The sequence below is a fragment of the Nonomuraea jiangxiensis genome, assembly GCF_900099965.1.
Lineage (GTDB): Bacteria > Actinomycetota > Actinomycetes > Streptosporangiales > Streptosporangiaceae > Nonomuraea > Nonomuraea jiangxiensis.
In genome coordinates, this window is sequence record NZ_FNDJ01000006.1 from 1 (window position 1) to 204,164 (window position 204,164).

207 protein-coding genes, 4 tRNA genes and 2 pseudogenes are annotated in these 204,164 nt (G+C 70.1%); 103 read left to right on the top strand and 110 right to left on the bottom strand.

Annotated elements, in window-relative coordinates; all coding sequences use genetic code 11:
- Positions 1-16: 16 nt before the first annotated feature.
- Entirely contained in the window at positions 17-1,216 is a 1,200-nt protein-coding gene (locus BLS95_RS14300; RefSeq protein WP_218135763.1) for an ISAs1 family transposase, read from the bottom strand.
- Positions 1,217-1,907: 691 nt separating this feature from the next.
- Positions 1,908-2,066 carry a hypothetical protein gene (locus BLS95_RS55640; RefSeq protein ID WP_176993181.1) on the bottom strand — a complete coding sequence of 53 codons (159 nt, stop codon included), beginning with the start codon at positions 2,064-2,066 and terminating at the stop codon, positions 1,908-1,910.
- Positions 2,067-2,401: 335 nt separating this feature from the next.
- On the opposite strand from BLS95_RS55640, the gene BLS95_RS58990 reads away from it, so the two are divergent.
- Together BLS95_RS58990 and BLS95_RS14310 are read left to right on the top strand one after the other, a co-directional pair.
- Complete coding sequence (locus tag BLS95_RS58990) at positions 2,402-2,530, top strand: hypothetical protein (RefSeq protein WP_281249993.1); 129 nt, start codon at positions 2,402-2,404, stop codon at positions 2,528-2,530.
- A gap of 88 nt (positions 2,531-2,618) precedes the next feature.
- Complete coding sequence (locus BLS95_RS14310) at positions 2,619-4,199, top strand: YncE family protein (RefSeq protein ID WP_090931474.1); 1,581 nt, start codon at positions 2,619-2,621, stop codon at positions 4,197-4,199.
- 270 nt (positions 4,200-4,469) lie between these two features.
- Here the strand turns inward: BLS95_RS14310 and BLS95_RS14315 are convergent.
- From BLS95_RS14315 to BLS95_RS14330, 4 genes are all read right to left on the bottom strand, one after another.
- Positions 4,470-4,542, bottom strand: a tRNA-Thr gene (locus BLS95_RS14315).
- A gap of 20 nt (positions 4,543-4,562) precedes the next feature.
- Positions 4,563-5,525 carry a 23S rRNA (guanosine(2251)-2'-O)-methyltransferase RlmB gene (rlmB, locus tag BLS95_RS14320; protein ID WP_090931475.1) on the bottom strand — a complete coding sequence of 321 codons (963 nt, stop codon included), beginning with the start codon at positions 5,523-5,525 and terminating at the stop codon, positions 4,563-4,565.
- A 79-nt stretch (positions 5,526-5,604) separates the two neighbouring features.
- Complete coding sequence (cysS, locus tag BLS95_RS14325) at positions 5,605-6,996, bottom strand: cysteine--tRNA ligase (protein ID WP_090931476.1); 1,392 nt, start codon at positions 6,994-6,996, stop codon at positions 5,605-5,607.
- Positions 6,997-7,060: 64 nt separating this feature from the next.
- Entirely contained in the window at positions 7,061-7,447 is a 387-nt protein-coding gene (locus BLS95_RS14330) for a PPOX class F420-dependent oxidoreductase (protein WP_090931477.1), read from the bottom strand.
- A gap of 52 nt (positions 7,448-7,499) precedes the next feature.
- On the opposite strand from BLS95_RS14330, the gene BLS95_RS14335 reads away from it, so the two are divergent.
- Positions 7,500-8,669, top strand: a complete 1,170-nt coding sequence (locus BLS95_RS14335) for a DUF2637 domain-containing protein (RefSeq protein WP_090931478.1) — start codon at positions 7,500-7,502, stop codon at positions 8,667-8,669.
- A gap of 195 nt (positions 8,670-8,864) precedes the next feature.
- On the opposite strand, the gene BLS95_RS14340 is transcribed toward BLS95_RS14335, so the two are convergent.
- The 4 genes from BLS95_RS14340 to BLS95_RS14355 form a co-directional block, all read right to left on the bottom strand.
- Complete coding sequence (locus BLS95_RS14340; RefSeq protein ID WP_090931479.1) at positions 8,865-9,134, bottom strand: GlsB/YeaQ/YmgE family stress response membrane protein; 270 nt, start codon at positions 9,132-9,134, stop codon at positions 8,865-8,867.
- A 97-nt stretch (positions 9,135-9,231) separates the two neighbouring features.
- A complete protein-coding gene (locus BLS95_RS14345) occupies positions 9,232-9,522 on the bottom strand; it encodes a GlsB/YeaQ/YmgE family stress response membrane protein (protein ID WP_090931480.1) in 291 nt (96 codons plus the stop codon).
- Between the two features lie 174 nt (positions 9,523-9,696).
- On the bottom strand, positions 9,697-10,179 hold the full coding sequence (gene ispF, locus BLS95_RS14350; protein ID WP_090931481.1) for a 2-C-methyl-D-erythritol 2,4-cyclodiphosphate synthase: 483 nt from the start codon (positions 10,177-10,179) through the stop codon (positions 9,697-9,699).
- Positions 10,180-10,196: 17 nt separating this feature from the next.
- The gene (locus BLS95_RS14355) at positions 10,197-10,679 is read right to left on the bottom strand and encodes a CarD family transcriptional regulator (protein WP_020544658.1); all 483 of its coding nucleotides are present in this window, start codon (positions 10,677-10,679) and stop codon (positions 10,197-10,199) included.
- Between the two features lie 286 nt (positions 10,680-10,965).
- Here BLS95_RS14355 and BLS95_RS14360 point away from each other — a divergent pair, with 286 nt between their 5' ends.
- The gene (locus tag BLS95_RS14360; RefSeq protein WP_245765052.1) at positions 10,966-11,550 is read left to right on the top strand and encodes a copper chaperone PCu(A)C; all 585 of its coding nucleotides are present in this window, start codon (positions 10,966-10,968) and stop codon (positions 11,548-11,550) included.
- A 53-nt stretch (positions 11,551-11,603) separates the two neighbouring features.
- On the opposite strand, the gene BLS95_RS14365 is transcribed toward BLS95_RS14360, so the two are convergent.
- Together BLS95_RS14365 and BLS95_RS14370 are read right to left on the bottom strand one after the other, a co-directional pair.
- Positions 11,604-12,296, bottom strand: a complete 693-nt coding sequence (locus BLS95_RS14365; protein ID WP_080043325.1) for a response regulator transcription factor — start codon at positions 12,294-12,296, stop codon at positions 11,604-11,606.
- A gap of 70 nt (positions 12,297-12,366) precedes the next feature.
- Complete coding sequence (locus tag BLS95_RS14370) at positions 12,367-13,548, bottom strand: sensor histidine kinase (RefSeq protein ID WP_245765053.1); 1,182 nt, start codon at positions 13,546-13,548, stop codon at positions 12,367-12,369.
- Between the two features lie 124 nt (positions 13,549-13,672).
- Between BLS95_RS14370 and phoU the strand changes: the two genes are divergently transcribed.
- Positions 13,673-14,317, top strand: a complete 645-nt coding sequence (gene phoU / locus BLS95_RS14375) for a phosphate signaling complex protein PhoU (RefSeq protein WP_090931484.1) — start codon at positions 13,673-13,675, stop codon at positions 14,315-14,317.
- A 224-nt stretch (positions 14,318-14,541) separates the two neighbouring features.
- Here phoU and BLS95_RS14380 read toward each other — a convergent pair whose 3' ends face one another.
- Genes BLS95_RS14380 through mshA form a run of 3 tightly spaced genes read right to left on the bottom strand, consistent with a single transcriptional unit; the run spans position 14,542 to position 17,081 of the window.
- Positions 14,542-15,285 (bottom strand): phosphoglyceromutase, encoded by a 744-nt coding sequence (locus BLS95_RS14380; protein WP_090931485.1) that lies wholly within the window; start codon positions 15,283-15,285, stop codon positions 14,542-14,544.
- Between the two features lie 55 nt (positions 15,286-15,340).
- Positions 15,341-15,820: a type III secretion system chaperone family protein gene (locus BLS95_RS14385; protein WP_090931486.1), complete on the bottom strand. Its 480-nt coding sequence runs from the start codon at positions 15,818-15,820 to the stop codon at positions 15,341-15,343.
- Between the two features lie 22 nt (positions 15,821-15,842).
- A complete protein-coding gene (gene mshA / locus BLS95_RS14390) occupies positions 15,843-17,081 on the bottom strand; it encodes a D-inositol-3-phosphate glycosyltransferase (protein ID WP_090931995.1) in 1,239 nt (412 codons plus the stop codon).
- Positions 17,082-17,271: 190 nt separating this feature from the next.
- On the opposite strand from mshA, the gene BLS95_RS14395 reads away from it, so the two are divergent.
- Positions 17,272-18,015, top strand: a complete 744-nt coding sequence (locus tag BLS95_RS14395) for an SDR family NAD(P)-dependent oxidoreductase (RefSeq protein WP_090931487.1) — start codon at positions 17,272-17,274, stop codon at positions 18,013-18,015.
- A complete protein-coding gene (locus tag BLS95_RS14400) occupies positions 18,008-18,871 on the top strand; it encodes a class I SAM-dependent methyltransferase (protein ID WP_245765054.1) in 864 nt (287 codons plus the stop codon). Before BLS95_RS14395 ends, BLS95_RS14400 begins: the two co-directional genes overlap by 8 nt.
- On the opposite strand, the gene BLS95_RS14405 is transcribed toward BLS95_RS14400, so the two are convergent.
- Positions 18,838-19,347 carry an O-acetyl-ADP-ribose deacetylase gene (locus BLS95_RS14405; protein ID WP_090931488.1) on the bottom strand — a complete coding sequence of 170 codons (510 nt, stop codon included), beginning with the start codon at positions 19,345-19,347 and terminating at the stop codon, positions 18,838-18,840. The genes BLS95_RS14400 and BLS95_RS14405 overlap by 34 nt on opposite strands.
- A 228-nt stretch (positions 19,348-19,575) precedes the next feature.
- On the opposite strand from BLS95_RS14405, the gene BLS95_RS14410 reads away from it, so the two are divergent.
- The 5 genes from BLS95_RS14410 to BLS95_RS14430 all read left to right on the top strand — a co-directional run bounded on the left by BLS95_RS14410 (position 19,576) and on the right by BLS95_RS14430 (position 22,296).
- Positions 19,576-19,932 (top strand): BlaI/MecI/CopY family transcriptional regulator, encoded by a 357-nt coding sequence (locus BLS95_RS14410; protein WP_090931489.1) that lies wholly within the window; start codon positions 19,576-19,578, stop codon positions 19,930-19,932.
- Positions 19,929-20,834 carry a M56 family metallopeptidase gene (locus BLS95_RS14415; RefSeq protein WP_090931490.1) on the top strand — a complete coding sequence of 302 codons (906 nt, stop codon included), beginning with the start codon at positions 19,929-19,931 and terminating at the stop codon, positions 20,832-20,834. The genes BLS95_RS14410 and BLS95_RS14415 overlap by 4 nt, the downstream gene beginning before the upstream one ends.
- A gap of 60 nt (positions 20,835-20,894) precedes the next feature.
- Positions 20,895-21,386 carry a helix-turn-helix domain-containing protein gene (locus BLS95_RS14420; protein WP_090932000.1) on the top strand — a complete coding sequence of 164 codons (492 nt, stop codon included), beginning with the start codon at positions 20,895-20,897 and terminating at the stop codon, positions 21,384-21,386.
- Positions 21,387-21,389: 3 nt separating this feature from the next.
- A complete protein-coding gene (locus BLS95_RS14425) occupies positions 21,390-21,809 on the top strand; it encodes a hypothetical protein (protein WP_090931491.1) in 420 nt (139 codons plus the stop codon).
- Between the two features lie 121 nt (positions 21,810-21,930).
- Entirely contained in the window at positions 21,931-22,296 is a 366-nt protein-coding gene (locus BLS95_RS14430) for a DUF2516 family protein (RefSeq protein WP_090931492.1), read from the top strand.
- Here the strand turns inward: BLS95_RS14430 and BLS95_RS14435 are convergent, their stop codons facing one another.
- Positions 22,297-22,923 (bottom strand): SGNH/GDSL hydrolase family protein, encoded by a 627-nt coding sequence (locus BLS95_RS14435; RefSeq protein ID WP_176993182.1) that lies wholly within the window; start codon positions 22,921-22,923, stop codon positions 22,297-22,299. It lies immediately after the preceding gene.
- 76 nt (positions 22,924-22,999) lie between these two features.
- Here BLS95_RS14435 and BLS95_RS14440 point away from each other — a divergent pair, with 76 nt between their 5' ends.
- Both BLS95_RS14440 and BLS95_RS14445 read left to right on the top strand, forming a co-directional pair.
- A complete protein-coding gene (locus BLS95_RS14440; RefSeq protein WP_090931494.1) occupies positions 23,000-23,734 on the top strand; it encodes an alanyl-tRNA editing protein in 735 nt (244 codons plus the stop codon).
- A 91-nt stretch (positions 23,735-23,825) separates the two neighbouring features.
- Positions 23,826-25,433, top strand: a complete 1,608-nt coding sequence (locus BLS95_RS14445; RefSeq protein ID WP_090931495.1) for a DUF2207 domain-containing protein — start codon at positions 23,826-23,828, stop codon at positions 25,431-25,433.
- Positions 25,434-25,444: 11 nt separating this feature from the next.
- Here the strand turns inward: BLS95_RS14445 and BLS95_RS14450 are convergent, their stop codons facing one another.
- Positions 25,445-26,812, bottom strand: a complete 1,368-nt coding sequence (locus BLS95_RS14450) for a serine hydrolase domain-containing protein (protein WP_176993183.1) — start codon at positions 26,810-26,812, stop codon at positions 25,445-25,447.
- Positions 26,813-26,921: 109 nt separating this feature from the next.
- On the opposite strand from BLS95_RS14450, the gene BLS95_RS14455 reads away from it, so the two are divergent.
- A complete protein-coding gene (locus BLS95_RS14455; protein ID WP_176993184.1) occupies positions 26,922-27,455 on the top strand; it encodes a helix-turn-helix domain-containing protein in 534 nt (177 codons plus the stop codon).
- A gap of 7 nt (positions 27,456-27,462) precedes the next feature.
- Here the strand turns inward: BLS95_RS14455 and BLS95_RS14460 are convergent, their stop codons facing one another.
- The gene (locus tag BLS95_RS14460; protein ID WP_218135764.1) at positions 27,463-28,353 is read right to left on the bottom strand and encodes an NAD-dependent epimerase/dehydratase family protein; all 891 of its coding nucleotides are present in this window, start codon (positions 28,351-28,353) and stop codon (positions 27,463-27,465) included.
- A 71-nt stretch (positions 28,354-28,424) separates the two neighbouring features.
- On the opposite strand from BLS95_RS14460, the gene BLS95_RS14465 reads away from it, so the two are divergent.
- Positions 28,425-29,357, top strand: coding sequence for a GlxA family transcriptional regulator (locus BLS95_RS14465; RefSeq protein WP_090931499.1), 933 nt, complete (start codon positions 28,425-28,427; stop codon positions 29,355-29,357).
- A 2-nt stretch (positions 29,358-29,359) separates the two neighbouring features.
- On the opposite strand, the gene BLS95_RS14470 is transcribed toward BLS95_RS14465, so the two are convergent.
- Complete coding sequence (locus BLS95_RS14470) at positions 29,360-30,268, bottom strand: asparaginase (protein ID WP_176993185.1); 909 nt, start codon at positions 30,266-30,268, stop codon at positions 29,360-29,362.
- A 62-nt stretch (positions 30,269-30,330) separates the two neighbouring features.
- On the opposite strand from BLS95_RS14470, the gene dtd reads away from it, so the two are divergent.
- Positions 30,331-30,756: a D-aminoacyl-tRNA deacylase gene (gene dtd, locus BLS95_RS14475; RefSeq protein WP_090931500.1), complete on the top strand. Its 426-nt coding sequence runs from the start codon at positions 30,331-30,333 to the stop codon at positions 30,754-30,756.
- Between the two features lie 85 nt (positions 30,757-30,841).
- On the opposite strand, the gene ygfZ is transcribed toward dtd, so the two are convergent.
- From ygfZ to BLS95_RS14495, 4 genes are all read right to left on the bottom strand, one after another.
- A complete protein-coding gene (gene ygfZ, locus BLS95_RS14480) occupies positions 30,842-31,780 on the bottom strand; it encodes a CAF17-like 4Fe-4S cluster assembly/insertion protein YgfZ (protein WP_090931501.1) in 939 nt (312 codons plus the stop codon).
- 9 nt (positions 31,781-31,789) lie between these two features.
- The gene (locus tag BLS95_RS14485; protein ID WP_090931502.1) at positions 31,790-32,203 is read right to left on the bottom strand and encodes a Fur family transcriptional regulator; all 414 of its coding nucleotides are present in this window, start codon (positions 32,201-32,203) and stop codon (positions 31,790-31,792) included.
- A gap of 341 nt (positions 32,204-32,544) precedes the next feature.
- Positions 32,545-32,841 (bottom strand): DUF2470 domain-containing protein, encoded by a 297-nt coding sequence (locus BLS95_RS14490; RefSeq protein WP_090931503.1) that lies wholly within the window; start codon positions 32,839-32,841, stop codon positions 32,545-32,547.
- On the bottom strand, positions 32,842-33,330 hold the full coding sequence (locus tag BLS95_RS14495; protein WP_090931504.1) for a heme-binding beta-barrel domain-containing protein: 489 nt from the start codon (positions 33,328-33,330) through the stop codon (positions 32,842-32,844). It abuts the gene before it with no gap.
- A 162-nt stretch (positions 33,331-33,492) separates the two neighbouring features.
- Here BLS95_RS14495 and BLS95_RS14500 point away from each other — a divergent pair, with 162 nt between their 5' ends.
- Positions 33,493-33,855: a DsrE family protein gene (locus BLS95_RS14500; protein WP_090932004.1), complete on the top strand. Its 363-nt coding sequence runs from the start codon at positions 33,493-33,495 to the stop codon at positions 33,853-33,855.
- Between the two features lie 24 nt (positions 33,856-33,879).
- On the opposite strand, the gene BLS95_RS14505 is transcribed toward BLS95_RS14500, so the two are convergent.
- The 4 genes from BLS95_RS14505 to BLS95_RS14520 form a co-directional block, all read right to left on the bottom strand.
- The gene (locus BLS95_RS14505) at positions 33,880-34,593 is read right to left on the bottom strand and encodes a type 1 glutamine amidotransferase (protein WP_090931505.1); all 714 of its coding nucleotides are present in this window, start codon (positions 34,591-34,593) and stop codon (positions 33,880-33,882) included.
- Entirely contained in the window at positions 34,583-35,812 is a 1,230-nt protein-coding gene (locus tag BLS95_RS14510) for a Mur ligase family protein (RefSeq protein ID WP_090931506.1), read from the bottom strand. Before BLS95_RS14510 ends, BLS95_RS14505 begins: the two co-directional genes overlap by 11 nt.
- 172 nt (positions 35,813-35,984) lie before the next feature.
- Positions 35,985-38,942, bottom strand: a complete 2,958-nt coding sequence (locus BLS95_RS14515) for an ATP-binding protein (protein WP_090931507.1) — start codon at positions 38,940-38,942, stop codon at positions 35,985-35,987.
- A gap of 71 nt (positions 38,943-39,013) precedes the next feature.
- Positions 39,014-40,960: a hypothetical protein gene (locus BLS95_RS14520; RefSeq protein ID WP_090931508.1), complete on the bottom strand. Its 1,947-nt coding sequence runs from the start codon at positions 40,958-40,960 to the stop codon at positions 39,014-39,016.
- Between the two features lie 171 nt (positions 40,961-41,131).
- On the opposite strand from BLS95_RS14520, the gene BLS95_RS14525 reads away from it, so the two are divergent.
- From BLS95_RS14525 to BLS95_RS54100, 3 genes are read left to right on the top strand one after another with little or no spacing between them, the layout of a single operon-like run.
- Complete coding sequence (locus BLS95_RS14525) at positions 41,132-41,794, top strand: hypothetical protein (RefSeq protein WP_090931509.1); 663 nt, start codon at positions 41,132-41,134, stop codon at positions 41,792-41,794.
- A complete protein-coding gene (locus BLS95_RS14530; RefSeq protein ID WP_090931510.1) occupies positions 41,791-42,438 on the top strand; it encodes a hypothetical protein in 648 nt (215 codons plus the stop codon). Before BLS95_RS14525 ends, BLS95_RS14530 begins: the two co-directional genes overlap by 4 nt.
- Before the next feature lie 7 nt (positions 42,439-42,445).
- Entirely contained in the window at positions 42,446-43,555 is a 1,110-nt protein-coding gene (locus BLS95_RS54100; RefSeq protein WP_143043699.1) for a hypothetical protein, read from the top strand.
- A gap of 16 nt (positions 43,556-43,571) precedes the next feature.
- On the opposite strand, the gene BLS95_RS14540 is transcribed toward BLS95_RS54100, so the two are convergent.
- Positions 43,572-44,813: a hypothetical protein gene (locus BLS95_RS14540; protein WP_090931512.1), complete on the bottom strand. Its 1,242-nt coding sequence runs from the start codon at positions 44,811-44,813 to the stop codon at positions 43,572-43,574.
- Positions 44,814-45,054: 241 nt separating this feature from the next.
- On the opposite strand from BLS95_RS14540, the gene BLS95_RS14545 reads away from it, so the two are divergent.
- Positions 45,055-45,603, top strand: a complete 549-nt coding sequence (locus tag BLS95_RS14545; protein ID WP_090931513.1) for a helix-turn-helix domain-containing protein — start codon at positions 45,055-45,057, stop codon at positions 45,601-45,603.
- Here the strand turns inward: BLS95_RS14545 and BLS95_RS14550 are convergent.
- The 10 genes from BLS95_RS14550 to BLS95_RS14595 form a co-directional block, all read right to left on the bottom strand.
- Positions 45,585-46,331 carry a methylated-DNA--[protein]-cysteine S-methyltransferase gene (locus BLS95_RS14550; protein ID WP_090931514.1) on the bottom strand — a complete coding sequence of 249 codons (747 nt, stop codon included), beginning with the start codon at positions 46,329-46,331 and terminating at the stop codon, positions 45,585-45,587. The two genes, BLS95_RS14545 and BLS95_RS14550, sit on opposite strands and share 19 nt — an antisense overlap.
- Positions 46,328-46,888 carry an RNA polymerase sigma factor gene (locus BLS95_RS14555; protein WP_245765055.1) on the bottom strand — a complete coding sequence of 187 codons (561 nt, stop codon included), beginning with the start codon at positions 46,886-46,888 and terminating at the stop codon, positions 46,328-46,330. Before BLS95_RS14555 ends, BLS95_RS14550 begins: the two co-directional genes overlap by 4 nt.
- Positions 46,889-46,987: 99 nt before the next feature.
- Entirely contained in the window at positions 46,988-47,287 is a 300-nt protein-coding gene (locus tag BLS95_RS14560; RefSeq protein ID WP_090931515.1) for a DUF1416 domain-containing protein, read from the bottom strand.
- A complete protein-coding gene (locus BLS95_RS14565; RefSeq protein ID WP_090931516.1) occupies positions 47,287-48,126 on the bottom strand; it encodes a sulfurtransferase in 840 nt (279 codons plus the stop codon). Before BLS95_RS14565 ends, BLS95_RS14560 begins: the two co-directional genes overlap by 1 nt.
- Entirely contained in the window at positions 48,126-48,416 is a 291-nt protein-coding gene (locus tag BLS95_RS14570) for a hypothetical protein (RefSeq protein ID WP_090931517.1), read from the bottom strand. Before BLS95_RS14570 ends, BLS95_RS14565 begins: the two co-directional genes overlap by 1 nt.
- A 174-nt stretch (positions 48,417-48,590) precedes the next feature.
- Positions 48,591-48,980: a thioredoxin family protein gene (locus BLS95_RS14575; RefSeq protein WP_143043700.1), complete on the bottom strand. Its 390-nt coding sequence runs from the start codon at positions 48,978-48,980 to the stop codon at positions 48,591-48,593.
- Complete coding sequence (locus BLS95_RS14580; RefSeq protein WP_090931518.1) at positions 48,977-49,822, bottom strand: anti-sigma factor family protein; 846 nt, start codon at positions 49,820-49,822, stop codon at positions 48,977-48,979. The genes BLS95_RS14575 and BLS95_RS14580 overlap by 4 nt, the downstream gene beginning before the upstream one ends.
- Positions 49,819-50,331: a sigma-70 family RNA polymerase sigma factor gene (locus BLS95_RS14585; protein ID WP_090931519.1), complete on the bottom strand. Its 513-nt coding sequence runs from the start codon at positions 50,329-50,331 to the stop codon at positions 49,819-49,821. Before BLS95_RS14585 ends, BLS95_RS14580 begins: the two co-directional genes overlap by 4 nt.
- A 37-nt stretch (positions 50,332-50,368) precedes the next feature.
- Positions 50,369-51,034, bottom strand: a complete 666-nt coding sequence (locus BLS95_RS14590; RefSeq protein ID WP_090931520.1) for an LmeA family phospholipid-binding protein — start codon at positions 51,032-51,034, stop codon at positions 50,369-50,371.
- Between the two features lie 71 nt (positions 51,035-51,105).
- Positions 51,106-51,357, bottom strand: coding sequence for a MoaD/ThiS family protein (locus BLS95_RS14595; RefSeq protein WP_090931521.1), 252 nt, complete (start codon positions 51,355-51,357; stop codon positions 51,106-51,108).
- A gap of 176 nt (positions 51,358-51,533) precedes the next feature.
- On the opposite strand from BLS95_RS14595, the gene BLS95_RS14600 reads away from it, so the two are divergent.
- From BLS95_RS14600 to BLS95_RS14630, 8 genes are all read left to right on the top strand, one after another.
- A complete protein-coding gene (locus BLS95_RS14600; protein ID WP_090931522.1) occupies positions 51,534-52,226 on the top strand; it encodes a response regulator transcription factor in 693 nt (230 codons plus the stop codon).
- Positions 52,227-52,367: 141 nt separating this feature from the next.
- A complete protein-coding gene (locus tag BLS95_RS14605) occupies positions 52,368-55,817 on the top strand; it encodes a tetratricopeptide repeat protein (RefSeq protein ID WP_090931523.1) in 3,450 nt (1,149 codons plus the stop codon).
- Positions 55,818-55,919: 102 nt separating this feature from the next.
- A complete protein-coding gene (locus tag BLS95_RS56820) occupies positions 55,920-56,288 on the top strand; it encodes a hypothetical protein (RefSeq protein WP_143043701.1) in 369 nt (122 codons plus the stop codon).
- A gap of 95 nt (positions 56,289-56,383) precedes the next feature.
- A complete protein-coding gene (locus tag BLS95_RS56825; protein ID WP_090932010.1) occupies positions 56,384-56,986 on the top strand; it encodes a dienelactone hydrolase family protein in 603 nt (200 codons plus the stop codon).
- 107 nt (positions 56,987-57,093) lie between these two features.
- Positions 57,094-57,729: an ATP-binding cassette domain-containing protein gene (locus tag BLS95_RS14620; RefSeq protein WP_090931525.1), complete on the top strand. Its 636-nt coding sequence runs from the start codon at positions 57,094-57,096 to the stop codon at positions 57,727-57,729.
- Positions 57,713-58,939, top strand: a complete 1,227-nt coding sequence (locus tag BLS95_RS55650; protein WP_176993186.1) for a type 2 periplasmic-binding domain-containing protein — start codon at positions 57,713-57,715, stop codon at positions 58,937-58,939. Before BLS95_RS14620 ends, BLS95_RS55650 begins: the two co-directional genes overlap by 17 nt.
- Positions 58,936-60,642: an ABC transporter permease subunit gene (locus BLS95_RS14625; protein WP_176993187.1), complete on the top strand. Its 1,707-nt coding sequence runs from the start codon at positions 58,936-58,938 to the stop codon at positions 60,640-60,642. Before BLS95_RS55650 ends, BLS95_RS14625 begins: the two co-directional genes overlap by 4 nt.
- Positions 60,639-62,912 (top strand): hypothetical protein, encoded by a 2,274-nt coding sequence (locus BLS95_RS14630; protein ID WP_090931527.1) that lies wholly within the window; start codon positions 60,639-60,641, stop codon positions 62,910-62,912. Before BLS95_RS14625 ends, BLS95_RS14630 begins: the two co-directional genes overlap by 4 nt.
- A 131-nt stretch (positions 62,913-63,043) precedes the next feature.
- Here BLS95_RS14630 and BLS95_RS14635 read toward each other — a convergent pair whose 3' ends face one another.
- The 5 genes from BLS95_RS14635 to BLS95_RS14650 all read right to left on the bottom strand — a co-directional run bounded on the left by BLS95_RS14635 (position 63,044) and on the right by BLS95_RS14650 (position 66,775).
- Positions 63,044-63,901 carry a PHP domain-containing protein gene (locus tag BLS95_RS14635; RefSeq protein ID WP_090931528.1) on the bottom strand — a complete coding sequence of 286 codons (858 nt, stop codon included), beginning with the start codon at positions 63,899-63,901 and terminating at the stop codon, positions 63,044-63,046.
- An 18-nt stretch (positions 63,902-63,919) separates the two neighbouring features.
- Positions 63,920-64,615: an anti-sigma factor gene (locus BLS95_RS14640; protein ID WP_090931529.1), complete on the bottom strand. Its 696-nt coding sequence runs from the start codon at positions 64,613-64,615 to the stop codon at positions 63,920-63,922.
- Positions 64,612-65,136, bottom strand: coding sequence for a sigma-70 family RNA polymerase sigma factor (locus tag BLS95_RS14645; protein WP_245765056.1), 525 nt, complete (start codon positions 65,134-65,136; stop codon positions 64,612-64,614). The genes BLS95_RS14640 and BLS95_RS14645 overlap by 4 nt, the downstream gene beginning before the upstream one ends.
- 113 nt (positions 65,137-65,249) lie before the next feature.
- Positions 65,250-65,405: a hypothetical protein gene (locus BLS95_RS55655; RefSeq protein WP_176993188.1), complete on the bottom strand. Its 156-nt coding sequence runs from the start codon at positions 65,403-65,405 to the stop codon at positions 65,250-65,252.
- Entirely contained in the window at positions 65,402-66,775 is a 1,374-nt protein-coding gene (locus BLS95_RS14650) for a serine/threonine-protein kinase (protein ID WP_090931530.1), read from the bottom strand. The genes BLS95_RS55655 and BLS95_RS14650 overlap by 4 nt, the downstream gene beginning before the upstream one ends.
- A 214-nt stretch (positions 66,776-66,989) precedes the next feature.
- Here BLS95_RS14650 and BLS95_RS14655 point away from each other — a divergent pair, with 214 nt between their 5' ends.
- Positions 66,990-67,391 (top strand): hypothetical protein, encoded by a 402-nt coding sequence (locus tag BLS95_RS14655; protein WP_090931531.1) that lies wholly within the window; start codon positions 66,990-66,992, stop codon positions 67,389-67,391.
- Between the two features lie 16 nt (positions 67,392-67,407).
- Positions 67,408-68,361 carry a WXG100-like domain-containing protein gene (locus BLS95_RS14660; RefSeq protein ID WP_090931532.1) on the top strand — a complete coding sequence of 318 codons (954 nt, stop codon included), beginning with the start codon at positions 67,408-67,410 and terminating at the stop codon, positions 68,359-68,361.
- Between the two features lie 15 nt (positions 68,362-68,376).
- On the opposite strand, the gene BLS95_RS14665 is transcribed toward BLS95_RS14660, so the two are convergent.
- Entirely contained in the window at positions 68,377-68,718 is a 342-nt protein-coding gene (locus tag BLS95_RS14665; protein WP_090931533.1) for a YbaB/EbfC family nucleoid-associated protein, read from the bottom strand.
- Between the two features lie 121 nt (positions 68,719-68,839).
- Between BLS95_RS14665 and BLS95_RS14670 the strand changes: the two genes are divergently transcribed.
- A complete protein-coding gene (locus tag BLS95_RS14670) occupies positions 68,840-69,448 on the top strand; it encodes a hypothetical protein (protein WP_090931534.1) in 609 nt (202 codons plus the stop codon).
- Between the two features lie 146 nt (positions 69,449-69,594).
- Positions 69,595-71,094 (top strand): M28 family peptidase, encoded by a 1,500-nt coding sequence (locus BLS95_RS14675; protein WP_090931535.1) that lies wholly within the window; start codon positions 69,595-69,597, stop codon positions 71,092-71,094.
- A gap of 126 nt (positions 71,095-71,220) precedes the next feature.
- Here the strand turns inward: BLS95_RS14675 and BLS95_RS58995 are convergent, their stop codons facing one another.
- Both BLS95_RS58995 and BLS95_RS14685 read right to left on the bottom strand, forming a co-directional pair.
- Positions 71,221-72,735, bottom strand: a complete 1,515-nt coding sequence (locus tag BLS95_RS58995; protein ID WP_090931536.1) for a M28 family metallopeptidase — start codon at positions 72,733-72,735, stop codon at positions 71,221-71,223.
- A 124-nt stretch (positions 72,736-72,859) separates the two neighbouring features.
- A complete protein-coding gene (locus BLS95_RS14685; RefSeq protein ID WP_090931537.1) occupies positions 72,860-73,825 on the bottom strand; it encodes a DNA polymerase domain-containing protein in 966 nt (321 codons plus the stop codon).
- 37 nt (positions 73,826-73,862) lie between these two features.
- Here BLS95_RS14685 and BLS95_RS14690 point away from each other — a divergent pair, with 37 nt between their 5' ends.
- On the top strand, positions 73,863-74,465 hold the full coding sequence (locus BLS95_RS14690) for a histidine phosphatase family protein (RefSeq protein WP_090931538.1): 603 nt from the start codon (positions 73,863-73,865) through the stop codon (positions 74,463-74,465).
- Here BLS95_RS14690 and BLS95_RS14695 read toward each other — a convergent pair.
- The 3 genes from BLS95_RS14695 to BLS95_RS59000 all read right to left on the bottom strand — a co-directional run bounded on the left by BLS95_RS14695 (position 74,462) and on the right by BLS95_RS59000 (position 80,916).
- Positions 74,462-76,576, bottom strand: coding sequence for a carbon starvation CstA family protein (locus BLS95_RS14695; RefSeq protein WP_090931539.1), 2,115 nt, complete (start codon positions 76,574-76,576; stop codon positions 74,462-74,464). The two genes, BLS95_RS14690 and BLS95_RS14695, sit on opposite strands and share 4 nt — an antisense overlap.
- A gap of 17 nt (positions 76,577-76,593) precedes the next feature.
- Entirely contained in the window at positions 76,594-76,917 is a 324-nt protein-coding gene (locus BLS95_RS14700) for a hypothetical protein (protein ID WP_090931540.1), read from the bottom strand.
- A gap of 222 nt (positions 76,918-77,139) precedes the next feature.
- Complete coding sequence (locus tag BLS95_RS59000) at positions 77,140-80,916, bottom strand: S8 family serine peptidase (protein ID WP_090931541.1); 3,777 nt, start codon at positions 80,914-80,916, stop codon at positions 77,140-77,142.
- Between the two features lie 166 nt (positions 80,917-81,082).
- On the opposite strand from BLS95_RS59000, the gene BLS95_RS59005 reads away from it, so the two are divergent.
- Complete coding sequence (locus tag BLS95_RS59005; RefSeq protein WP_090931542.1) at positions 81,083-84,025, top strand: helix-turn-helix transcriptional regulator; 2,943 nt, start codon at positions 81,083-81,085, stop codon at positions 84,023-84,025.
- A 21-nt stretch (positions 84,026-84,046) separates the two neighbouring features.
- Here the strand turns inward: BLS95_RS59005 and BLS95_RS14715 are convergent, their stop codons facing one another.
- Both BLS95_RS14715 and BLS95_RS14720 read right to left on the bottom strand, forming a co-directional pair.
- Positions 84,047-84,640 carry a TetR/AcrR family transcriptional regulator gene (locus BLS95_RS14715; RefSeq protein ID WP_245765057.1) on the bottom strand — a complete coding sequence of 198 codons (594 nt, stop codon included), beginning with the start codon at positions 84,638-84,640 and terminating at the stop codon, positions 84,047-84,049.
- Between the two features lie 64 nt (positions 84,641-84,704).
- A complete protein-coding gene (locus tag BLS95_RS14720; RefSeq protein WP_090931543.1) occupies positions 84,705-85,460 on the bottom strand; it encodes an IclR family transcriptional regulator in 756 nt (251 codons plus the stop codon).
- Between the two features lie 99 nt (positions 85,461-85,559).
- Between BLS95_RS14720 and BLS95_RS14725 the strand changes: the two genes are divergently transcribed.
- The 3 genes from BLS95_RS14725 to BLS95_RS14735 are packed head-to-tail and all read left to right on the top strand — an operon-like array spanning position 85,560 to position 88,161.
- A complete protein-coding gene (locus BLS95_RS14725) occupies positions 85,560-86,642 on the top strand; it encodes a cupin domain-containing protein (protein WP_090931544.1) in 1,083 nt (360 codons plus the stop codon).
- Entirely contained in the window at positions 86,639-87,466 is an 828-nt protein-coding gene (locus BLS95_RS14730) for a fumarylacetoacetate hydrolase family protein (protein ID WP_090931545.1), read from the top strand. Before BLS95_RS14725 ends, BLS95_RS14730 begins: the two co-directional genes overlap by 4 nt.
- Positions 87,463-88,161: a maleylpyruvate isomerase family mycothiol-dependent enzyme gene (locus BLS95_RS14735; RefSeq protein WP_090931546.1), complete on the top strand. Its 699-nt coding sequence runs from the start codon at positions 87,463-87,465 to the stop codon at positions 88,159-88,161. The genes BLS95_RS14730 and BLS95_RS14735 overlap by 4 nt, the downstream gene beginning before the upstream one ends.
- A 27-nt stretch (positions 88,162-88,188) precedes the next feature.
- Here the strand turns inward: BLS95_RS14735 and BLS95_RS14740 are convergent, their stop codons facing one another.
- The 6 genes from BLS95_RS14740 to BLS95_RS14765 form a co-directional block, all read right to left on the bottom strand.
- Positions 88,189-88,803, bottom strand: a complete 615-nt coding sequence (locus BLS95_RS14740) for a UbiX family flavin prenyltransferase (RefSeq protein ID WP_245765058.1) — start codon at positions 88,801-88,803, stop codon at positions 88,189-88,191.
- Positions 88,800-89,642, bottom strand: a complete 843-nt coding sequence (locus BLS95_RS14745) for an ABC transporter permease (protein WP_090931547.1) — start codon at positions 89,640-89,642, stop codon at positions 88,800-88,802. Before BLS95_RS14745 ends, BLS95_RS14740 begins: the two co-directional genes overlap by 4 nt.
- Positions 89,639-90,439 carry an ABC transporter ATP-binding protein gene (locus BLS95_RS14750; RefSeq protein WP_090931548.1) on the bottom strand — a complete coding sequence of 267 codons (801 nt, stop codon included), beginning with the start codon at positions 90,437-90,439 and terminating at the stop codon, positions 89,639-89,641. Before BLS95_RS14750 ends, BLS95_RS14745 begins: the two co-directional genes overlap by 4 nt.
- Entirely contained in the window at positions 90,436-91,479 is a 1,044-nt protein-coding gene (locus BLS95_RS14755; protein ID WP_176993189.1) for an ABC transporter substrate-binding protein, read from the bottom strand. The genes BLS95_RS14750 and BLS95_RS14755 overlap by 4 nt, the downstream gene beginning before the upstream one ends.
- Positions 91,476-92,963, bottom strand: coding sequence for a UbiD family decarboxylase (locus BLS95_RS14760; protein ID WP_176993190.1), 1,488 nt, complete (start codon positions 92,961-92,963; stop codon positions 91,476-91,478). The genes BLS95_RS14755 and BLS95_RS14760 overlap by 4 nt, the downstream gene beginning before the upstream one ends.
- Before the next feature lie 206 nt (positions 92,964-93,169).
- On the bottom strand, positions 93,170-93,940 hold the full coding sequence (locus tag BLS95_RS14765; RefSeq protein WP_090931551.1) for an IclR family transcriptional regulator: 771 nt from the start codon (positions 93,938-93,940) through the stop codon (positions 93,170-93,172).
- Between the two features lie 138 nt (positions 93,941-94,078).
- Between BLS95_RS14765 and BLS95_RS14770 the strand changes: the two genes are divergently transcribed.
- The 4 genes from BLS95_RS14770 to BLS95_RS14785 all read left to right on the top strand — a co-directional run bounded on the left by BLS95_RS14770 (position 94,079) and on the right by BLS95_RS14785 (position 98,061).
- Entirely contained in the window at positions 94,079-95,347 is a 1,269-nt protein-coding gene (locus tag BLS95_RS14770; RefSeq protein WP_090931552.1) for a flavin-dependent oxidoreductase, read from the top strand.
- Between the two features lie 98 nt (positions 95,348-95,445).
- Positions 95,446-96,423 carry a hypothetical protein gene (locus tag BLS95_RS14775; RefSeq protein WP_143043702.1) on the top strand — a complete coding sequence of 326 codons (978 nt, stop codon included), beginning with the start codon at positions 95,446-95,448 and terminating at the stop codon, positions 96,421-96,423.
- Positions 96,424-96,511: 88 nt separating this feature from the next.
- Positions 96,512-97,438, top strand: coding sequence for an RNA polymerase subunit sigma-70 (locus BLS95_RS14780; protein ID WP_245765059.1), 927 nt, complete (start codon positions 96,512-96,514; stop codon positions 97,436-97,438).
- 56 nt (positions 97,439-97,494) lie between these two features.
- Entirely contained in the window at positions 97,495-98,061 is a 567-nt protein-coding gene (locus BLS95_RS14785) for a dihydrofolate reductase family protein (protein WP_090931555.1), read from the top strand.
- A 16-nt stretch (positions 98,062-98,077) separates the two neighbouring features.
- Here the strand turns inward: BLS95_RS14785 and BLS95_RS14790 are convergent, their stop codons facing one another.
- Positions 98,078-98,386 carry a hypothetical protein gene (locus BLS95_RS14790; protein WP_143043703.1) on the bottom strand — a complete coding sequence of 103 codons (309 nt, stop codon included), beginning with the start codon at positions 98,384-98,386 and terminating at the stop codon, positions 98,078-98,080.
- A gap of 66 nt (positions 98,387-98,452) precedes the next feature.
- Between BLS95_RS14790 and BLS95_RS14795 the strand changes: the two genes are divergently transcribed.
- A complete protein-coding gene (locus BLS95_RS14795; RefSeq protein ID WP_090931557.1) occupies positions 98,453-98,905 on the top strand; it encodes a GNAT family N-acetyltransferase in 453 nt (150 codons plus the stop codon).
- 46 nt (positions 98,906-98,951) lie between these two features.
- On the opposite strand, the gene BLS95_RS14800 is transcribed toward BLS95_RS14795, so the two are convergent.
- Positions 98,952-99,638, bottom strand: coding sequence for a DUF4097 family beta strand repeat-containing protein (locus tag BLS95_RS14800; protein ID WP_176993191.1), 687 nt, complete (start codon positions 99,636-99,638; stop codon positions 98,952-98,954).
- 131 nt (positions 99,639-99,769) lie between these two features.
- Positions 99,770-100,246, bottom strand: coding sequence for a hypothetical protein (locus BLS95_RS14805; protein ID WP_143043704.1), 477 nt, complete (start codon positions 100,244-100,246; stop codon positions 99,770-99,772).
- Between the two features lie 145 nt (positions 100,247-100,391).
- Between BLS95_RS14805 and BLS95_RS14810 the strand changes: the two genes are divergently transcribed.
- Positions 100,392-100,949: a SigE family RNA polymerase sigma factor gene (locus BLS95_RS14810; RefSeq protein ID WP_245765060.1), complete on the top strand. Its 558-nt coding sequence runs from the start codon at positions 100,392-100,394 to the stop codon at positions 100,947-100,949.
- The gene (locus tag BLS95_RS14815; protein WP_090931560.1) at positions 100,946-102,100 is read left to right on the top strand and encodes a WD40 repeat domain-containing protein; all 1,155 of its coding nucleotides are present in this window, start codon (positions 100,946-100,948) and stop codon (positions 102,098-102,100) included. The genes BLS95_RS14810 and BLS95_RS14815 overlap by 4 nt, the downstream gene beginning before the upstream one ends.
- A 29-nt stretch (positions 102,101-102,129) precedes the next feature.
- Here the strand turns inward: BLS95_RS14815 and BLS95_RS14820 are convergent, their stop codons facing one another.
- Entirely contained in the window at positions 102,130-102,558 is a 429-nt protein-coding gene (locus BLS95_RS14820) for a MarR family winged helix-turn-helix transcriptional regulator (protein ID WP_090931561.1), read from the bottom strand.
- Positions 102,559-102,649: 91 nt separating this feature from the next.
- On the opposite strand from BLS95_RS14820, the gene BLS95_RS14825 reads away from it, so the two are divergent.
- Positions 102,650-103,381, top strand: a complete 732-nt coding sequence (locus tag BLS95_RS14825; protein WP_090931562.1) for an SDR family NAD(P)-dependent oxidoreductase — start codon at positions 102,650-102,652, stop codon at positions 103,379-103,381.
- A gap of 232 nt (positions 103,382-103,613) precedes the next feature.
- Positions 103,614-104,801 carry an FAD-dependent monooxygenase gene (locus tag BLS95_RS14835; RefSeq protein WP_090931564.1) on the top strand — a complete coding sequence of 396 codons (1,188 nt, stop codon included), beginning with the start codon at positions 103,614-103,616 and terminating at the stop codon, positions 104,799-104,801.
- 299 nt (positions 104,802-105,100) lie between these two features.
- Here the strand turns inward: BLS95_RS14835 and BLS95_RS14840 are convergent, their stop codons facing one another.
- From BLS95_RS14840 to BLS95_RS14850, 3 genes are all read right to left on the bottom strand, one after another.
- A complete protein-coding gene (locus BLS95_RS14840; RefSeq protein WP_143043705.1) occupies positions 105,101-105,811 on the bottom strand; it encodes a hypothetical protein in 711 nt (236 codons plus the stop codon).
- A gap of 276 nt (positions 105,812-106,087) precedes the next feature.
- Positions 106,088-106,444, bottom strand: a complete 357-nt coding sequence (locus BLS95_RS14845; RefSeq protein ID WP_090931566.1) for an SRPBCC family protein — start codon at positions 106,442-106,444, stop codon at positions 106,088-106,090.
- A 199-nt stretch (positions 106,445-106,643) separates the two neighbouring features.
- Positions 106,644-107,045, bottom strand: a complete 402-nt coding sequence (locus BLS95_RS14850) for a YybH family protein (RefSeq protein ID WP_090931567.1) — start codon at positions 107,043-107,045, stop codon at positions 106,644-106,646.
- A gap of 153 nt (positions 107,046-107,198) precedes the next feature.
- Between BLS95_RS14850 and BLS95_RS14855 the strand changes: the two genes are divergently transcribed.
- From BLS95_RS14855 to BLS95_RS14870, 5 genes and pseudogenes are all read left to right on the top strand, one after another.
- Complete coding sequence (locus BLS95_RS14855; RefSeq protein WP_281249994.1) at positions 107,199-107,504, top strand: winged helix-turn-helix transcriptional regulator; 306 nt, start codon at positions 107,199-107,201, stop codon at positions 107,502-107,504.
- A 1,242-nt stretch (positions 107,505-108,746) separates the two neighbouring features.
- Complete coding sequence (locus tag BLS95_RS55665) at positions 108,747-108,908, top strand: hypothetical protein (protein WP_176993192.1); 162 nt, start codon at positions 108,747-108,749, stop codon at positions 108,906-108,908.
- A 465-nt stretch (positions 108,909-109,373) separates the two neighbouring features.
- Positions 109,374-109,916: pseudogene (locus tag BLS95_RS14860) on the top strand (transposase); the annotation flags it as partial.
- A 16-nt stretch (positions 109,917-109,932) separates the two neighbouring features.
- Positions 109,933-110,355: a VOC family protein gene (locus BLS95_RS14865; RefSeq protein ID WP_218135767.1), complete on the top strand. Its 423-nt coding sequence runs from the start codon at positions 109,933-109,935 to the stop codon at positions 110,353-110,355.
- A gap of 321 nt (positions 110,356-110,676) precedes the next feature.
- Entirely contained in the window at positions 110,677-110,892 is a 216-nt protein-coding gene (locus BLS95_RS14870) for a hypothetical protein (protein WP_090931569.1), read from the top strand.
- Between the two features lie 8 nt (positions 110,893-110,900).
- On the opposite strand, the gene BLS95_RS14875 is transcribed toward BLS95_RS14870, so the two are convergent.
- On the bottom strand, positions 110,901-111,410 hold the full coding sequence (locus BLS95_RS14875) for a hypothetical protein (protein ID WP_143043706.1): 510 nt from the start codon (positions 111,408-111,410) through the stop codon (positions 110,901-110,903).
- 532 nt (positions 111,411-111,942) lie between these two features.
- Between BLS95_RS14875 and BLS95_RS14880 the strand changes: the two genes are divergently transcribed.
- The 5 genes from BLS95_RS14880 to BLS95_RS14900 all read left to right on the top strand — a co-directional run bounded on the left by BLS95_RS14880 (position 111,943) and on the right by BLS95_RS14900 (position 116,584).
- The gene (locus BLS95_RS14880) at positions 111,943-112,524 is read left to right on the top strand and encodes a DUF4240 domain-containing protein (RefSeq protein WP_176993193.1); all 582 of its coding nucleotides are present in this window, start codon (positions 111,943-111,945) and stop codon (positions 112,522-112,524) included.
- 239 nt (positions 112,525-112,763) lie between these two features.
- Positions 112,764-113,636, top strand: coding sequence for a DUF1963 domain-containing protein (locus BLS95_RS14885; protein ID WP_090932024.1), 873 nt, complete (start codon positions 112,764-112,766; stop codon positions 113,634-113,636).
- Between the two features lie 284 nt (positions 113,637-113,920).
- Entirely contained in the window at positions 113,921-114,382 is a 462-nt protein-coding gene (locus tag BLS95_RS14890) for an NUDIX hydrolase (RefSeq protein ID WP_090931572.1), read from the top strand.
- 273 nt (positions 114,383-114,655) lie between these two features.
- Positions 114,656-115,246 (top strand): EF-hand domain-containing protein, encoded by a 591-nt coding sequence (locus tag BLS95_RS14895; RefSeq protein WP_245765061.1) that lies wholly within the window; start codon positions 114,656-114,658, stop codon positions 115,244-115,246.
- A gap of 711 nt (positions 115,247-115,957) precedes the next feature.
- Positions 115,958-116,584, top strand: coding sequence for a hypothetical protein (locus BLS95_RS14900; protein ID WP_090931574.1), 627 nt, complete (start codon positions 115,958-115,960; stop codon positions 116,582-116,584).
- A 260-nt stretch (positions 116,585-116,844) separates the two neighbouring features.
- Here BLS95_RS14900 and BLS95_RS14905 read toward each other — a convergent pair whose 3' ends face one another.
- Both BLS95_RS14905 and BLS95_RS14910 read right to left on the bottom strand, forming a co-directional pair.
- Positions 116,845-117,378: a DUF6985 domain-containing protein gene (locus BLS95_RS14905; protein WP_090931575.1), complete on the bottom strand. Its 534-nt coding sequence runs from the start codon at positions 117,376-117,378 to the stop codon at positions 116,845-116,847.
- A gap of 352 nt (positions 117,379-117,730) precedes the next feature.
- Entirely contained in the window at positions 117,731-118,027 is a 297-nt protein-coding gene (locus BLS95_RS14910; protein ID WP_090931576.1) for a hypothetical protein, read from the bottom strand.
- Between the two features lie 926 nt (positions 118,028-118,953).
- Between BLS95_RS14910 and BLS95_RS14915 the strand changes: the two genes are divergently transcribed.
- Positions 118,954-119,268, top strand: coding sequence for a hypothetical protein (locus BLS95_RS14915; protein ID WP_090931577.1), 315 nt, complete (start codon positions 118,954-118,956; stop codon positions 119,266-119,268).
- 566 nt (positions 119,269-119,834) lie between these two features.
- Here the strand turns inward: BLS95_RS14915 and BLS95_RS14920 are convergent.
- Positions 119,835-120,416 carry a hypothetical protein gene (locus BLS95_RS14920; RefSeq protein WP_090931578.1) on the bottom strand — a complete coding sequence of 194 codons (582 nt, stop codon included), beginning with the start codon at positions 120,414-120,416 and terminating at the stop codon, positions 119,835-119,837.
- A 215-nt stretch (positions 120,417-120,631) separates the two neighbouring features.
- Positions 120,632-121,456, bottom strand: a complete 825-nt coding sequence (locus BLS95_RS14925; protein ID WP_090931579.1) for an inositol monophosphatase family protein — start codon at positions 121,454-121,456, stop codon at positions 120,632-120,634.
- A 221-nt stretch (positions 121,457-121,677) separates the two neighbouring features.
- On the opposite strand from BLS95_RS14925, the gene BLS95_RS54125 reads away from it, so the two are divergent.
- The 4 genes and pseudogenes from BLS95_RS54125 to BLS95_RS14945 all read left to right on the top strand — a co-directional run bounded on the left by BLS95_RS54125 (position 121,678) and on the right by BLS95_RS14945 (position 123,285).
- The gene (locus tag BLS95_RS54125) at positions 121,678-122,031 is read left to right on the top strand and encodes a site-specific integrase (RefSeq protein WP_143043707.1); all 354 of its coding nucleotides are present in this window, start codon (positions 121,678-121,680) and stop codon (positions 122,029-122,031) included.
- A pseudogene (locus BLS95_RS59810) lies at positions 122,003-122,266 on the top strand (tyrosine-type recombinase/integrase); the annotation flags it as partial. The gene BLS95_RS54125 and the pseudogene BLS95_RS59810, both read left to right, overlap by 29 nt.
- Before the next feature lie 309 nt (positions 122,267-122,575).
- Entirely contained in the window at positions 122,576-122,956 is a 381-nt protein-coding gene (locus tag BLS95_RS14940) for a type II toxin-antitoxin system RelE/ParE family toxin (protein ID WP_090931581.1), read from the top strand.
- Complete coding sequence (locus BLS95_RS14945; RefSeq protein WP_090931582.1) at positions 122,953-123,285, top strand: helix-turn-helix domain-containing protein; 333 nt, start codon at positions 122,953-122,955, stop codon at positions 123,283-123,285. Before BLS95_RS14940 ends, BLS95_RS14945 begins: the two co-directional genes overlap by 4 nt.
- Before the next feature lie 72 nt (positions 123,286-123,357).
- Here the strand turns inward: BLS95_RS14945 and BLS95_RS14950 are convergent.
- Positions 123,358-123,431, bottom strand: a tRNA-Gly gene (locus BLS95_RS14950).
- Positions 123,432-123,532: 101 nt separating this feature from the next.
- Here BLS95_RS14950 and dcd point away from each other — a divergent pair.
- From dcd to BLS95_RS14965, 3 genes are all read left to right on the top strand, one after another.
- Entirely contained in the window at positions 123,533-124,108 is a 576-nt protein-coding gene (gene dcd, locus BLS95_RS14955) for a dCTP deaminase (RefSeq protein WP_090932026.1), read from the top strand.
- A gap of 656 nt (positions 124,109-124,764) precedes the next feature.
- On the top strand, positions 124,765-125,382 hold the full coding sequence (locus BLS95_RS14960) for a DUF47 domain-containing protein (protein ID WP_090931583.1): 618 nt from the start codon (positions 124,765-124,767) through the stop codon (positions 125,380-125,382).
- Positions 125,383-125,388: 6 nt separating this feature from the next.
- A complete protein-coding gene (locus BLS95_RS14965; RefSeq protein WP_090931584.1) occupies positions 125,389-126,393 on the top strand; it encodes an inorganic phosphate transporter in 1,005 nt (334 codons plus the stop codon).
- 41 nt (positions 126,394-126,434) lie between these two features.
- Here the strand turns inward: BLS95_RS14965 and mshD are convergent, their stop codons facing one another.
- Positions 126,435-127,406, bottom strand: coding sequence for a mycothiol synthase (gene mshD / locus BLS95_RS14970; RefSeq protein WP_245765062.1), 972 nt, complete (start codon positions 127,404-127,406; stop codon positions 126,435-126,437).
- 107 nt (positions 127,407-127,513) lie between these two features.
- Here mshD and BLS95_RS14975 point away from each other — a divergent pair, with 107 nt between their 5' ends.
- Positions 127,514-129,310, top strand: a complete 1,797-nt coding sequence (locus tag BLS95_RS14975; RefSeq protein ID WP_090931586.1) for a bifunctional metallophosphatase/5'-nucleotidase — start codon at positions 127,514-127,516, stop codon at positions 129,308-129,310.
- A 141-nt stretch (positions 129,311-129,451) separates the two neighbouring features.
- Here the strand turns inward: BLS95_RS14975 and BLS95_RS14980 are convergent, their stop codons facing one another.
- Together BLS95_RS14980 and BLS95_RS14985 are read right to left on the bottom strand one after the other, a co-directional pair.
- Entirely contained in the window at positions 129,452-129,757 is a 306-nt protein-coding gene (locus BLS95_RS14980; protein ID WP_090931587.1) for a nucleoside triphosphate pyrophosphohydrolase family protein, read from the bottom strand.
- 99 nt (positions 129,758-129,856) lie between these two features.
- Positions 129,857-131,269 carry an MFS transporter gene (locus BLS95_RS14985; protein ID WP_090931588.1) on the bottom strand — a complete coding sequence of 471 codons (1,413 nt, stop codon included), beginning with the start codon at positions 131,267-131,269 and terminating at the stop codon, positions 129,857-129,859.
- A gap of 233 nt (positions 131,270-131,502) precedes the next feature.
- Here BLS95_RS14985 and BLS95_RS14990 point away from each other — a divergent pair, with 233 nt between their 5' ends.
- Together BLS95_RS14990 and BLS95_RS14995 are read left to right on the top strand one after the other, a co-directional pair.
- Positions 131,503-132,915, top strand: a complete 1,413-nt coding sequence (locus tag BLS95_RS14990) for a purine-cytosine permease family protein (RefSeq protein WP_090931589.1) — start codon at positions 131,503-131,505, stop codon at positions 132,913-132,915.
- 69 nt (positions 132,916-132,984) lie between these two features.
- Positions 132,985-133,500 carry a hypothetical protein gene (locus BLS95_RS14995; protein ID WP_143043708.1) on the top strand — a complete coding sequence of 172 codons (516 nt, stop codon included), beginning with the start codon at positions 132,985-132,987 and terminating at the stop codon, positions 133,498-133,500.
- A 34-nt stretch (positions 133,501-133,534) separates the two neighbouring features.
- Here the strand turns inward: BLS95_RS14995 and BLS95_RS15000 are convergent, their stop codons facing one another.
- The gene (locus BLS95_RS15000) at positions 133,535-135,319 is read right to left on the bottom strand and encodes an alkyl/aryl-sulfatase (protein WP_090932028.1); all 1,785 of its coding nucleotides are present in this window, start codon (positions 135,317-135,319) and stop codon (positions 133,535-133,537) included.
- A 223-nt stretch (positions 135,320-135,542) separates the two neighbouring features.
- Between BLS95_RS15000 and BLS95_RS15005 the strand changes: the two genes are divergently transcribed.
- The gene (locus BLS95_RS15005) at positions 135,543-136,181 is read left to right on the top strand and encodes an HAD family hydrolase (protein ID WP_090931591.1); all 639 of its coding nucleotides are present in this window, start codon (positions 135,543-135,545) and stop codon (positions 136,179-136,181) included.
- Positions 136,182-136,214: 33 nt separating this feature from the next.
- Positions 136,215-137,156, top strand: a complete 942-nt coding sequence (locus tag BLS95_RS15010; RefSeq protein WP_090931592.1) for a ribose-phosphate diphosphokinase — start codon at positions 136,215-136,217, stop codon at positions 137,154-137,156.
- Here the strand turns inward: BLS95_RS15010 and BLS95_RS15015 are convergent.
- Positions 137,143-137,958, bottom strand: coding sequence for an SDR family NAD(P)-dependent oxidoreductase (locus BLS95_RS15015; protein ID WP_090931593.1), 816 nt, complete (start codon positions 137,956-137,958; stop codon positions 137,143-137,145). The two genes, BLS95_RS15010 and BLS95_RS15015, sit on opposite strands and share 14 nt — an antisense overlap.
- A gap of 10 nt (positions 137,959-137,968) precedes the next feature.
- On the opposite strand from BLS95_RS15015, the gene BLS95_RS15020 reads away from it, so the two are divergent.
- Together BLS95_RS15020 and BLS95_RS15025 are read left to right on the top strand one after the other, a co-directional pair.
- The gene (locus BLS95_RS15020) at positions 137,969-138,697 is read left to right on the top strand and encodes a nucleotidyltransferase domain-containing protein (protein ID WP_090932030.1); all 729 of its coding nucleotides are present in this window, start codon (positions 137,969-137,971) and stop codon (positions 138,695-138,697) included.
- A 107-nt stretch (positions 138,698-138,804) separates the two neighbouring features.
- The gene (locus BLS95_RS15025; protein ID WP_090931594.1) at positions 138,805-139,443 is read left to right on the top strand and encodes a maleylpyruvate isomerase N-terminal domain-containing protein; all 639 of its coding nucleotides are present in this window, start codon (positions 138,805-138,807) and stop codon (positions 139,441-139,443) included.
- A 2-nt stretch (positions 139,444-139,445) separates the two neighbouring features.
- On the opposite strand, the gene BLS95_RS15030 is transcribed toward BLS95_RS15025, so the two are convergent.
- Complete coding sequence (locus BLS95_RS15030) at positions 139,446-140,012, bottom strand: TetR/AcrR family transcriptional regulator (protein WP_090931595.1); 567 nt, start codon at positions 140,010-140,012, stop codon at positions 139,446-139,448.
- Positions 140,013-140,085: 73 nt separating this feature from the next.
- On the opposite strand from BLS95_RS15030, the gene BLS95_RS15035 reads away from it, so the two are divergent.
- Positions 140,086-141,267: an FAD-dependent monooxygenase gene (locus BLS95_RS15035; RefSeq protein ID WP_090931596.1), complete on the top strand. Its 1,182-nt coding sequence runs from the start codon at positions 140,086-140,088 to the stop codon at positions 141,265-141,267.
- 85 nt (positions 141,268-141,352) lie between these two features.
- The gene (locus BLS95_RS15040; protein ID WP_090932032.1) at positions 141,353-142,000 is read left to right on the top strand and encodes a response regulator; all 648 of its coding nucleotides are present in this window, start codon (positions 141,353-141,355) and stop codon (positions 141,998-142,000) included.
- A gap of 2 nt (positions 142,001-142,002) precedes the next feature.
- Here the strand turns inward: BLS95_RS15040 and BLS95_RS15045 are convergent, their stop codons facing one another.
- The 5 genes from BLS95_RS15045 to BLS95_RS15065 are packed head-to-tail and all read right to left on the bottom strand — an operon-like array spanning position 142,003 to position 147,745.
- Positions 142,003-143,001 (bottom strand): ABC transporter ATP-binding protein, encoded by a 999-nt coding sequence (locus tag BLS95_RS15045; RefSeq protein WP_090931597.1) that lies wholly within the window; start codon positions 142,999-143,001, stop codon positions 142,003-142,005.
- Positions 142,998-143,972, bottom strand: coding sequence for an ABC transporter ATP-binding protein (locus BLS95_RS15050; protein ID WP_090931598.1), 975 nt, complete (start codon positions 143,970-143,972; stop codon positions 142,998-143,000). Before BLS95_RS15050 ends, BLS95_RS15045 begins: the two co-directional genes overlap by 4 nt.
- A 34-nt stretch (positions 143,973-144,006) precedes the next feature.
- Complete coding sequence (locus BLS95_RS15055; RefSeq protein WP_090931599.1) at positions 144,007-144,888, bottom strand: ABC transporter permease; 882 nt, start codon at positions 144,886-144,888, stop codon at positions 144,007-144,009.
- Positions 144,885-145,937 (bottom strand): ABC transporter permease, encoded by a 1,053-nt coding sequence (locus BLS95_RS15060; RefSeq protein ID WP_176993195.1) that lies wholly within the window; start codon positions 145,935-145,937, stop codon positions 144,885-144,887. Before BLS95_RS15060 ends, BLS95_RS15055 begins: the two co-directional genes overlap by 4 nt.
- Positions 145,934-147,745, bottom strand: coding sequence for an ABC transporter substrate-binding protein (locus BLS95_RS15065; RefSeq protein WP_090931600.1), 1,812 nt, complete (start codon positions 147,743-147,745; stop codon positions 145,934-145,936). The genes BLS95_RS15060 and BLS95_RS15065 overlap by 4 nt, the downstream gene beginning before the upstream one ends.
- Before the next feature lie 240 nt (positions 147,746-147,985).
- On the opposite strand from BLS95_RS15065, the gene BLS95_RS15070 reads away from it, so the two are divergent.
- Both BLS95_RS15070 and BLS95_RS15075 read left to right on the top strand, forming a co-directional pair.
- Positions 147,986-148,531, top strand: a complete 546-nt coding sequence (locus BLS95_RS15070; protein ID WP_090931601.1) for a type 1 glutamine amidotransferase domain-containing protein — start codon at positions 147,986-147,988, stop codon at positions 148,529-148,531.
- A 247-nt stretch (positions 148,532-148,778) separates the two neighbouring features.
- On the top strand, positions 148,779-150,308 hold the full coding sequence (locus tag BLS95_RS15075) for an amino acid permease (protein WP_090931602.1): 1,530 nt from the start codon (positions 148,779-148,781) through the stop codon (positions 150,306-150,308).
- A 54-nt stretch (positions 150,309-150,362) separates the two neighbouring features.
- On the opposite strand, the gene lipB is transcribed toward BLS95_RS15075, so the two are convergent.
- Entirely contained in the window at positions 150,363-150,998 is a 636-nt protein-coding gene (gene lipB / locus BLS95_RS15080; RefSeq protein WP_090931603.1) for a lipoyl(octanoyl) transferase LipB, read from the bottom strand.
- A 390-nt stretch (positions 150,999-151,388) separates the two neighbouring features.
- Between lipB and BLS95_RS15085 the strand changes: the two genes are divergently transcribed.
- The 3 genes from BLS95_RS15085 (at position 151,389) to BLS95_RS15095 (ending at position 157,525) form a co-directional block, all read left to right on the top strand.
- Positions 151,389-154,283, top strand: a complete 2,895-nt coding sequence (locus tag BLS95_RS15085; RefSeq protein WP_090931604.1) for a peroxidase family protein — start codon at positions 151,389-151,391, stop codon at positions 154,281-154,283.
- A gap of 31 nt (positions 154,284-154,314) precedes the next feature.
- Positions 154,315-155,688, top strand: a complete 1,374-nt coding sequence (locus tag BLS95_RS15090) for a hypothetical protein (protein ID WP_090931605.1) — start codon at positions 154,315-154,317, stop codon at positions 155,686-155,688.
- A gap of 127 nt (positions 155,689-155,815) precedes the next feature.
- A complete protein-coding gene (locus tag BLS95_RS15095) occupies positions 155,816-157,525 on the top strand; it encodes a thiamine pyrophosphate-binding protein (protein ID WP_090931606.1) in 1,710 nt (569 codons plus the stop codon).
- A 60-nt stretch (positions 157,526-157,585) separates the two neighbouring features.
- Here BLS95_RS15095 and BLS95_RS15100 read toward each other — a convergent pair whose 3' ends face one another.
- The 3 genes from BLS95_RS15100 to BLS95_RS15110 all read right to left on the bottom strand — a co-directional run bounded on the left by BLS95_RS15100 (position 157,586) and on the right by BLS95_RS15110 (position 159,251).
- Positions 157,586-157,774, bottom strand: a complete 189-nt coding sequence (locus tag BLS95_RS15100) for a PspC domain-containing protein (protein WP_090931607.1) — start codon at positions 157,772-157,774, stop codon at positions 157,586-157,588.
- 62 nt (positions 157,775-157,836) lie between these two features.
- Complete coding sequence (locus BLS95_RS15105; RefSeq protein WP_176993196.1) at positions 157,837-158,343, bottom strand: HAD domain-containing protein; 507 nt, start codon at positions 158,341-158,343, stop codon at positions 157,837-157,839.
- Entirely contained in the window at positions 158,340-159,251 is a 912-nt protein-coding gene (locus tag BLS95_RS15110) for an AraC family transcriptional regulator (RefSeq protein WP_090931608.1), read from the bottom strand. Before BLS95_RS15110 ends, BLS95_RS15105 begins: the two co-directional genes overlap by 4 nt.
- Positions 159,252-159,325: 74 nt before the next feature.
- Between BLS95_RS15110 and BLS95_RS15115 the strand changes: the two genes are divergently transcribed.
- Positions 159,326-160,135, top strand: a complete 810-nt coding sequence (locus tag BLS95_RS15115; protein ID WP_090931609.1) for an NmrA family NAD(P)-binding protein — start codon at positions 159,326-159,328, stop codon at positions 160,133-160,135.
- A gap of 213 nt (positions 160,136-160,348) precedes the next feature.
- On the top strand, positions 160,349-161,179 hold the full coding sequence (locus BLS95_RS15120; RefSeq protein WP_090931610.1) for an undecaprenyl-diphosphate phosphatase: 831 nt from the start codon (positions 160,349-160,351) through the stop codon (positions 161,177-161,179).
- Here BLS95_RS15120 and BLS95_RS15125 read toward each other — a convergent pair.
- A complete protein-coding gene (locus BLS95_RS15125; RefSeq protein WP_090931611.1) occupies positions 161,110-162,318 on the bottom strand; it encodes an MFS transporter in 1,209 nt (402 codons plus the stop codon). The genes BLS95_RS15120 and BLS95_RS15125 overlap by 70 nt on opposite strands.
- A gap of 86 nt (positions 162,319-162,404) precedes the next feature.
- On the opposite strand from BLS95_RS15125, the gene BLS95_RS15130 reads away from it, so the two are divergent.
- The 5 genes from BLS95_RS15130 (at position 162,405) to BLS95_RS15150 (ending at position 168,974) form a co-directional block, all read left to right on the top strand.
- On the top strand, positions 162,405-162,740 hold the full coding sequence (locus tag BLS95_RS15130) for an ArsR/SmtB family transcription factor (protein ID WP_090931612.1): 336 nt from the start codon (positions 162,405-162,407) through the stop codon (positions 162,738-162,740).
- A 6-nt stretch (positions 162,741-162,746) separates the two neighbouring features.
- Positions 162,747-165,338 (top strand): ATP-dependent helicase HrpB, encoded by a 2,592-nt coding sequence (gene hrpB / locus BLS95_RS15135; RefSeq protein ID WP_090931613.1) that lies wholly within the window; start codon positions 162,747-162,749, stop codon positions 165,336-165,338.
- A gap of 13 nt (positions 165,339-165,351) precedes the next feature.
- On the top strand, positions 165,352-166,029 hold the full coding sequence (locus BLS95_RS15140; RefSeq protein ID WP_090931614.1) for a hypothetical protein: 678 nt from the start codon (positions 165,352-165,354) through the stop codon (positions 166,027-166,029).
- Between the two features lie 72 nt (positions 166,030-166,101).
- Positions 166,102-167,544: an amidase gene (locus BLS95_RS15145; RefSeq protein WP_090931615.1), complete on the top strand. Its 1,443-nt coding sequence runs from the start codon at positions 166,102-166,104 to the stop codon at positions 167,542-167,544.
- 71 nt (positions 167,545-167,615) lie between these two features.
- Positions 167,616-168,974: an MFS transporter gene (locus tag BLS95_RS15150; RefSeq protein WP_090931616.1), complete on the top strand. Its 1,359-nt coding sequence runs from the start codon at positions 167,616-167,618 to the stop codon at positions 168,972-168,974.
- On the opposite strand, the gene BLS95_RS15155 is transcribed toward BLS95_RS15150, so the two are convergent.
- Positions 168,918-169,754, bottom strand: coding sequence for a helix-turn-helix transcriptional regulator (locus BLS95_RS15155; RefSeq protein WP_176993197.1), 837 nt, complete (start codon positions 169,752-169,754; stop codon positions 168,918-168,920). The genes BLS95_RS15150 and BLS95_RS15155 overlap by 57 nt on opposite strands.
- Positions 169,755-169,825: 71 nt before the next feature.
- On the opposite strand from BLS95_RS15155, the gene BLS95_RS15160 reads away from it, so the two are divergent.
- Positions 169,826-171,136, top strand: a complete 1,311-nt coding sequence (locus BLS95_RS15160) for an FAD-binding oxidoreductase (RefSeq protein WP_218135770.1) — start codon at positions 169,826-169,828, stop codon at positions 171,134-171,136.
- A 170-nt stretch (positions 171,137-171,306) separates the two neighbouring features.
- On the opposite strand, the gene BLS95_RS15165 is transcribed toward BLS95_RS15160, so the two are convergent.
- Genes BLS95_RS15165 through deoC form a run of 4 tightly spaced genes read right to left on the bottom strand, consistent with a single transcriptional unit; the run spans position 171,307 to position 174,688 of the window.
- On the bottom strand, positions 171,307-172,152 hold the full coding sequence (locus BLS95_RS15165; protein WP_090931619.1) for an aldehyde dehydrogenase family protein: 846 nt from the start codon (positions 172,150-172,152) through the stop codon (positions 171,307-171,309).
- Positions 172,145-172,339, bottom strand: coding sequence for a hypothetical protein (locus tag BLS95_RS15170; protein WP_090931620.1), 195 nt, complete (start codon positions 172,337-172,339; stop codon positions 172,145-172,147). The genes BLS95_RS15165 and BLS95_RS15170 overlap by 8 nt, the downstream gene beginning before the upstream one ends.
- A complete protein-coding gene (locus BLS95_RS15175) occupies positions 172,332-173,759 on the bottom strand; it encodes an aldehyde dehydrogenase family protein (RefSeq protein WP_090931621.1) in 1,428 nt (475 codons plus the stop codon). Before BLS95_RS15175 ends, BLS95_RS15170 begins: the two co-directional genes overlap by 8 nt.
- Complete coding sequence (deoC, locus tag BLS95_RS15180) at positions 173,759-174,688, bottom strand: deoxyribose-phosphate aldolase (RefSeq protein WP_245765063.1); 930 nt, start codon at positions 174,686-174,688, stop codon at positions 173,759-173,761. Before deoC ends, BLS95_RS15175 begins: the two co-directional genes overlap by 1 nt.
- Positions 174,689-174,926: 238 nt before the next feature.
- On the opposite strand from deoC, the gene BLS95_RS55670 reads away from it, so the two are divergent.
- On the top strand, positions 174,927-175,073 hold the full coding sequence (locus BLS95_RS55670) for a hypothetical protein (RefSeq protein ID WP_176993198.1): 147 nt from the start codon (positions 174,927-174,929) through the stop codon (positions 175,071-175,073).
- Positions 175,074-175,193: 120 nt separating this feature from the next.
- Positions 175,194-178,040 carry an ATP-binding protein gene (locus tag BLS95_RS59010; RefSeq protein ID WP_281249996.1) on the top strand — a complete coding sequence of 949 codons (2,847 nt, stop codon included), beginning with the start codon at positions 175,194-175,196 and terminating at the stop codon, positions 178,038-178,040.
- Positions 178,041-178,050: 10 nt separating this feature from the next.
- Here BLS95_RS59010 and BLS95_RS15190 read toward each other — a convergent pair whose 3' ends face one another.
- The 8 genes from BLS95_RS15190 to BLS95_RS59520 all read right to left on the bottom strand — a co-directional run bounded on the left by BLS95_RS15190 (position 178,051) and on the right by BLS95_RS59520 (position 183,555).
- On the bottom strand, positions 178,051-178,617 hold the full coding sequence (locus BLS95_RS15190) for a TMEM165/GDT1 family protein (protein ID WP_090931624.1): 567 nt from the start codon (positions 178,615-178,617) through the stop codon (positions 178,051-178,053).
- Between the two features lie 225 nt (positions 178,618-178,842).
- Positions 178,843-179,880 carry a UDP-N-acetylmuramate dehydrogenase gene (locus tag BLS95_RS15195; RefSeq protein WP_090931625.1) on the bottom strand — a complete coding sequence of 346 codons (1,038 nt, stop codon included), beginning with the start codon at positions 179,878-179,880 and terminating at the stop codon, positions 178,843-178,845.
- A gap of 20 nt (positions 179,881-179,900) precedes the next feature.
- Entirely contained in the window at positions 179,901-180,956 is a 1,056-nt protein-coding gene (locus BLS95_RS15200) for a hypothetical protein (protein WP_143043709.1), read from the bottom strand.
- Positions 180,957-181,138: 182 nt separating this feature from the next.
- Positions 181,139-181,567 carry a MaoC family dehydratase gene (locus BLS95_RS15205; protein ID WP_090931627.1) on the bottom strand — a complete coding sequence of 143 codons (429 nt, stop codon included), beginning with the start codon at positions 181,565-181,567 and terminating at the stop codon, positions 181,139-181,141.
- A gap of 1 nt (position 181,568) precedes the next feature.
- Positions 181,569-182,018, bottom strand: coding sequence for a MaoC family dehydratase N-terminal domain-containing protein (locus BLS95_RS15210; RefSeq protein WP_090931628.1), 450 nt, complete (start codon positions 182,016-182,018; stop codon positions 181,569-181,571).
- A 471-nt stretch (positions 182,019-182,489) separates the two neighbouring features.
- On the bottom strand, positions 182,490-182,654 hold the full coding sequence (rpmG, locus tag BLS95_RS15215; protein ID WP_019632658.1) for a 50S ribosomal protein L33: 165 nt from the start codon (positions 182,652-182,654) through the stop codon (positions 182,490-182,492).
- A gap of 71 nt (positions 182,655-182,725) precedes the next feature.
- Positions 182,726-182,799, bottom strand: a tRNA-Met gene (locus BLS95_RS15220).
- A gap of 483 nt (positions 182,800-183,282) precedes the next feature.
- The gene (locus BLS95_RS59520) at positions 183,283-183,555 is read right to left on the bottom strand and encodes a GrpB family protein (RefSeq protein ID WP_143043710.1); all 273 of its coding nucleotides are present in this window, start codon (positions 183,553-183,555) and stop codon (positions 183,283-183,285) included.
- A 382-nt stretch (positions 183,556-183,937) separates the two neighbouring features.
- On the opposite strand from BLS95_RS59520, the gene BLS95_RS15225 reads away from it, so the two are divergent.
- Together BLS95_RS15225 and BLS95_RS15230 are read left to right on the top strand one after the other, a co-directional pair.
- Positions 183,938-184,312 carry a hypothetical protein gene (locus tag BLS95_RS15225; RefSeq protein WP_218135771.1) on the top strand — a complete coding sequence of 125 codons (375 nt, stop codon included), beginning with the start codon at positions 183,938-183,940 and terminating at the stop codon, positions 184,310-184,312.
- Positions 184,313-184,318: 6 nt separating this feature from the next.
- The gene (locus tag BLS95_RS15230) at positions 184,319-184,633 is read left to right on the top strand and encodes a hypothetical protein (protein WP_090931629.1); all 315 of its coding nucleotides are present in this window, start codon (positions 184,319-184,321) and stop codon (positions 184,631-184,633) included.
- Between the two features lie 332 nt (positions 184,634-184,965).
- Here BLS95_RS15230 and BLS95_RS15235 read toward each other — a convergent pair.
- From BLS95_RS15235 to BLS95_RS15255, 4 genes are all read right to left on the bottom strand, one after another.
- A tRNA-Thr gene (locus tag BLS95_RS15235) sits at positions 184,966-185,038 on the bottom strand.
- Between the two features lie 396 nt (positions 185,039-185,434).
- Positions 185,435-185,956, bottom strand: coding sequence for a C40 family peptidase (locus BLS95_RS15245; RefSeq protein WP_090931631.1), 522 nt, complete (start codon positions 185,954-185,956; stop codon positions 185,435-185,437).
- A gap of 29 nt (positions 185,957-185,985) precedes the next feature.
- Positions 185,986-186,960: a GH25 family lysozyme gene (locus BLS95_RS15250; protein WP_090931632.1), complete on the bottom strand. Its 975-nt coding sequence runs from the start codon at positions 186,958-186,960 to the stop codon at positions 185,986-185,988.
- A gap of 41 nt (positions 186,961-187,001) precedes the next feature.
- Positions 187,002-187,535, bottom strand: coding sequence for a P-loop nucleotide/nucleoside kinase family protein (locus BLS95_RS15255; protein WP_090931633.1), 534 nt, complete (start codon positions 187,533-187,535; stop codon positions 187,002-187,004).
- A 256-nt stretch (positions 187,536-187,791) separates the two neighbouring features.
- Between BLS95_RS15255 and BLS95_RS15260 the strand changes: the two genes are divergently transcribed.
- The 3 genes from BLS95_RS15260 to BLS95_RS15270 are packed head-to-tail and all read left to right on the top strand — an operon-like array spanning position 187,792 to position 190,001.
- The gene (locus BLS95_RS15260) at positions 187,792-188,733 is read left to right on the top strand and encodes an ATP-binding cassette domain-containing protein (RefSeq protein ID WP_090931634.1); all 942 of its coding nucleotides are present in this window, start codon (positions 187,792-187,794) and stop codon (positions 188,731-188,733) included.
- Positions 188,714-189,457, top strand: coding sequence for an ABC transporter permease (locus BLS95_RS15265; RefSeq protein ID WP_090931635.1), 744 nt, complete (start codon positions 188,714-188,716; stop codon positions 189,455-189,457). Before BLS95_RS15260 ends, BLS95_RS15265 begins: the two co-directional genes overlap by 20 nt.
- Before the next feature lie 28 nt (positions 189,458-189,485).
- Complete coding sequence (locus BLS95_RS15270) at positions 189,486-190,001, top strand: NUDIX hydrolase (protein WP_176993200.1); 516 nt, start codon at positions 189,486-189,488, stop codon at positions 189,999-190,001.
- Here the strand turns inward: BLS95_RS15270 and BLS95_RS15275 are convergent.
- Positions 189,978-190,643 carry a flavin reductase family protein gene (locus tag BLS95_RS15275; protein WP_090931637.1) on the bottom strand — a complete coding sequence of 222 codons (666 nt, stop codon included), beginning with the start codon at positions 190,641-190,643 and terminating at the stop codon, positions 189,978-189,980. The genes BLS95_RS15270 and BLS95_RS15275 overlap by 24 nt on opposite strands.
- A gap of 167 nt (positions 190,644-190,810) precedes the next feature.
- Between BLS95_RS15275 and BLS95_RS15280 the strand changes: the two genes are divergently transcribed.
- The 5 genes from BLS95_RS15280 to BLS95_RS15300 all read left to right on the top strand — a co-directional run bounded on the left by BLS95_RS15280 (position 190,811) and on the right by BLS95_RS15300 (position 195,098).
- Positions 190,811-192,019, top strand: a complete 1,209-nt coding sequence (locus BLS95_RS15280) for an NAD(P)/FAD-dependent oxidoreductase (RefSeq protein ID WP_090931638.1) — start codon at positions 190,811-190,813, stop codon at positions 192,017-192,019.
- Positions 192,016-192,936 (top strand): RNA polymerase sigma-70 factor, encoded by a 921-nt coding sequence (locus BLS95_RS15285; RefSeq protein WP_090931639.1) that lies wholly within the window; start codon positions 192,016-192,018, stop codon positions 192,934-192,936. The genes BLS95_RS15280 and BLS95_RS15285 overlap by 4 nt, the downstream gene beginning before the upstream one ends.
- 188 nt (positions 192,937-193,124) lie before the next feature.
- On the top strand, positions 193,125-193,523 hold the full coding sequence (locus BLS95_RS15290) for a VOC family protein (RefSeq protein WP_090931640.1): 399 nt from the start codon (positions 193,125-193,127) through the stop codon (positions 193,521-193,523).
- Between the two features lie 31 nt (positions 193,524-193,554).
- A complete protein-coding gene (locus BLS95_RS15295) occupies positions 193,555-193,893 on the top strand; it encodes a YciI family protein (protein WP_176993201.1) in 339 nt (112 codons plus the stop codon).
- Entirely contained in the window at positions 193,890-195,098 is a 1,209-nt protein-coding gene (locus BLS95_RS15300) for an RNA polymerase sigma factor (protein ID WP_090931641.1), read from the top strand. Before BLS95_RS15295 ends, BLS95_RS15300 begins: the two co-directional genes overlap by 4 nt.
- 46 nt (positions 195,099-195,144) lie before the next feature.
- Here BLS95_RS15300 and BLS95_RS15305 read toward each other — a convergent pair whose 3' ends face one another.
- The 3 genes from BLS95_RS15305 to BLS95_RS15315 all read right to left on the bottom strand — a co-directional run bounded on the left by BLS95_RS15305 (position 195,145) and on the right by BLS95_RS15315 (position 199,255).
- Positions 195,145-195,627, bottom strand: a complete 483-nt coding sequence (locus BLS95_RS15305; protein WP_090931642.1) for a MarR family winged helix-turn-helix transcriptional regulator — start codon at positions 195,625-195,627, stop codon at positions 195,145-195,147.
- A 79-nt stretch (positions 195,628-195,706) separates the two neighbouring features.
- Positions 195,707-196,504 carry a YceI family protein gene (locus BLS95_RS15310; protein WP_218135772.1) on the bottom strand — a complete coding sequence of 266 codons (798 nt, stop codon included), beginning with the start codon at positions 196,502-196,504 and terminating at the stop codon, positions 195,707-195,709.
- A gap of 237 nt (positions 196,505-196,741) precedes the next feature.
- On the bottom strand, positions 196,742-199,255 hold the full coding sequence (locus BLS95_RS15315; protein WP_218135773.1) for an MFS transporter: 2,514 nt from the start codon (positions 199,253-199,255) through the stop codon (positions 196,742-196,744).
- Between the two features lie 96 nt (positions 199,256-199,351).
- Between BLS95_RS15315 and BLS95_RS55675 the strand changes: the two genes are divergently transcribed.
- Entirely contained in the window at positions 199,352-199,495 is a 144-nt protein-coding gene (locus BLS95_RS55675) for a hypothetical protein (RefSeq protein ID WP_176993202.1), read from the top strand.
- A gap of 599 nt (positions 199,496-200,094) precedes the next feature.
- Here the strand turns inward: BLS95_RS55675 and BLS95_RS15320 are convergent.
- Positions 200,095-201,033 (bottom strand): AraC family transcriptional regulator, encoded by a 939-nt coding sequence (locus tag BLS95_RS15320; RefSeq protein ID WP_090931645.1) that lies wholly within the window; start codon positions 201,031-201,033, stop codon positions 200,095-200,097.
- A 61-nt stretch (positions 201,034-201,094) separates the two neighbouring features.
- Here BLS95_RS15320 and BLS95_RS15325 point away from each other — a divergent pair, with 61 nt between their 5' ends.
- Positions 201,095-202,006 (top strand): SDR family NAD(P)-dependent oxidoreductase, encoded by a 912-nt coding sequence (locus BLS95_RS15325; protein ID WP_090931646.1) that lies wholly within the window; start codon positions 201,095-201,097, stop codon positions 202,004-202,006.
- A 1,045-nt stretch (positions 202,007-203,051) separates the two neighbouring features.
- Here BLS95_RS15325 and BLS95_RS15330 read toward each other — a convergent pair.
- A complete protein-coding gene (locus tag BLS95_RS15330; RefSeq protein ID WP_143043736.1) occupies positions 203,052-203,888 on the bottom strand; it encodes an ABC transporter permease in 837 nt (278 codons plus the stop codon).
- Positions 203,889-203,950: 62 nt separating this feature from the next.
- On the opposite strand from BLS95_RS15330, the gene BLS95_RS55680 reads away from it, so the two are divergent.
- Positions 203,951-204,164 (top strand): hypothetical protein (locus BLS95_RS55680; protein ID WP_218135775.1); only part of this gene is annotated, 214 nt, incomplete at its 3' end.

Below are 204,164 nucleotides of genomic sequence, written 5' to 3' on the forward strand. Positions count from 1 at the left end.
CAGGGCCGAAGCGTTCTCATGTCGTAAGACCGAGTAGTTGAAGGCCGTCGGCGGGGTGGCTGCGGTAGTGGTCGGTGGCGGCGGCGATGTTGGTCCAGCCGATCAGGCGGGCCAGGCCGATGGCCAGGTTGCGGAGGCTGGCCATGATCCGGGGTGCAGTGCCGGTGCGGACGCGGGAGGCGTCTTCGCGGTAGGTGACGTCACGGGTGTGGTGCAGGACCTCGACGCTCCAGTGCCCGCGGATCAGCGCGGCGAGCTGGGGGTGGGTGACTCGTCCGGGTGGGAGGCTGGTGATGGCGTAGATCGTCACGATGGTGGTCTTGCCGGTTCGGTGGTCGGTGCGGCGGCGTTTGACCTGGATGGCCTGGGCGGCGTGGGGGAAGGGCAGGTTGGGGCGGACGGTGCAGATCTTCATGCGACGGATCTCGCGGCGGCCATGGCCTTGCTCGTCGGTACGGTCGTTCAACACGGCTTCCCGCCAGGGCAGGGCCTTGAGCCGGCGGTGCAGGGTGGGCTGGTTGCCCTTGACGATGAACAGGTAGTGGCCGCCGGCGGCGATGATGTGGCGGGCGTGTTCGTGCTGGGTGTGCAGGGCGTCGGCGGTGATCACCATGTGGGTGAGGTCCAGCCCGGACAGCAGGGGCGTGAAGGCGGGAATCTCGTTGCTCTTGGCGTCGATCTGGCGTTGGGCCACGACGGTCTGGGTGTCATGGCGAGTGGCCGCCAGCAGATGGACCGTGGTGCCGCCGGCAGTGCGGCTGCCGCGCAGGGTCTTGCCGTCCACGGCCAGGCCGGTGAGCGGAGTCCGGGCTGAGGGCGGGCTGGTGGTGGGTGATGCGTCGGCGGCGAGCATGGCCAGGTAGGCGCAGGTGGCGGTGTCGAAGTCGTCGCCGTCCAGGCGGGCGAGCAGGCGACCCAGGGTGCTGGCGGCCAGCCGTACGGTGCCGGGCAGACCGGCTCGTTGGCGTAGCGCGGGGTCATACCCGGCGATGAACCGGGTGATCTTGACGAGGGAGGTCGCTCCGCTGAGGACGGCCAGCAGGGATAACGCCAGCAGTGGGCCGAGCCGGTAGCGGCGTCCGCGACGGCTGCGCGGGTCGGGGATGGCGTCCAGGACCTGGGCCAGGGTCGGCAGATCGGGCAGGTCGCCCGGTGGGTCGGCGATGGTGACGTGCTCCAGGTGGCGGGCGAGCACGTCGATCGGGGATGATGGCACGCGAACGCGGCCCCTGTTCTTGATCGACTGGCGTAGACACCCAACGATCATCAGGGGTCGCGTTTGCCATCTATACCCCGGGGTGCCCCCTCAACCGCCCGGCCTCAACGCGCCGCGAGCGTCCCATCAGCCGAGAACGCATCGGCCCTGCCCCGTACGGGAAGCAGCCCTCGCCGCAGCCGTCCCGCTCTTGGACGCCCCCGAACTCGCCCACTATCAAGCCAGCCTCGCACCAATCGTGCGCAGCGTCCTGGCTACCAGCTCAGACCAGTCCTACCGGGCCATCGCGGTAGATGGCCTCCGCGCATGGGGTGAAGAAACCGCCTCGCTAGTCGAGCAGGAAGATTTGGAGTGCACGTCCTGGACAGCAGAGGGTGCAGCGATGACCCGCCCTTTTGAGCTGCGGTAGTGCCCACATCGACCAGTGATGCTGGCCTGCCACACCATCCGGTGAGCCAGGGTGAGGAACGAACCCCGGATCGTCGATCGCCCCCGACCACGTACGACGACCGACCATGCACTGGCGATCGTGGGGCCGCATCTGTGCGGCGGTGTGCTGTGCCGAGGCCCGCCACCACCCTCGCCCCGCACTGGTCGACAACGGTGAATTCTCGCCTGTGGAGCCTAGAAGATTCGAACTCCTGACTACCTGCTTGCAAACATAGGCCGGTCACGACGTAGAACCCTTAGATCAGGTGCGGAGCCAGATGATCAGGGCGGCCAAGGTGACGGTGCCAAGGAAGATGTAAGCGCGTTTGTCGTAGCGTGTGGCGACGGCCTGCCGCTCGACGCGCTCACGCGCCGGATTGACCGCGGAGGGCAAAGGACAGTAGGGGGGCGGCAGCTCCAAGCCTGTCGACTCCGTAACGCGCCCGGCATCTCGGAATGGTTGTCCGCGCAGGGGGAATCGATCTCGGTTCTATGATGATCAAGTAACGATAGGGTCACGCATCATCATCTGCGACCTGCCGTTTTCACGGAATGTGATCACCGCCGGGCGTGGCTCAATGATCAGCACCAAGCGGATCTCCGCAGCGGAGAGCGCTTGCCTAGAGTTTTAGAGCATGCGTTCGGATCCGAAGGAAGGTCACCTTCTGTTCCTTGACTGATATGTCGGGCCATGGCGTCATTGCGGGGTGGCTCAGCTTGGAGATCTTGAGCAGATCTGGAGACGGCGAAGGAGGCGTGGATCAGTCGTGTCAGCCGCAGGCCCGCTGTGCTCCGGACGACACGAGTGCCTTCCCGTACTTCGACGGTGACGTACGGGAGGTCTACGACGCCGCGAGCAAGCTGTGGACCGGCTCGGTCCTGTAGGCCGTAATTTCGTTCCTCTCAAAGTGGAGTTCATGTGCGCCCATTACCCTCAGGGCCGGCTCGTGCCGGCGCCTCGTTGATCAGCCGGTTGATCGCTCTCAGCAGTGCCCTGGCCATCGCCGCCGGCCTGACCGTCGCCGTCGCCCCCGCGGCGTCGGCCGCCGACTCCATGGTCTACCTCGACGGGATGAAAGACGCCCGCGATGTGGCCGCGGCCGGTGGCAAGGTTTTCGTCGCCGGGGATGACGAGATCATCGTCACCGACTCCCGCGGCACCATCACCGACACGATCAGCGACCTGCCCGGTGCGGCCGGCCTGGCGGTGACGCCGGACAACAAGCGCGCGTTCGTAGCGCTGAGCGGCGCACAACAGGTGCTCGAGCTCGACACGGACTCCCTCGCCGTCATCCGGCGGATCGACGTGGCTCCTTACCCGTGTCCGTGGAACCTGACGTTATCCGATAACCGGTTGTGGGTGGGCTACGGCTGTGGCAACACGTTCAACGGCGGCGTTTTCGGCCTCGATCTGTCGGCTGCCGCACCGGTGCCGGTGCCGGTTGTGGCCAACATCTACAACGCCCCGCTCGTCGCCGCCGCCGGGGGCACCCTCGCCGTCGGCGAGACCGGCCTCAGCGCGTGCGACCTCATGGTGTACGACGTGAACGGCACGACTCCCGTCCGGCGAGGCGTCATCAACGGCTTCGATAATTCCTTGGTCATATACGACCTGGTGATCACGTCGGACGGCTCGACAGTCATCCTAAACAATCTTGACGGATGGGACACCACCAGCCTGACCAAGGCCTTTTCCTTCCCAGGCGGGGCTGGATCCGTCGCGATCAGCCCGGACGGCGCTCACCTGGCGGCCACCGGGACGACCGGCTACGACATCACCATGTTCGACATGGGGACGAGGGCACAGACCTACCGGATCTTCGCCTCCTACGCCAGCCCGGTCATCGGTACGCTCGCCTTCTCGGGTGTCGACGTCTTCACCGTGCTGGAGGAGGTAACGTCCCAACGGCGACTGCGCCTGTGGCGAGCGGAAGGCGCCACACTTCCGGGATCCACGCTGAAGCTGTCGGCTCCGCCCACGGGCACCGCCCTCGTTCCGCTCACCGCGACCGGCACGCTCACGTTGGCGGACGGCTCGGCCCCCGGGCCGCAACCACTCGTGGTGACCCGGAAACTTCCCGACGGCACCAGTACGACGATCCCAGGCGTGACAACCGCCGCAGACGGCACCTACACCTTCACCGACACCCCTCCGGTCTCCGGGACGATCACGTACGACGTGTTCTGGAACGGCAACGCGGACTTCCGATGGAGCCGGACCTCTGCCGCCGTCACCGCGGCCAGACACCCATCCTCGATCACCTTGTCCGGACCCAAGACAGGGACGGTCGGCAAACAACTCTCGTTCAGCGGCGTGCTGGACGCAGGTGATCAGACTCCTCCGTCGGGCGCCCTGCTCGTGGTATATCTGACTGTCTCTGACGGAAACCTCGAGTTCGTGGGGACCGTGAACACGAACAGCGACGGATCGTTCGCCTTCGTCGACACCCCCGCTGTGGGCGGTGAGCACGTGTACGAGGTCCGGTGGGACGGCACGAACGTGTTCGAGTACACGCGCGGCACGCACAACGTCACCGTCCGAGGGCGCCCGTAACCCCATCGCCGGCATTCCGCGACGCCTTCATCATCGCCGTACTGCCTGCCGTGCGCGGCACCCTAACGCTTAACCGGCTGACGGGACACCGCGCCAGGTCGCTGCCACCATCCGACACGCCGCGTGGTGGCAGCCCGCCCGGTGACGGACACCATCTCCACCGCACTCCTGGCGAAACAGCCACCGCTGGCTCCCAAGACGCTGGTTGAAGATCGGAAACCACAAGGCCCCTGACGGCGTAATGCCTGTTCAGGGGCCTTTCGCGTGGAGAGCCGACGAGGGGAATCGAACCCCTGACCTTCTGTTTACAAGACAGATGCTCTGCCGATTGAGCTACGTCGGCACGGCCTACCAGTGTAGACGCTAGGGGCGCCTGTGACGAGCGACTTCGTACAGGGCCACTCCGGCGGCCACGCCCGCGTTGAGTGACTCCGCCGCTGCTCGCATCGGGATGCGGGTCACCACGTCGCAGTGCTCGCGGACCAGCCGGGAGAGCCCCTTGCCCTCCGAGCCTATGACGATCACCAGGGGCTCGGCCAGCAGGTCGACCTGGTCGAGGTCGGTTTGGCCGGCGCCGTCGAGGCCCACCACGAACAGGCCCGCCTCTCGGTAGTCGCGCAGTGCCGCCGTGAGGTTGGCCGCGCGGGCCACGCGGAGGTTGGCCAGGGTGCCCGCGGAGGTCTTCCAGGCCCCTCCTGTGACGCCGGCCGAGCGGCGGGAGGGGATGAGCAGGCCGTGGGCGCCGAAGGCGGTGGCGGAGCGGGCGATGGCGCCGAGGTTGCGGGGGTCGGTGACCGAGTCCAGGGCCACGATCAGGGGGGTCTCCGCCGCGTCATGGGCGAGCTCGACCAGCTCGGAGGGGTGCGCGTAGTCGTAGGCCGGGATCTGGAGCGCTATGCCCTGGTGGACGGCGCCCTCCGTCAGGCGGTCGAGCTTGTCGCGGGTGACCTCGAGGAGGGCGATCCCGCGCTCCGCGGCGATCTTGATGGAGTCGCGTACGCGGTCGTCGTTGTCGAGGCGTTGCGCGATGTAGAGCGCGTTGGAGGGCACGCCCGCCTGGAGGGCCTCCAGCACGGGGTTGCGGCCGCCGATGTATTCAGGAGCGTCTTCGGAACGGCGCTGCCGCACCGGTGCCGTACGCCGTGCGCCTCCGCCGTCCTCACGCGCGATGCGCTGGGCACGAGCCTTGTCCTTGTACCAATGGCGCATTTCGGCGGGTGGCGTCGCGCCCCTGCCCTCGAGCGCCCGGCGGCCCTGTCCCCCGGCGCCCTTGCTCGGGCCCTTCTTCTTCGCGGGCCTGCCCGAAGCCCTACCGCCTGCTGCCATGCCACAAGGGTACTCGGGCCGCCGGCCACCTCAGGCCCGGATGGGAGGGACAAGGACCCCACGGGCGAAGGCGGGAGGTCTAGCGGCTCAGCTCCCACCGCGCCCCGTGAGGTGTGTCCTCCACCGTGATCCCCGCGGCCGACAGCTGGTCCCTGATCGCGTCCGCGGCCGCGTAGTCCTTGCGCTCACGCGCCGCCTTGCGCTGCTCCAGCGCCACGGCCACCAGCGCGTCCACCACCGGCGCGAGGTCCGACCCGGCCCCGCGCCACTGCGGCGAACGCGGATCGAGGCCCAGCACGTCGAGCATGTTCTGGGTCTCGGCCAGCAGCCGCGCCACGGCCTCCTTGTCGCCCTTGGACAGCGCCACGTTGCCTTCGCGCACCACCTCGTGCACCACGGCCAGCGCCTGGGGCGTGCCGAGGTCGTCGTCGAGCGCGTCCACGAACGCCTGGGGCAGCGGCGCGTCGGCGTCGACGTCGTGGATGACCTCGGCGGCGCGCGTCACGAAGCCCTCGATCCGCTGGTAGGCCGCCGCCGCCTCCAGCAGCGCCTCCTCCGAGTAGTCGATCGAGGACCGGTAATGCGGGGCCGCCAGGTAGTAGCGCAGCTCCACCGGGCGCACCTTCTGCACCATCTCCGGGATCAGCAGCGAGTTTCCGAGCGACTTGCTCATCTTCTCAGCGCCGATCTTGAGCATGCCGTTGTGCATCCAGTAGCGCGCGAACCCGTCACCGGCCGCCTGCGACTGGGCGATCTCGTTCTCGTGGTGCGGGAAGATCAGGTCGATCCCGCCGCCGTGGATGTCGAACGTCGATCCCAGGTATTTCGTCGCCATCGCCGAGCACTCCAGGTGCCAGCCGGGACGCCCGGGCCCCCAGGGGGTCGGCCAGGTCGGCTCGCCCGGCTTCTCGCCCTTCCACAGGGCGAAGTCGCGCCCGTCGCGCTTGCAGGACTCGTCGTCGGTGTCGGCCGCCGCCCGCATGTTCTCCAGCTTCTGGTTGGAGAGCTTGCCGTAGTGCTCGGCATAGGACCGTACGTCGAAGTAGACGTCCCCGCCGGAGGCGTAGGCGTGGCCGAGCGAGATCAGCCGCTCCATGAGCGTGATCATCTCGGGTACGTGCCCCGTAGCCCGCGGCTCGACGGTCGGCGGCAGGCAGCCCAGCGTGTCGTAAGCCCACGTGAAGGCCCGCTGGTTGCGCTCGGCCACGACGAACCAGGGCACGCTCTCCTCGGCCGAGACCCTGATGATCTTGTCGTCGATGTCCGTGACATTGCGGCAGAACGTCACGTCATATCCGGAACGAGCGAGCCACCGCCGGAGCACGTCGAAGTTCACACCGGAACGGATATGTCCGATATGCGGGGGAGCCTGCACGGTCGCCCCACACAGGTAAATCGACGCCCGGCCGGCTTCGACCGGAACGAATTCACGGATGGCGCGCGTACTGGTGTCGTAGATGTGCAGGCTCACGAACGCAAGGCTAACGCCTCGGGGCGCCGGTCACGCCGATAAATGTCACCGTCCGGCCAATAAATCAGCCTCGCAACGTGACCTTGTCCGGTGTGAGCCTGACAATGAGCCGTTCTGCGCCCGGCTTCTCCACCCACGACTGCCCCCGATACTGCTGCGAGAGCTCCTCGATGAGCGCCCCCGTCGGGTCGTCGGCCATCGTCACACGCCCCCGCACCTCCACATAGCGGTACGGATCGTCCGGGTCGATCACCAGCAGGCTGGCCCGCGCGTCACGCTCGAAGTTCCGCGGCTTCACGCGCCCCTTCACGGTCGAGAACAGCACGTCGTCGCCGTCCGTACGCACCCACACGACCGTCGAGTGCGGTCCCCCGTCGGGGTTGATGCTGGTCACCGTGGCGAAGTTCGGTGCGCTCAGCAGTCGGCGGGCTTCTCCCGGCAACACGGCCATGTCTCTCCCTTGATCGGTCCTGGCCCCCATTCTTCTGTAGGCTCGAACCGCCATGGACGTGACTCCCCCCTCTACGCTTCGCCGCCTGGGCATCGCGCTGGCCGGGCTCGCTGTAGCAGCCCTGACCGGCGCGGCCTGCGCGCTCTCCTTCGACGACCTGCGCGCGCTGGCCCTCACCGGCGAGGCCGGACAGGACCTCGCCTTCCTCTATCCGGCGGCCTTCGACGCGCTCCTGCTGGTCGCGCTGATCGCCGTCCTACTGCTGCGCCCGGCCAGGCTCCTGGTACGCGTGCAGGCGGCGTTCGTGCTGGTCCTGCTGATCGTCGCGGCAGCGGCGGTCAATGTGGCGACGGCGGTGCGGTTCGCCTTCGACGTACGCCAGACGGCCGTGGGCGTGGCCCTGGCGCCCTGGGTCATGCTGGCACTGGCGTTGTGGCTCTGGCTGCTGTTGATCAAGCACGTCCAGGCTCGAAGGGATGCGGGCACCCGGGCGGACGAGAGCCCTGCCGAGCAGGACCTCGTGCCCTTCCATCGCCCCCGCCCGGTGCCGGAGACGCCCAGGACTGAGCCCATCGGCCCCGAGACCCCGCCGATCTCGGCACGGGTGAACGAGCGGGTGACCGAATGGCCCGCGGCCCCGGCGTCCACGCAGCCCGAGCCACAGCAGGAACCACAGCAGGAGCCACAGCCGGACCCCCGACAAGAACCACGGCAGGAACCACGCCACGAGCCAAGGCATGAGCCGGAGCCGGAGCTCTACCGCGAGCCGGAGCTAAAGCACGAGCCTGAGCCCGAGCCGTACTACGAGTCCGTGCCACGACCGCGACCGGAGCCCGAGCCATGGTCACGATCCCAGCCGGAGCCGGAGCCGGAGCGGGACCCGGAGCCCGACCCGGAAGCCGAGCGCAAGCCGGAACCGGAACCGGTACGAGAGCCGGAGCCGGAGACGCGGCCCGTTCGGTGGGGTGACCGGGTCAAGCCCACCGACGTCCTCGTCCACCCGCGCTCCAACGACGCCGACCGGGACGCCGACACCCAGCCCCACCCCGTCATAGACGACGGCCCCGCCCACCCGGACCCGGAACACGGCCCGGAGTCCGCAGACCCCGCCGAGCGCCGTCAGAGCGAGTTAGAGGACACGGCCCCGCACCCCGTCATAGAGGACGACACCCCGGCCCCCTCAGGCCGTCTCCGCAGCACTCCGCGCCCTCCAGAGGACTGATGCGGGCCTGCCCCCGGGGAACTCCAGAGGACTGACGCGGGTCCGCCCCTAGGAACTCCAGAAGACTGACGCGGGCCTGCCCCGAGAAACTCCAGAAGACTGACGCGGGCCGCCCCGAGGGACTCCAGAGGGCTGATACGCGCGGGCCCGCCCCCGGAGCTTCAGAGGATCCGGGGGCGGGCCCGCATATTCCGCCTAGACGCGGGAGCCGCGGCGCAGCCCCGCGACCAGTCCGACGCCCACAATGGCCAGCACCACCTGCATCACCAGCTCGATCCAGTCGATGCCGGGCGTGGTCTCCACGCCGAGCACCTGGGCGATCGCCGTGCCGATGAGAGCGGCCACGATGCCGACGACGACGGTGAGGATCCACCCGATGGCCTGCCTGCCGGGAAGGAGCAGGCGGCCGATCGCGCCGATTACGGCGCCGATCACAATGGCGCCGAGGATGGACTCGATTGTCATGTCACGAAACCTCCCCGTGAGAGTGAGCGGTTCACTCTCACGGGGAGGTCGCTACCCGATCCCCGGCGATTATTCGCCGATGTAAAGAACGAGCAGGTCAGGTCGATTTTCTGCCGAAGCGGCCGGAACGCCCCGCGCCGCCCAGGCGTGTCACCAGGAGCACGCCGGCGATCGCCAGCACGAGCTGCAGCAGGTGCTCGATCCAGTCGATCCCCCTCGTGTCGGCCAAGCCGGCCGCCTGGGCGATGAGCGTGCCGATCAGAGCGGCCACGATGCCGACGACGAGAGTAAGGCCGATGGACATGTGCTGCCTGCCTGGCACCAGCAGGCGGGCCAGCGCACCGATGATGGCACCGATGATTATTGCGGAAATGATCGCGCCGATCATGTGCGACTCCCCCCGAGACGTTCATATCTCGCGGAAAGAACTACCCGCTGAGCAGGCAAAATATCCGAGGGAAGGCGGCGGCCCGTACCGCGCCAGTGACGAGCCGCCGCCTCCGTACTCGGCGGGTTACCCGCCAGGACACCCTCACGTATCCCTACGTTGGACGCCCGGCCCTCAGGAAAGGTTGCCCGCGGTCTCGACCACCAGTGCGGTGGCGAGCGCCGCGATGCCCTCTCCACGGCCGGTGAGGCCGAGCCCGTCCGTAGTGGTGGCGCTGACGCTCACAGGAGCGCCCACGGCCGCGCTGAGCGCCTTCTCGGCCTCCGTACGGCGCGGCGCCAGCTTGGGCCGGTTGCCGACCACCTGGATGGCCACGTTGCCGATCTCGTAGCCGGCGGCCCGCACCTGGCGTGCGGTCTCCTCCAGCAGGGCGGCACCCGAGGCGCCCGCCCAGCGCGGGTCGGCGGTGCCGAACAGCCGGCCCAGATCGCCGAGGCCGGCGGCCGACAGCAGGGCGTCGCAGGCCGCGTGCGCGGCGGCATCGCCGTCGGAGTGGCCTTCGAGCCCGAGCTCACCCGGCCAGTGCAGGCCCGCCAGGTTGAGCTCGCGACCCGAGTCTCCCGAAGCGAACGGGTGGACGTCGACTCCGACGCCCACCCGTGGAAGGTTCGTGTTCAGGAGTTGAGGACCTCGTCGAGAAGGGCCTCGGCCTTGTCCTCATTGGTCTTCTCGGCCAGGGCAAGCTCACTTACGAGGATCTGGCGCGCCTTGGCGAGCATGCGCTTCTCACCCGCGGACAGACCACGCTCGCGGTCCCTCCGCCACAGGTCCCGGACGACCTCGGCAACCTTGTTCACATCGCCGGAGGCGAGCTTCTCCAGATTGGCCTTGTAGCGACGAGACCAGTTGGTGGGCTCTTCCGTGTGCGGCATCCGCAGGACATCGAAAACCCGCTCAAGGCCTTCCTGGCCGACAACATCGCGCACACCGACGAGTTCTGCGTTTTCAGCTGGCACCTGGACGGTAAGGTCGCCCTTGTCGACCTTGAGCACCAGGTAGGTCTTTTCCTCACCCTTGATGGATCGCGTCGTGATTGCTTCGATCCGAGCAGCCCCATGGTGGGGGTAGACGACAGTGTCGCCGACCTGGAAAGTCATGTGACAAGTACCCCTTCCGCTGTACTCCAGGGTACCACGCATCCACAGCCTCCCGGAACAGTGAAATCCTCATAACTGCAGGTCAAAGCCGCATATTGGGGCTTGACAAGCGCTCAACTGTATGAATCGCATATGCGGACATGGCTAATGACCTGCGGGGGCGCGGATATGACCATGCATTCAGGTGGATATGGTGGGCGCTGCCCATCACGCATGCGAGAGACCCCCACAAGATCCGCTCATCGCGCATGCGCGAGTCCCGCGTAAGACCAAGGAGAACCCGTCCGTGACCAGCCGTCGCTGGATTGTCGTAGCCGCCGCGTTCTTGGCAGCCCCCGTGCTCGCGGGCTGCGGGGCCGGATTCGACGCCACCACCAACAGGCCGTACAAGCCCAATGAGGCACAGGTGCTCATCGAGCAGGGCAAATACGGCCATGAGAGCGGCATCAACATCCCGCAGGCGTTCATCCTCGGCCCCGACTCCGGAGCGCAGATCGCCTGGCGCGGGTCCGTACCGATCTACCTGAACATCCTCAACACCGCGCCAACCGCCGACACGCTGCAGGCGATCTCCGCGGGCGGCATGGGCACGGTGAAGCTCACGGCCCCGATCCAGCTCCCGAGCAACCAGCTGGTGAACACCGGCAAGCCCACCCCGCAGATCCTCCTGGAGGGGCTCCCCAAGAGCCTCAGGGGCGGCGAGACCATCCGGCTGGACCTCCAGTTCGCCAACGCCGGGAGCCTGTCCATGGACGTCCCTGTGGTCACGCGCAGCCGCGAGTACAAGGACTACCCCCCGGCCCCGAACGCCACCCCGGCGCCCACGCCGACGCCGACGCCGTCCGCCTCCCCGGCGGAAGAGACCCACTGAGGGCGCGCGAAACCCTCGTTCCGGTACGTCACCGCGTACCGGAACGAGGGTTCTCACTCCTCCACTGCGTCGAACTTGTAGCCCAGGCCGCGCACGGTCAGGATGCAGCGCGGGTTGGACGGATCTGACTCGATCTTGGCGCGCAGGCGCTTGACGTGCACGTCCAGGGTCTTGGTGTCGCCCACGTAGTCGGCGCCCCAGACGCGGTCGATGAGCTGGCCCCGGGTCAGCACCCGCCCGGCGTTGCGCAGCAGCACCTCCAGCAGCTCGAACTCCTTGAGCGGGAGCTGCACCTGCTCGCCCCGCACCGCGACGACGTGCCGGTCCACGTCCATCCGCACCGGGCCGACGGCCAGCACCGCCGTCTCCAGCTCCTCCACGACGTCGCCCTGGCGGCGCAGCACCGCGCGGATGCGGGCCACGAGCTCCCGCGAGGAGAACGGCTTGGTCACGTAGTCGTCGGCGCCCAGCTCCAGGCCCACGACCTTGTCGATCTCGCTGTCCTTGGCGGTCAGCATGATGACCGGGACCTTGGAGCGCTGGCGCAGCGAGCGGCACACCTCCGTACCGGGCAATCCCGGCAGCATCAGGTCGAGCAGCACCAGATCCGCGCCGTTACGGTCGAAAGTGTCGAGCGCCTCGGGCCCGGTCGCCGCGACCGACACCTCGAAGCCCTCCTTGCGCAGCATGTAGGACAGGGCGTCGGAGAACGACTCCTCGTCCTCCACGACGAGTACGCGAGTCACGAGCGGCTCTCCTTCGCCGGCCTCACGTCCCGCAGGGGGCCGCGTCCGATGGTTGGTTGGCTTGCCTCAGTCACAGGGCTGTCTCCAGGGGAATCGAGGGTGGTACGGGTACCGCCGTGCCGCCGAAGGCGGGCAGACGGAGTGTGAAGGTGGAGCCGGACCCTTCCTTGCTCCAGACGGACACCTCGCCCGCGTGCGCGGCGGCGACGTGCTTGACGATGGCGAGACCGAGCCCGGTCCCGCCGGTCGCGCGCGACCTGGCCGCGTCGACGCGGAAGAAGCGCTCGAAGATCCGCTCCAGGGATTCCTCGGGAATGCCGATGCCCTGGTCGCTGACACTGATCTCCACCGAGTCGCCCGCCGGCCGCACGCTGACGACGACGCGGGTGTGCTCGGGGCTGTAGGCGACGGCGTTGTCGATCAGGTTGCGCAGCGCGGTGAGGAGCAGTTCGTCGTCACCCCAGATGCGCAGGCCCTCGGTGCCGCCGGAGACGAGCGTGATGTCCTTGGCGACGGCCTTGGTGTTGCAGTGGTCGATGGCGTCGTGGATCGCCTCGTCGATCGAGACCTGACCCGGCGTCGGAATGGGCTCGGCGCCCTGGATCCTGCTGAGCGTGATCAGGTCCTGTACGAGGTAGGTGAGCCGGGCGGCCTCGTGCTGCATGCGCCCGGCGAAGCGAGTGACCGCCTCGGGGTCGTCTGCGGCGTCCTGGATGGTCTCGGCCAGCAGGCTCAGCGCGCCCACCGGGGTCTTCAGCTCGTGGCTGACGTTGGCGACGAAGTCACGGCGTACCGCCTCGACCCTGACCCGCTCGGTCTGGTCCTCGGCGAGCACCAGCACCTGGCCGTGGGAGCCGAGCGGGGCCACGCGGACGGCGAAGTTCGTCGTCTCCTGGCCGAACTTGTGCCCGGCGACGTCGATCTCGCTCTCCCGGATCTCGCCGTCCCTGCGCACCTGCCTGGCCAGCGCGAGCAGCTCGGCCGCCATCAGCCGATCCCCCTTGACCAGCCCGAACGCCCGCGCCGCCGAACTGGCGCGGAGCACCTTGTCGTGCGCGTCGAGCACCACCGCCGACGAGGGGAGCACGGCCAGCACGGACGCCACCCCCTGCGGCAGCGCGGCCCCCGTCTCCACGGCGTCGGTGGTGTCGACCCGGCTGCGGGTCTCTATCTGATTGCGATAGAACAGGATCGCCAGGGCGCCCACGACGAACCCGGCCAGGGCCGCCAAGCTCATGGCCATCTCACTCATGCCTCCGATGGTAGGTGGCCTTTTCCCAGCGGCAGACCCTCCCATCAGCGGATGAACGCCTCTTTCCTGGAAAGTTCATCTGACTGTAGAAGTTCGTTCATTGATCGGCACGTACGGTAATAGCATGCGCGACGCGTACCATGAAGAACTTGATCTGCTGACTGACAAGCTGGTCCAGATGACCAGCCTCGTCCGATCGGCCATCTCGCGTGCCACCACGGCCCTTCTCGACGCCGACCTCCAGCTCGCCGAGAGCGTCATTTCCCGTGACGAGGAAGTGAACGCGGTGTTCGCCGACATCGAGTCGTCGATCTTCGACTTGATGGCCAGGCAGCAGCCGGTCGCGGTGGACCTGCGGATGGTCATCACGGCGCTGCGCATGGGCACTGACCTTGAGCGTATGGGCGACCTCGCGGTCCATGTCGCCAAGGTAGCCCGTCTCCGCCACCCGGAGTCGGCGATCCCGCCGGAGATCCGCTCGACCATCCTGGAGATGGGACAGATCGCGGAGAACATCGTCACCAAGGCGGGCAGTTGCGTGGCCTCCAGGGACGTGGACTCGGCGCTGGAGCTGGAGCAGGACGACGACGCGATGGACCGGCTGCACCGTCGGCTGTTCAGGAACATTTTGAGCAAGGAATGGCCGCACGGGGTCGAGCCGGCGATCGACATCACGTTGATCGGCCGCTATTACGAGCGGTACGCCGACCACGCGGTACGGGTGGCGGCGGACGTGGTCTACCTGGTCACGGGTTCCCGCCCGAGCTGACCCCCCTCGCGGGTCACCGGCCGGCAATCAAGGGCCCATCTCCGGCCCCGCACTCGGCCAAGTGTCCGCGGAACCCCCGAACACGCCGTGGTCATGGGCCTAGCATCGACCGCGGACAGACCGGCGACGAAACCGGGTGGAGGAACGGCCTCCATCCGGTTTCGGCATTTCCGGGCGGCGTCGCGCGGGGTCAGCGGCCGGGCGGCCGCTGACGGTGCGCGGGATCAGCGGCCCTGGTTGGCCACGGCCTCGATGGCCGCCTTGGCGGCCTCCGGGTCCAGGTATTCGCCCCCCGGGCGGGTGGGCCGGAAGTCCGCGTCGAGCTCGTAGACCAGGGGGATGCCCGTCGGGATGTTGAGGCCGGCGATCTTCTCGTCGCTGATGCCGTCCAGGTGCTTGACCAGGGCCCGCAGCGAGTTGCCGTGCGCCGCCACCAGGACCGTGCGGCCCGCCGCCAGGTCGGGGACGATCTCGTCGTACCAGTAGGGGAGCATGCGCTCCACCACGTCCTTCAGGCACTCCGTGCGGGGCATGAGCTCCGGGGGCAGCAGGGCGTAGCGGGGGTCGCCGGCCTGGGAGTATTCGTCGTCGTCGGCGATCGGGGGCGGCGGCACGTCGTAGGAGCGGCGCCACAGCATGAACTGCTCGTCACCGAACTCCTCCCTGGTCTGCGCCTTGTTCTTGCCCTGCAGCGCGCCGTAGTGGCGCTCGTTGAGCCGCCAGCTCCGCTTCACCGGGAGCCAGATCCGGTCCGCCTCCGCCAGGGCGAGCTGGGCGGTCTGGATGGCCCTGGTCAGCAGGCTGGTGTGGACGACGTCCGGGCGCAGCCCGTTGTCCGTGAGGAGCCGGCCGCCGCGACGGGCCTCGTCCTCGCCTTTGGCCGACAGGCTCACGTCCACCCAGCCGGTGAACAGGCCCTTCGCGTTCCAGTCGCTCTCGCCGTGCCTTAGCAGCACCAAAGTCGCCATGGCGCCAATCCTACGGTTTTCCGGCTTCGGGGAGGTTGCGAGGTCCGCCGCCGCGTCACCGGTCCGGATCGGCGAAGCGGGCGAAGGCCCGCAGATTGGCCAGGGACTCTCCGCGCTTCGCACGCCACTCCCACTCGCGCCTGATCGAGGAGGCGAACCCCAGCTCCAGCGCCCGGTCGAACCATTCGTCCGCGTACGTCAGCACGCAGCCCAGGAGCCGGTCGACCTCCTCCTCCGTGACGGCCGCCGGCGGGACCCGGCCCACGAGATAGACGTCGCCGACGGGGTCGAGGGAGAAGTGCACGCCGTACATGGAGCCGTTCTTGCCGAGCAGCCAGCGGTAGAACTCCTCGTGGTTCTCGTCCGGCTGGCGGCAGAAGAAGGCCTCGACGTGCAGCTCCCGCTCCCCCGCGATCAGCCAGGTCATGGTGGCGAGCTTGTGTTGCCCGGGAAGTTTCACCAGGAACGCCCCGGGCCGCGGCTCGTCGTAGGAGACGTCCGCGGTCTTGAGCGCGGCTTCGACGACATCACGCATGCCGACAGGATAGGAGCCGGAGCTAGAGGTTCACCGCCACCGGGGACTTGTGCAGGTTCGCGATGGCGGCCACGTACACCTCCAGCAGCCGCGACGCCGTCGCCTGCCAGCCGAACGCCGCCGCGTGGGCGCACGCGCCCTGCGACAGCTCCTCCCGCCGGCGCGGCGCGGTCAGCAGGCCGTGCAGCGCGCGGGCCCAATCCGCCGGATCGTGGCCGTCCACGAGCACGCCCGACACCCCGTCCCGTACGGCGGTGCGAAGCCCTCCCACGGCGGCGGCCGCCACCGGGGTCCCACAAGCCTGGGACTCCAGGGCCACCAGCCCGAAGGACTCGCTGTACGAGGGCACGACGGTCAGCGAGGCCGCCCGGTACCAGTCGGCCAGTTCCTCCTGGGGAGCGGGCGGCACGAGGCGGACGACGTCGGAGAGGCCCAGCTCGGCGGCCAGTTCGGTGAGGAACGAGGGCCGGGCCAGGCCGTTGCCCGAGGGCCCGCCGACGCAGGCCACCACCAGGCGCTCGCGCATCGACGGGTCGTCGATGAGCATCCTGGAGGCCGCGCGCAGCAGCACGTCCGGCGCCTTGAGCGGCTGGATCCGGCCCACGAACAGCAGCACGTGGGCGCCCTGCGGCAGTCCCAGCCGGTCCCTGGCGACCGCCTGGGAGCCGGGCCGGAAGACGGCGAGGTTGACGCCGGGGTTCACGACGGCGACCCGCTGCTCGGGGGCTCCGTACAGGTCGACGAGCTCACGGGCCTCGTCCACGGTGTTGGCCACGAGGCGGTCGGCGATCTCCACGACCTGTTCCTCGCCCACCACGCGGGCCCGCGGCTCGGGCTTGTCGCCCCGGGCCAGCAGCAGGTTCTTGACCTTGGCCATGGTGTGCATGGTGTGCACGAGCGGCACGCCCCAGCGCTCCTTGGCCAGCCAGCCGACCTGGCCGGACAGCCAGTAGTGGGAGTGGATGAGGTCGTAGCGGCCCGGGTCGTACATGGCCTCGGTGCGCAGCACCTCCGACAGGAAGGCGCAGAGCTGGGCCGGCAGGTCGGCCCGGTCCATCTCCTCGTAGGGGCCCGCCGTGAGGTGGCGCACGAGGACGCCCGGGGCGAGTTCGGCCACGGGTGGCAGGTGGCGCGCGGTGGCCCGGGTGAAGATCTCGACCTCCACGCCGAGCTGAGCCAGCCGTTTGGCGGACTCGACGATGTACACGTTCATGCCGCCGGCGTCGCCCGTTCCGGGCTGGTCCAAGGGCGACGTGTGCATGCTGATGGTCGCGACCCGGTTGACCCGCCGTCGCCTCACTCGACACCACCTCCAACTTTGTTACAACTGTCTAGATTTTTCCGACATTCCCGACTCCTAGCCACCACCGGGGGTGACGGATGCCCGATTTAGGGGTATTTGTCGGCACCGCAGGCCGACGGTGCCGGGCCCGGCTGGCAGGATGTTCCGCATGCGGAAAACGGCTGTGGTGACCGGTGCGAGCAGCGGCATAGGAGAGGCGACCGCGCGGCGGCTGGCCTCCGAGGGATACGACGTGGTGGCGGGCGCCCGGCGCCGCGACCGGCTGGACAAGCTGGCCTCGGAAGCGCCCTCGATCAGGCCGGTGACGCTCGACGTGACCTCGCAGGAGTCGGTCGACGCGCTGGCGGACACCCTTGAGCGCTGCGACGTGCTGGTCAACAACGCGGGCGGCGCCCTCGGCCTGGAGTCCGTGGCGGAGGCCCGGCCGGAGGACTGGCAGCAGATGTACGACACCAACGTGCTCGGCTCCCTGCGCGTGACCCAGGCGCTGCTCCCCCGGCTGGTCGAGTCGGGCGACGGCGTGCTGGTGATGCTGACCTCGACGGCTGCGCTGGTGTCCTACGAGGGCGGCGGCGGTTACGTCGCGGCCAAGCACGCCCAGCGCACGATGGCCGAGACGCTGCGCCTGGAGCTGGTCGGGCAGCCGGTGCGGATCGTGGAGATCGCGCCGGGCCTGGTGCGGACCGAGGGGTTCGCGGTCACCCGGTTCCGCGGTGACCAGGCGGCGGCCGACCGCGTCTACGAGGGTGTGCCGGACCCGCTGACCGCCGACGACGTGGCCGACGCCATCGCCTGGTGCGTGACGCGCCCCTCCCACGTGAACATCGACCGCGTCGTCATGCGCCCCCGCGCCCAGGCCGCCCAGCACAAGCTGCATCGCGTCAGTGACTGAGCCCGCCCGGCCGGGCAGGCGTTCGGCCCCCTCGACCGGCAGGCCGGTCGGCTCGATCACCCGGGGGACGACCGCGCACAACCGGCTGCGGCGCTGCGACCGGTGGATCGCCGCCGTGCACGGCCGCTCGCTGCGCGCCGCCGACCGCCCGCTCGTGGTGGACCTCGGGTACGGGGCCTCGCACGCCACGCCGCTGGAGCTGTTCACGCGCATGCGGCGGGTGGCGCCCGGCGTCGAGGTCGTGGGCATCGAGATCGATCCGGCCCGGGTGGCGCTGGCGAAGCCGTACGAACGGCAGGGGCTGACCTTCCTGCTGGGCGGCTTCGAGCTGCCCGTGCCGCGCCCGCCCACCCTGGTCCGGGCCTTCAACGTGCTCAGGCAGTACAGCGAGGCCGAGGCGTGGCACTACTGGGACGTGCTCAGGGCCAGGCTGGCCCCGGGCGGCGTCCTGGTCGAGGGGACCTGCTCCGAGAACGGGCGGCGCGCGGTCTGGGTGGGACTGTCGCGGGAAGGGCCGCAGACGATCACGTTCTCCGCCCGTTTCAGCGCTTTCGAGCGGCCTTCCGACCTGGCCGACCGGCTGCCGAAGACGCTCATCCACCGGAACGTGCCGGGTGAGCGCATCCACGGCTTCCTGAGCGACTTCGACCACGCCTGGGCGGTCAGCGCCCCTTACGGGGCTCATGGGGCACGGCAGCGCTGGCTGGCCGCGGTGCGGCTGTTGTCCGGTTCCTGGCCCGTACCCCTGCGGCCGCCGCTGGGCGGGCCCGCCCGGTGGCGCCTCGGCGAGCTGACCCTGCCGTGGTCGGCCGTCGATCCGCGTCAGCCCGCCAGGCGCGCCTCGAACACGGCGTAGGCCGCGCTGTCGAACAGCACGAACCGCACGTCCTCCACCGAGGTCCCGGCCTGCCGCACCGCCTCCAGGGCGATCCGGGCGGCGTCGTCCATCGGCCACCGGTAGATCCCGGTCGAGATGGCGGGGAAGGCCACCGACTTCGCCCCCAGCTCGTCGGCCACCCGCAGCGACTCGCGGTAGCAGGAGGCCAGCAGCTCCGAACGGTCCTCCGAGGCGGAATGGACCGGCCCGACCGTGTGGATCACCCAGCGGGCGGGCAGCCGCCCGGCGGTCGTGGCCACCGCCTGGCCGGTCGGCAGGCCCCGGGCGTACCGGGAGGCGCGCAGCTTCCTGCACTCCTCCAGGATCTCCGGCCCGCCACGGCGGTGGATGGCGCCGTCCACGCCCCCGCCGCCCAGGAGGGAGGAGTTGGCGGCGTTGACGACGGCGTCCACCCGCTGCGCGGTGATGTCGCCCTGGACCAGCGTGATCTCCATCCGGCCGACACTGTCAGCGACGAGCGGCCACCGCAATCTCGCGCGCCGGTCCTCCAGGCCCGATCGGAACGACGGTGGCGACCGATGATCCGTATTTATCAAGATTTGCCGTGTATCTAGGTAGAGGCAAGTACCCGTATACGCATATGCAGATATGGTCGCGTGGACAGCGAATCCATCGATGACCCGGATGCCAGCTCGACAGGTTGTAGAGCTAGTCTGAGGGATGTGAAAGGTCTTGGCGAGCTTGAGCGCAGCATCATGGACATCCTCTGGGCGGAGAGCACGGCGCTGACCGCCCGCGAGGTCGGCAGGCTCATAGCCGACCGTGACCTGGCCCCCACCACGGTGATGACCGTCCTCGACCGCCTCACCCGCAAGGGCTTCCTCCACCGCACCCGGGACGGCCGGGCGTGGAGATATCAGCCCGCGGAAACCCGAGACGCCTACATCGCCGAGCTTATGCTGGAAGCCTTGGACCTGACGGGCGACCGATCGGCCGCCCTGACCCGCTTCGCCCAGGCCGTGTCGGGCCCGGAGGCGGAGATCCTGCGCAAAGCGCTGACGGAGCTGGAGGACGAGTGATCACGGCAGCGGCGCTGGCAGCGCTCGCCACGGCGTGCGCGGTCGGCTCCTGGCGTTTCACCACAGCCCGGTGGACCTCACGCGCTCCCCGGCTGGCCATCATCGTCTGGCAGTCCCTGGGCGTGGCCTGGGGCCTGGCCACCACGGGCGCCATGCTCGCTTACGCCGTCCAGCCCTACGGCACGGGTGTGCTGCCGGGCCTGATCGCGTTCGCGCACGGGGAGCCGCCGCTGCACGCGTGGGACGCGCTGCACGTGCTGGCCCTGATCGCGGGGCTCACCTCGCTCGCCGTGCTGGTCGTGGTGCTGCTCGCCGCGGGCGTGCAGGCGCTGCGGGCCCGCCGGCGGCACCGCATGCTGCTCGCGCTGATCTCCCACGACGACCCGGGTGTGCCGGGCGTGCGGGTGCTGGCCCACCCCAGCGCCGCCGCCTACTGCGTGCCGGGGCTGCGCTCGCAGGTCGTGGTCAGCGAGGGCGCGCTCAAGCTGCTCTCGGAGGACGAGCTGGCGGCCGTGCTCGCGCACGAGGCCGCCCACGTGCGCGAGCGCCACGACCTGGTGCTGCTGCCGTTCGCCGCGCTGCGCCGGGCGCTGCCCTGGTCCAAGGTCGTGTCCGACGCGCAGGGGCAGGTGGAGCTGCTCATCGAGATGGCCGCCGACGACCGGGCCCGCCGCTACTGCTCGCCGCGCCGGCTGGCGACGGCACTGCTCAGGTTCGGCACGGCCGGCGCCATGCCGACCCCGCACGGCATGCTGGGCCTGCACGCCCACAACGTCATGGCCAGGGTGGACCGCCTGATCAAGCCGGCTCCGGAGCTGGCCGTGTCGGTGCGTTATGGATACATCGCACTTTCTGTGATTTTGCTCACCACTGCTCCCTATCTCTGGGTTATCCAGCTCTGATGCTTGCTGCCGTTAATCGCCGCGTTTGCAATTGCAAGCACCGCGGGGCAGACTGGCCGCATGGCACTACCCAAGGTCGGCTCGATAGGTGAGTACATCCGCGAGCAGCGGCAGCAGGCGAAGATCTCACTTCGCCAGCTCGCCGCCGCCGCCGGAGTCTCCAACCCCTACCTGAGTCAGGTCGAGCGCGGGCTGCGCAAGCCCAGCGCGGAGATTCTCAACCAGATCGCCAAGGGGCTGCGCATCTCGTCGCAGGCGCTCTACGTGCAGGCGGGCCTCATCGAGGACCGGGAGCCGCCGAGTGATGTGATCACCGCGATCAGGGCCGACACGAATCTCAGCGAACGGCAGAGCCAGGTGCTGATTGATATTTATGAGTCGTTCCGAAAGGAGAAGCGCGCCGAAGACGAGCAGACCTCCCAGAACGCTCGTCCCCGGCACGACTCCGCATCGGATGACGAGCCGCTGTCCGAGGAGTTTCTCGCCGCACTTGAGCCCTACGCGGCGACCTCGCGCAACGGCAACGTCACCCAGGAAACCAAGGAAGGTTAACCCATGACGCTCGCCACCGAGGTAAAGAAGCTCGCGGAGTCCAAGCCGTTCTATGCCGTCGCCGGCATGGGCGACTTCGCGGTCGAGAAGCTGCGTGAGCTGCCCGAGCGGCTCCACAAGCTCCAGACCCGCCGCTCCGAGCTGGCCAAGGACCTGCCGGAGAGGGCCCGCGCCTACGCCGACAAGGCCGAGGGCCTCGCCAGGGACTTCCCGGTGAAGGCCCGCGACTACGCCGACCAGCTCACCCACCGGGCCACCGAGGTCTACGAGGACTTTGCCACACGTGGCCGCAAGGTGGTCAGCAAGGCGAGCGGCGAGGCCGCGCTTGAGCTCGAAGAGGTGTCGGAGGCCGCCGAGCCGCCCGTGGCCCAGCCGATCAAGAAGACGCGCACCACCAACCGCACCACCAAGGCCAAGGCCTGACCTGACGGAAGGCCCGCCTCCTCTTCTGGAGGCGGGCCTTCCTCTTTGGGGGTGCCCGCCTGTCGGCGGCGCCTATTAGGCTGAAGCCGCATCCATCGCGGCGTTGGGCGGAGCCAAGCACATGAATTTGATCAACGGCGTTTTCAACCTTCTCTTCCTGTTGCTCGCCGCCGGCATCTTCGGCATGTCGGTCTACGCGCTCGTGCACGCGCTGCGGGTGCCGACGGCCGCGTTCGTCTCGGCGGGCAAGCTGCAGAAAAACCTGTGGCTGCTCATCCTGGCGCTGGCGACGCTGTTCTCGGGCGCCGGGGCATGGCAATATCTCAACGCGTTCCTGGCGTTCGGCGCCAGCGACTTCATCGGCATCGGCCTGGGCATCTTCTCGATCCTGGCCGTCATCGCCGCCACCGTCTACATCGTGGACGTCAAGCCAGCGGTCAAGGGCATGGGCGGCCGGGGCAACAGCGGCCCCTACGGCCCCTGGTGATCAGGCCAGCTTCGGGGCCAGCCAGGCGGCGAGGTGCTCGTGCCCGGCGCGCGTGGGATGCACGCCGTCGGGCAGCACCACCGCCGACCGCTTGCCGGTGACCCAGCGCCGGTCCATCGGGTCGAGGAAGGCCACGCCCGCGCGCACGGCCGCCCGCGCCACCGCGTCGCGCACCTCATAGGCCTTCCGGGGCGCGTCGTCCAGCCAGATGGGGCCGACCACGACGATCCTGGTGTCCGGCCAGTGGCCGCGCACCCGGTCCAGCAGGCCCTCGGCGGCGTGCCGCACGCGTTCGGCGCTCCAGCGGCGGTCGTTGTGCCCGCCGGAGATGACCAGCAGGTCGGGAGGAGGCCGCCAGGCCAGCTCCACCTCGAAGGACTCGCGGAACGTACGCCCCACGCGCCCCTCGTTGACGAACCCCGTGCCGCCGGCGCCCGCGATCACGGGCTGCCAGCCCAGCCGGCGGGCGGCCTGCGACGCGTACGTCTCCCACTCCGGCACCGGCCCCGACCCGACGGTGAAGCTGTCGCCCACGAACATCATCACCGGCGCCCTGGCCGCGAGGGTGCCGGCCGGGCGCGAAGGGACGTTGGCCGCGATCGTGCCGCCACAGCCAGAAATCGCCATCAACGCGATGACCGGCGCGATCCCGGACCGATGCGTCAGGCCACGCATTACCACCTCGGGGCACTAGGCTGCCGATATGACCTACGACCTCCACGGACGCACGCAGCGATTGGAACTCGCCGACCAGAACCTACGTGACTTCGAGGCCGTGGTCCTGGACGCCACGCCAGAGGGGATCGTGCTGAGCCGGTCGGCATTCTATCCGGGTGGCGGTGGCCAGCCGGCGGATCACGGAGTTCTGATCTGGCAGGGCGTGGAGACGCGCGTCGTGGGGGTGCGCAAGGGCGACGACCTGGAGCTGATCCCGGCCGAGGGCGACCCGATCCCGCCCGCCGGCACCACGGTCCGGGCGGCGGTGGCCGACGAGCGGCGCTCGGCCCTCATGCGTACGCACTCGGGCCTGCACGTGCTGTGCGGCGTGGTGTTCCGCGACTACGGCTGCCTCGTCACCGGCGGCAACATGGACGAGCTCAGCGCGCGGATGGACTTCAACCTGCCCGAGGTGCCGCCCGGGTTCAAGGAGGCCGTGGAGGACGCCTGCAACGCCGAGATCGTCGCCGACCGGCGCATCGACGTACGGGTCCTGCCGCGCGGGGAGGCGTTCGAGATCCCCGACATCATCCGCACGGCCACCAACCTGGTGCCGGAGACCGTGCAGGACGTGCGCATCGTGGACATCGTCGGCCTGGACACGCAGGCCGACGGCGGCACCCACGTGGCCTCCACCAAGCAGATCGGGCACATCAAGGTCGCCAAGATCGAGAGCAAGGGGCGCGGCTTCCGCCGCCTGCGCATCCAGATCTCCGACTAGTCCGCCGGAGGTCGCGGGCCCGGGAGTGTTCAGCGAGCGGCAAATCACATCTAGCCGGATTGAAGAGTACGAACCGCTACGATGTGCCGCCATGACGGGTATCAGACTCACCTTGGCCGCCCTGGGCGCCGCCGCGCTGGCGCTGACCGCCGCCCCCGCGGCGACAGCGGAGGCAGGGATCACGGACGAAGTGACGCTGACCCTCGGCAAGGACGGCACCCTGCACGTCGTGGAGAAGATCACCGGGGCGGCCGCGGGTCTCAGGCGCACGTTCATCACCAGGACGCGGTACGACGACGACAACGACCGTCTCTACCAGGTCTCGAACGTCAAGGGCGGCACGCTCGCGGGCGACGTGCTCACCGTCACGGGGCAGACCGTCGAATACGACGTCAAGGGCGCGGTCACCCCCTCGGGAAGCGTCGAGGAGCTGCGCTGGTTCGCGGTGAACGGCTGGAACCAGCCGGTCGCCCAGGCCACCGTCACGGTGAGCGGCCCCGGGCAGGTGCGCAACCTGTCCTGCTTCGCCGGCGAGCTCACCTCGGCCATCGGCTGCACCTCGGCGTCCATGGACCACACGGCCACCCAGGCCACGTTCGAGCAGCAGAACCTCGCGCCCGGCCAGGCCCTGACCGTGGTCGTCGGCTACGCCAAGGGGTCCAGCCAGGGCGCGCCCATCCTGGAGCGGCGCTTCTCGCTGGCCTCCGCCTTCACCCTGGACACCGTCACCGGCGGCGCCCTGGCCGCCCTGCTGGTGCTGATGCTCGGCGGGATCGGCCTGCTCTACTGGACGCGGGGCCGCGACGCCAGGGTCGCGGGGCACGAGCAGGGTCCCGCCAGCCCGGTGCAGAACGGTCACTTCTCCCCGCCCGACGGGGTACGGCCGGGCCAGATCGGCACCCTCGTGGACGAGCAGGCCGACGTGGTCGACGTGACCGCCACCATCGTGGACCTCGCCGTACGGGGCTACCTGCGGATCGACGAGCAGCCCAGGCAGACGTACGACGCGCCCGACTGGATGCTGGTCCGGCTGCCGAACGCGCCCGTCAACGCCCTCCTGCCGTACGAACGCGCGCTCTACGACGCCATCTTCGAGGGCCGGGACGCGGTGCTGCTGTCGCAGCTGTCCGGTTCGTTCGCCAGCCATCTGGGCAAGGTGCGCGACGCCCTCTACGCGGACGTGGTCAAGCAGGGCTGGTTCGCCCGCCGGCCCGACACCGAGCGCACCCGGTGGACGACGATCGGCGTGGTGCTCATCGGCGTGGGGCTGCTGGCCACCGTCGCGCTGGCCTGGTTCACCACGTACGGGCTGCTCGGTCTGGCCGTGGTCATCGCGGGCGGCGCGCTGGCCATCGGCGGCCAGTACATGCCGGCCAAGACGGCCAAGGGTTCGGCGGCGCTGGCGCACACGATGGGCTTTCGCCAGTACCTGTTCTCCGGGGAGCTGGGGGAGGTGCCCGAGCAGCACCGGGTGGAGCTGTTCTCCCGCTATCTGCCCTATGCCGTGATCTTCGACGGGGTGGAGCACTGGTCGCGGGTGGTGGCCTCGGTCACCGGGAACGGGCACCAGTCGGACAACCTGTACTGGTATCACGGGCCGGCGGAGTGGGACCTGTCCAAGTTCGCCGGGTCCATGCGGACCTTCACCACGACGACCTCGGGGGCCATCTCCGCCACCCGCCAGTTCCGCAGCCTCTGAATCCGCCGCTCTCAGGCCATGCGGGGCATGGCCCGGCTGTTGTGCAGGATGCGGAAGCGCCCGTCGGCCCCGGGGTCGAGGAAGATGACGTCCCGGTGCTCGCCGCGGTCCGACCCGACCTCGACGAAGCGGACATCGTCGAGCGCGGCCAGCTCCGTGACGGGATTGGTGACCAGCGCCTCGACGGCCGCGACCCGCGGGATGACGGTCATGGTCAGCGGTCCCTGCCCGTCGTGGCCGATCCTGATGGTGGCCACTCCCATGTCGAAGTCGCCGACGTACCGGCCGGGGTCGCTGAGCGGGGCGGCGGCGGGAGGCGTCACCGGGGCGGGCGCGCGCACGCCGGCGAGCTCGGCCAGCAGCGGGTGGACCAGGTCCGCGTGGAGGGCCTCGGCGCCTCCGCCGTTGGTCAGCAGCACCACGGCCACGTCCGCCTCCGGGACCATGCGCAGGTAGGCGTACTGCCCGATCGTCGACCCTGCGTGGCCGAGCACCGTGCCGCCGTCCCAGCCGTGCCGCTCCATGCCCAGGCCGTACGAGCCGGGGAAGGCGGACAGCGGCGGCGGGGCCGACTGGTGGGTGCGCATGGCCTCGGCCGAGTCGCGTGAGAGCAGGCGCGCGTCGTCGCGGGCGAGCCCGTGGCGCAGGTGCAGGCGGGCGAACTCCAGCAGGTCGGCGGCGCTCATGGCGAGCCCGCCCGCGGGGTCGAGCGCCCGCGGGAGCGCCCAGGCCGGAGCCGGGCCTGGCGTCCCCGCGACCTCGACGTGGCCGACCGCGGTGCGGTGCAGGAGGGCCTGCTCCGGCAGGGTGACAACGGTCCCCAGTCCGAGCGGCCCGGCCAGCCACCGCCGCACCATCGGGCCCCAGGACTCGCCCCTCAGCACCTCGGCCAGGCGGCCGAGAACGACGAACCCGGCGTTGTTGTAGGAGAACAGCGTGCCGGGCTCGGTGACCTGGGCCGCGCCGGACAGGTTGGCCACGAGGGCGGCCACGGCGCCCTCGTCCCTGCCGTAGTCGGTGAGATCCTCCCCGGCGAACCCCGCGGTGTGCGCCAGCAGGTGACGGACGGTGACGTGCGCCGCGGCCGTCTCGTCGGCGAGCGCGAAGGCCGGGAGGTACGCGCGGACCGGCCGGTCGAGATCCAGTAACCCCTCGTCCACGAGCTGCATGACCAACGTGGCCGTCCACGTCTTGGTGACCGATCCGATCTGGAAGACCGAGTCCGGGGTGACCGCGACGCCGGTGCGGGTGTTGAGCACGCCGGTGGCCGCCTCGACGACGGCCCCGTCGTGCAGGACGGCGAGCACGGCGCCCGGGACCCCGTGCCGCTCGGCCTGCGTGGTCAGGCGCTCCCGCAGGTCTGACGTGGTGATGCTCACAGCGGTCCTCCCCTTGTCAATTGATTCCATATTTAAGACCATAGCCAATAATGGAGTCAATGGCGCGCTACGATTCCGCAAGGGCGGCGATCGTCGGGGAAGGACGCATGTGAGCGATGTCGGTGTGCTGCACCCGGTCCGGATCCGGGTGGCACAGATCCTGGCACTCGGCCCGCACACCGGGACCCAGCTGCGCCAGGCGCTGCCGGACGTTCCGTACAGCAGCCTCTACCGGCACGTTCGCTGGCTGCTTGAGGCGGGCGTCGTCCGCGTCGCCGGTGAGCGCAAGGTGCGCGGAGCCGTCGAGCACACCTACGAGCTGGACGAGAACGCGGTCCAGGGGGCGGTGCCCGACCCCGCGGCGCTGTCCGCCGACGATCACGAGCGGGCGGTGACCGCGTTCGTGACGGGCCTGATGGCGCAGGCGCACGCCTACCTGGAGAGCGAGCCGGAGGATCCGGTCACCCAGGGGCTCACCTACGTGTCGGCGCACGTGTGGGTGGACGACGAGGAGCTCGCCCGCCTCCGGGCGCGCCTGCGGGAGCTGATCGACCCCCTCGTGCACACCACCCCCGGCCCGGGGCGGCGGCAGATCACCCTGGGCGTCGTCGCGATCCCCCAGCCGGGCGAGCCCCAGCCCTAGAGCGTCGTCAGATCATCTCCCTGAGCACGTCGTCGGCCGGGGTGGCCCCCACGCCGAGAATCTTCTCCGTCTCGGACCAGTCCACGACGAACGGCCGGCCGGGCTTGGTCAGCACCTCGTGCATCTCGGCCCAGAACGGCGCGGTGAGCGCGAGCAGGGCCAGGTCGCGTTCGGTCATCTGCTCCATCCGCGGCCTCGGCGCCCCCGCGAGCTCGGCCAGCCGCCCGGCCAGCTCCCGCACCGACAGGGTCGCGGTCGGCACGTGCCAGGCCCGGCCGTAGGCCTGCTCGTCGCGGCTCGCGGCGACCAGCGTGCGCGCGGTGTCGCCGATCGCCGAGTAGCTGTGCGGCACGTCGAGCTCCTGCGGAACCAGGACGAGAGTGCCGTCGAGGACCTGCCGCCGCACCATGAGGCTGAACACCGAGTAGGCGCCGGCGCCGTAGAACTGGCCGGCCCGCACCTCGGTGACCCGCACTCCGGAGGCGGCGGCCTCCTCCCACACCCGGGCCCTGCTGCGCCCCTTGGGCCCGGTGGCGGCCAGCGGGAAGTCCGGCCGGATCGGCCCGTCCACCGGCCCGTAGGCGTAGAGGTTGCCGAGCATGACGTAGCGGACGCCGGTCCGCCGCACCGCGGTGAGCAGCGCCGCCGACAGGGCCGGGAACTGCTCCGGCCAGGTGTGGTACGCCGGCGCGGCCGTGGTGAACAGCGTGTCCGCCCCTTCCGCCAGCTCGGTGAGCCGGTCGGCGTCGGTCGCGTCGGCGGCGACCCTCTCGACGAGCGGGTGCTCGGGCCCGCCACCCGTACGGCTGATCATTCGTACCCGCTCGCCGTCCTCGGCCAGCAGCAGAGCGGTCTTCGACGCGGCGGCCCCGCGACCCACGATCACCTGAAATCTCATGATGACAACGGTGCCGACCCGCGGCCTCGTACGATAGTGGCCGGAATGCCTACTATCCGGAGGATCTGGCCATGCATCGCGTCGCCGTGGTCGTCGTGCTCCCCGTGCTGAGCTTCGACGTCTCGATCCCGCTCATGGTGTTCAACAGCGTCGCCGACTATGAGGTGCGCGTCTGCACGGCCCGGCCCGGCTCGCTGGCGACCGTCGGCGGCCCCGCCATCGTGGTGCCGGACGGCCTGGACACGGTGGCGGGCGCCGACACGGTGATCGCCGTGGGCAGCGGCGGCGAGCAGGCTCCCCCGGCCGTCCTCGACGCCCTGCGCGAGGCCGCGTCCGGCGGGGCGCGCATCGCTTCCCTGTGCACGGGCGCGTTCGTGCTGGCCCAGGCCGGCCTGCTGGACGGGCGGCGGGCCACCACCCACTGGGGACTGGCCGGCGACCTCGCCACCGGCTTCCCGGCGGTCGACGTCCAGCCCGACCTGCTCTTCGTCGAGGACGGCGGCATCTACACCTCGGCGGGCGCCGCCGCCGCCATCGACCTGTGCCTGCACCTGGTCAGGCTCGACTACGGCGCCGCGGTCGCCAACGCCGCCGCGCGGCTCGCGGTCGTCCCGCCCCTACGGCCGGGCGGCCAGGCGCAGTTCATCGAGACCCCGCTGCCTCCCGAGCGCGGCACCTCGCTAGCCGCCACCCGGGCCTGGGCGCTCGCCCACCTCGACCGCCCGCTCACCCTGGCCGACCTGGCCGCGCACGCCGGCACCAGCGTACGGACCCTGACCAGGCGCTTCCACGCGGAGACCGGGACGAGCCCGCTGCAGTGGCTGCTGTTGCGGCGCATCGACCGGGCCAGGGAACTGCTGGAGACGACCGGGCTGTCCATGGACCACGTGGCCGGGCGGAGCGGGCTGGGCAGCGCCGACTCCCTGCGCAAGCACATGATCGCCCGGGTCGGGCTCACGCCCACGGCCTACCGAGCGGGCTTCACCCGGGTGCCCACCGCCTGACGTCAGCGGATCCGCAGCTCACCGACCGGGCGGCCGCCGCCGAGCACCTGCGGGGTGCCCAGCTCGGCCAGCTCGGGCGCGTCCAGGCCGAGGGAGCGCAGGGCCGCCACCGTGACCGCGACGCGGGCCCGCGCGCCACCGTCCTCGATCTTGACGGTGCCCGCGCGCCCGTCCTCGAACACGAACGCGTCGAACGCCTCCGCCCCCGACTTCAGCATGAGCCCGGGGATCGCGCGCATCAGCCTGGCCTCGGGCCGGTCGGTGCCCGAGGTCCACTCGGGGTGGGCGGTCATGGCGTCGAAGATCTTGCGCTCGTACGAGTCGGGCGAGGACTTCGGGAACGCCCGGAACGCCTTGGTCACCCCCAGCATCGACACGAAGAACAGCGGCGCCCCGCATCCGTCCACGCCCGAGGCGGCGACCCGCTCGCCCGTCAGCTCCTCGACCGTCTCCCTGATCGCCCGCTGCAGCGGGTGCATGGGGGCGGTGTAGGTGTCCAGCGGCCAGTCGTTCAGCGCGCAGGTGGCCAGCATGGCGGCGTGCTTTCCGGAGCAGTTCATGTAGATCCGGCCGCGCTCGGTCACCGCCCGGTCGAACGGGTAGTCCTCGGGACACAGCAGTGCCTCCTCCGACAATCCCGCCCCCGCCAGGATCTTCCTGGCGCCGTCCACGTGGAACGGCTCGCCCGAGTGCGAGCCACAGGCCAGCGCGAGCAACTCCCCTTCCAGCCGCAACCCGGCACGCAACATGCCGAGTGCCTGCAGCGGCTTCATCGACGACCGTGGCGAGGCGGGAACGTGGACCGCGCCCCGGGTCTCGACCGGGCGCCCTGCCTCGTCCACGGTGAACATGCGCGCCTGATGCGTGGACTCCACGAACCCGGACCGGACAACTTCCACAACCATCGACATTGAGCTCTCCCCTTTCCGGCACGAGTCTACGAACGGCGATTTCTACGCCAGAATGGGATCCCATGCGAGCGGTTGTGCAGCGGGTGAGTTCGGCGTCGGTCGAGGTCGAGGGGCGGGTCGTCGGGGCGGTCGACGAGCCGGGGCTGCTCGTCCTGGTGGGTGTCACGCACACGGACACGCCCGCCGAGGCCGCCAGACTCGCCGCCAAGCTGTGGGGGCTGCGCATCCTGCACGGCGAGAAGTCCTGCTCGGACGTGTCGGCGCCGCTCCTGGTGATCAGCCAGTTCACGCTCTACGGCGACGCGCGCAAGGGCCGCCGCCCCACGTGGCAGGCGGCCGCCCCGGGCCCCGTCGCCGAACCGCTGGTCGACGCCGTGGTGGCGGAGCTGCGGGCGCTGGGCGCGCACGTGGAGACGGGCGTCTTCGGCGCCGACATGAAGGTGTCCCTGGTCAACGACGGCCCGATCACGCTGATCCTGGACGTGTGACCGCCCCCCGCGAGCGCGACCTCGGGCGGATGACCGCGCCCGGCGACCAACGTCGGACGAGTGACCGCGCCCGGCGGCCGGGGTCTCAGCGGAGGCGGCGGCGCAGGCTCGGGTCGATGGAGACGTTGCGCCCGGCGTCCGGCGGCACGACGATCTCCTGAGCGGCGGCCACCCCACCGGCCAGCAGCGGCGCGTCCACCGGCACCGTCCGCTTGATCACGGCCAGCGCGATCGGCCCGAGCTCGTAGTGCCGGGCGGCCGAGCCCACCACCCCGACCTCCTGGCTCTCGAAGACCACCGGAGCCCCGTGCGGAGGCAGCGTGTCGACGCTCCCGTCGAGGTGCAGGAACACCAGCCGCCGCGGCGGATGCCCCAGGTTGTGCACCCGGGCGACGGTCTCCTGACCGCGGTAGCAGCCCTTGGACAGGTGCACGGCCGACCCGATCCACCCCACTTCGTGCGGGATCGTCTTGTGGTCGGTGTCGAGCCCCAGCCGCGGCCGGTGCGCCTCGATCCGCAGCGCCTCGTAAGCCCACAGCCCCGCCGGCCGCTTGCCCAGATGCTCCGGCAGCTCGGCCCGCGGCACCAGGAAGTCCTCATCGGCCGTGGACAGCACGGCCAGGTCGTCAGCCCGCGACACCTCGACCCGCAGCATGAACCGCATGCGGTCGAGATAGTCGATCAGGCTCTGCGCGGTGCCCGGCTCGACGTGGGCCAGCACGCTCTCACCATCGTCGACCAGCGTCAGGTGGTGCAGCACGTGGCCCTGCAGGTCGAGGTCGAGCGTCTGGGTCCACTGCCCGGGGGCCAGTTGGTCGAGCTTTTGCGAGGTCAGGTCGTTGAGCCATTTCAGCCGGTCGGCGCCGGAGACGCGGACCACCTCGCGATTGCTGCGGTCGACGACCGCCTCGCCCTTGGCCAGCGCACGCTGCTCGGCGAACAGGTCGCCGTAATGCCCGGCTATGTCGGAATCCGGTTCGTCGGCGGGAACCGCACCGGGAAGGTCGAGCAGAGGGCTACGCATGCCTCCAGGCTAGCGGCAGTTGCGGCAACGCCCGAAAACGGTCAGGTGATGCACGTCGGCGACGAACCCCAGCTCCTTGTCCAGCGCGTTGACCAGCCCCTCCGCCATCTCGGGGCGCACCTCGAACACCTCGTCGCACCCCCGGCACACCAGGTGGACGTGGTCGGCCTCGGCGGCCAGATGGTAGGTCGGCGCGCCGTGCCCGAGGTGGGTGTGGGTGACCAGGCCGAGCTCCTCAAGCAGCTCCAGCGTGCGGTAGACCGTCGAGATGTTGACGCCGCGGGCGGTCTCGCGGACCTTGACGCAGATCTCCTCGGGAGTGGCGTGCTCCAGCTCCTTGACCGCCTCCAGGACGAGCTGACGCTGGGGAGTGACCCGGTAGCCCTTCGCACGAAGTTCTTCGTGCCATTGCGTCTCGGTCATGTTCCCGAGTCTAGGGGCACATTCCGCCCCTTGCGGGGGCCCTCCGGACGGTCTGGTGAATATTCACTTGCCCCCTTCGCGGCCGAGCGCATAACTTCTTGGGTACGCGGAAAGGAGGTGGTCCGAATAATGGTGAGTCATAGTCGGGCTAGCGAGGTGGTTGTCCGCTAACGGCGCGGACTGTTGTCTCGTGTCGTTCGCGAATTCGAGGCAACCACCGGGGCCCCTGGCAGCCGGAGGCGGGATCCCATCCCGACCATGGTCCATCCGGCCCGCTTGCGTCGCAGGCGGAGTGATGCCCGGGGCCCTTTTTCATGCACGGCACCGTCGAGGCCGACCGCTCAGTGCTCTCCCCTGGCGGTGAGGCCGAGCCGGTCGCAGGCTTCCCGGTAGAGGCGCACCACGGCCCCGCGCACCTGGGCCCGCTCGGTCAGCCTCTCGCCCCAGGGCACCCGCACCCGCTCCCCGCCGTCCACCGTGAACTCGATCGCCTCGGCGTCGACGTCGCTCGTCACGGCCGAGGTGGCCGCGGGCCGCCCGCCGAGCGCGCGTACGATGATCAGCGAGTCGTCGGCGTGGTCGTCGTTCATGTGGCGCTTGATCGCCGCGACGGCGTCAGGGGTGAAGGGGTCGCTCATTCAGGCCACCCTCTTCAGCACCGCCGACATGTGGTCGGTGAGCGGGTGGCCCACGGCCGCCATCTCGTAGGCCCACGCGAGATTGCCCTCGGCCAGGCCATAGAGGCGGTGGCCCGCGGTGTATTCCTTGGCCGAGGCGGTGCGGGCGACCACGTCCGTACGGAGCTCGATCTTGTGGAAGACCACCTCGCCGATGTAGATCTCGACGATCCCGGTCGGGTGCGACAGCACCACCTCGATCTGCCGGTCCGGCTGCGGCCGCCAGTAGCCCGACTCGGTGGCGAGCGGCCTGACCCGGTTTCCCGACTCGTCGAGCAGCCAGGTGCGGCTCACGTAGGTCAGGAACGGCTTGCCGTTGTGCCCGAACTCGATCTCCTGCCCGAAGTTGAAGCTCTCGATCGTCGGGTAGCCGCCCACGCCGGCGCCTTCCCACCGGCCGAGCAGGAACGCGATCGGCTCCAGGTCGGGGTGCACTTCAGGTTCTTCCATGGCTCTCAAGGGTAGCGGCGGCGCGCGCGGCCCAGGCCCCCCGCGGACGGCGTGGGTAGCCGGTATTGTCGGCCTGGACCAGACGGGGCTTTCGCCCGGCGATGGGGCGAGTCGCCGGGGGGATGGCCGAGGAACATGAGCATCCAGCGGACGGTGACGGGCATGGCACGATCATTGGTGATCAAGGTGACCGCGGGGGCGGACGCCCCGGAGCGGTGCAACCAGGCGTTCACGGTGGCGGCCACGGCGCTGGCGAGCGGCGTGCCGGTCTCCTTGTGGCTGACCGGCGAGTCGTCGTGGTTCGCGCTGCCCGGCCGGGCCAAGGAGTTCGCCCTGCCGCAGGCCGCGCCGCTGACCGACCTGCTCGAGGCCGTGCTGGCGGGGGGCCGGGTGACGCTCTGCACCCAGTGCGCGGCGCGCAGGAACATCACCATGGACGACGTCATCGACGGCGTCCGCATCGCGGGCGCCCCCGCGTTCGTCGAGGAGATCCTGGGCGAGGGAGTCCAGGCCCTGGTCTACTGACCGGACCTGCCCCCTCGGCAGCGGTCAGCCGGGCCGGACCGCCGCCAGGCGCTCCTGGCGCAGGGCCTCGTAGGCGGAGTCGTCGAGCGGGGCCAGCGGGCCCACCCGCCACGACAGCAGCAGGTCGGCCAGTGCGGGGTTGCGGGCCAGGGCCGGGCCGTGCAGGTAGGTGCCCACCACGTGTCCCGCGTAGCAGCCCTCGAAGCCGTCGCCGTTGCCCACGCCCACCAGCGTCCTCGACAGGGGCTTGACGCCGGGGCCCAGCCGGGTGACGCCCATGTGGTTCTCGAAGCCGGTCAGGGTGGGCAGGTTGAGCCCGGCGTCCACCTCGGCCACCAGCTCGCCCACCGCGCGGGCGGGGCCGCGGGTGCTGGCGATGTCCAGCAGGCCGATGCCGTCCACCGGCTGGCCCTCCTCGCCGCCGAACGTGCTGCCCATGATCTGGTATCCGGCGCACACCGCCAGCATGGCGGCGCCCCTGGCGATGGCGCGGTGCAGGCCGCCGTCCTTGCGCAGCCGCGCGGCGGCCAGGATCTGCGGGCGGTCCTCGCCGCCGCCGATGAGGTAGATGTCGCCGCCCTCCGGCACGGGGTCCGCCGAGCGTACGTGGATCGTCTCCGTCTCGATGCCCCGCAGGCGGGCCCGCTGCTCCAGGACGAGCACGTTGCCCTGGTCTCCGTAGGTGCTCAGCAGGTCGGGGTAGATCCAGACGATGCTGAGGGCGCTGTCAGACGGCACGACCGAACTCCGATCGGATCAGCTGGAAGGCGGTGTAGTTGGCGATCACGTCCACCCGGCCGGGCGGCTGCATGGCCAGTGCCTCGGTGAACGTACGGCACAGCGTGAACGGCACCTCCGCCACCTCCAGCCGCAGCGCGAGGTCGAGGCGGCGCTCGCCAGTGACGAAGACGGGACGGCCGCGCAGGATGCGGTAGTCGACGTCCCACAGCCACGAGGTGTCGCGGCCGTCGGGGCCCTGCGCGTTGACCGACAGGATGATCGGCAACTGCGGATCGGCGACGTCGAACGCCTCCAGCCAGCCCGCCGGGTTCTTCGACAGCAGCAGCCGCGCCTGCCGGCCGTCACGCTCGACGGTGGTGTAACGGCCCGCCACCGAGGTGACCTCGCGGAGCCGGGGCAGCGCCCGCTCCACCGGCATCCCGAACGCCTCCGCCACCGCCAGCGCCATCACCGCGTTGGAGCGGTTGGCCTGCCCGGGCAGCTGGATGTCGAGCCGCCACCGCTGCCCCCGCGGGTCGATCGCCGAGTCGTCGTCGAGCGACCACTGCGGCTCCGGCCGGTGGAACGTGCACTCCCGGCACGCCCAGTCGGCGTCCTTGCGGTCGAGCGGCCCCCCGCACTCGGGGCAGCACCAGGAGTCCTCCTTCCACCGCTGGCCCCCGGCCACCCAGGTGACCTTGGCGGCCGTCGACGCGCCCCAGGTCACGAGCGGGTCGTCGCAGTTGGCGATGACGTGGGTGGGCTTGCCGGACAGCGCCCTGCGCCACTTCTGCGCGAGCAGCCAGATCTCGGCGGCGCGGTCCATCTGGTCGCGGCTGAGGTTCATCAGGCACATGACGCCGGCGCCCGTCGTGTTGAGCACCTCGGGCAGGTATTTCTCGTCCACTTCGAGCACGCCGTAAGGAGCGCCCTTGTGCTGGGAGAGCGCGGAGACGTGCCCGGCGGGCATGTTGGCGCCGAAGGCGTTGGTGGCCACCTCGCCCAGTTCGAGCAGGGCCGATGTGATCAGTCTGGTGGTCGTGGTCTTGCCGTTGGTGGCGCTGACCAGGGCCAGCTTGCGGTCGCGGGCCAGCTGGCGCAGGAGGTCGGGCTCTAGGAGCAGGCCGACCCGCCCGCCGATGACGGAGCCGTCACCGCGCCCGGTCATCCTGGACAGCGTGGCGGCGCTGCGGCCCAGAGCGCTGGCGAGTTGAGCCCGCAGAGGAAGCTGGGTCATGCCCAAGGATCCTAGTCGGCCTTGGCCCTTGGTCTGGAGACGCACACGAAAACGCGACACGGGGCGGCGCCGCCGGCCACATGGCCGCCGCGTTCCGAAGAGGCCCCTGAGGCCCTCAGAGGCCCGCTCAGGGCCGCGCGGGGGCCGGGCCGCCCGGCCCCCGTGGACGGGTTCAGGTGGGCGACGGGGCGTCGGCGAAGGCTATTTCCGGGGCGCCGCCGTGGTCGAAGGGCAGGACGAAGCGGCGCGGCCACGACAGCACCGTCTCCAGCCACCCGGCCCCCATCGTCTGCCCCACGTGCCTGACCCGGGCCGACGCCTCGATCCCGATCGCCACCGTCGTGATGTCGCGCTGCACCCCTTCGCTCTCGTCGTCCCCCAGGATCACCCGCCACGCCAGCGCCCGGTTGTGGTCGACCTCCATCGACAGCGGATGGTGGCGCAGCGCCTTGGCCCGGTGGCCGAGCAGCTCGGTGTGGACGAGGTCGTAGGAGGTGGCGCCGTTCGGCTGGCGGAACAGGGCGTACTCCATGGGCGGCGCCGGGCTGCGCAGGTCGGGGGCCGGCCGGCCGTAGGGGAAGAGCCGGTCGACCTCGTGCAGCCAGCGCACCTGCGGGATGACCCAGCCCGCCCCGGGGCGCTCCCCGCCGCCGGAGGTCCCCGACAGCAACCGCGTGGCCGTCTCCGCCGCCTGCTCCGTGAGCAGCGCCGGGTCGAACCAGCTCCGCAGCGACCAGGCGCGCCGCTGCACCGACCGCTCGATCAGCGTGGCCAGCAGGCACTCCCGGCGCCGGGCCGGCAGGTCGGACCAGGCGGCCGTCAGGACGCGCGGCACCCCGGGCAGCGGCCGGTTGCTGACGAAGGCGAGCACCACCGTGTCGCACCAGATGCGCAGCCACGCCCAGTCCGGCGAGTCGGCCAGCACGTCGGCCTCGCGCAGCTCGACGAGGGTGCACGCCTGGCCGGTACGGCACTGCGCGCCGCACGCCGCCGACCTGCGTCCGCGGATGGGCGGGGGCGGGCCGGGGAGCGTCTTCTCCCTGGACTCCCCGAGCGGTACGCGGACCCGCAGCGGGCGGTCCATGCCGTCGGCGAAGACCGCGGCCGAGCCCGGCTGCAGGGACACCACGTGGCGGGACTGCTCGTCGCTGAGGTTCATGGCGGCGCCGACGAGGTTCCTGTCGTCCTCGGCGGGGAGCCGGTGCACGACCTTCAGCGCGGTGTTCTTGACCACGTCGGAGACGAGCTTGGTGGGGATCTGCTCGGCCACCACGATGCCCTCGCCGTACGCCCTGATCTCGGCGAGCAGGCCCGCCAGCAGCTCGACGGCGTGGGTGGAGGCCCGCCCGTGGCCGCGGTCGCGCAGCAGCCGGTGCGCCTCCTCGATCACGATGACGTGGCGCAACTCGGCGGACTTCTCCTTCCTGGCCCGCATGCGCAGGTGCTCGACGATCCTGATGATCAGCGTGCCCATGAGGAACGCCTTGTCCTCGTCGTTGGCCACGTCCTCGATCGCCAGCACCACGTTCCGCTTCAGCAGGCCGCCGATGTCGGCGGGGTGGCCGCCCTCGAAGAAGCGCCCGGCCGAGCCGACGCGCAGCGACCGCAGCCGGAGCGAGATGAAGCCCTCGACGTCGGCCTGCACCTCGCGGCCGTAGCCGATCTCCTTGATCACGTCCATGGCGTGGTGCTGGAGCTGTTCGAGGGTGGGCACGCTGGGCGGGACGTTGGCGCCGGGGACGGCGCCGCCGGTGACGACGTCCCAGCCGGTGGCCTCGTAGACGCGCTGCAGGGCCAGCGACATGATCTGCGGGAACGGCTCCTCGGCGTCGAACGCGGCCATGAACAGCGCCCGCACCATGTCGATGTGGGCCTGGACGGGATAGCCGGGCTCGGGTTCGAGCGGGTTGATGCTGAACGGCACGCCGTCGGGGGCCGAGGGGTTGATGACCGTGAGGGGGTCGTCGATGCGGCCGGCCATGGCGGCGTACTCGGACTTGGCGGGCTCGATGGCCAGCCAGGGGATGGCGGCCCGGCTGAGCTGCTCCAGCAGGTGCCTGACGGTCTGCGACTTGCCGGAGCCGGTGGCCCCGGTGACGAACGCGTGCCTGTTGAGCGTGGCCAGCGGCACCCGGAACGAGCCGACGCCCCGGTCCTGGCCGTCGAGGATCTCGCCCAGCTCCAGCTCGCCGCCGTCGGTCTCGGAGGTCACGTCGAAGAAGCCGGAGTCGAGCACGCGTACCCCGGGGACCTCCCGCCGGGGCAGCCCGGCCAGCGCGGCCAGGGCGCCGGCGGTCGCCGCGAACGGGGCCGCGGCGCCGTCGGCCGGGTCCTGCATGGTGATCGCCAGCGCCTCCGACAGCGCGTAGACGGCGCCGTGCGCGCTGCGCAGCCGGTAGGGGTGGTGGCTCATCTCCACCGACCCGACCAGTACGGGCGCGATCTGCCGCAGTTCCTCGGCCGTGGCGCCGCCGGCCAGCACCCGGACGTTCCAGAGCCCCGCCTCGCGGAACGCGTCGAGCTCCTGCATGCGGCGCTCGGCCCGCTCGGCGTCGAAGCGGGAGCGCTCGGAGGCGTCCCCGTACTGCCGCAGCACGTTGAGCTGGGTACGCAGGTGCGCCACCTCGGCGTCGAGCAGGTCGGTCGGCTCGGCCACCACCAGCCAGGCGAACGGCCGGGACATGAGCGTGACCAGCGTCGACTCGAACAGGGTCGGCCGCCGCAGCTCGTCCGGCTCGCGTCCCCTGTTGCCCAGCGGCGGCGCCTGGCGGCCGGGACACGGGGTCCACACCAGGTCGGCCAGGTCGGCCAGGTACTCCTCGTCGAGCGTGACCCCGCGCGCGCCTCCCGGGAACAGCAGCGGCTGCGGCCCGCTCGGATGGTCGGGCGCGTCGGTCGACCTGCGCGGCTGGCGCGGCGGCGACAACGGCCCCGCGTTGGTGATGAGCTCGAGCGGCGCTCCGGAACCTCGCGACAGCCACCCGATGACGAACGGCCGGTCACGCTGGGCCGCCGACAGCACCGCGGGCAGCACGGTGACGAAATCCCACTCCGCCGACGAGCTTCGCGAAGGCGCCGCGATCGACTGGATTCGATACCAGGGCCCACTCAGCGAGACACTCGGCTGCATTTCATTCCCCCACAGACGGTTCTTTGTTAAAGTCCGCCAACCGTCAGCCCTTCACCTCGGCCTTGACCAGGTCATTGCCTGCCCTTGCGCCAGTCCAGGCGTGGCGGTGGTGGCCCGAGGTTCGGCGGCGGCTCTGCGTCGCCGTCCCGCGCCTCGGGATCGATCGCGAGCACCGCCTCGCGTACGTCCTCCAGCTCGCCGAGGGTGGTCTTGGGGAAGGTCAGGATGGCCGGGTTCGCGTCGGCGAGGCGGACGCGCCTGCCCTCGGCCGTGGCGTCCGTGACGATCACCGAGGTGGTGGGGAGCTGCTGGAGCTCGTGCGGCTCGACGAGGAACTCCCGCGAGCGCTGCAGCACCCGCTCCCGCTCGCCGATCTTCTCGGCGGTCCTGCCCCACTCGGTGGACTCGGTGATGTCCTCGGCCAGGTCGGCGCTGGTGTCCTCGTGATCCCCCGGGGCGTCCTCCACCTGCGAGATCGTGGAGGTGTAGCCGCCGTTGAGCCCGGGCAGCGAGTCGCTGATCGTCTCGGTGAGCTGGGCCAGCTCCAGCCGGTGCTCGGTGCCGACGTGCTCGCTGGCGACCCGGGCGTCCTCGGCGTTGCCCAGCCGCATGAACGCCACCGCCGCGTGTCCCCGGCCGAGCCGCTCCCGCACCGTCGGCGTCAAAGACCGATAAGTCAAGACAAGTCCGGTACGCGAGGTCTCGCAGGCGTCCATCAGCCGGTCGAGCACGTCACCGCGGAGCTTGTCCGCGCCCGCCACGATCATCGTGTGGTACCAGGGCCGGTCGGAGGCGGGGGACTGGCGCAGGATGTGGGTCAGGGCGGTGGCCACGTACGTGCCGAGCACCCGGTTGCCGAACACCCCGGCCTGCCGGTCCATGCTCACCACCCGCAGCCGGGCCGGCGGCAGCCGTACAGCCTGCGTGCCCAGCGTCTCCAGCTTGCGCAGCTGTGACTCCAGCGCCCAGGCCCGCTCGATCACCACCCGATCCCTCACCCCGCGCCCGAACAGGGTGCCGATGCGCTCCAGCTGGGTCGCCGTGATCAGCCCGAACCGCAGGTCGTCGCGCGGATCCCCGACCTGCGCCAGCGCCCGCAGCGCGGCGGTGACCTGGCTGATCGTGGCGTTCTCGCCGAGCACCTCCAGCACCCGCTCCAGGATCGCGTTGTCGAAGCTGAGATCGCCTGTGCTGCGGTGCTCCTCGCTCACGCTCACCACGTGCGCCAGCACGTCGGCGAACGCCTCGGGCCGGAGCGTGGCGCCGAGGTCGAGCCGCGGCAGGTCCACCGGCAGCACCCAGACCAGCGGGTCGTCGCCGCCCTTGCGGGCCAGCTCGATCAGGTCCTTGGCGATCGCGCCCTCGGACAGGTCGAGCACGGTCAAATGGCCGCCGCTGTAGAGGCGCGTCGCCCCGAGCAACGTCACCAGCGCCGACCACCCGGGCAACGTGCCGCCCGCCACGTCGATGCGGTCGATCTCGTCGGGTACGGAGACCGCGTACCAGGTGAGCTGCCTGTCGTGCCGCTCCTTGGAGTCCTGCCACTCGCGGTAGCGCTGGGCGTGCTCCTCCTGCGCGCGGAACAGCTCCTTGTCACGTTCCCGGCGCCTGCGCTCATCCCTGGCCTGCTGCTCCAGCACCCGGTATTTGACCGCCCGGTCGCCCTGGACCAGCGCGAAGCTGCAGATGCCCGCCACGCCGCCGGCGGCGACCAGCCCGAGCAGCGCGAAGGACCAGTCGAGGTATCCGGCGATCGCCGCGGCCAGGATGAGCACGCTCACCACCAGCATGAACAGCCGGAAGAGCCGCACCGGGCGGTTGAGCATGTCCTCCTGGAGCCGCTCGCGGCGCAGCAGCTCCGGGTCGGGGTGGTCGGGCCCGGCGGCGGGCGACGACTCCTGGACGGGCGAGGGACGCTTGGGCGGCGGCCCCGGGTCAGGGTGCAGCAGGATGTACTGCCAGCCCAGGTAGATACGGTCCGCCTGGAGCTGTGCATGCTCGGGATGCACGTCCGTCACGTGACCCTCCGGCCGCCATATGTCTTAAGAGAGTAAGGGTCCGGCCCTTTCCGCTCCGTGACAGCGTATGAGCTTCCGGCCCCGCAGCGGCAGGGTTTCTCGGCAATTCGACCCGCCCGATGGGACCATTGCGGCAGATGGGATAAGCGAGACCTATTACCATCCTTACCCATGACGGAACCCTCCGGCGGCAGCAGCGACAAGCCGAGACGCCCGGTGGTGGTGCCCGTGATCGCCCTGACGGCGCTCACCGCCGTCGGCGTCACCGCCTTGCTGGGCGGCCTCGGCGAGGCCCCCGACGAGCTGGACACGCTGGGCGCGGGCGCGGTGCTCGACCAGGGCCAGTACGACACCAAGTTCGTCGAGACGCGCGTCACGGTCGTGCCCCCCGAGTCGGAGTTCCAGGACGAGAAGCGGTTCCTGGAGATGGTCTTCGACGTCACCAACAAGGGCGACGAGACCGCCGACGTGGGATTGCCCGCCCCGAAGCCCGAGCAGGCCTATCTGTCCGCCGGCTTCGGTGCCTCGCTGCTCAAGATCACCCCGGCTTTCGGCAAGGACGCGGGGCCGTTCGTCTTCGCCCAGGCCAAGGGGGGCGAGACCCGCCAGCTCCAGCCGGGGGTGCCCGCCCGGGTCATCGTCCGTTACCAGCTCCAGGAGAACCAGCCGCCGCCGGAGAAGGTCTCCTTCGAGGTGGCCGGCTTCGAGTTCTCCCCCGACTTCAACAGCGACATCCCGCGCTGGCAGATGATCACCAGCGAGGTGGGCGACAAGTTCCTGCCCGAGGTGAAGGCGCGCGTGACGATGACCGTCAAGAAGGGCGCGGCCACGTGACCGCCACCGAGCCGCGATCCGCCACCGCGCCGCCGCGGCGCACCAGACGGGCCGCCAGGCGGCCCGGCGCCGGGGCCCGGCTGCTCGGCGTCGTGGCCGGCCTGGTGCTGCTGGGCGCGGCCGTCGGGGTGCAGTCCATGGACATGGCCGAAGGCGAGCTCAGCGACCCGATCACCTACACCGGCGCCAAGGGCGAGAACGTGGACGCGCAGCGGTTCACCGTGCGACTGGACTCGTTCAGCGCCGCGAGGTCGGTCCAGACGAGCACCGCGACCCTCGGCACCGACAACCTCTTCCTCATCGTCAACGCCTCGGCCAAGTCCAGCCGCAAGCCGTACCACCTGGGCCAGCCGGTGCTGGTGACCGCCGACGGCAAGCGGTTCGACGCCACCGACCGGATCGACAGATCGCTGACGCTGGCGAACACGTGGGTGCAGCCGGACATCTGGGTCAGCGGCCGGTTCTTCTTCGAGGTGCCGGCGTCGGTGCTGGCGGGGGCCGGCGTGGTGTTCGGGTTGCCGCCGGCGGCCGGGCCGGTGGAGCCGTACCAGCCCGAGGTCGAGGTGGATCTCGGCCTGGACGAAGAGGGCGCGCGCAAGCTCGCCGCCTCGCCGCAGGACGTCTTCTCGACCGTCAGGAAGTGAACGCAGGATGAGCACCAGCGACGGGAACGACTGGTTCACCCCCAGGAAGGACCGGCGGCGCGACGACCAGGACGCGCCGCCCCCCGCCGCCCCCCACCAGCCACCTCCGGGCGGGCACCGCGGCCCCGCCACACCGCCGCCCGGCCCCGCCATGCCGCAGGGCACGCCGCCCGGGAGTGACATCACGCAGGCGATGGGCCTGCCGCCCCGGCCCGGCCTGCGACCTCGGCCCCGCGCGCCGCGGGGACCCGGGATGCCGCAGGCGCGCGGTCCCCGGACCCCCTACCCCGACCAGCAGGTCTGGCCCCCCGCCGACCGCGATCCCACGGGCGGCGTCACCCAGCCCATGCCGATCGTGCGGAACCCCCTGCCCATGCCGCGGGCGGGCGGCCCGCGACCGCATGCCGCACCACCGCCGCCGCCACAGGCCACGGCGCCCCAGACGGCTCCACAACCGCCGCAGGCCGCACAGCCCGGGGTGGAAGGCCAGGGGACGCCCCCGTCGCCGCAGGAGCGGCCGCAGCCCGCCGCGGAAGGGCGGCAGCGGCCCCGGCGGCGGCGCACGGTGCTGGTCGCCGTGGGAGTCGTCGTGGTGTCGCTGCTCACCATCGGCGCCCAGTCCTACGACGGCTACCTCTTCTACGAGAAGGTCACCACGCCGCGTCCGACCAGGATCGTCCCGGTCGCCGCCGGGCAGGCGGGGAAGGTCTACAACGTCGAGTACCGGGCCTCCATCACGCCCATAGAAGCCCCCGAGGGCAGCAAGCACGGCCCCGAGGTGACCTGGCTGAAGGTGGAGATCACGAAGAAGGTGCTGGATCCGGCCAGCGCCACGATGGTCGCCGAGCCGGGCGACAACAAGCTGACGGACCGCGCGGGCCGTACCTGGACGGTGGAGCTCCAGCCGGGCGACCGGCCGACGGACCGGCTGGAGGTGGGCAAGGAGTACAAGATCGAGGGGATGGCCATCGTGCCGACCCCGGTGGCGAACGAGGTCGAGCTCTCCATCCGGCCGAGCACCTACCGCTCGGACACCCCCACGGAGGACTTCTTCGATCGGGAGAAGATGTCCAAGCTGGAGCAGGACATCGACATCCTGGCCTTCAAGCGCCGCTGACGGGCGGGCGACCGGCTCAGACGTCGTCGAGGGGCTCGCCGCTGAGGCGGGCCCTGGTGGCCGCGATGTCGTACGTGGCCGCCAGCAGGGCCATGCTGAGCGCGGTCGCGATCATCTGGCGGACGAACGTCAGCGGCGGCCCCTGGAAGACCCAGACCCACTCGCTCCCCGCGCCGATGAGCTTCACCACCGCCCGCTCGGCGTACTCCGAGCCCACCGTGATGCTCACGTAGCACAGGCACATCATGCCGAAGAGCGGCAGACCGCCCTTGAAGATCATCCGCAGCGAGTTGGCCAGCGGCAGCCAGCGGTCCCTGAACCCCCCGGTGACCTGGTCGAACGACCGCTGCGTGAGGTCGTGGCTGCCTTCGAGCCGGTCCACGCCGCGTTCCAGCCGGGTGCCCTTGACCAGAGTGCGGGTCTGGTCGGAGTAGGCGCCGAAGACCAGCATCGCCACGGTGAGCCAGGCCAGCGGGACCGCGACCGCGTCGGTGATCAGCGGCCAGACGTCCCCGATCGCGCCGGTGACGGTGTCCCACAGCGGCACGCTCTTCTCCGCCTGGGCCCAGACGTGTTCCGTGTTCGCGACCACGTTGCGGTGCTCCACCCAGTCGGAGCGCAGCTGGGCGGCCGCCAAGGTGGCGTTCAGCCCGTAGAAGACGAAGGCGAACTCGGAGAAGGCCGCGAGGAAGCCGTAGAACTTGCCCTTCTGCTTCTCCACGAGCTTGGCGAACAGCAGCTTCAGCAGGAACGTGACGGCCATCGCGCCGAGCGATACCCGCCAGTCGAGGTCGACCAGCCCCCGGCCGACCTGCGAGTCCTCGCCGAACCATGCCGCGTCGGTCATGTCGTAGAAGTGGTGGAACAGGTCCATCTGGTAGATGTCGCGGGCGTCCTCCACCTGGAACCCCCACGCCAGATAGAGCACCGCGAAGGCCGGGGCCACCCGGTCCAGCGTGCGGAAGAAGTGCTCCTCCGCCACGCCGTCACCGGACCTGGCCCGCATCTCCCACAACGCGCCGCGCAGGCTGTGCAGCATGCCGGTGGTGACCGTCATCGCCGCCAGGACGATGAACGTGAGCAGCGTCATGGTGCCCACCAGGCGGACCTGGCGGAGGTCCCCGTACGCGATCTCGGTGGCGCCGTACAGCAGCACGAAACGGACCAGCTCGCCCGCGGCGAACCAGAGAGCCAAGGGCAGGGCACACTTGCCCGCCAGCCGCAGCGCGTGCGCCGGCAGCGAGTACGGCGACGGCATCCGCTGAGCCGGCGTAGGCGAAGGTTCCGGGGGCGCCATCACTCCTGTCGAACCGGACACCTGGAGAATCGTAGCGTTATGTCCCATCTGACGCAGCAGCAACACCGGAAAAGCATTACGCTCCGCAGATCGATCATGAACGGGGGGCGACGTGCCGGTGAGCCGAGTCGAACGGTTCCAGTAGAAACATCCAGCCTGCGAGAACGTCCCCGGCATGCGATGCGTGCGGCAACATGACGGTATGGAGCCGCCACCCGCGATCGACACCGATCCCCGCGTGGTAGGAGATCGGCTGCGGCAACTGAGACAGGCACGTGGTGTCTCGCTCACCGAGCTCGCCAACCGTGCCGGCATCGACCGGGTCACCCTGTCGGACGTGGAGACCGGCGCCACCAACCCGACGCTGAAGATGCTCTGGGCGATCACCGCGCAGCTGGGGGTGCCGATCGGGGCGATACTCGACGCGCCGCCCGAGCCCCAGATCATGCGGGGCACGGCGATGGAGGCGGAGCTGCTCGAAGCGTTCGAGGACGCCTACGTCACCTACGAGCTCTACCGGGTGCGCGTCCCGCCCGGCCTCACCCAGACCTCCCCCGCCCACCACGAGGGCGTGACCGAGCACGTCACGGTCTTCACCGGCACGCTCAGCGCGGGCCCCATCCGCGAGCCGCTCACGGCCGGCCCCGGCGACCACATCTCGTGGCGCTCCGACGTGCCGCACGGCTACCGCGCCCACGGCCCCGACGTCGTCCGCGCCACGCTCCTCATGCGCTATCCCGTCAAACTCTGACCCGGCCGGCACGTCCGGCACGGGCGGTAACCGGCGGCCCTGGCCTGGGCGAGGGTGCGGAACCCGTGCCGGTGCCGGGGCGTGATGCGCCGGGCGTTGTGGCACGTCGGAAAGCACACGACGCCCGTGGTGTCGCTGCCCAGGTAGAACACCCGCGCCGCCGCCAGTTCCCGCACCCGCGCCAGGTCAGCGCCCTCGGCCAGCAGCAGCCGTTCCTTGGCAGCCGGGCCGAACACGTGGTCGCCCACCACGCCGTCCGAGCGGGTCACCCGGTGACACGGCACCAGCAGCGGCACCGGGTTGCGGCCGAGGGCCGCGCCCACCGCGCGTACGGCCCCCGGCCTGCCGATCCGGGCCGCCACCCACGCGTACGGGCGGACCTCGCCGCGCGGGATCGTCCGTACCGCCTCCAGCACGTCCCGCTGGAACGGGCTCAGCCCGCGCAGGTCCAGCGGCACCCCCGAGGAGCGGCCCGTGCGCAGCGCCGGCAGCAGCCCGGCGAGCGGCCGGGCGGCGGGCACCAGCGGGCGGCCGAACCGCTCCCTGAACGCCTCGGCGAACCCCGCCCCGGCGTGCACGTAGGCCACGCCCTGGTCGGTACAGGCCACGTGCAGCTCCCCGATCGGGCTCGGCACGCTCACCCAGCGCGCCGCGATCCGGTCGAGCAGCCCGTCCGGGGCGTCCACGGCCAGCGCCGCGAGTCCGGTGAGCAACGGATCAGGGGTCATCGGGCACCTCCTAGTTCGCGCAGCCGCCGCAGCCCGCGCGACACGTGCGACTTGACCGTGCCCTGCGGGATCCGCAGCACGGCGGCGACCTCGCTGACCGGCAGGTCCACGACGTGCCGGAGCACCACCGCGGCCCGCTGCTCGGCGGGCAGCCGGCCGAGCAGCACGGCCAGCTCGTCGCCGGTCTCGCGGCGGGCCGCCGCCTCCTCGACGTCCTCGCCGGGATCGATCTTGTCGACCGGCTGGTCCCGCAGCTCCGGCGGGGGTTTGCGGGCGCTGGTCCTGACCTGGTTCCGCCAGAGGTTCATGAGGATCGTCATCAGCCAGGCCCGGGGTTGGAGCTCGGCGAGGCGGTCGCGCTCATATCCGGCCAGCGCCCGGTAGGCCCGCAGGAACGCCTCGGCGGTGAGATCCTCGGCGTCGGCCCAGCGCCCGCTCAGCCGCAGCGCGGCCGAGAAGACCATGCCGCGGTAGGCGCCGTAGAGCTCGGCGAACCCCTCGTCGAGGTCGTCGAGCAGCGCCTTGCGCACCGGGTCGAGACAGTCGGTTTCTCTCACGTATCCTGCAACACCGCGGCGCCGGATCCGGTTGCACCGCCCCGGACAAGGCGAAGCCCGCGCCCCGGTAGGGACGCGGGCAACGGCCGTGAAATCAGGTCAGACGGCGACCGCGAGCTGGGACACCTCGCCCAGCTTGGCCTCCACCTGGACGTCCCTGGTGACGCCGCCGCCCGCGATGATGCGGACGGTCCAGTCGCCGGGAGCGGCGAAGAAGCGGAAGACGCCCTCATCGGACACCACCACCTCGCCGGTGAACTCGCCCGAGTGGTCGAGCAGGCGCGCGTAGGCGGTGCTCGCGCCCGTCACCACGCCCTGGATAACCGCCTGGGTGGACAGGTCGATCCCGGCCGGCAGCGCCACGGTCTGCTCCGGCGCTCCGCATCCGTCGGCAGTCATCAGCGGGCCTCCCCCAGCTCGATCGGCACGCCCACGAGCGAGCCGTATTCGGTCCACGAACCGTCGTAGTTCTTCACGTTGGACTGCCCCAGCAGCTCGTGCAGCACGAACCAGGTGTGCGCCGAGCGCTCACCGATGCGGCAGTAGGCGATGGTGTCCTTGTCGAAGTCGACCCCCGCCTCGCCGTAGAGGGTGCGCAGGTCGTCGTCGGACTTGAAGGTGCCGTCGTCGTTGGCCGCCTTGGACCACGGGATGTTGCGCGCGGTGGGCACGTGGCCGGCGCGCTGGGCCTGCTCCTGCGGGAGGTGCGCGGGAGCCAGCAGCTTGCCGGTGAACTCGTCGGGCGAGCGCACGTCGACCAGGTTGAGCTTGCCGATGGCGGACACCACGTCGTCGCGGAAGGCGCGGATCGCCTGGTCCTGCTCCTGCGCGGTGTACTGCGTCTTGGCGCGCTGCGGCACGTCGCGTACGAGCTCGCGCGAGTCGAGCTCCCACTTCTTGCGCCCGCCGTCGAGCAGCTTGACGTTCTCGTGGCCGTAGAGCTTGAAGTACCAGTAGGCGTAGGCGGCGAACCAGTTGTTGTTGCCGCCGTAGAGCACGACGGTGTCGTCGTTGGAGATGCCGCGGTCGGACAGCAGGGCCTCGAAACCGGTCTTGTCCACGAAGTCGCGGCGCACCGGGTCCTGCAGGTCCTGCCGCCAGTCGACCTTCACGGCGCCACGGATGTGGCCCTTGTCGTAGGCGCTGACGTCCTCGTCGACCTCGACGAGCACGACTCCAGGGGTGTCGAGGTTGGCCTCGACCCAGTCGGCGTCCACCAGGGCGGCGGAGCGGCTCATTAGGAAACCTCCATGTTGGCGGCGGGCAGTAGACGGCGATCGAGCAGGTACGTTTCGCAGCCATGGCGGAATCCGCAGGCTGCTTCGAGGAAGGCGGCAGGAGTGCCGCGGGCGTCCTCGGTCTCCTTCGGGGCGCCCTTGACGGGCGTCGCAGGGAGCATCGAGTGCGTGGAGCGAAGAGAGCGGCGCGCGACGGCGGGCAGCCGGACGCCCTCCGTCACCAGGACGGAGGCGAGGACCGGTGTGGTGACAGCCGCGGCGACACGCAGCACTCTAGGATCGGCACGCATCGTTGGATGCTCCTGAAGGGGTCGACTGGAGCGGATCTGAGGATCCGCGAGATCGTCCTCAGGCAGCCCGACAGAGCGCGGTGGACACGCGGCAGAAGTCAACCGCGCGCCGCTTCGTCAGCAGCTCTGTCGAAGGGTTCATGAACTCGACACTACTCGGCGTCTCGTCATCTGTCACATCTCGTCCGGTTGATGAGACAAATCGTGAGACGATTTCCGGTCCGGCTCCGGTACGGCCGCGGCCAGCGCCGCCAGGACCTCGGCCTTGCGCGGCAGGCCGGCGGCGCGCCGCACGACGTTCCCCGCCGGGCCGAGCACCAGGACCGTCGGCGTGCGCAGCACGTCCAGCCGCCGTACGAGGTCCAGGCGGGACTCGGCGTCGATCTCCACGTGGCTCACCCCCGGGACCAGCGCGCTCACGTCGGCCAGGACCCGCCTGGTCGCCCGGCACGGCTGGCAGAACGCGGTCGAGAAGTGCACCAGCGTCGCCCGCTCCCCCAGCTCCCGCCCGAGGTCGGCGGCGGTCAGCCGGTCCTCGCCCCGATCATCCGCGCCCGCGTTCACTTCGCCTTCCGTACCGGGACGGTGACGAGCAGTTCGCCCGACGGCGCGACGATCTCGAACCGGGCGATGTCGCCCATGAGCACCGGCGTCGTCTGCTTGAACACCGCCTTGGCCTGATAGCCCTTGCCGCTGATGAACCAGCTCCCCGTGGGGTCGCGATGGCCGTCCACGTCCACGACCACCAGGGTGCAGGTGGTGCCGGCGGGCATGTTCGTGACGCTGATGGCGAGCTCCGTACCGCTGTCGCCGGGCCAGGCCGCCACGGTGGCGCGGTAGCCCTTGGCCTTGTTCACGCCGGGGAACTCGCGGCCCTCGACCGCCTGGGCCCGGTCGGGCGCCTCGCGCGACGGCTCCGCGAGCCGGGGCTGCGCGTCGCTGAAGGGCGAGGCGCCGGTCGGGCTTTCCGAGGCGTGGGCCTGGCTTTCCGAGGCGTGGGCCTGGCTGTCCGCCGCCGAGCTACGGGCCTGCGACGTGTCCGCCTCCGGGGCCGCGGCCGCGGTCCCTCCCGGCCGGCTGCTCTGGACGGCCGTCCACACCGTGCCCCCCACGGCCAGCACCGCGACGGACGCGGCGGCGACCAGCAGCATCCTGCCCCGCCTGAACCGCTTGGCGCGGTCGTTCAGCAACCGGTCGAGCACCTGGCGCGGCGGGCTCCCCACCAGCTCGACGTCGCGTTCCGACACCTTGCCCAGGAACGAGGCCACCCCTTCGAGCTCGGTCAGCTCGGAGCCGCAGGTCTCGCAGGTCGCCAGGTGGTTGTCGATCTCCAGCGCCTCTTCGGGGTCGAGCGCTCCCAGGGCGTGCGCGCCCAGGGAGAGCCGGACCTCCTCGCATGTCATCATGGCGCCAGCCCCCGTTCTTCGAGGGCGAGCTTGAGCGCCCGCAACGCGTAGTAGGTGCGCGATTTGACCGTACCCGGCGGAATGCCCAGCGTCGCCGACGCCTCCTTCACTGATCGCCCCCGGTAGTAGACCTCCATCAGCACCTCGCGGTGCTCCGGACGGAGCGCGGCCAGCGCGCCCGCCACCGCCCACGACTCGACCGCGCGCTCCAGCTCGTCGTCGGCCGGCAGCACCGCCAGCGCCTCGTCCCCGGTCTCCTGTGGCCTGGCCTTCTTGGCCCGGTGCTGGTCGACGACGAGGTTGCGGGCCACCGTGAACAGCCAGGCGCGGACGGGCCGGCCGGACAGCGCGTCGGGATGCCGCCAGGCCCTCAGCAGGGTCTCCTGGACGACGTCCTCGGCGCGTCCCGAGTCACCGGTCAGTCGCAGCACGTAGCCGTACAGCGGGCCGGCGTGCTCGTCGAAGAGGGTTTTCACGAGTTCCTCGTCGGCGGTCCCGGCTGCGCTCACACCCTCATCACGTACGGCGCGCGGGACCGGTTCAATCTCATCCACGAATCGGCACGTCAGAAGCTTCGGCCGAGAACTCCAGGCCGTCGGCGACATTCTTGACCCCGGTCACCCGCACGTCGAAGGGGAGCTTCCCCCTGAACGGGATCGTGTAGGTGACGAACTGCGCGAGCTGGTCGGGCACGCCCTCGATCTTCTCGGCCTGGAGCTTGATGCCCCCGTCGGCCACGTCGACCCGCATCTCGGCGTCGAACTTCACCTTCTGCACCCCCACCATCACCTCACCCGAGGCCACCAGCCGCCGCCCGTTGCCGCTGATCTTGACACCCTCCGGGGCGAACTTGTCGATCGTCGCCCTGGTCAGGGTGCCGCTGACGACCACCCGACGGGCTCGGACGCTGGCCCGGTTCTGCAGGACGTCGGCCAGGGGGGCCGTCACGTCGTAGGCGGCGCCCCGCAGGTCCTTGATCGGCACGGACGCCATGGTGAGCGTGCCGAGATCGAACCGTACCTCTGGATAGTGTCCGGAGACGGCCTGGGTGAGAAAGGGGATGCCCTCAATGGTCACCGTCGGCGTGCTGTTGAGGTCCACCGAGGCGGCGATCCGGTTCGCGAGGTCGCGCTCCACCCCGGCCACGGCCACCCGATCGACGGCCACCAGGAGAACGGCCAGCACGATCAGGAAAAGGATCAGCTTGCGCATGGGGCTCCCTGTCTCAGGCGGGGGTCACGAGCCTACCGACTGGCTCACTCATTCCCCGGCGAAGTGCCCGATCACCCACCGGCGAACGGCGGCAGCACCTCCACTGTCGCGCCGTCACCGAGTATCACCTGGTCATGGTGGCGTTTGCCGACCGGGGAGCCGTCCACGAGGAACGAACAACGCTGCATGACCCGCGCGAGTTCGGCACGATTTTCTGTGATTTTGGTCATGAGTTCGCCAAGTGTGGCCGCGTCGTAAGCCTCCTCGGCGACCCCCGCCGCTTCCTTGGCCGCTGCCCAATAACGTACTTTTCCTGTGGCCATGCACACCTCACAAATGGTTCACCCACTATTGTGCGGCGTCCGAAACCAGGATGTTTCCGGAGACGCGCTGTTCACCTGGTGGACGCGCAATGGACTCGGCTTGCTCGTGAGCTATCCTCGCCTAGAGGACCTGGGCAACGTAGCCCCCGGGTCCTTGCGCGTTTGAGGAGGCCGTAATGAGCAACCTACTGCTGCTGACCAACGCCCTCGAGCCCTCCGCCGAGGTGCTTCCGGCGCTGGGGTTGCTGCTCCACTCGGTCCGGGTCTCGCCCGCGGAGGCCTCGGCGCTCATCGACACGCCTCCGGCCGACGCCGTGCTCGTCGACGCGCGCAAGGAGCTCGTGCAGGCCAAGAGCCTGTGCCGCCTGATCCGCACGACGGGGATCGACTGCCCGCTGCTGGTGATCGTGACCGAGGGCGGCCTGGCCGCGATGACCGCCGAGTGGGGCGTCGACGACGTCCTGCTCGACAGCGCCGGCCCGGCCGAGGTCGAGGCTCGCCTGCGGATGGCCACGGGCCGCATCTCGCAGTCCGCCGCGGAGGACGTGCCCGACGAGATCCGCAGCGGCGACCTGTCCATCGACGAGGCCACCTACACCGCGCGGCTGCGCGGGCGGGTGCTCGACCTCACCTTCAAGGAATTCGAGCTGCTCAAATACCTGGCGCAGCACCCCGGCAGGGTGTTCACCCGCGCCCAGCTGCTGCAGGAGGTCTGGGGCTACGACTACTTCGGCGGCACCAGGACGGTCGACGTGCACGTGCGGCGGCTGCGCGCCAAGCTCGGCACCGAATACGAGTCGCTGATCGGCACCGTCCGCAACGTCGGCTACCGCTTCGTCCCCGACCGCACCGACCCCGCCCACGTCTGACCGGCCCCACGGTCTCCCCTACTCACGCCCGATTGACAGCGGGATGTCCGCTGGCGTCCACTGATGTGACACGTTGTCGTCAGGGCTGTTTCACGCCTGTTTTGTCGCGGACACCGCCGTCCCGGGATTGGTGGTGCCGGGGTGGGTCTGTTCAGGTCGCTGGTGGACGAGAGCGCCAGGCCCCGGGTCTACCGGCGTAACGAGACCATCTGCTCGTCGCTGCGGCCCTCCGACCGCGTCCACGTGATCGAGTACGGCTACGCCCGCGAGCACACCCCGCCCGGCGAGCGCGAGGCCCTGCACGACCTGCGCGGCGCCGGCGACCTCGTGGGCGAGCTGGCCTTCTGGAACCCGGCCGAGCAGGTCAAGGTGGACGCGCTGACGGAGGTGCGCGCCTGGCCGATCGACATCCGGCGGCTGCGCGAGCACGCCGCCGCCAGCCCGGCCGTGGCGACCGCGCTGGTGCAGGAGCTGTTCGCGAGAAACGTGGCCGCCCGCAGGCACGAGGCCCTGGCCCGGGCCCCGGTGGCCGCCCGGCTGGCCGTCTGGCTGCTGCACCTGGACGAGCGCTACCGGCTGGCCTCCGATTCCGCGCCGCCGCTGTCCATGGAGACGCTGGCCGACCTGGTGGGCAGCTCCCCCGACGTGGTGCAGCGCCAGCTCAACCAGTGGGTCCGGCGAGGCTGGCTGGTACGCCCCGGCTACCGGCGGCTGCGGATCGCCGACCCGTCCGCGCTGCGCGACGCCGCGGGAAGCTGGGAGCACCTGTCGGCACCCTGGACGGGCCGGGTGACGCCGTTCCTGACCCGGCCGGGCGCCGTGCCGGGGCCGCTGCCGGTCGGCGAGGTGCCCAGGCCGCGCCAGCTCCCGGCCGCCGTGCCCGACTTCACCGGCCGCCAGCAGAGCCTGGACCTGCTCACCGCCTGGCTGAAGCGGCCCCGGCGGACGAACACCATGGTCGTGCAGGGGTTACCCGGCGTGGGCAAGACGGCGCTGGCCACGCACTGGGGATATCTGCACGCCGACCGGTTCCCCGACGGGCAGATCGTGATCGACCTGCGCGGCCAGTCGCCGAGCCAGCCGCCGATGACCCCCGCCGAGGCGCTCGGGCAGATCCTGCGCTCCCTCGGCGTCGGCGAGCACATGCCCGCCTCCGACGAGGCCGAGCTGATGTTGCTCTACCGCAGCAGGATCGCCGGGCGCAGGCTGCTGCTCATCCTCGACAACGCCGCCGACCCGGCCCAGGTCAGGGCGCTGCTACCGGGCAGCAAGGACTGCGTGGTGCTGGTGACCAGCCGGACCCGGATGGCGCCGCTGCGCGCCACCGGGCACGCCGACCTCATGGACCTGCCGGTGCTCGACCCGGGCAACGCGGTGGCGCTGCTGGTGTCGGTGCTCGGGGAGGACTCGGCGCGGGCCGCCGACCGGGACGCGCTGGCCGAGCTGGCCAGGGTGTGCTCGTATCACCCGTTCGCGCTGCGGATCTCGGCGGCCAAGCTCGCCGAGCACCCGGAGCTGAGCGTGCAGGAGCGGGTGCGGGAGCTGCGCAGGCCCGAGCGGCTGCTCATGAGCGATCCGGAGGAGGCGTTCCGGTCGGCGCTCGATCTGGCGTACGAGTCGCTGGGCCCGGCGCAGCGGCGGGCGTTCCGGCACGTCGGGCTGCTGCCGGGGCGGGACTTCACGCCGCAGGTGCTGGCCGCCGCGCTCGGCGTGCCGGTGCCGGAGGCCGTGGCGGCCGTGGAGGGGCTGCACCGGGCCTACCTGGTGGAGCCGATGCCGGGGCCGCGTTACCGGGTGCACGACCTGGTCAAGCGGCTGGCCAGGGAGCTGGGCAGGCATGCGGAGGCAGGCGTGCGCGAGGCCAGGGCCCGGCTGCTCGACCACTACCTGACCGTGGCGACCGAGCCTGGCACGCCGCGCGAGTGGTTCGAGGCGGAGCGGCGTTCGCTGGTCTCAGCCGTACGGCTGGCGGAGGAGAGCGGCGCGCACGGGACGGCGTGGCGGCTGGCGGAGGCGGTGTTCGCGCCGTTCAGGAAGCTGCGGTTCTACGCGAACAACCTGGAGGTCCAGCAGGCAGGGCTGGCCTCGGCGATGCAGGTGGGCAACCGGCGGGCCATCGCGCTCATGCGCGGCCACCTGGGCTCGATCCACCGCGACATCGGACCCTCGACGCTGGCGGCCAGGTTCATCGGGGAGGCGCTGGCCGACTTCGACGCGCTCGGCGACGGCGTGGGGCGGGCGCGGGCGCTCAACGACCTGGCCGAGGTGCACGGCATCGCCGGCAACAACGAGGACGCGCTGAAGTGCGCCGAGGAGGCGCTCGAACTCTACAAGGGCATCGGCGACCAGGCCGGGGTGGTGAGCTGCCTGCACACGCTGTCGCGCCTGCACCTGTCCCAGGAGCGGTACGAGCCCGCGCTGCAGCACGCCGGGCAGGCCCTGGACGTACGCGAGGAGCTCGGCGACCGGCGGGGCACCGCGCAGAGCCTGATCATCCTGGCCAGGGTCCGGCAGCATCTGGGCGAGCCGAACGCGGCGCTGTCGGAGGGCCTGGAGGCGCTGTCGATCTGTCACGAGCTGGGCGACGAGCACGCCGAGGCCGAGACGCTGCTCTGCCTGGCCGAGATCTACGACCTGCTGCGGCTGCACCACGACGCGCGCCGCGACGCGGAGCGGGCGCTGGCCGGATACACCGCGACCGGCGACCAGTACGGCTCTGGCCGGGCGTTGTGCGCGCTCGGCCGCATCGCGCGCAACGGCTCCCGCTACGACGAGGCGCTGGCCTACTACGAGCGGGCGCTGGCCGTGCAGGTCGAGCTCCACCACGAACAGGGCAAGGCCGAGACCCTCGGGGACATCGGGCTGGTGCACTGGCGGCTGTCGGACTACCTGCGGGCCGACGACTACCTGAACCAGGCGCTGACGATCAGCCGGGTGATCCGCGATGAGCCGGTGGAGGCCCGCATGCTCAACCGGCTGGCCAGGGTACGGCGGCGGCAGGGGCTGCCCCAGGTCGGCTTCGTGTACGCGCTCGAAGCCCTGGACATCGTGCAGGGCATGGGCAACCGGCGGGCGGAGGCGGACGTGCAGGAGACGCTGGCGTACACGTACCTGTCGCTGGGGCAGCACAAGCCGGCGCTGAAGGCGGCCGAGGCGTCGCTGGCGATCAGGGAGGAGCTGCGGGACAACCGGGCCAGCGCGCTGCTGTCGATCGCGCAGGCGCTGTACACGGCGGGCCGGTCGGCGGAGGCGCTGGCGCCGGCCAGGGAGACGGTCGAGCTGCAGAACGAGACCGGCACCAGGGACCGGTGGGCGGCGGCGCTCACGACGCTGGCCATGGTGCTCCTCGACCTGGACCGCCCCGAGGAGGCGCTGGTCCACGCCCGGCAGGCCAGGGAGGTGCACCTCGAATGCGGGACCAGGCGGGATCTGGGATGCGCGCTGCGGGCGCTGGGACTGGTCGCGGCGCGGCTGGGGAACCGGGCGGAGGCGGCGGACTGCCTGAGCGAGGCCCGGCGGGTGCTGGAGGAGGTGGGCGACGCGTTCGAAGCGCGGCGGGTCACCGAAGATCTTCGCGTAATTAGCGGATAATTCCGATAAAAGTCGTGAAATCCGGAGCCTGAGGTCGCAGATCTTCCGGCGCGCTTCTCGTTAGCTGGTCCTGCCGGCTAACGACAAGCGGAGGTGATCCGGATGCTCAAGAACCATCTGCGTCGAGACCTTCACTGGCTCAAGCGACAGGCCCGCAGGGATCGGCGGGTCGCCGTCTGCCTGCTCGCCGCGACGGTCGCCGCCTGGGGCCGCCAGTTCCCGTCCTGGACCGGGCCCGCCGGGTCCGAGGTCCTGACGGGGATCTCCTACGGGCTGGTCGCCGGGTCGGCGGCCACCTGGTTGGTGGCGGCCTACCTCGTCGTCAGGACCCTCAAGGGGCACCGCGAGGAGGGCAAGGGGCTGCGCTGGGCGATCAGGGCGGGCGAGGGCAAGCAGTGGGCCCTGCGCTCGGTCGGCGCCTACGCGGCGTGGCACCTGCTGCAGTTCGTCACGGCCCTGCTGCAGGGCTGACGGGGCGGGTCCGGCCCAGGGGCCGGGCGGCGGATAGAGGCGGCGTCTGCGGGAAGTGGCAGGTGGACGGGGGCCCGTGGCAGGGAGGTGAGTACGTGTCCGGCGATCTGATCATTCCTGACGCCGCTCAGGGTGTGGTGCTGTTCGCGCACGGCAGCGGCAGCGGCCGGCTCAGCCCGCGCAACCGGTACGTGGCCGAGGTGCTCAACAGGGCCGGGCTGGGCACGCTGCTGTTCGACCTGCTCACCTCCGAGGAGGAGGCCGACCGGGCGAACGTCTTCGACATCGGGCTGCTGGCCGATCGGCTGCTGCGGCGTACCGGCTGGGTGCGGGAGCAGACGGACCTGCCGATCGGCTACTTCGGGGCCAGCACCGGCGCGGCGGCGGCGCTGTGGGCGGCCGCCGAGCCGGACAACGCCGTCGCCGCGATCGTCTCCCGCGGCGGGCGGCCCGACCTGGCCGGCAAGCGGCTGGCCGCGGTACGCGCGCCGACCCTGCTCATCGTGGGCGGCCGTGACCCGATAGTGATCAAGCTGAACGAGGACGCCCAGCGGCGCCTGCGCGCCGAGACCAAGATCACGGTCGTGCCCGGCGCCACCCACCTGTTCGAGGAGCCGGGGGCGCTGGAAGCCGTGGCCGAACACGCCGGGGACTGGTTCGCGACCCACTTCGCCGGCCCGGGAGCCCCGCTGAGGTGACCGGCCGGCCGAACACGTAGTGAAATCGATCATTCGCATTGCCGTGATCCACCGTTTGTGCAAGCGTCGAACACGGACGACATCCGGATTTGACGGCGGTTGCGCACGTGCCACTTCTCGAGCTCATCGGACTCACCTGGGAGATTCGTGGGATTCGGCGTGGCCTCGACCGCGACCCGCTGACCGTGGGGCCGGGCGACACCGCCGTGGTGGTGGCCGCCGGCCCGGCGGAGGCAGACGCGTTCACCGATCTGCTGCTCGGCCTGGAGATGCCGGTCGGCGGGCGGATCAAGGTCGGCGGCCAGGAGATCACCATGCGGTTGCCGGCCGAGCGCGAGGTCGGGCTCGTTCCGGCGGGGGCGGGGCTGCTGCCGCACCTGACGGTCGAGCAGAACCTGGCGCTGGCCGCCCGTGACGGCCTGGCCCCGCTCGTGCACGGCAGGATCGCCTTCATGGCCAGGCGGATGGACATCCAGGGCTTCCTGCGGTCCAGGCCGCACGAGCTGGCCCACGACGAGCGCCTGAACGTCGCGCTGGCCCGCGCCCTGTGCCGGCTGCTGCCGGTCAAGGTGCTGGTGATCGAGGACCGTACGGGCTGCGGGCCCTGCCACGCGGCGGTGAGCGCGGCGCTGCGCACCGACCCCAGCCTGGCCGTGCTGGTCGTCACCGACGACCGGACCAGGGTGGCCAGTCTCGCCTCCCCCGCGCACTTCTGGGAGACCGCCGATGCCGTTGAGCCGTAGGGGACTGCTGGCCGCGATCCCGGCGGTGGCCCTGGCCGGGTGCGGCGCGAAGCCGCCACTGCGGGTGGCGGTGGTCTGGAGCGGTGACGAGCTGGGGCGCTTCCTCGACGTGGTCAAGGAGTACGACCAGCCGGTCAGGGTCTATTCGGCGGGCGACAACATCGGTGCCCTGCTGCGCGGACCCGCGACGGAGGTCGTCCCCGACGTGGCCGTCATCCCCCGGCTGGGCCTGCTGTTCGACCCGGTGATCCGGCGCCGCGTCAGGCCGCTGAACCCGTTGGAGGACGGCGAGGAGCGGCAGCCGAAGTTCTGGCGGGAGCTCGTGACGTCCGAACGCGGGCAGGAGCTGGGCGTCTGGTTCAAGGTCGCGCACAAGTCGCTCGTGTGGCACCGCGTCGGCGAGGCCGTGCGGCCCGCCGACCTGGACACCTGGCGACCCGTCCCTGGCGACCTGTCCATCGGGGCTGCCGACGGGTGGGTGCTCAGCGACTGGTTCGAGAACGTGCTGCTCGCCTCCGCCCCCGAGGTCTACGCCGGGCTGTTCCCACCGGGCCAGGACGCGGGCAATCCCACCTGGTGGGACACCCCCCAGATCGAGCAGGCGCTCAAACTGCTGGCGGAGATCTGGAAGGGCGCGTTCCCCCGCGAGGCGGCCAGGCGCGCGCTCACCAAGCAGTTCCACGACTCCATCCTCGACGTCTTCGCCTACGGCACCGCCAGGATGGTGGCCGCGCCCGACTTCGCCCTGCCGGTCATCGAGCGGTTCAAGGCCGGCGGCGTCGCCCCGCAGCACTTCCCCTTCCCCGGCCAGGCGGGCAGGCAGCCCCCGCTCGTGGTCGGCGGCGACGTGGCGGTGGCCCTGCACGACGACGCCAGGCCCTTCGTCGACTGGCTGACCAGGCAGCGGGCGGCGGGCGAGCACGACGCGGTGACGAGATGGGTCGCCGAGGGCGGCTTCCTGACGCCGTTCACGCTGCCCACCCACCCGCTGCTCGTCGGCCCGGCGCAGGAGCTCCACTCCGCGGTGAACGCCCGCTACGACCTGTCCGACCGGCTCATCGGCACGCTGGAGGGCGGGGACGGGCGCGGGTTGTGGCGCGTGCTCACCGAGCTCTTCTCGGAGGTGACCGTGGCCGGCGCCGATCCCGGCGCGGCGGCCGAAGCGGCCAGGGAGAAGCTCGCCCAGGGCAGCAGGGAGGGGGCCCTGTGAGCGAGCGGAACGCGTTCCTGTTCGAGGTGGCGCCGCACCACGACGCCGGGGTACCGGTGGTCAGGCACGGCCTGGGCCGCTGGCGCGCCTCCGCCTACCTGCTGCTCGCGGTCCTGCTGTCGGCCGGCATCATCCTGGTCCCGCTCTTCGTGACGGTGATCATCAGCTTCTCCAACGGGCTGACCGGCTACGCGGTGCTGGGGGACGAAAAGGTGCTGCAGTCGCTGGGCAACTCGTTCGTGTGGCTGGTGCTGGCCGTGCTCGTGTGCGTGGTCGGGCTCGGCTTGGCCTGGCTGACCAGGAACGCGGGGCCGGTGCTGAGCCGCGTTCTGAGCGTGCTGCTGGTGCTGCCGGCCGTGGTCTCGCCGCTCACCACGGGCGCGATCTTCCGCTCGCTGTTCGACACCGACCCGGGGCGCGGCCCGGTCAACGCCCTGCTCGGCCTGCTCGACGTGAACGTGGCCTTTCTCGGGCCGGTCTGGCTCTGGCTGGTGCTCGGGCTGGCGTTCGTCTGGCAGTGGGCCGGGGTGGCGTTCCTGGTCTTCCGCGCGGCCCTGGCCCGGATGCCGACCAACCTGCTCCGCGTGACCAGGGCGTTCGGCGTGGACCGGCGGCGCCGGATCTGGTCCGTCGTGGTGCCCGCGCTGGCCGGGCCGGCTGCGCTGGCGTACCTGCTCGCGCTGGTGGCGGCGGCGCGCGTGTTCGACCTCGTGCTGATGGGCGCGCCCGGGTCGATGCAGGCCGAGGTCGAGGGCGCCGGGCTGTTCTGGTGGCGGCACCACGGCGACCTGCGCGAGGCGCGGGCCGGCGCGCTCTCCGTGGGGCTGTCCGTCATGGTGGCCGTGATGGCGCTGCCCGCGCTGTTCGGCCTGCGGGGGCGGGTGACCTGGGGTGAGCCGGTCGCCCCGGCACGGCCCCTGGGCGGCCGGCGGCTGCGGGTCGCGTGCTGGGCGGTGTCGGTGCTGTGGGCGCTGCCGTTCGTGGTGCTCGTGCTCACCTCGCTGCGCGAGCCGAACGCCGCCGCGCTGTCCGGATGGTGGAACGGCGGCCCCTGGACGCTCGGCTCGTACGCGGACGCGCTGGCCGACAGCGGTTTCATGGGCGCGCTCGGCACCACGTTCCTGCGGGCCGCCCTGGTCGTCGCGCTGGTGCTGCTGGCCGCCGTGCCCGCCGCGTACGTGCTGGCCCACCAGCACCTCCTGCCGCGCCGCGGCTGGCGGCCCGCGCTCCTGGTCGCGGTGGCGCTGGCGGCGCTGCCGCCGCAGGCGTTCGCCGTGCCGCTGCAGCTCTGGCTCAGCCCCGTCGTCGGCACCGGGTCCGCGCTGGCCATCGTGCACGCGGCACTGGTGATCCCGCTGGCGGTGCTGGTGCTGCACAACGCGTTCGTCCGCGTCTCGACCCCCATGCTGGCGCGGCACCGTTGGGAGCTGGTCCACGTCGGACGCGAGGCCAGGCCCGCGCTGGTGCTGGCCGGGGTGCTGGCGTTCGTGCTGGTGTGGAACGACACGGTCGTCGGGCTGCTGCTCAACTGGCCCGCGGGCGATCACCTGTCGCTGATCCTGCTGGAGCAGGCCCGCCACTTCGTCAGCGCCGCGGCGCCGCTGGCCGCGGAGTCGGTGCTGGCGACCGCGGTGCCGCTGCTGGTGGTGGCCGTCACCGGGCGCTGGCTGTATCGGGGGCTGACGCAGGGGGTACGGCGATGACGGACATCTCGCGAAAGGACCGGCTGCGCTTCCGGGCGTCGCGGCTGGCCCGGCGCGCCGGGGCCCACCTGCCCGAGCTGGGGCTCGGCGGGCTGGTGACGGCCGGCGGCACGGTCCTGCTGCTGCAGGAGGAGCTGATCAAGCAGCTCGCCGGCGGCCTCCCGGTCTGGCTGCTCGCCCTGCTGGCCCTGCCCCTGCCGATCGCGGCGGGCTGGCTCACGCACCTCGTACGCCGCCGCAGCCCGGCCCCGCCCCCACCGCTCTTCGGCCGCCTGCCCTTCCCCGACGTGATCGACGCTCTCGTGGGCCGCGACGCCGAGCTGCGGCAGATCCAGGACCGGGCCCGCGAACGCGGCGTCGTCGTGGTCCAGGGCCCGATGGGCACGGGCACGTCCGCCGTCGCCATCAAGGCCACCTGGGACCTGGCCGGGGACGCCCGCAAGCAGCGCTACGCCGACCTGCGCGGCCCCGACCGGGACCGCCCGGAGACGCCGCTGAGCGTGGCACAGCGCGTGTTACGCACGCTCGACCGGCCGCCCGGCGCCATCCAGGAGGCCGACGACGCGACCCCGCAGGTGATCGACGCGCTCACCGGCTCGGGCCGGGTGCTGCTGCTGGACAACGTCAGCGCCTGGAGCCAGGTCGCCTGGCTGCCGCCTCGGGTGCCGGGGGCGCACATCATCGTGGCGGGAACGTTCACGGACGACCTGCCGCCGCACACGGAGCCGGTCCAGCTCGGCCCGCTCGGCCCCGGCGCCGGGCGCGAGCTGCTGGCCCGCCACATCGGCGACGAGCGGGCCGAGCGCGACCCCGCCGCGCTCGGGCTGCTGGTCGACGCCTGCCTGGGCAGCCCCGCCGAGATCGTCAGGGTCGGCCGCTGGCTGGCCGGCAACCCGAACATCCCCCTGCGCTCCCTGGTCGACGACCTGGAGCGGCTGCCCATCGCCGAGAAGCTCGACTTCGTGCTCAACCTCAGCGTCAAGCAGCTCAGACCGACCGCCAAGCAACTGCTCAGCCTCCTGTCGGACCTGCCGGTCGCCGAGCTCGACCACGGCGCGGTCGCCGCCCTGCTGGGTGTGCCCGCCGCGGACGACGCCATCAAGGAGCTGGGCGACCTCGGCCTCGTGGAGAACGTACGGATGACGCGCGTACGGGTGACCGGCGCCTTCCGCTCCACGGGCACGCCCGACACGCCGCGCAAGGTCGCGGCCTGGCGGCGGCTGGTCGAGCACTACGCGCAGCAGGCCGACACGTTCGGCGCGCGGTTGCCCGACGAGGGCGCCCGCACCTGGTTCGCCATGGAGGACCGGGTGCTGTTGCGGGTGCTGGCCCGTACCCCGCCGGTGCCCAAGACCGGGGACGCGCTCGCCAGGATCGCCGACGGGCTGGAGACGTGGTTCCGGCTGGAACAGCGGCACGAGGACCGGCTGCGCGCGGCGGCGGAGCTGGCCAGGGCCGCCGAGGCGCTGCGCGACGAGCAGGCCCAGGCCACGGCCGAGCTGCGCCAGTGCGCCGTCCTGCTCACCACGGGCGACCCGCGCCGGGCCCGCCGGCACTTCAACAGGGCCGCCGAGCTGCGGGTCAAGGTGGAGTCGTGGCCCGCGGAGCTGCACCTGGAGCACGCGGCGATCCTGCTGGCCAGCGGCGACGAGTTCACCGCCGTGGAGTCGGCGCTCGTCCGCTACGGGCAGGCACTGTCCGGCGGCGACGTCGCGGGCCACACGCTGCGGCTGACGAACGTGGCCGCGCTGCTGCTGCGCAAGGGCCAGACGCTCGACCACGAGGGGCGTGGCCCGGAGGCCCACCGCCTGTACGCCGACGCGCGGGCCGTGCTGTTCGAGTCGCTGGACATGGCCAGGGGAACCGGCGACGGGAACGCCCGCGCGCACGCCCACGAGCTGCTCGCGCTCGCGCACCTCTACCTCGGCCTGGCCTTCGACGCCAGGTCCCACCTCGACCAGGCCGAACGCCTCTACGCCGGCACCGCCGACGAGCTCGGGCGGGCGCGCTGCCTGGTGCAGCGGGCCGGGGTCCTGCTGGAGGATGCCCAGTACGCGCCTGAAGAGGTGATCAGGCTGCTGGAGGAGGCCGGGCCACGGCTGCCGCCGGCGGGGGTGAGCACCGCGCTCGCCCACCTCCACCTGGCGCGGCTGCGGCCCGAACGCATCCAGGAGCACCAGGAGGCCGGGCTGACGGCCCTGTCCCCCTGGGACGGGATCGCGGAGCCACGCCAGGTCAGCGAGCTACGAGCACGCCTGCTGGCCCTGTGACCCGCTGACCTTCTACCGAGCGTGACCTACGCGCGTTACCCGCGCGGACGTGACCCGCGGACGTGACCTGCGGGCGTGACCTGCGGATGCGACCCGCGGGCGTGACCTGCGGGCGTGACCTGCGGGCGTCCTTATCGGCCGGCCGGTGAGGTGATGGGGGTGGCGCCCGTCGCGGCGGCGGTCAGGCGTTCGTAGACCTCGGGCGCCGTCGTCTCGCAGCCCAGCCGGTGTCCGGTCAGCTCGCCGTGGTCGTCGCTGGCGCCCGTCACCGCCAGCCCGAGGTCGCCCGCCAGGGCGCGCAGGTGTTCGCGGGCGGTGGCGTCGTGCTCCGGGTGGTCGGTCTCCAGACCGAAGAGCCCGGCCCTGGCCAGATCGGCGATCCACTCGTCGGGCAGGGACCTGCCGCCCTGGTCCGCCTTCGGGTGGGCCAGCACCGCCACCCCGCCCGCCGCGCGTACCAGCTGCACGGCGCGTTCGGGGTCGAGGGCGTAGCGGGGGACGTGGGCGCGGCCGCCCGTGCCGATCCACTCCGGGGTGAACGCGAGCGCCGGATCGCTGATCGCGCCCGCGGCGACCATGGCGCGGGCGATGTGCGGCCGGCCGACCGGGGCGCCGGCGGCCAACTCGGTCACCTGCTCCCAGGTGACCGGTACGCCCAGCTCGACCAGCCGCTCGACGGTCCGGCGGCCGCGCACCTCGCGGGCCTCACGCAGGCGCACGCACTCGGCCGGCAGCTCGGGATCGGCGGGGTCGAAGAGGTAGGCGAGCAGGTGGATGCTGCGGCCGGAGCGGTGGCAGGACAGCTCCATGCCCGGCACCAACGTCAGCCCGGCGGGCAGCGCGTCGGTCGCGGCCTGGTGGCCCGCCACGGTGTCGTGATCGGTCAGGGCCAGCACGTCGAGTCCGCGCTCGCGGGCCCGCCGCATCACGTCGGCGGGCGGTTGCGTGCCGTCGGAGGCGGTGCTGTGGCTGTGCAGGTCAATGCGCATCGCCTCGATCGTAGGCCGTCACACCGCCACGCTGGCCAGGCTTCTGCCGTCGATGGTCTCGATCGTGAAGTGGTTGAGGTCGGACTGGGGCAGGCTGGTGCCGCCGTGCAGGAGGAGGGGGTCGGGGGAGCCGGGCACGCCGTACCCCTTGGCGGGCACGCCCCAGCTGGCCACGACCTCGGAGCGGCCGTCGTCGCCGACCGCCAGGAGACGGCACTTCAGCGGGCCCTTGACGCCCTTGAGCTCCAGCGCCACGTGGGTGCCCCAGCCCTTGTCCTCCACGCCGACGACGCCCGACACGCCGGTCTCCGCGTCGCTCAGAGAGTAGGTACGGCCGGTGAGCAGGAGAGCGCGGGCCGGGCTGTGGATGCTGTCGGGGTTGGGCTCGCCCGTCAGCGAGGTGATGCCGAGGAAGACACCGGCCGCGACCACAAGGCAGGCGGCGGCGGACATGAACGTACGGTGCAGCCGCCGGCGGCGGCGCTCGATGGTGGCCCGGCGTACCAAGAGCGATTCGACCTGGGGGTCGGGCGGGTTGGGCAGGAGGTCGTCCGGATGCACGGTCTTGATCAGCTCGCCCATGGCCGCGAACGTCCCGACCTCGGCGGCGCAGCTCGCGCAGCCGCGCAGGTGATGCTCGAACGCCGTCCGCTCCTCCTCGCTGAGAAGGCCGAGCGCGTATGCGGCGACGTCCTCGTGATGCACCTCCGTCATGGCGGAGTCACCCCCCTCTCCTCCAACGCTATGCGCAAAGCGCGCATCGCGTAGTACACCCGCGACTTCACGGTGCCGACCGGCACGCCGATCGTCTCCGCGGCCTCCTGGAGCGTCCGGTCGAGCAGGAACGTCTCCGTGAGCACCTGACGGTGGGCGGGCGACAGCGAGAGCATCGCCTCCGTCACGACGATCTCGCGCAGCAGGCGCTCGTCCTCGGCGGCCACGGGCTGCGCGCGGTCCGCGACATCCTCCACGACGTCGAGCGGGCGGGTGCCCGCCCGGCGGCGGTCGTCGATGACGACGCGGCGGGCCACGGTCGCCAGCCACGGCATCAAGGAGCCGGAGTCGGTACGCAGGTCGTGCAGGTTGCGCCAGGCGCGTACCAGGGTCTCCTGGACGACGTCCTCGGCCCAGCGCCGATCGCCGCCCGTGAGCCTGACGGCGAAGGCCATCAAGGGGGCGCCGTATTCGCGGTAGAGGGCTCGAACCATGGCCTCGTCGGTTACGCGGTGATTCACCCGCGGCTCCTCGCGCTGCGGATATCCAGAAATATCGCGCTGATTGGGGGGTTGTTACTCTAACCACCGCTGGGCTCATGGTGAGGTTGTTTGCCATTCTCGGCATGGACCGGTCAGCCATTGTGGTAATTCTCGACGTCAACGAGGGTCGCGGGCGCCGACCTCGACGTGGTCGCCGCGGAATCCTGGTCCGTGAGCGCGAACACCAGGGACGCCGCGATCGTGCCCACGAGAATGCCGGTGAGAATGCCGAGACCGAACGGTTTCATCGCGTACTCCCCGTGAATTCACCGGCCGCCGGGTTCGGCTCCCCGCCGTTCGTCGGGAATAGGTGCCCGCCCTGAGGGAGGGTGTCGGCCCGGGCGGAGACCGCGGTCACCGCGCCCGCCGACACCGCGACGATCAACACGCCGACCGCCACACCCACGAAGTAGGAGGGCCTGCGCCACACGGGTGCGGGCTCGACCAACGTCTCCTCGTACTCCACCGGCACGGCGGCGACCGGCAGCGGCGCGGAAAAGACCCGCACGTCGTCAGGAGGCGGTACCGCGCGGTGGACCGGCACGTCCTCGGCCGGCGGCACCCCCGGGTGGACCGGCACGTCGTCAGGAGGCGGCGTGCGGACGCGTGATTCCTCGGGCGGGGGCGGGGCGGGGACGACCAGCACGTACTCGGGCGGCGGGGGTCTGTGCCCGGCAGCCGCCGCGTCCTTGCCCGGCAGCGGGTCGAGCGCGTCGAGAGGGTGCTCATGAGGGAACCGCGCGGGTGTGGCGGTGGCCTCCGCCCGCGCACGTGACCCGCGGGTCACCGGAGCGCTCGGATGCGAACGCGGCTTGCGCGCGCCGGGCACGCTCGGGCGCGACCGAGCCTTGCGCGTGACCGGGGTGCTCGGATGCGAGAGGGGTGCGAGCGTGACGGGCTCCTCCTGGTTCGGCCAGGGCGCGAGCGCGACGGGCTCCTCCCAGTCCGGCCGCGACGCCAGCGCGACGGGCTCCTCCCGGTTCCGCGACGGCGCCAGCGTGGCGGGATCGTCCCGGTTCCGCGACGGCGCCGGCGTGGCGGGATCGTCCCGGTTCCGCGACGGCGCCGGCGTGGCGTCCCCGGGCGGTACGCGGTCGTCCGGCCCCGCTCTGTCCTCGGCCTCGCGCAGGAGCTCCGGCACCGTGTCGCGGTGGGCGACCCCGGGGCGGCCGAGCAGCCTGTGCACCAGGTCCACGGCGGTCGGGCGGGCCGAAGGGTACTGGCGGCGGCACCCGGCGATCATCGTACGCAGCCCCGGCGGCAACGCGTCGAGGCCGGGCTGCGCGTCGGCGGCGGGCCGCCGCCCGGTCGCCGCGAACACGATCACGTCCGCCCAGTCCCTGACGTCCTGCGACGGGAAGTCGCTCGTACGCGGCCCCGGCGCGAAGAACGCCCGCCCGTTGTGCGCGATCATGACGTTCCCCGGATGGAGCCGCAGCCCCGCGATGCCCGCCATGTGCAGCCGCGCCAGGGTGGCCGCGACGTCCAGCGCGAGGCGGTGCAGCGCCTCGCCGCGGAACGGTCCGCCCGCCCTGACGACGTCGGCGAGCGACTCGCCGCTTCCGAGGTAATCGCGCGGCCTCAGAGCCAGGCCGGCGTCCCATCCCTGAAATTCCATGGCATCCCCCACCAGGTCGGCGCGTGCCGTCAGGGGGTACGCCGTTGGCCGCCGGAGGGTTCAACGCCATAGGCGATGGGTTTTCCGGCGACCGGCCAACGCGGACACTTCCGCCTCTGCAATCACAAAGTGCACAATGGCAACTGCAAAGTCATCATCTGGTAATAACCGGTACAGAGAATGATCACCGCGATGACCCCGCGGAGGAGGCCTCTTGGACATCGATCACACCAGCATGGAGAACAGCGGCAGGGCGATCCACGCCGAGGGCGGCGAATTCGACGCAAGCGTCAAGCCGCGCCGCGAGCGGTTGGAAGCCCTCATCCCCCACTTCGGCAACCCGGCCACCGACGAGGCCGCTCGGCTCTTCCGCAAGGGAGCCGACGGCCACCCCGGATTCGACAGCGCCTACGAGGACCTGACCACGGCCCACCACAACCTCCGCAAGGCCTACGAGGACATCGGCAACGCCGTCGTCGGGATGAGCAGGAACGTGCAGGCGGCCAACTGGGCCAGCATGGTCGACAAGAACGCGTTCATCAAGGATCTGGTCGACTTCGCCCGGCGGAAGGACGACGAGGTCAGCGTGCCCACGACTCCGGTGGAGCGGGCCTGACGAAGGAGGTGGACGCATGCCCATCGGGCTCGCGACCAAGGTCGCTCTGGGCGGGATGGCCGGTGCCGGCGTGGCCGGGCTGCTGGCGCCCGAGTTCCTGTTCGGCATCTCCTATCTCGAAGGAGATCCGGACAAGCTCCGCGAGGCGGCCGACGTCCTGGACGGCATCGCCGACGAGATCGACCGGCACTTCCGGCAGGCGAACGCCGCCGCCGAGACCGTCTGGGAGAAGAGCCAGGACGAGGCGGTCGACGAATTCAAGCGCTTCTGGACCGAGCAGTACGGCCCGGCGGTTCTCGCGGTCTCCCTCAAGCACCGGAACGCGGCCAATGCCTGCCGGGCCTACGCCGACGTCATCGAGAAGGTCAACCACGCGCTGAGGGTGCTGTGCGCGATCTTGACGGTGGACATGATGTTCACCATCGGATACCAGGTGGTGACCTGGAAGATCCTGCAAGCGATCATGAAACGGCAGGCGATCCTCCTCCGTTACACCGCGAACCGCTTCGTCATCCTGCTGTTACCCACCTTCGCCTACTACGTCGCCGACAGCGCGGCGTACGCCACGGGCGAGGTGGTGCTGCCCCTGGGGCTCAACACCTTGGGCGGGATCAAGACGGACCTGTCCGGCAACGACGTCAGGTCGGCCGACTACAACCTCACCCAGTTCCGCGAGCACTTCGTGGCGAACATGGCCTTCGACGGCGTCGCGGACGGCACGGCGGCGCTGATGGCGAAGGTGCCGGGGCTGCGGACCATCGGTACCAACATCCCCCTGCCGAACGGGATGAAGCTGAACAACGGCAGCTTCGTGCCCCGGATGGTCGCCTCGACCACGTACTCGATGACCATGGACGCGCAGCACGGGGACAATCCCCTGCCCGGCTCGGAGCACGGGCTGACCGAGCAGGAGATGTACCAGAAGTTCCTCATCCACGGGACGCGCAGTTTGATCCCGCGCGTCAAGTGAACCGGCGAGGACCCGCTACCGGCGGCGGGACTCGCCCCGCTCGTCGCCCTCCAGGTAGGGGCGCGTCACCTCCATGAGCTGACGCGCCGCGTCCTCCGTCGCGCGCCGCGACAGGTCCATGATCGTGTCGGCCAGCTCCTCCGAGCCCAGCCTCATCGCCCTGGGATCGATGCGCAGAGCGGTCAGCTGCCCCGACGACGAAACCCGCACCTTGACCTTGCCGTCGGGGCTCTCCGCCTGCCCGACCACCTCACCGACCCTGTCGATGGTCTCGGAGAACTCCCTGGAGTTCGCCCGGAACTCCGCCATGATCCGGTCGAGTTCGAGATCGCCGGTGTGAAGATCGCGTTCCGCCATAAGGCATTATGCACCCGAAGTTCAGACCAGTTGAGCGGCCGGGTGATCCATCGGCTTGACCTTGACGCGACGTCAACGTGTCCCATGGGGAGTGTCGAAGCGAGAAGAGAGAGGACACCCGATGGGCAAAGCCGCACTGCGGATCCTGGGCTTCGAGGTGAAGGGGTTGGCGGCCGTCGGGTTATGGCTCGCGCGCCGCCGCCACGGCGTGCCCCCGGGCGCGACCGCCGTGACGTACGCGAAGGAGCAGTACTTCACGATGTCGCTGATGATGTTCGCGATGGTGGTCGAGGCGGTGGTCGTGGACCTGCTGCTGGTCGCCATGAGCGCGCCCGCGGGAGTGCGGTACGCGGTGCTGGTCCTCGACGTCTACGGGCTGCTGTTCGGGCTCGCGCTGGTCGCGGCCTGCGTCACCCGGCCGCACGTGGTCACGGCCGACGAGGTGCGCATCAGGTACGGGGCCTACCTCGACGTGCGCGTGCCCCGCCACCTGATCGCCTCGGTGCACACCAGCCGGAGCTACCACGAGCGTGCCATGATCGCGGTCGCGGACGGCCGGCTGACCGTGGCCGTCGCCTCCACGGCCAACGTGACGATCCGGCTGACCGAGCCGATCACCTTCGAGCGCCCGCTCGGCGCCGTCGCCGAGGCCCATACGATCCGCTTCTTCGCCGACCGGCCCGAGATCCTCGTGACCGCGCTGCGCGCCGAGGACGCCGTACGTCCGTGAGCCCCGTGGGTTCCTTCCATGCGCGTCGAGGTTGGTCTCTAGGCGAACCCCATTTCGGGGGTTAACGTCCATACAGCACCATCTCTGGATCTTTCACCCTCGACTCAGATGGAGGCGCTGCCATGCCGCTCACCTGGAGAAAAGGCATGAGATCGGCCATCGTCGCAGCCTGTACGACCCTCGCGTTAGCCATGGCCGGCGTCCTGCCGGCCGGGCCCGCACAGGCCGCCGCCCCGCCGGACATCTCGCTGGCCAACGTCAAAGCGCACCTCACCCAGCTCCAGAGCATCGCCACCGCCAACGGCGGCAACCGGGCGCACGGCCGCCCCGGCTACCTGGCCTCGGCCAACTACGTCAGGGACCAGCTCAACGCCGCCGGGTTCACCACCACCCTGCAGTCGTTCACCTACAACGGCGCCACCGGCTACAACGTCATCGCCGACTGGCCGGGCGGGGACCCCAACGACATCCTGATGATCGGGGCGCACCTCGACAGTGTCACGGCGGGGCCGGGCATCAACGACAACGGCTCGGGCAGCGCGTCCATCCTGGAGACCGCGCTCGAAGTGTCCCGCCAGGCCCTCCAGCCGGCCAAGCACCTGCGTTTCGCCTGGTGGGGGGCGGAGGAGCTGGGGCTGCGCGGGTCCCAGTTCTACGTCAACAACCTGCCGGCCGCGGAACGGGCGCGGATCAAGGGGTACCTGAACTTCGACATGGTCGGCTCCCCCAACGCCGGATATTTCGTATATGACGGCGACAACTCGGATGGGACGGGCGCTGGACCCGGCCCCGCCGGATCCGCCGCCCTGGAGCGGACCATCCAGGACTACTTCACCTCGATCGGCGTGCCCACCCGGGGCACCGACTTCGACGGCCGCTCCGACTACGGGCCGTTCATCGCCGTGGGCATTCCGGCGGGCGGCACATTCACCGGCGCCGAGGGCATCAAGTCCAGCGCCCAGGCCACGCTGTGGGGCGGCACGGCCGGGCAGGCGTTCGACGTCTGCTACCACCGCTCCTGCGACACCACGGCCAACATCAACGACACCGCCCTGAACAGGAACGCCGACGCCATCGCGTACGCCGTGTGGACCATCGCCACCGCCGTGCCGCCCGTCGTGGTGTGGCAGGACACGTTCGAGACGGCGACCGGCTGGACGGTCAACCCGGGCGGCACCGACACCGCCACCCTCGGCCTCTGGGAGCGAGGTGACCCCGAGGCCACCACCTCGTCCGGGGCCAAGCAGCTCGGCACCACGGTCAGCGGCACGAACGACCTGGTCACGGGCAGGCTGGCGGGCGCGGCCGCCGGCGACTACGACCTCGACGGCGGCGTCACCTCGATCCAGTCGCCGCCGATCACACTGCCCACGGGCACGCTGAACCTGTCGTTCTCGTGGTATCTGGCGCACGGTTCGAACGCCTCCAGCGCCGACTACCTCCGGGTCCGGGTGGTCGGCAGCACCACGACCACCGTGCTCAACCAGGCCGGCGCGGCCACCAACCGCAACGGCGCCTGGGGCAGCACCACGGCGAGCCTGAACGCCTTCGCGGGCCAGACGGTCCGCATCCTCATAGACGCGGCCGACGCCTCAGGAGCCTCCCTGGTCGAGGCGGGCGTGGACGACGTCAGAATCACCCGCTAGCGCCCGCGGCCGACCCGGCTCACGGGCAGCGCACCCCCGGCCGGCCCGGCCCACGGACAGCGCGCCCCCGGCCGGTCCGGCCCACGGACAGCGCATCATCCGTGGGCCGGGCCGGATCCGGTGGTGTCAGCTCACGCTCTGGGCCGCCATGGTGGCCGCCGCCCGGGCGGCCGACGACCGCGCCGGGATGGAGCGCAGGTCGAAGGCGAACCTGGCGACGGAGTCGGCGATGGCGTCCGAGTCCACGTCCAGCGCCGTCGCGTTGATGTTGGCGATCGTGTCGCACGCCTGGTGGTAGCAGACGTCGTACGCGACCCCCGCCGTGCCGCCGAACAGCGCCGCCTCCTCGGGCGTCTTGATGCCCTCCGCGCCGGTGAAGATGCCGCCGGCCGGGATGCCGACCGCGATGAACGGCCCGTAGTCGGAGCGGCCGTCGAAGTCCGTGCCCACGGTCGGCAGCCCGCGCGAGCCGTAGAACTTCTCCAGTTGCTTCTCGATCTGGGCGGATCCGGGCGGGCCCGCGGGCGAGCCGACGGCGTCGGAGTCGTCGCCGTCGTAGAGCTTGTAGGCGTAGTTCGGCGAGGCGACCATGTCGAAGTTCAGGTAGACCCGGATGCGGTCCCGCTGCGCCTGCGACAGGGAGTCGACGTACTGGTCGGAGCCGAGCAGCCCGATCTCCTCGGCGGCCCAGAAGGCGAAGCGCACCTTGTTCTTGACCGGGTAGAGCGCCATCTGCTCGGCCACTTCGAGGATCGCGGCGCTGCCCGAGCCGTTGTCGTTGATGCCGGGGCCGACGGTCACGCTGTCAAGGTGGGCGCCGACCATCACGACGTTGCGCGAGTCACCGAAGCGGGACTCCGCGATCACGTTGTCGTTGGTGCCGAGCACGAGGTTGGAGTCGACCTTGAGCCGGACGGTCGCACCCGGCGTGGCGGCCAGCTCGTTGCCCACGGCGAAGTCGGTGAAGACCATCGGGATCCCGGCCCGCCACTCGCCGATGTCCAGCGGGAAGGCGTCGGTCCTGCCCGGCTGGCCCTCGTTGAAGACGATGAGCCCGGAGGCCCCGGCGGCGGCCGCGTTGTTCACCTTGTCGACGAAGGCGCAGGTGCCGCGCTGGACGAGGGCGATCCGCCCAGGTACGAACCCGGCGAAGTCGGCCGTCTCGCAGCCGCTGGTCGAGGTGGGCGTCGGGGTCGGCGGCAGGGTCAGGTCCACGCCCTGAACCTGCGCGGTCACGTCACCCGCCGGCGAGGGCTGGAAGGAGACGAAGTCGTCGTTCGGCACGTACGACTTCGGGTTGGGCGCGGTCACGTCCAGCACGGGCGGGCTGTTCTCGGACCAGCTCTCCACGAAGTCGATCGGCTCCAGCGTGACCTTGTATCCGGCCTTGCGCAGCTTGTTCGCCACGTAGTCGCGGGAGGCGTTGTAACCGCTCGTGCCGGCCGCCCGGTTGCCGCCGTTCGCGCTGGCGATGGCCTGCAGGGCGTCCAGGTGCTTCTTGACGTTGGCGCCCTTGACCTGCTTGACCAGCAGCTTGGCGAAGACGTCGTCGAGGCCCGTCGCCTGGGCCGGAGTGGCCGCGACCGTCAGGGCCAAGGGTAAGGAGAGTGCGGTGATCAGTGCGATCACGGTTTTGCGCATAGGGGTTCCCCCTGCTCGGCGTGAAAAAGAATCGCGGCCTGTCCCCCGAGCGCCGCTTACGGAACGTAACCCGAGCCCGATCCGCTGAAAAGACCCACTATGGCGTCCTAATCCGGACACCTGCCTATTCGGCGGCCCGCCGCGCGCGGGCCCGGCGCTTGCCCTCGTGCATCGCCTGCACGCGGGCGACCGGGATCGTGTGCCCCTCCTCGATCAGGTCGGCGGGCAGTTGCTGCGGCGCGGGCATGAGCTCGGCCCACGGGTCGCCCTTCAGCAGGCCGGGCGCGGTGCGCATGGTGAGGTCGGCAGGCCGTACGCTGTCGAGCTCGTCCCAGGGCAGGGGGAACGACACGGGGGTGCCGGGACGGATGCGGGGGCTGTAGGCGGCCACCACCGTGGCGCCGCCCGCCCTGGTGGAGTCGAGGAAGACCTTGCCGGCGCGGTCCTCGCGGATGAACGCGGTGGTGGCCAGTGCCGGGTCCAGCCGCTCCGCGCGGGCGGCCAGGGCGCGGGTGGCCGCCGCAAGGTCCTCCACCGCCGTGCCCGCCGTCACCGGCACGAACACGTGCACGCCCTTGGCCCCGCTGGTCTTGACCGCGCCGGTCAGCCCGGCGTCGGCGAGCGCCTGGCGTACCAGCAGGGCGCCCCGCACGGCCAGCGGGAAGGCGTCGCTGCCGTCGGGCGGGTCGAGGTCGAGCACCATGTGGGTGGCGTGGTGGCCGACGAACAGCGCCGGGTGGTATTCCACGGCCCGCTGGTTGCCGAACCACAGCAGCGTGCGCCGGTCGTTGCACAGCGCGTACGTCACCTGCCTGCGTGACGCCTCGGCCCAGTGGGACACCGACTGCACCCAGTCGGGGGCGTATTTCGGCAGGTTCTTCTGCATGAACGGCTCTTGTCCCGGGCGTACCCGGATGACCGAGAGCGCGCGGTCGCGCAGGGCCGGGATGATGCGGTCGGCGACCGCGTCGAGATAGTCGACCAGGTCGCGCTTGGTCGCGCCGGACCCGTCGAACAGCGGCTGGTCGAGGTTGGTCAGCGCCACCCCGTCACGCGTCTCATCGCCGGCCACCCGCCCTACGATGCCCATTGTCCATACCTGAGGTCAACCATAAGGAGCACCCGTTTTGACCCGTTATCTGTACCTGACCCGGCACGGCGAGGCGTCGCCGGACGGTCACGGGCTGACGGCCGCCGGCCGCCGCCAGGCCGCGCTGCTCGGCGAGCGGCTCCGGGACGTCCCGTTCACCGCCGTCCACCACAGCCCGGTCGGACGCGCCGCCGAGACGGCCCGCCTCATCGGCGAGCACCTCCCCGGCGTCCCGCTGCACGCCTGCGAAGCGGCCGGCGACTACGTCCCGTACGTCCCGACGAGGGAGGAGCTGTCCCCGGAGCACGCCGACCGGCTCCTCGACTTCGTCCACCAGTTCCCCGACCACGAGCAGGGCGCGGCCCTCGCGCGCCAGGCCCTCGACCTGTTCACCGGCCCGGCAGCCGAGGGGACCGCGCACGAGCTGGTCGTCACCCACAACTTCCTGGTCGGCTGGCTGGTCCGGGCCGCCCTGGACGCCCCGGAATGGCGCTGGCTCGGCGTCAACCACTGCAACGCCGCCCTGACCGTCATCCGGTACGCCCCGGACCGCCCGTCGTCGGTGCTCCTGTTCAACGACATGGCGCACCTGCCCGCCGAGCTGCGCTGGACGGGATTCCCGCCCGAGCTGCGCGTCTAGGGGCTCTTGGCCATCAGCTCGCGCTCCTCGCGGGTGGCGATGAGCCCGGCGGGCGCCACGATCTTCGACTCCTCGAACGGCGCCTCCGTGCTCGGCAGCGGCTCCCTCACCCTGATCGCCTTGATCCACACCCGTGCCGCGTCCAGGATCACCACGATGATCAGGACGGCGAACAGCGCCGCCAGGATCCCGTCCACGGTGGAGTTGACCACGATCTGCTGCATCGCGGCGGGCGTCTTGGCGGGCGCGAGCAACTGCCCCTGGTCCAGCGCCGTCTGATAGCGGTCGCGCTGGGCGAAGAAGCCCAGCGCGGGATCGGGCGAGAACACCTTCTGGTAGCTGGCCGTCAGCGTGACCGCCACGTCCCAGGCCAGCGGCACGCCCGTCACCCAGGCCCACTTGAGCCGCCCGCTCTTGATCAGCAACGTGGTGGCCACGGTGAGCGCCACCGCGGCCAGCAGCTGGTTGGCGATGCCGAAGAGCGGGAAGAGCTGGTTGATGCCGCCGAGCGGGTCGTTGACGCCCTGATAGAGGAAGTAGCCCCAGGCCGCCACGACGACGCCGCTGGTCACCACCAAGCCCGGCCACCAGCTCACCCGGGAGATCGGCTTCCACAGGTTGCCCAGCGTGTCCTGGAGCATGAACCGCCCCACCCGCGTCCCCGCGTCCACGGTGGTGAGGATGAACAGCGCCTCGAACATGATCGCGAAGTGGTACCAGAACGCCTGCCACCCCGCTCCCCCGAGGAAGCCGGAGAAGATCTGCGAGATGCCCACCGCCAGCGTGGGCGCGCCGCCCGTCCGGGCGATCAGCGTCTCCTCCTGTACGGCCGTGGCCGCCGCCTGCAACTGCTCGGGCGTGATCACGAAGCCCATGTTGGTGACCGCCTCCGCGGCGGTCTGCACGGTGGCCCCGACGACGCCCGCCGGGGAGTTCATCGCGAAGTAGAGGCCGGGGGTCAGCACGCAGGCCGCGGTGATGGCCATGACGGCCACGAACGACTCCATCAGCATGGAGCCGTAGCCGATCATCCGGACCTGTGTCTCCTTCTGGATCATCTTGGGCGTCGTGCCGGAGGAGATCAGCGAGTGGAACCCCGACAGCGCCCCGCAGGCGATGATGATGAACACGAACGGGAACAGCGACCCGGCGAAGACCGGCCCCTTGCCGTTGAAGGCGAAGTCGGTGAACGCCGTGGTCTGCAGCGCGGGGGAGGTGACGGCGATGCCGATCGCGATGAGCGCGATGGTCCCGATCTTCATGAACGTCGACAGATAGTCGCGCGGCGCGAGCAGCATCCACACGGGCAGCACGGCGGCCACGAACCCGTACGCGATGAGCCACAGCGACAGCGCCGACGGGCTCAGCGTGAAGAACGGCGCCCAGCTGGAGTCCTGCACCCAGCCGCCGGCCACGATCGCCAGGATCAGCAGGACGACCCCGATCACGGTGGTCTCGACCACCCGGCCGGGCCGGATCACCCGCAGGTAGAAGCCCATGAACAGGGCGATGGGGATCGTCATCGCGATGGAGAAGACACCCCACGGGGACTGCGCCAGGGCGTTGACCACGACCAGCGCCAGCACCGCCAGCAGGATGATCATGATGGCGAAGACCGCGACGAGCGCCGCCGCACCGCCGACCGGGCCGATCTCCTCGCGCGCCATCTGCCCGAGGCTGCGGCCGTTGCGGCGCATGGAGAAGAACAGGATCACCATGTCCTGCACCGCCCCGGCGAAGATCACCCCGGCGATGATCCAGATGGTGCCGGGCAGGTAGCCCATCTGGGCCGCCAGCACCGGGCCGACCAGCGGCCCCGCTCCGGCGATGGCGGCGAAGTGGTGGCCGAACAGGATGCGCCGGTCGGTCGGCTGGTAGTCGATGCCGTTGTCCAGCCGCTCGGCCGGGGTGGCCCTGCGGTCGTCGGCCCGCAGCACCTTGCGCACGATGAACCTGGCGTAGAACCGGTAGGCGATGGCGTACGAGCCCAGCGCGGCGGCCAGCAGCCAGACCGCGTTGACGTTCTCGCCCCGGGACAGGGCGAGCACCGCCCACCCGACGGCACCGACGACGGCGACGGCCGTCCAGATGATGATGGAACGCAACTTCACCGGTTACCTCCCATATTTCAGTCGTATACCGGGCGCCCCAGGCAGCAGCGCAGTCCGGCGTCCGGCGGCAGATCGGTGGTGAAGCGCCGCCAGCGCCACACCGGACGGAAGTCGATCGTGACGGGGAGCTCGACGAGATGCACCCACGCGACCGGATGGGCATAGACCGGCTCGGTCCCGAGGCGGCGGGTCCGGCGGGGCAACCGGGAGCGGCGCAGCGGCCTCATCGAGAACTCCCCCGCGTCCGCACAGCAGAGGCCGGTCACGTGCCAGTCGAAGAAGATCACTTCTTCGTCGCGGAGGGCGGCGCGAGCGGCGGGCGTCAGCGTGACAAGGGACATCTGGCGCTCCTGAAGATCAGGTAGCACAGAAATTAACGTCGGCCTTCCCATCGCGGCCGACTTTGAAACGCGGGCGTCCGACGCCGAAATGGTCCTGAAACCGGGGCGTTCCGCGCCGGAGACCGGGTGAGCGTCCCACGCCGAAACCCGGGAAAGGGTACGCCCCCGGCACCCCGCCGCGAAGGCGGAGGCCGGGGGCGCGATGCCGCTCCTGTCAGGCGGTCACGACTTCTTCCAGGGTTCGAAGTAGGCGACCGTGGCGAAGTCGACCTCCAGGCCGTACATCGGGTCGCCGCTCATCGCGGCCGAGCCGGTCACGAAGATCCGCACGCCGGTGCCGGCGGCCGTGTCCACGGCGAGCGCGTGCGCGTCGTCCGACTGGCCGGCGGTGCCGTCGTAGCGGCCGGTCCAGACCGGCTCGCCGGTCGCCGGGTCGTACGCGATCGTCAGGAAGTCGGTGCCCCGGCTGGCGTCGTCCGAGCTCTGGCCGGTGATGAGCACCTTGCCGCCGTCCGGGGTCACGGCCACGTCCCAGGCGATGTCGTCGGCGCCCGCCTGCCCGCTGTGGCGTCGCACCCACGAGCGCTGACCGGTGGCGGGGTCGTAGGCGATCGTGGTGTAGTCCGACCTCGTGCCCTCGCCGTCGGTGTTGCCGGTGACGAACAGCCTGCCGCCGTCGGGCGACAGCGCCAGGTCGTGCGGGTTGTCGCTGCCGTGCGCCGGGCCGTCGAAGGTGTCGGACCAGAGCTCCTTTCCTGTGGTGGTGTCGTAGGCGACGGTGGTCATGTCGGTCTGCGTCCGCGGGTGGGAGGTGGCGCCGCTGACGAAGACGGCCTTGCCGTCCGCGGCCACCTCCATCGCCGAGGGGATGTCGAGCCCGTGCGCGGGGCCGTCGAGCTGGGCGGCCCAGAGCTGGGCGCCGGTGCCGGCGTCGTAGGCGACGGTGCCCCAGTTGGTCAGGCCCGTGCCGTCCTCGCCCGCGCTCTGGCCGGTGACGAAGATCTTGGACCCGTCCGGGGCCACGCTGATCTCCCTGGCGTCGTCGGTGCTGCCGCCCGGCCCGTCATAGTGGGCCAGCCACGCCTGCGTGCCGTCCTCGGCCCGGTAGGAGACCGTGAAGTAGTCCTCCTTGCCGCCCTCGCCCAGCGAGGTCATGCCGGTGACGTAGACGTTCTTGCCGTCCGGGCTGAGCGCGAGCCCGTTGCCGTTGTCGGTGCCGGCCGCCACGCCGGCGTGGCGCGCGACCCACACCTCCGCGCCGGTGGCGGTGTCGTACGCGATCGTGACGGCGTCGTTGCCGGTGTCCGACCCCGCGCTCACGCCGACGACGTAGAGCCTGCTGCCGTCGGGGCTCACCTCGATCGCCGACGGCTCGTCGTAGTCGCCGCCCGGACCCCGGTAGCCCTTGCTCCACACCTCGGCGCCGGTGGCCGCGTCATAGGCGACCGTGGCGATCTGCGGGCTGAGCGCCCCCGGCGTGCTGCCGTAGCTCGCGCCGGAGACGTAGACCCGCTTGCCCTTGGGGTCGAGGGCGATCTGCTCGGCGGAGTCGCTGCCGCCCGCGGCGCCGTACGTGGCGGCCCACGCCTCGGGCACCGGGCGTACCACGACCGGGACGCGTACGGTGTGCTTGCGCTGCTCCTGCCAGGTGAGCTGCCCGCCCACGTAGGCGTTCATCGGGGCCGTGGTCCGGGTGAACGTGACCGTGAACGACTTCGTCTCGCCGCGCTTCAGCCTGAGCGTGCTCGGGCTCACCTTGGCCTCGATGCCGCGCAGGCCGCTGAGGGAGGCGGTGTAGGTGGCGGTCGAGCGGCCCACGTTGGTGACCTCGCGCGTCACCGTCTGGGTGCCCGGCAGCCTGCCGATCGCGATGGAGGGCACGTTCATGTCGCTGGCGTCGAAGGAGTAGCCCTTCTTGGCGAGCTGGTCGCACATCTCCTGCTGCACGCCCTTGGTGTTGCCGCACAGGAACGCCAGCCAGTCCTTGACCCCGCTGTCGTAGACCAGGCCGGGGTCGGCGGCGCTGTTCGGGCGGACGTGTCCTGCGCCCTGGCCGAAGATCACCGACGGGTCGGTGCCAGGGCCGTCCTTGACGTCGTAGCCGCTGGTCATCAGCGCCGACTTGACGGCCATCGGCGACCAGTCCGGGTGCAGGTCCTTCAGCAGCGCGGCGAGGCCGGCGACGTGCGGGGTCGCCATCGAGGTGCCGCTGGCGAAGTTGAACTCGGCCCCGCCCGCCCCCGGTGGCGCGAACGCCGCCAGGATGTCCTGCCCAGGGGCGATCAGGTCGGGCTTCAGCAGGTCGCCACCGCCCGCGCTAATGGGCCCGCGCGAGGAGAACTCGGCCACGTACGGGGCCGGGACGTCGTCGATGATCCTGGCCTGCTGGACCGTGGCCGTCGCGCCCTCGGTCGCGGCGTAGTCCTTGACCGCCTGCCGGTCCTTGAGCGCGAGGTGCACGGTGGGCACGGAGTGCAGGTCGGCGTTGAGCGAGTTGTCGTCGGTGTTGGTGAGGATCATGCCGATCCCGCCCGCCTCGGCGACGGCGACGCTCTTGTTGACGCGCGGCGTCACCCCCCGGTCACAGACGACGATCTTGCCCCGCGCCTTGGCCGGGTCGAGCACCGGCTTGCCGCCGTTGTCCCTGGCGGCGTAGCACTGCGCCACGAGCGTCGGGTCCGCGCCCGGGAGCCCCACCGCCGCGGCGTCCACCAGCGGCGCGGGACCGGCCTTCGTCGCGGCCAGGGAGGCGCCGCTGTAGGAGGTGCCGTTGCCGAGCGTCACCGAACCCTGCGTGCCGCGGTTGTGCGTGCCCGCCGCGACCGTCGTCACCCACGGGGACGGGTGCTCGACCGTGGCGGCGGCCGGGCCGCTGTTCCCGCCCGCGACCGAGACGAACACGCCCGCCTCCGCGGCGGCCATGAACGCCACCTCGGCAGGGTCGAGGAAGTCCGTGGCCGTCCCGGAGACCGAGTAGTTGATGACGTCCACGCCGTCGGCCACCGCCTGGTCGATGGCGGCGACCAGGTCCGAGTAGTAGCCGTTGGCGGTGGAGGCGTCCTGGGTGGACCAGAGCGCCTTGTACGCGGCCACCCGGGCGCGCGGCGCGATGCCGCTGATCGACCCGAACCCCGCCGCCGGGCCCGTCACCGGGACGTCGTGGTTGCCGGCCGCCGTGGAGGCCGTGTGCGTGCCGTGGCCGTTGTAGTCGCGCGGTGACAGGAACTCCCAGGGGAGCTGCTGCTTGACGCCCTCGTCACCGCCCCAGCCGGCGTCGAAGTGCCGGGCGGCGACGAGCTTGCCGTTGCACAGGCCGCCGTTCCAGGACTCGTCCGGGGCCTGCCGCGTGCAGGTGCCGGTGAAGCCGGGCAGCTTCCCGTACCGCCTGCCGCTGCCGTCGGGGTCGGCGAAGCTCTTGCTGTCCGCCCAGATGCCGCTGTCGATCACGCCGATGACCAGGCCGTCGCCCGCGCCCTCGCCGTCCTTGCCGCCGGTGGGGCCGCCGAGCTGGTCCCAGAGGCCGCCGCGGGCGTCGAGGCCGAGGAAGGCGGGGGTCGAGGAGGTCTGTACGGAGACCTTCCTGTCCTCGGTCACGGCCACCACGTCCGGCAGTGTCCGCATCTGCGCCGCCTGGGAGGCGGTCAGTGTGGCCGCGAAACCGCCGTACGAGTAGAGGTACTCGTAGACCTTCTTGCCGCCGACCCGCCTGAGCGCGGCGTCGTGCCGGCCGCGCAGGTGGTCGGCGTACCTCGTCACCTCGGTGGACCCGGGCTCGATCTTCTCGCCCTGGTCGGGCTTGGTCTTGGCCAGTCCCGCCACGTCGCCCTCGTAGGTCGCGACGGGGTCGGGCGCCATCTGCACAATGTAGGTCTTCTGCTCTTCCGGCGCGGCCTGCGCTGAGGCCGCGCCGGGCCAGGCGAGCCCGGCCAGGATCAGCCCGGCCGCCGCCGCCGTCGCCAATAACCGTCGGGAAATTCCCGGAGATCTGGACAGGTCCATCGTCGCCCCTCATACATCGCCGCTGATCGCGGACGACCGCCGAGGCTATTCAGCGGCTCTCGGGGAGGGCATCCGTACCGTATACGGATTTTTGTCCGGCCCTTAACGGAAGTTGGTGATCCGGTAGCCTGTTCGTGCTGATACGCCAGGTAGGGGGTGGGCCGTCATGCCCGGGGGACCGGCCCGCTTCGCCCCCTCGGGTGCCCTGTCCAGGGTGCTCATCGGCCGCCGTGCCGAGCTGGCCCTGCTGCGCGCGGTCATCGCCGCCCCGCCCTCCCTCGCGCTGATCGAGGGCGAAGCCGGCATCGGCAAGAGCCGGCTGGTGGGCGAGCTGCTCGCGACGCCCGAACTGGCAGGGACGCGGCGGCTGATCGGCCAGTGCGAGCAGCTCCAGGAGCCGCTGCCGCTCTCCCCTGTGCTCGACGCCTTCCGCCAGGCCGGCGCCGAGCTCGCCGCCTCCCGGCCGGCCAACCCCGTCGTGGGGGCGCTCGCGCCGCTGCTCCCCGAGCTGGCCGATTACCTGCCGCCGCCGCTGCCCGCGCTGCCCGACCAGCGGGCGGAGCGGCACCGGGTGTTCCGGGCGGCCCTCGCGCTGCTGGACCACCTGAGCCCGCTGGTGCTGGTCCTGGAGGACGTGCACTGGGCCGACGGCGGCACGCACGACTTCCTCGCCTTCCTCGCCGCCCACCAGCCGCGCGAGGTGTCGGTGATCCTCACCGTACGCATCGAGGCCGGGCCGCTGCCGATCCGCGAGGCGTTCGCGCGGGCGCCCGCCGGCCCGGCCAGGACCGTCGCCCTCACCCCGCTGAGCCCGGCCGAGGTGGCGGAGCTGGCGGGCGGCATCCTGCGGGCCGAGCTGCCCCGCGCCTTCGCCGTGCCCCTCTACGAGAAGACCGGCGGCATCCCGTTCGTGGTCGAGGAGGTGCTGCGCACGCTGCTGGAGCAACTGCCCGCGGACGAGATCCCCGGCCGCCCCGACGTGCTGGCCGAGCTCGCCGTGCCCACGGTGTTGCGTGACGTGCTGCTGCAGCGCCTGGCCGCGCTCGACGACGCGGCGCGGGAGATCCTGGGGGCCGCCGCCGTGGTCGGCATGACGCCGGACGAGCGGGTGCTCGCGGAGGTCGCGGGCAGCGGGCCGCCGGCCGTCGCCAGGGCGCTGGCCCAGGCCCAGGCCGTGGGGCTGCTGCACGAGGAGGACGGGCGGTGCCGGTTCCGGCACGCGCTGGCCCGGCAGATCGTGTACGAGTCCGTGCCCGTGTCCAGCCGCCGCTGGCTGCACCTGCGGACCGCGCAGGCCCTGGAGAGCGCGGCCAGGACCGGGCCGGGGCCGCGGCCGGTGGCCAGGCTGGCCCATCACTACCGGCACGCGGGTCGCCCGGCGGAGTTCGTGGGCAACGCCGAGGCCGCGGCCGACACCGCCTTCTCCCACGGCGACGACGCCACCGCGGCCCGGTTCCTGCTGCAGGCGCTGGAGATCGGCGAGCTGTCCCGCGAGGCGCGCGTACGGCTGGCCGTCAAGCTCGGCCGGGCCGCGGTGGACGGGCTGGCGCACGCGGAGGCCGTACCGATACTCGAACGCCTCCTGGCCACCGAGCCCCTGCCCGCCCACCTGCGCGGAGAGCTGCGCTTCGCGCTCGGCCGCATGCTGCGCCAGGTGGGTGAGGTGCGCGCCGGGCACCTCCAGATCGAGGGCGCGCTGGAGGACCTCGCCGACCGGCCGGCGCTGCTCGGGCGGGCGCTGGCCGTGCTGTCCGCGCCGGAGACCGTCGTGGACCGGCACGTCGGCGAGCACGCCGCGCGCTGCGACCAGGCAGAGGAGGCGGCCCGGCGCAGCGGCGACCCCGACGTCCGGATCGCGGTACGCATCGCCAGGGCCTCACTCCTGCTGGAACAGGGCGATCCTGGCAGCCGCAAGCTGATTGACGAGCTGCTGCGCGACGACGGGTTGCGGGCCGTGCCGCGCGAGCACGCGCGGGCCTGCGTCAACTGGGCGCAGGGCGCCCTGCACGTGGGCCGGCTGGACCTGGCCGAGGACCTGCTGGCCGAGGGGCGGCAGGTCGTGGACCAGGCGGAATACCTGCGGCTGACCGAGATCGTCGAGCTGGTGACGGCGGCTGTGAACCAGGCCGCCGGGCGGTGGGAGGGGCTGGAGGAGCGGGCGCGCCGGCTGGCGGGCACGGGCGCGAAGGTGGAGGCCGCGTCCCTGGACTGGCTGCTGCTGCACGCGCGGCTGCTCGCGGCCACCGGCCCGGCCGAGAAGGCGGTGGCCCTGCTCGGTGACGTGATCGAGACAGCCGAGCGGGTGGGGGCCGTCTGGCCGCTCATCCCCGCCCGGATGACGCTGTCCCGGCTGCTGCTGACCCTGGACGACGCCGCCGGGGCCGCCGATCACGCCACGGCCGCGCTGGCCCACGTGCGGGCCAAGGGCAACTGGGTGTGGGGGGCGGAGAGCGTTCTGTGCCTGGTGGACGCGCTGGACGCGATGGGTGGGGCCGGTCAGGGCGCCGAATTGGTGGACGAGCTGAGCGCGGGGATCTCGGGCGCGGACGCGCCGATCGCGCAGGCGGCGCTGCTGGGCGCCCTCGCGGTGCTGGCCCGTACCAGCCATCCGGTGAAGGCCGACCGGCTGCTGGACGCCTCGCGTACCACGTTGCGGGCGGCGGGGCTGCGCTACGAGGAGGCCCTGGCCGCCGAGCGCCTGGGCCGGTGGCGCTGCGAGCGCGGGACGGCCGACGGCGGGCCGCTGCTGGAAGGCGCGCTGCGCCTGTACGGGGGGCTGGGCGCGGACCGGGACATCGCGCGGATCTGCCGGGTCATGCGGCAGAACGGGGTGCCGATCCCCTATCCGTGGCGGGGCGGGCGGCCCTCGCACGGGCAGCGGCTGTCCTCGCGGGAGCACGAGGTGGCACTGCTGGCGGCGCAGGGGAGGACGAACCAGGAGATCGCCACCGAGTTGTTCCTGTCCAGGCGCACCGTGGAGAGCCACGTCGCCAACGCGCTGCGCAAGCTCGGCCTGCTGTCCCGCAAGGAGCTGCGCGGGCTGCGGCTCCCCGACGCGCCGAACGGCCCGCCGTCGGACACCCGGAGCGGGTCGCTCACGGAGCCCTGACCCCTCGTGCGGCCCCGGGCGTCAGCGGGCGGGCAGCGAGTCCAGCCAGGCGATCAGGCGGTCGCCCTCGCGCGTCATGACGGTGGGGTCGCGCAGGGCGTTGGTCAGCAGCGACATGCCCTGGTACGCGCCCACCAGCGTCAGGGCGAGCCCGTCGGGATCGGGCTGCCCGAGGTCGCGGAACTGGCGTTCGACCCAGTCGAGGAGCAGCCGGATGACCTTGCCCGCGGCCACGTCCAGCCCGCCCTCGGCGCGCTTGTCCAGCTCGGCGGCGAGGGTGCCGGTCGGGCAGCCGTACTGGGCGGCCAGGTCGCCCTGGCTGACCCATGCCGCCACCAGCCCCTTGAGCCGCTCGCGCGGATCGGGCAGCTGGTCCAGCCGGTCGGTGAGCAGCCCCAGCTGGCGGGCGTGCTCGGTGAGCGCGGCGGCGACCAGGTCGTCCTTGGTCTTGTAGTAGTAGTAGACGTTGCCCACCGGGACGTCGGCGGCACGGGCGATGTCGGCGATGGTGGTGCGCTCCACGCCCTGCTGGTGGACGACCTGGGCAGCCGAGATCATCAGCCGCTGCCGCTTGGCACTCGCCGTCTCCGCCCTGGACCCCTTGGAGTCAGCCACCTGACTCACTATAGGCGCCACCCGGCCCGATCGCGCACCGCCCGCCCAGCCCGTCCGGGCGGCATCAGCTCGCCAGTGCCGCGCTGATCTGGGTGACGGCGGCGAGCAGGGGGACGGCCAGTTCGCCGAGACGGCGCTTGGGGCAGCGGACGCTGGGGACCGCGACGGCCGCCGCGGCGACCGCACGGCCCGCGGCGTCACGCACGCAGGCGCCCACCGCCCGCACCCCGCGCTCGCTCTCCTCGCTGTTGACCGCGTAACCCCGGCGGCGCGCGGCCTCCAGCTCACGGCGCAGCGCGGCCAGGTCGTCGATCGCCGCGGCGCCACGGGACACGCCCCGGGGATAGAGGGCGCGCAGCTCCTCCTCGGGCAGCTCGGCCAGCAGCGCCTTGCCGCCGGAGGTGGCGTGCGCGGGCAGCAGCATCCCGATCCTGCTGCCCACGTGCAGGGCCTGCGGCCCTTCGACCCCGTCCACGAACCGCACGCCGTTGCCCTGGAGCACCATCAGGTGGACCGTCTCCCCGACCTCCTGGTTGAGCTCGCGCAGGTGCGGGTGGGCCATGGTGACCAGGTCGGGCGGCCCGAGGCCGGTCTCCCGCAGCGGGCTCAGCGCCGGCCCCGGGCGGTAGACGCGCCGGGCGTCCTGGATCGCGAAGTCGTGGAAGACCAGCATCGCCAGCACCCGGTGCGCGGTCGAGCGGGCCACCCCGAGATGGTCGGCGACGTCGGCCACCCGGACGTCCCCGCGCTCCCGCAGGAACTTGAGCGTCACCAGCGCGTTCTCCACCGCTTTGAGCGGATAAGTGGGCTGATTCTGCATGCTGGAATGTTAGCAGGGCTAAGTTCCACGCAGCGAGCACCTGTAATACGGTCAAAATGCCGGTTGTGACCGGCTTCGCATATGCAAGGAGTGGACTGCATGACGACGATCGAGCAGGATGAGGCCGCGCTCGACCAGCTCTACAAGGACTTCGGCGAGCACAACCTGATCCCCCTGTGGACCGCCAGGGACGACCTGATGCCGCTGACCCCGCAGCCGGCCGCCGTCCCCTACGTGTGGCGCTGGTCCGACCTCTACCCGCTGGCGCAGCGCTCGGGCGACCTGGTGCCGGTCGGCCGGGGCGGCGAGCGCCGGGCCATCGCGCTGGCCAACCCGGGGCTGCCCGGCCTGCCGTACGCGACCCCCACCCTGTGGGCCGCCATCCAGTACCTCGGCCCGCGCGAGGTCGCGCCCTCGCACCACCACACGCAGACCGCGTTCCGGTTCGTGATCGACGGCGAGGGCGTCTGGACGAACGTCGAGGGCGACCCGGTGGCCATGCGCAGGGGCGACCTGCTGCTCACCCCGAGCTGGGCCTTCCACGAGCACCAGAACGTCAGCGACAGCCCGATGGCCTGGATCGACGGCCTGGACATCCCGCTGGTGCACCAGCTCGACGCCGGGTTCTTCGAGTTCGGCCCGGACAAGCTCACGGTCACCGAGACCCCGGACCGCTCGCGCAACGAGCGGCTGTGGGCCCACCCGGGGCTGCGCCCGCTCGGCGCGCCGGACCAGCCCAGCTCGCCGCTGATGGCCTACCGCTGGGCGCACACCGACGCGGCGCTGACCGCGCAGCTCGAACTCGCCGACGAGGGGCACCCGACCGCCCTCGGCCCGGGTCACGCCGGGGTGCGCTACAGCAACCCGACCACCGGCGGGGACGCGCTGGTGACCATCCGCACCGAGTTCCACCGGCTGCGGGCAGGGGCGCGAACCGAGCCCAGCCGCATCGTCGGCTCGGCGGTGTGGCAGGTCTTCGAGGGTGAGGCCACGGTCACGCTGGGCCAGGAGCGGTTCTCGGTGCGCAAGGGCGACCTGTTCGCCGTACCGTCCTGGTGTGAGTTCGCGCTGGCGGCGGAGACGCAGGTGGACCTGTTCCGCTTCAGTGACGAGCCCGTTTACGACGCACTCGGCTTCACCCGCCTCGCGCGGCAGGCCGCCGGCAGGCAGGAGACCCGATGAAACTCGCCACCATCCGTGTCGCCGGGCAGACCCGCGCGGTGCGCGTCGACGCCGACCGCGCGGTCGAGCTCGGCCCGGCCGACCTGGTGGAGGTGCTGCGCCGGCCGGACTGGCGCGTCACCGCGGCCGCCGCCGACGGCCCCGCCCACCCGCTCGACGGGCTGGACTACGCGCCCCTCGTGACGTCGCCCGAGAAGATCATCTGCGTCGGGGTCAACTACCGCAAACACATCGAGGAGATGGGCCGCGAGGCGCCCGCCTACCCCACGCTCTTCGCCAAGTACGGCCGCGCGCTGATCGGCGCGTACGACGACATCGTGCTGCCCGCCGCGTCCGAGGCCATGGACTGGGAGGCGGAGCTGGCCCTGGTCATCGGCACCGAGGTCAGGAACGCCGACGAGGACGAGGCCAGGGCCGCCATCGCCGGTTACTCCGTGCTCAACGACGTGACCGCCAGGGACTGGCAGTACCGCACCCTCCAGTGGTTGCAGGGCAAGACGTTCGAGGCCACCACGCCGCTCGGCCCGTGGCTGGTCACGCCGGACGAGGCGCCGGCCACCAGCGGCGAGATGAGCTGCGAGGTCGACGGCGAGGTGATGCAGCGCACCGACGTGTCCGACATCCTCTTCAACCCGGTGCAGCTCGTCTCCTACATCTCGAAGATCATCACGCTGGCGCCCGGCGACGTGATCGCCACCGGCACCCCCGGCGGCGTCGGGCACGCCCGCAAGCCCCCGCGCTACCTGTCCGACGGTGCTGTGGTCACCACGCGGATCGAGGGGCTCGGCGAGTGCCGCAACGTCTGCCGGCTGGAGAAGGCATGACAGTGCCCGCACCGGCGTGGGTCCAGGAGGGCACCGCGCTGTTCGAGCGGACGCTGGGCAAGATCGACGACGCCGGCCTGGACGCGCCCTCGGCGCTGCCGGGCTGGCGCCGCCGGCACGTCGTCGCGCACGTCGCCAGCAACGCCGACGCCCTGGTCAACCTGCTCGACTGGGCCCGTACCGGGGTGGAGACCCCGATGTACGCCTCGCCGAAGCAGCGGGCGGCCGACATCGAGGCGGGCGCCGCGCTGCCGGCCGGTGACCTGCGGGCGAAGCTGGAGGCCGCGCACGCCCGGTTCGCCCGGGAGCTCGCGGGCATGCCCGTCACCGCCTGGGACGCCGAAGTACGCACCGCGCGGGGCCGTACGGTGCCCGCCTCCGAGGTGGTCTGGATGCGTACCCGGGAGGTCTGGGTGCACGCGGCCGACCTGGACGCCGGCACGAGCCTGCGCGACGTGCCCGCCGACGTGCTCCGCGCGCTGGCCGGGGACGCCGCGGCGGCGTTCGCGGCCGGCCCGGAGGCGCCGCGCGTGACGATCACCGCCACAGACACCGGCGACCAGTGGGAGCTGGGCCCGCTGGACACGCAGGAAAGCTCCCCTGCGCAGGTGCGCGGGGAGCTGGCGGAGGTGACGGCCTACCTGCTCGGGCGGCCGGGCGCGGCCGCGGGACCGGCACTGCCGGCCTGGCTCTGACCGCCGAACCCACGATGGGCCGGCCCGCTACGTGGTGGGCCGGCTCTCCGTGTCGCGTGCCGCCGAGGCGGGAGTTCCCTGCCACGGCGGCGCGCCGGGCACGTGCACGCCGATCAGCGACAGCGCCCGGGCCACGATGTGGTCCACCACGTCGTCCAGCGACTCCGGCTGGGCGTAGAAGGCGGGCATCGGCGGCGCGATGATCGCGCCGATCTCGGTCGCGGTGACCATCGCCCGCAGGTGCCCCAGGTGCAGCGGCGTCTCCCGGACGCACAGGACCAGCCGCCGGCGCTCCTTGAGCGTGACGTCGGCCGCCCGCACCAGCAGGTTCTCCGACACCCCCGAGGCGATGGCGCCCAGGGTCTTGACGCTGCACGGGATCACGATCATCGCGTCCACCGGGTAGGACCCGGACGCGATGGAGGCGCCGATGTCCCTGAAGTTGTGCACCACCTCGGCGTCGAACGTGGCCTCCGGCATCTCGTAGGCCGCCGTCCGCCGGGCGGCGGGGCTGACGACGAGATGCCGTTCCACTCCCGCCGCGCCGAGCAGTTGCAACGTCCGTACGGCCAGCGCCGTGCCGGTCGCGCCGGAGACCCCGACGATGACCCGGCGCGGCGCCCCCGCGATCGGCGTGTTCAATGCGCACCGCCGGCGATCGACCGGTTCCACGGGGCCAGCCGGCGCTCGACCAGGCCGATCAGCCCGGTCAGCGCGACGGCGGCGAGCATCAGCACGACGACCGCGGCGAACATCCGGTCCGGCTGGAAGCTGTGCCCGGCGTCGATGATGACCCCGCCGATCCCGCCGATGGCGGTGAAGAACTCGGCGATCACGATGCCGACCACGGCCTTGCCGATGCCGATCCGCAGACCCGTCATGATCGACGGGATGACCGAGGGGATCACGATCTGGGTCAGGATGCGCGGCTGCGAGGCGCAGAAGGCGGTACCCACCTCAATGAGGGTACGGGGCACGTTCTGCACGCCGTTCCAGGTGTTGATGGAGATCGCGAAGACCGTCATGGTCATCACCATCGCCGCCTTGACCGCGAAGCCCAGCCCGAACCAGAGCATGAAGACCGGGGTCAGCGCGATCATCGGCATCGCGTACCCGGCGATGACCAGCCAGCCGATCGCCGCCTCGACCACCCGGAACCGCCCGATGAGCAGCCCCACCGGCACCCCGACCACGATGGCCAGCAGATAGCCGACCAGGAACGGCTGCGCGCTCTCCCATACCGCCACGGGCAGGCTGCCGTCGGCGATCATGCCGATCAGTGCCGTGAAGACGGCGCTGGGCGGCGCGGCCAGGATCGGGTCGACCTGCCGGGCGGCGACCTCCCAGATGATCAACAAGACGACGACGCCGGCGGCGGTGACCAACCGGTCCCGCCCGCTGCGGCGCTGGGACCGCATCCTCCTGGACAGCGCCGTCTCGTCGTCGACGGGCGGCGCCGCCTGGTCTGCGAGCGCGGTCATATGGACACTCCATCCTGCTGCTGGATCTCCCGGCCGTGCACGAGTTGCAGCAGCTCGTGACGGCGTAGGGCGAACTCCGCCGAGCTGCGGCGCTCGTCCAGGTCGGTCGAGTCACCGAAGCCGGTGTCGAGCACGCCGTGCAGCCGGCCCGGGTCGGGCACGAGGGTGACCACCCGGTCGGCGAGCAGCACCGACTCGTCGATGTCGTGGCTGACGAAGATGATGGTCTTACCGGTCCGCTGGTGGATCTCCAGCAGCTCGCCCTGCATCTTCTCCCTGGTCTGCGCGTCGAGCGCGGAGAAGGGCTCGTCCATGAGCAGTACGGCGGGGTCGATGGCGAGCGCGCGGGCGATGCCCACCCGCTGCCGCATGCCGCCGGACAGCTCGTGCGGGCGGCGGTTCGCGGCGTTCCCCAGGCCGACCAGCTCGATCGCCCGCTCGGCGGCCTCACGCCGCTCCGCCTTGGGCAACCCGCGCGCCTCCAGGCCGAACTCGACGTTGCCGAGCGCGGTACGCCAGGGCAGCAGCTCGGCGTTCTGGAAGACGATGCCCCGGTTGGGGCCGCAGCCCTGCACGGGTACGCCGTCCACCGTGACCGAGCCGCCCGACGGCTGTTCCAGGCCCATGATGATGCGCAGCAGCGTGGTCTTGCCGCACCCGCTGCGCCCGGTCAGCGCCACGATCTCCGAGCGGCGCACCTGGAACGACACGTCCTGCAGCGCCTGCACCTGGCGGCCCTTGTCGTCCTGGAAGACCTTGGACACTCCGCGTACGTCAACCGCGAGGTCGCCACTCATTTGGCGTCTCCGTAGTAGTTCGACGCGACCTCGCCGATCTTGGCGATGGCCTTCTGGCGATAGCTGTCGTCCACGATCGGGTCCACCGGGATGGCCGACTTGGTGATGCCGAGCTTCACCTGGAGGTCGGCGATGTACTTGATCTGCTTGACCGGGATCTCGCCGTTCATCGCCAGGTAGCCGCCCTCGTGGAACTCCTTGTACGTCTCGGAGATCATCGGGTCGGTGGCCGGCACCTTGAGCGTCTTGGCGGCCAGCGCCTGGGCCTCGTCCGGATGCGCGTCGGCGTAGCGGATGCCCTCGACCAGCCCGGCGATGAGCCCGGTGACCGCGTCGCCCTTGGCCTGCAGCACGTCGTCCCGGGTGATCAGCGCGTACCTGGGATATTCCGGCACCACGTCCTTGGCCCGGCCGAGCAGCTTGACCCCGTCCTTGGCGGCCTGCGCGGTGTAGTCCAGCGGCGCGGAGGCGACCTGGATCTGCCCGGCGACCACCGCCTTGTACCGGTCGGCGGAACCGCCGGAGTTGACCAGCTTCACCGAGGAGGGATCGACGGAGGACTGGAGCATCATCGCCTTGGCCACGACGGCCGGCAGGCTGGTCGGGGTCGAGACGCCGAGCGTCGTGCCGGCCATGGCCGACAGGGAGGCGACGTCGCTCTTGGCGTAGAGGCCGTAGTTCTGGCCGGGCATGGTGGAGCCGACGAACTTCAGCTTCGCGCCCTTCTGCACCGCGAGCAGCGCCTCGCTCGGGTTGCCCTGGACCACGTCGACCTGCTTGGCCAGCAGCGCCGGGTACGCCTGCGTGGCGCTCTTGAGCTGGACGACGTTGACCTTGACGCCGTGCTTGGCGAAGAAGTCCTTCTCCTTGCCCATCAGCAGGTAGCCGGAGTCGGCGCCGGGCTCGTAGATGCCGTAGGTGATGGTGGCGCTGTCACCGCCGCCGGCGGACCCGGAGGTGGCACCGCCACCGCACGCGGTGAGTCCGAGGGCCAGGGCTGCGGTCGCCGCGACGATCGCGGTCAGGCGGAGGCTGCTCATTCTGCTTTCTCCTGCATGTGGGGGGATGGGGCGCCGAGCCCGGCCAGGACTCCGGCGAACTTGCGCGCGACCTGCTCGCGCAGCTCCGGGCTCGCCTCGGCGACGGGCGGGAAGTCGGCGATGCGGTCGAAGGGGCGGACGGCCATGATGACGGCCCGCGAGTTGTGCGTCTGCCCGTGCGGAATGCGGGGGTCGAGCGGACCGCTCCACGCCCGCCGGATGATCTCGATGTCGTCCACCGGGTCGCATCGGGTGGACATGGCCCACAGCACGTCGAAGGTGTTGGTCGGGTCGATGTCCTCATCCACCACGACCACGAAACGTCCGAGGTAGGAGCCGGACTGGCAGGAGGCGGCGAGCAGCCCGGCCTGCTTGGCGTGCCCGTCGTAGGCCTGCTTGATGGAGATGACGTTGAACAGCCGGGCGGCGCCCGCCTCGTGGCACCACACGCCCCGCACGCCGGACAATCCTGCCCGTTCCACCTCGTCCCAGATCATCCCGGCCTTCATCACGCACTTGCTGTAGGAGAAGTTCGAGGGGGGCCTGATCGGGGAGGCGACCGTCACGATCGGGTCGTTGCGGTGGTAGACCCGGCGGATGCGCACCACGGGCTGGTCCGAGCGCCCGCCGGCGTAGTAGCCGGTGAACTCGCCGAACGGGCCCTCGGGCGCGACGTCGCCCGGATACATCTCACCCTCCAGCACCAGCTCGGCCCTGGCCGGCATGGGCAGCCCGTACAGCTCGGAGGAGACCACCTCGAACGGCTCGCCGCGGTGCCCGCCCGCGTAGTCGTACTCGGACAGGCCGTAGCGCAGCTCGTTGCCGGAGGCCAGGAAGAGCAGCGGGTCGTGGCCGCAGGAGATCAGGACCGGGCAGGGCTCGCCGCGGGAGAAGTACTTCTCCCTGATCTGCCGGCCCTGCTTGCCGGGCGACATCCACAGGCCCACCCGGTCGGGGCCGTGCACCATGCTGCGGTACGTGCCGATGTTGACCCAGCCGTCGTCCGGGTCGCGCATGATCACCAGGTCGTCGGTGCCGATGTAGCGGCCGCCGTCCCGCTCGTGCAGGAAGGGCGCGACCAGCCCGGTCACGTCCACCTCGTCGTCGCGCAGCACGTTCTCCAGCACCGGGCCGTCGTCCACGGTGACCGGCGGGATGGGCTCGTGGGTCTTCATCCGGTCGCGGTACGCGCGTACGACGTCGAGGGGGTGGGCGGGCGCCGGCAGGCCCATGGTGAGCGCCAGCCGCTCGGCCGAGTTGGTGGCGCCGGAGAAGGCGCGATGGCCGGGCTTGGCCCCCACGAGCTCGTCGAACAGGACGGCCGGGCCGCCCTCGCCGCCGCGGTGCGCGATGAGCTCGATCAGGGTGCCGAGCTCCAGGTGCGGGTCGACGCCGGCCAGCCGCACCAGCTGCCCGGACCGGTCAATACGCTCGATCAGCTCGCGCAGGTCGGCGTGAGGGCCGTCGTAGTCGTTGTAGCTCACCGGCGCCACCCGCGCGGAAGCATGCTGACGCGACCCTTTTCATGCTGAATCATGACATCTACCCGTTTCGTGGCACAGCGCCCGGATTGGTGGTTCGCTGCCAGAAGTTACGGGTGGATTGCCAAAAAGGGAATCGATCCGGTCATTCAACGGTCATAGATTCTGCACAGCAGAACAAACGGCCCGATTTTGGGCGGTCCAGCGGATCACAGATCCTGGCTGATGGCCTCGGCCGCCGAGCGCAGCAGGGGCAGCATCATGTGCAGGTTGCCCTGGGTCATCCGCTGGTGAGGCAGGCTGACCGCGAGCGCGGCCAGGGCCCGGCCGAGGTGGTCGCGTACGCAGACGGCCACCGCGTCCAGCCCGGCGGCGCTCTCCTCGTGATTCACTCCGTAGCCGAGGTCGCGCACACTGCGCAACTCCGCACGCAACGCGTCCGGGTCGGTGATGGTGCGGTCCGTGACCCGGGTGAGGCCGTCGGGGAAGAGGTCGAGCACCTCCTCGTCGGGCAGCTCGGCGAGCAGGATCTTGCCGCCCGAGGTGCTGTGCGCGGGCAGCAGCGTGCCGGTGCGCGAGGACACCCGCAGCGGCCGGTCGCCCTCGACCCCGTCGATGAAGCGGGCCCCGTTGCCCTCCAGCATGATCAGGTTGACCGTCTCGTGCAGCTCGGCCGCCAGCCACTCCATGTGCCGCCTGGCCTTGCGCCGCACGTCCAGCCCGCCCACCGCGGACAGCCCGATCTCCACCACCACCCGGCCGGCGCGGTAGGCGCGGGAGACCCGGTCCTGGGCGACGAAACCGCGGTTCGCGAGGGTGAGCAGCAGCCGGTGGGCCGTCGAACGGGCCACCCCCAGCTCGTCGCTGACGTCGGTGACCCGCACCTCGCCGCGGTCCCGGATCATGAGCAGGATGAGCATCGCCTTGTCCACCGATCCGATGGCGTAAGGGGGGAGCGCGCCCAGCATGTTGTTCTGCATGTCAGAAAAACTAGCGCAGATCAGTCCGTAATCAACAACGTAATGGCACCATGTGCTCGGCGCCCCAGCAGGCGCCGGTGTCGGCCACGGCCCATCCCCCGCCGTCCGACGCAATCAGCACAGAAGCCAGGAGTCTTCATGCCGCGACGGTCCCCCGATCCCGCGAGCCCTTCGACCGAGGTCCTCATCGTCGGCGCCGGCGTCGCCGGTCTGGTGCTCGCGCTCGAACTGCACGACGCCGGCATCGACTGCCGCGTCTACGAGGCCGTGCCCGAGGTCGGCGCGGTGGGTGTGGGCATCAATCTGCTGCCCCACGCCAGCCGCATTCTGCACCGGCTCGGCCTCGGCGAGGAGCTGGACAAGACCGCCGTCGTCACCCAGGAGTCGGTGTTCTTCAACCGCTTCGGCCAGCTCATCTACCGGGAGCCCGCCGGCCGGCACGCCGGATACGAGCACCCTCAATACTCGATCCACCGCGGCGACCTGCACGCCGTGCTGCTGGCGGCGGTGCAGGAGCGCATCGGCGCGGACGGGGTGGTGCTCGGCCACCGGTGCGTCCGGGCGGAGCAGGACGACAACGGCGTGACCGCCCACTTCACCGGCCCCGGCGGCGTGGAGCTGCCCCCGGTACGGGGCCGGGTGCTGGTCGGCTGCGACGGCATCCACTCGGTGCTGCGCAAGCAGCTGCACCCGGACGAGGGCGAACCGCGTTACTCCGGCATCAACATGTGGCGCGGCGTGACCAAGGGCAGGCCGTTCCTGTCCGGGGGAAGCATGGTGCGGGCCGGCTGGATCGACCGGGGCAAGCTCGTCGCCTACCCGATCAGGAACCTGCCGGACGGCGACCAGCTCCTCAACTGGGTCGCCGAGATCCAGACCCCGCGCCACCTGCAACGCGACTGGAACCGGCGCGGCAACCTGGAGGACTTCCTGCACGCCTTCGAGGACTGGCACTTCGACTGGCTCGACGTGCCGGCGATGATCCGCGGCTCGGAGACCGTGCTCGAATATCCGATGGTGGACCAGGATCCGCTGGACCACTGGAGCGTCGGCCGGATCACCCTGCTCGGCGACGCCGCCCATCCGATGGTGCCGCGCGGCTCCAACGGCGCCGGCCAGGCCATCCTCGACGCCCGCTCGCTCCGCCACCACCTGGCCACCGCGCCCGACCCGGTGACGGCGCTGCGCGCGTACGAGGCGGAACGGCTGCCCGCGACCGCCCAGGTGGTGCTGGCGAACCGGAGCATGCCGCCGGACGTGATCATCCGCGAGGTGTGGCAGCGGACCGGGGACCGGCCGTTCGACCACATCGACGACGTGATCAAGGTGGAGGAGCTGGCCGAGATGTCGCAGCGCTACAAGGAGATCGCCGGCTTCTCCGCCGAGGCACTGCGCACCGACCGCTGAACCGCTCCCCGCCCTGTCAGGACCGGTCCTGACAGGGCGGGCCGGTCCTGGCTCGATGGGTTCGGCCACGCCCGGCCGACACCCCCTATGGTGCTCGCATGACGCCTCCACCTGGTGCCGATCACCACGGCGAACCTCGCCGCGTAGGCGACCGCCATCCCCTGAGCCACCCGCCCGCCGGCACCACCCCGGTCGCGGAAAGAGGACTTCTGCGGAGGGTGATCGCCTGCCTGTCCCTGGTGCTGCTCCTGTGCTCCTGTGGCTGGGTCGCTCCCGTGTCCTCCGGCGGGTTCGAGGAGCGGGCCCGGGAGGTGGCGGCGCGCTGGCAGGGCTCGGCCGACGACCAGGCCTGGCGCCGGGGGTTCGTCGCGCTGGAGACACTGAACCCGCACGGATGGGCCCATGTGGACCAGGTCCCGGCCTGGGTGAACACGAGCTCGCACAACGGCGCCTGGCGACTGGCCACCGAGCTGCCCGCCGGCTCCCCTCGTGACGCTGACGTGCGCTGGCCGGACGGCGAGGTCACGAGGGTGCCACTCGTCACGGCGGCGAGGGCGTACCAGGAGTTCAGCAAGCCGGCGGACCTCATCGAGGAGGAGTGCCCGGCCAAGGGCTGCCGCCCGCTCCGGGTGACGGGTGCCGAACTGGGCAGGGTCCCGCTGAGGACCAGCCGCGGCACGATCCAGGCGCCCGCGTGGTTGTTCACCGTCGAGGGGGTCGAGCAGAGGAAGGTCCACGTGGCGGTCGACCCTTCGGCCGTCACCGCCCGTCCCGAGCGGGCCCAGGGGGACGCCGAGGAGGTGATGGCGTACGACCTCGTCACCGGCCGGCCACACGACCTCCGCCTCCAGTACGGCCACGGCGCCTGCAGCACCGTCCGCGGGGCCCGCGCGTACGAGACCGGCCAGGTGGTGGTGGTCGGCGTGGACGAGGAGAGCCTCGACTCGGACACGGTATGCCCGGCCATACTCAAGACCGACACGACCACAGTCACCCTCGCCGGCCCGCTCGGCGACCGCCTCTTGCTCGACTCGGGAACGGGCCTGCCGGTGCTACGGGGACTGAACGGGCCCTGACGGCCGTCACGCCGGTTCCCCCGCCCCGGTTCGGTGGTGACATGGGCATAAATCGTGCTCCCGTGGCGTATGAACCGTCATGAGTCCCGTGGATCTCGAACCGTACCGGGGTGAGCTGGTGGCGTACTGCTACCGGATGGCCGGCTCGTTCCACGAGGCCGAGGACCTCGTGCAGGAGACGATGCTGCGGGCATGGAAGGCCCGGGACCGGTACGACGACACGCGGGCGTCCGTACGGACCTGGCTGTATCGCATCGCGACCAACGTCTGCCTGACGGCGCTGGAGGGGCGGGCGCGGCGGCCGTTGCCGTCCGGGATGGGCTCCCCCAGCGACGATCCCGGGGCGCCGCTCACGCCGGCCTTCGATGTCCCCTGGCTGCAGCCGTTCCCCGACGCGCGGTTCGACGTGGGGGCACGGACCGACCTACGACTCGCGCTGGTGGCCGCGACGCAGCTGCTGCCAGCGCGGCAGCGGGCCGTGCTCGTGCTCCGGGAGGTGCTGGAGTTCAGCGCCGCCGAGGTGGCCGTCCAGCTCGGCGCCACGGTCCCGGCCGTCAACAGCGCCCTGCAACGGGCCCGCGCCGCCCTCGCGGCCGCGGGCGACGCCGGCGAGGTCACCGAGCCGGACGACCCGAGCACGCGGGCGGTGATCGAGCAGTACGTACGGGCCTTCGAGGCGGCCGACGTCCCCGCCCTCGTACGGCTCCTCACCGAGGACGCCGTCCTGGAGATGCCGCCGGTGCCCCTGTGGTACCAGGGCAGCCACGATTACGGCCTGTTCATGCGCCGCGTCTTCGACACCCGCGGAACCGACTGGACCCTCAGACGTCTCACCGCCAACGGCCAGCCCGCGCTCGCCGCGTACGCGCCGGAGCCCGGCGGGCACCGCCTGCACACGCTGCAGGTGTTCACCGTCACCGGCGGCCGGGTGGCGCACAACGTCGTGTTCGCCGATCCGGCCGTGTTCCGGGCCTTCGATCTGCCCGAGCGAATTTCTTTCGACGAACGGCGATGAGCCGGGCCGGTGCCGCCGGTATGTACGGGCGAGCATCGACCGAAAGGATCCACATCATGAGCGTCATCGCCATCGAGTTCGTCACCCTGGACGGGATCGTGTCCGACCCGGACGGGTCCGCGGGCACGCCGACGGGCGGCTGGGCGTTCCGGCACGGCCCCGAGACGGTCGCCGGGGACAAGTTCCAGCTCGGGAAGACGCTGGACGACGGCGTCCTGCTGCTGGGGCGCAAGACCTGGCAGCTGTTCTCGCGGCTCTGGCCGTCGCGCGACGACCCGTTCTCCGCGCGGATGAACGCCGCGCCGAAACTGGTCGCCTCCCGTACCTTGACCGACACCTCCGCCTGGGCGAACTCCACGGTCATCGACGGCGACCTCATCGACGCCGTCAAGCACGAGCGACGCGACGTGATCGTCACCGGGAGCCTGAGCATCGTGCACGCGCTGATGGCGGCCGACCTGATCGATGAGTACCGGCTGCTGACCTTCCCCACGATCCTCCGCACCGGCGAACGCCTCTTCCCCGCCGACGGCCCACCCGCCCACCTGGAGTGCCTGGGCGCCGAACCCGCCGGCGCCGCCGTCCTCACGCGGTACCGTGCGGCCAAACCGGAGGAGATGTGACCGCCCTGCACGTCGATCACGGCGTCGCGGCCTGCCGCCCGGCTCCGGGCTGATCAGTGCCTGTCCGGCCGGCGCATGAGCACGACCCGCCATGAACCAACCGGCGAAGGAGGAAGGCGGGCCGCTGGACCTCGTCCCGCGGCTCGCGTTCCATCTCCTGCATCAGCAGCAGCCCGCCCGGCTTCAGAGCGCGCCGGATCATGCCCAGCGTCACGGCCCGGGAAGGCTCCGGGACCCCACAGCCGACGTCCAGCAGCCGTCCGTCGCGGATCGCCTCGGTGTACTCCGGCGTTTCGGCGTACACGTGCTTCCCGGCGACCGGCATGTGGTCTCCCGTTCCACCCCCGAAGTGGCCGTACCCGACCAGGCCACTCATCCCTAGGGTGACCACATGATCAGCGTTTCTATGCTCCTCCCGTCCGACCGACCCACCTGGGAGGAGCTGTTTCGCGACTACATCGACTTCTACGAACGCACCGAGCCCGACGAGATGTACGAGCGCGCCTGGCAGGAGTTCCAGGCCGACACCCGCCTGCACGCCCTCGGGGCACGGCTGGACGGGCGGTTGGTCGGCATCGTCCACTTCCTCACCCACGGCAGCACGTCCGCCCCCGACCACGACGTCTGCTACCTGCAAGACCTGTTCACGGCGCCGGACGTACGCGGCAAGGGCGTCGGGCGGACGCTGATCGAGGCCGTCACCGACTGGGCCCGCGATCGTGGCTGCTACCGCGTCTACTGGAACACCCAGGAATCCAACGGGACCGCACGCCACCTGTATGACAAGGTCGCCACCTACAACGGCTTCATCCGGTACCACATCGACCTGCCCCGACCGTCATGAACCCGCGTCAGTCCCCTCCCACATCCGGCACGCCGACCAAGGCGATTCAGGATCCGACGACCCTGATCGTGCCCGAGTCGGTGGACAGTCTGATCGAGTGCGGAGCCGAGGCGTCATGCGGCAGTTCGATCTCCTTGTCGCCCGAGTCCGTCTTGGCGGCGATGTTGTACGGCCCTTCCGGCACGCGCACCTCGGCATCGCCGGAGTCCGTGGTCGTCTCCACCTTGTCGGGCTGAGCGCTGAAGGCAAGGGTGATGTTTCCGGAGTCGGTCTTCGTGACGACGTGCCCGCCGGCCAGCCCGGTGCCGTCGATCGTGCCCGAGTCGCTGGCCGCGTTCACCTCACCGGACAGGTCCCGCAGGGTCACGTCTCCCGAATCGCTGACGGCCTTGACGCGCAGCCCTCGGGGGATCTCGACCTGGTAGCCGACCTCGCAGCTCCCTCCGCTCAGCCACCCGCCGGGGCAGGTGAATCGGAGGACAAGGGTGTCGCCCTGCGTCTCGTGGCTGGGCACGGGCTTCTTCCCACGCCAGCTGAGCTGCTCGGTCACGCGAATGCCTTCCCTGTCGGACCCGGTGACCTCGATCCCGCCCGAGTCGGACTCGATCTGTATCGCGGTCACCTTGTCCGTGACGTCGTAGGACGCCGTGTCGGTCTCGCGGCCGACGATGCCACATCCGGTCACCAGGGCCGCGAGCGCCAGCGAACCCGCGACCACACCTAAGCTCTTCATATTCATGGAGTCGAGTCTCCAGGGAGGCGCGACGGGCGGCATCGGGGACGTCCCTGGGAGTCCCCCTGACAGCACCCCTGAACCACCGTGAGGGCGTACGGCCCACGCGCGCCGGCACTTCCCGCCCGCCTTCAGCTTCTCGACCGCAGCCGCTTCCACCATGAAGGCTTGATGACGCGGGCGGTCGTCCCGTGTGGCACCACACCCGTCATGGCGTACTTGAAGAAGGCTTCAATATCGTGGTCGGTCCCGTTGTGGATCCGCTTCGCGACCTTGTTGTGCGGATAGCCACGAACCCCGTCAGGGCTCTCCACGGCGGCGGCGCTCTCGCTGGTGCAGTACACCCATGTCCAGGCGGCGTTCCGGACGATCATCTCGCCCAGATAGGCCCCCGCACCCATGATCACACTGTGAATCACCTCGGGAGGCGGCTTCGAGGCGGCGAACTGCGTGCAGTAGTTGTCGAGATGGTGGATGAACGCCGGGTCCCAGTCGAGGAAGTGTCCGTCCGCGCGCGTGTGCTCCACGAAGCGCTCGGCCAGGCTCCGCATGTACTCGGCAGTCTCGGCGTCGCTGGGGGGCGGTTTCTGCGGCGACTTACTGCGCACCGTCAACTCCTACATCCCGATTCAAATCGTCAGCGCAGCTTCCCACGACACGGGCCCGAGCCGGAAGCCTCACCCGCCCGCTGCCGGCCTGAAGAAAGTCGGCATTCTGAAGCAACCTCCTGGCGTACCTCCGCATGGAGTAGGCATGCAAAGTGAGATCAGGAGTGTGATGGAGGATCCTCCGCCGGAGTTCCCCCCGATGGAACGGCCTCCCGGGGATGTCGCCATCGCCGAGTTGTTCAAGGCCCACCGTCTCGGCCTCGTCCGATTCGCCTTCCTGCTGGTGGGGGACCAGGAAACGGCCGAGGACATCGTGCAGGACGCCTTCGCCGCCGTACATCACCGATGGAGTCGTCTGGCCGATCACGATCAGTTGTTGCCCTATCTCCGTACCGTCGTCCTCAACGGTTGTCGCGCGGTTCACCGTCGGCGGGTGATCGCCCGGCGGTGGTTCGGGGTCGAACGGGAGGTGCCGTTCTGGTCCGCCGAAGTTCAGGCTTTGCTGGGCGAGACCCAGCGTGAGGTGTTCGCGGCGGTGCGCGATCTCTCGCGCCGCCAGCGCGAGGCCGTGGTGTTGCGCTATTACCTCGATCTCTCCGAGGCGGACACGGCGGCGGTCATGGGAATCAGCCGCGGAACGGTGAAGTCCACGGTCTCCCGTGCGCTCAGAAAGCTCGCCGAGAAACTTGAGGAGAACCGATGACCGAGCGGATCGAACACCGACTCCGAGACGCCTTCGCCGCCGGCGCGGACCTCGTGCACGCCGAGACGCTGCGCTCCACTGACCGTGTCCCGCGATCCCGCCCGCGCCTTCGCAAGTTTCTCCTGCCGGCCCCGATATTGGCCGCTCTCGCCGTGGTCCTGGTGGTGAGCTTCGCGGCCTTGGCCGGTTTCGGCGCTCCCCCTCCGGTGGGTACGGAAGAGTCCGGCCCGCGCTACCTCCTGACCGCGGGGAACAACGGCCTGGCGATCCGCGACGCCCTCAACGGAAGGATCACCGACCGCGTCACCATGCCCCCGGCCCCCCAGGGGATCACCCGCGGCCTCCCCGGCGGATATCTGCTCACCGGAACCGGACAGGGCACGACCTTCTATGTCGCCCAGAGCGTGACATCACTCAAGACAATGGTGACCACCACGTGGTTCTACCGGCTGCGGGCGGACAGCCGCGGCAAGCTCGCCGAATTGACGCGGGATGTGATCGCTCCCGTGGTCGGAGAGTCCGTCAGCTCCATCGCCATAACGAATGACGGCACCCGATTGGCCTACAGCATTGACGGCAAGGTGTGCGGCAAGGACAAGACGCTGCGCTTTTGTCCGGGCGCGCAACTCGTGGTCGTGGATCTGCCCGGCGGAACGCCGACTCGGACGTGGACGACGAACGCCAACGGGAACATCTGGAGCCTGTCATGGGCGGCCGACCGCCGCAGGCTCGCGTTCGCGGTGACCTCGGAGGTCCGCGTCCTCGACACGGCCGCCCCCGGCGAAACGCTCAAGAACAGTCACACCGTGGTGCGCGACGCCTCCACTTCGACGGCGGTGGCGATCAGTCCGGACGGCCGTACGATCCTCGTCGGCGGCGCTTCCTCACCCCGTGGCGGGGAATCACAGCGCTACTCGATCGGCGAATACTCCGTCCCGGACGGAAAACGAATCCGCGCGATATTCAGCGGGGAACACTCCGGAAACACCGCCGCCCAGTGGACCCTCATCCGTTATGACTCCACCGGGCGACATCTACTCGTCAAGGGCAATTTCCAACCGCTGAGCAGACTGGACGGCGACCGTACCACCGTACTCATCCGCCCGAAGACCCCCGACGCACCGCAGCAGGAGCTGCTCGCCGTCTGGTGACACAACCGCTCCGGGGCGCCCCCCTGTGGTCAGGGGCGTAGTTCCGTGGTGGCGGATTGGAGCAGGCGGACGAGGTTGTCGCGTTCGGCGCTGGGCCAGGAGCTGAAGCGGGTCGTCAGGGTGGCGCCGATGGCCTGCTTGAACTGAGCGGTGACCGCCTCGCCCTGGGGGGTGAGGCGGACGCGGGTCATCCGGCGGTCGTTGGGGTCGGGTTGGCGAGTGAGCAGACCGCGTCGCTGAAGCCGGTCGACCAGGCCCGTGACGTTCGTCTTGTCGCAGTGCAGCAGGGTCGCGAGCTCGCCGAAGGCCGGCTGGAGATGCTGAGCGAAGCACAGCAGTTGCGCCTGCTGGGGGGTTAGTCCCTGCTGCCGGCTCACCGTGCTGAACAGGCCGTCGATCTCCCTGAAGACGCCGATCAGCGTTTCGACGAGCTCGTCGTCATCAGGTGCGTCGGCCATGGCAGACAGTCTACTAGCTGGACAGTTGACACCCTCTACCCATTTAGTCGATGCTATGGACTATCCATAGAATCGACCAACTGGAGGGATCATGCGCGTCGAGGATCGGGTCGCGGTCGTCACCGGCGGATCGCGCGGCATCGGGCGAGCGATCAGCGGCCGACTCGCCGCATCGGGGATGAGCGTCGTCATCGGCTCCCGCGACCAGGAGACGGCCGCGCGGGCCGTGGCCCAGATCAAGGAAGCGGGCGGGCTGGCCACCGCGGTCCGCACCGACATCACCCGCGCCGAGGCGGTCAAGGAGCTGTTCGACGCCGCCGAGAGCCAGTACGGCCGGGTGGACGTATGGGTGAACAACGCGGCCACGGCGACCGCCGGGCCGCTGGCCCGCGCCACCGACGACGACTTCGACCAGCACCTGCACGCCAACGTGCGGTCCACGTTCGTGGCGCTGCGCGAGGCCGCACAACGCATCAGCGACCACGGCCGGATCATCCTGATCTCTTCCGCGCTGACCGTGTCGCCGCTGCCCGGCATGGCGCTGCTGGCCGCAAGCAAGGCCGCCAGTGACCAGCTCGCCCGTACGCTGGCCTGGGAGGTGGGCTCCAGATCCGTCACGGTCAACAGCGTCCTGCCCGGCCTGACCCGTACCGACGTCATCGACACCCTGCCCCAGCACATCATCGACGACGCCAAGGCCCGCACACCGCTGGGCCGTCTGGGCGAACCCGCCGACATCGCCGACATCGTCGCGTTCCTGGCCTCCGACGCCGGCCGCTGGATCACCGGCCAGACCATCCACGGCGCCGGAGGCATGATCTAAGGAGCCGTCGCCGGGCCAGGCCGCTCAAAGACCTGGATCACCGAGCCGGCTTGGTGGATCATGGCCTCCAGTAGCAAGCGTATGCTCTGGTGGAGTTCGTCTCTGCTCTCCTGCGTGCCGGGCAGTGGCGCGATGGACGCTCCCACGCCGATGGCCGCGTCGGCCAGTACGGCGCGGCGATCCCGGCGCTCCATCATCACTTGTTTTCCCTTCGCCTGTAGAAGGGAGTGCCATGGGCGAGAGATCCGCGATTGTCATCGGTGGTGGTATCGCAGGGCTGGCCGCCGCCATTGGACTGCGGCGCATCGGATGGCGGGTCACGGTGCTGGAGAAGGCGTCCGCGTTCGGGGCGATCGGGGCGGGCATCTCACTGCTGGCCAACGGATTGCGCGCGCTCGACACGCTGGGGGTGGGCGCTGCCGTACGCGACGCCGGGTGCCGCCAGCCCGGGGGCAGGATCGCCCCCCCATCAGGCCGGCTGCTGACACCCATGGACGGCGCCGCCATCGAGGACCGGCTGGGCACGGCGGTCTACTCGTTTCTCCGCCTGGAGCTGCACAACGTGCTGGTCCAGGCCCTGCCGTCCGACGTCCTGGTGCCGGGCGCGCTGATCAGGGCGCTGGAGCAGGACGGCACGGGAGCCCGCGTCCGCTTCACCACCCCGGACGGCGACGCCGTACTCGACGCGGACATCGTCATCGGCGCCGACGGGCTGAACAGCTGGGTGCGCTCACAGGTGTGGCCGGAGCATTCCGGCACGGCCTACGCCGGCGCGACCGTCTGGCGGGGCGTGACGAGCGAACCTGTCGGCTCCTCGCAGGGCGTCGATCAGACGTGGGGCCGTGGCATGGAGTTCGGCTTCACATCGCTGACCGGCGGGCGAACCGAGTGGCACGCCCTGGCCAATGCTCCACGTGACACGCGGTACGCCGACGAACTCGCGGAACTACGGGCGCGATTCGGCTCCTGGCATGATCCGATCCCGGCCGTACTCGCGACCACGCCGCCCGAGGCCGTGCTCCGCCACGACATCTTCCACCTGGCCGACCCTCTGCCGAGCTACGTCCGCGGCAGTACGGTCCTGATCGGAGACGCGGCCCACGCGATGCAGCCACACCTCGGGCAGGGGGCCGGCATGGCGCTCGAAGACGCCGTCGTCCTCGCCGCCGAGCTGCGAGCCGGACCCGACCCCGCCGCCGCGCTCGCCCGCTACGATCACGCGCGGCGACCGCGAACCCAGTCCGTCGCACGCAACGCCCACCGGGTGGGCCGAATGGGACCACAACTGGAAAACAGACTGGTCATCCTGGTACGCAACACCGCGATGCGACTCCTACCGCCAAGCGTCGGACTGAGGGAACTGGTCCGAACCGTCGATTGGACCCCGGCATCACTCGAAGACCCAACGCTCAAGAGGTGACCAGGGTTGCGCCCACGAGAGTGGCGTACAAGTTCGGCCTGGACATGGCCGTGGGTGAAATGGCGACGGCCATCGCGCGATCCTTCAAAGGCGCAAGTCAAAATCGAAGGAGAACACGTGATGGCCGCGGACAACAGTGTGACGCCCGAGCAGTAGCCGGCAAAAGCAGATCGAGACCGGGAACCCCGACTGGTTGCGATCCATGGCCAAGGCGTTGATGTTCGCCGAAACCGACAGCCTATGCGCCCCCGGTTACGGCCAGCGCAGGGACGGGGCCACCTTCGCGGCAGATTCCTTCATCACCAGCTCAATACCTTCGAACGGCCAATGGGGACCGGCGGCCGGTCCCGCAGCACCTGCACGCCCAGCGGCACCAGCGCCACGCAGAGCAAACCGGTGACCAGCACGTCGGGGACGGAGGCGCCTTTCAGCACGCCCATCCAGGTGCCCCCTGCCAGCAGCAACATCACAGCGCGGGCGGTGCCGAAGAGGCCTGAGCGCCAGGCGGCGACGGCTAGGAGCAGCGAACCGGCGTACTGGCCGACCGAGGCCCATGACTTCACCCGCCACGGGCCATAGGAGATGTCCACGTACTCCTTCATGATCGCATCCGTCGCGTGGTCCAGCCCGATGGCCTCGGTGAGCTGGAAGGCGCTCTGGTCGGCGCCAGCGGAGTACAGGCGGGAGAAAAGCCCGGCGACCAGCAGGGTGGCGCCCCAGAAGGCGAGGCCGCCACCAACCCGCTGAGCCAAGGCGACGAAAGCGGGGAAGAGCAGCATCGCCCCCAAGGCGAAGACCGCGTAGGAGAGTGTGAGTAGGGCGGGTTCTGAGGTGTACGCGAGGAGTTGGCCGTAGGCGGCGAAGGGCTGCGCCTCGGCCCATGCGTACTGCTGAGGGGTGAGGGCGGTGACTGTGCTCAGGTGACGCAGCAGGTATCCGGCGCACATGACCACCGGCCCCAGGATGAGTGTCACACCACCGATCCACCGTCCGGGGAAGAACGTGTTCACGGGGGCGAGCCTGTCAAAGCCGAGCCGGGCGGATCATCCGTCGATCGTCAACCGACATCCCTGTCGAAAGTCAGGTCGCACGCACGCCGATGGCCGAGCGCCTACAGTGCCGGGCAGCGCGAGAACGGCCCCCAGGCCGCACGCGCAGCACACGACCCCGCAAGCTCGGACCCCACGGCGGCGGTGGCCCGGCCTACGGCCTCGAACTGTCGATCACCAAGGAAGGCGATTCGATCGAGGCCAGAGGGTCCTGACATGGCGATGCGGCCAGCGACCCTACTGCCCGAAGGAGAATCGAAGCTGAGCATTAATCAGGAAATTGAGCCGATAACGCAGACGGCCGATCACAGCCTGTTCCGGAATTTCCCCAGGCGTCAACAGCGTCCAGCGCAGGTTGCATCCGCTGTCAGCTGGCCGGATGTCGAACCGAATCTCATCATCGGGCCTTTCCGGCCACAATGACGACCAGACCACGAGCTCAGGCTTCACCGCCCGCAGGATACGAGGCTCAACCTCATCGGAACGCAGATCGAGCCATTGCCGCCCACCCGGGCGCCGTGGATCGGTCAGGCTCTCCCACACGATATGGGCTGGCGGCGATTGCTTACGCTCTCGCGAACCCAGCTCGATCACGTCAACAGTCTAAAGAAAGACCGGTCCAGCCCTCGCGGGATCGCAAGTCCATCAGTACGGAAGATTTCGGCTCCCAACCTCCCGACCAACCGCGCTACTGCCGGCAGTCCCCGACATTCCCCCAGTGACGGCCACCACATCGGGCGCCATCACACGCTCGAGGCAGATGCCCGGCACGGAGACACTCGATCGACGCAGGTCACAATTGGCCGCCGATGCCCGGTTGCACGCCGAACGGGTTGTCGATGGCGTATCGCCAGCGCCCATCTTGCCCCCGCCGGGCGACATCAGTGGCGGTGCCCTCGATGTGCACAGGACGGCCATCACGGTCTGTGCCCTCTATGAGCCAGTCGACGATCAGCAAGGCGATGTCGCCCGTAGTGTAGACGTGCCGCGGCCGAACAGTGATCGGCAGCCCAAGAAGCACGAATCGGCCATTGGCAGCGTGGGCCTCATCGCCGGTCAGCGGTGAGCCCGGCTCCGCGACGAATACCGCCCCACGTTCATAAACTTCCGCCACCGCCTCCACATCCCCGGTGTTGAACCGCTCGGCGAATACCATGGGCACGTCCTCGGGGCGATCCGCAAGCTGCCGCATCATCGACGCATCTCCTTCCCAGCAGGTAGATATCAGTCAGATGCGGCAACGCTAGGAGGCGTCCTCGTGACTCACCAAACAGTTGGTTACCCAGCCCGCCCAGGCCTGCCTGACGACCCTCGCGCAAACGTCACCAAACCCACCCCCTCCTGCCCGGTGGAGATAACCCTCGCGGCCCTGCATGGTCGCTGGACAACCCTCGTGATCCGCGAATTCCTGAAAGGCGACCACACCTTCACCGAACTCCGCCACGCCCTTCCCGAACTATCGGACAAGGTCCTGTCCGATCGCTTGGCCCACCTGACAGACACCGGTGTGCTCGATCGCCACCGCCAGCCCGGCTGGCCACCCAGGGTCCACTACACACTCACCCCACACGGGCGCCGCCTCGGCCCTGTCCTCCAAGCACTATGGGACTGGGGCGCCCACCACCAACCACCCAGCCCAACCGAAACCCGCTAGCTCGACCCCCCAACATCGCCAAAAGCGTCCCATCCCAGACCTACGGCCATACGGCCTGGAACGTATCCATACGATGATCAGCCGCCTTGATCGGTGAGCTGAGGATCGAACCCCGGAACCCTCGTACACCACTCCCGTGGACGCAACCGCGACCGGCCCCCAGACCGCACACCCGCGCAACGAACGGGCGGAGGGCCGGGGTGCGACGGAGTACCGCCTTGATACCAACAGCAACGTCCAGGCAGTCAAGATCTGCCGTCGACCCGCCCCAAGGCCGAGCAGGCCAGGGCCCGCTCGGCTTGTCTCGGGTCGACGGCGGACGGGATGACCAAGCTTCCACCTCAACCACCTACGGCCCAGGCATCGGCGCTGCGATCATCCCGAAGCCGGAGCTCCCAACTGGAATTTGGCTCTGACTTGCCGTCTGGGACAGACCAAGCGGCCGATTAGGCATGTCTAATCGGCCGTCGCTTACGAGGCAGGTTCTCTGGCTTCGCGGTCGTTTCGTGCCCGTGCCCTGACTGGCGGATTCTGATTCTGATCGTTGCGCTCAGCAAGCGTTGCAGCCAACGAGGCAATCATGAACCCGATGCCGATCAGAGCGAACGTCATGCCTTTGCTGTCAGCAGGGCTGTTCTAGCCAATCACGTAGCAGCCGCTCATGACGAAGGCCAGTGATCCCAGGACGATGAAGAAAAACATCGGACGCATAGGGCCTGATCGTACGGGTCGTATAAAACATGCGACAGGCTGTATTTCGATCGAAGCGAACAGCACCGACCTAAAGGCCGCCGCCAACACTACTTTTGCACGCGTCCCGAGACCGTAGGCGCAGCGTGCAGCGGCGCGCAGCGCTGCCTTTGATACCTGCAAGAGCAATCCGGCAGGTACAGCGAGGCTCGCGTGAAGTTGGCGAGTGACCGCAACCTTCCTGACGGCGAAACTTCGGCAGTGGCAGGCGGATCTGTTCGACAAGGGCGTCTCCATCAGCATGCGGGCAAGGCATACCGGCATCTGCGCGATGCTCATCACAGCGGCAGAGAGGACAACCGAATCATCTAGCGCAACCCGTGCCGGATCCGTGGGGCCAGCGACGAACTCGCCGAAGAGCGACCAGCCCTCTCCGTGAAGCAGGCCTTTCAGGTGACGGACAAGCTTGGGGCGCCGACCCATCGGCAGCATCCGACGGGCTCGAGAGGAGTGACGAGGGGCATCGCATCCGATTCCAGCCTCCTGGCCCGCATGGGGCAAGACAACGTCCGGGCCGCGATGCTCTATCAGCACACCGTCCGAGGAGCCGACCAGCTGACCACCGAAGCCATCAACAGGCACCTCATCGGGCGCGAACGGCCACGCGACGACAACGAGGACGACCCACCTGGCCTGCTGGTTCCCGCCGGGTGATTCCCATGCCTAATGGCATGAAGAGATCAACAACCTTAGGAAAGATCAAAACCCAGGCACCAAATCCATCGGTCCATCTGGGCTTTCGCTATGAGAGCGGGTGACGGGAATCGAACCCGCGCTGTCGGCTTGGCCACTGCATGGATCACGGCCCGATGAAGCGCTGAGCTGCACAGAAGCCGGGTCATGAGTCACGAGCAATCATCGAAAGCTGTGGATCCGCCGGGGAGGGTGTACCTTCCCGGATCATCTGATGATGGTTTCGAGATAAGGCCGACGCGCCAACGTCGGTCGGGAAGGCACACCCGTGCCGCTTACCGTAGTGCCCGAACTACCCGCTGACGACCGCAACTCCGTCTCGCCACTGCGTTGCAGGCCGAGGTGGACACTTATATCGCCGCCTTCACCGATGAGCGCGACGAGCACGGCCGCCGCCTGATGGTGCGTAACGACTACCACGCCCTGCGGCGCGGGATGCGCGCCCCGGTGCTGGCGATCGGCGATGGAGCGCTCGGCTTCTGGTCGGCGTTGCGGGAGGTGTTTCCGCAGACCAGGGAGCAGAGGTGCTGGTTTCACAAGATCTCTAACGTGTTGAGGGCGCTGCCGAAGTCGGCCCACCCAGCGGCCAAGAAGCATCTGGCCGAGATCCGGAACGCCGAGGACAAGAAGCACGCCAAGGCCGCGGCCAAGGACTTCCAGGCCGCCCACGGCGCCAAGTATCCCAAGGTGGTCACCAAGGTGGTCGACGACCTGGACGAGCTGCTCGCCTTCTACGACCATCCCCTGGAGCACCGGGTGCATCTACGCACCACCAACCCGATCGCGTCCACCTTCGCCACCGTGCGGCATCGCACCAAGGTCATCAAGAGGCCGGGGTCACGCGCCACCGGGCTGGCGATGGCGTTCAAACCCATCGAGTCGGCTCAAGCCCGCTGGCGTGCCGTGAACGCTCCTCACCTGGTCGTGCTGGTCCGCGCTGGCGCGACCTTCATCAACGGCAAGCTCGTCTGGAAGGGGTGGCGGCATGAACGGCGAGGCCACCACCGGAATGCTGCACCACGTCGAGATCTGGGTCCCCGACCTGCAGCGCGCCATCGCCAGCTGGCAATGGCTGCTGCAGGCGCTTGGCTACGTACAGTTCCAAGACTGGAACGATGGCCGGAGCTGGCGGCTGGGAGCCACCTATGTGGTTCTGGAACAGTCACCCGCACTCAGCGCCGATCGGCACGACCGCTGCCGCCCGGGCTTGAACCACCTGGCCTTTCACGTGGGAAGCCGCACCCAACTCGATGCCCTGGTCGAACAGGCACCCGCACACGGGTGGACCTTGATGTTCCCCGATCGTCACCCTTACGCCGGCGGAAATCAGCACTACGCCGCCTACCTAGAGGACCGAGACGGCTTCGAAGTCGAGCTGGTCACTTCCGACGTGTCAGCCCAACCTTGACGACCGCTCTCAATCCATCCACAACTCTTGACGATTGCTCCGAGTAATCGTGAATGACCGCTGGTCACCCCTCCTTATGGCCCGCTAATGGCCTGACCGAACAGCGCCTGCGTAGACAGAGCGAGTGGCGCGCTCACATTGCCATGTCTCGCGACCCTCGCCAGGGTGGGCTCGTGATCGAGATCAACGGCGCTTTCTACCGAATCTGCGAACCTGGCTTCGAGTGCTGATCTGTCGCTGGGAGGGGTCACCCCTGAAACCGCCGATGAAGCCGATGCGACCATCACACTGTCCGACGGCACTCGCCGGTACGCGACGTTCATGACGCTCGGCGTCATCAGCAAGATCATGAATCGCCAGCGGGACACAGATGAGTGCCTCAGCGGCCGCTACTTCTGGTGCTCCGATTTGATCGTCATCCGTGAACCCGGGTTCGACTCGATGATCGCCGCAGTGCAGGACATGATCGCGACAAGGGAGCTCGACGACGCCTGCGGCGTACTTCCGCCGCTCGATGAGGATGATATGGATCAGTAGGTGAATGCTTAACCGGGAATCCACCAGCAGTAGAGAAGTTGATCGCTCTCCTTTGCACGCCGTGCCAGCGCGACGAACTCCTTGACGAGATCGCGCACGTCGTCACCCTCGCTGAAGCTGGAGAGAGGTTCAACCGTCCATCGTTTGGCCACTTCGGGCAGGCGGGCGTCGTCGACCTCGGCCAGGGCGTCGCGGACGCTCACTGGCAATTCCTCGATTTCGGGTCCGTCTCTGTAGGGGGAGTCCTCCGGGAGAGCCAGCCATTCATCTTCGGTCGCCGGCCTCCCCTCGATCGGAGGGTACAAGGTAACTGTCTCGACCAGGTCGTTCGAGTAGGAGACGCCCTTGATGACGGCCACGAGACTGCCCAGGGACCCGTTTGGGTCAACCCATTTGGTTTCCACGACATCGAACACAGGAGCGTTCGGAAGCGGTTCACCTGATGTCCGCAGCTGGTCCGGCCGCCAGGTGGCTGTGGCGCGATCCGGAGCGCGGTAATAGTCGTGCATGGCGCTCATGTGTGTGCTCCTGTGAGCGAAGGCATGATCGTGAGTCGGGCCGATGACAGGCTACGGGTTCGGGGATGCGGGCGGAAGTACGCCGCTTGATCCGAAGCTGACGGAGCTGTCGTACGGCAAGGCACTCGCCGGCGGTCGGTACGCGACCGATCCGCCGACTGCGCTGATCTGCTCGACGAGGCCGTGAGCGTCATGCACAAGCGTGCGGCTCGCTTGGCCGGAGTTCAGCGATCGCACACGCAACCCTCGACGATCCCTTCGTCCCGGTCGTGGTTGACGAGGTGGCGTTCCCGACCGCCTATCAGTCGGGCGTACTGGTCGCGGTGGGGTGATCAAGAGCTCATGGCCCGTTAATGGCCCGCGAAGATCGAACCAGTCCCAAACCAACCAAGGCCCAGGGGCCGCGGATTCCGTCCTATCTGGGCTTTGAAGCATGAGAGCGGGTGGCCTGCCTGTTCTGGCACGGATCTGGCACGCGGTCGAGGTCTCCGTGTTGCGGCATTGTCAGCCGAGCCTGGCACCATGCAGCGTCATGGACGTTGACGAGTTCTGGCTCTTCCTTCATCGGTCCCGGGAAGAGACCAGTGATCCTGATGAGCGCCTACGGTGGCTCGCCCTCCACCTTGCGCGGAGTCCGCTGTCCCGGGTCGTCGATTTCCAGATCCTTCTGAACCAAATACGACGACAATCCGACACCTATGACATGTGGGAAGCGGCCAACCTGATCTTCGGTGGCCACTGCTCCACCGATAGCTTCTGGTACTTCCAGGCATGGCTGATCGGGCTTGGCCGCGACACCTTCGACCTCGTTGTAACCGACCCCGACAACCTCGCTGACGTGCCCGAGGTGCAACGACTGGCAGAGCGCCCTATGCGGGAATGGGCCGATGAGTGGCCAGAGTGGGAGGCGTTGAGCTACGTGGCCGCCAGAGCCTTCGAAGAGGCTACCGGTGAAGAGGAGGGCATCTACGACGCCATGGCAGGACGTGGCCACAGGAACCAAAGCGATCCCCATCCCACAGGGCTTTCGTGGAATTCCCGTAATCCGACGGAGGTGATTCGAAGATTGCCTTGCCTAAGCCGCATGTTTTCACTGGGAGCATCAGAACGTTGATTCATTCTTGGAGCGCATCCAATCCGGCTGCCAGCTTGAGAATTGCGGGGATCTAGGCGCGTAGAGGCGCTGATCTGCAGTTAAGGCCGGTCGTGAGCAACCTTGGTTGACCCTCGTTACCCCGTTAATGGCACGCTAATAGCACAATGGTCAGAGCCGCGAACTGGGATTCGTTCTGTCGGTCCTCGGCTCTACGATGTGCCATAACGACATTGTCTGTAGCGATCGGAGTGGTGAGCATGAGCTTGACGACACCCTCAGCGCCGTTCGATATAGCGGCCGTCTTCCCTGAATTGGCAGGTCAGCGCAGGACTGCTGTTCGACTGCATCCGCGTCGAGGAAGGCCGGCCATCACGGACAGCTCCGTAGGCGGGCCGCTGTTGTGGCCTGCGGATGAACCGTGGCCTATGTGCCCCGAGCCGCAGACTCATGACTCCTCAGAAGGGCGGGATCCGCTGCCGCTGATCCCCGTCATGCAACTTATCACTCGAGACGTTCCCGAGCTGCCCTTTCCCCATGACACCGACACCCTCCAAGTGCTGTGGTGCCCACTCGATCACGAACCGTACTTCCAGCCTCACACGATCGTGCACTGGCGGAAGGCGGAAGCCGTCGGGCATCACCTCATCGAGGCCCCTACGCCAGATCCCGACAGCGACGACTCGTATCTCCCTACGGCTTGCGTGCTGGCGCCGGAGCGCGTGCAGGAGTACCCGGATGCCTACGAACTTTCCACTGAACTTTGGGATCGTATTCAGGCATGGGAGATTGATTTCCCGAATCCTGATGGCTGGGCTTATGGCGAACATCTGTCAACTGCTCCGGGGAGCAAGGTCGGGGGCTGGCCGCAGTGGATCCAAGATCCGGTACCATTCGAGTGCAGCAGGGGCCACGAGATGGCGCATCTTCTGACGATTGCCAGCTGGGAACTCGACATTGAGAGCGGAAAACGCTGGGCTCCCATGGAAGAGCGTCCGCTGCTTACCCTGAACGCCCTTCCGGAAATACAGAATCCCACCGATCTCATGATCCAGGACGCTGGATCGCTCTACCTATTCGTCTGCCTAGAATGCCCCGAGCGTCCGGTGGACTCCATCAGTCAAGGGTCATGAACATGGCGGATAGCGCATGGCGTCGCCTGCCTGATCGCAGGTCAGCCACGTGCTCCATGAGCCAGGCTCCTCGACGCCAGGAGCTCGGCCGTGCTACTCACTGTCTCCGCCATCGCCTGCGACGCCACGGGCAAGCCCTGGGTCGTGGTCGAATCCGTGCTTCCGGGGACCGTCACGAGCTCGAGGGCGCCTGTCCCATTCGATTGAGCTCGGCGCACAGTCTTTCATCGACGGCCCGGCGGAACTCATCCATGTTCGCTGGGCCGAATCATAGGATCCATTTCATGCCGATCCCCCGAGCGGTTGCCGTGGTCATCGACGGCAACCGAGTCCTGGTCATCAAGCGGTTCCTTCGGCGCGGCCCCGGCGTCGCCTGCGTCATGTGCGATGCCGCAGGCTGGCAGGGGTCGGCGTGTCCCGGGCACCACTACGCGCTTCTTCCCGGGGGTCATGTGGAGGATGGCGAGTCGCCGGAGAGTGCGGCGGTTCGTGAACTCCACGAGGAAACGACTCTCACCGGGAAGATCGACCGGTTGCTCTTCACCGGCTCACACAGTGGCCGGCCCGCTTTCTACTTCCTCATCCGTGCCGTCAGCGGCGTACCGTCGCTCTCCGGTGAGGAGGCTGTGGAGCACGGGCCGGATAACAGCTTCGAACTCAAATGGGCGACGGCCGCCGAGTTCGAGCAGCTGAACCTGTATCCCCGTGATGCGCGTGGCCCGCTCACGGAGCTGCTTCACAGCTGACCCAGATGGCGCCCGCACGGGGCACAGCAGCACCAATGCCGCCATGATCTACCAGCCTGCGGTCAGGGGAGCCGACGAGGCGATCACGTCGCGCCGCACTCGGAGGCCATTTGGAGCTCGTAGCTACGATTGCTGACCGAACCTGGAAAGTCGCCTGAGGAAGGCGCGCCCGGCTGGGGCGGTTCTCTGTCTTCGTTGACCCCGACCACCGGATGACGATCTCCTACGTCATTAACCAGACCCTCCACGGTACGTAACAGGTTCGTCACTCAAATGAGTATGGTGACGATTAGTGATCCTCCGAAAGCATCGAGTCTCCCGAAGAGTGGAGGCTATGTGGCCAGTGAGTTCCAGCGTAGAAAGGTCAGCGGAGTCTTCCGTGCGATGGATGTGGACGGCGACGGCCGACTGACTCAGACCGACTTCCAGGCGCTCGCCCACCGCTGGACGGCCGTCGCGGGGTCCGTCGACCCGGAGCGACTGGCCTCCATCATGACCGGTTGGTGGCCAGTGCTCCGCGCCGCCTCCGGCCCTGGCGGCGACGACGCCGTCTCCCTCGACGAGGTGCTTCGGGTCGTAGAAGGACTCGGTGACATGGCCGACGCGGTCTCCGACACTGCCGACGCGATGTTCGAGGCCATCGACCTCAATGGCGACGGCCTCATCTCCTGTTCGGAATACGGCACGCTCATCGAGACGTGGAACGGGGCGCCCTCAGCGACCGATGAGATCTTTCCGCGCCTCGACCTGGACGGTGACGGCCACCTCACCCGCGACGAGTTCCGCATCCACTGGACAGAGTTCTGGGCCGGCGACGACCCGGACGCTCCCGGAACTTATGTCTTCGGCGCGTTGGTGGAATAGCCCAAAGGTGGCGTCATCAGTGAGGCCGTAGAACGCACCCGAACGCCGGGGCGTTCCGCTATGGCAGGACATTGTCGCAGGTGGAGTGTGCGGCCCTGCGCAAGTTAGCTCCAGCCGTTGTTCCACGTCGCGTCGTCGATGGCGACGCACGGCCGACCAGGCCGGTGATCAGATGTCCCGTAAGCCGCCACAGGACGTTCCGCTCTTCTGGGGCGCCATCCTCGTTCTCGGCGAACTCCAGGACCAACGTCTGGTCCTTGCCCATGCGCCGTGGTGACGGCGAAGGATGACCCGCTTGGCGTGATGGTACCCGCTGGATGATCATCAAGGCTAATGGCACACACAGAGACCAACGGGCATAGTAAACACCAAAACCGAGGTACCCGACCCATCGGTCTACCTGGGCGTTCACGATGAGAGCGGGTGACGGGAATCGAACCCGCGCTGTCAGCTTGGGAACTCTTTCAAGATCATGGCTTCTGAGCAGGGAAAAGGCCGACCTGGGCAGATGCCAGTCGAGCGGCCGTGAGTCCCCGCGACTTCCCGTTGATCGCCGTCCGAACGGGCACGCAGCGGGTACGGCCTGGCGGTCCGCACGAACTCTGCTCGCCCTGCTCGGGCATCTACCTCACCCACCTACGGCCCACCGGAGAGTGACTCGTGATCATAAAGGTTTGGACAACACCTCCGCGTGGACAAGAAGATCTCGGCATGGGAACCGACATCCACGGATTCATCGAGTGCCGCACATGGACTCCCGGACTGGACGTCGGTGAGACCGCTTGGTGCGCTGCTATCTCTCTGAAGATGTTGGTTGGCAGAGACGACGAAGCCTTCGATTGCCTCTTCGGGGTTCGCAGCTCAGGCCACTGGCGACCGGTAGCGGCCGATCGCGGGCTCCCCGAGGATGCGTCGGAGACCGCCAAAGCGGGTTTGGCGAAATGGGGAGAAGCCGCCTTCGGTGTCACGTGGTTGAACTGGGATGAGGTCACCGCGATCGACTGGAACGAACCTGCCCTTCATCCGACCAACGTAGCCCAGTACCGGCAGCTCCCCGATCAGAGCCTAGAACTCGTTTACCGCTCGGTATGGAGCCGCAGATTCGCTCGGGTAAGTGGCGTGGATACCTTGACGGTCGACCCTTATCAGGTTGCTGTGCTGTGGGATGAAGGCACCGAGTGGAGGGATAGAGACACCGTCTTCCGCGTTGAACGTGCCACGCGCCGCCGTGCCGTACCGCCTGACAGCCTCTGGCACGGGGTATGGACAGTCATGCGTACGCTCGCGCACGTTCACGGAGACGATGCTGTCCGCTTGGTGGCCTGGTTCGAGGAGTAGGCGATCCGGCATGCCGGACAGCGCTTTTCGTGCTTGGAGCGAGTGACGGGAATCGCACCCGCGTTGTCAGCTTGGGAACTGCACCGATCAGGGTCCCTGTTGCAGGGCGCTGCTGGTCACCGGGGATGTCGGCAAGGTCATGAGTGACCATGGTTGCCCCCTCGTCACCCTGGTTAATGGCCCGAGACACGCACTGAGGTCGCGATCCGGACCACGTACGCCGAGGCTTCCTCTGTCCGGCTGTACACCATGGGAAAGTGTCAGCGCGACGGGCAGTACACGACGCCGTCAAGGCTGTCATCGGCGTAAGCTGCCGCGTTCGTCAAATGGCCGTCGCACGGGCCGACTTTGGTCACCGTACGGCCGTCCCTGAACACAATCTGGAGCCCATGCTCGACCTCCCAGTCGCATTCGCACACCAGCGACACGTAGACGTGCCGGTCGCCGTATGAGTCGCGGCTAACTATCGGATTGTCCCCGAACTGGATGTGGTCAAGCACGTCGTGTGGGCCTTCAATCTCGACGTACCAGTCGTCGTCGCCAGCCGCCACAATGTCGTCCGTGACGTCGCGGTAGTAGGCGAAGATCGACGGTGTCGCCGCGGTCAGCGCCGATCGGTCGAGCGCCAGGAAGGTACGGATCGCGGCGTGGAAGTCTTCGGGTGCGGGGTCATCGTCATAGCCCTCAACGGCGATGCGGCATCGCTCACCGCCGAGAACCGGCACGGGAACAGGTTCGCTCTGATACCAGCCCACATCGTCGACGAGGACCGGGCCGAGGCCGGGGATCTGCATGCCCGCCAGAGTACAGAGCCGATCTGGGCCTCAAACGGGGACTTAGTCACTTGGACATCCACGTTCCTGGCAGCGCCTACGGGATACAACTCGCCTACGCGCCTGAGCAGGCTCCCACCTTCTGTAGGCCGCATGATGCACTCCGGGCTGCGTTGTATCCCGTCCGGCTGGTCCATGCCTCAGCCTGGAATCGGACCGCAACTATGCTGCTCGGTGATCCGTGCTGAGGAACAAAGCACGGATCACCGATCGCCCCCAGCCGGCCAACCATGCTGTGGCGATCGTAGTGCTCCATCTGTGCGGCGTCGTCCACAGCAACCCTGCCGGAGCGCTCGGTGGTACGTTACGGCGATCACCCTGGAGCCGGAGTGCCCTCGCCAGAGGCGTTCATCCTGGCCTGGCTACGGAATTCGCTGAGCCAGCCGGCTATCGCATCGTCGTCGTGGAGATACTCGCCTTCGGGCCCGGTACGCAGGTCGATGCCGTGGAGGAGTCCTAGCGCCCACCACATGAGGTCATCGTCTCCCTCGGGGACATCGCACAGACCCCATTGCGCGGCCCACCGATCGACCTCGTCACGGGTCGTGGCGCCGTGGAGAAGGCCATCGAAGTGCGCTTCGATCTCGGCGCGGGATGGTTGAGCCGCCACGGGTTCAGGGTCTCATGTCTGCGCACGGCCCGAGCACGGCCGCGCGAGAACGGACCCCAGGCCGCACGCGCAGCGTGCGGCCGAGCGCAGGGCAGCGCGCGGTGGCGGAGCCGCCGCCTTGAAGGCCGGGAGGCGAACGATTGGCATTCCGCAGAGCATCGTCCCCCGTCCTCCAGGAGCACATGGACACCTACGTCAAGAGGGAGCCGGGCTCGCTGATGTTCCCAGCAGCCAAGGGCGGGCCGATATGTCGGAGCGGCTTCAACACGCGCACTCGGTGGGTAGGTGTGGTCACGGAGATGGGCCTCTCGGAGCTTCATTTCCACGACATGAGGCACAGGGCAACATGCTGGCCGCCGAATCGGGCGCGGGCCTCAAGGACCTCATGGCGCGTATGGGACACGACAACGTGCGAGCAGCCATGATCTACTAGCACGCCGTCAGGGGAGCCGACGAGGCGATCACCAACGCCATCGATAGGCAGCTCGAAGCTCGGGACGATGACGGCGACGAGGGCACGGCGGGCGTACTGGTCCCGGCAGGGTGTTCACGAGCTAATGGCCCGTTAATGGCCCGCGAAGATCGAACCAGTCCGAAAACAATCAAGGCCCGGGTCGGGATTCACGCCCCCACCAGGGCCTCCACGATGAGAGCAGGTGACGGGAATCGAATCCGCGCTGTCAGCTTGGGAACTCTTTCAAGATCATGCACTCTGAGCAGAGGAAAGACTGACCTGGGCATATGCCGGTCGACTGACCGTGAGTGCTCCGTGATGCCCCGCTGATCGCTGTGCGAACGGGCACGCAGCGGGCACGCACCGATGTGCTGGACCGGCATATCGCAAGGCAATCCCTGATCGAGAGGACCGAACCGGTTACCCGTGAGTACACTCGACGCTCTTACCTGGATCAGCGCATGGAGCCGGAATGAGGAAACCCCACAAGCTCGGCCCCCTCGGGTGCCCTGCTCTCGCCTACTCCGGCCTTGTGCTGGCCTTAGGCATCTACTCAATCGTGATTCTGCTGACAGTCCAGGATCCGATCCTGCTGTCCGGGGTAGCGCTCATGTACCTGACGTTTCCTCTCGGCTGGTTGATCTGGCAGATATGGGACCTGCTGCCCATCGATATGACGAATCCAATCGTGCTCGTCCTGCTCCTCGTGGGCGCGGGCTGGTTCCAAGCTTGGACGGCCTCTCGTATCGTGTGGTATCTGGAACGCCGCAGCAGTGAATCCGACTAATCGCACGCTTGATGCACGGAAGATCGACACGGATACCGAAACTCGAGCCGTCAGCTTGGGAACTGCATCGATCACGGCCCACTGGGGCGCTGAGCTGCGCGGAAGGCCGGTCCTGAGTGACCGTGGTCGACCCCTCGTCACCCCTCCTAATGGCCCGCTAGTGGCCCGGCGATCAGCCCGCGACCTGGTGTTTCTCGCGCGACGCGCGCACCTGCCCGGCTGACACTGAGATCATCCCGTCCGCCGTCGACCCGCCCGAAGGGGAAGCGGGCCAGGGCCACGGGTCAAGGGTGGAGCGCCCCACCGGACGAACGACCCTTGACCCCCTGGTCCGCTCGGCTTGTCCCGGGTCGATGGTGGGCGGGATGATCAGGCTTCCACCTCAGCAACCACGGCCCCGGCACCCGTCGCAGTGATCATCCCGGAGCCGGAGCGCCCCCGCCGGATACTGCTTGAACAGAACCCTCGAAGGAGGGAACGGTGTGGATAGGGCTTCGGGGATCGGCGTTCGTACCGTATTACGGCGTGCTGAGCGCTAGGCCAGGCTTGTCGGCGAGGCCGACTGCTTACCAGCCATCCCAGCCTTTGTAGCCGTACCAATGATCCTTCAGATAGCGGTAGCTGTCGTCAGCTGTCTCGTCTGGCTCGCCGGAGGGTAGCCAGAGGAAACCTCTATTGTCGTCCAGAAACCACTCCTGCACTCCGAACTCTGCGCTACCGGGCACCTCTTCACCAGTGTCGAGATCTGAGTACTGCCCCCCGTCACACACGTAGTACAGGCCCGCCCATTGGCAAGGCTCTTCGCGGTCGGGATTCTTGACTACGGCTTCGGCGTAGGCTTTTATGCTCGGTTCGGAGATTGTGAAGCGTATCCAAAACGGGGCGTCGGTGATGAGGGCGAGCACGACACCGACGGCGACGAACCACGGCATGAACCAGCGGCTGCCTAAGCCGCCTGTCAAGGTTCCCTTGCGGTCGGCCCATACCATCCGGATCGCCCAATAAGCGAGCAGGAGACAGCCAACGGGGATCGCGAACAGGAACATCTCGATCCCGTACCAGTATGGGTAGCTGGCCCATGTCAAGATGACGGAAGCCGCGGCCGAGAAGACGGCCAGAAATGGTAATCCGGGCGGCTTGCTGATCACGGCGTCACCCTAGCGCCATCCGGTTACGCCGGACAGTCGGCACAACTGGCCTTCGCGGCGGTGCGGCGCTCGGACGTTGAGTTCGGGGTGTACGGCGCGGCGATGCCCGCGTGGCGCGGCGCGCGAGAACGGCCCCCAGGCCGCACGCGCAGCGCGGCGGCGCTGGCGCAGGGCGTACGGCGGCGCGCCGCGCCGCCGCCTGATACCTACAAGAGCTATTTGGCAACGCGCCGGTTCAACACTGTGTCCTTACGAGCCTCGGCGATGAGGTCGATGAGGTCGGCCACGAGCTTGGGGCTTGCGGCGATGGTCGCGTGAGCGGTCATGCTGTGCGGGCTGCCATCCAAGTCGACCACGGTGGCGCCGGCCTCACGGGCGATGATGGCCCCGGCGGCGGTGTCCCACGGATTGTTGCTGAGCATGATGTTGGCGTCGATCTTGCCCTCTGCCACCCAAGCGAGATCGATTGCGGCTGAGCCGAACATTCGTATGCGCTGTACACGCGCAGCAAGTTCTTGAGTCAGCGCGAGCCGCGGCCGGTTCCGCTCGTCCGCGTTCTCACCCACGGCATAGTCGCCGATCGCCACGATCGCTGTCCGCAGCTCGCGGGCCTCGCTCACTCGAATCTTGGATCCGTTGGCGACAGCACCGGCGCCTTTGGCTGCCGCATAGCGGAGGTCGAGAAACGGCAGGTCGATGAGCCCGAGTGTGGGTGTGCGTTGATCGATCAGGCCCAAGGACACGGCGCAGAGCGGGATGCCGTGCAAGAAGTTGGCCGTTCCGTCCACGGGGTCCAGTGCCCACGTCAGGCCGTCGCTCGTGCGGCTGACGCCTTCCTCCTCGCCAAGGAATCCGATCTCGGGCGTCTCGCGAGACAGGAACTCCCGCACGGCGTGCTCAACGGCGTAGTCCACCTCCGTTGCCATGTCCCGGTCGCCTTTGGCCGTTACAACGCCGGGAGCCTTGGTGCGGATGATCTCTCTGGCGATCGACACGGCGTGTTCGGCGATGGGGAGAAGAGTCCGGGCGTCGATGGTCATACAGGTTTACTCCGCTCCCACGACAACGGCGTAGGACCGGTCACCGTGCCAAGGCGTACCGGCTCCTGAAGGCCATCTTCAACACGGCAGTAGAGGATGGGCTGATCAAGGCCAACCCGTGCACCATCAAGGAGGCAGGCAAGGAGGACTCTCCCGAGCGGCCCGTGCTGACCATGAAGTAGGTCTTCGCCCTGACCGATGCCATCGAGCCACGGTTCCGCATGCTGGTCCTGCTCGCCACCTTCGCCAGCTTGCGGTGGGGCGAACTGGCAGCACTCCAGCGCAAGAACCTCGACCTGGACGCGGGAACGATCCGCGTCGTCGGCACCACGACCGAACTCAAGGACGGCTCGGTGACGATCGGTCCACCCAAGTCGGAAACGGGCAAGCGCCTCATCAGCATCCCGCGACCCTGCTCCCCGACCTTCGCAAACACATGGAGACGTACGCCGAGAAGGGCGAACACGGACACGTCTCGTCGGCCCCAAGAGCGCCAAACTCCGGCGCGCGAATTTCACCCGAGTCTGGGCGGCGGCGCTCAAGAAGGCGAGACTCGGCAGATTTCACTTCCATGATCTTCGCCACACCGGAAACGCCCTCTCCGCCCAGTCTGGTGCCACCCTTCGGGATCTCATGACCCGCATGGGGCACTCCTCCACGCGGGCCACCCTGATTTACCAGCACATCGCGATGGAGCGTGACAGGGCCATCGCAGACGCTCTCGGCAAGCTCGCCGAGAAGCGTAACGGGCACAGAAGATCGAAGTCAGCCTTAGAAACGATCAAAGCCAGGTCGGGAATCAGCCTTTGACCTGGCTTTCTCAGTCTGAGAGCGGGTGACGTGAATCGAACCCGCGCTGTCAGCTTGGGAACTGCAGGGAGCTTGGCTCGTAGGGGCGTTGACCTGGGGCTGAGGCCGGTCATGAGTGACCGTGGTTGACCCTTCGTTACCGCCGTTAATGGCACGCTAATGGCACGGCGATCAGGCTGCGACCTGGTATTTCCCGCGCGACGCGCACACACCGCCCGCCTGGTCACCCCGTTGTCCACCGTCGGTCCGCCTGAAGGGGAAGTGGAGATGCGGACATGGAGAATATGACTAGATGGTTATAATCGTTGTATGAGCTGGGAGGTCAGCCTTCATCCGGAGGTCGAGGCGTGGTATCTGACCATATGCGCAACCGATCCGGAGACTGCAGACCTGATCAAGGACGCGATCGATCAGCTCTCGGAGGAAGGCCCGACGGCGCGCCGTCCTCTGGTTGACCGGGTACAGGGCAGCCGGTACCACAACATGAAGGAACTACGTCCGCCCTCATCGGGGACGAGTGAGATCCGGATGTTGTTCTGCTTCGATCCGGCAAGGGAAGCGATCTTTCTGGTAGCCGGCGACAAAGCCGGCAACTGGAACCGCTGGTATCGGGAAGCGATACCACTGGCTGATGAACGATTTGCCCAGCACCTGATCAAGCTCAACCAAGAGGAGCAGGAGGAGCGATGAGCACTCGGTACAGCAAGTGGTCGGACGTCAAGGCCAAGGCGGCAGCGATCGACCCGCGAGACGAGACGGAACGCGCTGCCGGGGAGGCCGTCGCGCGTGAACGCCGCGAAGCGTACGTCCGCGGATTCCAGCTCGCCGAGATCCGCCAGGCCGCCGGTGTTACCCAGGCTGAACTCGCCCACACCTTGGGAGTCAGCCAAGCTCGCATCTCCAAGATCGAGCATGGCGAGGTGTCCGGCATCGACGTCGTACGAGAGTACATCGCTGCGCTCGGGGGTCACTTGGATCTCGTTGCTACGCTCGGCGATCGAACCTGGAAAGTCGCCTGACAAGGCGCACCGATCCGCGGCCAAAGTAGTTCAGAGCTTCGACCATGTCAGCCCTGACCTGGGCCTTCGTTGTGGAGCGGGTGACGGGAATCGAACCCGCGCTGTCAGCTTGGGAAGCTGATGTTCTGCCATTGAACTACACCCGCGTGCGACTCGATGTCGCGACCCCCACACTCTAGCGGAAAGTTGGTCCACATCAGCAATCCCGGGGCCCCAGAGTTCCTGTACTGACGGTAAGTTGCTCTCCGTGTTGCTATCTGACCGGGACATCCTTGCTGAGATCGACTCTGGTCGGCTCAAGCTTGATCCGTTCCATCCGGAGATGATCCAGCCCTCCAGTATCGACGTGCGGCTCGACCGGTTCTTCCGGGTGTTCGAGAACCATCGGTACCCGCACATCGATCCGTCGGTGGAGCAGCCGGATCTTACGCGGATGGTCGAGCCCGATGGGGATGAGCCGTTCATCCTGCATCCGGGGGAGTTCGTGCTGGCGTCCACCTACGAGGTGATCAGTCTGCCGGACGATCTTGCGTCGCGGCTGGAGGGGAAGAGTTCGCTGGGGCGGTTGGGGTTGCTGACGCACTCAACGGCGGGGTTCATCGATCCTGGGTTCAGTGGGCACGTGACGTTGGAGTTGTCCAACGTGGCGACGTTGCCGATCAAGCTGTGGCCGGGGATGAAGATCGGGCAGTTGTGCGTGTTCCGGCTCAGTTCGCCTGCTGAGCATCCGTATGGGTCAGACAAGTACGGATCGCGGTATCAGGGGCAGCGTGGGCCTACGCCGTCTCGGTCGTTCAGGAACTTTCATCGGACCAAGATCTGAGTTGAGCCGTGGGAGGGCCTCCCCAAACCAAGGCACCACACCGGCGACCTTCTCCGGCCTTCTCCTGTAGGGCATGGTGACGGTGACGTCCCATGGTGACGGAATGTCGCCGGCCAAGGGCGGGGTGCATCACCTCGCTCGGACAGCAGTTGGTTTCGGCTGAGGACTCTGAGGAGTGAGGGCTCCGAGGATTCTGAGGGCTGAGGACTCTGACGGGCTGAGGGCTCTGGGGATCTGAGGACTCTGGGATTTGAGGACGTGGGCGCAGGTCGTCGGCTTGGGGTCGTTGGGGCCGGTTCGGGGTTGGGTTCGGGGTCCCGGCGTGGGGTGGGGGGTCGGGGGTTGGGTGGGGGTGCGGGTGGGGTGTAGGTAAAAATGCGGGGTTGCGTGGGGGATGTTGGGATCGCTGTTGCGGGGGAATTCGGGGTGGTGGCCGCGGTTGGCTACTCAGCGTTAACGCCGTCCGCGCTGGTGGTGGGGGCGGGTAACGCGGCCGTGTCTAGGCTCTGGGGAAAATGGGGGGCAATGTAGCACCGTCTGTGGTGTCTTAAAGCATACGTAGGGTAGCCAGAAGGAGAAGAGGACATGAAGTTCGCATTTCGCCTGGTTACCCGTACTCTCTTGCACGGACCATCCCCGCACATCTGGAGAACGACGTGCGCCTGCGTCTCACGCCACGTGAGGACAGCTACTACGACCTGTTCGCTGATTCGGCGAACAACCTGGTCACGGCATCCCGTTTGCTGGTCGAGATCATCAGTGAGGGATCGGACAGGGAGGCCCTGGCCGAGAAGATGCGCGCTTGCGAGCACGCCGGTGACGAACGTACCCATGCGATCATGAACCGGCTCAACGAGAGCTTCATCACTCCGTTCGACCGTGAGGACATCTACCGACTCGCGTCCAACCTCGACGACGTGATGGACGCCATGGAGGCGGCCTCCGACCTCATCGTTCTGTACCAGATCGACCACCTGCCCAAGGACGTCGTACGGCAGGTCGAAGTGCTGGAGCGAGCCGCCGAGCTGACCGCCGAGGCCATGCCGCGGCTACGCTCGATGAAGAACCTCAACGAGTACTGGATCGAGGTCAACCGTCTGGAGAACCAGGGTGACCAGGTCTATCGGAGGTTGCTGGCCAAGCTTTTCAGCGGCGAGTACGACGCCCTCACGGTCATGAAGATGAAAGAGGTCGTCGACGCGCTGGAGGAGGCGGCCGACGCCTTCGAGCACGTCGCCAACACCGTCGAGTCCATCGCGGTCAAGGAAAGCTAGGACCTGGTGGACCTCACGCTCGCCCTTGTCATCGGCGTGGTCGTCATCGCCCTGGCCTTCGACTACACCAACGGGTTCCACGACGCGGCGAACGCCATCGCCACCTCCGTATCGACGCGGGCGCTCACCCCCAGGGCCGCGCTGTTCATGGCCGCGGCCATGAACTTCATCGGCGCCCACCTGGGCACCCAGGTCGCGAGCACGGTGGGCAAGGACATCATCGACGCCCCGAACGGCTCACACGGCCTGGTCATCGTGGCCTCGGCGCTCATCGGCGCGATCGCCTGGAACCTGATCACCTGGTATTTCGGCCTGCCCTCCTCCTCCAGCCACGCGCTCATCGGCGGGCTCGTGGGCTCCGCCCTGGCCTCGGCCAGCGTCGTGCACTGGGACGGGGTCGTCGAGAAGGTCGTCATCCCGATGGTGCTGTCGCCGCTGATCGGGTTCACGCTCGCCGCCGCGATCATGATCGCAATTTACTGGATCTTTCGCAACAGCCAGCCGGGCAAGACCAACCGGGGCTTCCGCTACGCGCAGACCGTCTCCGCCGCGGCGATGGCGCTCGGGCACGGACTGCAGGACGCGCAGAAGACCATGGGGGTCATCTTCCTGGCACTCCTCGTCGGCGGGTTCGCCCAGCCGGGCGACCCCATCCCGCAGTGGGTCATCCTCGCCGCCGCGGGGGCGATCTCGCTCGGCACGTACGCGGGCGGCTGGCGGATCATGCGTACGCTCGGGCGGCGCATCATCGCGCTGGACCCGCCGCAGGGGTTCGCCGCGGAGACGGCGGCGGCGACCGTGCTGTACGCGGCGGCCATCCAGTTCGGGGCGCCCATCTCCACCACGCACACGATCACCTCGGCGATCATGGGCGTGGGATCCACGAAGCGGCTCAGCGCCGTGCGGTGGGGGGTGGCGGGGAACATCGTGACCGCCTGGATCCTCACCATTCCAGCCGCCGCGTTCGTGGCCTCCGTCTTCTACTTCGTCCTCCACTGGCTCGTGGAATAAATAGTCCAAGAGCTCTTGTGAAAGGACGCACGCGGTGAAGGTCAGCTCGTGGCGTTGCCGCTCTCGGTCGCGGGATCGTCGGCTTCCGGTTCGTCCTCCGCCTGGTCCTGGGCGGGCGCGTACATCACGTCCACGTCCCAGCGGTTGAAGCCGAGGGACTCGTACAGCCTGATCGCCGCCGTGTTGGCCTCGTCCACGTACAGCATCGCCTGGGCGAGGCCGCGCGAGCGCAGGTGGGCCAGGCCGGCCAGGGTGAGCGCCTTGCCCAGGCCGGTGCCCTGCTGGGAGGGGTCGACGCCGACGACGTACACCTCGCCGAGGGGCTCGTGGCCGTGGTCGGAGGAGCCGTGGATCTTCGTCCAGTGGAAGCCGGCGAGCTTCTCGCCGCGGAAGGCCAGGAAGAAGCCCTCCGCCTCGAACCAGGGCTCCTCCTCGCGGCGGAGCAGGTCGTCCATCGTCCAGGCGCCCTGTTCCGGGTGGTGGGCGAAGGCCGCGGCGTTGACCTCCAGCCAGGCCTCCTCGTCCTGGCCGGGGACGAAGGCACGCAGCTGCACCCCGGCCGGGAGGACGAACGGCGCAAGCGGGGCGTAAAGGGAGCGGCGCATCTGCCAGAGCGAACGCACCCGTTCGAAGCCGAACGCCGCCGCGAGCACGCCCGCGCCCGTGTGGTCGCCGTGGGCCCACAGACGCGGCCTGCCGCCGGTCAGGTCCATGATCGACCTCAGGAGGCGCGTGCCGTGGCCCTGGCGGCGGTAGGAAGGGTGGATGACGAGCTCGACACTCGGGCCCTCGACCTCGTCGGTGAGGTCGACGTGGGCGTATCCGGCCAGATCCGGGCCGGAATGCAGGAGCAGCGAGCGGGCCCGCGGGTCGCCGCCGTAGCGGAGGTGTAGCATCACGTGCTCGTTGAGCGGGCGGACGCCGTCGGCCTCCGTCGCCGCCTCCACCAACTCCAGTACACCGGTGATTTCCTGGTCATCGAGTCGTTCTCTGACCTTTACGCGCACACTCACAGGACGAACTCTAGGCGTATGACTGGCAAATAACGCCATGTGACAGCCCGGCAAATCGTTACCTTTGCGACATTGGATGCATGGGTTGCCCCCGTAACGTCTGCTTCATGACGTCTCGTTCCCTCCTCCGGCTGACTCTGGCCGGAGCCGTAGCCGCGGGTGCAGTGATGCTCGCCACCCTCCCCGCGGACGCGAGCAAGGACCCGAAGGGCAAGGCCCAGAAGACCGTGCCCGTCCGGCTGCTCGCCCTCAACGACTTCCACGGCAACCTCGAGCCCCCGACCGGTTCCTCCGGCCGCATGGTGGACGAGAACGGCAACACCGTCGACGCCGGTGGGGCCGCCTACGTGGCCACGCACATGAAGGCACTTACCGACCGGAACACCATCGCCGTCGCCCAGGGCGACCTGATCGGCGCGACGCCGCTGATCTCGGCCGCCTACCACGACGAGCCGTCGGTCGAGTTCATGGGCAAGCTGGGGCTCAAGGTGGCCGCGGTGGGCAACCACGAGTTCGACGAGGGCTACAGCGAGCTGCGGCGGATCATGAAGGGCGGCTGCCACCCGGTGGACGGGTGCTCGCCCGCGGGTCCGTGGAAGGGCGCGAAGTTCGACTACGTCGGGGCGAACGTGCTCTTCAAGAACCCGAACGAGCGCACCGACGCGCTCGCCGCGCTCGGGCAGGACAAGCAGGTCAAGCAGCTCCTGTCCGACTGGGGCGTGCCCGCGCTGCCGCCGGTCTCCATCAAGATGATGAACGGGATGCCGATCGGGTTCATCGGGCTCGTCACGCAGACCACGCCCAGCATCGTCACGAGCGAGGGCATCAAGGACCTCAAGTTCGTGGACGAGGTCAAGGCCGCGAACGTCGCCTCCAAGCTGCTCAAGCTGCTCGGGGTGCGGGCCCAGGTCGTGCTGGTGCACGAGGGTGACCAGGCCGAAGCCGGCAAGTCGCCGGATGCCTGCAGCGCCACCCCGGGAGCGGGCAACCGCATCGCCACCCAGGTGGACCCCGAGATCGACGTCGTGCTGAGCGGGCACTCGCACTCGGCGTACGTGTGCAAGGTCAAGGACCCGGCGGGTCACGACCGCCTGTTCTCGCAGGGTGGTTCGTTCGGGCGGGTCATCACGCAGGTGGACCTGCAGGTGAACGTCAAGACCCGGGACATCGACCGGGCCTCGGTCGTGGCGGACAACCACGTGGTGACCCGGACGGTCACCCCGGATCCCGAAATTTCGTCGTTCGTGAAGACGTGGCAGGACCGCGTCGCGTCCGTCGCCAACAAGAAGATCGGCACGATCAGCGCCGACATCACGAACGCGGCCGCGCCGTCCGGCGAGTCGTCGCTGGGCGACCTCATCGCCGACGGCCAGCTCGCCGCCACGAAGTCCGGGGGCAACGCCCAGATCGCGCTGATGAACCCGGGTGGGGTACGGGACAATCTGACGTACGCCGGCTCGTCGGCCGGCGAGGGTGACGGCGTCGTCACGTACGGGGAGGCGTTCAAGGTACAGCCGTTCAACAACCTCATGCAGGTCGTCACGCTGACCGGCGCCCAGCTCAAGACGGTGCTGGAGCAGCAGTTCACCGGCGGGCCGAACAACCAGGCGTTCACCAAGATCCTCCAGCCCTCGGCGAACTTCACCTACACCTACAACCGCGGCGCCGCCTGGGGCTCCAAGGTGTCCGACATGAAGATCGACGGCGTGCCGGTGACGGACACCCAGTCCATCCGGGTCGCGGCGAACAACTTCCTGGTCGGCGGGGGCGACGCGTTCGTCGGCTTCCGGGACGGCACGGACCTGTGGAGCGGGCCGCTGGACATCGACGCCTTCGTCGACCACCTCGGCCAGAACAACCCGATCGCCCCGCCCGCCACCAACCGCATCACCGTGGTCGGCTGAGCGCTCCAAATCCAACCAAACCCCACCCACCGCACAGGGCTGAGGGCCCTCCAGGGAGACGCCCTCTGACCCTGTGCGGGGCTGGGCGCCGTAACGGCGAAACGTGAACCGGCGGGCGGCCCGACCCGGGCACCGCCCGCCTCAACTCCCCCAGGCCAGCCACTTGCGCTCGATCTCCGTCTGCAGGTCCACCCCGTGGTGGTGGGCCATGAGCACCACGTGGCACAGCACGTCGGCCAGCTCTGAGCGGAAGTTGAGATCCAGCTCCTCCGCGGTCTGGCCCTTGGTCCTGGCCCGGCCGGTGCGCATCAGGAACGCCTGGGTCAGCTCCCCCAGCTCCTCCTGGAGCTTGAGCAGGAACCATGTGTCGTCACGCTCGATGCCCAACTGCTGGGCGTAGCGACTGGAGGTGGGCTCGATCTCGGCGGCGAGCTCGCGTAGGTCCATGCGGGCAGCTTAGGCACCGCGACCGACACTTCCCGGCCGCCCACCGTCCCCCCTCCATCACCCAACGTGGTCGGAGGGACGTCCGAAACGTGGCTCCGCTCACACCGACCCCCGATCCTGCGGAGAGCGGTAAGTGCGGTAGAGGTCCCAGAGGGCGGCCAGCAGGGCGACGAAGATCGAGACCAGTACCACCGACAGCCCGTGCCGGAACGCCGTGTCCCAGCCCTCCCCCAGCGAGCTGAAGAACGTCGAGCCCGCCGCCGCGATCCCGATGGCCGATCCCAGCCGTTGCCCGGTCTGCAGCACCCCCGCCGCGCTCCCCCCGCCCGCGGGCGGCACCTCGGACAGGGTGATGGCCTGGTTGGGCGAGATCACCAGACCGCTGCCCACCCCCGCCACCAGCAGTGGCAGTGCGGTCGCCAGCCCCACCCCGTGACCGGGCACCAGGGCGGTGGCCGCCATCGTCGCCGCGAGCCCGACAATTACCGTGGTCAGCCCGAGCGCCACCAGCCGCCGCCCCATCCGCGACACCAGCCGCCCGCCGATCATGGCGGCCGTGGCCGAGCCGAGGGCGAACGGCGTGATCGAGAGCCCGGCCAGCAGCGGGCTGTAGCCCTCCCCGCTCTGCAGGTACAGCGTGTAGATGAAGAAGATCCCGGTGAACCCGGAGAAGTAGAAGAACGCGATGGCCGTCCCCAGCCGGTATGAACGCTTGCCGAACAGCGCCAGGGTGACCAGCGGCTCCCGCTTGTAGGACCGCTCCCATGCCACGAACGTTCCCAGCACCGCCAGCGCCCCCGGCACGAGCAGCCACTTGGCCGGCCCTTCCCACTGGTTCCGCTGGATGAACGGCAGCAGCACCCCCGCCACGCCGACTCCCAGCAGCACCACGCCCAGCGGGTCCATGCTCTGCTGTCGCCGGTGCACGACTTGCGGCGCGGGGAGCAGCTTCCAAGCCAGCGGCAGCAGCACCAGCCCGATCGGCACGTTCACCAGGAACACCCAGCGCCATCCGTGTTCGGCGCCGAACGCGGTGACCAGCGTCCCGCCGATCAACGGCCCGGCGGCCGTGGACACGCCGATGGTGGCCCCGAGGGCGCCGAAGGCCCGGCCCCGCTCGTACCCCAGGAACATCTGCTGGATCAGCCCCGAGACCTGCGGGTTCAGCATCCCGGCCGCCATGCCCTGCACGAGCCTGGACACGATCAGTACCTCGATCGCCGGGGCGAGCCCGCACGCGGCGCTGGACAGCGTGAAGAGCGCCACACCCCACATGAAGATCGTCCGCCGGCTCCGCGCGTCCCCCAGCCGCCCGGCCGGGACCAGCAGGAGCCCGAACGTGAGCGCGTAGCCGGACACCGTCCACTGCAGCCCGTCGTCCGAGGCGCTCAGCGCGGTGCGGATCGACGGCAGGGCCACGTTGACGATGCTCACGTCCAGCCCGGTCATGAACGCCGCCGTCAGGCACACGGCCAGTGCGCGCTTCCGCGTGTCGACTCCGGACGTCCCCATCACGGCACTTTCTCCGTCGCTCCTCCTCACCCGCGCCACGGCAGCAGAAGACGGTACGACCACCGCATGGCGCTCATGGTTCCCGCCAAGTCATGAAATATAAGCCCCTAATCATTTCTTTGCTCACGCGCCCCCCTGGCAGCGATCACGCTCGACGGCGTGGCGTCGCCTCTGAAGAGGTCAACAGCGCAGGAAGAGTTCTTTTCTGCACCAAACCCGGGTAATGTCCGCACATGGATACGATGACCGTCGAGCAGAACGGCATCAACGCGGTCCCCGCCGCCGAGCGCCACGGGCGGCCGAGGGATCTCTTCTGGCCCTGGGCGGGCTCCAACCTGTCGCTGTTCGGGGTCGCGTTCGGCGTGTACATCGTCGGGCTCGGGCTGGGCGTGGTGCCGGCGATCATCGTCGGGACCGTCGGGTACGTGCTGTCGTTCCTGCTGGTCGGGCTGGTCGCGATCGGCGGCACCAGATCCGGGGTGCCGACGATGACGCTGGGCCGGGCGCCGTTCGGTTATCAGGGCAACAAGCTGCCCGCCGCGTTCTCCTACATCTCGAACGTCGGCTGGGAGATCGTGCTCGTCACGCTCTCCGCGCAGAGCGGCGCCGCCATCCTCGGGCGGATCGCGCCGGGCATCCCGGCCACCACGGCCACCGCCGTGTGCTTCGCCGTCGCGGCGGTGGTGGTGATCGCGATCGGTGTGTACGGCCACGCGATGATCATGGTGGTGCAGCAGTACCTGACGTACGCGTTCGTCGTGCTGACCGTCGTCTACATGATCCTCATGGCGCCCAGGCTCGGCGGGGACCTGGAGACCACGGCGGGACCCGGCGGCTGGCTGGGCGGGGTGATCTTCGCGATGACCCTGCTCGGGCTCGGCTGGGTCAACTGCGGGGCCGACTACTCCCGTTACCTGCCCGCCCGCTCGCCCGCGCGGTCCGTGGCCTGGTGGACGACGCTCGGGGGCGCGCTGCCGCCCATCGTCCTGCTGGTGTTCGGGGTGCTGCTGGCGGGCGGGGATCCGCGACTGGCCGACGCCGCGGCGGGCGACCCGGTGGCGGCGCTGGCCGGGGCGTTGCCGACGTGGTTCCTGCTGCCGTACCTGCTGACCGCCATCGGCGGGTTCCTGGCCGGGGCGATCATGGACATCTACTCGTCGGGGCTGTCGATGCTGGCGCTCGGCGTGCCGGTCAGGCGGCACTACGCGGTGCTGATCGACGGGGTGCTCATGCTGCTGGGCGGCTACTACCTGCTGTTCGTCTCCACCAGCTTCCTCGCCACCTTCCAGGCGTTCCTGGCGATCGTCGGCGTGGTGATGGCGGCCTGGGTCGCGATCTTCCTGGTGGACATGTGGCGGTTGCGGGCCGGCGGCCGGGCCTACGACGAGCGGCTGCTCCGGGCGGGCGGGCCCGTCCTCCACTGGCCGGGGCTGGTGTCGCTGGTGGTGGCGTCCGTCGTGGGGCTCGGGCTGATCACCTCGGCCGACCCGAACATCGCCAAGGTCCTCGGCTTCCTGATGAGCGACGAACTGGCGGCCGGCACGTTCGGGGCGGCGAACATCGGCGTCGTGGTCGCGCTCGTGCTGGCAGGGGCGCTCTACTTCGTGCTCACCGCCTTCACCGGGCCGCGCACCGAGACCCGCTGACCGTCTGACGCCGGTTGGGCTCCGGGGCCTCTCGCCTTGCCGCCGGACGATTGTTACTGTTCGTAATTGATGAGTGATATTCCGTTGCGGCTCTTGCGGTGGGTGGTGCATGTGACCACCTGCCTGCTGCTGGTGATCGCCGTGGTCGCCGTGCTGGGCGAGGGCCGCGTGGCCGAGGCCCTGTGCGGGCTGGTGCTCGGGCTGGCGTACGCCGTGGGGCCGGCCCTCAAGCAGCCGTGGCTCCGGGGCGCCTGGCTGGTCCTCGTGACCGACGGGTGGATGGCGCTGGCCTCGGTGGCGCCGCCGTTCGTGTGGCTGGCGCTGCCGTTGCTGTTCGTGTATCTGGATCTCATGCCGGTGTGGCTGGCGATGTTCGGGGTGACGGTGCTGACCTTGGCGGCGACCCTGATGGCCGTCTGGCACGCGGGGGAGGTGTCGATGCCGCTGCTGGTGGGGCCCAGTGCCGCGGCCGCCGCGACGACGCTGCTGGTGCTGGCGTGCAAGTCGCTGAGGACCACGGGGAAGGCCGGCGAACGTGCCGGCCACCCGGCCGACGAGCGGGCCGGTCGGGTGGCCGACGCGTAGCGCGTCCCCCGTGGCGGGGGTCCCCGTCCCCGGGTCAGGCGGTCACGATGGCGAAGTCGGGGGTGGGGCGGTCGAGCAGGGCGATCAGCCGTTGCAGTGCCGCCGTGCTGCCCGCCCGTTCCACGCCTTCCACACCCTTGCCCGTCAGCAGGCCGACGAGCTGGGTCTTGGTCAGTTTCAGCGTCAGGTCCGCGCTCTCGTCGGGCGGGTTCGCCTGGTGGATCAGCGCGCCGTTGGACAGCGTCATGCGGTGCCGTTCGCCGAGGTCGGTCACGTACCAGTCGATGGACAGCCGCTCGTGCCAGGCGCGCGGGCCGTCGAGGCGGATGGCGATCGACTCGAAGATCTGCTCCACGGTCAGCGCGGCGAGGAGGTCCGGCGAGGCGGTGCCCGCGGTCGCCGGGACGATGCCCTCGGCCAGCTCCAGCGCGCCCATGAGGTAGAAGTTGCGCCAGGTCCCGTTCTCGGCGCCGTGGCCGAGCCTGGTGTAGACCTCGGCGAGCAGGTCGCGTGCCTCCTTGTTGCCCTCGTCGGCGAAGACGGCGTGGTTGAGCAGCTGGGCGGCGAAGCGCAGGTCGTTCTCGTCGATGTAGCGCCGGGCGAACGCCACCACCGCCGCTCCCCCGCCCAGGCACTCCACGTACCGGATCGCGCTCTCCCGTGGCGGGTGCTCCCACAGATGGGCCGGGTTGCCGTCGAACCAGCCCAGGTAGCGCTGGTAGACGGCCTTGGCGTTGTGACCGGCCGAGCCGTGGTAGCCGCGCGTGTGCCAGCACCGCTCCAGCTCGGGCGGCAGGCGCAGGGTCTCGGCGATCTCGGGTCCCGTCAGGCCCTTGTTGAGCAGGCGCAGCGTCTGGTCGTGCAGGTAGGCGTACAGGTCGCGGTGCCGGGTGAGGAAGCCCACGATGTTGTCGCGGCCCCACAGGGGCCAGTAGTGCGCGGCGCAGGCCACGTCGGCGCGCCCCCCGAACAGGGTGATGGCCTCGGTCAGGTGACGCACGCGGGCGCGGGCGTCGCGCACGGCGGCGCCGCGTGGCGGGAGGAGGTCGGGCTGGCCGCGGCCGGCGCTGTCGGCCAGGTAGAGGGCACGGCGGTCAGGGAGGAGCAGGCTCGTCTCCGCGAGGGCGCCGGGGTGGAAGACCATCCGTACGCCGTCGATCAGCTCCTCCTGCCCGGTACGGGCGATGTCCAGCGTGGGCGGCACGAGCGACGTGGTGCCGGTGGAGGCGGCCAGGCCCAGGCCGCAGCCGAGGTGGCCCTCGGGGGAACGCGGCAGGGCGACGCCGTGCAGGTAGACGGAGCGGCGGGCCATGGCCGGGCCCGCGTGGAGGCTCTCCGCGACCGCGTGCTCCATGAAGCCGGCGGCGGCCAGGACCGGCACGGCGCCGTCGGTGACGCCGCGGACGCCGCCGTAGTGGTCGGCCTGCGCGCTGGTGTAGATCACGCCGGTGACCGGGCGGTCTCCGCGGTGGGCACGGTAGAGCTTGAGCGCGGCGGCGGCGCACTCGGTGGAGAGCAGCGGGTCGATCACGAGGACGCCGCGCTCGCCCTCGACCAGGGTCAGGTTCGTCAGGTCCAGGCCGCGTACCTGGTAGATGCCCTCGCACACCTCGTACAGGCCGTGCCGGGCGCACAACTGGGCCTGGCGCCAGAGGCTGGGGTGGGCCGTCTCCGGGCAGTCCTCCCGGAGGAATCCGTAGGAGTCATCCCAGACCACCCTGCCGTCCGCCGTCTTGATCACGGTCGGGTCGAGCTTCGCGAGGAAGCCGCGGTCCGCGTCCTCGAAGTCGCGCCTGTCGCCGAATGGAAGGTCTGCCATGTCGAGCCGCATGCCCGGGATCTGACCCAGAAAGCCCAACAAAGGCCCCGATTAGCATGACTCGGGCAATAGGGACAGCGCCCCGGGGGCGGCAGGGTGCTGGTCACGTATCCTCGCGGAGACTCCGTCCGCGACGAGAAGCGACGGTGATCGGTGGTCGGTGATCGGTGGTCGGTGGTCGGTGGTCGGCTTCGGCGAGTGAGTGGGTGGGGAGGCGAAGGTCATGCGGGCTTGTGTGTTCGACCTTGACGGGGTGCTGGTGGACTCCGAGCCGGTGTGGGAGGAGGTGCGGCGGGCGTTCGTCGCCGAGCACGGCGGGACCTGGCAGCCGGACACCCAGTCCAGGCTCATGGGGATGAGCACCGCCGAGTGGGCCGCTTACCTCGGTTCGCTGGGGGTGGCGATGCCGGCCGGCGAGATCGCCAGCGCCGTGGTGGAGCGGATGGCCGCCCGCTACCGTGACGCGGTGCCGCTGATGCCGGGTGCGGTGGAGACGGTCAGGCGCCTGTCCGGGCAGGTCACGCTGGGGCTGGCCAGCTCGTCGCCGCGTTCGCTGATCGACACGGTGCTGGCCGCGGCGGGGCTGGCGGAGTGCTTCGAGGCCACCGTGTCCACCGAGGAGGTCCCGCGCGGCAAGCCCGCCCCCGACGGCTATCTGGAGGCGGCCAGGCGGCTGGAGGTCGATCCCCGTGAATGCGTGGCGGTCGAGGACTCCAGCAACGGGCTGCGTTCCGCGCACGCGGCGGGCATGCGCGTGGTCGCCGTGCCCCACCCCCGTTACCCGCCCGCGCCGGACGCCCTCGCCCTGGCCTGGCGCGTTCTGCCGGACCTCGGCGCCTTCACCGTCGAGTCGCTCTCGTGAAAAAGCGCCACGGGTGGCTATGCTTACGGAAGCGTGCGAGATATCACGGTTTTCAGCGGCAGTGCCCACCCGGATCTGGCTGAGGAGATCTGCAAGCACCTCGGCACTCCTCTCCACCCGGTCCAGGTCCACCGCTTCGCCAACGACGTGCTCGAAGTCCAGCTCCAGGCCAACTGCCGGGAGCGTGACGTGTTCCTCATCCAGCCCCTGGTGCCGCCCGTGCAGGAGCACCTGGTCGAGTTGCTGCTGATGCTCGACGCGGCCCGCGGCGCGTCCGCCGCCCGGACGACCGTCGTGCTCCCGCACTATGCCTACGCCCGGAGCGACAAGAAGGACGCGCCACGCATCTCGATCGGCGGGCGGCTGGTCGCCGACCTCATGGTGGCCGCCGGCGCCAGCCGGGTGCTGGCGATGACGCTGCACTCGCCGCAGGTGCACGGCTTCTTCAGCATCCCGGTCGACCACCTGCACGCGCTGCGCGAGCTGGCCGCGCACTTCAACCGGTACGACCTGGGCAACACGGTCGTCGTCTCCCCCGACCTCGGCAACGCCAAGGAGGCCGCGCACTTCGCCCGCCTGCTCGGCACCGACGTCGCCATGGGCGCCAAGCAGCGCTTCCCCGACGACCGCGTGGTGATCAGCTCCGTGATCGGCGACGTGGCGGGCAAGGACGTGATCATCCTGGACGACGAGATCGCCAAGGGCAGCACCGTCCTGGAGCTGCTCGACCGGCTGCGCGAGCACAAGGTCCGCTCGGTGCGGGTGGCCTGCACGCACGGGCTGTTCTCGAGCGGGGCGATCGAGCGGTTGAGCGCGCGGCCCGAGGTCGAGGAGATCGTCTGCACCAACACCGTGCCGCCGCCCCCGGACGCCGGCGACAAGCTCACCGTGCTGTCCATCGCGCCCGCCCTGGCCGAGGCCATGCGCCGCATCCACGACGGCGAGTCGGTGAGCGCCCTGTTCAGTACATCCTGACGACCTGCGCGGTGACCCGGCGCCCCTGGTGCGAGGCCAGGAAGGTGATCACCTCGGCCACGTCCTCCGGCCGGCCCACGGATCGCAAGGGGGTGCCGGTGCCGGCCAGCTTCGCCACCTCCTCGTTGATCCAGCCGGTGTCGGTGATGGGCGGGTGGACCATGTTCGCGGTGATGCCGTACCGGCCGAGCTCGTGCGCGGCGGACATCGTGTAGTTCTCCTGGGCGGCCTTGGCCGCGCCGTAGGACACCTCGGTGGGGAAGCCCTGCGGGCCGCCGGAGGTCAGGCCGATGATCCGGCCCCAGTCGGCGCCGCGCTCGATGTGCCGGCGGGCGAACTCGGAGATCAGCAGGGCGGGCGCCCGTACGTCCACCCCGAACTGGCGCTCGTACGTCTCGGCGGCCACCGGCCTGAGCGGGCGGCCGAACCCGTCGCGCTCCTGCGCGGCGAAGGTGTCGCTGAGCCAGCCGCTGGCGTTGTTGACCAGGATCTGCACCGGGCCGAGCACCTGCTCCGCCTGGTCGAACAGGGCCCCGGGGGTCTGCGGGTCGGCCAGGTCGGCCTCCACGGCCTCGGCGGTGCCGCCCGCCGCGCGGATGCGCCGCACCACGTCGCCGGCGTCCGCGGCACGGGCCTGGTCGTATGCGGCGGGATAGGCCGGTTCGTTCAGCGGCGGGAGGCGCTTGTAGGTGAGGAAGACCGCCACACCCTCGGCGGCCAGGGCCGTCGCGGTGGCCGCGCCTATGCCCTGATTGGCGCCGGTGACCAGCGCGACTTTCCCTGTCAGGTGTGTATCGATCATAGTGGCCATCATGCACGCAGCGACGGAGCGCCTGCTAAGGCAATTTCTCGAGGGCGTCGAGCCGGCCGTTCCCCTGGTGGCGCTGTGGGCGCACGGGTCGCTCGGGGCCGGTGACTACCAGGAGGGCCGCAGCGACCTGGACCTCGTCGCCATCGTCGATTCGCCCGTGACGATGGAGCAGTGGCGCCGGATCAAGGCCCTGCACCGCTCGCTCGACCCGCCGCTGGCCAGGCGGCTGCACTGCTCCTACCTGGCCAGGCAGGAGCTGGACGACCCCGCGGTCGAGCATGTGACGTGGGCACACCAGGAGATCTACCGCCGCCCCGTCACCGCGGTCACGCGGCGCGAGCTGCACGAGGCCGGACGGGTGCTGTACGGGCCGCCGCCCGCCGGGCTGCTGCCGCCGGTGTCGGACGCGGAGCTGGCCGCGTACGTACGCGCGGACCTGCGTGACTTCTGGCTGGACAAGACCCGCGGGCGGCGGCGGTGGCTGCGCGACGTGTGGGTGGACCTGGGCATGATCACGGTCGCCAGGGCCACCGTGACGCTGCGGGACGGGCGCCTGATCAGCAAGCGCGAGGCCCTCGACGTGCTGGCCGAACTGGGCGCGCCGGAGACGGTGGTGGCCGACGTCCGCGCCCGCAGGTACGGGACCCCGGCTCCGGTGCTGAGCCGGTTCAGGAGGGGGCGGCTGGCTCGGACGTTCATCCGGTCCGCGATCAGGAAGGCGCTGACCTGAGCGGGGCGGCGAGCCGCCCGTCTCACTAGGTAGAACGTACAAGCGTGCGCCCATTACGGGGGATAGTCTTGGCCCGAATTACCACCTGACATCCTGGAAGGGCGGCAATGGGGGAAATCAGGCAGTCCTATCTGGTGGCGGCGACGTCGGCGGTCTCGCTCCTGCGTGATCCCGCGGTGGGCTCGGCCTGGCACAAGCCGAGTGCGCTCACGGAGTTCAGCGTCGCGGGGCTGGCGGGGCACCTGGCTCATCAACTCGTCCGGGTCGCGGACGTGCTCGCCTCGAAGGAGGACGGGCACGCGCCGATCCGGCTCATCGAGCATTATTCGCGGTCGCCGTGGGTGCAGGCGGGCCTCGACCACGAGAGCAACGTGAGCGTCAGGCGGGGCGGCGAGGCGGCCGCCGCCGACGGGGCCGCGACCCTGGTCGAGAAGGCGCAGCGGCTGCTCGACCAGCTGACGGCCGCCCTGCCCACGGAGCCCGCGGACCGGGTGGTCAACCTGCCGTGGGCGGGCTGGTCGCTCCGGCTCGACGACTTCCTGCTCACCCGGCTGGTGGAGCTGGTCGTGCATTCCGACGACCTGGCCTCCAGCGTGGGCGTCGAGACTCCCGAGCTGCCCGCGCCGGTGATCGAGCCCGTGGTCGAGCTGCTGGCCCGGCTGGCCGTGCACCGGCACGGGCCGACGGCGGTCATCCGCACGCTGAGCCGGGCCGAACGCGCCCCGGCCACGATAAGCGCCTTCTAGCGTCAGGAAACGATCATGCGCAGGGCCGTGGACACCTCACGGCCCGACAGCGCGCTGTCCGGGTCGAGCAGCCACTGTGACAGGAACCCCGTCAGCATGGCCTGGTAGACCGTCCCCGTGAGCCGTGCGCGCTCCGGGTCGCTGCCGGGCTCGATCCCGGAGAACAGCTCCGCGAGCCCCAGCCGCGCCTCCTTGACGGCGCCTCCGAGCTGCTCGCGCACCTCGGGCAGGTGGTCGATCTGCCCCATCAGCTCGAACTGGGTCACCCACAACGGCCGCAGCCGGGAGAACGACTCCACCACCCGGTCCCACGCGGCCTCGAAGCGCTCCAGCGGGGTGGCCGAGGGGTCGACGTCGGCCACCAGCGTGGCCGCCAGGTCGTCGCCCCACTCCCGCATCGCCTCGAACAGCGCCTCGTTCATCAGCGCTTCCTTCGACCTGAAGTGGTATCCGATGCCCGCCAGGCTCACGCCGGAGGCGTTGGCTATGTCACGCGCCGTGGTGCGCGAATAGCCCTTCTCGATCAGGCACCGCTTTGCCCCGGCCAGCAGATCTTCCCGGTTTCCCATGCTCGGAGAGTAGCACAATCGTCTTGAAACTTCGTACTAGACAAGCGTCTGAGACGTATGTACTGTCAACGCCATGAAGAACATCCTCATCTCCGGCGCGAGCATCGCCGGCACCGCGACGGCTTACTGGCTCCGGCGGCACGGCTACACGGTGACCGTGGTCGAGCGCGCCCCCGCGATCCGTACGGGCGGCTACAAGGTGGACATCCGCGGCGCGGCACTCCAGGTGATCGAGCGCATGGGCCTGCTGGACGCCGTGCGTGCCCGGAGCACCGACATGCGGACCGCCACCCACTACGACGCCAAGGGCCGGCCGGTCGCGACCATGGACGCCGACCTGTTCGGCGGGCGCACGGGCGACGACGTCGAGATCATGCGCGGCGACCTGAACGAGCTTCTGTTCGACCTGACCCGCGACGAGGTCGAATACGTCTTCGCCGACTCCGTCACCGGCATCGCCGAGGACGGCACGGTCACGTTCGAACGCTCCCTGCCACGCAGGTTCGACCTGGTCATCGGCGCGGACGGCGCGCACTCCAACACCAGGCGGATCGCCTTCGGCGAGGAGTCACGCTTCGCCCGCGCCCTCGGCTACTACATCTCGATCTGCACCGTCCCCAACACGCTCGGCCTCGACCGCGAGGAGGCCGTGCACGCCGCCCCCGGCCGGACCGCGAACGTCTACAGCACCCGCCAGGACACCAACGCCAAGGCGCTGTTCATGTGGTCCTCCGAGCCGCTGGCCCACGACCACCGCGACCCGGCCGCCCAGAAGGAGCTGGTGGCCCGGGCCATGGCGGGCTCCGGCTGGCAGGTGCCCGCGCTGCTCGACGCCATGCGCGGCGCCGAGGACTTCTACTTCGACTCGCTCTCCCAGATCCACATGGACCGCTGGTCCGCGGGCCGGGTCGTGCTGGTGGGCGACGCGGCCTACTGCGCCTCGCCCGCCTCGGGGCAGGGCACCAGCCTGGCGCTCGTGGGGGCGTACGTGCTGGCGGGCGAGCTGGCCTCGGGCGGCGGGACGGACGCGTACGAGCGGGAGATGCGCCCCTTCGTGACCGCCAACCAGGCCCTCGGGCCGGCCAACGTCAAGGGCATGGTCATCGGGTCACGCGCGGCCCTCCGGTTCCAGCTCCTGATGATCAGGCTGCTCCCGCACCTGCCGGGACGCGACCGCATGATCGAGCGGATCGCCGGCCCCATCCACACCGCCGCCAACGCCATCACGCTCAAGGACTACCCGGGTGCCCGGTGACCGCGACCGGCGGCTGCTACTTTCGTCGTAACCCCCGTTCATGCCGGCCCCCTACGCTGATGAGCATGCTGTGCAGGGGGTCCGCGTGATCCGGGTGCTGGTCGTGGACGACGAGGAGCTCGTCCGGTCCGGGCTCCGGCTGATCCTGGAGGCCGCCGGCGACATCGTGATCGTCGGCGAGGCCCGCGACGGCGCCGAGGCCGTCTCGGCGGTGCCGCGGTTGCGGCCCGAGGTGGTGCTGATGGACGTGCGCATGCCGGTCATGGACGGCCTGGCCGCCGCCTCCCGGCTGCTGTCCCGGCCGGACCCGCCGAAGCTGGTCATGCTCACGACGTTCGACCTGGACGAATACGTGCACGAGGCGCTGCGCATGGGCGCCGTCGGGTTCCTGCTCAAGGACACCCCGCCGCGGGAGCTGGCCGCCGCCGTGCGCACGGTCGCGGGCGGCCAGGCCATGCTCTCCCCGTCGGTGACCAAGCGCCTGCTGGCCTCGTACGCGGACCGCGCCCCCTCCCGCGCGGAGGCCGCCCGCAGGCAGCTCGCCGGGCTCACCGGACGGGAGGAGGACGTGATCAGGGCCGTGGCCCGCGGCCTGTCCAACGCCGAGATCGGCCGCGAGCTGCGCCTGACGGAGGCCACGGTGAAGTCGCACGTCAGCCGCGTGCTCGCCAAGCTGGGCCTGGCCAACCGCGTCCAGGCCGCCATCCTGGTGCACGACGCCGACCTGGGCTGACCTCAGATCTCCGCGTAGTGGCAGGCCGCCTGGGCCACCGGGACGGCGGGCAGGACGTCCAGCGGCTGCGATCGGCACTTACCGTCCACCCCGGCCTCGGCCGCCCGCCCCGAGGCGAGCACCTGGCAGCGGGCGTGGAACCGGCAGCCACCGGGAATCCTGGTCGGGTCCGGCGGCTCCCCGGTCAGCACCACCCGCTCGGGCGACTCGGGCAGCACCGACAGGAGGGCCTGCGTGTAAGGGTGCCGCGGCGCGGTCAGCACCTGCTCGACGGGCCCGGACTCGACGATCCTGCCCAGGTACATCACGGCCACCCGGTCGGCGATGTTCCAGGCCAGCCCCAGGTCGTGCGTGACGACCAGCGCCGACAGGCCCAGCTCGGACCGGAGCCGGAGCAGCAGGGCCAGGATCTCGCCCCGGACGGAGGCGTCCAGCGAGGCCACCGGCTCGTCGGCGACGAGCACCCGCGGGTTCAGCGCCAGCGCCCCGGCGATCACCACGCGCTGCCGCTGGCCGCCGGACAGCTCGTGCGGGTAACGCAGGAAGAACCGGTCGGGCGGCCGCAGCCCGGCCCTGGACAGGGCCGTGGAGACGACCTCCCGCTCGTCCGCCAGGCCGTGGATGCGCGGCCCCTCGGCGACCGCCTCGTAGACCGTGTGCCGGGGGTTGAGCGAGCCCGTCGGGTCCTGCAGGACGAGCTGCACCTGCCGCCGGTAGGCCTTGAGCGCCTTGCTGCCGTAGTCGAGCGCCGCGCCGCCGTAGCGCACCTCACCCGAGGTGGGGCGTTCAAGGCCGAGCAGGGTCCGGGCGAGCGTGGTCTTGCCGCACCCCGACTCGCCGACCAGCGCGACGATCTCGCCCTCGCCGATGGCGAGGTTCACGCCGTCCACCGCACGGGCGCGGCGCCCGCGCGAGGGGAACTCCACGTGCAGGTCCCGCGCCTCCAGCAGGCTGGGGCTCGTGGTGGCCGGGGCCTCCTCGGTGGTTCGCGTCTCGGTCATGAGGCCCCCTCCTTCTCCCTCACGTGCACGCACGCGGCGGTACGGCCGGGGCCCGCCAGCCACAGCGCCACGTCCAGGGACGCGCATTCCTCCAGTGCCACCGGGCAGCGCGGATGGAACGCGCACCCGCCGGGAAGCCGCATCGGGTCGGGCGGGTCGCCGCCGAGGCCCTTGGGCGCCATGCGCGAGGCCGGGTCCCCCACTGTCGGGAAGGCCGCGGCCAGTGCCCGGCTGTAGGGGTGCCTGGCGTCGTGGAACACCTCGCCGGACGGCCCGTGCTCGACGACGCGGCCGGCGTACATGACCGCGAGCTGGTCGCACACGTCGGCCAGGACCGACAGATCGTGCGAGATCATGAGCAGTGAGATGTCGTGCTCCGCGACCAGCTCCTTGATCAGCGTGAGGACCTGGGCCTGCACCATCACGTCGAGCGCGGTCGTCGGCTCGTCGGCGATGATCAGCCGCGGGGAGCAGGCCAGCGCCATCGCGATCATCACCCGCTGCCGTTGCCCGCCCGACAGCTCGTGCGGGTAGCTGCGGGCCCGCCAGGTGGGCAGGCCGACCTGTTCGAGCAGCTCGCTCACGCGCTTGCGGGCCGCCTCCGGCCTGGCCTGGCCGTGCACGAGCAGCGGCTCGGCGATCTGGTCGCCGACCCGGCGCACGGGGTTGAGCCCGTGCTGGGCTCCCTGGAACACGATCGAGGCCTCGGCCCACCGTACGGCCCGCATGCGGCCCCATTTCATGGTGAGCACGTCCTCACCGCCGAGCAGGATCCGGCCGCCGACGCGCGCGTCACGGGGCAGGAGCCGCAACAGCGCCATGGCCAGCGTCGACTTGCCGGATCCTGACTCGCCGGCGACTCCGAGTGCCGCTCCGGAGTCCAGGGTCAGCGACACCCCGCGCACCGCGGGCACCTCGCCCGCGGCGATCCGGTACGTCACCGACAGGTCGTCGAGTTCGAGAAGAGTCATGCGACCGACTCCGTCTTTCCGCTTGTTCCCTCGCTCACGTCGCCTTCCTGAGCCTGGGGTTGAGCACGGCCTCCAGAGCCCGCCCGACCAGCGTGAACGCCATGACGACGACGAGGATGGCCAGGCCGGGGATGAGGATGTACCACCAGGCGCCCTGGGTGGCGGCGCCGTAGTCGTAGGAGCCGCGCAGCATCGTGCCCCACGAGGTCTTGTTCGAGCTGACCCCGAGGAAGGCCAGCGTGGACTCCGTGACGATCGCGCTGGCGACCTCCAGCGTGGTGCTGGCCAGCAGCAGCGGCGCCACGTTGGGCAGCACGTGCCTGGTGGTGATGTGCCAGTGCCCGCCGCCGAGCGCCTTGGAGCGCTCGATGTAAGGTCTGGCCTCGACGGCCAGCGTCTGTGCCCTGAGCAGCCGGGCGGTTGAGGGCCACGTGGTGATCCCGATCGCCATGATGATCGTGAACGTGCTGCCGCCCAGGATGGCCGCCAGCACCAGCGCCGTGACCATCGACGGCAGCACCAGGAACCAGTCGGTGACGCGCATCAGCACCGCGCTGAGCCAGCCGCGGAAGTGCCCCGCCGCGATGCCCACGACCATGCCGATCACGATGCTGACCAGCGCGGCCAGGAAGCCGATGAGCAGCGACGTGCGCGAGCCCCACCAGACCATCAGCAGGATCGAGCGGCCGGACTCGTCGGTGCCGAACGGGAACGCGAGGCTCGGCCCGCTCCACTCCTCGCCGGGGGCGTCCACGACGCTGGTCACGCTGTCGTCGATGAACAGCGGCGCGAACACCGCCAGCAGCACGGCGGCGACTAGGACGACCAGCCCGGCGAGACCGGCCCGGTGCCTGCGGAAGTCGGCCCAGAAGCGGCTCAGCGCCTGCCGCCTGCGGGCGGCGGCCACACTCGTCATGCCGACCTCACCCTCGGGTCGAGTAGGTGGTAGACCACGTCGGCCAGCGTGTTCATGATGATCACGGCCACGGTGATCAACATGAACGTGCCCTGCATGAGCGTGAAGTCAGGCACCACGATCGCCTCGTAGAAGAGCTGGCCCAGACCCGGCCAGGTGTAGATCGTCTCCACGGTGACGGCCCCGCCGACCACGAAGCCGATGCGCATGAACACCAGCGTCACCGTGGGCAGCAGGGCGTTCGGCACCGCGTGCCGACGGCGTACCTCGTCGTCGCGCAGGCCCTTGGCCCGGGCCACCGTGACGTAGTCCTGGCTGACCTCCTCCAGCAGCGACGAGCGCATGACCAGCAGGTATTGCGCGTAGATCACGGCCACCATCGTCAGGCACGGCAGCACCATGTGCGAGGCCACGTCCAGCAGATAGGCGAACCCGTCGGGCGCGTCCACGCTCTCGATGCCCCGGAACGGCAGCACACCCGGGATCGGCCCGATGCCGACGCCGAACACCATCATGAGAAGCAGCCCGAGCCAGAACGTCGGCACCGACCACAGCACCAGCGACGTGCCGGTGGAGAAGCGGTCGAACCGGCCGCCATGCCGCCAGCCGGCCCTGGTGCCCTGCCAGACGCCGAGACTGACCGCGATGACCAGGCCGGTGCCCGCCAGCAGCAGGGTCGGCCCGATGCGCTCGCCGATCAGGTCGAGGACCGGCCGCTTGTACTCGTACGACGTGCCGAGATCGAGCCTCAGCGTGTTGCCCACGAAGTCGAAGAACTGGTTGATCAGCGGCTTGTCCAGCCCCAGCCGGTGGCGTTCCAGGTCGAGCTGGGCCGGGGTCATGTTGCGGCCCTGGGCCAGGTTGCGCACGGGATCGCCGGGCAGCAGCCGGAACACGAAGAACGTGGCGACGATCACCATGGCGATGCTGAACAGCGCCCCGCCGACCTTGGACAACGCGTACTGCAGCGTGCCACGGCGGACGGGGCGCTCGTCACCGGGGCCCGCCGCCTGGACGGCGGGCTCCGCGGCTTCCAGCGGTGCGGTCATTCGCGGTCGTCTGCGACGCTCTTGCGCCGCCGGCTCAGGAGGAAGCCCGCCAGGGCGATGACCACCACGCCGCCGGCGATCCCGGCGATGAGGCCGGTGTTGGAGCCGCCACCGGCCGGGCTGGTCACCGCCGTGTCCTTGACGGTCACGGTGTAGAACGGCCAGTAGCTGCTGCCGCCGTACAGCAGGCCCTTGTCCTCGGGGATCGGGGTGATACTGGCGATCCGGTCCTTGCGGTAGGCCTCGAGGTCGTTGTTGTAGTAGAGGGCGATGATCGGGGCGTCGGTGTAGAGACGCTCCTGCATCTGCTTGAGGAGGTCGATGCGCTTAGGCCGGTCGAGCTCCTTGAGCTGCTCCTGGTAGAGCTTCTCGAAGGTCTCGTCGCAGTAGAACGACTCGGTGCCGCCGCCCTCGCCGGCCGCGTTCGGCCTGCGGCTGCACAGGTGGGTGGCCATGACCTCCTCGGGGTCGGGGTTGACCGACCAGCCGCTGATGGCCAGGTCGAACAGGCCGGTGACGCCGGTCTCCTCGGTGAACTTGCTGGACTCCAGCTTCTTCGTGGTCAACGTGATGCCGATGTCCTTGAAGAAGCCCGTCAGGTATTCGGCGAGCTTGTCCTCGATCGGGGTGTCGGTGTGGATGCTGAAGCGGAACTCCAGCTTGCGGTCGCCGTCCGGCATCGTACGGACGCCGTCGGCGCCCTTCTTGTAGCCGGCGTCGTCAAGGATCTGGTTGGCCCTGGCCGGGTCGTAGCCGACCTTCTCGTCGCCGGTGGCCTCCCAGAAGAAGTCCTTGTACATCGGCGGCACGATCGACCCGTTGGCCGGCTGGGCCAGGCCGTTCTGCACCTCGGCGACCAGGCGCTGCTTGTCGATGGCGTAGTGCAGCGCCTGACGCACCTTCGGGTCCTTCAGCGCGGGGTGGCCGTCGCCGATGGGCTTGTTGTCGGTGGTGGTGGCGCCGTGGTTGATCTGCAGGTACGCCGCGCGCCGGCCCTGGGTGTTCCAGGCGACGATGTCCGGGTCGTTCTGGATGGCCTCGTATTCAGGCGGGTTGAGCCGGCCGATCAGGTCGATGTCACCGTTCTTCAGACCGGCGATGGCGGCCTGCGGGTTGGAGTAGAAGATGACCTGGAGCTCGTCGATCTTGGGCTTGCCCCGCCAGTAGTTGGGGTTGGCCACCAGCTTGACGTACTGGTCCTTCTTGTGCTCGACCGCGATGTACGGGCCGCTGGTCACGGCCGGGTACTTCTCGGCGTCGTAGTTGGCCATGTCGGTGACCGACTCCCAGACGTGCTTGGGCACGATCGGGATCGGGTTCTCCAGCATGGAGGCCTGCGGCGCCTTGAGCTTGATGGTCAGCTCCTGGCCGTTGGCCGTGACGCTCTCGAAGTTCTCCACCGCCGGGCCGTTGGCCGTCTTGGCGGCCTCGTCCGTCATGATCCGGTTGAACGTCCAGGCGGCGTCCTCGGCCGTGACGGGCTGGCCGTCGGACCACTTGGCCTGCCGGATCTTGAACGTCCACGTCAGCCCGTCCTCCGACGTGGTCCACGACTCGGCCAGGTCGGGGCTGGGCTGCAGGGTCTTGGAGTCGGAGACGGTCAGGAATCCGTACATCCAGCGGTGGATCTGCGTCGAGACGATGCGCACAGCCAGGAACGGGTTCATCGAGTCCATGGCCTGCGTCGCGCCGACCCGAACGATCTTCTTCCCCGCCGCCGGATTCTGCGCCAGGGCCGCGGTGGTGCCCTGACCTGCTAGTAATAGCGCGACGCCCAGTACGACCAGGCGCGCGACCCACTTCCTCATACGTGCCTCACCTTCAGGCGGGGGTTCCTGTGTAGAGAAAGCCACACCATAGGGAGACCGCGTGTCAACGAGTGGCGGAAAATTGTTTCATTCTCGTTTCCTTGAGCGGTGTAAATTTTCAGCCCCCTTGACCCCGCCGCCGGCCGGCCCGGTCTTCCTCATACCCCTGCGTGGTGGCGGGGCATACATCCCCCGGCACCGGTAAGGGGGAGGGAACACGCAGTCCGAAGGGGGATTCCCATGATGAACGGCAAGACCATCGCCTTCCTGGTCGCTCCGGAAGGAGTGGAGCAGGTGGAGCTCACCGAGCCGTGGAAGGCGGTCAAGCAGGCCGGTGGCACGCCTGTGCTGGTCTCCACCGCCGCCGGTCACATCCGGGCGTTCAACCACCTGGACAAGGCCGACACGTTCGCCGTGGACGACACGGTGGACCACGCCGACCCCGCGGCCTTCGACGGCCTCGTGCTGCCCGGGGGTGTCGCGAACCCCGACTTCCTGCGGATGGTGCCGCAGGCCGTCCGGTTCGCCGGCGCCTTCTTCGAGCAGGGCAAGCCGGTGGCCGCCATCTGCCACGCGCCGTGGACCCTGGTCGAGGCGGACGTGGTGCGCGGCCGTACGATGACGTCCTGGCCCAGCCTGCAGACGGACCTGCGCAATGCCGGAGCCACCTGGGTGGACCGGGAGGTCGTGGTGTGCACCGCCGGGCCCAACATGCTCGTCACCAGCCGCAGGCCGGACGACCTCAAGGCCTTCTGCCAGGCCGCCACGGACGCGTTCGGGGCCTGACGGCCGACGAGCGCCGACCGGGGCGCTCGGGCGGGCGGGGCCGCGGGAGATTTCTGACGGCGGCCCGAAGCGTGCCGCGCCGCTCCGCCGCCCTCTCGCCGCGGACCCGCCACCCGTGCGCCCCCCGCGCTGACGACCTGCCGGTCTGACCAGAGCGAAACTCGCCTGTAACGCCTTGTCCCCTGGGCGGAAATGGTCTAGACGTAGACCAAATAGAGCGTCCTCCGCGCCCCCCAGGGAGACCTCAATGAGCATGGAAGAGGATTCCAGGCGACTCGCCGAGCTCGGTTACAAGCAGGAGCTGGCCCGCACCTGGAGCGGTTTCTCCAACTTCGCCATCTCGTTCTCGATCATCTCCATCCTCGCCGGCTGTTTCACCACGTTCGGCCAGGCCTGGAACTACGGCGGCCCCATCGCCATCTCCTGGGGCTGGCCGCTCATTTCCCTCTTCATCCTGATCATCGGCTTCTGCATGTCGGAGCTGGTGTCGGCGTACCCGACGGCGGGCGGCATCTACTGGTGGGCCGCCAAGCTGGGCAAGCCGATCCACGGCTGGTTCACCGGCTGGCTCAACCTGATCGGCCTCATCGCCGTCACCGCGTCGGTCGACTACGGGTGCGCCACGTTCCTCAACATCACCCTCAGCCGGGTGACCGGCGGGGGCTGGGAGGGGACGCTCCACCAGGCGTTCCTGCTGTTCGTGGTCATCCTCGCGCTGCACGCCCTGATCAACGTCTACAGCCACAGGCTCATCTCTTTACTGCAGAACGTCTCGGTCTGGTGGCACGTGGCGGGTGCCGCGATCGTGGTCGCCATCCTGGTCTTCGTGCCGGACGACCACCAGTCGCTCGGCTTCGTCTTCGGCGGCACGAACAACACCTCCGGCTTCGGCGCCGGCGCCGAGGGCGTGCCCTTCTGGCTGTACGTGCTGCCGCTCGGCTTCCTGCTGACCCAGTACACGATCACCGGATTCGACGCCTGCGCGCACGTGTCGGAGGAGACGCAGGGCGCGGCGCGCAGCGCGGCCCGCGGGCTGTGGCAGTCGATCTTCTACTCCGCGATCGGCGGGTGGATCCTGCTGCTGTCGTTCCTGTTCGCGGCGACGAACGTGGACGCGCTCAACGAGGCCGGCGGATTCGTCGGGGCCATCTTCGAGTCCGCGCTCACGTCCGGCTGGGCCACGGCCATCTTCGCGATCTCCACCGTCGGCCAGTTCTTCTGCGGGATGAGCTGCGTGACGTCGATGTCGCGGATGACGTACGCGTTCTCCCGCGACGGCGCGGTGCCCGGCTGGCGGCTGTGGAGCAGGGTCGACCGCAACCGCACCCCGGTCAACGCGATCGTCGCGGGCTGCGTGATGGCCGCGCTGATCACGCTGCCCGCCCTCTACGCCCCGCCCGGCCTCACCACCCCGGTCGCCTTCTACGCCGTCGTGTCGATCGCGGTCATCGGGCTCTATCTGGCGTTCCTCATCCCGATCTGGCTCCGGCTGCGGATGGGCGACGCCTTCCAGCCGGGACCGTGGACCCTCGGCCGGAAATATCGGGTCCTGTGCTGGATCGCCTGCGTCGAGATCGTGATCGTCTCGATCTACTTCATCATGCCGTTCTCGCCGGCCGGAGTGCCGGGCAACGAGGACTTCGCCTGGACGTCGGTCAACTACGCGCCGATCGCGGTGGGCGTCGTGCTGGTCGGCATCGCCCTGTGGTGGGTCGCGTCGGCCCGCCACTGGTTCACTGGGCCCCGCCGCACCGTCGACGAGGTCCCGATCGCCTGAGGCTCCCGGCTCGTGGGGTACGGCCGTGCCCCACGAGCCCGTCTCCCGTACCGGTCAGGAGGCCTCGAAGGCGTCGGCCACGGCCGCGCGGACCTCGTCCATGCCGGTGGCGCCGAGCTCGCGCTTGAGCGAGGTCATGTCCACGTCGGGCATCCCGCAGGCGACGGCCCAGTCCCACGGCGTCAGGTCACCGTCCACGTTGAGCGCGAACCCGTGGCTCGTGACCCCCCTGCTCTGCCGCATCCCGATCGAGATGATCTTGCGGCCGGTGCCGGTGGTCCACACGCCGGTCAGCAGCTCGGAGCCCGGCGGCGTGTCACGTCGCTCGGCCGGCAGCCCCAGCTTGCCCAGCGCCTCGACCAGCCGCAGTTCCACCTCGCGCACGTAGTCGACGATCCCCTCGCCCTCGGACAGCTTGACGACGAGGTAGCCGACGAGCTGGCCGGGCCCGTGGTAGGTGAGCTGGCCGCCCCGCCCGGTCTCGACGACGGGGATGCCGCGGGAGGGGTCGGGCAGGTGGGAGAGCGGGGTGCGGCGCCCGATGGTGTAGACGGACGGGTGACTCAGCAACCAGAGCGTGTCCGGCCGCTCGTCCCGTTGGCGCTGCCCGACCAGGTCGGACATGCGCTCCATCGCCTTGTCGTATTCGACGAGCTCATCGCGGATGAGCGTCAGCGGCCTTGCCCTCATGGCTTCGAGGATATGTCGGCCGCCGGACGGCGACGGCACGCCCCCCGGACGCGGGGACCGGGGGCGGGGGTGCCCGGAGGAGGGCCGGAGCGCCCGTGCACCCGTTCCGCCACCGGTAAATAAGCAGGAAATTTCCCTTGAGGCGGCCCGATATTAAAGACAACCCTTTATCTGATTTGTCGCATGAATTATTCGACTTCTGGCATGCCATTACGCGACGATGAACGAAACCGGACGAATGCCGAATTTCGCGCTAGAATCGATAACTCTACGGCCGGGGGGCGCATTCTTTCCCTGACCTCGGGGAATAGCGAGCTACAGATTCTTGGCGCCGCGGCCCGAACCGCTCTTGCGACGATCGAGAGCGAGCCTCGGGGAGGGGATGTTCACATGACCAAGCATGAAGAGCGCCGCGCCGACAAGGCTCCGGCCGTCCACGAGGTGCCCGCGGCCGAGCGATACGAACGCTACGTGGGAGGCAGCCCCGAGGTCGAGCGGAAGATCTTCGACCGGCTGGCCCGCGACCTCATGCTGGTCCAATGGAAGATCAAGGAGCGCAGCGGCGCCGCCGGCATCGACCGGGCCTTCCACGCGAAGGGCATCGTCGGGGTCGACAACGCCCGGCTGGCATTCCGCCGGGACCTGCCCGAGGACCTCCGCACCGGCTTCGCCCAGCCCGGCGCCGAATACCCGGCCGTGGTCCGGCTCTCCAACGCCAGCGGCGTCCACCAGCCCGACGCCGCGCCCGACCTGCGCGGCGCGGCGCTGCGGATCGAGGTGGGGCCGGAGGAGACCCACGACCTGCTGATGACGAACTACCCGGTCTCCCACGCCAAGAATGCCCGCGAGTTCGTGGTGTTCGCGCAGGTCATGGCGGGGGCCGACTCGACCCTGCGCAAGGGCGTCGCGCTCTACGCCAAGCTGCCCTGGAGGCTCGGCTGGTCCACGGCCGCGCGGATGCGGCGCAACGTGACCGCGGCCACCGGACGCCCGGTGCGCAGCCTCGCGCTGGAGACCTACTGGAGCCGCGGCTCGATCCTGTGGGGGCCCGCCGGGCCGGTGCGCTACCGGCTCCGCCCCGCCGCGGGCACACCGGCGGCGCCGCACCCGCCGCAGGGCGATCCCGACTACCTCGGCCACGAGTTCGCCGCGCGGCTGGCCCGCGCGGAGGTCGTCTTCGACCTGTGCGTCCAGCGCTACACCAACGCCAGGCTCACGCCCGTGGAGAACGGCGCGGCCGAGTGGCGGGAGGCCGACACGCCCGTCATCCCGGTGGCCACGCTGACGATCCCGCGCCAGGACCTCGACACCGCGCAGGCACGCGCCACCGCGCTCAGGATCGACCAGCTCGCCTTCGATCCGTGGCACACCACCGACGAGTTCCGCCCCCTCGGCAACCTCAACCGCGCCCGCAGGGCCGCCTACGAAGCCTCCAGCGCCCATCGCCGCGGGCACCGCTTCGTCGTGCCCACGCCGAAACGCAACCTCATCGCCGGCGCCCTGCTGGAGAAGGGCTTCGACGCCCTCAACCGGCGCGTCCCCTGGGACCGGCTGCCGACCTATCTCGGGCTGCTCAACATCGAGGCCATCCGGCAGGTGCTGCGCCGGGACAACCTCATCGACACCGAGCCCCACGAGCCCGTGCCGCGGCCCCACCCGGTGGCCCCGCCCATCGACGAGCACCTTCGGGGCAGGCGCACCTACGACGGCACCTACAACGACCTGTCCGCGCCGCGGATGGGGGCGCTCGGCGCGGCGTTCGGCCGCAACCTCCCGCCCGTCCACCGGCCCGACCTCTTCGACACGCCCAATCCGGTGACGGTCAGCAGGGAGCTGCTCCACCGCGACACCTTCCTCCCGGCCAGGTCGCTCAACATCCTCGCCGCCGCGTGGATCCAGTTCCAGGTGCACGACTGGGTCGAGCACAAGCGCCACCCGGCGGGCGGTCAGAGCGTGGAGGTGCCGCTCCCGCCCGGCATGACCTGGGTCAACACGCCCGGTGGAGCACCCGAGGGGACGATGCGGTTCGGCGCGGACGTCAGCGCCGGCGGCGCGGAGTCGCCGATCCTGTTCGCCAACTCCGCCTCCCACTGGTGGGACGGCTCGGAGGTCTACGGCGGCGACGAGACCGTCGCCAAATCCCTGCGCGAGCCGGACGGCGGCGCGGCGCTGCACCTGCCGGAGGGCCACCTGGTGCCCGGCCCGGACGGCATCCCGATCACCGGTTTCCGTAACAACTGGTGGCTCGGGCTGAGCGTCATGCACACCCTCTTCGCCCGCGAGCACAACACCGTGTGCGCGGCCCTGCGCAGCCAATACCCCCGGATGGACGAGGACACCGTCTACCACACGGCGCGGCTGGTGATCTCCGCCCTGATCGCCAAGATCCACACCGTGGAGTGGACGCCCGCGATCCTCGCCACCGAGCTGATCGACATCGGGCTGACGGCCAACTGGTCGGGCCCGCCGCAAAACTGGCTGGCCCGCCTCGGCCTGTGGCTGGTCGACGCCCACGCGCTCACCGGCATCCCCGAGACCCTACCCGACCACCACGGCGTCCCGTACTCGCTCACCGAGGACTTCGTCACCGTCTACCGGATGCACCCGCTCATCCCCGACGACTACCGGATCGCCGACCACCGGTCCGACCGGACGCTCGACACCCTGGGATTCCACGACGTCCAAGGCGCCGCCACCGAGCCCCTGATGCGCCGGGTCGGCCTGGCCAACTCTCTCTACTCGCTGGGCATCGCCCATCCCGGGGCGATCACCCTGCGCAACTTCCCACGGGCGCTGCAGGCGTTCGAGCGGAGCGGGGAGATCATCGACCTGTCCGTGGTCGACCTCGTCCGCACCCGCCGCCGGGGTGTGCCGCGCTACAACGACTTCCGTACCGGCCTGCACAAGCCGCGCCTGCGCAGCTTCGAGGAGCTCACCTCCGACCCTGACACGCTGACGCGGCTCAAGAGCGTCTACCGCACGGTCGACGACATCGACACGGTGGTCGGGCTCTACGCGGAAAATCCCCCCGAGCACTTCGGGTTCAGCGACACGGCCTTCCGCATCTTCATCCTCATGGCCAGCCGGCGGCTGCAGAGCGACCGGTTCCTCACCGTCGACTTCCGGCCCGAGATCTACACCCCGCTCGGGCTGGACTGGATCGAGCGCAACGGCATGAAGAGCGTCATCCTGCGGCACTGCCCCGAGCTGGCGAGCCTCCTGCCGCGCACGACGAGCGCGTTCGCACCCTGGCGCGCGTCCACGCCCGACGGGCACGGCGCCTGAGCCGGGCAGGTCTGAGAGGGAGGGGGCGACCATGTCCGTGGAGCCGGAGACCAGGCGGGAAGGGCTGGCGGATTTCCTGGCCAGGCCGTTGATGGAGACCATCTGGCGGCGGCGGACCCACCGGGTCAGCCGCGGCGCCGACGTGCCCGCCGGGTCGATGAGCTACCGGTCGCCGCATCAGCCGCTCCCGCTGACCGAGCTGGAGGAGGCGGTGCTCATCGCGCTCACCGGCTGCTCCGGCCTCACCATGCCGGACCGGCCCTTCGAGGACCCGCGCAACGGCGACCCCATCATGGCCAAGCCCAACCTCAACATGACCGGCCGTACGGCGGGCAGCCCCGACAACGCCCAGGGCACCCACTTCTTCATGATCAACGACACCGGCACCTACTTCCTGAAGAAGCTGGAGCCCGCCCCCGGCCTGCCCTTCGACGCCGACACGCTGGTCGAGCGGGCACGCCGGGCCAAGATACAGGTGCTGCCGCACCGGCTCGACGTCGCCGAGGGCATGCGGGACTTCCCCGCCTACCTCGACTCCAACCGCTTCCTGTCCAACCTGCCCGGCACCACGGTCTTCCTGCCCGTGGTCGACCTCTCCCACCAGTACATCAACGCGCTGATGTACCTGCTCACCCAGCCGGAGGGGGCCAGGCCGGCACTCGTCGACGACCGCAACTTCTACCAGCCGGCGGGCGTGCGGAAATGGGTGCGCAACGGGTTCCTCAACGCCGACCTCAAGCTGCCGCTCGGCGCGCTGGGGCCGATGCGCACCCAGATCGAGGCCGACCTGCTCGTCCAGAACATGATGCTGGCCGCGGACGCCATGGGGCTCGGCGCCTGGATCCACGCCTCGATCCACCCGCAGATCATGCTGGGCGACCCGAAGTTCTCCCGCGCGTACGGCCGCATGCTCGGCTTCGACTTCGTCACGCCGCGGTTCCGGCCGGCCGACATCCTGCGCTGGCATGTGCCCCTGCCGAAATACGCCACCCTGCGGTCGCATCCGGTCGGGCTCCGGGCCGGCGGGGAGCACCTCATCAAGGCCGCCTGCCCGCCCAACCACGCCTCGATGGAGGCGGCCGTCGAGAGCGTCGTCCGGGCGAAGTTCGGGCCGGGCGGCATCTACGGCGACCCGAAGACGTTCGCCCGCATCTACAAGGACGACTTCGGGCAGCGCTACCTGGCCGAGGCCCGGGAATACGACCAGCGGGTGATCGACTGCGTACGCGACATCTGCGTCTACATCCACGCCACGCACGGGCGCTTCCCCGCGCACGCCGACGCCATCCACGTGCCCGGCATCTGGCTGCAGACGCACCACGTCGAGTCGGAATACTACGAGCGGTTCTTCACCAACGGCACGACCGACGCGCACGCCCGGCACGCCGCGCGGTGGCACGCGTAGCGACGGCCGTTCCCGGCTCCGCCGGCCGCGGAGGGATCCGAAAAGGGCGCCACAAAGACGATCCCCGGGGGGCGGGAGCCGCTCGATCAGCGGCTCCCTCACAAGCGACGCGCGGAGAGGTGCGATCATGAGAGTGTACGAAGCCATCGTCAAGGGGCTGGAGGACATCGGCGTACGGGCCGCCTTCGGCGGTGCCGGGGAGAACGCCGCCGGCCTCATGCTGGCGCTGCGGGACTCGCGGCAGATCCGGCCCATCATCACCCGGCACGAGCAGGCCGCCTCGTTCATGGCCTGCGGTTACGCGATGTACACCAACAAGCTGGGCTTCTGCTTCGCCACGGCGGGGCCGGGGGCGTTCAACCTGTTCTCCGGGCTGGCCATGGCGATGTCCGACTCCTACCCGGTGCTCGCCGTCTCCGGATACGCCAACCGGAAGTGGCAGGGCTGGGGCTCGCTCAACGAGACCTCGGGCCTGAACGGGACGCCCGACTCGCGGGCCATGTTCGCGGCCACGACCAAGCGGTCCTTCCTGCTGACGAGCGCCGCCGACACCTGGGACGTGCTGGAGGAGGCGGTCAACATCGCCTTCGAGGGGCGGCCGGGGCCGGTGCACATCCACGTTCCGGGGGATCTGTCCCAGCCCGACGTCGAGGTCGGGGAGGAGCGGCGGATCCGGCTCGCCGTCGCGCCGGTGCAGCCCGACCCGGCCCGCGTGGAGGAGATCGCCTCGGTGCTGGCCGACGCCCTCACGAACGGCAGGCGTGTCGTGGCGCTCGTCGGCTTCGGCGCCATCCGCAGCGGCGCGGGGGCGGAGGTCAAGCGGCTCATCGAGCGGTTCCAGATCCCGCTGCTGACCACGCTCGACGGCAAGGGCATCGTGTCCGAGAGCCACCCGCTGTCGGTGGGCGTCTTCGCCGACAGCGGCCACGCCAGCGCCTGGAAGGCCTTCCGCGAGGCCGACGTCGTGCTGTGCGTCGGCAACTCCCTCAACCAGCACGCGACGTTCGACTACCGCAGGGACCTGTTCAACGGCAAGACGCTCATCCACGTGAACATCTCGGAGACCGAGTTCCACAAGGCGTACAAACCTCACTACACGCTCCGCTCGGACGCCCGGCCGGCGGTGGCGGCCCTGGTCGAGGCGCTGGACAAGCGGGTCGGCGAGGTCACGCCCGTCACGATCGACGGCCGGGACTACGAGGCCAGGCACATCCCGCACGTCACCGGGAACATCCACCCGGGCAAGCTCGCGCAGGCCATCGGACGGATGCTGCCGGAACGCGCGATCCTGCTCGCCGACGCCGGCGCGCACCTCGCGTGGCTCGGCTACTTCGTGGAACTGGAGGAAGGCCAGCACTTCCGCAAGGCGGGCTCGTTCGGGCCGATGGCCGGGCACGTCAACGGCGCCCTCGGGGTGCAGGTCGCGCATCCGGACCGTACGATCGTGGTCGGCTGCGGCGACGGGTGTTACTCGCTGTCCGGCTTCGAGCTGATGACCGCCGTCGAGCATGACCTTCCCGTCATCTGGGTCATCTTCGACGACGAGCAGTTCAAGCTCATCAAGCTCTACCAGCTCTCGGAGTACAGGGAGAGCGGGCTCGTCGAGTTCCGGAACCCGGACTTCGCCGCGTACGCACGGGCGTGCGGCGCGGACGGCCACCGGGTGGAGACGCTGGAGGAGTTCGAGGACGCGTTCCGCGGCGCGCTGGGCTCCGGCCGGCCCACGGTCATCGACGCCCGGATAACCCGCTGGGCGGTCCCGCACTACAGCCCCTCGCCGGACGGCGTGATCGCCGGTCTGGTCGAGGCCCTCGAAGAGCGTCTCCGCGACGACTGACTCGCCGGGAGCCGGACACCGGGTGGGGCGGCGCCAGGCCGGCCGCCCCGCCGACAGCCCTCAGGCCCGGTGTCCCGACGGCTCGTTGGGGATCAGGATCCACATGACGACGTAGGCGACCCAGAGCGGCCCGGGGAAGAGCGACAGGATCGCCCAGAGGATCCTGACCAGCGTGGGCGGCAGTCCGAGTTTGTCGGCGATGCCGCCGCAGACGCCCGCCAGAATCCGGTGTTCTCGTGAGCGGTACATGATGTCCCTCCGTGTGGTTACCAGCTACCCGTAGAACGGGCGACCGGTCTGTGGAACTCCCGTCAGGAACCCTGAGAAAACCCTGTAAGGGTCAGCCACTCATGTGCCATGCCCAGATGTCGGCTGGTCAGTCCGATCCTCGGGTCCACATGGACGAGCAGGAAATCCGCCAGACCCCGATGAACCCTGAGATACTCCTCGTCCTCCGCCCACACCTGGTCGTCGAACCACACGAACGGCCGCCGCCCCGCGTACGCCGCCACGTGCGGGGTCTTGAACATCTCCCCGAACTCGCTCGGCGCCTCCGGGCTCATGGGGATGACCGGCAGCGAGGGCAGGCCGATCCTGGGAGCGATCCAATCGTTGGCGTGATCCTCCCAGGTGGTCGCCCACACCAGCTCGGACCCGGTCGTCAGGGCCAGGTCGAGCAGCCGGCGGCCGTGCCGGGGGTTGAGGTGCACCGTGTAGACCTCGCTGCCGATCAGGCAGCGGTAAGCCCGGAAGTCGGGACTGGGCCCCCTCATAGGGTTGAGCACGCCGTCCACGTCCAGCAGCAGCAGAGGTCTCATCCGGTCCGGTGTTCCTGCGGGCTGATGCCGCGTACGCGTTTGAAGGCCGCGCTGAGCGCGAACGGGCTGCCGTAGCCGACCTTTCTGGCCACCGAGCCAATCGTGGCGTCCGGCTCCCGCAGCAGGTCGGCGGCCAGTGCCAGACGCCAGTCGGTGAGGAAGGACATCGGCGGCTCCCCCACCAGCTCGGTGAAGCGCCTGGCCAGCGAGGCCCGCGAAATCCCGACCCGGCCGGCCAGGGTGGCGACGGTCCACGGGTGGGCGGGATTGTTCTGCAGCAGGCGCATGGCCTTGCCGATCACCGGGTCGCCCATCGCGCGATACCACGAGGGCGCCTCGTGGGTGGCGAACCACGACCGCAGCACCGCGATGACCAACAGGTCCAGCAGCCGGTCCAGCACCGCTTCCTGCCCCGGCTCGTCCTTGACGATCTCGGCGCCGAGCAGTGCGATGACCGGGCCGCCGGGCTGCACGATCAGCGGGGGCAGCGTTTCCAGCAGCCGCCTGCTGACCTCACCCTCCAGATTGTACGTGCCGCTGAGCAGCACCGTCCCGCCGTCCGGGTTGTTGCCCCAGCTACGGACGCCCAGGTCCATGGACTCGTAGACGGACACGCCGTCGAGCGTGGTGCAGTGCTGGCCGGGGTGGATGACGATCTGCGGCTCGGTCGCGGGGTCGTCGGCCACCGTGTACGGCTCCGGCCCCCGGTTGATCGCCACCTCGCCCGGCGAGAGGTGTATCGGGTCGCCGCCGTCCGGCGTGATCCACGCCTCGCCGCTCACCAGGGCCGCCACCGACAGCGGCGCCTCGTCCTGGATACGCAGCGACCAGGGCGGATCCATGATCGAACGGAGCAGGAAGGCGCCACGGGCTCGCGGGCCGTCCAGTAGCGCCGCGAGTTGGTCCATGGGTAGACGATCGCATATGGGATTGCGCTTCTCAACCATGGAGAGTCTTACCGGTATCACGGCTTACTGGATACATGACGATTTTGGTGCTGGGCGGCACCGGCAAGACCGGCCGCCGTATCGCTGACCGACTCACCGCCCTGGACCTGCCGGTGCGGATCGGGTCCCGCTCCGCCACCCCGGCCTTCGGCTGGGACGACCGCTCCACGTGGCCGCAGGCCCTCGACGGCGTCACCGCCGTCTACCTCTCCTACTACCCGGACCTGGCCATGCCCGGCGCGTACGACGACATCAAGGCGTTCACCGAGCTGGCCGTGGGCAAGGGCGTACGTCGGCTGGTCCTGCTGTCCGGCCGGGGCGAGCCGGAGGCGCAGGCGAGCGAGCGCACGGTCCAGGAGTCGGGAGCGGAGTGGACGATCCTCCGCTGCAGCTGGTTCATGCAGAACTTCAGCGAGGGCCACCTGCTCGACCAGGTCCTCGAAGGCGTCATCGCGATCCCCGCGGAGGACGTGCCCGAACCGTTCCTGGACGTGGACGACATCGCCGAGGCGGCCGTGGCCGCGCTCACCGAGGAGGGCCACGCGGGCAAACTGTACGAGATGACCGGCCCGCGGCTGCTGACCTTCGCCGAGGCGGCACAGGAGCTGTCCACGGCCACCGGCAGGCAGATCGTCAGCGTGCAGGTGACCCGGGAGGAGTTCGTGGCCGCCGCGGTCGCGCAGGGGGCCCCGCAGGAGGAGGCCGAGGGCCTGGCGGAGATGTTCGGCGAAATCCTCGACGGCCGCAACGCCCACCTGAACGACGGCGTACGGCAGGCGCTCGGCCGGCCCGCCCGCGACTTCGCCGACTTCGCCAGGGCCAACGCCAAGGTCTGGACCCGCTAACGCTCCCCGGACCGTGACCTTCGTCTCACGAGCGGCCGGACGGTCACGGTCGTTTCCCACCGGAAATCGGCACCTGATCCGGCAGCCGACCAGCCCGCCCACCGGCGGACCTGTCCACCCCCACCGACCCCGGACGCCTCACGCGGGCAACCGCCCGGCCCCGTTTCCGCTAGCCTCACCCTCGTCACTCGCGCGTCCTGGGAAGGTGTACTCGTGATCGGCTGGTTCGAAGCGGTGGTTCTGGGGTTGATCCAGGGGCTCACGGAGTTCCTGCCCATCTCCTCCAGCGCCCACATCCGGGTGGTCTCCGCTTTCGCCGGCTGGGAGGACCCCGGGGCGGCGTTCACGGCGGTGATCCAGCTCGGCACGGAGACGGCCGTGCTGATCTATTTCCGCCAGGAGATCTGGGAGATCGTCTCCACCTGGACCCGCTCGCTGTTCGTCAAGGAGCTGCGCCGGCACTGGGCCGCCCGCATGGGCTGGTTCATCATCGCCGGCTCGCTGCCCATCGGCGTGCTGGGCCTGGTGCTGAAAGACCAGATCGAGACCGTCTTCCGTGACCTGCGGCTGGTGGGCACGACGCTGATCGTGTTCGGCTGCATCCTGTGGTTCGCCGACCGCACCGCCCGCAACAAGCTCACGCTCGAAAAGCACCTGAGCTTCCCCCACGCCATCGTGTACGGCTTCGCCCAGGCGCTCGCCCTGATCCCCGGCGTGTCCCGCTCGGGCGGCACCATCACGGCCGGCCTGCTGCTGGACTACCGCCGCGAGGACGCCGCGAAATACTCCTTCCTGCTGGCCATCCCCGCGGTGTTGTCCTCGGGCCTGCTGGAGCTGACCCAGATCGGCGAGGGCAAGGCCCCCGACTGGGGGCCGACGATCCTGGCCACGGTCATCTCCTTCATCGTCGGCTACGCGGCCGTGGCCTGGTTCCTGCGCTACATCAGCAGCCACCGCTTCACCGGCTTCGTGATCTACCGCATCATCCTGGGCTTCTTCGTCATCCTCGCGGTCACCGCGGGTTGGATCCCGGCGATCGGCTGATCCTCGGCCGGCGGGCCGGGCTCCGCGGCGGGCCGGTAGGTGACCAGGGTGAACAGCACGGACAGCAGTCCGAGGCCGGTGGACAAGACGACCACGCCGGCCCGGCCGTACCAGTCGAGTGCCGCGCCACCCGCGAGCCCGGCCACGAACAGGCCGATGTACTGGGCCGACGACAGCAGCCCCAGGCCGATCGACACGTTGCCGGGCACCGCGGCGACCGTCCTGAACTGCTGCGCCGGCCCCACCAGCCAGCCCAGCCCGCCCCACAGGAACGCCCACACCAGGGCGATCGGCAGCGCCAGGTTCGCCACCGGGATGAGGGCCATGAACACGGTGGCCGCGGCCAGGCCGATCAGCACCATCCTGCGCGGCCCGTACGCGTCGGTGAAGCGCCCGCCTAGCTGGTTGCCCACGATGCCGCCGATCCCCCACGCCCACAGCAACGCGGGCAACGGCAGGTCGAACAGCGACCCTATGTAGGTGTAGGCGGTGAACCCGGCCCCGAACGTCAGCAACTGCGTCACCAGCACCGCCAGCACCCGCCGGTCACCCAGCGGCGCGAACCGCTCCCGCAGCCGCCCCGACGTCGCGATCCGCACCTCGGGCACCATGGCCGCGACCCCGGCGAACCCGATCACACCGAGCCCCACCACCAGCCAGATCGTCGCCCGCCACCCCGAGGCCGAGCCCAGCCAGGTCCCGAGCGGCACCCCGATCGCCGACGACACGGTCAGCCCGCCCATCACCAGCGCCAGCGCGCGCCCCCGGCGATCGGGCGTGGTCAGCGCGGTCGCCACTCCCGACGCGGTGGGCGTGAACATGGCCGCCCCCGCCGCCGCGACCACCCGGGTCGCCATGACCAGCGGGTACGTCGGAGCCAGCGCGGTCAAGGTGTTGCCCACCACGAACACGCCCAGGGCCAGCAGCAACAGGTTCCGTCTCGACAGGCGCGCGGTCAGGGCGGCGAGCAGGGGCGACAGCACCGCGTACGCCAATGCGAAGATCGTCATGAGCTGCCCGGCGGCGGACGTGGAGATCCTCAGATCCGCGGAGATGGGGGCGAGCAGCCCGGCCGTCACGAACATCCCGGTACCGACAGCGAAATTTCCCACAGCGAGCGGGTAGAGCCGCGAACTCATGGAGCCTCCGTCAAAGTTGGACAAGCATCAAACTGTCCTATAGTTGGATCGTTGTCAAACAATCGGACGGAGGTAGGGTTCTTCGTATGCGTCTGCTACCGCACCCCGCCACGGAGGACATCCAGCTCACGGAGGTCCTGCGGGCGTTGGCCGACCCCGTGCGCCTGGAGATCGTCGGGCGGCTGTCCACGTGCGGGGAGATGACGTGCGGCGACGCCGGAGACCAGTTGGGCGTGCACAAGTCGACCGCCTCACACCACTACCGGACGCTGCGGGAGGCGGGGGTGATCGTCTCCAAGCAGGAGGGCCGGGTGGTCTACATCAGCCTGCGCCGCCACGACCTCGACGCCCGCTTCCCCGGCCTGCTGGACTCGATCCTGGCCGCCAGTCCCATGACCGCCGGAGCCCCGGTCCCACTCTGACCCGCCATGCCTGACGATCCCGTGCCTGACGCCGCCCACCTGCCTCACGCCGCCGCCCGGCCTGACGCCGCCCACCTGCCTCACGCCGCCCACCGGGCGGTGGATCCACGGCCGGCCGACTCCCTGCCGATTCGGGATGTCCTGCCCGAGTTGCTCGCCGTGCTCGACCGGCACGGCACGGCGGTGTTGACCGCCCCGCCCGGCACCGGCAAGACGACGGTGGTGCCGCTCGCCCTCGCCGAGGCCGGGATGCGGGTGCTGGTGGCCGAGCCGCGCCGGCTGGCCGTACGCGCGGCGGCCCGGCGGATGGGCGTGAGCTACAGCATCCGCGGCGAACGCCACACCGGCGCGAACCCCATGGTCGAGGTCGTCACCACCGGCGTGCTCCTGCAACGCCTCCAGCGCGACCAGGAGCTGGCCGGGGTGGACGCCGTCATGCTCGACGAGTGCCACGAGCGCCACCTGGACGCGGACACGGCGCTGGCCTTCCTGCTCGACGTGCGCGACACCCTCCGCCCCGACCTGCGCCTGCTGGCCACCTCCGCCACCGCCGACGCCGCGCCGTGGTCCCGCCTGCTCGGCGGCCCCATCGTGGCCACGACCGGCGCGACGCATCCGGTGGAGACGGTCTGGGCGCCGCCCGCCCGCCCGGTCGCCCCGCCGCACGGCCTGCGGGTCGATCCCGCGCTGTTGACCCACGTGGCCTCGGTGGTACGCCGCGCGCTCGCGGAGCGCGACGGAGACGTGCTGTGCTTCCTGCCGGGCGTGGGCGAGATCGCCAAGGTGGCCGGCATGCTCGGTGGCACCGTGGAGTTGCTCCAGGTCCACGGCCAGGCCCCGGCCCACGTCCAGGACGCCGTCCTGGCCCCCGGCGCGGCCCGCCGGGTGGTGCTCGCGACGTCGGTGGCCGAGTCCAGCCTGACCGTCCCCGGCGTCCGCGTGGTGGTGGACGCCGGGCTGGCCCGCGAGCCGCGTACCGACCACGCCCGCGGCCTGGGCTCGCTCACCACGGTCCGGGTCTCCAAGGCGGCGGCCGACCAGCGCGCGGGCCGGGCGGGCAGGCAGGCGCCGGGCACGGTCTACCGCTGCTGGTCCGCCGCCGAGCACGAGCGCCTGGCCGACCATGCCCGGCCGGAGATCGCGCTCGCGGACCTGACCGGGTTCGCGTTGCAGGCGGCCTGCTGGGGCGTGCCGGACGCGGCGGGCCTGGCCCTGCTCGACCCGCCACCGGCCGCCGCGATGTCGGCCGCCACCCGTACCCTGCGGGCCCTCGGCGCGCTCGACTCCTCCCGGGTGACCGGGCGCGGGCGGCGGATGGCGCTCGCGGGCGTACATCCCCGCCTGGCCAGGGCCCTGCTGGACCTCGGCCCCGAGGCCGCCGAGGTGGTGGCCCTGCTGTCGGAGCAACTGCCCCGCGAGGCGGGCGACGACCTGGTGGAGGTCTGGCGTACGGCCCGCCGCGGCGGCCCCGGCTTCGCGGCCCGCTGGCGCCAGGAGACCGACCGCCTCCGCCGCACCGCCCTCCAGTCCCGCGACCAAGAGCCCACTCCCTCGACCCGGCCGGCCGAGCCACCTCCCTCCGCCCAGCCCGGCAAGCCCCCTCGCTCTGCGCGGTCGGGTGGGCGGGGCGACGCGCTGGACGGGCGGGCCGGGCGGGATGAGGTGCTGGCCGGGATGGCGGTGGCGCTGGCGTTCCCCGAGCGGGTGGCCCGGCGGCGCGGCGGTGGCTACCTGATGGCCTCCGGCACCCAGGCCCAGCTCGCCGACGGCGCCAGGCTGCAGACGGCGGAGTGGCTGGCCATCGCCGTGGCGGACCGGCCGGCGGGCTCGGCCTCGGCCCGGATCAGGCAGGCCGTCGCCATCGACGAGGAGACCGCCAGGCTGGCCCACCCGGTCACCACCGAGGACGAGATCGCCTGGCACGTCCCCCCGGGCGAGCGCCGCGGCGACGTGTCCGCCCGCCGGGTCCAGCGGCTCGGCGCGATCGAGCTGTCCGCCACCCCGCTCAAGGACGCCGACGTGCGCCCGGCCGTCCTGGAGGGCCTGCGTACGGAGGACGTCCTGACCTGGACGAAGCAGGCCAAGGAGCTCAAGGCCCGCCTGGCCTTCTGCCACCGCGCGCTCGGCGCCCCCTGGCCCTCGATGGACTCGCTCGTCGACCTGGCCGACCAGTGGCTGGAGCCCGAGCTGTCACGCGCCCGCCGCCGCGCCGACCTGGAGCGCATCGACGTGGCCACCGCGCTCAGACGGCTGATCCCGTGGAGCGAGCGCCTGGACCAGACCGCCCCTGAGCGCATCGAGGTGCCCAGCGGCTCCCACATCCGCCTGGACTACACGAACGAGCAGCCGGTGCTGGCGGTGAAGCTCCAGGAGCTGTTCGGCTGGGTGGAGACGCCCCGGATCGCGGGCGTGCCGGTGCTCGTGCACCTGCTCTCCCCCGCGGGCCGCCCGGTGGCCGTGACGGCGGACCTGGCGTCGTTCTGGCGTGACGGCTACCGTTCCGTACGCGCGGAGCTGCGCGGCCGCTACCCCAAGCACCCGTGGCCGGAGGACCCTCTGACCGCCCAGCCCACCCGCCGCGTGAAACCGAGAACGTGAGACGGAGTTCGCGATGATCAACGAGGCGGTCCGCAACAACGCCGAGTGGTGCGACCTGATGTGCCGCACGCACGGAATCCCCGGCACGTTCACCGACCTGGCCTGGACGAACCCCACCAGGACCCCGCCCCTCTACCCCGACGCCGTCACCCTCTCCCCGGCGGCGAGCGCGGCGGACGTGCTGGACCGCATCGACCCGGGCTCCGGCGCCTCGGTCAAGGACAGCTTCGCCACACTCGACCTGCCGGGCTTCGACGTGCTGTTCGAGGCGACCTGGATCCACCACCCCGCCCCCGGCGGAACCCCGCGACCGGCGGCGACCGGCGACCCGATCGCCTGGGAGGTCGTCGAGGACGCGGCCACGCTGCGCGAGTGGGAGGAGGCGTGCTTCTCCGGAGGCGTACGGGACCTGTTCCTGCCGGGACTGCTCGGCGCGGCCAGCCCGCTGTGCGGCCGGATCGAGGGCGACATCGTGTGCGGCGCGATGCTCAACGCGAGCGGCCGGGTCGTCGGCGTCTCCAACGTCTACGCCTCGGGCTGCGACATCGACGCCGCGTGGTCCGGCACTGTGGCCCTGGCGGCCGAGCTGTTCCCCGGCCGCCCGCTGGTGGGCTACGAGTCGGACCCCGAACCGGCCACGAAGCAGGGCTTCACCCCGATCGGCCCGCTGCGGATCTGGCTCCGCCCCTGAGGCGTGGCCCGGGTGGCGGCCGAGATCGTCCAGAGGCTCGCCACGAAGTGTGAAAACCTGCACACTCTAGTCATGTTGTGGGCAGGCAGGTCCGCTGTGGAGATCGCGACGGCCGTCCGGCAGGGCGAGGTCAGCGCCGTGACCGTGGTGGAGGAGCACCTTCACGCCATCTCGGAGCGGGATCCCAGGGTGGGGGCGTTCCGGCTGGTCAGGGAGCAGGCCGTGGACGAGGCGCACGCCGTGCAGAAGCGGCGCGACCTCGCTGAGCTGCCGCTGGCCGGGGTGCCCGTGGCGGTGAAGGACAACCTGGAGGTCGCGGGCGAGGCCACCCGCGGCGGCTCGGCCGCCACGGCGACCACGCCCGCCCGGGAGGACCACGAGACGGTGGCGCGGCTGCGCGCGGCCGGCGCGGTGGTCGTCGGCCTGACCAACCTGCCCGAGCTGGGGCTCGTCGCGTTCGGCGACAGCCCGTACGGCATCGTCCGCAACCCCTGGAACCTGACCCGCACGCCCGGCGGCTCGTCGGCCGGCAGCGCCGCGGCCGTGGCGGCGGGCATGGTGCCGCTCGCGCTGGGCAACGACGGCATGGGCTCGTTGCGCATCCCGGCGGCCTGCTGCGGCGTGCTGGCCATCAAACCGGGCACCGGCCTGGTCCCCGCCCCGACCGACGACTGGGACCGGCTGATCGAGAACGGTCCCCTGGCCACGACCGCGCCCGACCTGTCGCTGGCGCTGTCCGTACTGGCCGGGGACCCGGCGCTGGCGGAGGCGTGGCGGAGCGGCCGGCGGGTCGAGCCGCGCCCGACCATGCTGCGCTCGGTCTGGGCGGACGACGACGAGGTGTGGGAGCCGCAGCCGCCGCCCGACAGCCCGGAGCCGTTCGACCTGCGGGTGGCCTACGCACCCCAGCCGCTGCCCGCGGGCATGCCGATGGACAGGGAGTTCCGGGCCGCGGTGCGCGCGGCGGCGGAGACGCTGCGGGTGGCCGGTCACACGATCGTCGAGCACGGCCGCAGGCTGCCCGCCTGGCTCGGTCCCGCCACGGTCGCCGCCTGGCTCGTCCAGGCCGCGACCTCGGTCCGCGGCCTGGACCCTGGCCGGCTCGAACGCCGCTCCCGGGGGCTCGCCCGCGTGGGCAAGGTGCTCGGCGCTCTCAAGCTGAGCGGCGTGCGCGGCCGGGAACGCTGGCGGGCCTACGGCGCCGACCAGTGGTTCGGCGACGCCGACGCGCTGATCACGCCCGCCCTCGCGGCCGTCCCGCCCAGGGCCGAGCGCTGGGGCGAGCGCGGCTTCCTGCGCAACTCCCTGACCAACATCCGGTACGCCCCCGCCACCGGCGCCTGGAACATGTGCGGCTGGCCCGCGATCACCGTCCCCATCGCCACGCACTCCAGCGCGCTGCCCATCGGCGTGCAGCTCATCGCCCCGCCCGGCGGCGAACCCCACCTGCTGGGCCTGGCCGCCCAGCTCCAGCGCGCCCATCCGCCGCTGCGCCCTCCCGGCTTCGCGTTCTGAGCCTGCACCTGGCAGGTGTACCTCCGGCAGGGCGCTGGCTGCCGACGGGGCCGTGCCCGAGCCTGGCCCGTATGACCTCTGCCCCCACGACCAGGGAAAGCCTGGGAACCCGCGGCTGGCTGGTGCTCATCACGCTGTGCGGCGCCACCTTCATGACGGGTCTCGACTACTCGATCATCACGGTCGCCCTGCCCGAGATCGGCCGCGAGCTGGCCTTCGCCACGCGGGGTGACCTGCAGTGGGTGGTGACCGCCTGTCTGCTGCCGACGGCCGCGCTGATGCCGCTGTTCGGGCGGATGTCGGACGTGGTGGGGCGGCGCAGGCTGTTCGCGCTCGGCGTGACGGCGTTCACCGCGTTCTCCCTGCTGGCGGCGCTGGCCCCGGTGCCCGCGGTGCTGGTCGGGGCCAGGGCCGGGCAGGGGGTGGCGGCGGCCATGATCGGCCCGACCGCGCTGGCCCTGATGACCACGGTCTTTCCCGAGGGTCCCCGGCGCACCAGGGCCCTGGGGGTGAACGGCGCGCTGCTGTCGCTGGGTTTCGTGGCCGGCACCATCGGCGGGGGCGTCGTCACCAGCGGGCTGAGCTGGCGCTGGACGATGCTCATCCTGGCTTTCATCGGCGTGGTGGTGCTGGTGGGGCTGTTCACGGTGGTCCCGGCCGCCGGCCACCGGGCCGCCGCCAGGCTGGACGTGCCCGGTGCGGTGCTGGCCGCCGCGGGGCTGTTCGCCCTGGTCTACGGCGTCTCCACGCTGAGCTGGGCGAGCGCGGTGGCGGCCGGGCTGCTGCTCGGCGCGTTCCTGGCGGTCGAGGCCAGGCACCGTGCCCCGCTGGTGCCGCCGCGGTTGCTGCGCCTGCCCACCGTGCGGTGGGGCATGGTCACGGCGCTGGTCACGTTCGCGATGTGCGGCGGGGCGACCGTGCTGCTGAGCGTCTACATGCAGGAGGTGCTCGGCTGGTCGGCGCTGGAGACGGGGCTCGGGTTCCTCGGCGAGGGCGTGGCGGCCCTGGTCGCGGGCGGCCTGGCGGCCCGGCTGATCGACGCGCGCGGCACCCGCGCGACCATCGCCGTGGGCCTGACCGTCCAGGCGGCCGGTACGGCGGCGATGGCGCTGCTGCCCGCCGCCGGCGGGCTCGGCGTGCTTCTGGCCACCTCGGCGGCGATGGGCTTCGGTCACGTGCTGACCGTGGTGGCGGCCGTCACCACGATCACGTCCGGGCTCGACCCGGCCGACCAGGGGGTGGCGGGTGGTCTGGCGCAGTTGCCGACGTTCGTGGGGGCGATCGGGGTGGCCGGGCTGACGGCGATCGTGTCGGCGCACGCCGACCTGCTGAGCGGGCTGCGTACGGCGTTCGTGGTGGCGGGCGCGGTGGTCCTACTGGGCGTGGTCCTGCCACTGCGCCTGCGTCAGCCGGTCCAGCAGCCCGGCTGACCCGGGCTCCGGCTGGAACAGCACCACGCCCTGCCCCTCGTCGTCCGGCGTGCGCAGCAGCTCGGAGGTGAGCGTGAGAACGCCCAGCTCGGGATGCCGGTAGCCGCGCGAGATGGAGGCGCAGTTGCTCACCGGATGCTCCGCCCACATGGCCCGGAACTCCGCGCTGCCCGCCCGCAGCTCGTCGATCAGCTCGCGCAGTCCCCGGTCGCCGGGGAACCTGCCGAGCGACACCTGCAAGTAGGCGATGTCGTCCCTGGCCTTCTGCTCCCAGTCGACGTAGAGGTCGCGGGACCGGGGGTCGAGGAAGTCCATACGGGCGAAGTTCGGACGCGGCTCGCGGTCCGGCGCGTCGAAGTCCAGGTGCGGCGTGAACAGGGCGTGCGCCGGCCGGTTCCAGGCCAGCACGTCGGCCCGGCGCCCGACCGCCCAGGCGGGCACGCCGGTGTACGACTCCACCATGCGCCTGATGCCCGGCCGGAGCAGCTCGGGCCCCGGCTCGCCGGGGCGACCGGCGGCGCGGGCCAGGCGGTGCAGGTGGGCCCGCTCGTCGCCGTCCAGCCGCAGCACCCTGGCCAGGGAGTCGAGCACTTCGGCGGACACGTTGGGGCCCTGGCCCTGCTCAAGCCGGGTGTAGTAGCCGACGCTCAGGCCCGCCAGCGGGGCCAGCTCCTCGCGCCGCAACCCGGCCACCCGCCGGTGCCGTACGCCGGGGCTGAGACCCACGTCCTCCGGTTGGAGCCGCGCCCGCCTGGAACGCAGGAACTCACCCAGGCTCATAACCATTCCTTCTAGCTCTCAGAAGTATCATCTCTTTGACTTATGGAGGGACCGGCCGACACCCTGAACAGGTGCTACCAACACTGGACAGAACCCACCCTGATTACAACGCCGAACGTAGGGGTTTCCAGCTCCTGGACCCGTACGAGCCTGATCTGATCGTCCCCGCCGCCACCGCCGACGACGTGCGCCGGGCCGTGGCCCACGCCGCCGACGCAGGGCTGTCCGTCGCCGTCCAGGCCACCGGCCACGGCCTGCCCCGCACCACGCCCGGCGGCCTGCTCATCACCACCGGCAGGATGAACGGCGTCACCATCGACCCCGCCGCCGCCACCGCCAGGGTCGAGGCCGGCGTGCGCTGGGAGCAGGTCATCGAGGCGGCGGCCCGCCACGGCCTGGCCCCGCTGTCCGGCTCCTCCCCGGACGTCGGGGCGGTCTCCTACACCCTCGGCGGCGGCATCGGCCTGCTGGCCAGGCTGTACGGCTACGCCGCCGACCAGGTCAGGGCCATCGACGTGGTCACCGCCGACGCCCGGCTCCGCCACGTCACCCCGGAGAGCGACCCCGACCTGTACTGGGCACTGGTCGGCGGGCGGGGCGGCTTCGGCGTGGTGACCGCCCTGGAGATCGGTCTCGTCCCGGTCGAGCGCCTGTACGGCGGCGCCCTCCACTTCGCAGCCGACCTCGTGCCGGCCGCCCTGCGCACCTGGGCGGACTGGACGGCCGCGCTACCGGACGAGATGACGTCGTCCATCGCGATCATTCCGTTCCCCGACCTGCCGCAGGTGCCCGCCCCGCTGCGGGGCCGCAAGGTCGCCCACATCCGCATCGCGTACGCGGGCGATCCGGAGGAGGGCGCCGACCTGGTACGCCCGCTGCGCGCGATCGGCCCCCGGCTGGAGGACACAGTAGGTGAGATGCCCTACACCGCCTCGGGCGCCATCCACGACGACCCGAAGGGCCCGGCCGGCTACTTCGCCACGCACTCCCTGCTGCGCGAGCTGCCACCGGCGGCCCTTGACGTGCTGCTCGGCGCGGACAGCGTGGTCGAGGTCCGCCACCTCGGCGGCGCGCTGGCGAAGCCGCGGTCGCACCCCAACTCGGTGGGCAACCGGGACGCGCTCTACTTCGCGGGCCTGCTGACCCCCGGCCTCACGCCCGGCGCCGACACGCGGCACCTGCGCCTCGCACACGACGGGGTCAGGCAGGCGCTGACGCCGTGGGCCACCGGCGGCCGGGTGCTCAACTTCCTGTACGGCGAGAACGCCACTCCGGAGGAGGTGCGCAGGGCCTACGACCCGGCCGACCGCGAGCGCCTGACCACGCTCAAGGCCCGCTGGGACCCCAGTCACCTCTTCCGCCACGGCCTCCCGCCCGCCTGAGCCCCCGGACCGCGCCTACCGCGGGCGGGTGGCGGGAGGCAGACGGCGGGCGGGCGGCGGGCGGTCGGCGAGCAGACGGCGAGCAGACGGCGGGCGGGCGGCGGGCGGGCAGACGGCAGGGCGCCGACAGACCTCGGGCAGGCTGCCGGCACGCCGGTCGCCCGGGACGCTCAGATGCCGACCGGGTGCCAGACCGTCTTGGTCTCCAGGAAGCGGGTCATCCGGCCGGTCCCCGGGTCGGCCGTCCAGTCCTCCGCGACCGGCCGCAGCACCCGCTTGAGGTTTTCGGCGGCCTCCTGCTCGCACCGCAGCGCCAGCTCCTCGTCCCCGACCCCGGTCAGGTCGAGCCCGTTGACGTCCATGTGCGCCGCCAGCCAGGGCGCCAGCTCGGCCTGCCGCCCGGTGAGCACGTTGACCACACCGCCGGGCAGGTCGGAGGTCGCCAGCACCTCGGCCAGCGTGATCGCGGCCAGCGGCGCCGGCTCGGAGGCGACCACGACGCAGGTGTTGCCGGTGACGATCACCGGCGCGACCACGGACACCAGCCCGAGCAGCGGATCGGCGGGCGCCACCACGGCCACCACACCGGTCGGCTCGGGCGAGGACAGGTTGAAGTACGGCCCCGCCACCGGATTGGCCGCCCCGTGCACGGCCGCGATCTTGTCCGACCACCCCGCGTACCAGACCAGCCGGTCGACCGTGGCGTCCACCTGCTCCAGCGCGGCCCGCTTGCCCCCGCCGAGCTCCTCGGCGAACTGGGCCCGCCGGCCTTCCAGCATCTCGGCGACCCGGTAGATCACCTGCCCCCGGTTGTAGGGGGTGGCGCCCGACCAGCCGGGGAACGCCTTGCGCGCGGCCACCACGGCGTCCCTGGCGTCCTTGCGCGACGCCCGCGACGCGTTGGCCAGGAAATCGCCCTTGGGCGAGGTCACGGGGTAGGACCTCCCGCTCTCGGAGCGCGGGAACGCCCCGCCGATGTACAGCTTGTAGGTCTTTCTGACGGACAACCTACTCATCGCCCCGCCCTCTCCACATGGACTCCTGCGTCATCTCCACCGGCACGAAGACCTGCCCGCACCGGCTCACGCCGCAGCGGTGGGCGTACCACCCCTTGCGGACGGGACGTCCGGCCCGGGCGAAGGCGTGCCCGCGGGTGGCCTGCGCCCGCCGTTTGCGGCGGCGGGTCCTGCGATGGTCACACATCGAGGTACGCCTCCAGCCCATGGAGCCCGCCTTCACGGCCGTAGCCGGACTCCTTGTAGCCGCCGAACGGTGAGGCGGGGTCGAACTTGTTGAACGTGTTGGCCCACACCACCCCGGCACGCAGCCTGTCGGCCATCCACAGGATGCGCGAGCCCTTCTCGGTCCAGATCCCGGCCGACAGCCCGTACGGGGTGTTGTTGGCCTTCTCCACCGCCTCGGCCGGGGTGCGGAAGGTCAGCACCGACAGCACCGGCCCGAAGATCTCCTCCGTGGCGATCCGGTGCGACTGCGCCACCTGCGTGAACACCGTCGGCGGGAACCAGAAGCCCTTGCTCGGCAGCTCGCACTCCGGGGACCAGCGCCGCGCGCCCTCGCTCTCGCCGAGGTCGGACAGCTCGCGGATCTTCGCCAGCTGCGCGGCGGAGTTGATCGCGCCGATGTCGGTGTTCTTGTCCAGCGGGTCGCCGAGCCGCAGGGTGGTCAGGCGCCGCTTGAGCGCGTCGAGCAGCTCCTCCTGGACCGACTCCTGCACCAGCAGCCGGGAGCCGGCGCAGCACACGTGGCCCTGGTTGAAGAAGATGCCATTGACGATGCCCTCCACCGCCTGGTCGATGGCGGCGTCGTCGAAGACGATGTTGGCCGCCTTGCCGCCCAGCTCCAGGGTGAGCTTTTTGCCGGTGCCCGCCACCGTCCTGGCGATGAGCCGGCCGACCTCGGTGGAGCCGGTGAAGGCCACCTTGTTCACGTCGGGGTGGGCCACCACCGCCGCGCCGGTCTCGCCCGCGCCCGTCACGATGTTGACCACCCCGGCCGGCAGGTCGGCCTGGCGGCAGATGTCGGCGAACAGCAGCGCCGTCAGCGGCGTGGTCTCGGCCGGCTTGAGCACCACCGTGTTGCCGCAGGCCAGCGCCGGGGCGATCTTCCAGGCCAGCATCAGCAGCGGGAAGTTCCAGGGGATCACCTGCCCCGCCACGCCCAGCGGCCTGGTCCCGAACCCGGCATGGGCCAGCTTGTCGGCCCAGCCCGCGTAGTAGAAGAAGTGCGCCGCCACCAGCGGCACGTCCACGTCGCGCGCCTCCCGGATCGGCTTGCCGTTGTCCAGCGACTCCAGCACGGCCAGCTCGCGGGAGCGCTCCTGGATGATCCGCGCGATCCGGAACAGGTATTTCGCCCGCTCCGCCCCCGGCAGGCCGCTCCACCCGCCGAACGCCTTGCGCGCGGCCCGCACGGCGCGGTCCACGTCGTCGGCGGTGGCGGTGGCGACCTCGGCGAGGGTCTCCTCGGTCGCCGGGTTGATCGTCTTGAACGCCGGCCCCGAGCCGTCCACGAACTCACCGTCGATGAACAGCCCGTACGACGGCTGGAGGTCGACGACGTCACGGGACTCGGGCGCGGGCGCGTACTCGAAGATCGCCATCATCAGTCCAGGGTGAAGTGGTCGGGACCGGCGTAACGGCCGGTGGCCAGCTTTTCTCGCTGCATCAGCAGGTCGTTGAGCAGCGAGGACGCGCCCAGCCTGAACCACTCGGGGGTCAGCCAGTCGTCACCCGCGGTCTCGTTGACCAGCACCAGGTTCTTGATCGCATCCTTGGTCGTACGGATGCCGCCCGCGGGCTTGACCCCCACCTGGCGTCCGGTGGCGGCGCGGAAGTCGCGCACCGCCTCCAGCATGATCAGGGTCACCGAGGGTGTGGCCGCGGGGGACACCTTCCCGGTCGAGGTCTTGATGAAGTCGGCGCCCGCCAGCATCGCCAGCCACGACGCGCGGCGCACGTTGTCGTAGGTGGCCAGCTCGCCCGTCTCCAGGATCACCTTGAGATGGGCGTCCCCGCAGGCCGCCTTCACCGCGACGATCTCCTCGAACACCTTCATGTAACGGCCCGACAGGAACGCACCTCGATCGATCACCATGTCGATCTCGTCCGCCCCGGCGGCCACCGCCATACCGGTCTCGCTCACCTTGATCTCCGGCGAGGTCCGGCCGCTCGGGAACGCGGTCGCCACCGAGGCCACCCGCACGCCGGAGCCCTTGAGCGCCTCGACGGCCACCGCGACCAGGTCGGGGTAGACGCACACGGCCGCCACCCGCGGCGCGTCACCCCCGGGCCGCATGGCCTTGGCGCACATGGCCCGCACCTTGCCCGCCGTGTCGGCTCCTTCGAGGGTCGTGAGGTCCACCATCGAGATGGCCAGGTCGATCGCCGCCGCCTTGGCCGTCGTCTTGATCGAACGGGTGCCCAGCACCGCCGCCCGCTGGTCCGCGCCCACCCTGTCGACTCCGGGCAGGCCATGCAGGAATGCTCGCAACGCCGCGTCGGACGAGGCGACGTCCGCGAGCGAGCTCGTCACAGTTGACACCACCACAGCATCGCCGACCAGGGTCTCTACCTCCAAACCGGGCGCCTTAGGGCGGTCCCGACCAGGGTCTCCACCTCCGTACGGGCACCTTAGGGCGGCCATGACCGGCCCTAGGTATGCGCGGTAAGCATCCGGAGCGCGGAGATAAGGCATCCACCCGATGTGCCGGGCAGGGCCTTAGCACGATTCTTGAGGATGTCAGGAAAAGTACGAAGTGTCAGGAGACACCATGAACCCCGAGATCGAGTTCGAGCTCATGAAGAACCACGCCAACGAGCTGCGCCGGGCCGCCGCCGAGCACCGCCGCGTACGCGAGGCCGAGCGGCACAACAAGTCCGAGCGCCGCTCGCTCTTCGGCAAGCGCCGTTCCTCATGATCACCCGAAAAGTGCCCGGCCACATCCTCGCTCGTGGCCGGGCCCCTGTACCTCCCTGACCCGGGCCGTACGCCGTAATTGCGTCGAAAGCAATCGTTGGGGCATGACATGCTGGATGACATGCGGGGACGTCCTGTCAGTCCTGTTTTCGTAGGGCGCGAAGAGGAGCTGGCAGCTCTGTCCGAAAGCTTCGACGTGGCCAGAAGGGGACTGGCCACGGCCGTCCTGCTCGGCGGGGAGGCCGGAGTCGGCAAGACCCGGCTTGTCCAGAGGTTCGCCGAGCGCTGCGCCGCGGGGGGCGCGCAGGTGCTCTACGGCGGCTGCGTCGAGTTGTCCACCGAGGGTCTGGCCTACGCCCCGTTCACCGCCGCCCTCCGGCAGCTCGTCAGGGAGCAGGGCACGGCCGCGGTGGCCGCGCTGCTGCCGGAAGGCGCCGAGCGCGACCTGGCCCGGCTGCTCCCCGAGTTCGGCGAGCCCAACAGCGACGGCGAGACCGACACCGGGCGGGCCCGCCTCTTCGAGCAGTTCCTCACGCTCCTCGAACGCCTCGCCGACGGCAACCCCACGGTCCTCGTCATCGAGGACATCCACTGGGCCGACAGGTCCAGCCGCGACCTGATCGCCTTCCTCAGCCGCAACCTGCACGCCCCGCAGGTGCTGATCGTCATGACCTACCGCTCCGACGACCTGCACCGCCAGCACCCGCTCCGGCCGGTGCTGGCCGAGCTGGGCCGGGTCAACGGCGTGCACCGGCTCGACCTGCCCCGACTGTCCAGGGACGAGGTCGCCCAGCAGATGACCGGGATCCTCGGCGTCGTCCCCGAGTACAGCAAGGTCCAGAAGGTCTACGAGCGCAGCGAGGGCATCCCGCTGTTCGTGGAGGCCATGCTGGAGGGCGGCGAGGACTGCACGTTCCCCGAGTCCATGCAGGACCTGATACTCAACTCCGTCGAGCGGCTGCCCGAGGAGACCCAGCGCGTGCTGCGGGTCGCGGCGGCCGGCGGCACCCGGGTCAGCCACGCCCTGCTGGCCGCCGTGAGCGGCCTGTCCGAGATGGAGCTGGAGACCGCGCTGCGCCCGGCCATCGCCCGCAACGTGCTCCAGATCGCCGACAACCGCGCCTACGTCTTCCGGCACTCCCTGATCCGCGAGGCCGTGCACGACGAGCTGCTGCCGGGCGAGCACCAGCGGCTGCACGCCAGATACGCCGAGGAGATCTCCAAGAACCGCAGGCTCGTCCCGCCCGGCCGCGCCGCCGTCGAGCTGGCCCACCACTGGTACGGCGCCCGCGACGACCACTGGGCGCTGATCTCCGCGTGGGAGGCGGCCCAGAAGTCGTTCAAGGCGTTCGCCTACACCGAGGCCATCCCGCTGCTCGAACGAGTGCTCATGCTCTGGGACCGGGTGCCGCACGCCGACGAGCTCATCCACGCCGACCACACCGCCGTGCTCGAACGCGCCTCGGAGGCCGCGAACGCCGTCGGCGACACCGACAAGGGCATCCGATTCGTCAAGGCCGCCCTGTCCCAGCTGGACGAGACGCAGGAGCCGGAGCGGGTGGCGCACCTCATCGCGCGCCGGGCCTCGTTCAAGACCTCCAAGGGCCAGCCCGGCGTCATCGACGACCTCCGGCACGCGCTCCGGCTCGTCCCCGAGGACAGCCTCGAATGGGCCGAGGTGGCCGCGTCGCTGAGCCGCCACATCATGATGATGGGCGAGACCGGGGAGGCGAGCGAGCTCATCGCCGAGGCGCTGCGCCTGGTCAGGGCGCACGGCGACCGGTGCCTGGAGTCCGACCTGCTGATGAACCTGGCGCTCGGCCACTCCCTCAACGGCGAGCTGGAGTCCACGATCGCGGTCAACGAGGAGGCCCTTGAAATCGGCTTCGCCGAGGACTCGGGCCGCCTGATCACCAGGGCGGTCGGCAACAACATCGACGCGCTGCTCGACATGGGCCGCGACGAGGAGGCCCTGCGGCTGGCCGAGCACGGCTGGGAGCTGGCCAAGCAGTACGGCCGGCTCCGCGGCAGCGGCCTGTTCATCAAGAACAACTGGGCCGAGTCGCTGGAGGCGCTCGGCCGCTGGGACGAGGCCATCGAGATCGTCGAGAGCGCGCTCAGCCACGGACCGGTCCTGCGCACCCGGTACACGCTGCTGCGGCTCCGCGCCGACATCGCCCTGGCCAGGGGCGAGGCGCAGCTGGTCGAGGGCATCCTGTCAGAGATCGGGGTGTTCAAGGACCGCCCGGAGGAGTGGGTCCAGGACATCACCAGCAACGCCCGCCTGCGCATCGGCTGGCACCTGCTCAGAGGCGAGCCGGGCGAGGCGCTGGGCGTGGCCGAGCGGGTCCTCGCACGCCCCCGGCAGTCGAGCAAGGCCATGCTCGGGTGGCGGCTGCTCGCCCTGCTCAGGGTCGTCTGCGACAGCGCCGAGGCCACCGAGCCCGAACGCGCCGCCGCGGTACGCAAGCACGCCGCCGAGGTGGCCGCCGAGTTGTCGGTGATCGGGCCGGTCGTGGAGGCGTACCGGCTGTCGTACATGGGGGACTTCGACGCCGCGGCGGCGGCCTGGGAGCGGCTCAGGCGCCCGCACAACCAGGCCAAGGCGCTGCTGCGGGCGGCGACCCTGGTGGCCCGGGGTGGCGACCGCGAGGGCGCGGCGACCCGGCTGAAGGTGGCGCTCCCGCTGGCCAAAGCGCTGCGCGCGACGCCGCTGATCGACGAGATCGAGTCGCTGTCGCGCCGGGTGGGCGGCCTGCAGGAGCAGTCGGAGTTGCTCACGCCGCGTGAGATGGAGGTCCTGCGCCTGGTGACGCAGGGGAGGACCAACCGGGACATCGCAGCCGAGCTGTTCATCTCGGCGAAGACGGTGAGCGTGCACGTGTCCAACATCCTGGCCAAACTCGGCGTGACCACCCGCGGCGAGGCCGCCGCGGCGGCCCACCGGCTGTCGCTGCTGTCCCCGTGATCCGTTCGGGCTAGAGCAGCGCTTCGGCCAGGAGGATCACGCCGAAGATCGCGAACGCCGCGGCGGCACCGTACTTGATGGCCTTCTCCGGCAGGTGCTTGCCCATCAGCCGCCCCACCAGGATCGCCAGCGCGTCCGCGGCCACCATGCCCACCGTCGAGCCGATCCAGGTGCCGAGCCAGCCGTGCTGCGTGGCCAGCGTGATGGTGGCCAGCATGGTCTTGTCGCCCAGCTCGCTCAGGAAGAACGCCACGGTCACGGCGAACAGCACGTTGGCGGTCGCGCGCTGGGCCTTGCGGGACTCGTCCTCGCTCAGCTCGTCCCCGCGCAGCGTCCACACGGCGAAGGCGAGGAAGGCCAGCCCGGCCACCACCGAGATGGCCGTCGTCGGCAACGCGTCCCCGATCACCCCGCCCACGGCGACGCTGACCAGATGCACGACGGTCGTGGCGATCGTGATGCCCAGCAGCACCGGCCAGGTCTTGAAACGGGTGGCGAACGTCAACGCCATGAGCTGGCTCTTGTCACCGAGCTCGGCCACGAAGATGACGGCGAGACTGATCCAGAACGCTTCCAAGGCTCCTCTTCCGCGCGGCCGAACCGGAAGCGAGGAACCCGGGGAGATTTTTCGGGCACGGCTTCGGCCCGGCAGCGTCTTGTCCATGACTGCCAGGCCGAAGGTCTCGTCCGCCCTGTGAGGCCCGCGTGACCGGGCGCGATGAAGCGCCAGTATGTCGATCACACGATTGGGACTACTCCCCTTCGGTAATTCCGAATCACCATAACAGCTCTGATCGGGCGCCTATTCCGTCAGGGAGCAGCCGATCAGCACCGGTTCGTTGACCAGCGTGACCCCGAACTTCTCGCGCACGCCGTCCCTGACCTCCCTGGCCAGCGCCAGCAGGTCGGCCGTGGTGGCGGCGCCCGTGGGATTCGTCAGCGCCAGGGTGTGCTTGGTGGAAATGCGTACGGGCCCGCGCTCATATCCCTTCGGGAAGCCGGCCTGCTCGATCAGCCAGGCGGCGGGCACCTTGATCAACCCGTCCGGCAGGTCCCACCGCGGATGCCCCGGCGCCCGCACCTCCAGGTCCTCGGCCTCGGCGGGCGAGAGCACCGGGTTGGTGAAGAACGATCCGGCGCTGCGCGTGTCCGGATCGTCGGGGTCGAGCACCATGCCCTTGCCCCGCCGGAGCCCCAGAACGGCCTCTCGCGCCCGTTCGAGCGGCACCCGGCCGCCGACCTCGGTCCGCAGCCTCCTGGCCAGCTCCTCGTAGGCTACGGGGCCGGACATCTCCGAAATATCCAGCGCGTACGTGACCGCCAGCACCACGTGCCGCGACAGATCCCGCTTGAAGACGCTGTCCCGGTAGGAGAACCCGCACTGCCGCGCCTCCATGTCGACCACCTGCCGGGTCAGCCGGTCGTAGGCCCGCACGCAGAAGACGGTCTGGGCCACCTCCTGGCCGTAGGCGCCGACGTTCTGGATGGGCGTCGAGCCCACCAATCCGGGAATGCCGGACATGCACTCGATGCCCGACCACCCTTCGGCCACCGCGCGGGCGACCAGCGGGTCCCAGTCCTCGCCCGCCTCGACGGTGACCAGCACGTGATCGCCGTCGCGCGTCACGGACACGCCCTGGGTGGCGACCTTGACGACCAGCCCGTCGAAGCCCTCGTCGGACACCACGACGTTGCTGCCCCCGCCGAGCACCAGCGTGGGCACGGCGTTCCGGTCGGCCTCGGCTATCAGCGAGACGAGCTGCTCCGCGGTGGTCGCTTCGGCGAAATCGCGGGCGGGCCCGCCCAGGCGCAACGTGGTGTACGGCGCGAGCATCTCCATGAGCAACTAGCTTATGAGGCTCATCCGGTTCGCAGCATCCGCAGCACGGCGTCGTAGTTGCGTTGTCCCTCGCGCCGGCCGTAGTCGGGGGCGATGTCATGCGGGCCCAGCCGCTGCACCGGCAGCCGCTCGGCGGGCACCACCAGCTCGCCGGACAGGCCGAGCGAGAGCTCCAGATCGGCGTTGCGGCCGTAGTTCGCCTGCTCCGGCAACGCGCCGATCGCCGCCGACCTGCGCACCGCCATGAGGTCCCCGGTCAAGGCGTTCACCCTGCCGGGCGCCGCGTCCTGCCACTGCTCGCCGCCGTCCAGCAGCTCGACGCCTCGCCAGCCGGCCGCCACCGCGCCCTCCACGACGGCCGCCACCAGCGGTGTCAGCGCGTCCCCGCAGAGCATGAGGGAGGTCTCCATCAGCACGTGCACCTCGGCCTCGTCCAGCCGCAGCAGCTTGGCCCGGCACTCGCCCCAGGTCGCCGTGCCGCCGCGCCAGTGCGGCTGCTCGGCGACGTGCCACACCGCCACGCGCTCCGGATACCGCTCGGCCAGTCCGCGCAGCACGTCACCGGCGCCGTCGACGTTCCCCAGGTCGAGGGCCAGCACCCGGGCGCTCGTGTGGTCCAGCAGGGACTGCACGCACTTCTCCACGTCCGCGGGCCACCCGTCGACCAGCAGGCTGACGCTGGTGGTGACGTCCTTGACCTCCAGGCGCCGGCGTTCGTAGGTGACGCCCAGTTCGTCGAGGCGGTTGGTGGCCAGCGTGCCGTCCCAGGTGACCTGGGCGTGCAACATGACGTCGCCCGGGTCGCCGTGCTGTCCGGGGTCCCCGGAGAAGCCGAGCTCGGCGGCGGGGTTGATGCGAGCATGCGTACCGGCCGGCTCGGTCCCCTGAGCGCCCTCCGGCCGCGTCTCCCGGGTGTGCGCGGCCGATGGCTTCGCCCCGGCGGTCCCCACTCCGGTGGCCGCCCCCGCTCTCCTGGGCGCCGCCCCGCCCGTCGTGTCACGCCCGGTGCCGAGGCCCGCGGCCACCTGCTCGATCCGTGCGGGTCGCAGGTGCGCGGCAGGTTTGTGGTCCGTCACAGCGCTGACGGGGATCGACCGGACAGTGGGCCAGACTTGTCGCGCGACATCACTCATAGGAAGACGCAGTACCCGAGACGCGCCCGACATATCACACCATTTCAGACGCCCAGCACGCCCCCCGCCCCCGCTCAGCGCGCAGCCCTTCGACCCGGCTCAGCCCCGACCCGGCGCAACCCGTCTCAGACGAGCTGAACCACGGCGCGGGCCTTGGACAGCACCTGCGCGTCGCCTGAGCTGGCGGTGAGCCCGATGACCACCCGCCCGCCTTCCAGCTTCTCCTCCACCACCCCGCTGACGGAGATCGTGGCCCCCTGGTCGTCATCGGGAACGACCACCATCGACGAGAACCGCACCCCGAAGTCCACCACGGCGCCGGGATCCCCCGCCCAGTCGGTGACGAACCGACCGGCCTGCGCCATCGTGTACATCCCATGCGCGATCACGTCGGGCAGCCCGACCATCTTGGCGAACCGCTCGTTCCAGTGGATCTGGTTGAAGTCGCCGGAGGCCCCCGCGTACATCACCAGGTTGACCCGGCGCACGACGTAGTCCACCGCCGGGATCTCCTGCCCGACCTCCACCTGGTCGTACTTCACCGTGGCCGCCATCTCAGCCCGCCCCTCCACGCTCGACGATCGTGTTGTAGGTGACGCAGACCGGCTCGCCCTGAACGGTGGACACGTCGCTCCTGACCGTCAGCAGCTCGTTGCGCCCGGCGGTCCTGATGTCGGTGATCGTGCTCGTCATGACGAGCTCGTCGCCGGCGTGGACGGGCCGCACGTACTCGAAGCGCTGCTCGCCGTGGACGACCATGGCGAAGTTCAGTCCCAGCTCGGGATCCATCAGCGCCTCGCCCCCGCTCTGCAGGCTGAACACGATGGGGAACGTGGGCGGCGCTATCACGTCGGGATATCCGGCGGCCTGGGCGGCGTCCTTGTCACGGTAGAGGGGGTTGCCGTCGCCGATCGCGGCCGCGAATTCCCGGATCTTCACCCGGCTGACCTCGTACGGGGCGCTGGGCGGATAGGTCTTGCCGATGAAGTCGCGATTCAAGGCCATCAGTGCTCCCTCGCATGTCTCTCAACAAGCGCTGCCGAGCGTGACGCTAACAGAACAAGGTTCGGCTGTCCCCGCCCCTGCCGCTATTTTTGCCCCACCCGACCCCGACCCACCTCCATCGCGTACGGCGGAGCCAAGCCGGCCGCCACCCACCGACCGTGGCTGATGGCCTCCAGGAACACGCCCGCTGACCGCCACGTGGTCCCCGCCGTTACGCACGCCCACTTGACCGTCCGAGCGGCTCCCCGACCCCCTCCGAGCATCCGAGCAGCGGTGCGCCCGCGTGCTCAAGCCCCGGGCCGAGCAGTCCACGGGCACGCCGAAAGGGAGCGTGGGCGTGCATTAGGGGTCCATGGAACACGACAAACCGGCGCCCTGCGAGGGGACGCCGGTTGTGCGGTATGCAGGAGGTCCTGAAGGTAAAAGCCCCGCCCGGAGACCGGGCGATGCCGAACTGGCTGACTGCGCAGGCTAGCGAGTCTCGCGGTGCGCGCGGTGGCAGCGGCAGTTGGGGCAGTACTTCTTCAGCTCAAGCCGATCCGGGTCGTTGCGCCGGTTCTTCCGCGTGATGTAGTTGCGGTGCTTGCACTCCTGGCAGGCCAGCGTGATCTTCGGCCTAACGTCGGTGGCAGCCACTTGGGAGTGCCTTTCTACGTTCGGGACATGGACACACCCCTGCCCAGGCCGGACGACCTGGGAATGGGCAGTAGCGGAGGCCGGACTTGAACCGGCGACACAACGATTATGAGCCGTTTGCTCTGCCTGACTGAGCTACTCCGCCTTTGAGCCGGTAACGACCCCGGCCTGTAGAGGATACCCGAAGTGGCGAGCACATCAGTAACTCACCTGATCGGGTTGGGTGCCCCCTAGTATGCCCCAGGACCCCCCGACAACCGAAACCCAACAGCAAAAGCCCCGCCTGCTGTCGGCCCCCAACGGCCACCCAACCGTTGACCCTCCCCTTACCCGGGGAGACCCGCGCCGGACCCCACCAGGGATCTTGTATGAAGGCGCTGGCCAGCGTAGCAGCGCCCGTTCCCGAGCGCGAACCAGCACGTCAACCAACCACCCCACGATCCAGACAACCCCCCAGCCACCACACCCCGCCCCGGCCAACCCCACCCGAAGGACCCGCCCGACCCGGACCCGCCCGACCCGGACTTGCCCGACCCGGACTTGCCCGACGCGGACTCCCCGACGCGGACTCCCCGACGCGGACTCCCTGACGTGGGCTTCCGACGGGTCGGGAAGAGGAAGGGCGGCTTCACACCCTCGAACCCGCTCCGGCGTGCGGGAGCCAGCCGCTCTCCTCCGCCCAGGACGCGGCGATCGCGATCAGGAGATCGACGACGGGATCCTTCACGTCGGTATAGGTGGCGACATCGGGGACCGCGTGCGCGAGCACGTTCTTGAACCGGACGTAGGCCGGCACCGCCTCCTGCTGCGCGCAGAACCAGTCCCGGAACAGCCCCCGCTCGGCCAGGACCCGGTCGAAGACGTCCGTTCGTCGCAGAGGCTCGATCCTCGCGCCCGCCAGGCGTCGTCGTGATCGACCACGACGGGACGCACGGGGTTCGTGTCATGCGCCATTCGATGGAGTGTAGGAAACCGGGACCAGCAGGAACATTCAATAATTCTTCCCAGCATCCACATCACTCCGCACGCGACACCCGGCGGCCAAACACCTGATCGCCTTCCCGCCGCTGCCTAATAGTCCACGACCGCAATCCCGCGGCCCCCGCCGCAGGATGTCCCGGCACAACTGGATTTCGGAACTCCGGGCGGCTCCACGGGCGCGCCGATTTTCGCGCGACCCCCACGATTACTTACCGTTGGCGGAGATTACGCGGTGCTATCGTCGGTGAATCAAGTCACGGAATGAAGGGGGGGACGCGTTGAGAGCATTCGTACGAATTGCGGTGATCATTCTGCTCGGCTGCGGCGCACTGCTGACCGCGAACAGCGCATCGGCAGTGGCAGAGCCCGAAGAGGGAGGCTCCCTGCTCTACCGGATGACAGGAGCGGACCTCGGCACCCTGATCGAGGCCCTGCCCAGCGTTTTCTGCGGCAACCGCCTGATCAGCTACAACTCCCCGACGCTCAATTCGCCCACGAAGTGCGTCAACGGCCCGGAGAACAGCGGAAACTCAACCAACAGCGGGAATTACCATAATGAAGGAAACGCGATCAACAGCGGTAACTTCTCCAACACCAACGGCTCCACCGGCAGCGGCAACACCACGAACGGCGGAAACACCGCCAACGGACCCCAGACCGTTGAGTCAGGCTGGTGACCGGCGATGACGGGCTTGACGCGGAAGGCCCTGCTGGCCGCGGCTCATCTCGGGTTGATGGTGACGGCGGTCGTACTGTCCACGCCGCTACTCGAACGCTCGGCCTCGGCCACGGCGGCGGTCGGGCACGACGCGTTCGCCGACCGGGGGAACCTGTGGAAAAGCGGTAACTATCGCGTCCGCGGGCGTCAGGTGAACAGCGGCAACTGGGACAACGCCAACGGCTCACTCAACAGCGACAACATCATCAACGGCGGCAACTACGCCAACGGACCGCAACACATCGTGGAGGCCCCGGGAATCTCCAAGATGGTGCGTTGACCGGCGGATGATCCGATGGCCCCGATAACGGCGCCATCGGGGCCAGGGGCACTCGCCTGATGTGCGCACTCCGAGTGACGGACCGGAGTTTCGGCAAGCGGCGAGTGAAACCGGCCGACCGGCGGCTGGAAACCCGGCGCTCGCTGAACGGGAGAGAGTTCGGCGAGCGTCCCCGTTGTGACGGCGCCGCCGGCCCACCCCCACAACAGAGAGCGGCGCTCAGGACGCAGGACCACCAAGGTCATCGCGAAAGCGTCGCGCAGAATGCTCCACCATCAGAAAAGCCCGGCTCCAAGATGACTTGGACCGGGCGTTTTCCTGCTCACAGTGCGAGCCCCCAAACGGAATCGAACCGTTGACCTTCTCCTTACCATGGAGACGCTCTGCCGACTGAGCTATAGGGGCCTGTCCGGCGCTGCGGACAGGTGTAACCATACACGTGAGTCAGCGATGATGCGAACTCGTTCGGGCCTCCACAGCCGCTTCGGTCCTCCGCCGCACGGGCAACTCGATCACCTCACACAGGTCGGCCAGATCGACGTGTCCGGCCACCTCGGCCACAGACGTGCAGTCGGCGACCAACCACCCGTGCCGGCGCACCCGTAGCACCTGCCGCCCAGCTCGCATGACACCCACGACCTCGAAGCCGTCGAGTCCCACCCATCGCCTGTCCATAGCGGCACACATTAGCCGCCGGGTCTCTCATTTTCCGTGGAGTCACACGCGTTACAGCCATACCAACTCGGCACCGGCCATCCCGGAAGCCGGCGCGGGAACGGTGCCGCGCCGGGTGCCCGTGGCTCAGTACCGGTAGAAGCCCGCAAAGTCCTTCCGCCCCCCGACGTGGTCGATGCGGACCACGGCCCCGGTGTAAGGAGCGTCCATCATCTTCCCCCCACCGAGATACACGCCCACATGGTGTGTCTTGATCGACTTGTCCGTGACGTGGCCGAAGAAGACCAGGTCCCCCGGCCGCCCCATGGCGACCCGCCGCAGCTCGCGTACCTGGTCGTCGGTGTTCCCCGGCCCCAGTACGTCGCTCCCGTGCGCCAGCGCGTAGACCCACCTGGCGAGCCCCGAACAGTCCAGCCCCCGGGTGACGGCCGCCGGGCACGGCCTGATCTTCCCCCGGTACCCCACGCACGTCCCCAGCGACGGTCCGGGGTCGGCCGCGTGTCCGCCTCCCCACGAGTACGCGACCCCGAGCCGCTGGATCTCGTAGGAGGCCCGGACGATCCGAGCCGGTACGTACCGGTCCAACGGCACGGAGGCGGTGGCGGCCAGCAGGAGCAGAGCCGCCACCACAGCCGACCGCCGCCTCATCCCGCCCCCTTCGATAGAGCCCCGGGGATTTATCCGGCTTTAAGGGTGAGCTTTATTGAGCCAACGGTGACGTTCATGCCAACTGTTCCCTTTACCTTGGCGTTCGTGGTGATGGTGAACGTCTTCTTCGCCCCCCGGGCCAGTTCCGAGAGCCTGCACGACACGGCCGTACCGCTGAACTTGCACCCCGGCGCCTTCACCACCCGGTGCCCGCCGAACGCCCGTCCCGACACCTTGACGTCGCGCACCGGATGCGGGCCGGTGTTCGACAGGGTCACGATGTAGGTCTTCCTGCTTTTGGCCGCCCCCGACACCGTCACCTCCGCCGGCGGGTTGGCCAGTTCGGCCAGCTGCGACTCCGTACCGTGGAACGCGTTGCCCCCACCGGCCAGCGGCCCCTTCTCCGCCGACTGCCAGAACGTGTACCGCGTCCAGCCCTTCGGCAGCTCGCCGGGATCGCCGCCCCACCGGGCCAGCCACAGCGGGTTGGCCTTGAACGCGCCGGAGTTGCCCGTGCACGTCTGCCACCAGCTCGTGGTGGTGTAGATGATCGCGCGCCGCCCGGTCGCGTCGTAGTACTTCTTCGTGAAGTCCTTGATCCAGGTGACCATGTCGGCCGTGGACAGGTCGTAACAGTTGTTCTTGCCGTTCCGGTCCTTGTACGGGTTGTCCTCGACATCGAGCACCCCCGGCAGCGTCAGGCCGTCGCTGACCCAGTTGCCGCCGTTCTGCAGGAAATAGTCGGCCTGCGCCGTCCCGTTGGATTCGTGTGGTTGCGCAAAGTGATAGGCGCCACGGACGAGCCCGGCCGCGGCGGCGCCGTCGTACTGGGCGTCGAAACTCGGGTTGCGATAGTTCGTGCCCTCGGTGGCGTGGACGAACGCGAACTTCCCACCGCCCGAGGACACACTTCCCCAGTCGACCTCGCCCGTCCAGTTGCTGACGTCAACCCCGGTAACACCATCGGCCGCCTCGGCGGCCCCGGCCCCACTGACCCCGAGCATTGCAATTACTACAAATAACAGCGCACGTTTCACGCCGCAGATCATCGCGGAGCACTACACAATTCCGCAAGTCGCGAAATATCAACGGATATAGACGTATCGACGCGGAACACCGCCCCCAACCCCAGCGGCCGCGCCCCCGCCACCCATTCCACCCATCGCTCATCACCGACCTCGGCGTCAAGGTGGATCGGGTGCCGTTCACGCCGCTCGTAGCGACTCCTGGCGAGGTCAGGCGGTACGTCGCACCAGACCTCGCGCACCGCCGCCCCGGCGACGCCCGCCCGGTCGAGTCCGGCGAGCACCACCGGCCGCAACGGCGCCGGCCACAGGCTCTCCAGCACGGCGCCGCGCCCGCAGCTCGCCAGCAGCGTCCACAGGCTCTCGCTCGCGGCCGCCCCCAGCCGCCTGCTCCACTCCCGTTCGCCGACCCCGTCGGGCCTTTCGAGCATGTCGGCGAGGGTCTCCTTGAGATCGTCCTTGCTGAAGACCGGCAGTCCGAGCGCCCGCCCCAGCCCCCGCGCGAGGGTGGTCTTCCCTGCTCCCGGCAGCCCGTTCACGAGTACGCACAGCATGGCCACACATGCTGCCGCAGCCCGTACACGCCCGCATGGCGAAAAAAGTTTCCAGGTAACGGGAAAACCGCACCTCAGACCCCCAAAATCCGCCACCAAGGAGCCGCCGCCGAACACGTCGTTTCCGCAGGTCAGAGGCGTTTGTATACCTTACATTCACGTTTGCCAAACCGGGATCTCCCTGCACAAACTTGGTTCGATCCTCAATCGAGCCCCCGACCTGGGGTTTCTTCGCCATGCCCAGAGGAGACCGACCATGATCCATACCCGGGGACTGACCCGAGTGTTCAAAGTCAAGAAGCAGTCCGTCGAAGCCGTGCGCGGCCTCGACCTCGATGTCGAAGCCGGCCAGCTCGTCGCCTTCCTGGGCCCGAACGGCGCCGGCAAGTCCACCACCTTGCGCATGCTCACGACGCTCCTGCCGCCCACCTCGGGCCAGGCCATGGTGGCGGGCCGCGACGTGGCCAGGGACCCGGCAGGCGTCCGCGCCCGCATCGGCTACGTGGGCCAGCAGAACGGCGCGGGCGAGAACTTCCGGGTCCGCGACGAGCTCGTCACCCAGGGCCGCTGCTACGGCCTCACCGTCAGGCAGGCGAACGCCAGAGCCGACGAGCTGCTCGACCTGCTGGACCTGAAACCGCTGGCCAAGCGCCTGCCCGGCACCCTGTCAGGCGGCCAGCGCCGCCGCCTGGACATCGCCCTCGGCCTCATCCACCGCCCCGACCTGCTCTTCCTCGACGAGCCCTCGACCGGCCTGGACCCGAAGAGCCGGGCGGACATCTGGCGGCACATCCTGCGCCTACGGGAGGCGTACGGGACGACGTTGGTCCTGACCACCCACTACCTGGAGGAGGCCGACAGCATGGCCGAGCGGGTGGTGATCATCGACAACGGCCGGATCATCGCCGACGGCACCGCCGAACAGCTCAAGAACGACCTCGCGGGCGACCACATCTCCATCACCACGACCACGGAGCAGGACGCCGCCAGAGCCGTCGCCCTGGCGGGCGGCACCGCCGAGGGCACGACCGTCCGCGTCAAGGTCCCCAACGCGGCCGCCGCGCTCCCCGACCACCTCAGAACCCTCGACGGCTCCGGCATCAAGGTCGCCACCGCCGAGACCATCCGCCCCACCCTCGACGACGTGTTCCTCACTCTCACCGGGAGAAGCCTGACCGATGATGACATTCCTGCGTGACACCCGCACCGTCTTCTCCCGCGAGTTCGCGCCGGCCCGGCGCGATCCCACCGGCCTGCTCTTCGAGATGGGGCAGCCGTTGCTGTTCCTGTTCCTGTTCGGGTCGCTGCTGGACGGGGCGGTCGGCTCGTCGTGGCAGTGGTTCGTGCCGGGGATCCTGGTCATGATGTGCCTGACCGGGCCCATGGGCGCCGGCTACACGCTGCTGGTGGAGCTGATCGGCGGCTCGATGGAACGCCTGCTGGTCACGCCGCTGAACCGGACGGCGATGCTGGTGGGCCGGACGCTGAAGGACATGCTCGTCCTGCTGACCCAGACCGTGCTGATCATCCTGCTGGCTCTCCCCCTGGGCTTCCAGCTGTATCCCGTGGGGATCCTGCTGGCGGTGGCCCAGCTGGTGGTCTTCGGGGTCGGGCTGGGCGCGCTCTCGTTCGTCCTGGCCATCAAGTCGGCCCCGGGCGGCACCCTGTTCTACATCGTCAGCCAGTCGATCCTGTTCCCGCTGCTGCTCCTGTCCGGTGTGCTGCTCCCCCTGGACACCGCCCCCGGCTGGCTCCGCGTGGCCGGGCAGGTCAACCCCGTCACCTACATCGTGGACGCCCAGCGCGCCCTCTTCGCGGGCGATCTCGTCAACCCGTCCGTCCTGTACGGGACCGCCGCCGCCTGCGGTGTCGCCGCGCTCGGCCTCTACCTGGGCAACCGGGCGATGCGCCGAGGCGTCTGACCAGCCAACATCGGCGAGAATGTCGGTCATGACCCATGTGATCGCAACCCGCACCGTGCCCTGGATCCCCGTGGCACACCGCCTGGACCTGATCCTCTCCCCGACCCTCCCGCCCGTGGATCAGATCACCTCCGCGTTCGCATTCGTGTCCGACGAGACCGGCCGGACCCTCCTGACCTGTATAGACCGCGAGGGCCGCGGCTGGGACATCCCCGGCGGCCACCTGGAACCCGGCGAAACCCCACCGGAGGCCGCGGCCCGCGAGCTCTATGAGGAGACCGGCCTCCGCCTCACCTCGTCCGACCTGTCCGTCTTCGCCTGGGAACGCATCGAACTCCACGAACCGCCCCCCGCCGACTACCGCTATGCGGCCCTGACGTACATGGTGATGTTCCGGGCCCGCCTCCCCCGCCCCGGAGCCCCCACCCGCCCGCCCGCCGGCTCGGAGAGCACTCATGCCGAATGGCTCTCCTACGCGGACATCAGCCGCCTGTGCGCCGGCCGGAGCTGGCTGGCCCTGCTAGATGGTGCGCGCCCGCTCTAGGTCCTCGGTGCGGTAGAGCCGCTCCGGAATGCTCGCCAGCGTGGAGTGGCGCACCCGCGGGCCCAGCCCGTAGAAGTGCTGGAAGCTCATGATCAGTGGCCGCCAGGCGTCGGGGTCGATGTGGTCGCTCGTCCCCTCCAGGCGGATCTCCTCGTGCACCCAGACCCGCTGCACGCGTACCTCAAAGGCCAGCGCCGAGCCGTCGCCCATGGGATGCGACGCCTCCACGACCGCCTCCATGCTGACCGGGCACTCGGCCACCCGAGGCGGCGCGACCGTCTCGGACGGCACGGGGGTCAGCCCGGCCCGCCCGAACTTGTCGGGCACGAACCGGTATCCCCGCTGCTGCTTGCGTTCCGAGACGGGGTCGGCCCCGGTGGTGAGCGCGAGCCGGTCGACGGCCGGGGCGATGGCGTCGGAGGGCAGGTTGAGCACGCATTCGCGCGTCCTGAGCAGGTTCGCGGTCGTCTTGGAGGCGCCGCCCATGCCCAGCATCGCCCGCCAGCCGAGCCAGAAGGCGGAGGACATGGGGGCCAGGTTGGGCGTGCTGTCCTCGTTGAGGGTGGAGATCAGGACCACGGGCGTGCCGAAGTAGAGGATGTTCGGCTCGATCCGGACGTGTGTGTCGACAACAGAAGTCATGGCCCCCACTTTCACCGCCCTGGGGAATCCCCCGCTGGCGGCCTTCGGACGTCTCGCTGCGTGGCCCTCGTCACGGCCCGTGGCGCACGTCACATCGGCCTCGTGTCACGGACCGGCCGGCCTCCCGCATCTCGTGGTCGTCAGCACGACGAGAGAGGTACGAGACGATGAGCGCACAGCGCAAGGCCGGCCCGGCGAGCCCCCATCACGTCCTGGTCCTGGGCGCGGGATACGCGGGCATGGCCGCGGCGATCCAGCTCGCGGCCCGGGTCGGGCGGCGCGGGGACGTGCGGGTGACCCTGGTGAACGCGCAGGAGCGGTTCACCGAGCGGCTGCGGCTGCACATGGCCGCGACCGGGCAGCGACTCGCCACGATGAGCATCCCTGAGCTGCTGGCGGGCACGGGCGCGCGGTTCGTACGGGGCTGGGTGACGGCGGTGGACCCGGACGCGAAGACCGTACGGATCGACGACGACCAGACCCTGCACTACGACACGCTGGTGTACGGGCTGGGCAGCGTGGCCGACACGGCGGCGGTGCCGGGTGTCGCGGACCACGCCTACACCCTGGACGGCCCCCAGGACGCCGAGGCGCTGGCCGCCCGGCTGGCGCGGCTCGGCAGCGGTGGCACCGTGGTGGTCGGCGGCAGCGGGCTGACCGGCGTGGAGTCGGCGGCGGAGATCGCCGAACGGCATCCGGAGCTGAGCGTCGTCCTGCTGGGCCGCCAGGAGCCGGGGGCGACCATGAACCCGAGGGCCAGGACTTACCTGCGGGCCGCGCTGGAGCGCCTGGGCGTCCGGGTGCGCGGCGGGGTCGAGGTGGTGAAGGTGTCGCCGGGCGCGGTCGAGCTGGCGGGCGGGGAGAGCGTCCCCGCCGACGTCGTCCTGTGGACGAGCGGCACCCGGGTCTCACCGCTGGCGGCCGCCGCCGGCCTGACCGTGGACGAGCGCGGCCGCGTCGTCACCGACGCCACGCTGCGGTCGGTGTCGCACCCCGACGTGTACGCGGTGGGCGACGCGGCCGCGATCCGCCAGGGTTACGGCGTCATGCACGGCACCTGCCAGGGCGGCATGCCGACCGGAGTGCACGCCGCGGTGTCGATCGTCCGCGCGCTGGCGGGCAAGCGGCCCAAGCCGTTCCGCTTCGGCTACTACCACACGCCGGTGAGCCTGGGGCGGCACGACGCGGTGGTCCAGTTCACCCGCCCCGACGACAGTCCCAGGAGGGTGTGCCTCACGGGCCGTACGGCCGCCTGGTACAAGGAGACGGTGACCGCCTCACCCTGGCCGACCTATGGCCGGATGAAGAAGATGCCCGCCTCGGGTGCGTTCTGGCCCCGTGGCGGCCGGTTCACCCGGATCCGGGACGCCCGATGAGCCACCCGGACCAGGAGCGGGACCAGCGGGTGTTCCAGGAGCATCGCAATCTGCTGTTCTCCGTCGCCTACCGCATTCTCGGCACCGCGGCCGACGCCGAGGACGTGGTCCAGGACGCCTGGATCAAGTGGTCGGCCGCGGACCGCTCGCAGGTGGCCGATCCCAAGGCGTACCTGGCACGGATCGCGTCGAACCAGGCGCTGGCCCGGCTGCGCTCCGCCCGGCACCAGCGCGAGACCTACGTGGGGCCGTGGCTTCCCGAGCCCATCCTCACCAGCGGCGACACCGCCGACGACGTCACGCACGCCGAGTCGGTGTCCATGGCGATGCTGGTGGTGCTGGAGACGCTGAGCCCGCTCGAACGGGCGGTGTTCGTGCTGAAGGAGGTCTTCGGCTTCAGCCACGCCGAGATCGCCGAGGCGGTGGAGCGCTCCGAGGCCGCGGTACGGCAGGCCGCGCACCGTGCCCGCGAGCACGTACAGGCCCGGCGGCCCCGCTTCACCGCCGACAGGTCGCGGCAGCGGGCGGTCACCGAGCGGTTCCTCGCCGCCGCGACAGGGGGCGACCTCAACACCCTCATGGAGCTGCTGTCCCCCGAGGTCACCCTGTGGACGGACGGGGGCGGCAAGGTCCGCCAGGCCCTGCGTCCGGTCGTGGGCGCGCGGACGGTGGCCGCCTGGTTCGCCGCCATCGGCACGGTCACCTACCAGGGAGTCGAGCCCGGCGACATGAAGGCCGCGCTGGTCGAGCTCAACGGCGGTCCCGGCATGGTGTTCAGCGGGCCGGACCGGGTGATCGCCACGGTCACCTTCGCCTTCGACGCGGACGGCCGCATCGCCGCCATCCACAACATCGCCAACCCGGACAAACTGCGGGCCGTATCCGGCGGGATCGCTCACGACGTCCGCGCCTGCTGAGCCCCATGCGGGTCGCGGCGGCTGCCCCGGTCGCGGACCCACCCGCCCCCACCTGCTGGAATTGAGGCGTGACTTTCGCGGCGGTGTCGTGTCGGGGCCTCGGCCGATCGTCTAAGAGATGAGGGCCGATCGCGGGGCCGCCCCGTGACGCCCGGAGACCACCGGCAACCGATTCCGTGGAGCAAGACATGAACCCCACTCTCAACACCGTCGACCTCGTGGTGTCCGACCTGGACGCGGCGATCGCCTTCTACGCCCGGCTCGGGCTGGAGTTCAAGATCGACGAACATTCCGGCCAGCACGCCGACTGCCACCTGCCGAACGGGATGACCGTGATGCTGGACACCGAGGGCTTCCGTACGCCGTTCCTGCCCGGCTGGAGCGCGCCGACCGGCGGGCCGCGGGCGCTGCTGTGCTTCCAGTTCGACGACCCGGCCGGGGTGGACGCGAAATACGCTGAGCTGGTGGCGGCCGGCCACCGCGGGATCGCCGAGCCGTTCGACGCGTTCTGGGGGATGCGCTACGCCACGGTGGCCGATCCGGACGGCGTGGGCGTGGACCTGTACGCCAACCTCCCGGCAAGCTGACGAACCCCCGACCGAACCCAAGGAGACCGTTGTGAAGTACGTACTGATGTTCGTCGAGACCGAGGCCTTCGCCAAGGAGCTGGAGGCGATGAGCGCGCTGGAGCTGGAGGCCGCCTACGACGCGGTGGGCCGCTGGTTCGCCGAGCACTCCGACAAGATCACCCACCACACGCGCCTGGACCCCATGCACACCGCCACCACGGTACGGCTGGGCGGGGGCGAGCCGGTGGTCACCGACGGCCCGTTCGTGGAGGGCAAGGAGGTGGTCAGCGGGTTCGCCGAGATCGAGGTGGCGGACCTGGACGAGGCGCTGAAGATGGTCAGCACCTGGCCGGCCTGCCCGCTCCTGGAGATCCGCCCCTTCTCATGAGCGAGTCCGGGGACGCGAGTCACGAAGCGCTCGCACGCGTGGTGCGCGAGCACGCCGGTCGGCTGGCCGCGTCCCTGGTGTCGCTGCTGGGCGACTTCTCCACCGCCGAGGACCTCGTACAGGACGCGATCGAGACGGCGCTGCGCCGCTGGCCGGCCGAGGGCGTGCCGGACCGGCCGGACGCGTGGCTGTTCACGGTGGCCCGGCGGCGCGGGCTGGACCTGCTGCGCCGCGAGTCCACCTACCGGGCCAAGCTCGACCGGCTGACCTGGCCGGCTCCCGCCGTACCCGATGACCGGCTGCGGTTGATCTTCACCTGCTGCCACCCGGCGCTTTCGCGCAGCGCGCAGATCGCGCTCACGCTGCGCGTGGTGTGCGGGCTCTCCACGGCGCAGATCGCCGCGGCGTTCGTGGTGGGCGAGGCCACGGTGGCGCAGCGGATCACCCGCGCCAAGCGGAAGATCGGCGAGGCCGGGATCCCGTTCCGCCTGCCGCCGCCGCGGGAGCTGCCCGCCCGGCTCGGCGAGGTCCTGGCTGTCATCTACCTGCTGTTCAACGAGGGCTACCTGTCCAGCACGCCGGAGCGGGCCCAGGCCCGTGACCTGGTCGACGACGCCGAATGGCTGGCCGCGCTGCTGGCGAACCAGGTGCCCAAGGAGCCCGAGGCGGCCGGGCTGCTGGCGCTGATCCGGCTGCACCGGGCGCGCGGCGCGGCCCGCTTCGACGCCGCCGGCCGCCTGGTGCTCCTGGCCGACCAGGACCGCGGCCGGTGGGACCGGCAGGCCATCGAGGAGGCGACCGCGCTGCTGGTACGGGCCGCGCGCTCCCGGCGCAGGCCGGGCCCGTACCAGTTGCAGGCGGCGATCGTGGCCTGCCATGCCGAGGCCGCCGACTTCGAGAGCACCGACTGGGCGCAGATCCTGGTGCTGTACGACATGCTGCTGCACCTGGCGCCCTCGCCCGTCACCCGGCTGCACCGGGCGGTCGCCCTGCGGTACACGAAGGGAGCGGCGGCGGCGCTGGCGGAGCTCGACGACCTGGACGAGCCACTAGCGCGCTACCCGCTGCTGCACGCCACCCGGGCCGAACTGCTGCGCGCGCTGGGCCGCCGCGACGAGGCGCGCCGGGCCGACGAGCAGGCGCTGGCGCTGACCGCGAACCCGGCCCAGCAGGCACTGCTCGCCGAGCGGCTCGACTGGACCTGATGGCTTCCGGCGGCTCTGAAACGAACGCGGCTCGCGGGCGCGGCGGTCAGGCGTTCGGCTCGCCGTAGCTGTCGGTGAGGGCGTTGAAGCGGGCCAGCATGCCGCCCAGCAGTTGGACGTCCTCCGTCGGCCAGGTGGCCAGCAGTGCGTACAGGCGTTGCTGGCGGGCCGAACGGGCGTGGTCGAGCCGCTGGTGGCCCTCGTCGGTGAGGTTCAGCGAGTGGGCCCGGCCGTCCAGCGGGTTGGGCTCGCGCTGGATGAGTCCCAGCTCCTCCAGCACCTTGAGCTGGCGGCTGATCGTCGCCTTGCCGACGCCGAAGTAGGCCGCGAGATCGCTGGACCGGGCCGGGGCGACCTCCTCGATGCGTACGAGCAGGCTGTAGGCGGCGACCTCCAGCTCCGGATGCACGGCCCGGCTGATCTTGCCGGACAGCGCCCTGGAACGCCGGAAGAGCACGCCCAGCTGGTGCTCGACCGCGGAATAGGCCTCGAAATCCTCGACGGGAACGGTCGTCGGTGTCTCGGTCATCGGAGCCACCGTTTCTCACCGGGCGATGGTGTGGGTCGTGGGCGAGGTGGTGTGCCGGCCATCGTGGTCACCAGGGCGATCAGGCGGTCGGCGGCAGCTCGCCCTGGACGGCCTGGATGTCCAGTTCGACCTTCAGCGTAGCTCCGATCAGGAAGATCCCCGCCTGGACCACCTGGTTGTAGTTCATCGCGAAGTCGGAGCGGTGCAACTCGGTGACCGCCCGGAACGCGACCCGCAGGCCGCCCCACGGGTCGGGGCTGGTGCCGAGGTAGGCGAGGTCGAGGTCGATCGCCCTGGTGATGCCGCTCAGGCTCAGGGTTCCGTGCAACGTGTACCGGTCCGGGCCCGTGGGAACCACCCCGGTGCTCCGGAAGTAGATCGTGCGGTGGACGGCGACGTCGAGGAAGTCCGCCGAGCGCAGGTGGGTGTCGCGGGTGCTGTTGCCGGTGTCGATCGACGCGGCCTCGATCTCGGCCACGACACCGGACGCCTCGGCGGTCGCGCCGATCACGATGCTGCCGCGGAACGAGGCGAACCGTCCCTGCACGCTGGACACCCCGAGGTGCTGCGCGGTCGCGGACACCTTCGAGTGCGCCGGGTCGATGGTCCACACGCCGGGCGGCGGCAGCGCCGTCCCTCCCTCCCGGGCGAGAACGAGCGTGCCCAGGTCGGCGGTGCCCGACGCGGTGGCGATGGCCGTGGAGGCGATGGGCGTGTACCCGGCCGCGGTGACGACGACGGTGTAGACGCCGGGGGGCAGCGGGGCGGTGGACACCATGCCCTCGGCGTCCGCCTCGGCCCGGACGACCTGGTTGCCGGACATGTCGGTCAGGGTGACGACGGCGTGCTTGACGGCCCAGCCGTCCTTCGTCCGCATCTGAACATGCAGACCACGCCCGCCTGCTGGTGGTCTGTCCGGGGCCTGATGGCCTGTGTACATGGGATTCCTGCTTTCGCTCTTCACACGGGCGGCTGCGCGCCTCTCACTGGGCTCATCGGCGGCCCTGGCGCCTGTTGACGGGCACTCGTTTCACCGGGCGGCTGTTGCGCGCCGCCGGTCTGGGGTTCCGGCCGGGCCCGGCCACGTCCACGGACGCGGCCGGGCGGCCTGGTGTCACTCCGAGTGGCCGAGCCAGATGTCCTGGCCGTCCTCGCCCTGCCCGGTGAGGGTGACCGCGTTCGCCTGGGGCGGGTAGCCGGTGGCGATGACGGTGTACTGGCCGCTGGTGAGGTCGGCGAAGGCGTACTCGCCGTCCTCGCCGGTCGTCGCCGTGCCGACGACGTTCCCCGTCGCGTCGAGGAGGGTGACCCGGGCGTCCGCGAGCGGGCGGTCCGCGCCCTTGAGCCGGATCGTGCCGCGGATCCGCGCGGCCGTCTGCAGGGTGAGGTCCTGCGTGGTCTGCCCGGTTCCGACCTCCACCGGTACGGCCGTGGGCCGGTGGGTCTCCGCACTGGCCGTGATCGTGTAGGTGCCGGCGACGACGCCGCTGAAGCCGTACGTACCGTCGGCCTTGGTCACGCCGGTGATGACGACCTCTCCGCGGGCGTCCGTCACGATGACCATCGCCTGGGCGACCGGGTTGCCGGCGAGGTCGCGTACGGTGCCGCCCAGCCTGCCGGACCCGCTGAGCACCAGGTCGAAGTCGAGCGGCCGGTTGCCGACGACCAGCGTCGCGACCTGCGGGTCGTACTCGCTCGCCGAGGCGATGAGGACGTACGTGCCGCTACCCGGGGTGGGCACCTGGTAGGAGCCGTCGGGTTGGGTGGCCGTCCGGCCGAGCTGGTGACCGCCGACGTCGATCAGGGTGAGGTTGGCGTGCGGCACCGGCATCCCGTCGCCGCCGCGGACGAAACCGCGGATGCCGGAGCCGCCGTGGTCCTGCGGCGGCGCCGGCCGGCCTGCCGAGGCGTGGGCCACGTTCGGGACGCGCAGCGGCAGGGTGGCCAGGCCGTTCTGCGGCTGCTGCTCGGCGTTCGCGCCCACCGTGACCAGTTCCGGCCGGTCGAGGTCCTGCGCGCGCTGGGCGTGGCGGCCGGGGACCGCGGGCTGGGGGGAGGGCGCGCTCGCCGACGGGATCGGACCGTCGTTGGAGGTACGCAGGGGCACCTCCTTGATGAAGAGCACGATGAGCAGCGCCAGGACCGCCAGCGGCGAGGCGTACAGGAACAGGTCGCCGACGCCGTGACCGAACGCGCTCTGGACGACCTCGCGCACCGGAGCGGGGAGTTCGGCCAGCTTCGGGATCGAGCCGTCGCTGCCCGGGCCGCCCTCGATGCCGAGCTTGGCCAGGCCGTCCTTGGTGTACTCGGCGACGCGGTTGGTCAGGATGGCACCGAGCGCGGCGACGCCGGCCGTACCGCCGAGCGTGCGGAAGAACACCACCACCGAGCTGGCCGCGCCCAGGTCCGTGAGCCGTACCTGGTTCTGCACGGCGAGGACCAGGTTCTGCATGACCATGCCGACGCCGACGCCGATGAGGAACATGAAGATCGCCGCTTGCCAGTACTCGGAGTCGTAGCGCAGCGTGCTGGCGAGGATGAGCCCGGCCGACAGGAACAGGCCGCCGAGGACCAGGAAGATCTTCCAGCGGCCGGTACGGCTGATGATCTGGCCGGCGACCGTCGACGTCAGGGCCAGTCCGGCGATCAGGGGCAGGGTCATGATCCCTGCATGCGTCGGCGTCTCGCCGCGGGCAAGCTGGAAGTACTGGCTGAGGAACGTGGTGACGCCGTACATGGCGACGCCGACCAGCAGGCTCGCCACCGTGGACAGGCTGATGGCCCGGTTGGCGAACAGGCGCAGCGGGAGGAGCGGGTCCTTGGCCCGCATCTCCACGAGGATGAAGATCGCGGCGAGGAACACCGCGCCGGCGATCATCGAGGCGGTCTGCCAGGAGAGCCAGTCGTACTCGGTGCCGGCGAAGGAGACCCAGATCAGGAGGAGCGAGGTGGCCGCGGAGAACAGCACGGCTCCCGGCCAGTCGATCGAGACCTCACGCTTGAGCACGGGGAGGCGCAGGGTCTTCTGCAGCACGATCAGCGCGATGATCGCGAACGGCACGCCGACGTAGAAGCACCAGCGCCAGCCGAGCCAGTCGGTGTCCACGATGACGCCGCCGATCAGCGGTCCTGCGACGGTGGCGAGGGCGAAGGCGGCGCCGATGTACCCGGAGTAGCGTCCCCGCTCGCGCGGGGAGATCATCGCCGCCATGATGACCTGGACCAGGGCGGTGAGACCGCCGACGCCGAGGCCCTGGACGACCCGGGCGCTGATGAGCATCGCCGGGTCCTGGGCCAGTCCGCCGAGGGCGGAGCCGACCACGTAGATGATCACCGCGAGCTGGACCAGGACCTTCTTGCTCACGAGGTCGGCGAGCTTGCCCCAGAGGGGGGTGGTGACCGTGGTGGCGAGCAGTTCGGCGGTGATGACCCAGGTGTAGGTGGTCTCGGTCGCGTGCAGGTCGGAGATGATCGTGGGAAGCGCGTTCGACACCACGGTCGTGGACAGGATCGCCACGAAGAGGCCGAGCAGCAGTCCTGACAGCGCTTCCAGGATCTGCCGATGTGTCATCGGCGCGTCCGACTCGGGCGCAGCCCCCCGGGCCTCGGCCCGTACTGCGGTTGTCATCAATGTCCTTTCACTGTCTGAGCCGTGCGAGAGGGATGCGGTACGCGGGCACGGTGCGCGTTGAAGCCGGTGCAAGGGACCTGGCGAGAGGGGGGCATGAGATCGGCGATCTCCTCGCTGGTCGGGGTCGTCGTGGGGGTCGGCGGGCGGGCGTTCGCCGTCCGTCACGGGGACGCCGTCGAAGGGGTGGACGGCGGGAACTCCATCTGGTTGCTTAGGGCAACAACATTACTTGTGTGACCTAAGTAACTTTCTACCGGGTATGGGTTTTTTGTCCGTTTCCCCCGATCCCCCGTGCAACACGGGCTTTTCGCGCCTTCGGGCCTTCGGGCCTTCGGGCCTTCGGGCCTTTGAGCCTTCGGGACCTTCGGGCCTTCGAGACCGGGGCTTCGGGCGTCGGGACGTCGGATGTCGGGATCGGGACGTCGGGGACGTCACGACGTCGGGATCGGGAGGTCGGGACGTCGCGGCGTCGCGGCGTCGCGGCGTCGCACGGCTTTCGGCGGGAAGGGGGTGCGGTCCGCCTCCTGCGGGCGGATCCACCGCACGGCGACTATCGGAACCCGTACCGAAGCCGACGCAGCAGAAGCCCCGGCCTCCGAGACCAGCTCGTGGGCGTTGGACGTGGGCGTGGGCGTTGGACGTGGGCGTGGGCGTGGACCTTGGCGTGGACCCGGACCTTGGGCGTGGGCGTGGACCCGGACCTTGCCGTGGACGTGGGCGCGCCCGGCTAGCGGGATGAGGAAAGCCCGCACGTGGTCCTCACCGGAAGAGAAGAAAAACCCTGATCTCGCAACGGCACCCGCACCCACCACCCGACGGACGTGTGTGTGGTGCCGTCACCCGCCGAGCGCTCTTCCACCACGGCGATAGTCGCGCGGGGACGCGCCGGTGACCCGCTTGAACGCGTTGCTCAGCGCGCCCTCGGAGCCGTAACCGACCTCACGGGCGATCACCGCCACCGTCTCGTCCCCTCGGCGCAGGCGGTCGGCGGCCAGTTCGATCCGCCAGCCGGTCAGGTAGTCCATCGGCCCCTGACCGACGGCCTGCTTGAACCGGGCGGCGAGCGTCGACCGGGACACCGCCGCGACCCCGGCCAGCTCGGCCACCGTCCAGGCGTGAGCCGGCCGGGCGTGCATGGCCCGCAGCGCCGGCGCCACGACCGGGTCGGCGAGCCCCGCCATCCAGCCGGCCGCCTCGCCAGACCCGGCGCTGTCCAGGTGCAGGCGCAGCAGCTGGATCAGCATGACCAGGGCCAGATGCCCGGAGACCAAAGTCGAGGCGAGCGGCCGGTCGCGCAGCTCGGCGTCGACCTGCTCAAGCGCCCACCGCAGGGTCGCGGCCTCGGTGGTGCCGCCGGGCACGTGGAGCACCGGCGGCAGGGCGTCCAGCAGCAGCTCCTTGGCCCGCTCGCCGAAGTCGAACCGGCCCCCGATGAGCGCCACGTCCTCACCGGCGCCCACCCGCGCGACGCCGTCGGTGGCCGCCGCGAAGACCGGCTCGGCCGGGACCGGCCGCACCCCCGGCCCGCTGGCCAGGGTGAAGGCACGGTGCTGGGCGAGCAGGAAGCAGTCTCCCTCGGCCAGCTCGATCGGTTCCGATACGCCGTCCACGGTGAGCAGGCAGCGGCCACGGCGTACCGAGTTGAACTTGACCGACGGCGGCGGCCCGAACTCCACCGCCCATTCACCACCGGCCACCAGCCCGATGGACAGGTGGCCGGTCACGCCGACGAGGGCGAGGACGTCTTCAAGAGGATCGGCTTGCTGGACGCTCACTGAACTATGGTGGACCCTGAAGCATTCTGAGTCCAATGACCGCTTTATACCGTTTTTGGTCGTGACGCAGATCAGCACCCCATTCAATGCCAAGACCACGGCCACCGAGATCCTCACCGGTGTCGACCTCACCGGACGACGAATGATCGTCACCGGCGGTGCCTCCGGAATCGGCCTGGAGACCGTCCGGGCCCTGCGGAAGGCGGGAGCCGAGGTCGCCGTCGCCACCCGCAAGCCCACCGGCGACCAACTGGCCCTGGACCTGAGCGACCTCCACTCCGTACGCACTTTCGTCGCATCTTGGACCGGGCCGGTCCACGCGATCGTGGCGAACGCCGGGGTCATGGCCCTGCCCACCCGCCAGGTCGCCGCCAACGGCTGGGAGCTGCAGCTGGCGACGAACTTCCTCGGGCACTTCGCCCTGATCACCGGCCTCCACGAGAACCTGCGGCAGGCCGGAGACGCGCGAGTGGTCATGGTGAGCTCCGGCGCTCAGCTGAGGGCGCCGTTCGACTTCGACGACCCGCACTTCGAGCGCCGCCCGTACGACCCCTGGGTCGCGTACGCGCAGTCGAAGACGGCCGATGTGCTGCTCGCGGTCGGCGCGGCCCGCCGCTGGGCCGGCGACGGCATCACCGCGAACGCGTTCGAGCCCGGCTACGTGCATACCAACCTGCAGCGGCACATCGACGCGGCCACCATGCGGGCGCGTGGCGCGATGGACGAAGAGGGGAACCTGCTGATGCCGCCTCACTTCACAACCCCAGAGCAGGGCGCCGCCACCGCGGTACTCCTCGCCGCATCCCCACTAATGGACGGCGTGACCGGCCGTTTCTTCTCCTCGGCGAACCAGGAGGCCGAGGTGGTGCAGGGCGGCCCGGACGCAACCACGGGCGTCGCGACCTGGTCACTAAACCCGTCAGCCGCCGACCGCCTCTGGCACTACGCACTCACAGCAACCACAACCCACTGACCTCAAAGCCGAAGCCAGCCACCGCCCAGGCACCGCCACAGAAGTCGGCACCTGGGCAGACCCCCACCACCACTCCGAAACACACACCGACCAAACGATCCACAGCAAACAACTCACCGGCCTTCAGCCACGGACTTCTGCCCACCACGGCCCTCTCCCCGCCACGGACTTCTGCCCACCACGGACTTTTGCCCGGCGCGGACTTTTGCCCGCCACGGCCCTCTCCCCCCACCGACATGGACCACTTAAGACCACGGCCTGGCAGCTCCCTTGGTGTTCGATGCCTTCCCACTGGCGATGGCCGCCGGGCCGGACGGGCTCGCCATAGGACAGCCGGACGACTTCGAGTGGATGGCCACCGGCCCAGAGCGGCTCACCTTGGAACTACCGGACGACCTCCAGGCGATGCCCGCCGACCGGCACGGGCTCACCATGGGACCACCAGACACTTCTAAGCGATGCCGCCGACCGGAGCGGCACGCCATGGAACCACCGGACGACCCTGCAGGCGATGCCCGCCGACCGGCACGGGCTCACCATGGGACCACCAGACACTTCTAAGCGATGCCGCCGACCGGAGCGGCACGCCATGGAACCACCGGACGACCCTGCAGGCGATGCCCGCCGACCGGCACGGGCTCACCATGGGACCACCAGACGCTGCGAAGCGATGCCCACCGGCCCGGAGCGGCTCACCATGGGACCACCGGACGACTTCAGGGCGATTGGGTGCGCGGTATCCGGAAGTGCCCCTGCCGCCACTTCGATGGTGATCGGCAAGGCCGGCCCGGGTGACCACCGTTCTCGATCATGTCCCCTGGGATTGCACCCGGCCACCTTCCCGTACGGACGTGCACGCCCCCATCCGACCCCCCCACGTTCAGGGAGTTCGATGTGCGCACGTCCGTCAGTGCGGCCGCTTCGCCGTGACGAGCAAAGCCATGGGCAGCGCCGCGATGGGTATCCGGAGCGGCCCGGCGCTCAACGAGCCCAGACCCGCTCAGCAACCGCAGCACACAGCCGCCCCCAAGGCATGCGGTCGTTATCACGAGTCGCGGCGAGAGAGGCTGAGACCGCCCGCCCCCAGGGCCACGACCACGTAGAACGCCAGGACCGCTATAGCCGCGGGTGGTGACAGCAGATAGGCCGAGTCGGCACCCACGATCTGGGGTGCGAGGTTGGGAATCAGCATCGAGGCCACCCACAGGTGGAGGGCGTCCGGTAGGAAGTGCGCGAAACTGGGCAGCACCACGGTAAACGCCCCGATCGCCGTCACCGTCGCGGTCGTCGACCGTAAGACCGCGCCGAGCCCCAGTGCGACGAGGCCGGTGGCCAGGGTGGTGACGGCCGTGCCGGTCGCCGAAGCGGCCGCTTCCCACCCGTTGGTCCAGGGGTTGAGCGGCGGCGGGCGGTCACCCAGAACGAGGATGGCGACGATCTGTGACAGGCCCGCGAGCAGCACGCCGCTGGCGGACGCTACGCAGGTGACCACCACGATCTTGGCGGCCAGCAGCGTCCACCGCCGCGGGACCGCGGCCAGGCTGGGGCCGAGGGAGCCGGTCGAGAACTCGGTGGTGATGGCCAGGGCACCGACCACGCCGATGAAGAAGGCTACGAACGGCATCACCATGACGGCTGGATCGGCGCCCTCGAAAGACGCCCGCTCCTGCGGTGGGGCCTGATCGTAGGAGCCGACGTGGATGATGAGGACGAGCAGGGCGAGCAGGCTGGACGCGGTCGCTGCCGCCCAGACCGCCCAGGTGGAGCGCAGGGTCCGGAGCTTCAGCCATTCCGCCGCGACGACGTCCGGAAGGGACGCGAGCCCGGACCCGACGATCCCGGGCGGGGCCTGCCTCGGCGGTGCTGTGGTCTGCCACGACATGGCGATCACCAGCCCTCTCCGCCACCGGCGCGGTAGTCGGCAGCGCGATAGTTGGCGGAACGATGGTCGGCGGACGGATCGTTGGCGGCGCGGTAGTCGCCGACGCGATACTCAGCGGCGCGGTCGTCGCCAGCTCGGTCGTCGCCAGCTCGGTCGTCGCCAACGCGGTCGGTGGCGGCGCGGTACTCGGCTGCGCGGTCGTCGCCAGCCCGGTCGTCGCCAGCCCGGTCGCCGCCAACGCGGTCGCCGCCAACGCGGTCGCCGCCAACGCGGTCG

Excerpts from the sequence above, each read along its gene's own strand:
- BLS95_RS15000 (WP_090932028.1), bottom strand. The coding sequence starts at position 135,319 with ATGGCAGACCTTCCATTCGGCGACAGGCGCGACTTCGAGGACGCGGAC.
- BLS95_RS14785 (WP_090931555.1), top strand. The coding sequence starts at position 97,495 with ATGAGCGTCATCGCCATCGAGTTCGTCACCCTGGACGGGATCGTGTCC.
- BLS95_RS15210 (WP_090931628.1), bottom strand. The coding sequence starts at position 182,018 with ATGGCCTTGAATCGCGACTTCATCGGCAAGACCTATCCGCCCAGCGCC.
- BLS95_RS14330 (WP_090931477.1), bottom strand. The coding sequence starts at position 7,447 with ATGGCCGTGTTGCCGGGAGAAGCCCGCCGACTGCTGAGCGCACCGAAC.
- BLS95_RS15015 (WP_090931593.1), bottom strand. The coding sequence starts at position 137,958 with ATGATCGATACACACCTGACAGGGAAAGTCGCGCTGGTCACCGGCGCC.
- BLS95_RS15250 (WP_090931632.1), bottom strand. The coding sequence starts at position 186,960 with ATGCTCGGGGTCAGTGGGGCCGGGGCCGCCGAGGCGGCCGATGGTGTT.
- BLS95_RS14425 (WP_090931491.1), top strand. The coding sequence starts at position 21,390 with ATGACGCTCGCCACCGAGGTAAAGAAGCTCGCGGAGTCCAAGCCGTTC.
- BLS95_RS14595 (WP_090931521.1), bottom strand. The coding sequence starts at position 51,357 with ATGGCCACAGGAAAAGTACGTTATTGGGCAGCGGCCAAGGAAGCGGCG.
- BLS95_RS15280 (WP_090931638.1), top strand. The coding sequence starts at position 190,811 with ATGAGCGCACAGCGCAAGGCCGGCCCGGCGAGCCCCCATCACGTCCTG.
- BLS95_RS15035 (WP_090931596.1), top strand. The coding sequence starts at position 140,086 with ATGAAGAACATCCTCATCTCCGGCGCGAGCATCGCCGGCACCGCGACG.
- BLS95_RS15305 (WP_090931642.1), bottom strand. The coding sequence starts at position 195,627 with ATGACCGAGACACCGACGACCGTTCCCGTCGAGGATTTCGAGGCCTAT.
- BLS95_RS15130 (WP_090931612.1), top strand. The coding sequence starts at position 162,405 with ATGCGTCTGCTACCGCACCCCGCCACGGAGGACATCCAGCTCACGGAG.
- BLS95_RS14435 (WP_176993182.1), bottom strand. The coding sequence starts at position 22,923 with ATGGCGATTTCTGGCTGTGGCGGCACGATCGCGGCCAACGTCCCTTCG.
- BLS95_RS14795 (WP_090931557.1), top strand. The coding sequence starts at position 98,453 with ATGATCAGCGTTTCTATGCTCCTCCCGTCCGACCGACCCACCTGGGAG.
- lipB (WP_090931603.1), bottom strand. The coding sequence starts at position 150,998 with ATGAGGGCAAGGCCGCTGACGCTCATCCGCGATGAGCTCGTCGAATAC.
- BLS95_RS14665 (WP_090931533.1), bottom strand. The coding sequence starts at position 68,718 with ATGGCGGAACGCGATCTTCACACCGGCGATCTCGAACTCGACCGGATC.
- BLS95_RS14345 (WP_090931480.1), bottom strand. The coding sequence starts at position 9,522 with ATGATCGGCGCGATCATTTCCGCAATAATCATCGGTGCCATCATCGGT.
- BLS95_RS14820 (WP_090931561.1), bottom strand. The coding sequence starts at position 102,558 with ATGGCCGACGCACCTGATGACGACGAGCTCGTCGAAACGCTGATCGGC.
- BLS95_RS14600 (WP_090931522.1), top strand. The coding sequence starts at position 51,534 with ATGAGCAACCTACTGCTGCTGACCAACGCCCTCGAGCCCTCCGCCGAG.
- BLS95_RS14770 (WP_090931552.1), top strand. The coding sequence starts at position 94,079 with ATGCCGCGACGGTCCCCCGATCCCGCGAGCCCTTCGACCGAGGTCCTC.
- BLS95_RS14745 (WP_090931547.1), bottom strand. The coding sequence starts at position 89,642 with ATGACCGCGCTCGCAGACCAGGCGGCGCCGCCCGTCGACGACGAGACG.
- BLS95_RS15055 (WP_090931599.1), bottom strand. The coding sequence starts at position 144,888 with ATGACGAGTGTGGCCGCCGCCCGCAGGCGGCAGGCGCTGAGCCGCTTC.
- BLS95_RS14590 (WP_090931520.1), bottom strand. The coding sequence starts at position 51,034 with ATGCGCAAGCTGATCCTTTTCCTGATCGTGCTGGCCGTTCTCCTGGTG.
- BLS95_RS14340 (WP_090931479.1), bottom strand. The coding sequence starts at position 9,134 with ATGACAATCGAGTCCATCCTCGGCGCCATTGTGATCGGCGCCGTAATC.
- BLS95_RS14865 (WP_218135767.1), top strand. The coding sequence starts at position 109,933 with ATGAACGGCGAGGCCACCACCGGAATGCTGCACCACGTCGAGATCTGG.
- BLS95_RS14980 (WP_090931587.1), bottom strand. The coding sequence starts at position 129,757 with ATGGACCTACGCGAGCTCGCCGCCGAGATCGAGCCCACCTCCAGTCGC.
- BLS95_RS14775 (WP_143043702.1), top strand. The coding sequence starts at position 95,446 with ATGACGCCTCCACCTGGTGCCGATCACCACGGCGAACCTCGCCGCGTA.
- BLS95_RS14870 (WP_090931569.1), top strand. The coding sequence starts at position 110,677 with ATGACGCTCGGCGTCATCAGCAAGATCATGAATCGCCAGCGGGACACA.
- BLS95_RS15045 (WP_090931597.1), bottom strand. The coding sequence starts at position 143,001 with ATGACCGAGACGCGAACCACCGAGGAGGCCCCGGCCACCACGAGCCCC.
- BLS95_RS14885 (WP_090932024.1), top strand. The coding sequence starts at position 112,764 with ATGAGCTTGACGACACCCTCAGCGCCGTTCGATATAGCGGCCGTCTTC.
- BLS95_RS14895 (WP_245765061.1), top strand. The coding sequence starts at position 114,656 with ATGAGTATGGTGACGATTAGTGATCCTCCGAAAGCATCGAGTCTCCCG.
- BLS95_RS14540 (WP_090931512.1), bottom strand. The coding sequence starts at position 44,813 with ATGCCGTCGCCGTACTCGCTGCCGGCGCACGCGCTGCGGCTGGCGGGC.
- BLS95_RS15005 (WP_090931591.1), top strand. The coding sequence starts at position 135,543 with ATGCGGGCTTGTGTGTTCGACCTTGACGGGGTGCTGGTGGACTCCGAG.
- BLS95_RS14470 (WP_176993185.1), bottom strand. The coding sequence starts at position 30,268 with ATGTCGATGGTTGTGGAAGTTGTCCGGTCCGGGTTCGTGGAGTCCACG.
- BLS95_RS15105 (WP_176993196.1), bottom strand. The coding sequence starts at position 158,343 with ATGAGACCTCTGCTGCTGCTGGACGTGGACGGCGTGCTCAACCCTATG.
- BLS95_RS14670 (WP_090931534.1), top strand. The coding sequence starts at position 68,840 with ATGGGCAAAGCCGCACTGCGGATCCTGGGCTTCGAGGTGAAGGGGTTG.
- BLS95_RS14675 (WP_090931535.1), top strand. The coding sequence starts at position 69,595 with ATGAGATCGGCCATCGTCGCAGCCTGTACGACCCTCGCGTTAGCCATG.
- BLS95_RS15085 (WP_090931604.1), top strand. The coding sequence starts at position 151,389 with ATGACCAAGCATGAAGAGCGCCGCGCCGACAAGGCTCCGGCCGTCCAC.
- BLS95_RS15090 (WP_090931605.1), top strand. The coding sequence starts at position 154,315 with ATGTCCGTGGAGCCGGAGACCAGGCGGGAAGGGCTGGCGGATTTCCTG.
- BLS95_RS14580 (WP_090931518.1), bottom strand. The coding sequence starts at position 49,822 with ATGATGACATGCGAGGAGGTCCGGCTCTCCCTGGGCGCGCACGCCCTG.
- BLS95_RS14560 (WP_090931515.1), bottom strand. The coding sequence starts at position 47,287 with ATGACTGCCGACGGATGCGGAGCGCCGGAGCAGACCGTGGCGCTGCCG.
- BLS95_RS14550 (WP_090931514.1), bottom strand. The coding sequence starts at position 46,331 with ATGACCCCTGATCCGTTGCTCACCGGACTCGCGGCGCTGGCCGTGGAC.
- BLS95_RS14570 (WP_090931517.1), bottom strand. The coding sequence starts at position 48,416 with ATGCGTGCCGATCCTAGAGTGCTGCGTGTCGCCGCGGCTGTCACCACA.
- BLS95_RS15300 (WP_090931641.1), top strand. The coding sequence starts at position 193,890 with ATGAGCGAGTCCGGGGACGCGAGTCACGAAGCGCTCGCACGCGTGGTG.
- BLS95_RS15205 (WP_090931627.1), bottom strand. The coding sequence starts at position 181,567 with ATGGCGGCCACGGTGAAGTACGACCAGGTGGAGGTCGGGCAGGAGATC.
- BLS95_RS14465 (WP_090931499.1), top strand. The coding sequence starts at position 28,425 with ATGCATCGCGTCGCCGTGGTCGTCGTGCTCCCCGTGCTGAGCTTCGAC.
- BLS95_RS14720 (WP_090931543.1), bottom strand. The coding sequence starts at position 85,460 with ATGCAGAATCAGCCCACTTATCCGCTCAAAGCGGTGGAGAACGCGCTG.
- BLS95_RS14945 (WP_090931582.1), top strand. The coding sequence starts at position 122,953 with ATGAGCACTCGGTACAGCAAGTGGTCGGACGTCAAGGCCAAGGCGGCA.
- BLS95_RS15145 (WP_090931615.1), top strand. The coding sequence starts at position 166,102 with ATGTTGTGGGCAGGCAGGTCCGCTGTGGAGATCGCGACGGCCGTCCGG.
- BLS95_RS14985 (WP_090931588.1), bottom strand. The coding sequence starts at position 131,269 with ATGGGGACGTCCGGAGTCGACACGCGGAAGCGCGCACTGGCCGTGTGC.
- BLS95_RS15110 (WP_090931608.1), bottom strand. The coding sequence starts at position 159,251 with ATGGACCAACTCGCGGCGCTACTGGACGGCCCGCGAGCCCGTGGCGCC.
- BLS95_RS14515 (WP_090931507.1), bottom strand. The coding sequence starts at position 38,942 with ATGCAGCCGAGTGTCTCGCTGAGTGGGCCCTGGTATCGAATCCAGTCG.
- BLS95_RS14640 (WP_090931529.1), bottom strand. The coding sequence starts at position 64,615 with ATGACGGAGGTGCATCACGAGGACGTCGCCGCATACGCGCTCGGCCTT.
- BLS95_RS15155 (WP_176993197.1), bottom strand. The coding sequence starts at position 169,754 with ATGAGCCTGGGTGAGTTCCTGCGTTCCAGGCGGGCGCGGCTCCAACCG.
- BLS95_RS14925 (WP_090931579.1), bottom strand. The coding sequence starts at position 121,456 with ATGACCATCGACGCCCGGACTCTTCTCCCCATCGCCGAACACGCCGTG.
- BLS95_RS14725 (WP_090931544.1), top strand. The coding sequence starts at position 85,560 with ATGACGACGATCGAGCAGGATGAGGCCGCGCTCGACCAGCTCTACAAG.
- BLS95_RS55665 (WP_176993192.1), top strand. The coding sequence starts at position 108,747 with ATGGGGCAAGACAACGTCCGGGCCGCGATGCTCTATCAGCACACCGTC.
- BLS95_RS14915 (WP_090931577.1), top strand. The coding sequence starts at position 118,954 with ATGAGGAAACCCCACAAGCTCGGCCCCCTCGGGTGCCCTGCTCTCGCC.
- BLS95_RS14490 (WP_090931503.1), bottom strand. The coding sequence starts at position 32,841 with ATGAGCGACCCCTTCACCCCTGACGCCGTCGCGGCGATCAAGCGCCAC.
- BLS95_RS14850 (WP_090931567.1), bottom strand. The coding sequence starts at position 107,045 with ATGATGCGGCAGCTTGCGGATCGCCCCGAGGACGTGCCCATGGTATTC.
- BLS95_RS14565 (WP_090931516.1), bottom strand. The coding sequence starts at position 48,126 with ATGAGCCGCTCCGCCGCCCTGGTGGACGCCGACTGGGTCGAGGCCAAC.
- BLS95_RS15125 (WP_090931611.1), bottom strand. The coding sequence starts at position 162,318 with ATGAGTTCGCGGCTCTACCCGCTCGCTGTGGGAAATTTCGCTGTCGGT.
- BLS95_RS15070 (WP_090931601.1), top strand. The coding sequence starts at position 147,986 with ATGATGAACGGCAAGACCATCGCCTTCCTGGTCGCTCCGGAAGGAGTG.
- BLS95_RS14990 (WP_090931589.1), top strand. The coding sequence starts at position 131,503 with ATGGATACGATGACCGTCGAGCAGAACGGCATCAACGCGGTCCCCGCC.
- BLS95_RS54100 (WP_143043699.1), top strand. The coding sequence starts at position 42,446 with ATGAGCACCAGCGACGGGAACGACTGGTTCACCCCCAGGAAGGACCGG.
- BLS95_RS14460 (WP_218135764.1), bottom strand. The coding sequence starts at position 28,353 with ATGAGATTTCAGGTGATCGTGGGTCGCGGGGCCGCCGCGTCGAAGACC.
- BLS95_RS15050 (WP_090931598.1), bottom strand. The coding sequence starts at position 143,972 with ATGACTCTTCTCGAACTCGACGACCTGTCGGTGACGTACCGGATCGCC.
- BLS95_RS59010 (WP_281249996.1), top strand. The coding sequence starts at position 175,194 with ATGCGGGGACGTCCTGTCAGTCCTGTTTTCGTAGGGCGCGAAGAGGAG.
- BLS95_RS15175 (WP_090931621.1), bottom strand. The coding sequence starts at position 173,759 with ATGATGGCGATCTTCGAGTACGCGCCCGCGCCCGAGTCCCGTGACGTC.
- BLS95_RS14810 (WP_245765060.1), top strand. The coding sequence starts at position 100,392 with ATGCAAAGTGAGATCAGGAGTGTGATGGAGGATCCTCCGCCGGAGTTC.
- BLS95_RS15165 (WP_090931619.1), bottom strand. The coding sequence starts at position 172,152 with ATGAGTAGGTTGTCCGTCAGAAAGACCTACAAGCTGTACATCGGCGGG.
- BLS95_RS14485 (WP_090931502.1), bottom strand. The coding sequence starts at position 32,203 with ATGACCGAGACGCAATGGCACGAAGAACTTCGTGCGAAGGGCTACCGG.
- rlmB (WP_090931475.1), bottom strand. The coding sequence starts at position 5,525 with ATGGCAGCAGGCGGTAGGGCTTCGGGCAGGCCCGCGAAGAAGAAGGGC.
- ygfZ (WP_090931501.1), bottom strand. The coding sequence starts at position 31,780 with ATGCGTAGCCCTCTGCTCGACCTTCCCGGTGCGGTTCCCGCCGACGAA.
- BLS95_RS14875 (WP_143043706.1), bottom strand. The coding sequence starts at position 111,410 with ATGAGCGCCATGCACGACTATTACCGCGCTCCGGATCGCGCCACAGCC.
- BLS95_RS14440 (WP_090931494.1), top strand. The coding sequence starts at position 23,000 with ATGACCTACGACCTCCACGGACGCACGCAGCGATTGGAACTCGCCGAC.
- BLS95_RS15115 (WP_090931609.1), top strand. The coding sequence starts at position 159,326 with ATGACGATTTTGGTGCTGGGCGGCACCGGCAAGACCGGCCGCCGTATC.
- hrpB (WP_090931613.1), top strand. The coding sequence starts at position 162,747 with ATGCCTGACGATCCCGTGCCTGACGCCGCCCACCTGCCTCACGCCGCC.
- BLS95_RS14995 (WP_143043708.1), top strand. The coding sequence starts at position 132,985 with ATGAGTGATATTCCGTTGCGGCTCTTGCGGTGGGTGGTGCATGTGACC.
- BLS95_RS14545 (WP_090931513.1), top strand. The coding sequence starts at position 45,055 with ATGGAGCCGCCACCCGCGATCGACACCGATCCCCGCGTGGTAGGAGAT.
- BLS95_RS14445 (WP_090931495.1), top strand. The coding sequence starts at position 23,826 with ATGACGGGTATCAGACTCACCTTGGCCGCCCTGGGCGCCGCCGCGCTG.
- BLS95_RS14525 (WP_090931509.1), top strand. The coding sequence starts at position 41,132 with ATGACGGAACCCTCCGGCGGCAGCAGCGACAAGCCGAGACGCCCGGTG.
- BLS95_RS59005 (WP_090931542.1), top strand. The coding sequence starts at position 81,083 with ATGCCCGGGGGACCGGCCCGCTTCGCCCCCTCGGGTGCCCTGTCCAGG.
- BLS95_RS15285 (WP_090931639.1), top strand. The coding sequence starts at position 192,016 with ATGAGCCACCCGGACCAGGAGCGGGACCAGCGGGTGTTCCAGGAGCAT.
- BLS95_RS14700 (WP_090931540.1), bottom strand. The coding sequence starts at position 76,917 with ATGTCCCTTGTCACGCTGACGCCCGCCGCTCGCGCCGCCCTCCGCGAC.
- BLS95_RS14370 (WP_245765053.1), bottom strand. The coding sequence starts at position 13,548 with ATGAGTGAGATGGCCATGAGCTTGGCGGCCCTGGCCGGGTTCGTCGTG.
- BLS95_RS14940 (WP_090931581.1), top strand. The coding sequence starts at position 122,576 with ATGAGCTGGGAGGTCAGCCTTCATCCGGAGGTCGAGGCGTGGTATCTG.
- BLS95_RS15270 (WP_176993200.1), top strand. The coding sequence starts at position 189,486 with ATGACCCATGTGATCGCAACCCGCACCGTGCCCTGGATCCCCGTGGCA.
- BLS95_RS14685 (WP_090931537.1), bottom strand. The coding sequence starts at position 73,825 with ATGGGCATCGTAGGGCGGGTGGCCGGCGATGAGACGCGTGACGGGGTG.
- BLS95_RS15265 (WP_090931635.1), top strand. The coding sequence starts at position 188,714 with ATGATGACATTCCTGCGTGACACCCGCACCGTCTTCTCCCGCGAGTTC.
- BLS95_RS15025 (WP_090931594.1), top strand. The coding sequence starts at position 138,805 with ATGGGGGAAATCAGGCAGTCCTATCTGGTGGCGGCGACGTCGGCGGTC.
- BLS95_RS15060 (WP_176993195.1), bottom strand. The coding sequence starts at position 145,937 with ATGACCGCACCGCTGGAAGCCGCGGAGCCCGCCGTCCAGGCGGCGGGC.
- BLS95_RS15245 (WP_090931631.1), bottom strand. The coding sequence starts at position 185,956 with ATGAGGCGGCGGTCGGCTGTGGTGGCGGCTCTGCTCCTGCTGGCCGCC.
- BLS95_RS15030 (WP_090931595.1), bottom strand. The coding sequence starts at position 140,012 with ATGGGAAACCGGGAAGATCTGCTGGCCGGGGCAAAGCGGTGCCTGATC.
- BLS95_RS14790 (WP_143043703.1), bottom strand. The coding sequence starts at position 98,386 with ATGCCGGTCGCCGGGAAGCACGTGTACGCCGAAACGCCGGAGTACACC.
- BLS95_RS14430 (WP_090931492.1), top strand. The coding sequence starts at position 21,931 with ATGAATTTGATCAACGGCGTTTTCAACCTTCTCTTCCTGTTGCTCGCC.
- BLS95_RS15020 (WP_090932030.1), top strand. The coding sequence starts at position 137,969 with ATGCACGCAGCGACGGAGCGCCTGCTAAGGCAATTTCTCGAGGGCGTC.
- BLS95_RS14835 (WP_090931564.1), top strand. The coding sequence starts at position 103,614 with ATGGGCGAGAGATCCGCGATTGTCATCGGTGGTGGTATCGCAGGGCTG.
- BLS95_RS55650 (WP_176993186.1), top strand. The coding sequence starts at position 57,713 with ATGCCGTTGAGCCGTAGGGGACTGCTGGCCGCGATCCCGGCGGTGGCC.
- BLS95_RS15065 (WP_090931600.1), bottom strand. The coding sequence starts at position 147,745 with ATGAGGAAGTGGGTCGCGCGCCTGGTCGTACTGGGCGTCGCGCTATTA.
- BLS95_RS59000 (WP_090931541.1), bottom strand. The coding sequence starts at position 80,916 with ATGGACCTGTCCAGATCTCCGGGAATTTCCCGACGGTTATTGGCGACG.
- BLS95_RS14650 (WP_090931530.1), bottom strand. The coding sequence starts at position 66,775 with ATGGAATTTCAGGGATGGGACGCCGGCCTGGCTCTGAGGCCGCGCGAT.
- mshA (WP_090931995.1), bottom strand. The coding sequence starts at position 17,081 with ATGCACACGTCGCCCTTGGACCAGCCCGGAACGGGCGACGCCGGCGGC.
- BLS95_RS14405 (WP_090931488.1), bottom strand. The coding sequence starts at position 19,347 with ATGGAGATCACGCTGGTCCAGGGCGACATCACCGCGCAGCGGGTGGAC.
- BLS95_RS15315 (WP_218135773.1), bottom strand. The coding sequence starts at position 199,255 with ATGACAACCGCAGTACGGGCCGAGGCCCGGGGGGCTGCGCCCGAGTCG.
- BLS95_RS54125 (WP_143043707.1), top strand. The coding sequence starts at position 121,678 with ATGCTGGTCCTGCTCGCCACCTTCGCCAGCTTGCGGTGGGGCGAACTG.
- BLS95_RS56820 (WP_143043701.1), top strand. The coding sequence starts at position 55,920 with ATGCTCAAGAACCATCTGCGTCGAGACCTTCACTGGCTCAAGCGACAG.
- dtd (WP_090931500.1), top strand. The coding sequence starts at position 30,331 with ATGCGAGCGGTTGTGCAGCGGGTGAGTTCGGCGTCGGTCGAGGTCGAG.
- BLS95_RS14815 (WP_090931560.1), top strand. The coding sequence starts at position 100,946 with ATGACCGAGCGGATCGAACACCGACTCCGAGACGCCTTCGCCGCCGGC.
- BLS95_RS14660 (WP_090931532.1), top strand. The coding sequence starts at position 67,408 with ATGCCCATCGGGCTCGCGACCAAGGTCGCTCTGGGCGGGATGGCCGGT.
- BLS95_RS14750 (WP_090931548.1), bottom strand. The coding sequence starts at position 90,439 with ATGAGTGGCGACCTCGCGGTTGACGTACGCGGAGTGTCCAAGGTCTTC.
- BLS95_RS14975 (WP_090931586.1), top strand. The coding sequence starts at position 127,514 with ATGACGTCTCGTTCCCTCCTCCGGCTGACTCTGGCCGGAGCCGTAGCC.
- BLS95_RS14420 (WP_090932000.1), top strand. The coding sequence starts at position 20,895 with ATGGCACTACCCAAGGTCGGCTCGATAGGTGAGTACATCCGCGAGCAG.
- BLS95_RS15330 (WP_143043736.1), bottom strand. The coding sequence starts at position 203,888 with ATGTCGTGGCAGACCACAGCACCGCCGAGGCAGGCCCCGCCCGGGATC.
- BLS95_RS14385 (WP_090931486.1), bottom strand. The coding sequence starts at position 15,820 with ATGCGTGATGTCGTCGAAGCCGCGCTCAAGACCGCGGACGTCTCCTAC.
- BLS95_RS15100 (WP_090931607.1), bottom strand. The coding sequence starts at position 157,774 with ATGTACCGCTCACGAGAACACCGGATTCTGGCGGGCGTCTGCGGCGGC.
- BLS95_RS14755 (WP_176993189.1), bottom strand. The coding sequence starts at position 91,479 with ATGAGCAGCCTCCGCCTGACCGCGATCGTCGCGGCGACCGCAGCCCTG.
- BLS95_RS14355 (WP_020544658.1), bottom strand. The coding sequence starts at position 10,679 with ATGACTTTCCAGGTCGGCGACACTGTCGTCTACCCCCACCATGGGGCT.
- BLS95_RS55655 (WP_176993188.1), bottom strand. The coding sequence starts at position 65,405 with ATGAAACCGTTCGGTCTCGGCATTCTCACCGGCATTCTCGTGGGCACG.
- BLS95_RS14730 (WP_090931545.1), top strand. The coding sequence starts at position 86,639 with ATGAAACTCGCCACCATCCGTGTCGCCGGGCAGACCCGCGCGGTGCGC.
- BLS95_RS14510 (WP_090931506.1), bottom strand. The coding sequence starts at position 35,812 with ATGACCCAGCTTCCTCTGCGGGCTCAACTCGCCAGCGCTCTGGGCCGC.
- BLS95_RS15290 (WP_090931640.1), top strand. The coding sequence starts at position 193,125 with ATGAACCCCACTCTCAACACCGTCGACCTCGTGGTGTCCGACCTGGAC.
- BLS95_RS14880 (WP_176993193.1), top strand. The coding sequence starts at position 111,943 with ATGGACGTTGACGAGTTCTGGCTCTTCCTTCATCGGTCCCGGGAAGAG.
- BLS95_RS58995 (WP_090931536.1), bottom strand. The coding sequence starts at position 72,735 with ATGCGCAAAACCGTGATCGCACTGATCACCGCACTCTCCTTACCCTTG.
- BLS95_RS14500 (WP_090932004.1), top strand. The coding sequence starts at position 33,493 with ATGGCACGATCATTGGTGATCAAGGTGACCGCGGGGGCGGACGCCCCG.
- BLS95_RS15260 (WP_090931634.1), top strand. The coding sequence starts at position 187,792 with ATGATCCATACCCGGGGACTGACCCGAGTGTTCAAAGTCAAGAAGCAG.
- BLS95_RS15170 (WP_090931620.1), bottom strand. The coding sequence starts at position 172,339 with ATGTGTGACCATCGCAGGACCCGCCGCCGCAAACGGCGGGCGCAGGCC.
- BLS95_RS14380 (WP_090931485.1), bottom strand. The coding sequence starts at position 15,285 with ATGGCGACTTTGGTGCTGCTAAGGCACGGCGAGAGCGACTGGAACGCG.
- BLS95_RS55670 (WP_176993198.1), top strand. The coding sequence starts at position 174,927 with ATGAACCCCGAGATCGAGTTCGAGCTCATGAAGAACCACGCCAACGAG.
- BLS95_RS14735 (WP_090931546.1), top strand. The coding sequence starts at position 87,463 with ATGACAGTGCCCGCACCGGCGTGGGTCCAGGAGGGCACCGCGCTGTTC.
- BLS95_RS15150 (WP_090931616.1), top strand. The coding sequence starts at position 167,616 with ATGACCTCTGCCCCCACGACCAGGGAAAGCCTGGGAACCCGCGGCTGG.
- BLS95_RS15095 (WP_090931606.1), top strand. The coding sequence starts at position 155,816 with ATGAGAGTGTACGAAGCCATCGTCAAGGGGCTGGAGGACATCGGCGTA.
- BLS95_RS14890 (WP_090931572.1), top strand. The coding sequence starts at position 113,921 with ATGCCGATCCCCCGAGCGGTTGCCGTGGTCATCGACGGCAACCGAGTC.
- BLS95_RS14635 (WP_090931528.1), bottom strand. The coding sequence starts at position 63,901 with ATGCGCATTGACCTGCACAGCCACAGCACCGCCTCCGACGGCACGCAA.
- BLS95_RS15075 (WP_090931602.1), top strand. The coding sequence starts at position 148,779 with ATGAGCATGGAAGAGGATTCCAGGCGACTCGCCGAGCTCGGTTACAAG.
- phoU (WP_090931484.1), top strand. The coding sequence starts at position 13,673 with ATGCGCGACGCGTACCATGAAGAACTTGATCTGCTGACTGACAAGCTG.
- BLS95_RS14495 (WP_090931504.1), bottom strand. The coding sequence starts at position 33,330 with ATGGAAGAACCTGAAGTGCACCCCGACCTGGAGCCGATCGCGTTCCTG.
- BLS95_RS14800 (WP_176993191.1), bottom strand. The coding sequence starts at position 99,638 with ATGAAGAGCTTAGGTGTGGTCGCGGGTTCGCTGGCGCTCGCGGCCCTG.
- BLS95_RS15140 (WP_090931614.1), top strand. The coding sequence starts at position 165,352 with ATGATCAACGAGGCGGTCCGCAACAACGCCGAGTGGTGCGACCTGATG.
- BLS95_RS15255 (WP_090931633.1), bottom strand. The coding sequence starts at position 187,535 with ATGCTGTGCGTACTCGTGAACGGGCTGCCGGGAGCAGGGAAGACCACC.
- BLS95_RS14630 (WP_090931527.1), top strand. The coding sequence starts at position 60,639 with ATGACGGACATCTCGCGAAAGGACCGGCTGCGCTTCCGGGCGTCGCGG.
- BLS95_RS14900 (WP_090931574.1), top strand. The coding sequence starts at position 115,958 with ATGGGAACCGACATCCACGGATTCATCGAGTGCCGCACATGGACTCCC.
- BLS95_RS15195 (WP_090931625.1), bottom strand. The coding sequence starts at position 179,880 with ATGGAGATGCTCGCGCCGTACACCACGTTGCGCCTGGGCGGGCCCGCC.
- BLS95_RS14395 (WP_090931487.1), top strand. The coding sequence starts at position 17,272 with ATGCGGAAAACGGCTGTGGTGACCGGTGCGAGCAGCGGCATAGGAGAG.
- BLS95_RS15230 (WP_090931629.1), top strand. The coding sequence starts at position 184,319 with ATGACGGGCTTGACGCGGAAGGCCCTGCTGGCCGCGGCTCATCTCGGG.
- BLS95_RS55675 (WP_176993202.1), top strand. The coding sequence starts at position 199,352 with ATGAGATCGGCGATCTCCTCGCTGGTCGGGGTCGTCGTGGGGGTCGGC.
- BLS95_RS14335 (WP_090931478.1), top strand. The coding sequence starts at position 7,500 with ATGGACGTGACTCCCCCCTCTACGCTTCGCCGCCTGGGCATCGCGCTG.
- BLS95_RS15310 (WP_218135772.1), bottom strand. The coding sequence starts at position 196,504 with ATGCGGACGAAGGACGGCTGGGCCGTCAAGCACGCCGTCGTCACCCTG.
- BLS95_RS15275 (WP_090931637.1), bottom strand. The coding sequence starts at position 190,643 with ATGACTTCTGTTGTCGACACACACGTCCGGATCGAGCCGAACATCCTC.
- BLS95_RS14765 (WP_090931551.1), bottom strand. The coding sequence starts at position 93,940 with ATGCAGAACAACATGCTGGGCGCGCTCCCCCCTTACGCCATCGGATCG.
- BLS95_RS14905 (WP_090931575.1), bottom strand. The coding sequence starts at position 117,378 with ATGCAGATCCCCGGCCTCGGCCCGGTCCTCGTCGACGATGTGGGCTGG.
- BLS95_RS14825 (WP_090931562.1), top strand. The coding sequence starts at position 102,650 with ATGCGCGTCGAGGATCGGGTCGCGGTCGTCACCGGCGGATCGCGCGGC.